At 70.0% G+C, this 227184-nt stretch carries 211 protein-coding genes, 3 tRNA genes and 6 pseudogenes (2 of these 220 cut by a window edge); 86 read left to right on the forward strand and 134 right to left on the reverse strand.

The window, feature by feature from the left end; all coding sequences use genetic code 11:
- On the reverse strand, window positions 1-86 hold the start of the coding sequence (locus OGH68_RS14445; protein ID WP_264244149.1) for a sensor histidine kinase. 1234 nt of this gene lie to the left of the window's left edge; the window shows 86 of its 1320 coding nt (coding positions 1-86); it begins with the start codon at window positions 84-86; the stop codon falls past the left edge of the window.
- A gap of 206 nt (window positions 87-292) precedes the next feature.
- Here OGH68_RS14445 and OGH68_RS14450 point away from each other — a divergent pair.
- The 7 genes from OGH68_RS14450 to OGH68_RS14480 all read left to right on the forward strand — a co-directional run bounded on the left by OGH68_RS14450 (window position 293) and on the right by OGH68_RS14480 (window position 5984).
- Window positions 293-364, forward strand: a tRNA-Gln gene (locus OGH68_RS14450).
- 110 nt (window positions 365-474) lie between these two features.
- Window positions 475-1923 carry a bifunctional UDP-N-acetylglucosamine diphosphorylase/glucosamine-1-phosphate N-acetyltransferase GlmU gene (gene glmU, locus OGH68_RS14455; RefSeq protein WP_264244152.1) on the forward strand — a complete coding sequence of 483 codons (1449 nt, stop codon included), beginning with the start codon at window positions 475-477 and terminating at the stop codon, window positions 1921-1923.
- Between the two features lie 124 nt (window positions 1924-2047).
- On the forward strand, window positions 2048-3025 hold the full coding sequence (locus OGH68_RS14460; protein ID WP_264244155.1) for a ribose-phosphate diphosphokinase: 978 nt from the start codon (window positions 2048-2050) through the stop codon (window positions 3023-3025).
- 225 nt (window positions 3026-3250) lie between these two features.
- On the forward strand, window positions 3251-3847 hold the full coding sequence (locus tag OGH68_RS14465; protein WP_264244159.1) for a 50S ribosomal protein L25/general stress protein Ctc: 597 nt from the start codon (window positions 3251-3253) through the stop codon (window positions 3845-3847).
- A gap of 91 nt (window positions 3848-3938) precedes the next feature.
- Complete coding sequence (gene pth / locus OGH68_RS14470) at window positions 3939-4532, forward strand: aminoacyl-tRNA hydrolase (protein WP_264244161.1); 594 nt, start codon at window positions 3939-3941, stop codon at window positions 4530-4532.
- 101 nt (window positions 4533-4633) lie between these two features.
- Window positions 4634-5104 (forward strand): hypothetical protein, encoded by a 471-nt coding sequence (locus tag OGH68_RS14475; protein WP_264244163.1) that lies wholly within the window; start codon window positions 4634-4636, stop codon window positions 5102-5104.
- A 172-nt stretch (window positions 5105-5276) separates the two neighbouring features.
- Window positions 5277-5984, forward strand: coding sequence for an LPXTG cell wall anchor domain-containing protein (locus OGH68_RS14480; protein WP_264244166.1), 708 nt, complete (start codon window positions 5277-5279; stop codon window positions 5982-5984).
- Between the two features lie 60 nt (window positions 5985-6044).
- Here the strand turns inward: OGH68_RS14480 and ppc are convergent, their stop codons facing one another.
- Entirely contained in the window at window positions 6045-8774 is a 2730-nt protein-coding gene (gene ppc / locus OGH68_RS14485) for a phosphoenolpyruvate carboxylase (protein WP_264244168.1), read from the reverse strand.
- A gap of 215 nt (window positions 8775-8989) precedes the next feature.
- Between ppc and OGH68_RS14490 the strand changes: the two genes are divergently transcribed.
- Window positions 8990-10030: an acyl-CoA desaturase gene (locus tag OGH68_RS14490; RefSeq protein ID WP_264244170.1), complete on the forward strand. Its 1041-nt coding sequence runs from the start codon at window positions 8990-8992 to the stop codon at window positions 10028-10030.
- Complete coding sequence (locus tag OGH68_RS14495) at window positions 10030-10716, forward strand: TetR family transcriptional regulator (protein ID WP_413471111.1); 687 nt, start codon at window positions 10030-10032, stop codon at window positions 10714-10716. Before OGH68_RS14490 ends, OGH68_RS14495 begins: the two co-directional genes overlap by 1 nt.
- Before the next feature lie 141 nt (window positions 10717-10857).
- Here the strand turns inward: OGH68_RS14495 and OGH68_RS14500 are convergent, their stop codons facing one another.
- A complete protein-coding gene (locus OGH68_RS14500) occupies window positions 10858-11679 on the reverse strand; it encodes a trans-aconitate 2-methyltransferase (protein WP_264244173.1) in 822 nt (273 codons plus the stop codon).
- A 132-nt stretch (window positions 11680-11811) separates the two neighbouring features.
- On the opposite strand from OGH68_RS14500, the gene OGH68_RS14505 reads away from it, so the two are divergent.
- Complete coding sequence (locus tag OGH68_RS14505; RefSeq protein WP_264244175.1) at window positions 11812-12309, forward strand: MarR family winged helix-turn-helix transcriptional regulator; 498 nt, start codon at window positions 11812-11814, stop codon at window positions 12307-12309.
- On the opposite strand, the gene OGH68_RS14510 is transcribed toward OGH68_RS14505, so the two are convergent.
- From OGH68_RS14510 to rsmI, 16 genes are all read right to left on the reverse strand, one after another.
- Window positions 12268-13050, reverse strand: a complete 783-nt coding sequence (locus OGH68_RS14510) for a response regulator transcription factor (RefSeq protein WP_264244178.1) — start codon at window positions 13048-13050, stop codon at window positions 12268-12270. The genes OGH68_RS14505 and OGH68_RS14510 overlap by 42 nt on opposite strands.
- A 326-nt stretch (window positions 13051-13376) precedes the next feature.
- Entirely contained in the window at window positions 13377-14489 is a 1113-nt protein-coding gene (galK, locus tag OGH68_RS14515; RefSeq protein ID WP_264244181.1) for a galactokinase, read from the reverse strand.
- Window positions 14486-15454: a UDP-glucose 4-epimerase GalE gene (gene galE, locus OGH68_RS14520; RefSeq protein WP_264244184.1), complete on the reverse strand. Its 969-nt coding sequence runs from the start codon at window positions 15452-15454 to the stop codon at window positions 14486-14488. Before galE ends, galK begins: the two co-directional genes overlap by 4 nt.
- Window positions 15455-16495: a galactose-1-phosphate uridylyltransferase gene (gene galT, locus OGH68_RS14525; RefSeq protein ID WP_264244186.1), complete on the reverse strand. Its 1041-nt coding sequence runs from the start codon at window positions 16493-16495 to the stop codon at window positions 15455-15457.
- Window positions 16496-16721: 226 nt separating this feature from the next.
- Complete coding sequence (locus OGH68_RS14530) at window positions 16722-17408, reverse strand: response regulator transcription factor (RefSeq protein ID WP_264244188.1); 687 nt, start codon at window positions 17406-17408, stop codon at window positions 16722-16724.
- A gap of 273 nt (window positions 17409-17681) precedes the next feature.
- Window positions 17682-19532, reverse strand: coding sequence for a PQQ-binding-like beta-propeller repeat protein (locus tag OGH68_RS14535; RefSeq protein WP_264244191.1), 1851 nt, complete (start codon window positions 19530-19532; stop codon window positions 17682-17684).
- 55 nt (window positions 19533-19587) lie between these two features.
- Window positions 19588-21399, reverse strand: a complete 1812-nt coding sequence (locus OGH68_RS14540) for a PQQ-like beta-propeller repeat protein (protein ID WP_264244193.1) — start codon at window positions 21397-21399, stop codon at window positions 19588-19590.
- A gap of 67 nt (window positions 21400-21466) precedes the next feature.
- On the reverse strand, window positions 21467-23068 hold the full coding sequence (locus OGH68_RS14545) for a PQQ-binding-like beta-propeller repeat protein (protein ID WP_264244197.1): 1602 nt from the start codon (window positions 23066-23068) through the stop codon (window positions 21467-21469).
- A 251-nt stretch (window positions 23069-23319) separates the two neighbouring features.
- On the reverse strand, window positions 23320-25134 hold the full coding sequence (locus OGH68_RS14550; RefSeq protein ID WP_264244199.1) for an ABC-F family ATP-binding cassette domain-containing protein: 1815 nt from the start codon (window positions 25132-25134) through the stop codon (window positions 23320-23322).
- A 43-nt stretch (window positions 25135-25177) separates the two neighbouring features.
- Window positions 25178-26491, reverse strand: a complete 1314-nt coding sequence (locus tag OGH68_RS14555) for an acyltransferase family protein (protein WP_264244200.1) — start codon at window positions 26489-26491, stop codon at window positions 25178-25180.
- Window positions 26492-26713: 222 nt separating this feature from the next.
- Complete coding sequence (locus tag OGH68_RS14560) at window positions 26714-27613, reverse strand: 4-(cytidine 5'-diphospho)-2-C-methyl-D-erythritol kinase (protein WP_264244203.1); 900 nt, start codon at window positions 27611-27613, stop codon at window positions 26714-26716.
- Window positions 27610-28470: a 16S rRNA (adenine(1518)-N(6)/adenine(1519)-N(6))-dimethyltransferase RsmA gene (gene rsmA / locus OGH68_RS14565; RefSeq protein ID WP_264244205.1), complete on the reverse strand. Its 861-nt coding sequence runs from the start codon at window positions 28468-28470 to the stop codon at window positions 27610-27612. Before rsmA ends, OGH68_RS14560 begins: the two co-directional genes overlap by 4 nt.
- On the reverse strand, window positions 28467-29759 hold the full coding sequence (locus tag OGH68_RS14570) for a resuscitation-promoting factor (RefSeq protein WP_264250084.1): 1293 nt from the start codon (window positions 29757-29759) through the stop codon (window positions 28467-28469). Before OGH68_RS14570 ends, rsmA begins: the two co-directional genes overlap by 4 nt.
- A gap of 355 nt (window positions 29760-30114) precedes the next feature.
- On the reverse strand, window positions 30115-31014 hold the full coding sequence (locus tag OGH68_RS14575) for a TatD family hydrolase (protein WP_264244208.1): 900 nt from the start codon (window positions 31012-31014) through the stop codon (window positions 30115-30117).
- 33 nt (window positions 31015-31047) lie between these two features.
- Complete coding sequence (locus tag OGH68_RS14580; protein ID WP_264244210.1) at window positions 31048-31530, reverse strand: hypothetical protein; 483 nt, start codon at window positions 31528-31530, stop codon at window positions 31048-31050.
- 130 nt (window positions 31531-31660) lie between these two features.
- Entirely contained in the window at window positions 31661-32548 is an 888-nt protein-coding gene (rsmI, locus tag OGH68_RS14585; protein WP_264244212.1) for a 16S rRNA (cytidine(1402)-2'-O)-methyltransferase, read from the reverse strand.
- A 53-nt stretch (window positions 32549-32601) separates the two neighbouring features.
- Between rsmI and OGH68_RS14590 the strand changes: the two genes are divergently transcribed.
- Window positions 32602-34332: a dolichyl-phosphate-mannose--protein mannosyltransferase gene (locus OGH68_RS14590; RefSeq protein ID WP_264244214.1), complete on the forward strand. Its 1731-nt coding sequence runs from the start codon at window positions 32602-32604 to the stop codon at window positions 34330-34332.
- A gap of 115 nt (window positions 34333-34447) precedes the next feature.
- Here OGH68_RS14590 and OGH68_RS14595 read toward each other — a convergent pair whose 3' ends face one another.
- From OGH68_RS14595 to OGH68_RS14615, 5 genes are all read right to left on the reverse strand, one after another.
- Window positions 34448-34798, reverse strand: coding sequence for a hypothetical protein (locus OGH68_RS14595; RefSeq protein WP_264244216.1), 351 nt, complete (start codon window positions 34796-34798; stop codon window positions 34448-34450).
- A 376-nt stretch (window positions 34799-35174) separates the two neighbouring features.
- Entirely contained in the window at window positions 35175-36287 is a 1113-nt protein-coding gene (locus tag OGH68_RS14600) for an HTTM domain-containing protein (protein ID WP_264250085.1), read from the reverse strand.
- Between the two features lie 52 nt (window positions 36288-36339).
- A complete protein-coding gene (locus OGH68_RS14605; RefSeq protein ID WP_319020206.1) occupies window positions 36340-36924 on the reverse strand; it encodes a DUF5819 family protein in 585 nt (194 codons plus the stop codon).
- Between the two features lie 354 nt (window positions 36925-37278).
- Complete coding sequence (locus OGH68_RS14610) at window positions 37279-38601, reverse strand: ice-binding family protein (RefSeq protein WP_264244219.1); 1323 nt, start codon at window positions 38599-38601, stop codon at window positions 37279-37281.
- Window positions 38602-39273: 672 nt separating this feature from the next.
- Window positions 39274-39750 carry an RrF2 family transcriptional regulator gene (locus OGH68_RS14615; RefSeq protein ID WP_264250086.1) on the reverse strand — a complete coding sequence of 159 codons (477 nt, stop codon included), beginning with the start codon at window positions 39748-39750 and terminating at the stop codon, window positions 39274-39276.
- A gap of 152 nt (window positions 39751-39902) precedes the next feature.
- Between OGH68_RS14615 and OGH68_RS14620 the strand changes: the two genes are divergently transcribed.
- The gene (locus OGH68_RS14620) at window positions 39903-40631 is read left to right on the forward strand and encodes an SDR family oxidoreductase (protein WP_264244220.1); all 729 of its coding nucleotides are present in this window, start codon (window positions 39903-39905) and stop codon (window positions 40629-40631) included.
- A 46-nt stretch (window positions 40632-40677) separates the two neighbouring features.
- Here OGH68_RS14620 and OGH68_RS14625 read toward each other — a convergent pair whose 3' ends face one another.
- On the reverse strand, window positions 40678-41457 hold the full coding sequence (locus tag OGH68_RS14625; RefSeq protein ID WP_264244222.1) for a DUF817 domain-containing protein: 780 nt from the start codon (window positions 41455-41457) through the stop codon (window positions 40678-40680).
- Between the two features lie 221 nt (window positions 41458-41678).
- Here OGH68_RS14625 and OGH68_RS14630 point away from each other — a divergent pair, with 221 nt between their 5' ends.
- Together OGH68_RS14630 and OGH68_RS14635 are read left to right on the forward strand one after the other, a co-directional pair.
- Window positions 41679-43316 carry a penicillin-binding transpeptidase domain-containing protein gene (locus OGH68_RS14630; RefSeq protein WP_264244226.1) on the forward strand — a complete coding sequence of 546 codons (1638 nt, stop codon included), beginning with the start codon at window positions 41679-41681 and terminating at the stop codon, window positions 43314-43316.
- A gap of 55 nt (window positions 43317-43371) precedes the next feature.
- On the forward strand, window positions 43372-43863 hold the full coding sequence (locus tag OGH68_RS14635) for a YbaK/EbsC family protein (RefSeq protein ID WP_264244229.1): 492 nt from the start codon (window positions 43372-43374) through the stop codon (window positions 43861-43863).
- Between the two features lie 52 nt (window positions 43864-43915).
- On the opposite strand, the gene OGH68_RS14640 is transcribed toward OGH68_RS14635, so the two are convergent.
- From OGH68_RS14640 to OGH68_RS14670, 7 genes are all read right to left on the reverse strand, one after another.
- The gene (locus tag OGH68_RS14640; RefSeq protein ID WP_264244232.1) at window positions 43916-44698 is read right to left on the reverse strand and encodes an SDR family NAD(P)-dependent oxidoreductase; all 783 of its coding nucleotides are present in this window, start codon (window positions 44696-44698) and stop codon (window positions 43916-43918) included.
- Window positions 44695-45885 (reverse strand): serine hydrolase domain-containing protein, encoded by a 1191-nt coding sequence (locus tag OGH68_RS14645; RefSeq protein ID WP_264244235.1) that lies wholly within the window; start codon window positions 45883-45885, stop codon window positions 44695-44697. The genes OGH68_RS14640 and OGH68_RS14645 overlap by 4 nt, the downstream gene beginning before the upstream one ends.
- A gap of 56 nt (window positions 45886-45941) precedes the next feature.
- Entirely contained in the window at window positions 45942-46418 is a 477-nt protein-coding gene (locus OGH68_RS14650; protein WP_319020207.1) for an organic hydroperoxide resistance protein, read from the reverse strand.
- Between the two features lie 118 nt (window positions 46419-46536).
- On the reverse strand, window positions 46537-47016 hold the full coding sequence (locus OGH68_RS14655; RefSeq protein ID WP_264244238.1) for a MarR family winged helix-turn-helix transcriptional regulator: 480 nt from the start codon (window positions 47014-47016) through the stop codon (window positions 46537-46539).
- Window positions 47013-47792, reverse strand: a complete 780-nt coding sequence (locus OGH68_RS14660; protein WP_264244240.1) for an energy-coupling factor ABC transporter ATP-binding protein — start codon at window positions 47790-47792, stop codon at window positions 47013-47015. Before OGH68_RS14660 ends, OGH68_RS14655 begins: the two co-directional genes overlap by 4 nt.
- Window positions 47789-48550, reverse strand: coding sequence for a cobalt ECF transporter T component CbiQ (cbiQ, locus tag OGH68_RS14665; RefSeq protein WP_264244242.1), 762 nt, complete (start codon window positions 48548-48550; stop codon window positions 47789-47791). Before cbiQ ends, OGH68_RS14660 begins: the two co-directional genes overlap by 4 nt.
- A gap of 18 nt (window positions 48551-48568) precedes the next feature.
- Window positions 48569-49648: an energy-coupling factor ABC transporter permease gene (locus tag OGH68_RS14670; protein ID WP_264244243.1), complete on the reverse strand. Its 1080-nt coding sequence runs from the start codon at window positions 49646-49648 to the stop codon at window positions 48569-48571.
- A 170-nt stretch (window positions 49649-49818) separates the two neighbouring features.
- Here OGH68_RS14670 and OGH68_RS14675 point away from each other — a divergent pair, with 170 nt between their 5' ends.
- Window positions 49819-50160, forward strand: coding sequence for an SsgA family sporulation/cell division regulator (locus OGH68_RS14675; RefSeq protein ID WP_264244245.1), 342 nt, complete (start codon window positions 49819-49821; stop codon window positions 50158-50160).
- A gap of 209 nt (window positions 50161-50369) precedes the next feature.
- Here the strand turns inward: OGH68_RS14675 and OGH68_RS14680 are convergent, their stop codons facing one another.
- Complete coding sequence (locus OGH68_RS14680) at window positions 50370-52535, reverse strand: MMPL family transporter (protein WP_264244249.1); 2166 nt, start codon at window positions 52533-52535, stop codon at window positions 50370-50372.
- Window positions 52536-52653: 118 nt separating this feature from the next.
- Window positions 52654-53226, reverse strand: a complete 573-nt coding sequence (locus tag OGH68_RS14685) for a TetR/AcrR family transcriptional regulator (RefSeq protein ID WP_264244253.1) — start codon at window positions 53224-53226, stop codon at window positions 52654-52656.
- Between the two features lie 208 nt (window positions 53227-53434).
- Between OGH68_RS14685 and OGH68_RS14690 the strand changes: the two genes are divergently transcribed.
- Window positions 53435-56743 carry a S41 family peptidase gene (locus OGH68_RS14690; RefSeq protein ID WP_264244256.1) on the forward strand — a complete coding sequence of 1103 codons (3309 nt, stop codon included), beginning with the start codon at window positions 53435-53437 and terminating at the stop codon, window positions 56741-56743.
- A gap of 44 nt (window positions 56744-56787) precedes the next feature.
- Here OGH68_RS14690 and OGH68_RS14695 read toward each other — a convergent pair whose 3' ends face one another.
- Window positions 56788-57414, reverse strand: a complete 627-nt coding sequence (locus tag OGH68_RS14695; RefSeq protein ID WP_264250088.1) for a MerR family transcriptional regulator — start codon at window positions 57412-57414, stop codon at window positions 56788-56790.
- A gap of 171 nt (window positions 57415-57585) precedes the next feature.
- On the opposite strand from OGH68_RS14695, the gene OGH68_RS14700 reads away from it, so the two are divergent.
- The 4 genes from OGH68_RS14700 (at window position 57586) to OGH68_RS14715 (ending at window position 61299) form a co-directional block, all read left to right on the forward strand.
- The gene (locus OGH68_RS14700; RefSeq protein ID WP_264244260.1) at window positions 57586-59148 is read left to right on the forward strand and encodes a flavin-containing monooxygenase; all 1563 of its coding nucleotides are present in this window, start codon (window positions 57586-57588) and stop codon (window positions 59146-59148) included.
- Complete coding sequence (locus OGH68_RS14705; protein ID WP_264244264.1) at window positions 59145-60083, forward strand: alpha/beta fold hydrolase; 939 nt, start codon at window positions 59145-59147, stop codon at window positions 60081-60083. The genes OGH68_RS14700 and OGH68_RS14705 overlap by 4 nt, the downstream gene beginning before the upstream one ends.
- Window positions 60080-60961 (forward strand): SDR family oxidoreductase, encoded by an 882-nt coding sequence (locus tag OGH68_RS14710; RefSeq protein WP_264244267.1) that lies wholly within the window; start codon window positions 60080-60082, stop codon window positions 60959-60961. The genes OGH68_RS14705 and OGH68_RS14710 overlap by 4 nt, the downstream gene beginning before the upstream one ends.
- 107 nt (window positions 60962-61068) lie before the next feature.
- On the forward strand, window positions 61069-61299 hold the full coding sequence (locus OGH68_RS14715) for a hypothetical protein (RefSeq protein WP_264244270.1): 231 nt from the start codon (window positions 61069-61071) through the stop codon (window positions 61297-61299).
- Between the two features lie 190 nt (window positions 61300-61489).
- Here the strand turns inward: OGH68_RS14715 and OGH68_RS14720 are convergent, their stop codons facing one another.
- Window positions 61490-62287, reverse strand: coding sequence for an exodeoxyribonuclease III (locus OGH68_RS14720; protein WP_264244273.1), 798 nt, complete (start codon window positions 62285-62287; stop codon window positions 61490-61492).
- A gap of 50 nt (window positions 62288-62337) precedes the next feature.
- Between OGH68_RS14720 and OGH68_RS14725 the strand changes: the two genes are divergently transcribed.
- Both OGH68_RS14725 and OGH68_RS14730 read left to right on the forward strand, forming a co-directional pair.
- Window positions 62338-62823 (forward strand): GNAT family N-acetyltransferase, encoded by a 486-nt coding sequence (locus OGH68_RS14725; RefSeq protein ID WP_264244277.1) that lies wholly within the window; start codon window positions 62338-62340, stop codon window positions 62821-62823.
- A gap of 110 nt (window positions 62824-62933) precedes the next feature.
- Complete coding sequence (locus tag OGH68_RS14730; RefSeq protein WP_264244280.1) at window positions 62934-63881, forward strand: trypsin-like serine peptidase; 948 nt, start codon at window positions 62934-62936, stop codon at window positions 63879-63881.
- Between the two features lie 69 nt (window positions 63882-63950).
- Here OGH68_RS14730 and OGH68_RS14735 read toward each other — a convergent pair whose 3' ends face one another.
- The 7 genes from OGH68_RS14735 to OGH68_RS36425 form a co-directional block, all read right to left on the reverse strand.
- Window positions 63951-65462 carry a hypothetical protein gene (locus OGH68_RS14735; RefSeq protein WP_264244282.1) on the reverse strand — a complete coding sequence of 504 codons (1512 nt, stop codon included), beginning with the start codon at window positions 65460-65462 and terminating at the stop codon, window positions 63951-63953.
- Window positions 65463-65840 carry a hypothetical protein gene (locus OGH68_RS14740; RefSeq protein ID WP_264244284.1) on the reverse strand — a complete coding sequence of 126 codons (378 nt, stop codon included), beginning with the start codon at window positions 65838-65840 and terminating at the stop codon, window positions 65463-65465.
- 109 nt (window positions 65841-65949) lie between these two features.
- Window positions 65950-67344: a hypothetical protein gene (locus tag OGH68_RS14745; RefSeq protein WP_264244287.1), complete on the reverse strand. Its 1395-nt coding sequence runs from the start codon at window positions 67342-67344 to the stop codon at window positions 65950-65952.
- A 322-nt stretch (window positions 67345-67666) separates the two neighbouring features.
- Window positions 67667-68317, reverse strand: a complete 651-nt coding sequence (locus OGH68_RS14750) for a contact-dependent growth inhibition system immunity protein (protein WP_264244289.1) — start codon at window positions 68315-68317, stop codon at window positions 67667-67669.
- A gap of 23 nt (window positions 68318-68340) precedes the next feature.
- On the reverse strand, window positions 68341-69576 hold the full coding sequence (locus tag OGH68_RS14755; protein WP_264244291.1) for an RNase A-like domain-containing protein: 1236 nt from the start codon (window positions 69574-69576) through the stop codon (window positions 68341-68343).
- On the reverse strand, window positions 69573-69932 hold the full coding sequence (locus OGH68_RS14760; RefSeq protein WP_264244292.1) for a hypothetical protein: 360 nt from the start codon (window positions 69930-69932) through the stop codon (window positions 69573-69575). The genes OGH68_RS14755 and OGH68_RS14760 overlap by 4 nt, the downstream gene beginning before the upstream one ends.
- A gap of 161 nt (window positions 69933-70093) precedes the next feature.
- On the reverse strand, window positions 70094-70357 hold the full coding sequence (locus tag OGH68_RS36425) for a hypothetical protein (protein ID WP_413470984.1): 264 nt from the start codon (window positions 70355-70357) through the stop codon (window positions 70094-70096).
- Here OGH68_RS36425 and OGH68_RS36430 point away from each other — a divergent pair.
- Entirely contained in the window at window positions 70346-70840 is a 495-nt protein-coding gene (locus OGH68_RS36430; protein WP_413470985.1) for a winged helix-turn-helix domain-containing protein, read from the forward strand. The two genes, OGH68_RS36425 and OGH68_RS36430, sit on opposite strands and share 12 nt — an antisense overlap.
- Before the next feature lie 131 nt (window positions 70841-70971).
- Here the strand turns inward: OGH68_RS36430 and pglX are convergent, their stop codons facing one another.
- From pglX to OGH68_RS14885, 23 genes are all read right to left on the reverse strand, one after another.
- Window positions 70972-72351: a BREX-2 system adenine-specific DNA-methyltransferase PglX gene (gene pglX / locus OGH68_RS14775; RefSeq protein WP_319020208.1), complete on the reverse strand. Its 1380-nt coding sequence runs from the start codon at window positions 72349-72351 to the stop codon at window positions 70972-70974.
- A gap of 23 nt (window positions 72352-72374) precedes the next feature.
- The gene (locus tag OGH68_RS14780) at window positions 72375-73118 is read right to left on the reverse strand and encodes a transposase family protein (protein WP_413471087.1); all 744 of its coding nucleotides are present in this window, start codon (window positions 73116-73118) and stop codon (window positions 72375-72377) included.
- Window positions 73119-73266: 148 nt separating this feature from the next.
- Window positions 73267-74229 carry a ScbA/BarX family gamma-butyrolactone biosynthesis protein gene (locus OGH68_RS14785; RefSeq protein ID WP_264244299.1) on the reverse strand — a complete coding sequence of 321 codons (963 nt, stop codon included), beginning with the start codon at window positions 74227-74229 and terminating at the stop codon, window positions 73267-73269.
- Between the two features lie 238 nt (window positions 74230-74467).
- A complete protein-coding gene (locus OGH68_RS14790) occupies window positions 74468-74944 on the reverse strand; it encodes a flavin reductase family protein (protein WP_264244300.1) in 477 nt (158 codons plus the stop codon).
- Window positions 74945-75034: 90 nt separating this feature from the next.
- Window positions 75035-76144 carry an LLM class flavin-dependent oxidoreductase gene (locus OGH68_RS14795; protein ID WP_264244301.1) on the reverse strand — a complete coding sequence of 370 codons (1110 nt, stop codon included), beginning with the start codon at window positions 76142-76144 and terminating at the stop codon, window positions 75035-75037.
- Window positions 76145-76385: 241 nt separating this feature from the next.
- A complete protein-coding gene (locus tag OGH68_RS14800) occupies window positions 76386-77642 on the reverse strand; it encodes an ATP-grasp domain-containing protein (protein ID WP_264244304.1) in 1257 nt (418 codons plus the stop codon).
- Complete coding sequence (locus tag OGH68_RS14805) at window positions 77639-78976, reverse strand: PLP-dependent aminotransferase family protein (protein WP_264244306.1); 1338 nt, start codon at window positions 78974-78976, stop codon at window positions 77639-77641. Before OGH68_RS14805 ends, OGH68_RS14800 begins: the two co-directional genes overlap by 4 nt.
- 130 nt (window positions 78977-79106) lie before the next feature.
- The gene (locus OGH68_RS14810) at window positions 79107-79409 is read right to left on the reverse strand and encodes a YciI family protein (RefSeq protein WP_264244309.1); all 303 of its coding nucleotides are present in this window, start codon (window positions 79407-79409) and stop codon (window positions 79107-79109) included.
- 32 nt (window positions 79410-79441) lie between these two features.
- Entirely contained in the window at window positions 79442-80215 is a 774-nt protein-coding gene (locus tag OGH68_RS14815; protein ID WP_264244311.1) for an SDR family NAD(P)-dependent oxidoreductase, read from the reverse strand.
- Window positions 80216-80222: 7 nt separating this feature from the next.
- On the reverse strand, window positions 80223-81482 hold the full coding sequence (locus OGH68_RS14820) for an MFS transporter (protein WP_264244312.1): 1260 nt from the start codon (window positions 81480-81482) through the stop codon (window positions 80223-80225).
- On the reverse strand, window positions 81482-82759 hold the full coding sequence (locus OGH68_RS14825) for a transposase (protein ID WP_264244315.1): 1278 nt from the start codon (window positions 82757-82759) through the stop codon (window positions 81482-81484). The genes OGH68_RS14820 and OGH68_RS14825 overlap by 1 nt, the downstream gene beginning before the upstream one ends.
- A gap of 147 nt (window positions 82760-82906) precedes the next feature.
- A complete protein-coding gene (locus OGH68_RS14830) occupies window positions 82907-84178 on the reverse strand; it encodes a hypothetical protein (protein ID WP_264244317.1) in 1272 nt (423 codons plus the stop codon).
- Window positions 84175-85071, reverse strand: a complete 897-nt coding sequence (locus OGH68_RS14835) for an FAH family protein (protein WP_264244319.1) — start codon at window positions 85069-85071, stop codon at window positions 84175-84177. Before OGH68_RS14835 ends, OGH68_RS14830 begins: the two co-directional genes overlap by 4 nt.
- Window positions 85072-85205: 134 nt before the next feature.
- Entirely contained in the window at window positions 85206-86309 is a 1104-nt protein-coding gene (locus OGH68_RS14840; RefSeq protein ID WP_264244322.1) for an enolase C-terminal domain-like protein, read from the reverse strand.
- Window positions 86310-86346: 37 nt separating this feature from the next.
- Entirely contained in the window at window positions 86347-87225 is an 879-nt protein-coding gene (locus OGH68_RS14845; protein ID WP_264244324.1) for an alpha/beta hydrolase, read from the reverse strand.
- Window positions 87226-87239: 14 nt separating this feature from the next.
- Complete coding sequence (locus OGH68_RS14850) at window positions 87240-88910, reverse strand: GH3 auxin-responsive promoter family protein (protein ID WP_264244326.1); 1671 nt, start codon at window positions 88908-88910, stop codon at window positions 87240-87242.
- 375 nt (window positions 88911-89285) lie between these two features.
- Window positions 89286-89495: a transcriptional regulator gene (locus OGH68_RS14855; protein WP_264244328.1), complete on the reverse strand. Its 210-nt coding sequence runs from the start codon at window positions 89493-89495 to the stop codon at window positions 89286-89288.
- Window positions 89492-90130: a hypothetical protein gene (locus OGH68_RS14860; RefSeq protein WP_264244330.1), complete on the reverse strand. Its 639-nt coding sequence runs from the start codon at window positions 90128-90130 to the stop codon at window positions 89492-89494. Before OGH68_RS14860 ends, OGH68_RS14855 begins: the two co-directional genes overlap by 4 nt.
- A gap of 378 nt (window positions 90131-90508) precedes the next feature.
- Window positions 90509-91306, reverse strand: a complete 798-nt coding sequence (locus tag OGH68_RS14865) for a carbon-nitrogen family hydrolase (protein WP_264250089.1) — start codon at window positions 91304-91306, stop codon at window positions 90509-90511.
- Between the two features lie 48 nt (window positions 91307-91354).
- Entirely contained in the window at window positions 91355-92116 is a 762-nt protein-coding gene (locus OGH68_RS14870; RefSeq protein ID WP_264244332.1) for an SDR family NAD(P)-dependent oxidoreductase, read from the reverse strand.
- Window positions 92117-92130: 14 nt separating this feature from the next.
- Window positions 92131-92766 carry a TetR/AcrR family transcriptional regulator gene (locus tag OGH68_RS14875; protein ID WP_264244334.1) on the reverse strand — a complete coding sequence of 212 codons (636 nt, stop codon included), beginning with the start codon at window positions 92764-92766 and terminating at the stop codon, window positions 92131-92133.
- A gap of 91 nt (window positions 92767-92857) precedes the next feature.
- Window positions 92858-93910 carry an NAD-dependent epimerase/dehydratase family protein gene (locus OGH68_RS14880; protein WP_264244336.1) on the reverse strand — a complete coding sequence of 351 codons (1053 nt, stop codon included), beginning with the start codon at window positions 93908-93910 and terminating at the stop codon, window positions 92858-92860.
- Complete coding sequence (locus tag OGH68_RS14885) at window positions 93907-94542, reverse strand: ScbR family autoregulator-binding transcription factor (RefSeq protein ID WP_264244339.1); 636 nt, start codon at window positions 94540-94542, stop codon at window positions 93907-93909. Before OGH68_RS14885 ends, OGH68_RS14880 begins: the two co-directional genes overlap by 4 nt.
- Window positions 94543-94678: 136 nt before the next feature.
- Between OGH68_RS14885 and OGH68_RS14890 the strand changes: the two genes are divergently transcribed.
- Window positions 94679-95653 (forward strand): ScbA/BarX family gamma-butyrolactone biosynthesis protein, encoded by a 975-nt coding sequence (locus OGH68_RS14890; protein ID WP_264244341.1) that lies wholly within the window; start codon window positions 94679-94681, stop codon window positions 95651-95653.
- Window positions 95654-96447: 794 nt separating this feature from the next.
- Here OGH68_RS14890 and OGH68_RS14895 read toward each other — a convergent pair.
- From OGH68_RS14895 to OGH68_RS14905, 3 genes are all read right to left on the reverse strand, one after another.
- Window positions 96448-96807, reverse strand: coding sequence for a DUF805 domain-containing protein (locus tag OGH68_RS14895; protein ID WP_264244344.1), 360 nt, complete (start codon window positions 96805-96807; stop codon window positions 96448-96450).
- Between the two features lie 567 nt (window positions 96808-97374).
- On the reverse strand, window positions 97375-98046 hold the full coding sequence (locus tag OGH68_RS14900; RefSeq protein ID WP_264244346.1) for a YdcF family protein: 672 nt from the start codon (window positions 98044-98046) through the stop codon (window positions 97375-97377).
- Window positions 98043-98834 carry a GntR family transcriptional regulator gene (locus OGH68_RS14905; protein ID WP_264244348.1) on the reverse strand — a complete coding sequence of 264 codons (792 nt, stop codon included), beginning with the start codon at window positions 98832-98834 and terminating at the stop codon, window positions 98043-98045. Before OGH68_RS14905 ends, OGH68_RS14900 begins: the two co-directional genes overlap by 4 nt.
- A gap of 149 nt (window positions 98835-98983) precedes the next feature.
- Between OGH68_RS14905 and OGH68_RS14910 the strand changes: the two genes are divergently transcribed.
- The 12 genes from OGH68_RS14910 (at window position 98984) to xerC (ending at window position 105826) form a co-directional block, all read left to right on the forward strand.
- Window positions 98984-99322: a hypothetical protein gene (locus OGH68_RS14910; protein ID WP_264244349.1), complete on the forward strand. Its 339-nt coding sequence runs from the start codon at window positions 98984-98986 to the stop codon at window positions 99320-99322.
- A gap of 5 nt (window positions 99323-99327) precedes the next feature.
- Window positions 99328-100695: an FtsK/SpoIIIE domain-containing protein gene (locus tag OGH68_RS14915; RefSeq protein WP_264244352.1), complete on the forward strand. Its 1368-nt coding sequence runs from the start codon at window positions 99328-99330 to the stop codon at window positions 100693-100695.
- Window positions 100696-100839: 144 nt separating this feature from the next.
- The gene (locus OGH68_RS14920) at window positions 100840-101487 is read left to right on the forward strand and encodes a DUF2637 domain-containing protein (RefSeq protein WP_264244353.1); all 648 of its coding nucleotides are present in this window, start codon (window positions 100840-100842) and stop codon (window positions 101485-101487) included.
- A 13-nt stretch (window positions 101488-101500) separates the two neighbouring features.
- Entirely contained in the window at window positions 101501-101677 is a 177-nt protein-coding gene (locus OGH68_RS14925; RefSeq protein ID WP_264244356.1) for a hypothetical protein, read from the forward strand.
- A gap of 5 nt (window positions 101678-101682) precedes the next feature.
- Complete coding sequence (locus OGH68_RS14930) at window positions 101683-101874, forward strand: mobile element transfer protein (protein WP_264244358.1); 192 nt, start codon at window positions 101683-101685, stop codon at window positions 101872-101874.
- A 15-nt stretch (window positions 101875-101889) separates the two neighbouring features.
- Entirely contained in the window at window positions 101890-102084 is a 195-nt protein-coding gene (locus tag OGH68_RS14935) for a hypothetical protein (RefSeq protein ID WP_264244360.1), read from the forward strand.
- Window positions 102085-102116: 32 nt separating this feature from the next.
- On the forward strand, window positions 102117-102482 hold the full coding sequence (locus tag OGH68_RS14940) for a SpdD-like protein (protein ID WP_264244362.1): 366 nt from the start codon (window positions 102117-102119) through the stop codon (window positions 102480-102482).
- Window positions 102483-102574: 92 nt separating this feature from the next.
- On the forward strand, window positions 102575-102775 hold the full coding sequence (locus tag OGH68_RS14945) for a hypothetical protein (protein ID WP_264244364.1): 201 nt from the start codon (window positions 102575-102577) through the stop codon (window positions 102773-102775).
- Between the two features lie 41 nt (window positions 102776-102816).
- Complete coding sequence (locus OGH68_RS14950) at window positions 102817-102966, forward strand: hypothetical protein (protein ID WP_319020209.1); 150 nt, start codon at window positions 102817-102819, stop codon at window positions 102964-102966.
- Between the two features lie 141 nt (window positions 102967-103107).
- Window positions 103108-104397, forward strand: coding sequence for a replication initiator (locus OGH68_RS14955; protein ID WP_264250091.1), 1290 nt, complete (start codon window positions 103108-103110; stop codon window positions 104395-104397).
- Entirely contained in the window at window positions 104394-104600 is a 207-nt protein-coding gene (locus tag OGH68_RS14960) for an excisionase family DNA-binding protein (RefSeq protein WP_264244366.1), read from the forward strand. The genes OGH68_RS14955 and OGH68_RS14960 overlap by 4 nt, the downstream gene beginning before the upstream one ends.
- The gene (xerC, locus tag OGH68_RS14965) at window positions 104597-105826 is read left to right on the forward strand and encodes a tyrosine recombinase XerC (RefSeq protein ID WP_413471112.1); all 1230 of its coding nucleotides are present in this window, start codon (window positions 104597-104599) and stop codon (window positions 105824-105826) included. Before OGH68_RS14960 ends, xerC begins: the two co-directional genes overlap by 4 nt.
- A gap of 73 nt (window positions 105827-105899) precedes the next feature.
- On the opposite strand, the gene OGH68_RS14970 is transcribed toward xerC, so the two are convergent.
- From OGH68_RS14970 to galU, 7 genes and pseudogenes are all read right to left on the reverse strand, one after another.
- A tRNA-Ala gene (locus OGH68_RS14970) sits at window positions 105900-105973 on the reverse strand.
- Between the two features lie 96 nt (window positions 105974-106069).
- Complete coding sequence (glpR, locus tag OGH68_RS14975) at window positions 106070-107179, reverse strand: gephyrin-like molybdotransferase receptor GlpR (RefSeq protein ID WP_264244371.1); 1110 nt, start codon at window positions 107177-107179, stop codon at window positions 106070-106072.
- Between the two features lie 136 nt (window positions 107180-107315).
- Window positions 107316-107945, reverse strand: a complete 630-nt coding sequence (locus tag OGH68_RS14980) for a GNAT family N-acetyltransferase (protein ID WP_264244373.1) — start codon at window positions 107943-107945, stop codon at window positions 107316-107318.
- On the reverse strand, window positions 107942-108448 hold the full coding sequence (locus tag OGH68_RS14985) for a molybdenum cofactor biosynthesis protein B (protein ID WP_264244374.1): 507 nt from the start codon (window positions 108446-108448) through the stop codon (window positions 107942-107944). The genes OGH68_RS14980 and OGH68_RS14985 overlap by 4 nt, the downstream gene beginning before the upstream one ends.
- Before the next feature lie 149 nt (window positions 108449-108597).
- A pseudogene (gene moaC / locus OGH68_RS14990) lies at window positions 108598-109071 on the reverse strand (cyclic pyranopterin monophosphate synthase MoaC); the annotation flags it as partial.
- A 72-nt stretch (window positions 109072-109143) separates the two neighbouring features.
- The gene (glp, locus tag OGH68_RS14995) at window positions 109144-110445 is read right to left on the reverse strand and encodes a gephyrin-like molybdotransferase Glp (protein ID WP_264244375.1); all 1302 of its coding nucleotides are present in this window, start codon (window positions 110443-110445) and stop codon (window positions 109144-109146) included.
- A gap of 4 nt (window positions 110446-110449) precedes the next feature.
- Window positions 110450-111376: a UTP--glucose-1-phosphate uridylyltransferase GalU gene (galU, locus tag OGH68_RS15000; protein WP_264244376.1), complete on the reverse strand. Its 927-nt coding sequence runs from the start codon at window positions 111374-111376 to the stop codon at window positions 110450-110452.
- Between the two features lie 93 nt (window positions 111377-111469).
- On the opposite strand from galU, the gene OGH68_RS15005 reads away from it, so the two are divergent.
- A complete protein-coding gene (locus OGH68_RS15005) occupies window positions 111470-112087 on the forward strand; it encodes a 5-formyltetrahydrofolate cyclo-ligase (RefSeq protein WP_264244377.1) in 618 nt (205 codons plus the stop codon).
- On the opposite strand, the gene OGH68_RS15010 is transcribed toward OGH68_RS15005, so the two are convergent.
- Complete coding sequence (locus OGH68_RS15010) at window positions 112053-114851, reverse strand: penicillin acylase family protein (protein ID WP_264244378.1); 2799 nt, start codon at window positions 114849-114851, stop codon at window positions 112053-112055. The two genes, OGH68_RS15005 and OGH68_RS15010, sit on opposite strands and share 35 nt — an antisense overlap.
- A 217-nt stretch (window positions 114852-115068) precedes the next feature.
- On the opposite strand from OGH68_RS15010, the gene OGH68_RS15015 reads away from it, so the two are divergent.
- The 6 genes from OGH68_RS15015 (at window position 115069) to OGH68_RS15040 (ending at window position 120897) form a co-directional block, all read left to right on the forward strand.
- Window positions 115069-116580 (forward strand): potassium/proton antiporter, encoded by a 1512-nt coding sequence (locus tag OGH68_RS15015; RefSeq protein ID WP_264250092.1) that lies wholly within the window; start codon window positions 115069-115071, stop codon window positions 116578-116580.
- 284 nt (window positions 116581-116864) lie between these two features.
- Window positions 116865-118136 carry an MFS transporter gene (locus OGH68_RS15020; RefSeq protein WP_264244379.1) on the forward strand — a complete coding sequence of 424 codons (1272 nt, stop codon included), beginning with the start codon at window positions 116865-116867 and terminating at the stop codon, window positions 118134-118136.
- Between the two features lie 67 nt (window positions 118137-118203).
- Window positions 118204-118533: an FmdB family zinc ribbon protein gene (locus OGH68_RS15025; protein ID WP_264244380.1), complete on the forward strand. Its 330-nt coding sequence runs from the start codon at window positions 118204-118206 to the stop codon at window positions 118531-118533.
- An 81-nt stretch (window positions 118534-118614) separates the two neighbouring features.
- Complete coding sequence (locus tag OGH68_RS15030) at window positions 118615-119478, forward strand: S-methyl-5'-thioadenosine phosphorylase (protein ID WP_264244381.1); 864 nt, start codon at window positions 118615-118617, stop codon at window positions 119476-119478.
- Between the two features lie 279 nt (window positions 119479-119757).
- On the forward strand, window positions 119758-120273 hold the full coding sequence (locus OGH68_RS15035) for a hypothetical protein (RefSeq protein WP_264244382.1): 516 nt from the start codon (window positions 119758-119760) through the stop codon (window positions 120271-120273).
- 123 nt (window positions 120274-120396) lie between these two features.
- Window positions 120397-120897 carry an MscL family protein gene (locus OGH68_RS15040; protein WP_264244383.1) on the forward strand — a complete coding sequence of 167 codons (501 nt, stop codon included), beginning with the start codon at window positions 120397-120399 and terminating at the stop codon, window positions 120895-120897.
- A gap of 23 nt (window positions 120898-120920) precedes the next feature.
- Here OGH68_RS15040 and OGH68_RS15045 read toward each other — a convergent pair whose 3' ends face one another.
- Complete coding sequence (locus tag OGH68_RS15045; protein ID WP_264244384.1) at window positions 120921-121127, reverse strand: hypothetical protein; 207 nt, start codon at window positions 121125-121127, stop codon at window positions 120921-120923.
- A 295-nt stretch (window positions 121128-121422) separates the two neighbouring features.
- On the opposite strand from OGH68_RS15045, the gene OGH68_RS15050 reads away from it, so the two are divergent.
- Complete coding sequence (locus OGH68_RS15050; protein ID WP_264250093.1) at window positions 121423-122475, forward strand: P1 family peptidase; 1053 nt, start codon at window positions 121423-121425, stop codon at window positions 122473-122475.
- Between the two features lie 144 nt (window positions 122476-122619).
- On the forward strand, window positions 122620-123438 hold the full coding sequence (locus OGH68_RS15055; RefSeq protein WP_264244385.1) for a DUF6227 family protein: 819 nt from the start codon (window positions 122620-122622) through the stop codon (window positions 123436-123438).
- Window positions 123439-123573: 135 nt separating this feature from the next.
- Here the strand turns inward: OGH68_RS15055 and OGH68_RS15060 are convergent, their stop codons facing one another.
- A complete protein-coding gene (locus OGH68_RS15060; RefSeq protein ID WP_264244386.1) occupies window positions 123574-125208 on the reverse strand; it encodes an MFS transporter in 1635 nt (544 codons plus the stop codon).
- A gap of 62 nt (window positions 125209-125270) precedes the next feature.
- On the opposite strand from OGH68_RS15060, the gene OGH68_RS15065 reads away from it, so the two are divergent.
- Window positions 125271-126230: a helix-turn-helix transcriptional regulator gene (locus tag OGH68_RS15065; RefSeq protein ID WP_264250094.1), complete on the forward strand. Its 960-nt coding sequence runs from the start codon at window positions 125271-125273 to the stop codon at window positions 126228-126230.
- A gap of 115 nt (window positions 126231-126345) precedes the next feature.
- Here the strand turns inward: OGH68_RS15065 and OGH68_RS15070 are convergent, their stop codons facing one another.
- Window positions 126346-127371 carry an RNA polymerase sigma factor RpoD/SigA gene (locus OGH68_RS15070; RefSeq protein WP_264244387.1) on the reverse strand — a complete coding sequence of 342 codons (1026 nt, stop codon included), beginning with the start codon at window positions 127369-127371 and terminating at the stop codon, window positions 126346-126348.
- A gap of 148 nt (window positions 127372-127519) precedes the next feature.
- Between OGH68_RS15070 and OGH68_RS15075 the strand changes: the two genes are divergently transcribed.
- Window positions 127520-128059, forward strand: coding sequence for a GNAT family N-acetyltransferase (locus OGH68_RS15075; RefSeq protein WP_264244388.1), 540 nt, complete (start codon window positions 127520-127522; stop codon window positions 128057-128059).
- Window positions 128060-128177: 118 nt separating this feature from the next.
- On the opposite strand, the gene OGH68_RS15080 is transcribed toward OGH68_RS15075, so the two are convergent.
- Complete coding sequence (locus tag OGH68_RS15080) at window positions 128178-128960, reverse strand: dioxygenase (RefSeq protein WP_264244389.1); 783 nt, start codon at window positions 128958-128960, stop codon at window positions 128178-128180.
- Between the two features lie 133 nt (window positions 128961-129093).
- Here OGH68_RS15080 and OGH68_RS15085 point away from each other — a divergent pair, with 133 nt between their 5' ends.
- Window positions 129094-129609, forward strand: coding sequence for a MarR family winged helix-turn-helix transcriptional regulator (locus OGH68_RS15085; RefSeq protein WP_264244390.1), 516 nt, complete (start codon window positions 129094-129096; stop codon window positions 129607-129609).
- A gap of 222 nt (window positions 129610-129831) precedes the next feature.
- Here OGH68_RS15085 and OGH68_RS15090 read toward each other — a convergent pair whose 3' ends face one another.
- Both OGH68_RS15090 and OGH68_RS15095 read right to left on the reverse strand, forming a co-directional pair.
- Window positions 129832-131355 carry an MFS transporter gene (locus tag OGH68_RS15090; protein ID WP_264244391.1) on the reverse strand — a complete coding sequence of 508 codons (1524 nt, stop codon included), beginning with the start codon at window positions 131353-131355 and terminating at the stop codon, window positions 129832-129834.
- Between the two features lie 183 nt (window positions 131356-131538).
- On the reverse strand, window positions 131539-132186 hold the full coding sequence (locus tag OGH68_RS15095) for a TetR/AcrR family transcriptional regulator (protein ID WP_264244392.1): 648 nt from the start codon (window positions 132184-132186) through the stop codon (window positions 131539-131541).
- Window positions 132187-132540: 354 nt separating this feature from the next.
- Here OGH68_RS15095 and OGH68_RS15100 point away from each other — a divergent pair, with 354 nt between their 5' ends.
- Window positions 132541-133818 (forward strand): M6 family metalloprotease domain-containing protein, encoded by a 1278-nt coding sequence (locus tag OGH68_RS15100; protein WP_264244393.1) that lies wholly within the window; start codon window positions 132541-132543, stop codon window positions 133816-133818.
- Here the strand turns inward: OGH68_RS15100 and OGH68_RS15105 are convergent.
- Window positions 133805-135484: a class I adenylate-forming enzyme family protein gene (locus OGH68_RS15105; RefSeq protein ID WP_264244395.1), complete on the reverse strand. Its 1680-nt coding sequence runs from the start codon at window positions 135482-135484 to the stop codon at window positions 133805-133807. The genes OGH68_RS15100 and OGH68_RS15105 overlap by 14 nt on opposite strands.
- Before the next feature lie 111 nt (window positions 135485-135595).
- The gene (locus tag OGH68_RS15110; RefSeq protein WP_264244397.1) at window positions 135596-136051 is read right to left on the reverse strand and encodes a MarR family winged helix-turn-helix transcriptional regulator; all 456 of its coding nucleotides are present in this window, start codon (window positions 136049-136051) and stop codon (window positions 135596-135598) included.
- A 45-nt stretch (window positions 136052-136096) separates the two neighbouring features.
- Here OGH68_RS15110 and OGH68_RS15115 point away from each other — a divergent pair, with 45 nt between their 5' ends.
- From OGH68_RS15115 to OGH68_RS15130, 4 genes are all read left to right on the forward strand, one after another.
- Entirely contained in the window at window positions 136097-136468 is a 372-nt protein-coding gene (locus OGH68_RS15115) for a rhodanese-like domain-containing protein (RefSeq protein ID WP_264244400.1), read from the forward strand.
- A gap of 151 nt (window positions 136469-136619) precedes the next feature.
- Entirely contained in the window at window positions 136620-138929 is a 2310-nt protein-coding gene (locus OGH68_RS15120; protein ID WP_264244401.1) for a hypothetical protein, read from the forward strand.
- On the forward strand, window positions 138926-139681 hold the full coding sequence (locus OGH68_RS15125) for a DsbA family protein (protein WP_264244402.1): 756 nt from the start codon (window positions 138926-138928) through the stop codon (window positions 139679-139681). The genes OGH68_RS15120 and OGH68_RS15125 overlap by 4 nt, the downstream gene beginning before the upstream one ends.
- A gap of 176 nt (window positions 139682-139857) precedes the next feature.
- Window positions 139858-139933 (forward strand) — tRNA-Arg (locus tag OGH68_RS15130).
- Between the two features lie 76 nt (window positions 139934-140009).
- On the opposite strand, the gene OGH68_RS15135 is transcribed toward OGH68_RS15130, so the two are convergent.
- The 13 genes from OGH68_RS15135 to OGH68_RS15195 all read right to left on the reverse strand — a co-directional run bounded on the left by OGH68_RS15135 (window position 140010) and on the right by OGH68_RS15195 (window position 147462).
- Entirely contained in the window at window positions 140010-141161 is a 1152-nt protein-coding gene (locus tag OGH68_RS15135; RefSeq protein ID WP_264244403.1) for a tyrosine-type recombinase/integrase, read from the reverse strand.
- Window positions 141161-141349 carry a helix-turn-helix domain-containing protein gene (locus tag OGH68_RS15140; protein WP_264244404.1) on the reverse strand — a complete coding sequence of 63 codons (189 nt, stop codon included), beginning with the start codon at window positions 141347-141349 and terminating at the stop codon, window positions 141161-141163. The genes OGH68_RS15135 and OGH68_RS15140 overlap by 1 nt, the downstream gene beginning before the upstream one ends.
- Window positions 141346-142635, reverse strand: coding sequence for a replication initiator (locus tag OGH68_RS15145; RefSeq protein WP_264250095.1), 1290 nt, complete (start codon window positions 142633-142635; stop codon window positions 141346-141348). Before OGH68_RS15145 ends, OGH68_RS15140 begins: the two co-directional genes overlap by 4 nt.
- A 150-nt stretch (window positions 142636-142785) precedes the next feature.
- Window positions 142786-142986: a hypothetical protein gene (locus OGH68_RS15150; protein ID WP_264244406.1), complete on the reverse strand. Its 201-nt coding sequence runs from the start codon at window positions 142984-142986 to the stop codon at window positions 142786-142788.
- Window positions 142983-143663 carry a DNA methylase gene (locus OGH68_RS15155; RefSeq protein WP_264244408.1) on the reverse strand — a complete coding sequence of 227 codons (681 nt, stop codon included), beginning with the start codon at window positions 143661-143663 and terminating at the stop codon, window positions 142983-142985. Before OGH68_RS15155 ends, OGH68_RS15150 begins: the two co-directional genes overlap by 4 nt.
- Complete coding sequence (locus tag OGH68_RS15160) at window positions 143660-143875, reverse strand: hypothetical protein (protein ID WP_264244411.1); 216 nt, start codon at window positions 143873-143875, stop codon at window positions 143660-143662. Before OGH68_RS15160 ends, OGH68_RS15155 begins: the two co-directional genes overlap by 4 nt.
- Before the next feature lie 92 nt (window positions 143876-143967).
- Window positions 143968-144324, reverse strand: a complete 357-nt coding sequence (locus OGH68_RS15165; protein ID WP_264244413.1) for a SpdD-like protein — start codon at window positions 144322-144324, stop codon at window positions 143968-143970.
- 27 nt (window positions 144325-144351) lie between these two features.
- Complete coding sequence (locus tag OGH68_RS15170; protein ID WP_215187353.1) at window positions 144352-144546, reverse strand: hypothetical protein; 195 nt, start codon at window positions 144544-144546, stop codon at window positions 144352-144354.
- Between the two features lie 16 nt (window positions 144547-144562).
- Window positions 144563-144754 carry a mobile element transfer protein gene (locus OGH68_RS15175; protein ID WP_264244415.1) on the reverse strand — a complete coding sequence of 64 codons (192 nt, stop codon included), beginning with the start codon at window positions 144752-144754 and terminating at the stop codon, window positions 144563-144565.
- Between the two features lie 5 nt (window positions 144755-144759).
- Window positions 144760-144936, reverse strand: coding sequence for a hypothetical protein (locus tag OGH68_RS15180; protein WP_264244418.1), 177 nt, complete (start codon window positions 144934-144936; stop codon window positions 144760-144762).
- A gap of 13 nt (window positions 144937-144949) precedes the next feature.
- On the reverse strand, window positions 144950-145606 hold the full coding sequence (locus OGH68_RS15185) for a DUF2637 domain-containing protein (RefSeq protein WP_264244420.1): 657 nt from the start codon (window positions 145604-145606) through the stop codon (window positions 144950-144952).
- Between the two features lie 144 nt (window positions 145607-145750).
- Entirely contained in the window at window positions 145751-147118 is a 1368-nt protein-coding gene (locus OGH68_RS15190; protein ID WP_264244422.1) for an FtsK/SpoIIIE domain-containing protein, read from the reverse strand.
- Between the two features lie 5 nt (window positions 147119-147123).
- Window positions 147124-147462, reverse strand: coding sequence for a hypothetical protein (locus tag OGH68_RS15195; protein WP_264244424.1), 339 nt, complete (start codon window positions 147460-147462; stop codon window positions 147124-147126).
- Between the two features lie 347 nt (window positions 147463-147809).
- On the opposite strand from OGH68_RS15195, the gene OGH68_RS15200 reads away from it, so the two are divergent.
- Window positions 147810-148943: a helix-turn-helix domain-containing protein gene (locus OGH68_RS15200; protein WP_264244426.1), complete on the forward strand. Its 1134-nt coding sequence runs from the start codon at window positions 147810-147812 to the stop codon at window positions 148941-148943.
- On the opposite strand, the gene OGH68_RS15205 is transcribed toward OGH68_RS15200, so the two are convergent.
- The 3 genes from OGH68_RS15205 to OGH68_RS15215 all read right to left on the reverse strand — a co-directional run bounded on the left by OGH68_RS15205 (window position 148927) and on the right by OGH68_RS15215 (window position 153718).
- Window positions 148927-149718: an NUDIX domain-containing protein gene (locus OGH68_RS15205; protein WP_264244428.1), complete on the reverse strand. Its 792-nt coding sequence runs from the start codon at window positions 149716-149718 to the stop codon at window positions 148927-148929. The two genes, OGH68_RS15200 and OGH68_RS15205, sit on opposite strands and share 17 nt — an antisense overlap.
- 490 nt (window positions 149719-150208) lie before the next feature.
- Complete coding sequence (locus tag OGH68_RS15210; RefSeq protein WP_264244431.1) at window positions 150209-152278, reverse strand: hypothetical protein; 2070 nt, start codon at window positions 152276-152278, stop codon at window positions 150209-150211.
- A gap of 522 nt (window positions 152279-152800) precedes the next feature.
- Window positions 152801-153718: a hypothetical protein gene (locus OGH68_RS15215; protein WP_264244433.1), complete on the reverse strand. Its 918-nt coding sequence runs from the start codon at window positions 153716-153718 to the stop codon at window positions 152801-152803.
- Between the two features lie 366 nt (window positions 153719-154084).
- On the opposite strand from OGH68_RS15215, the gene OGH68_RS15220 reads away from it, so the two are divergent.
- Entirely contained in the window at window positions 154085-154825 is a 741-nt protein-coding gene (locus tag OGH68_RS15220; RefSeq protein ID WP_264244435.1) for a hypothetical protein, read from the forward strand.
- Between the two features lie 534 nt (window positions 154826-155359).
- Here OGH68_RS15220 and OGH68_RS15225 read toward each other — a convergent pair.
- Window positions 155360-155821 carry a hypothetical protein gene (locus OGH68_RS15225; RefSeq protein ID WP_264244436.1) on the reverse strand — a complete coding sequence of 154 codons (462 nt, stop codon included), beginning with the start codon at window positions 155819-155821 and terminating at the stop codon, window positions 155360-155362.
- On the reverse strand, window positions 155821-156294 hold the full coding sequence (locus OGH68_RS15230; RefSeq protein WP_264244437.1) for a hypothetical protein: 474 nt from the start codon (window positions 156292-156294) through the stop codon (window positions 155821-155823). The genes OGH68_RS15225 and OGH68_RS15230 overlap by 1 nt, the downstream gene beginning before the upstream one ends.
- A 1045-nt stretch (window positions 156295-157339) precedes the next feature.
- Between OGH68_RS15230 and OGH68_RS15235 the strand changes: the two genes are divergently transcribed.
- Together OGH68_RS15235 and OGH68_RS15240 are read left to right on the forward strand one after the other, a co-directional pair.
- The gene (locus OGH68_RS15235; protein WP_264244440.1) at window positions 157340-157594 is read left to right on the forward strand and encodes a hypothetical protein; all 255 of its coding nucleotides are present in this window, start codon (window positions 157340-157342) and stop codon (window positions 157592-157594) included.
- Between the two features lie 78 nt (window positions 157595-157672).
- Window positions 157673-157937 (forward strand): annotated as a pseudogene (locus OGH68_RS15240) (integrase core domain-containing protein); the annotation flags it as partial.
- Here OGH68_RS15240 and OGH68_RS15245 read toward each other — a convergent pair.
- The 4 genes and pseudogenes from OGH68_RS15245 to OGH68_RS15260 form a co-directional block, all read right to left on the reverse strand.
- Entirely contained in the window at window positions 157923-158123 is a 201-nt protein-coding gene (locus OGH68_RS15245; RefSeq protein WP_264244442.1) for a transposase, read from the reverse strand. The pseudogene OGH68_RS15240 and the gene OGH68_RS15245 sit on opposite strands and share 15 nt — an antisense overlap.
- A gap of 68 nt (window positions 158124-158191) precedes the next feature.
- Entirely contained in the window at window positions 158192-158797 is a 606-nt protein-coding gene (locus OGH68_RS15250) for a hypothetical protein (RefSeq protein WP_264244444.1), read from the reverse strand.
- Window positions 158798-158952: 155 nt separating this feature from the next.
- Window positions 158953-161532 (reverse strand): annotated as a pseudogene (locus OGH68_RS15255) (RHS repeat-associated core domain-containing protein); the annotation flags it as partial.
- On the reverse strand, window positions 161477-162124 hold the full coding sequence (locus OGH68_RS15260) for a hypothetical protein (protein ID WP_264244446.1): 648 nt from the start codon (window positions 162122-162124) through the stop codon (window positions 161477-161479). The gene OGH68_RS15260 and the pseudogene OGH68_RS15255, both read right to left, overlap by 56 nt.
- A 1030-nt stretch (window positions 162125-163154) precedes the next feature.
- Between OGH68_RS15260 and OGH68_RS15265 the strand changes: the two genes are divergently transcribed.
- Complete coding sequence (locus OGH68_RS15265) at window positions 163155-165209, forward strand: N-acetylmuramoyl-L-alanine amidase (RefSeq protein WP_264250096.1); 2055 nt, start codon at window positions 163155-163157, stop codon at window positions 165207-165209.
- A 424-nt stretch (window positions 165210-165633) separates the two neighbouring features.
- Here the strand turns inward: OGH68_RS15265 and OGH68_RS15270 are convergent, their stop codons facing one another.
- Entirely contained in the window at window positions 165634-166104 is a 471-nt protein-coding gene (locus OGH68_RS15270; RefSeq protein WP_264250457.1) for a hypothetical protein, read from the reverse strand.
- A gap of 365 nt (window positions 166105-166469) precedes the next feature.
- Window positions 166470-167375 (reverse strand): annotated as a pseudogene (locus OGH68_RS15275) (recombinase family protein); the annotation flags it as partial.
- A gap of 310 nt (window positions 167376-167685) precedes the next feature.
- Between OGH68_RS15275 and OGH68_RS15280 the strand changes: the two are divergent.
- Entirely contained in the window at window positions 167686-167832 is a 147-nt protein-coding gene (locus tag OGH68_RS15280) for a hypothetical protein (protein WP_264250458.1), read from the forward strand.
- Window positions 167833-167979: 147 nt separating this feature from the next.
- Here OGH68_RS15280 and OGH68_RS15285 read toward each other — a convergent pair whose 3' ends face one another.
- On the reverse strand, window positions 167980-168663 hold the full coding sequence (locus OGH68_RS15285) for a hypothetical protein (RefSeq protein WP_264244449.1): 684 nt from the start codon (window positions 168661-168663) through the stop codon (window positions 167980-167982).
- 14 nt (window positions 168664-168677) lie between these two features.
- Entirely contained in the window at window positions 168678-170726 is a 2049-nt protein-coding gene (locus OGH68_RS15290) for a pre-toxin TG domain-containing protein (RefSeq protein ID WP_264244451.1), read from the reverse strand.
- 201 nt (window positions 170727-170927) lie between these two features.
- Between OGH68_RS15290 and OGH68_RS15295 the strand changes: the two genes are divergently transcribed.
- Window positions 170928-171194 (forward strand): hypothetical protein, encoded by a 267-nt coding sequence (locus OGH68_RS15295; RefSeq protein WP_264244453.1) that lies wholly within the window; start codon window positions 170928-170930, stop codon window positions 171192-171194.
- Window positions 171195-171201: 7 nt separating this feature from the next.
- Here OGH68_RS15295 and OGH68_RS15300 read toward each other — a convergent pair whose 3' ends face one another.
- Window positions 171202-171600, reverse strand: a complete 399-nt coding sequence (locus OGH68_RS15300; RefSeq protein WP_264244456.1) for a PspA/IM30 family protein — start codon at window positions 171598-171600, stop codon at window positions 171202-171204.
- A pseudogene (locus OGH68_RS15305) lies at window positions 171597-172450 on the reverse strand (IS5 family transposase). Before OGH68_RS15305 ends, OGH68_RS15300 begins: the two are co-directional and overlap by 4 nt.
- Window positions 172451-172591: 141 nt before the next feature.
- On the opposite strand from OGH68_RS15305, the gene OGH68_RS15310 reads away from it, so the two are divergent.
- The 4 genes from OGH68_RS15310 (at window position 172592) to OGH68_RS15325 (ending at window position 175990) form a co-directional block, all read left to right on the forward strand.
- Window positions 172592-173011, forward strand: coding sequence for an Imm10 family immunity protein (locus OGH68_RS15310; RefSeq protein WP_264244457.1), 420 nt, complete (start codon window positions 172592-172594; stop codon window positions 173009-173011).
- 797 nt (window positions 173012-173808) lie between these two features.
- Window positions 173809-174234, forward strand: coding sequence for an STAS domain-containing protein (locus tag OGH68_RS15315; RefSeq protein ID WP_264244458.1), 426 nt, complete (start codon window positions 173809-173811; stop codon window positions 174232-174234).
- Between the two features lie 246 nt (window positions 174235-174480).
- Complete coding sequence (locus tag OGH68_RS15320; protein WP_264244459.1) at window positions 174481-175194, forward strand: ANTAR domain-containing protein; 714 nt, start codon at window positions 174481-174483, stop codon at window positions 175192-175194.
- A 79-nt stretch (window positions 175195-175273) separates the two neighbouring features.
- A complete protein-coding gene (locus tag OGH68_RS15325; protein WP_264244460.1) occupies window positions 175274-175990 on the forward strand; it encodes a GAF and ANTAR domain-containing protein in 717 nt (238 codons plus the stop codon).
- Between the two features lie 525 nt (window positions 175991-176515).
- Here the strand turns inward: OGH68_RS15325 and OGH68_RS15330 are convergent.
- The 3 genes from OGH68_RS15330 to OGH68_RS15340 form a co-directional block, all read right to left on the reverse strand.
- On the reverse strand, window positions 176516-176803 hold the full coding sequence (locus OGH68_RS15330; protein ID WP_264244461.1) for an ANTAR domain-containing protein: 288 nt from the start codon (window positions 176801-176803) through the stop codon (window positions 176516-176518).
- Window positions 176804-176915: 112 nt separating this feature from the next.
- Complete coding sequence (locus OGH68_RS15335; RefSeq protein WP_264244463.1) at window positions 176916-177272, reverse strand: PRC-barrel domain-containing protein; 357 nt, start codon at window positions 177270-177272, stop codon at window positions 176916-176918.
- A gap of 324 nt (window positions 177273-177596) precedes the next feature.
- Complete coding sequence (locus OGH68_RS15340) at window positions 177597-177875, reverse strand: hypothetical protein (protein WP_264244465.1); 279 nt, start codon at window positions 177873-177875, stop codon at window positions 177597-177599.
- A gap of 385 nt (window positions 177876-178260) precedes the next feature.
- Between OGH68_RS15340 and OGH68_RS15345 the strand changes: the two genes are divergently transcribed.
- Window positions 178261-178827 (forward strand): Uma2 family endonuclease, encoded by a 567-nt coding sequence (locus tag OGH68_RS15345; protein ID WP_264244466.1) that lies wholly within the window; start codon window positions 178261-178263, stop codon window positions 178825-178827.
- Between the two features lie 247 nt (window positions 178828-179074).
- Here the strand turns inward: OGH68_RS15345 and OGH68_RS15350 are convergent, their stop codons facing one another.
- A complete protein-coding gene (locus tag OGH68_RS15350; RefSeq protein ID WP_264244468.1) occupies window positions 179075-179458 on the reverse strand; it encodes a winged helix-turn-helix transcriptional regulator in 384 nt (127 codons plus the stop codon).
- 24 nt (window positions 179459-179482) lie between these two features.
- On the opposite strand from OGH68_RS15350, the gene OGH68_RS15355 reads away from it, so the two are divergent.
- Window positions 179483-179905, forward strand: a complete 423-nt coding sequence (locus OGH68_RS15355; RefSeq protein WP_264244470.1) for a YybH family protein — start codon at window positions 179483-179485, stop codon at window positions 179903-179905.
- 20 nt (window positions 179906-179925) lie between these two features.
- Here the strand turns inward: OGH68_RS15355 and OGH68_RS15360 are convergent, their stop codons facing one another.
- From OGH68_RS15360 to OGH68_RS15375, 4 genes are all read right to left on the reverse strand, one after another.
- Window positions 179926-180438, reverse strand: coding sequence for a hypothetical protein (locus OGH68_RS15360; protein ID WP_264244472.1), 513 nt, complete (start codon window positions 180436-180438; stop codon window positions 179926-179928).
- A gap of 108 nt (window positions 180439-180546) precedes the next feature.
- Window positions 180547-181461, reverse strand: a complete 915-nt coding sequence (locus tag OGH68_RS15365) for an adhesin (RefSeq protein WP_264244475.1) — start codon at window positions 181459-181461, stop codon at window positions 180547-180549.
- A gap of 109 nt (window positions 181462-181570) precedes the next feature.
- The gene (locus OGH68_RS15370; RefSeq protein WP_413470986.1) at window positions 181571-183550 is read right to left on the reverse strand and encodes an MFS transporter; all 1980 of its coding nucleotides are present in this window, start codon (window positions 183548-183550) and stop codon (window positions 181571-181573) included.
- A 184-nt stretch (window positions 183551-183734) separates the two neighbouring features.
- On the reverse strand, window positions 183735-186152 hold the full coding sequence (locus OGH68_RS15375) for a serine hydrolase (RefSeq protein WP_264244477.1): 2418 nt from the start codon (window positions 186150-186152) through the stop codon (window positions 183735-183737).
- A 221-nt stretch (window positions 186153-186373) separates the two neighbouring features.
- On the opposite strand from OGH68_RS15375, the gene OGH68_RS15380 reads away from it, so the two are divergent.
- The 3 genes from OGH68_RS15380 to OGH68_RS15390 all read left to right on the forward strand — a co-directional run bounded on the left by OGH68_RS15380 (window position 186374) and on the right by OGH68_RS15390 (window position 188879).
- Entirely contained in the window at window positions 186374-187108 is a 735-nt protein-coding gene (locus tag OGH68_RS15380) for a GOLPH3/VPS74 family protein (protein WP_264244479.1), read from the forward strand.
- A gap of 520 nt (window positions 187109-187628) precedes the next feature.
- On the forward strand, window positions 187629-188498 hold the full coding sequence (locus OGH68_RS15385) for a helix-turn-helix domain-containing protein (RefSeq protein WP_264244480.1): 870 nt from the start codon (window positions 187629-187631) through the stop codon (window positions 188496-188498).
- A 171-nt stretch (window positions 188499-188669) separates the two neighbouring features.
- Window positions 188670-188879, forward strand: a complete 210-nt coding sequence (locus OGH68_RS15390; protein WP_264244482.1) for a DUF397 domain-containing protein — start codon at window positions 188670-188672, stop codon at window positions 188877-188879.
- A 147-nt stretch (window positions 188880-189026) separates the two neighbouring features.
- Here the strand turns inward: OGH68_RS15390 and OGH68_RS15395 are convergent, their stop codons facing one another.
- On the reverse strand, window positions 189027-189881 hold the full coding sequence (locus OGH68_RS15395; protein ID WP_264244483.1) for a hypothetical protein: 855 nt from the start codon (window positions 189879-189881) through the stop codon (window positions 189027-189029).
- Between the two features lie 145 nt (window positions 189882-190026).
- On the opposite strand from OGH68_RS15395, the gene OGH68_RS15400 reads away from it, so the two are divergent.
- Both OGH68_RS15400 and OGH68_RS15405 read left to right on the forward strand, forming a co-directional pair.
- Entirely contained in the window at window positions 190027-190809 is a 783-nt protein-coding gene (locus OGH68_RS15400; protein ID WP_264244486.1) for an SDR family oxidoreductase, read from the forward strand.
- A 212-nt stretch (window positions 190810-191021) separates the two neighbouring features.
- Window positions 191022-192575: a sodium:solute symporter family protein gene (locus tag OGH68_RS15405; protein WP_264244487.1), complete on the forward strand. Its 1554-nt coding sequence runs from the start codon at window positions 191022-191024 to the stop codon at window positions 192573-192575.
- 97 nt (window positions 192576-192672) lie between these two features.
- Here the strand turns inward: OGH68_RS15405 and OGH68_RS15410 are convergent, their stop codons facing one another.
- The 3 genes from OGH68_RS15410 to OGH68_RS15420 form a co-directional block, all read right to left on the reverse strand.
- A complete protein-coding gene (locus OGH68_RS15410) occupies window positions 192673-193224 on the reverse strand; it encodes a dihydrofolate reductase family protein (RefSeq protein ID WP_264244489.1) in 552 nt (183 codons plus the stop codon).
- Between the two features lie 156 nt (window positions 193225-193380).
- Window positions 193381-194508, reverse strand: coding sequence for an ADP-ribosylglycohydrolase family protein (locus OGH68_RS15415; RefSeq protein WP_264244491.1), 1128 nt, complete (start codon window positions 194506-194508; stop codon window positions 193381-193383).
- A gap of 264 nt (window positions 194509-194772) precedes the next feature.
- On the reverse strand, window positions 194773-197370 hold the full coding sequence (locus tag OGH68_RS15420; RefSeq protein WP_264244494.1) for a bifunctional FO biosynthesis protein CofGH: 2598 nt from the start codon (window positions 197368-197370) through the stop codon (window positions 194773-194775).
- Window positions 197371-197756: 386 nt separating this feature from the next.
- Between OGH68_RS15420 and OGH68_RS15425 the strand changes: the two genes are divergently transcribed.
- The 4 genes from OGH68_RS15425 to OGH68_RS15440 all read left to right on the forward strand — a co-directional run bounded on the left by OGH68_RS15425 (window position 197757) and on the right by OGH68_RS15440 (window position 204186).
- The gene (locus OGH68_RS15425; RefSeq protein ID WP_264244496.1) at window positions 197757-198008 is read left to right on the forward strand and encodes a hypothetical protein; all 252 of its coding nucleotides are present in this window, start codon (window positions 197757-197759) and stop codon (window positions 198006-198008) included.
- A gap of 354 nt (window positions 198009-198362) precedes the next feature.
- Window positions 198363-198788, forward strand: a complete 426-nt coding sequence (locus OGH68_RS15430) for an SseB family protein (protein WP_413470987.1) — start codon at window positions 198363-198365, stop codon at window positions 198786-198788.
- Window positions 198785-199432 (forward strand): hypothetical protein, encoded by a 648-nt coding sequence (locus OGH68_RS15435; RefSeq protein ID WP_264244502.1) that lies wholly within the window; start codon window positions 198785-198787, stop codon window positions 199430-199432. Before OGH68_RS15430 ends, OGH68_RS15435 begins: the two co-directional genes overlap by 4 nt.
- Window positions 199432-204186: a putative T7SS-secreted protein gene (locus OGH68_RS15440; RefSeq protein WP_264244504.1), complete on the forward strand. Its 4755-nt coding sequence runs from the start codon at window positions 199432-199434 to the stop codon at window positions 204184-204186. Before OGH68_RS15435 ends, OGH68_RS15440 begins: the two co-directional genes overlap by 1 nt.
- A gap of 733 nt (window positions 204187-204919) precedes the next feature.
- Here the strand turns inward: OGH68_RS15440 and OGH68_RS15450 are convergent.
- Window positions 204920-205747: an LLM class F420-dependent oxidoreductase gene (locus OGH68_RS15450; protein ID WP_264244506.1), complete on the reverse strand. Its 828-nt coding sequence runs from the start codon at window positions 205745-205747 to the stop codon at window positions 204920-204922.
- A gap of 149 nt (window positions 205748-205896) precedes the next feature.
- Here OGH68_RS15450 and OGH68_RS15455 point away from each other — a divergent pair, with 149 nt between their 5' ends.
- A complete protein-coding gene (locus tag OGH68_RS15455) occupies window positions 205897-207414 on the forward strand; it encodes a CehA/McbA family metallohydrolase (protein ID WP_264244508.1) in 1518 nt (505 codons plus the stop codon).
- Window positions 207415-207508: 94 nt separating this feature from the next.
- Window positions 207509-207880: pseudogene (locus OGH68_RS15460) on the forward strand (VOC family protein); the annotation flags it as partial.
- Window positions 207881-207955: 75 nt separating this feature from the next.
- Here OGH68_RS15460 and OGH68_RS15465 read toward each other — a convergent pair.
- The 7 genes from OGH68_RS15465 to OGH68_RS15495 form a co-directional block, all read right to left on the reverse strand.
- Window positions 207956-209509, reverse strand: coding sequence for an APC family permease (locus OGH68_RS15465; RefSeq protein WP_264244512.1), 1554 nt, complete (start codon window positions 209507-209509; stop codon window positions 207956-207958).
- Window positions 209510-209771: 262 nt separating this feature from the next.
- Window positions 209772-211223 (reverse strand): aldehyde dehydrogenase family protein, encoded by a 1452-nt coding sequence (locus OGH68_RS15470; RefSeq protein WP_264244514.1) that lies wholly within the window; start codon window positions 211221-211223, stop codon window positions 209772-209774.
- Window positions 211220-212959 carry an N-acyl-D-amino-acid deacylase family protein gene (locus tag OGH68_RS15475; RefSeq protein WP_264244516.1) on the reverse strand — a complete coding sequence of 580 codons (1740 nt, stop codon included), beginning with the start codon at window positions 212957-212959 and terminating at the stop codon, window positions 211220-211222. Before OGH68_RS15475 ends, OGH68_RS15470 begins: the two co-directional genes overlap by 4 nt.
- Before the next feature lie 527 nt (window positions 212960-213486).
- Window positions 213487-214611: an LLM class flavin-dependent oxidoreductase gene (locus OGH68_RS15480; protein WP_264244518.1), complete on the reverse strand. Its 1125-nt coding sequence runs from the start codon at window positions 214609-214611 to the stop codon at window positions 213487-213489.
- A 121-nt stretch (window positions 214612-214732) separates the two neighbouring features.
- Entirely contained in the window at window positions 214733-215485 is a 753-nt protein-coding gene (locus OGH68_RS15485) for an SDR family NAD(P)-dependent oxidoreductase (RefSeq protein WP_264244520.1), read from the reverse strand.
- A gap of 15 nt (window positions 215486-215500) precedes the next feature.
- On the reverse strand, window positions 215501-216421 hold the full coding sequence (locus OGH68_RS15490) for an LLM class F420-dependent oxidoreductase (protein ID WP_264244522.1): 921 nt from the start codon (window positions 216419-216421) through the stop codon (window positions 215501-215503).
- Between the two features lie 99 nt (window positions 216422-216520).
- Entirely contained in the window at window positions 216521-216934 is a 414-nt protein-coding gene (locus OGH68_RS15495; RefSeq protein WP_264244524.1) for a PaaI family thioesterase, read from the reverse strand.
- Between the two features lie 142 nt (window positions 216935-217076).
- Between OGH68_RS15495 and OGH68_RS15500 the strand changes: the two genes are divergently transcribed.
- The gene (locus tag OGH68_RS15500) at window positions 217077-217676 is read left to right on the forward strand and encodes a Uma2 family endonuclease (RefSeq protein ID WP_264244526.1); all 600 of its coding nucleotides are present in this window, start codon (window positions 217077-217079) and stop codon (window positions 217674-217676) included.
- A gap of 33 nt (window positions 217677-217709) precedes the next feature.
- Here the strand turns inward: OGH68_RS15500 and OGH68_RS15505 are convergent, their stop codons facing one another.
- A complete protein-coding gene (locus OGH68_RS15505; protein WP_264244528.1) occupies window positions 217710-218930 on the reverse strand; it encodes an amidohydrolase family protein in 1221 nt (406 codons plus the stop codon).
- 209 nt (window positions 218931-219139) lie between these two features.
- On the opposite strand from OGH68_RS15505, the gene OGH68_RS15510 reads away from it, so the two are divergent.
- The 8 genes from OGH68_RS15510 to OGH68_RS15545 form a co-directional block, all read left to right on the forward strand.
- The gene (locus tag OGH68_RS15510) at window positions 219140-219946 is read left to right on the forward strand and encodes a polysaccharide deacetylase family protein (protein WP_264244530.1); all 807 of its coding nucleotides are present in this window, start codon (window positions 219140-219142) and stop codon (window positions 219944-219946) included.
- Window positions 219947-220068: 122 nt separating this feature from the next.
- Window positions 220069-223059: an AfsR/SARP family transcriptional regulator gene (locus OGH68_RS15515; protein ID WP_264244532.1), complete on the forward strand. Its 2991-nt coding sequence runs from the start codon at window positions 220069-220071 to the stop codon at window positions 223057-223059.
- 244 nt (window positions 223060-223303) lie between these two features.
- A complete protein-coding gene (locus OGH68_RS15520) occupies window positions 223304-223537 on the forward strand; it encodes a hypothetical protein (protein ID WP_264244534.1) in 234 nt (77 codons plus the stop codon).
- A 258-nt stretch (window positions 223538-223795) separates the two neighbouring features.
- On the forward strand, window positions 223796-225235 hold the full coding sequence (locus OGH68_RS15525; protein ID WP_264244536.1) for an ATP-binding protein: 1440 nt from the start codon (window positions 223796-223798) through the stop codon (window positions 225233-225235).
- Window positions 225232-225654, forward strand: a complete 423-nt coding sequence (locus OGH68_RS15530) for a roadblock/LC7 domain-containing protein (protein ID WP_264244539.1) — start codon at window positions 225232-225234, stop codon at window positions 225652-225654. The genes OGH68_RS15525 and OGH68_RS15530 overlap by 4 nt, the downstream gene beginning before the upstream one ends.
- Window positions 225651-226010 carry a DUF742 domain-containing protein gene (locus OGH68_RS15535; RefSeq protein WP_264244541.1) on the forward strand — a complete coding sequence of 120 codons (360 nt, stop codon included), beginning with the start codon at window positions 225651-225653 and terminating at the stop codon, window positions 226008-226010. The genes OGH68_RS15530 and OGH68_RS15535 overlap by 4 nt, the downstream gene beginning before the upstream one ends.
- A gap of 4 nt (window positions 226011-226014) precedes the next feature.
- A complete protein-coding gene (locus OGH68_RS15540) occupies window positions 226015-226662 on the forward strand; it encodes a GTP-binding protein (RefSeq protein WP_264244543.1) in 648 nt (215 codons plus the stop codon).
- Window positions 226659-227184, forward strand: partial view of a cytochrome P450 gene (locus OGH68_RS15545; protein ID WP_264244545.1) — the 5' portion only. Its footprint extends 713 nt past the window's final position; the window shows 526 of its 1239 coding nt (coding positions 1-526); its start codon is at window positions 226659-226661; the stop codon falls past the right edge of the window. The genes OGH68_RS15540 and OGH68_RS15545 overlap by 4 nt, the downstream gene beginning before the upstream one ends.

The raw sequence follows: 227184 nt of genomic DNA on the forward strand, positions 1-227184 counted from the left end.
AGCACGGCACTGCGCCGCCGCCCCCACCACAGCGGACCGCGGGCGGTCGAACCCGCGGCCTCCTCCTGTGCCCCCGTTGCGGTCATGTGTTCCAGCCTACGGGCGGGTGCGAATCATTTTCACGGGAGTGCGGCGGCACCGGCGGGCTCGTTTCGGACCACCGCGGCTGCCTGGTCACCTGCGCCACCAAGAGCGCCGGCCTTCACCGTCGCACGGAAGGGGCTTGGTACGGCATAGTGTTGGGTGCCCAGTAGGCGCACGGACCAAATGTCCGGTTCGGTCGCCCCTGCAATCCCCTGTGGTGTAATTGGCAGCACTGAGGCTTTTGGTGCCTTATGTCCGGGTTCGAGTCCTGGCGGGGGAGCTGCCTGGTCCGGGTCCTGACCTGCACGGTCGGGACCCGCGCTCGTTTCCGGCCCGAAACCCCCCGGTATCCTTCGGTTGTCCCACCACCCGAAGCCGAAGGGCATACCCGTGAGCGCCATTCGCCCGGCAGCCGTCGTCGTTCTCGCAGCGGGTGAGGGCACCCGCATGAAGTCGAAGACCCCCAAGGTCCTCCACGAAATCGCCGGGCGGTCGCTCGTCGGGCACGTCGTCTCCGCCGCACGTGAGCTCGATCCCGAGCAGCTCGTGGTCGTCGTCGGGCATGCGCGGGAGCAGGTCGAGGGGCACCTCTCGGAGCAGTACGCCGGGACCCGGACGGTGTTCCAGGCCGAGCAGAACGGCACCGGGCACGCCGTGCGCATGGGCCTGGAGGGGCTCGGTGGCCGGCCGGAGGGGACCGTGGTCGTGGTGTGCGGCGACACTCCCCTGCTCTCCGGCTCGACGCTTTTCGATCTGGCGCGCACGCATGCCGCCGACGGCAACGCGGTGACCGTGCTGACGGCCGAGGTGCCGGACTCCACCGGGTACGGGCGGATCGTGCGGGACGAGGCGACCGGCGCGGTGACGGCGATCGTGGAGCACAAGGACGCCACCGCGGTGCAGCGCGCGATCCGTGAGATCAATTCGGGTGTGTTCGCGTTCGACGGGAAGCTGCTCGCGGACGCCCTGACGAAGGTGCGGACGGACAACTGCCAGGGCGAGGAGTACCTCACGGATGTGCTCGGCATCCTGCGTGAGGCGGGGCACCGGGTAGGTGCGTCGGTGGCCGGTGATCACCGGGAGATCCTCGGGATCAACAACCGGGTTCAGCTGGCTCAGGCCCGCGGGCTGATGAACGCACGTCTGCTGGAGCAGGCCATGATGGCCGGTGTCACGGTCGTGGACCCGGCATCGGTGGTGGTCGATGTGACGGTGACCCTCGAGCCGGACTCGGTGGTGCACCCGGGTACGCAGCTGCTGGGTGCCACGCACATCGCGGAGGGCGCGGAGGTGGGCCCGAATTCGCGGCTGGTGGACACGGTGGTCCAGGCCGGCGCCCGGGTGGACAACACGGTGGCCGAAGGGGCGACGGTGGGCGAGGGCGCCTCGGTGGGTCCGTTCGCGTATTTGCGGCCGGGTACGCGTCTGGGTGTGAAGGCCAAGGCGGGCACGTTCGTCGAGATGAAGAATTCGTCGATCGGCGAGGGGACGAAGGTTCCGCATCTGTCGTACGTGGGCGATGCCACGATCGGCGAGTACACCAACATCGGTGCGGCGAGCGTGTTCGTGAATTACGACGGGGAGTCGAAGCACCACACGACGATCGGCTCGCACTGCAAGACGGGCTCCGACAACATGTTTGTGGCTCCTGTCACTGTCGGGGACGGTGCTTACACCGCCGCCGGGTCGGTGATCACGAAGGATGTGCCGGCGGGTTCGCTGGCTGTCGCGCGCGGCCAGCAGCGGAATATCGAGGGTTGGGTGGCTCGTAAGCGGCCCGGGAGTGCGTCGGCGCAGGCGGCTGCGGCGGCAACGGAACGGGTCGCCGAGGAGAACTGACCGGAAACAGGTGCGTCGAACTCGGCGTACCGTGATACGTGCACACAAATTCGGCTGGCTCGCGCCCGGGACGTTTGCGCCCTGGACCTTCGCGGCCAGGGAACACGTCTGAGGAGACAGTGCTGTGACCGGGATCAAGACGACCGGCGAGAAGAAGCTGATGCTCTTCTCCGGCCGCGCCCACCCCGAGCTGGCCGAGGAGGTTGCGCACCAGTTGGGTGTCGGCCTCGTCCCGACGAAGGCTTTCGACTTCGCGAACGGCGAGATCTACGTCCGTTTCCAGGAGTCCGCGCGTGGCGCCGACTGCTTCTTGATGCAGAGCCACACGGCTCCCATCAACAAGTGGATCATGGAGCAGCTGATCATGATCGATGCTCTGAAGCGGGCTTCCGCGCGGAGCATCACGGTGATCATCCCGTCGTACGGCTATGCCCGTCAGGACAAGAAGCACCGCGGGCGTGAGCCGATCTCGGCCCGTCTGATCGCGGACATGCTGAAGACGGCGGGTGCGCACCGCATCCTCACGGTCGATCTGCACACGGACCAGATCCAGGGCTTCTTCGACGGTCCGGTGGATCATCTGTCGGCGCTTCCGGTGCTGGCCGACTACGTGGGTGCGAAGGTCGACCGCGACAAGCTGACGATCGTCTCGCCGGACGCGGGGCGTGTGCGTGTGGCGGACCGCTGGTGCGACCGGCTGGACGCGCCGCTGGCGATCGTGCACAAGCGCCGTGACAAGGACGTCGCCAATCAGGTGACGGTGCACGAGGTCGTCGGTGAGGTCGAGGGCCGGGTGTGTGTCCTGGTCGACGACATGATCGACACGGGCGGCACGATCTGTGCGGCGGCGGAGGCGCTGTTCGCGCACGGCGCGGAGGACGTGATCGTGACGGCGACGCACGGCATCCTGTCGGGGCCGGCCGCGGACCGCCTGAAGAACTCGAAGGTGAGCGAGTTCGTGCTGACGAACACGCTGCCGACGCCGGGTGAGCTGGAGCTGGACAAGATCAAGGTGCTGTCGATCGCGCCGACGATCGCCCGTGCGGTGCGTGAGGTGTTCGAGGACGGCTCGGTGACGAGCCTCTTCGAGGAGCAGGCGTAACGTTCCGGGAGAGGGCCGTCCCGCAGTGACTGCGGGGCGGCCCTTTCGTGTGTCGGTTGATCCATTTGGGGCGGTGGCGTGCGCTGGGTAGACTGTGGAAGTTGCTCGGCGAGGGAGGCCGCATCCGGTGAGGTTGCGGCGGTCCGTTATCGACGCGCTCTTCGTAGCAGGCCTGTCGTGGCCGGGTGACCGCCACCAGTCTTCTGTTCTGTACGAGGAGTGCACATGTCCGAGGTGAAGATCTCCGCCGAGGTCCGTTCGGAGTTCGGCAAGGGCGCCGCCCGCCGTATCCGCCGCGACAACAAGGTTCCCGGTGTTCTGTACGGTCACGGCAGCGACCCGGTCCACGTCACGCTGCCGGGTCACGAGCTGCTGCTCGCCCTGCGCACGCCGAACGTCCTGATCTCCCTGGACCTCGGTGGCACGAACGAGCTGGCCATCCCGAAGGCTGTGCAGCGCGACCCGCTGAAGGGCTTCCTGGAGCACGTCGACCTGCTGCTGGTGAAGCGCGGCGAGAAGGTCAACGTCGAGATCCCGGTGCACACCGAGGGTGAGCTCGCCCCGGGTGGGTTCCTGCTCGAGCACGTGCTGAACGCCCTGCCGGTCGAGGCCGAGGCCACCCACATCCCCGAGTCCGTCTCGGTGTCCGTCGAGGGCCTGGCGGCCGGTGACTCCATTCTCGCGAAGGACATCACGCTGCCGACCGGCACCACGCTGGCCGTCGACGAGGACGCCGTCGTCCTGCAGGTGCTGTCCTCGCAGGCGGAGGAGCCGGCGGCCGAGGGCGCCGAGGGCGAGGGCGAAGAGGCCGCTCAGGCCTGAGCCGTAAGCTCTGTGTGACCGGGGTGGCGGGCTGCGGCCCGCCACCCCGTTTCTCTGTTCACGGCCGTCCTGACGAGGAGACGCAGCGCAGATGTCCGACACCAACGCGCCCTGGCTGATCGTAGGCCTCGGCAATCCCGGGCCCGGTTATGCGGCGAACCGCCACAATGTCGGTTTCATGGTGGCCGATCTGCTGGCGGAGCGGATCGGCGGCTCGTTCAAGCGTGCGCAGAAGGCGCAGGCGCAGGTGCTGGAGGGCCGGATCGGCGCTCCGGGGCCGTCGAGCCGGCGGGTGATCGTGGCCAAGCCCATGTCGTACATGAATCTGTCGGGCGGTCCGGTGACGGCGCTGCGCAATTTCTACAAGGTTCCGACGTCGAACATCGTGGCGGTCCACGACGAGCTGGACATCGACTACGGGACGTTGCGGCTGAAGCTGGGCGGCGGGGACAACGGGCACAACGGTCTGAAGTCGATGACGAAGGCGATGGGTCCGGACTATCACCGGGTGCGTTTCGGTATCGGCCGGCCGCCGGGGCGGATGCAGGTCGCGGACTACGTGCTGAAGGACTTCTCGTCGGTGGAGCGCAAGGAGCTGGACTACTTCGTGGACCGCGCGGCGGACGCGGTGGAGTGCCTGGTGATCGACGGTCTCGAGCGGGCGCAGAGTACGTACAACTCGTGAGGTGTGCGGGGGTTCGTGGGGTTCCGGGTCGCTGAGACCCGGGTCTCTTCGCTTCGGGCAGAGTTGACCACGCGTAGCCCTATGGCCAAGGATCACGGGCCATGAAGCGGAAGTCCTCCGGCCGGATAGTGGTCCACGCGCGCAACGCGGCGATGGCGCTCGTCGCCCTTGTGCTGCTGGTCGCCGGCTTCTGGTCGTCGTGGGGCACCGCGCAGCACATCCTGCTCTCCAAGGGCCGTGAGCACGGCACGCTCGCCGTCTCGCGCTGCGACGAGAGGGTCTGCACGGGCGACTACACGCCGCGGGCGCCGTCGCCCGAGCGGGCGCAGGTGACGATCGACAAGTCGGTCGCGGTGAAGAAGGGTTCGACGCTGGCCGTCGTGCTGAAGCCGGGTACCGGCGAGGCGGTGCGTACGGGGCCGGCGGGTGGACTGTACGCGTGGGTGCCGCTGGGCGGGGCGCTGCTGCTGGCGGCCCTGGTGATCGGCGGCGGCCTGCGGCTGACCCGGATCGCGTGGGGTGCGGCGATCGCGGGCGGGGCGTTGCTGACGGCGTCGTTCCTGGCGCTGTGAAGCGCCAAGTACGCGACACGAAACGCGTGTTCACCCGATTGTTATCCGGACTATCGGCACGAAACGTGAGGGATGGTGCGGATGAGTCGGACAGCGACTTGACCAGGCGCCTGTTTCTTCAGGACGCTGAGCCGCCCCCCACGGCTCGTCCCCTCTCACGATGGACTCCCATATGCGCATTCTCCGTTCCACCGGCACTGTGGTGGCTGCCGCAGCGCTCTCGCTGTCGGTCGCTCCCGCCGCCTTCGCCACCAACGGCGACAACGGCAACGTGAAGATCCACGACGTCGTGACTGGTGAGTACGACCACCGGAATAACCCGAAGGTGTGCACCTTCTACCTCGACAGCTTCCAGTTCGACGGTGCTCAGAAGGTCGACTGGCACATCGAGGCGTGGGCGAACAACGACCTCGACAAGGGCACCACGGTCAAGTCCGGTTCGCTCACCCTCGACGGCTCCGGCCACGAGCGCACCGAAGAGATGACGCTCGCCGACGGCCAGTACAAGCTGTTCTGGACCTTCGAGGGTCAGAAGAGCGAGGCCGCCAAGCACAAGGTCTTCAAGGTCGACTGCGACGACGAGGAGACCCCGGGCGAGGACAAGCCCGGCGACAAGCCCGGTGACGACAAGCCGGGCGACGACAAGCCCGGTGAGAAGCCGGGCGAGAAGCCGGGCGACGACGAGGCCGGCGCCCCGGCCGAGTCGCCTGCCGCGTCCGAGCCCGCCGACGCCGCCTCGCCTTCGGCCGTCGGAGCCACCGGCGACCTGGCGGAGACGGGCGCCGGCGCGCCTGTCGGCGCCCTCGCGGCCGCCGCTGCGGCGCTCGTCGGCGTCGGCGGTTACCTGCTGGCGCGGCGCCGTACGGCCCGTCAGCACTGATCCAGCACATGAGGGTGCCCCCACCGGATTCCGGTGGGGGCACCCTCATGTCGTCCGGGATCAGCCGGTGTTGCGCAGTCCGGCGGCCACACCGTTGACGGTGAGCAGCAGGGCGCGGGCCAGCAGCGGGTCCGGCTCCTCGCCACGCTCGGCCGCGTCGCGCTGCCGCTTGAGCAGGGCGACCTGGAGGTAGGAGATCGGGTCCAGGTAGGCGTCGCGGATGGCGAACGTCTGCTGGAGCACCGGGTTCGAGCCGAGCAGTTCGTCGTTCCCGGTCACCTTCAGCACCTCGCTGACGGTGAGGGCGTGCTCGGCCTCGATCGTCTCGAAGACGTGCTTCAGGCGGTCGGGCACCAGGGTGTCGACGTAGTGGCGGGCGATCCGCAGATCCGTCTTGGCCAGCGTCATCTCGACGTTGTCGAGGAAGTTGCGGAAGAAGTGCCACCGTTCGTGCATCTCGGTCAGGACGGTGTCGAGGCCCGCCTCGCGCAACGCCTTCAGACCGGATCCCACGCCGAACCAGCCGGGCACGATCTGCCGTGACTGCGTCCAGCCGAAGACCCACGGGATGGCCCGCAGCCCGTCGAGGCCGGCGCCGGAGTCGGGGCGGCGGGAGGGCCGCGACCCGAGGTGGAGCTCGGCGAGCTGGTCGACGGGGGTGGCGGCGAAGAAGTACGCGGGCAGGTCCGGGTTCTCGACGAGCCTGCGGTAGGCGGCGTGGGCGGCGTCGGAGACGGTGTCCATGGCCGCGTCCCAGCGCGCGAGCGCCTCGTCGGACTGACGCGGCGCGGTGTGCAGGGCGGACGCCTGCAGCGTGGCGGCGACCGTCAGCTCGAGGTTCTCCCTGGCCAGGGAAGGGATCAGGTACTTGTCGGAGATGACCTCGCCCTGCTCGGTCACCTTGATCTCACCCTCGAGGGTGCCCCAGGGCTGGGCGAGGATCGCGTCGTGCGAGGGGCCGCCGCCCCGGCCGACCGTGCCGCCGCGGCCGTGGAAGAGCCGCAGGCGGACGCCGTAGCGGTGGGCGACGTCCCGCAGTCTGCGCTGGGCGCGGTGGATCTCCCACTGGCTGGTGGTGATGCCGCCGAACTTGGAGGAGTCGGAGTAGCCGAGCATGACCTCCTGGACGTCGCCGCGGAGCGAGACGAGCCGGCGGTACGAGGGGTCGGCGAGCATGTCGTCGAGGATGACGTCGGCGGCCCTGAGCTCGTCGGTGGTCTCCAGCAGCGGCACGATGCCGATCTTGGCCCAGCCGGCGTGCAGGTCGATCAGTCCGGCCTCGCGGGCGAGGACGGCAGCGGCGAAGACGTCGTCGGCGCCCTGGCACATCGAGATGATGTACGACTCGATGACCTCGGGCCCGAACCGTTCGAAGGCTTCCTTGACGGTGTGGAAGACGCCGAGGGTCTTCTCGCCGGCGGCGTCGAGCGGCGCCGGGGTCGGGGCGAGCGGCCGGCGGGAGCGGAGCTCCTTGGCGAGGAGCTTCTGCCGGTAGTCGCGCGGCATGTCCGCGTACCGCCAGGATTCCTCGCCGAGCCGGTCGAAGAGCTGGCCGAGGGCGTGGTGGTGGGCGTCGGCGTGCTCGCGTACGTCCATGGTGGCGAGCTGGAGGCCGAACGCGGACAGGGTGCGGATGACCCGGTCCATCCGGCCGTCGGCGAACAGGCCGCCGCGGTGTTCGCGCAGCGAGGTCTGGATGACGGTGAGGTCGGCGATGAGCTCGGCGGTGCCGAGGTAGTCGCGGCCCTCCTCGTGCGGGGTGCCCTTGGCGAGGCGTTCGCGGGTGTTGATCAGCTTCTGGCGGATGCAGGTCGCCTTGAGCCGGTAGGGCTCCTCGGCGTTGAGGCGCTTGTAGCGGGGGCTGATCTCGGGCAGCCGCTCCAGGTCGGTCTGGAGGGACGCGAGCAGCTCGTCGGTGGCTCCGGCGTAGCGGATGGAGTTCGACAGCAGGCCGCGGAGGTAGTCGATGACCTCGATGGCGTCGGTAATGCCGTGCTCGTGCTGGAGAATCAGCACGTCCCAGGTGACGGCCGGGGTGACGTTGGGGTTGCCGTCGCGGTCGCCGCCGATCCAGGTGCCGAAGGTGAGCGGCCGAGTGCCCGGGGGGAGCTCGACACCGACGCGCTCGAGTTCGGCGGCGAGGTCCTCCAGGACGTCGCCGACGGCGCCGGCGTGCAGCTCGTCGAGGTAGTAGATGGCGTTGCGGGCCTCGTCGGCGGGCTCCGGGCGGACGACGCGCAGCTCGTCGGTCTGCCAGATGAGGTCGATGTGCTCGGCCAGCCGCAGGTCGTGGCGGCGCCGGTCGGCCGCGATGCCGGGGTTCTCCAGCAGCTCGGCGATGCGGCGCAGCTTGTTGAGCACGGAGCGGCGGGCGGCCTCCGTCGGGTGGGCGGTGAACACGGGCCGTACATTCAGGTTCTTCACGGTCTCGCGCAGGTGCTGCGGGTCCGCGTCCTTGAGCCGGTCGGCGGTGCGGGCCAGCAGGCCGCCCTCGGCGGCCCGCTTCTCGCGCATCTCGTGGCCGCGGTGCACCTGCTCGGTGACGTTGGCGAGGTGGAAGTAGGTGGAGAAGGCGCGGACGAGCTTGGCCGCGGTCTCCAGGTCGGTGTCGCCCAGCAGCTCTGCTGCGGCCTCACCGTCGGTGCGCGTCAGCGCGCGGACCCGTTCGACGAGCTCGAGAAGTCCGGGACCCTCCTGGCGGACGAGGGTCTCGCCAAGAAGATCGCCCAGTCGGCGGATGTCGGCACGCAGTTCTGCGCTGGCGGTGGGTGTCTGGTCGGCACTGCTCACAGGTGCGGCTCCTTGCAGTGTTTGAGCACGTCTGGAGGGGTACTGGAGGCTTGCGGACCGCGCTGTCCGACGCACCCAGGATAGGTGTCCGTTCCCTCGGCGTTGTCCGCAGGTCTCTTGCCGCGCTGCTCGGCACTGCCATACTTACGTTGCCGTAGGTTACGCAACCGTAGCCAGGCGTCCGTCCCCTCTCTCCCCACCCCCAGGGAACCCACATGACCACAAGTCCCGATCGGCTGGACGATGCCACGAAGACCCCGTATTCCACCGTGCCCTCCGCGACCATGGGCGGTGACAACAAACGGTCGATCGAGCAGATCACGCTGCTGCTGTTCATCACGGTGCCGTTCCTGGCCCTGCTCGCGGCGGTGCCGCTGGCCTGGGGATGGGGGGTGAGCTGGCTCGACATCGGGCTGCTGGTGGCCATGTACTACATCGGTTGCCACGGCATCACGATCGGTTTCCACCGCTACTTCACGCACGGTTCGTTCAAGGCGAAGCGGCCGCTGCGCATCGCACTGGCGATCATGGGCTCGCTGGCGGTCGAGGGGCCGCTGGTGCGCTGGGTGGCCGACCACCGCAAGCACCACAAGTTCTCCGACGCGGAGGGCGACCCGCACTCGCCGTGGCGGTTCGGCGAGACGGTGCCCGCGCTGATGAAGGGCCTGTGGTGGGCGCACATCGGCTGGATGTTCGACGAGGAGCAGACGCCGCAGCACAAATACGCGCCGGATCTGATCAAGGACCCGGCGATCCGCCGGATCTCCCGGGACTTCATCTACTGGACGGCGCTGTCGCTGGCGATCCCGCCGCTGGTCGGCGGTCTGGTGACCATGTCGTGGTGGGGCGCGTTCACGGCGTTCTTCTGGGGTTCGCTGGTCCGCGTGGCGCTGCTGCACCATGTGACCTGGTCGATCAACTCGATCTGCCACGCGGTGGGCAAGCGCCCGTTCAAGTCGCGGGACCGCTCGGGGAACGTGTGGTGGCTGGCGGTGCTGTCGTGCGGCGAGTCGTGGCACAACCTGCACCACGCCGACCCGACGAGCGCCCGGCACGGTGTGCTGCGCGGGCAGCTCGACTCCAGCGCGCGGCTGATCCGCTGGTTCGAGAAGGCGGGCTGGGCGTACGACGTGCGCTGGCCGCAGCAGTCCCGTATCGACGCCCGGCGCACCGGGTCCGGTGACGGGTCCGCTTCCGGCTCCGACGCCGGGTCCGGTGAAACCCGCCGCGAGAGTGATGCCGCGAAGACGGCATGATTGACGTCGTGGCGAGTGACGGAAGTATCGGCAGTCCGGACAAGACGAGGGCGCCCGGCGGCAGGCGTGGCCGCCGTGTCCGCATGACCGGCGCCGAGCGCCGTGAGCAGCTGTTGGACATCGGCCGCGCGCTCTTCGCGGAGAAGGGCTTCGAGGGCACGTCCGTCGAGGAGATCGCGGCCAAGGCCGGGGTGTCCAAGCCGGTCGTGTACGAGCACTTCGGTGGCAAGGAGGGGCTGTACGCGGTCGTCGTGGACCGTGAGATGCGGCAGCTGCTCGACATGGTGACGGGGGCGCTGACGGCAGGGCATCCGCGTGAGCTCCTGGAACAGGCGGCCTTCGCCCTGCTGGACTACATCGAGACGTACACGGACGGTTTCCGCATCCTCGTGCGCGATTCGCCGGTCGCCCAGTCGACGGGCACGTTCGCGTCCCTGATCAGCGACATCGCCACCCAGGTCGAGGACATCCTGGGCATGGAGTTCAAGAACCGGGGCTTCGACCCCAAGCTCGCTCCGTTGTACGCGCAGGCGCTGGTCGGCATGGTGGCGCTGACGGGCCAGTGGTGGCTGGAGACGCGCCGCCCGAAGAAGGCGGAGGTCGCGGCCCATCTGGTGAATCTGGCGTGGCACGGGCTCGACGGCATGGAACAGAAGCCGCGGCTCATAGGCCACCGCAAGAACTAGCGCCGCCGCAGGAGCCGGATACACGTGAGGCGCCCCGCGGGCTGCGGGGCGCTTTCCCGTCGTCACGGGCGCGGTGTCACGCCGCCCTGCGGGCGGCGCGGCGTCACGGCACCGCGCGGCGGCATCACGGGCGGCGTGGCGTCACGACATCTTGCGGGCGACGGCGAAGATCCGCCGGAAGGGGAACACCGTGCCGTGCGGACCCGGCGGGTACGCCTTGCGGAGCAGGTCCCGGTACTGGCCGAGGAACTCCGCCCGGGCTTCCGGGTCGTCGGCGAGCTCCGTGAGGACGGGCCGCAGGGCGGTGCCCTTGACCCACTCCAGCACGGGGTCCTCGCCCGCGAGGAGCTGGAGGTAGGTGGTCTCCCAGGTGTCGGCGTCGCAGCCGAGGTCGGCGAGGCGGCCGAGGTAGTCGGCGGGTTCCAGGATGTGGACGTAGCGCCGGCCGTGGTCGCCGAGGCGGTCGCGCCACTGCGGGGTCTCGCACAGCTCGCCGAGGAGGGCGTGGCTGGGTGAGGTGAAGTTGCCGGGGACCTGGAAGGCGAGGGTGCCGCCGGGGACGAGTCCGTCGATCCAGACGGCGAACGACTCGGGATGGTTCGGTACCCACTGGAGGGCGGCGTTGGAGACGATGAGGTCGTACGGCTCCTCCGGGGTCCAGTGCGCGGCGTCGGCGGGCCGGAAGTCCAGCCAGCCGCCGCCCGGGGTGGTCCCGGCGTACTCCTTCTCCGCCTGGGCGAGCATCTCCGGCGAGAGGTCGAAGCCGGTGATGTGCGCGTCGGGCCAGCGGTCGGCGAGCAGGGCGGTGACGTTGCCGGGGCCGCAGCCGAGGTCGGCGATCCGGGCGGGGCGGCTGCCGGAGGGCAGCGTGGTTATACGGGCGAGCATGTCCAGGAAGGGACGGGTGCGGTGCCCGGCATGGCGCAGGTACTGCTCTGGGTCCCAAGTGGGCGCGGAATACATGTTTCGAGTCCCCCTCGCAGGAACGGACAGCCGAAAAGGAACGTGCTCCGGGCCGACCATGCCCAATAGTCCAGGAGACTATATCTTGACGTCAAGAGACTTCATGTCGACAGACCCTCTACACTGATCGCTATGGAGGACGAGGTCGATCGACTGGTCGCAGCATGGCGCCGTGAGCGCCCGGACCTCGACGTGGAACCGCTCGAGGTGCTCAGCCGCGTCTCCAGACTCGCCCGCCATCTCGACCGCGCCCGGCGCATCGCCTTCTCCGAGCACCAGCTCGAGCCGTGGGAGTTCGACGTGCTCACCTCGCTGCGCCGCGCCGGGGCGCCGTACCAGCTCTCCCCCGGCCAGCTGCTCACCCAGACGCTGGTCACTTCCGGCACGATGACCAACCGCATCGACCGCCTCGCCAAGAAGAACCTGGTCGAGCGGCTGCCGGACCCCAGTGACCGGCGCGGGGTCCTGGTCCGCCTGACCCCCGAGGGCCGCGACCGCGCGGACCAGGCGCTGGCCGGACTGCTCGCCCAGGAGCGCGCGATCCTCTCCGAACTCTCCCGCACCCAGCGCGCGGAACTGGCCGCGCTGCTACGCCAGCTGACCGCCCCGTTCGACAACATCCCCGGTTAGGTCGGCGGGCCCCACACCGGCCCGGCGGGCCAGGGCGACGGCGGCGAGGGTGGAGTGGACCCCCAGCTTGCCCAGCACGTTCTGCATGTGCGTCCGGACGGTGTGCGGGGACAGGAAGAGGCGCTCGGCGACGGCTTTTCGCCCCAGGCCCGCGACCATGCAGCGCAGCACCTCCTGCTCACGCGGCGTCAGCGACTCCACCAGCCGTTCGCTCTCGGTGCGGTGCTTGCGGGCCGCCGTCATCTCGCGCAGCACGCCGGTCAGCAGAGCCGGCGCGATGTGCGTCTCGTCGCGCAGCACCCCGCGGACCACCGCGAGCAGGCGCTGCAGCGAGCAGTCCTTGGCCACCCAGCCGCAGGCCCCCGCCTGGAGGGCGAGCGCCGCCCGGCGGGCGTCGTCCTTCTGCGCGAGGACAACCGAGCGCAGCGCGGGCTGGAGCGAACGGACGCCCGCGACCAGCGAGATGCCGTCGACGAACCCGTCCGCCGCGCCGTCGGGCACCGCACGGGCCACCGCCACGGAACGGGGCGGCGGCACCGCGGCGGCGGCACCCAGGTCGGCGTCGACCAGCATCACGTCGAATCTGCGGCTCTCCGCCGCGGCGCGCTCCAGGCAGCGCAGCGCCGCAGGGCCACTGCCGGCCGCGGCGACCTCGACATCGGGCTCCGCCGCGAGGGCCGCGGCGAGCGACTCGGCGAAGATCCGGTGGTCGTCGACGACCAGGACCCGGATACGGACCACAGGACACCCCCAGTCTCGGAGGACAGCCGGCACGGGCACGCCGCCCGGGAGACCGAGGGTCCAGCACATCGCCCGGCCGCCGCCGTGCTGTGACTGATACCCGCGCCCCGGGCGCCGTACCCGGCTGTTTCGCCCCCTGATCAACACCGGCCCCCACCGGTGCTGTGGTTCAGAGTACGGACGCGGGGCGGCCCTGGAAGGTGATTCGCAGAACTGATCGCGGGCGGTGTGCCTGGTGTGACCCCTGTGCCGACTGGGGCGAAGAGCGGCGCCTCACGGCAGCCGTCGGTGCCTCACGCCGGCCGCGCGCACCGAGCCCTGGCGCCTCACGACAGCCGGCGCGCACCCTCCGACGGTGTCGCGGTGAAGACCCGCGGCGGCTGGAGCGAGGACGCCTCGAACGCCGCCAGCACCGACTTGGTCACGGTCGGCGCCTCGGACGTCTCCGTCAGCACGATCGCCGAGCCGCCGAAGCCGCCGCCCGTCATCCGCGCGCCCGGCGCACCGGCCGCCAGTGCCGTGTCGACGACGAGGTCCAGCTCCGGGCAGGAGATCCGGAAGTCGTCCCGCAGCGAGGCGTGCCCCTCGGTGAGTACGGGCCCGATGGCCCGGACGTCACCCGCCTCCAGGTGCGCGATCACCCGCTCCACCCGGTGGTTCTCGGTCACGATGTGCCGCACCAGGGGCCGTACCTCGGGGTCGTCGATCCGGGCGAGGGCCTCGTCCAGCGCGTCGTACGGCACGTCCCGCAGCGCGTCCACGCCGAGCGCCGCCGCCCCCGCCTCGCAGCCGGCGCGCCGCTTGCCGTACTCGCCGTCGCTGTGGGCGTGCTTGACGCGGGTGTCGACGACGAGGAGTTCCAGGCCGTGCGCCGCCAGGTCGAAGGGGATCTGCCGCTGGGAGAGGTCACGGGTGTCCAGGTACAGGGCGTGGCCCTCGGTGCAGCAGGCGGCGGCCGTCTGGTCCATGATCCCGGTCGGGGCACCGACGTAGACGTTCTCCGCGCGCTGGCACAGACGGGCCATGCGCCACCGCTCCAGGCCCAGTTCGTACAGATCGTTGAGGGCGAGGGCGGTGACGACCTCGATCGCCGCGGAGGAGGAGAGACCCGCGCCGGTGGGTACGGTCGACTCGTAGTGGATGTCCGCGCCGCCGACCCGGTGACCGGCGTCGCGCAGCGCCCACACGACACCCGCCGGGTAGTCGGTCCAGCCGCCGGGACCGCCGGGGGCGAGGTCGTCGACACGCTGTTCGACCGGGCCGCCCTCCATGTCCGCGGAGGACAGCCGCAGGACGCCGTCGTCGCGGCGGGCGACGGTCGCCACCGTGGTGTGCGGCAGCGCGAAGGGCATCACGAAGCCGTCGTTGTAGTCGGTGTGTTCACCGATCAGATTCACCCTGCCCGGTGCCGCCCACACACCCTCGCCCTTGGAACTCATGACCCGTTCTCCCTCCTGCGGGCGAATGCCCAGGCGTCCGACACGATGCCGGCCAGGTCGGCACGGCTCGGCTTCCAGCCCAGGCGTTCCTGGGCCGTCGCCGCGGAGGCGACCAGTACGGCGGGGTCGCCACCCCGGCGCTCCGCGACCACCTCGGGCACCGGGTGGCCGGTGACCGAACGGACGGTCTCGATGACCTCCCGCACCGAGAAGCCGTTGCCGTTGCCGAGGTTGCAGATCAGGTGCTCGCCCGCCGTGGCGGCGTCCAGCGCGAGGAGATGGGCCTCCGCCAGGTCGGCGACGTGGATGTAGTCGCGTACACAGGTGCCGTCCGGGGTCGGGTAGTCGCCGCCGTAGACTGAGATCGACTCGCGCCGGCCGAGGGCGACCTGGAGGACCAGGGGGATCAGGTGAGACTCGGGGTCGTGGCGCTCGCCGCAGTCGCCGTAGGCGCCCGCGACGTTGAAGTACCGCAGGGACACCGCCGCGAGCCCGTGGGCCGCCGCCTCACCGGAGATCATGTGGTCGACGGCGAGCTTGGAGGCGCCGTAGGGGCTGGTGGGCGCGGTGGGGTCGGACTCGGTGATCGGGGTGGAGACGGGCTCGCCGTAGGTGGCGGCGGTGGAGGAGAAGACGAGCGTGCGCACACCGGCGGAGCGCATGGCGGCGAGCAGTTCCATCGTGCCGCCGACGTTGTTGGCCCAGTACTCCTCCGGCTTCGCGACCGACTCGCCGACCTGTGAGAAGGCGGCGAAGTGCAGCACGCCGTCGTACGAGGCGTCCAGCCACCTGGCGGCGTCCTGGATGCGGCCCTCTATGAACTCGGCGCCCGCCGGGACTCCTTCCCGGAAGCCGGTGGAGAGGTCGTCCAGCACGGTCACCCGGTGACCGGCCTCCAGCAGATGCTGCGCCACCACACTGCCGACGTATCCCGCACCGCCGGTGACCAGGTACTTGTTGCCCACTTAGCTCGCTACCTCTCGCAGTCGCCGCGCCGCGGCCTCCGGCGGCACATCGTTGATGAACACACTCATACCGGATTCGGAACCCGCGAGGAATTTCAGCTTTCCGGCAGTGCGGCGGATGGTGAAAAGCTCGAGATGGAGACCGAAGGCGTCCCTGCCCTCGCCGGTGAACGGCGCCTGGTGCCATGCGGCGATGTAGGGCGTGGGCGGTTCACCGGGGCCGAAGATCCGGTCGAAGCGCCTCAACAGTTCCAGATAGATCTGTGGGAACTCTGTGCGCGCCGCGTCGTCGAGGCCCCTGAGGTCGGGCACCCGGCGCTTGGGGTGGAGGTGCACCTCGTACGGCCAGTGCGCCGCGTACGGCACGAAGGCGATCCAGTGCTCGCCCTCCAGCACCACTCGTGTGCCCTCCTCGCGCTCGCGGGCGACGATGTCGTCGAAGAGGTTTCGGCCGGTCTCGGCGTGGTGGGCGGCGAGGGAGCGGAGCATCAGTGCGGTGCGCGGAGTCACGAACGGATAGCCGTAGATCTGCCCGTGCGGGTGCCCGAGGGTGACGCCGATCTCCGCGCCGCGGTTCTCGAAGCAGAAGACCTGCTCGACCTGGGGCAGTCCGGCGAGCTCCGCGGTGCGGTCCGTCCACGCCTCGAGGACGAGGCCGGCCTGCGCCTCCGTGAGGTCGGCGAAGGAGGCGTCGTGGTCGGGGGTGAAGCAGACGACCTCGCAGCGGCCCGCGTCGCCGGCCAGGGAGGGGAAGCGGTTCTCGAAGACGGCTACGTCGTAGTCGTCGGCCGGGATCTCGCTGAGCCGGCCGTCGCGCGAGGGGCAGAGCGGGCATTCGTCGGCCGGCGGGTGGTACGTGCGGGTCTGGCGGTGCGAGGCGATCGCGACGGAGTCGCCCAGCAGCACGTCGCGCCTGATCTCGGCGGTGGTGGCGACGGCGTCGAGGGGGCGGCGGTCGACTGCGTCGCGCACGGCGTCGTCGCGCGAGTCGTAGTAGAGCAGCTCCCTGCCGTCGGCGAGCCGGGTCGACGTCTTCTTCACACGGAGCTCCCTCAACCACTCCCATTCCAACAGAACCGAACACAAGAAAGCACAAGGCAACAGATGGAGTCAATGCGAGGGGGCCACGGAACCGCTTGCGCACCCGGCCGCTGCTGCGCCCGTCCGTCAGAGAGCCGGGCCGCCATCTCCGCCGGGCCGTTGCCATGCCGGGCCGTTGCCATGCCGGGCCGTTGCCATGCCGGGCGGCCTTCTCCGCGGGCCGTTGCTATGCCGATCCGGGCCGCGTCCCGTACGCCGCCCGGTCGAGCAGGCCGGTCCGGGCGGCCAGCGCCGCCGCCTCCAGCCGGGAGCCCACACCCAGCTTCATCAGCACCCGCTGCACATGCGTACGGGCCGTGCTCGGCGCGATACCCATGCCGACGGCGATCAGCCGGGTGTCCTCGCCCTCGGCGACCCGCACCAGAACCTCGACCTCGCGCGGCGTCAGCAGCCGCAGCAGCCGCCGGCCCTCGTCGTCCGGCTGGGCGGCCGGGTTGAGCAGCTCCTCGAAGGCGCCCTGCAGCAGCTGCGGCGCCACCACCGCCTCACCCGCCCGCGCCTTCACCAACGCCCGCTCGACGCCTTCGATGCGCTCGTCGTGCCGCACGTACCCGGACGCGCCGGCGGCGAACGCCGCGGCTATCCCCCGGGGGCTGGGCACCGGGCCGAGCACCACCACCGCCACCTGCGGCCGCTCCCGCTTGATCCGTACGACCGGGTCGAAGGCGCCGGGCTCCGCGGGCGTCGCCGTGCCCAGCAGGCACACCTCGGGAGACCTGGCGATCACCAGCTCGGCCGCTCCGGCCGCGGGCGCCGCCGCCGCGAGCACCCGGTGGCCGCGCAGTTTCAGCGCGGAGGCGAGCGCCTCGGCGAGCAGTCTGTGGTCGTCGACCACCATGAGCCGAACGCCCATAGAGCAACCCCCGTCCCGCTGGAGTCGGCCCCCTGGCCCTCCCCGATACCCCGTCAGTCCCGGCAAGCTACACGCTTGTTCGACGCTGCGCGCCCCTAACTCCACAGAAGCCCCCCAGAATGCCGAATTCCTCACCAAACAGGCCCACTTGCTGTACAACGCGGGAGCGAACGGCACGGCAACGGAAGCAGCAGGGGAAGCAGCAACGGCAACGGCCCGGTCCCTCGCCGAAGCGATGGACCGGGCCGCGGTGTGCTGCCTGTGGCGGGGCCGTCAGCCCTTGGGGCCGAAGGAGATCGCCAGGTACTTCGACGAGCTGGTGCTGTCCTTGTCGGGCTCGCTCAGGGTGTCGTCCGCGATGAACAGACGCCCGTTCCTGAAGTGGTACTCGGAGCCGGTCTCGACGAAGCTCGTCTCCGCGTCCCGCACCGTCTTGTCGGACGGGTTCACCAGCAGGACGGTCTCCTTGAGGGTGGCGCCGTTGATGCTGACGACCTGGCCGCCCTTGTCGTACGGGGGCCACTTGTAGGCGATGATGTTGCCGCCGTCCATGCGCAGCGGCAGCGAGTGGTAGCCGTCACCGGCGTCGGCGCGGCCGGGGACGGCCTTTCCGGTGGCGAGGTCGAAGGCGACGATCTCGTTGGTGCGCGAGTACGACTCTCCGGTGCCCTCGTGCTCCTCCGTCGGCAGGTAGAGCCGGTCGTTGCCGACGACCACGAACTGGCAGCCCTCGACGCCGTCGCTGGCCGAGCACCTGGCGAGGTACTTGTCGCCCGGCGCGGCGATCCTGGCCCGCAGCTTTCCGGTCTTGACGTCGATCGAGAAGAAGTCCGAGATGCCGAACATCCCCGTGTCGCCGACGTCGGCCGCGACGACCAGCGGGTCCGAGGAGACGACCCGTGCGTCCTCGACGCCCTCGGGCATCTTGAACGAGGAGAGCGGAGTGCCGTCCTCGGGGTTGAGCGCCTGGATGGTCACCTGCGGGTCGTCGTACGAACCGCAGCGGCGCACCGCGATGAGCGCCTTGCCGCCGCCGTAGCCGATGTCCTTGCACTGCTCGGCGTCGACGGTCGGCTTCCAGCGGACGGCGCCGGTGGTCAGGTCGAAGGCGGCGCTGCCGCCGACGTAGCCCGCGGCCACCGTGTTGCCGCTGATGGTGACCTGGTCGAAGCGGGCCTTGCCGTCACCGCTGGAGCCGCCGGTGACGGACTTGCTCCACAGCAGCTTGCCGGTGGCGAGGTCGACGACGCCGACCTCGGAGCACGGCGGGTAGCCCTTGTCGCTCTTGGCCCGCTTCTTGGCCTCGAAGACGACCGCCGTCTTGTCGTCCTCCGTGGTCCGGCGGGAGGCGGCACAGACCTGGCCGGGCAGCGGCAGGCTCCAGAGCTTCGAGCCCTTGGCGGCGTCGTACGCGTCGATGGTGTTCACACCGGTCTTGACATACGCCCTGTCGGTGACCCAGGAGCCGGGCACGCCGGTCACATCTATGCGCGGCGGCAGCGGCAGCTGGAAGGCGACCTTGGACGCCGGGTCGGCGGGGGCCTTCTCCGTGCCCGGGCCGTCGGGGGCGGCCTGCTCCTCCCCACCCTTGCTCTCCCCTTCCTTGCCGCCCGTGCCGTCCGAGCTGTTCTTGGCCTGGTCCTGCTTGCCGCCGTCGTCCTTGGTGGCGGAGTACCAGAAGCCGCCACCGATGATCAGAACGATGGCGAGGCACGCGGCGACGACGATCTGCAGCTGCGTCTTGTTCAGGAAACCGCCGCCGCCCTCCGCCCGGGCCGGCTGCGCCTGCATCGGCTGGGTCGGAGCGCTGTAGGCCGGCTGGCCGGGCGCGCCCTGCTGCGGATAGCCGTAGGGCGCGCCCGGCGGCGGGCTCTGCGGCGCGGTCTGCGGGTACCCGTAGCCGGGCCCGGCCGGTGGCTGGGCCTGGGGCGCCTGCGGAGGCGTCTGCGGGTAGCCGGGCGGCTGGTTCTGCGGGGGCGGCGGGGTGCCGTACCCGCCGGCCGGCTGCTGGGGCTGGTCCTTCGAGAGCCCGTAGCCACTGCCCGGAGGCTGGTTCGGAGGCTGGTTCGGCGGCTGCCCCGGCGGCGGGCCGGGCGGCTGGTTCGGTGGTGGCGGCTGCGTCATGGCGTGGTTACCTCTGGGGAAAGGAAGGTGGGTCCTGCGGCGGCGGAGGAGACGGTCACTGACCGAAGCCCATCATGGTCTTCGTCTCCTTCTCCTCCTTGTCGTTGGACGCGCTCACACGACCGCTGGCGATGAAGAACCGCCCGTCGGCGAACGCCATCTGCGGCGAATAGAAGGAGTTCTCGATCTCGGCGGTCGAGGCCGGGTGCTGGAGCAGCGTCTTCGGCGCACCGCCGGTCGGTGCGACGGTGGCCACCCCGCCGCCGGCGTCGTACGAGGGCTGCATGTAGACGAGGACGTTGCCGCCCTCCATGCGCAGCGGCGTCATCTTGCGCTCACCGCCCGCGGGCGCGCGCCATGCCTCCTTGCCGGTGTCCAGGTCGAAGGCGACGAGTTCGTTGGCCTTGCCGTACTCGGTCTCCGTGGCCATGTAGAAGTGCTTCGCGTCGGCGGCGACACCGGTGCAGCCCTCCAGGTTCTCCCCGAAGATCACGAACGCGCCGCCGCAGCGCGGCTGGAACTTGTCGTTCTTGCCGCCCGCGATCTGCGAACGCAGCTTGCCGTTGTCGGTGAGCGCGATGATCGACCACTTCTTCTCCGGCTCACGCTGGGTGATGGAGACGACCAGCGGGCTGACGGAGTAGACCTTGCTGACCTCCCAGCCCTCCGGCGTGTTGTACGTCCACTGGGGCTTGCCGGTGGCCGGGTCGATCTGCTGGATCTGGTGCTTGGGCTTCTCCGGGTCGGAGTCGCAGCGGGCACCGGCGATCAGCTTGGGCCCCCCGGCGAACGCGAACGGCTCGCAGCCGCTCTTGGGCTTGCCGAAGAGCTGCTTGCCGGTGGCCAGGTCGAAGCCGTACGAGTTGCTGCCGCCGCCGACCGCGAGGGTCTTGCCGGAGATGGACAGGGTGTAGTCGGCGAGCGAGGCGAAGATGCCGGACGGCTTGGGGATCTCCTTCTTCCAGCCGGCCTTGCCGGTCTTCATGTCGATCATCTGCAGGTCGTTGCACTTGGCCTTGTCGGTGAGGCCGTTCATCACCCCGACGACGATCTTGCCGTCGGCGGAGGGCTGCACCGCCGCCGAGCACACCTCGGCGGGCAGCGGAACGCTCCACTTCTTCGTGCCGTCGGTCACCGAGTAGCCGGCGACCTCCCGGTACATGGCCTTGACGACCGTGTCGCCGGTCACCCACGGGCCGAAGACGTCGGCGCCGTTGCGGGGCAGGTCGGTGTCGTTCTTCGTCAGGAAGAGGACCTTGGCCTCGCCGTCCTTGCGCCCGGCGTTGAGGTCGTCGTTGCCCTCGCGCCCAGTGCCCTCACCGTCGCCCTGGTCGACGGTGGCGGAACCGGTCGGCTTCGGGTCGTCGCTGGACTTGCTGACGCTCGGCTTGTCGTCCTTCTTGTCGTCGCCGCTCAGGGCGAACCAGGTGCCACCGCCGACGACGAGCAGCGCGGCGGCCGACGCGGCCACGATGATCCCCGTCCTGCCCTTGAAGAAGCCGCCCGCGCCGCCGCCCCCCGGGGCCGGCGCGCCCGGGTACTGCGGCTGCGTCGGGTAACCGCCGTAGGGGCCGGGCTGGTTGTACGGTCCGGCCGGCTGGTTGTACGGCCCCGGCGGCTGGCTGTACGGGCCCGGCTGGCCGGGAGGCTGTTGCGGGTAGCCGTAGCCGGGCTGGGCCGGGGGCTGCTGAGGGTAGCCGTAACCGGGGGCCGGGGCGCCGGGAGGTGCCGCCGGCGGCGGCGTCTGCGGCGGGCCCTGCGGGGCGGGCGGCATCTGCGGCGGCTGGGGCTGCTGGGGAGCTCCCTGCTGGGGATCCTGTGGGGCTCCGAAGCCTCCCTGCGGGGGCTGGTTCGGCGGCTGCGTCATGGCGTACTACCTCATGGGTGGGAGATGCGAGTAGGAGTTGGGGATGTCCGGATGACCCAGACCGCGTTCATCTGCCGAAAGCCGTCATGGTGTTCGTTTCGTGCTCCTCCGAGTCCCTGAGCGAATTGACCAGAGGAGCCAGGAGGAAGAGCCGGCCGTCGGCGTAGACGGCTCGTGCCTGGTGGAAACCCTCGGCGTCCGTCTTCGGGAGCTTGAGCAGCACCTTCCGCTCACCTCCCGCGGGCGCGATCGTCGAGACGGCGCCTCCGGCGTAGGGAGAAGGCCCGATGTGGTGGACGACGGTGCAGTCCTCGGCCCGCATCGGCAGCATCGTGCGCTCCGGCCCCGGCGAGGACCGTCCGGTGGCCTTTCCGGTGTCCAGGTCGAAGGTCACCACCTCGTTGGTGGTCGTGCCCTCGGTGGCCAGATAGGCGGTGGAGGAGTCCGCGGCGGCGCCCGCGCACCATCCCTGGATGTCCCCGAGGAGCTCGATCGCTCCGGTGCTGCTGCACTTCGTCTCGAAGGTGTCCTCGCCGAACGGGATGCGGGAGCGCAGCCTGCCGTCGTCCGTGAGGGCCAGGACCGTGCGGTCGGTCACCGTGCCCTCCAGGTCCTCCTTGTGCGCGAAGAGGACGACGGGATCGACCGAGAAAACCTTGTCGACCTTCCAGTCGGGTTCCAGCCGGTAGGTCCACCCGGCTGCTCCGGTGGCCGGATCGACCTCCTGGAGCTCCTGTCCGACGACCTCGTCGCCCTGCGGGACGCACTCCGCCGCCGCGATCAGCCTGCTGCCGCCGGCGAATCCGAAGCGGGCGCAGCCCGAGGCGGGCTTGCCGAAGAGCTGCCGGCCGTCGGAGACGCCGAAACCGAAGGAGGTGTCGAAGCCGGACACGGTGACGGTGCTGCCGCTGAGAGCGAGGACGAAGTCGGAGACTCCGCGCGGTGCCGGCTGTTCGGGTACGGGCTTGCGCCAGCCCGCCTTGCCGGCCCTGGCGTCGATCATCCGAAGGTCGCCGCAGACGGACTTCTCGGTGTAACCGTCCATCACGCCGACGACGATTTTGCCGTCCGGTGAGTGCTGCGGCGCCGCCATGCACAGCTCGGAGTCGAGCTTCACGCTCCACTTCTTGGTGCCGTCGGTCACCGAGTAGCCGGCGACCTCCCGGTACATGGCCTTGACGACGGTGTCGCCCACGACCCACGGCCCGAAGGCGTAGGCGCCGTCACCCGGCAGGTCCGTGTCGTTCTTGGTGACGAAGAGGACCTTGGCCTCGCCGGGCTTGCGCTGGGCGTTGAGGTCCTCCTCCGCGCTCTCGCCGCCGGGCCCGCCGGTGGTGTCGGTGGTGGCGCCGGACGACGCCGCGAAGCCGGCCTTGCGGCCGTCGTCCCCGTCGCTCAGCGCGAACCAGGCGCCGCCGCCGACGACGAGGGCGGCGGCGGTCACCGCGGAGACGACGATCCCCGTCCTGCCCTTGAGCAGGCCCTGGGCATCACCGCCACCGGGCCCCCGAACACCCTGGTCCAGGGGCGGATACGGCGGGTCGGCGGGTTGCTGCGGAACGGTCGGCGGCAGCGGGTGCCGCCCCTGCGGGGCGGCCGGCGGACGACCGGTCGGATGCGGAGCGCCCCGGTCCTGCGGCCACGGCGGAACACGCGGCGGCTGCCCCATTTGCGCTTCCCCCTTCGTACGGTCTGCTGCCCGGACGAACTCCCCCGCTCCCCCGGCAAGCGCATCGACCGGAAGGAGTGAATCGGACATGAACCCCGTTGTTGTACCTCAGTCGAGCGGGCCTTCTTTGTATCACCCGTGACGAAGGCGGAGCGGGCTCGGTCCGTCCCTGTTCCCAAGGGAGGACCGGGCCGTGATGGGGTTGTTACGCGCTCCCACGGCTTCTCTACGGGCCGGCCGGGGCGCTCGAGTCAGGCGCCTTCCGCCAGTTCGAGCCACCGCATCTCCAACTCTTCGCGCTCACCGACGAGTTCACGGAGCTCCGCGTCCAGTTTGGCCACCTTCTCGAAGTCCGTTGCGTTCTCGGCGATTTGCGCGTGCAGCTTGCTCTCCTTGTCGGAGACCTTGTCGAGCTGCCGCTCGATCCGCTGCAGTTCCTTCTTCGCCGCCCGGGCGTCGGCCGCCGACTTCTCCTTGACCGCCCCGGGCGCCCGGGCGGCAGGCGGCGGGGTCGCCGGCACGGCGGCCTCGACCATCCTGGCCCTGCGCTCCAGGTACTCGTCGATGCCGCGCGGCAGCATCCGCAGCGTGCCGTCGCCCAGCAGCGCGAACGTACGGTCCGTGGTCCGCTCGAGGAAGAACCGGTCGTGCGAGATGACCACCAGCGAACCGGGCCAGCCGTCGAGAACGTCTTCCAGCTGGGTCAGCGTCTCGATGTCGAGGTCGTTGGTGGGCTCGTCGAGGAACAGTACGTTCGGCTCGTCCATCAGCAGCCGCAGCAGCTGGAGCCGGCGCCGCTCACCGCCGGAGAGGTCGCCGACGGGCGTCCACTGCTTCTCCTTGCCGAAGCCGAACTGCTCGCACAGCTGGCCCGCGGTCATCTCCCGGCCCTTGCCGAGATCCACCCGGTCACGGATCTGCTGGACCGCCTCCAGCACACGCAGCGCCGGCGGGAGTTCGGTGACGTCCTGCGAGAGGTAGGCGAGCCGTACGGTCCTGCCGACGACGACCCGGCCCGCCACCGGCTGCTCCTCGCCCTGGGAGAAGGCCGCCCCGGCGAGCGTGCGCAGCAGCGACGTCTTGCCCGCGCCGTTGACACCGACCAGGCCGACGCGGTCGCCGGGGCCGAGCTGCCAGGTCAGATGCTTCAGCAGCACCTTGGGCCCGGCCTGGACCGTCACGTCCTCCAGGTCGAAGACCGTCTTGCCGAGACGGGCCGAGGCGAACTTCATCAGCTCGGACGTGTCACGCGGCGGCGGCACGTCGGCGATCAGCTCGTTCGCCGCCTCGATGCGGTAGCGGGGCTTGGACGTACGGGCGGGGGCACCGCGCCGCAGCCAGGCCAGCTCCTTGCGCATCAGGTTCTGCCGCTTGGTCTCCTCGGTCGCGGCGATGCGCTCGCGCTCGGCCCGGGCGAAGACGTAGTCGGAGTAGCCGCCCTCGTACTCGTACACGTCACCGCGCTGCACGTCCCACATCCGGGTGCAGACCTGGTCGAGGAACCAGCGGTCGTGGGTGACGCACACGAGTGCGGAGCGCCGCGCCCTCAGGTGCTGCGCCAGCCAGGCGATGCCCTCCACGTCGAGGTGGTTGGTCGGCTCGTCGAGGACGATCAGATCCTGCTCGGCGATCAGCAGCTTGGCCAGCGCGATACGGCGGCGCTCGCCGCCGGACAGCGGGCCGATGACGGTGTCGAGCCCCTGCGGGAAGCCGGACAGGTCGAGCCCGTCGAACAGCCCGGTCAGCACGTCGCGGATCTTGGCGTTGCCCGCCCACTCGTGGTCCGCGAGGTCGCCGATGACCTCGTGCCGGATGGTCGCCTCCGGGTCGAGCGAGTCGTGCTGCGTGAGCACGCCGAGCCGCAGCCCGCCGCTCTGGGTGACCCGGCCGGTGTCGGGCTCCTCCAGCTTGGCGAGCATCCGGATGAGGGTGGTCTTGCCGTCGCCGTTACGGCCGACGACGCCGATACGGTCTCCCTCCGAGACGCCGAGGGAGACCCCGTCGAGCAGGGCGCGTGTTCCGTACACCTTGCTGACTGCCTCGACATTGACCAGGTTGACGGCCATTTCTCTCCTGACAGGGGGAACGATCGACCTCCCAGCCTACTTGTCAGGCGCGGCTGCCCCGTCCGGCCCGTTCCACCAGCAGCCAGCCGCCGAGCGCCATGGCGACGGCGGCGGGGGCGCTGACATGCACGGCGACCAGCATCGCCGTCCTGCCCTCGAGGAGCCCGCCGAAGCCGACCATGGACAGGCCGAGGATGCCGAACAGGCAGAGCGTGATCCCCGCGGCGGCGACCGGCCCGGTGCCGCAGACCGGGGCGGCGCTCCGGTGCGCGGGCCGCTCGAAGCGCCGGAACGCGGCGACCAGCAGCGCCGTCACCCCCGCCGCCGCGGCGAGGCGCAGCGGCACCTGCGCCCACCAAGCGGCCGTCGCCGGCTCCGGCAGCGCCAGACCGGCGGCGATCACCGCCCCGTAGACGCCCAGCATCGCGGTGAGGTGCCACAGGAAGGCGGTCATGGCGATCCCGTTGGCGGCCACGACCCCCTGCCAGACCCGGGCCCGCCGCGCGAACCGTGTACCGGGGCCCTTCAGCAGCTCCACCGCGCCGACCAGCCACAGCCCGTGGAACAGCAGGGCGAGCGTCGGCGGTGCCATGTTCGAGATCTTCTCGCCGGGCATTCCGACCATGGAGAGCGGATAGGGACCGACGGCGACCAGCGCGGCGGCCCCGGCCAGACCGGTCGCCGCGAGTGCGGCGGGCATCCGGATACGGCCGTCGGCACGCAGGAAGCCCAGCTGGTGGACGGCGAGCCAGACGAAGGCGAAGTTCAGGAACTCGACGAAGGGGACTCCCGCGGCGAACCGCAGCCCGTCGACGGCGGCGGCCGCCCCGACGAGCCCGCCGAAGGCGCCCCAGCCCCATCGCTCGTGCAGCGTCAGCAGCAGCGGCGTGAACGCGACCATCGCGAGGTAGATCCCGATGAACCACAGCGGCTGCGTCACGAGCCGCAGCGCGACGCCCGTCATCCCGCCGCCCCCGCCGAGCAGCTGCACGACGAGCGCTGCGGCGCCCCAGACGAGGACGAACGCCATCGTCGGCCGCAGCAGCCGCTGAAGCCGGGCGCGCAGGAACACGGAGTAGACGGACCGGTCCGGGTGCAGACGGCGCAGCGACCGGTAGGAGAGGGCGTGCGAGAAGCCGCCGACGAAGAAGAAGACGGGCATGACCTGGAGGGCCCAGGTGAACAGTTGCAGCTCCGGCACGACGGCGAGCAGGTTCCCGACGCCGTCGCCGGTGACGGCGGCCATCAGCCAGTGCCCGCCGACGACGGTCCCGAGCGACGCGACCCGCAGCAGGTCGACGTACCGGTCGCGGGTGTCCGGGGTGGCGGCGGCGAGCTCACGAGCGCTTGTTCCCATGGGGGTACGGTGCCGGGCGGTGCGTGGCGGCGGGAGAGCGCTCGTACTCAGGTCTGCGCCTGAGTACGCGACCGGGTGGCACCTGCGGCGGGCTTGCCCCCCTCCCCGCGGGGCTGCTGTGCAGCCCGCCCGGCGATCGAGGGCACGGCCGAAGGCCGTACGGGTCCGGGCGGAGCCCGGTTTCGTGAAGGGGCGGGGAGGGGAACAGCCCCGCGCAGCGGCTCAGGCCGCGACGACCCTCGCGCCCGCCGCCGGCGCCCCCGCCACCCGCGCAGCCCGGCACGTGCCCGACGCGAGCAGCGCCGACGCCACCGCCTCCGCCGCGTCCTCGTCCTTGACGAGGAACGCCGTCGTCGGGCCCGAGCCCGAGACGAGCGAGGCGAGCGCGCCCGCGTCGGCGCCCACGGCCAGCGTGTCCGCGAGGGACGGGCGCAGGGACAGGGCCGCGGGCTGGAGGTCGTTCGAGACGGCGTCCGCCAGCGCGAGGACGTCGCCCGTGCGCAGAGCGTCCAGCAGCGGCGGGGAGGCGACCGGGTCCGGCACGCTCACGCCCTCGTTCAGCCGGTCGAACTCCCCGTACACCGCGGGAGTGGAGAGTCCGCCGTCCGCGACCGCGAACACCCAGGAGAAGCTGCCGCCGACCTCGAGCTCCGTCAGCCGCTCGCCGCGCCCGGTGCCGAGCGCCGCTCCGCCCACCAGGCTGAACGGCACGTCGGAGCCCAACTCGGCGCAGATGGAGAGCAGTTCCTCGCGGGACGACCGAAGGCCCCACAGCGTGTCGCACGCGAGCAGCGCGCCCGCGCCGTCCGCGCTGCCGCCCGCCATGCCACCGGCGACGGGGATGTCCTTGGCGATGTGGATGTGGACATCGGGTGCGATGCCGTGGCGGGCCGCGAGCAGTTCGGCGGCGCGGGCGGCCAGGTTCGTACGGTCCAGGGGCACCTGTTCGGCGTCCGGCCCGGCGCAGGTGATCGTCAGCGACGGGGCGGGGCGCACCGTCACGTCGTCGTGGAGCCCCACCGCGAGGAAGACGTTGGCAAGGTCGTGGAAGCCGTCGGGCCGGGCTCCGCCGACCGCGAGCTGGACGTTGACCTTGGCCGGTACCCGTACCGTGACACTCACTGCTTCGCCTCCGCGATCCGTGCGAACTCCTCCACCGTCAGTGCCTCGCCCCGCGCCTGCGGCGACACGCCTGCCGCGACGAGCGCGGCCTCCGCCGCGGCCGGTGAACCGGCCCAGCCCGCGAGCGCGGCCCGCAGGGTCTTGCGTCGCTGTGCGAAGGCCGCGTCGACGACGGCGAAGACGTCGGCCTTGGAAGCGGTCGTCGCGACCGGTGCGGGACGCCGCACCAGGGACACCAGCCCCGAGTCCACATTCGGCGCGGGCCAGAAGACGTTGCGGCCGATCGCGCCGGCGCGCTTGACGTCGCAGTACCAATTGGCCTTCACCGAGGGGACGCCGTACACCTTGTTCCCCGGCCGGGCGGCCAGCCGGTCGGCGACCTCGGCCTGGACCATGACCAGGGTGCGCTCGATCGTCGGAAAACGGTCGAGCATGTGCAGGAGCACCGGGACGGCGACGTTGTACGGCAGGTTCGCGACGAGCGCGGTCGGCGGCGGTCCCGGCAGTTCCCGCACGTGCATCGCGTCCGAGTGGACCAGCGAGAAGTGCGAGGCCCGCTCCGGCAGGCGTGCCGCGACCGTCGACGGCAGCGCGCCGGCGAGCACGTCGTCGATCTCGACGGCGACGACCCGGTCGGCGGCCTCCAGCAGCCCGAGGGTCAGCGAGCCGAGCCCGGGGCCGATCTCGACGACCACGTCGTGGGGCTTCACCTCGGCCGTGCGGACGATCCGGCGGACCGTGTTGGCGTCGATGACGAAGTTCTGGCCGCGCTGTTTGGTGGGACGTACGCCCAGCGCGGTGGCCAGCTCGCGGATGTCGGCGGGGCCGAGGAGTGCGTCGGGATCAGTGGTGCTCACCGATACAGCCTACGGCCGCAGTGGGGCCACGGACTCGCCCCCCGCTGCACATAGAGCTTCTTCGCCCGGTACGTCTGCTCCTCGGCGGGCGCGTCCTGGGGGCGTCCGCTGCCGCCGAGCGAGCGCCAGGTCGCGGTGTCCAGCTGGTACAGGCCGCCGTAGGTGCCGGAGGGGTCGACGGCGCCGGGCCGTCCGCCCGACTCGCAGGCGGCGAGCGCGCTCCAGTTCAGGCCGTCGGCGCCGCGTACGGAGGACGGCAGTTGCCGGGTGCCGGTCCGCACCTGCTCGGCGACGGGTTCGCGCACCACTTCCTCTCCGACCCGCCGCGGCTTCTGGCGTACGCCGTTGACCGTCCGCAGGGCGTAGGTGACCCGGCGCACGCCCGGCTCGCCCTGCCGTACGACGATCTCGGTGCCGGCGAACAGCGCGGGGTCGCGGGTCCTGACCACGTCGAAGGCGATGGGTTCCTCCTGTACCTGCCGGCCGTCGCTGATCCGCATGACGGTGACGGTCTGGCCGTCGCGCGGGAATCCGGCGAACGCCACGGACGTGGTGTCCCGGCCGCGCAGCTCGATCCCCGCCTCGGCGAGCGCCTCGCGCACGGTGGCGGCGTTGGTGCGGATGGTGCGTTCGTGTCCGTCGGCCATGAACGTGACGGCCCGCTCGGTGCGCACGTCCATGGTGAGGCCGGTCCGCGGGATCGGGGTGGAGCGCGGAACGGAGAGGTACGCGCCCTCCGCGCGGACCCCGTATTCGCGCAGCGCGCCCTCCACGGTGCGGGCCGTCGTCCATACGCGGATCCGGCGGCCGTCGAGGGTGAGCGTGAGCGGTCTGCCGTAGCGGACGGTGATCTCGTCCCCGCTGTCGAGCGCCGCGCCGGCGTCCGGGGCGACGACGTCGTGCGCACGCAGGTCCAGGCCCTCCTCGTCGAGGAGTTCGCGTACGTCGTCGGCGAAGGTGTGCATGGTCCGCGGGACGCCGTCGACGGTGAGGCGGACCACCTTGTCGTCGGCGACGAAGGCGGACGTGCCGCCGGCGAGGAAGGCGACGACGAGGGCCCGCGGGACGAGGCGGCGCAGGGCCTCCGGCCGCTGCGCGGACCGGCGGCGCCGTGCCCCGCGCCGTGCCGCCCGGGGGCCGGGGCTGCCGGGCCCCGGGACGTCGTCCCCGCCCCCGTCGCGCCGGCGGGTCTCGCCCGCCGCGTCTCCCGCCGTGGGCGGCATCCGCGGCGTCCGGGCGGGGCCGGTCTCCATGACGTCCAGGTACGGCACGGTCGGCGCCTGGGCCATGGCGTGCCGGCGGTGCCACGCGCCGCTGCTCCCGGCATCGTCCCGCAGGGCCACGTACGGCACGGTGGGCGCGTAGGCCGCCGCGAGCCGTGTGTCCACGACCGCGGGCTGCTGCACCGTACCGCCGTACGGCGGGGCGGGCGGCGGCGCGGCCGCATCGGGCGCGGCCGGCCGCGTATCCGCGCGTCGCGTGGCGCGCGACGCGCGGTGACTGCCCTGCGAATTACTCACGCTCACGACGCTCCGTAAGGTCCGGTCAGCCAAGTGGCAACGGACAGTAGCGGAGTGGGGGTCACTCTCCAAAGCAACGCGTACACACAGAGTGGCGAGGGCGGGCGACCCGCCCCCGATCCGGTCAGTAGCCGAATGCGCGCGCGGTATTGGCCGCGATCGCCCCTGCCAGGGCGTCCTCGTCCATCCCCTTGACCGCCGCCATCGCGCGGAGCGTGACGGGAATGAGATAAGGGGCGTTGGGCCGTCCGCGGTACGGCGCCGGCGTGAGGAAGGGCGCGTCCGTCTCGACGAGCACGAGTTCCGCGGGCGCCACGGCGAGCGCGTCGCGCAGCGGCTGGGCGTTCTTGAACGTCACATTGCCCGCGAACGACATGAAGTAGCCGGCGGCCGCGCAGACTTCCGCCATCTCGGCGTCGCCGGAATAGCAGTGGAACACCGTGCGTTCCGGTGCGCCTTCCTCGGCCAGAATACGCAGCACATCCGCGTGCGCGTCGCGATCGTGGATGACGAGCGCTTTTCCGTGCCGCTTCGCGATCTCGACATGGGCGCGGAACGAGCGTTCCTGCGCGGCGATTCCCTCGGGCCCGGTACGGAAATGGTCGAGTCCGGTCTCGCCGACGGCCTTGACCTCGTCGAGGGCCGCCAGTCGGTCGATCTCGGCGAGCGCGTCGTCGAGCGCGGCGTCCCCGCCCGCGTCCCGCGCCCCCTGCCGCGACCAGCCTCCCCCAGCCCCAGGGGGCTGGGAGGTGCCCCCATGGTCCCCCAGGACGATACGCGGCGCCTCATTGGGGTGCAGGGCCACCGCGGCGTGCACGTCCCGGTGCGCGGCGGCGGTCTCCGCCGCCCAGCGGGAGCCCTTGATGTCACAGCCCACCTGGACCACGGTCGTCACACCGACCGCGGCGGCCCTGGCCAGGGCCTCCTCGACCGTGCCTTCCTGCATGTCCAGGTGGGTGTGCGAATCGGCGACCGCGACACCGAGCGGTTCGGGCAGCGGCGGCGGGGCGGATTTCGAACTCATGGGCGCGATCCTACGGAAGTCGCGCCCGGCGGCTCATTTGCGGTGGTGGAAGGGGTGCAGCAGATCGGAGAGGTGCCAGTGGCGGGCCTCAGGCGCGGCTTCCGTCTCGTCCCGGCGGCCCTCCATGGTCGACCCGCCCGCGGTCGCCTGGTCCAGGGTCGCCCCCGTCGGCGGCGGCGCGGACGTGGGAGGAGGCGTCACCGGGGCCACCGGACCCGCCGGGGACACGGACCAAGGCGAGTTGGGGTCCGTATCGGTGAGCCCCATCAGGGTCCGCACCGTGGAAACCCGTCCCGCGCGCATGATCCGTACGACATGTCCGCCGCAGTTGCCGCAGGTCGGGCTGGACAACGGCGACGGGACCCGCCGCCCGTCCGCCTTGTAGACGACGAAGTCCGCGCCCGCCGGGTCCGTGTGGTGCTCGATTTCGTACGACTGTTCCCATCCGTGCCCGCATCGCATGCAGGCAAAGGAATACGCCTCGTGGACCTTGGCGGTGCCTGTGGTCTCGCTCATGCCAGCTCCTCTCCACCTGGGTCCAGTGGACGCCTTTTCGGGCGGGAGCGCATCAGTTCCTGTCGATTGATTGTGAAGCCTTTGGATTATCCATACACAGGAGGGCGGGACACGGTCCGCGCTTTGCTTTTCACGATAGACCTTTACCTTCTCCCGACGCCGGTCGAGCCGCGTTCTTTGCCTCCACGACCGCATCGAACACCTCGCGTTTGGGAAGGCCCGCCTCGGCGGCGACGGCCGCGATGGCCTCCTTGCGCCGCTCGCCGGCCTCTTCCCGCACCCGCACCCTCGCCACCAGTTCCGCGGCGTCCAGTTCCTCGGGCCCGGTCTCCGGCGCGCCCTCGACGACGACGGTGATCTCTCCGCGTACGCCCTGTGCGGCCCAGGCCGCCAGTTCGCCGAGGCCGCCGCGCTTCACTTCCTCGTACGTCTTGGTCAGCTCACGGCACACGGCGGCCCTGCGGTCGGGGCCGAAGACCTCGGCCATCGCGGCGAGCGTGTCGTCGAGCCGGTGGGGGGCCTCGAAGTAGACGAGCGTGCGGCGCTCACGCTCGACCTCGCGGAGCCTGCCGAGCCGCTCGCCCGCCTTGCGCGGCAGGAAGCCCTCGAAGCAGAAGCGGTCCACGGGCAGCCCCGACAGGGCGAGCGCGGTCAGCACGGCCGACGGGCCGGGCACCGCGGTGACCTTGATGTTCTGCTCCACTGCGGCGGCGACAAGCCGGTAGCCGGGGTCGGACACGGACGGCATGCCCGCGTCGGTCACCAGCAGCACCCTCGACCCGCCGGCCAGCGCCTCCACCAGCTCGGGCGTCCGGGCAGCCTCGTTGCCCTCGAAGTAGGAGACGACCCTCCCCCGGGTGTGCACGCCCAGTGCCTGGGTGAGCCGGCGAAGCCGCCGGGTGTCCTCGGCGGCGACGATGTCGGCGCCCTCGAGTTCGGCGGCGAGCCGGGGCGGTGCGTCCGCCACGTCGCCGATGGGGGTCCCTGCGAGTACCAGCGTTCCAGTCACACACGCCATCCTCCCAGGACGGCGAGCACCGATGGCGCAGCCGTGTTCCTTACGATGGCGCGGTGACCAGTACCGCGCCACAGCCCCTGCGGGGCAAGGACGACGCCGACCAGCAGCCGCCCGGCTGGGAGCACCGGCTGCGCCGGTTCGGCTACACGCCCCGGCCAGTGATCGGGCTGCGGGACCGCCTGGTGCCGCCGTACGTCCGGCCTTCACGGCAGGTGTGGGCGGTGTTCGGCATCCCGCCGAGTGCCGTCGGGCCGCTGCTGCGCGTCGCCGCGTGGGGCGGGCCGCTGCTGGTGGCCATGGTCGCGGGGGTGCTGCGGTTCTGGAACCTGGGGCGGCCCCACGCGGTGATATTCGACGAGACCTACTACGCCAAGGACGCCTGGGCGCTGATCAACCAGGGGTACGAGGGCAGCTGGCCCAAGGACATCGACAAGTCGATCCTCGCCGACCCCTCGGCGGTCACGATCCCCACCGACCCCGGGTACGTGGTGCACCCGCCGGTCGGCAAGTGGGTGATCGGCCTCGGCGAGAAGATGTTCGACTTCACGCCCTTCGGCTGGCGGTTCATGGTCGCCGTGCTCGGCACGCTCTCGGTGCTGATGCTCTGCCGTATCGGTCGGCGGCTGTTCCGCTCGACGTTCCTCGGCTGCCTCGCCGGTCTGCTGCTGGCGGTGGACGGTCTGCACTTCGTGATGAGCCGCACGGCGCTCCTCGACCTGGTGCTGATGTTCTTCGTGCTGGCGGCGTTCGGGGCGCTGGTCGTCGACCGCGACCGGGCACGGCTGCGGCTTGCGGCGGCGCTGCCCGCGGACGACGACGGCACGCTGCGGCCGGACGCGCGGGTCGCGGAGACGCTGCGCCTCGGCTGGCGGCCGTGGCGTCTGACGGCGGGTGTGATGCTCGGTCTGGCGGCCGGCACCAAGTGGAACGGCTTGTTCATCCTGGCGGCGTTCGGCCTGATGACCGTGTTGTGGGACGTGGGCGCCCGCCGCGCGGCGGGCGCGGTCCAGCCGTACCTGGCCGTCCTGAAGAAGGACCTCGTCCCGGCGTTCGTCTCGACCGTCCCGGTCGCCTTCGTGACGTACATGGCCTCCTGGACCGGCTGGCTGGTCACGGACAAGGGGTACTACCGCAACTGGGCCTCCACCGGCGGCGGCAAGGACAGCGACTGGAGCTGGCTCTTCCCCGACTGGTGGCGCAGCTTCTGGCACTACGAGAACCAGGTCTTCGACTTCCACGTGGGCCTGACGTCCGGCCACACCTACGAGTCCAACGCCTGGAGCTGGCTGGTCCTCGGCCGGCCCGTCTCGTACTACTACGAGGACCCGAAGCCCGGTGTCGACGGCTGCCCGAAGGACGCGGTCGACAAGTGCGCCTCCGAGGTCCTGGCCCTCGGCACCCCTCTCCTGTGGTGGGCCGCGTGCTTCGCGATCTGCTACATCGCCTGGCGCTGGCTCTTCCGCCGCGACTGGCGCGCGGGCGCGATCCTGTGCGCGATCCTGGCGGGCTGGCTGCCGTGGCTGCACTACCAGGAGCGCACGATCTTCCTCTTCTACGCGGTCGTGTTCGTGCCGTTCCTGTGCCTGGCGGTGGCCATGATGATCGGCGCGATCCTCGGCCCGCCGGGCTCCGACGAACGCCGCCGCGCGATCGGCGGGATCGGAGCGGGCGTCCTGGTGCTGCTGATCATCTGGAACTTCATCTACTTCTGGCCGATCTACACGGGCACGCCGATCCCGGTCGACGAGTGGCGCAACCGGATGTGGCTGGACACCTGGGTCTAGCCGGGATCAAGGCGGGCACGACACCTCTCGGTGTCGGGCCCGCCTTGGTTGTTGTTGGTGGTAGCCGGGTGTCGTGAGTCGCCCTCTGACGGCCCACAGACGGCCCACCGGCGCCCTAGCGATTGGCCTGCGAAAGCCACACTGCCAGGCGCCGGACCGTGTCCTCGTCCAGCGTTTCAACGAGACTTGCCACGGCAGCGTCATCTTCCGACTGCGTGGTGGATAGCCCCGCGCGGGCGAGTGCGGCAGTCAGTACCTGGTGACGCCGGTCAATGAGTCGTTCCTCACGGGCGCTGCGCTGTCGTTGCTCGACCGGCACCGCTGTCGCGGCCACACCAGGGCCGGGTTCGAGCGTGGCGAGGTGTTGCCATTCGTCACCCATGCCTGATGGGCCCCAGATCTCGGACAGTGGAGCATGCCCGCGTGCCTGCACCGTCCCGATCATGTCGTTAACGGCGTCTTCCACGGGCTCTCGCGCGGGCCCTTCGGCGACGATCCTCCAACCCGGTCTCGCGGCTGGGGTACACCGCGACGAACCGGGGGGAGCCTTCGGGCGGTGCTGGCATACGTGTGCCGGGTGTCATGACGCACTCCTCAGGCGGCCAGTAGGTGCATCGAGACTAGCGACATACCTGATGGCCCGTCAGGCGCTGACGGTCGGGACCCTTGGCGCCAGTGGCCGGGCCGTTGCCTTACGGCTTACGGTGCCTCAGTCGGAGCGACCCAACCCAGTCGTCCGGAAATTGCTGCGGCGGAGTCGGCCGCCCTGGGGACCGACGAAGAAGCAGGCGGTACCGGGGAGCGATTGCATCAGCCACTGCGTATCGTTCTCAACGGGATCGTCACCCAACTCCCGGGGGCGGAATTCCGACCGCTGCGCGGTGGAATGCTACGTCGGTCTCAGCCGGCCGGTCCGGCTGCGGTGGTACGAGGGCGGATTCCGGCCCGGGTGAGGCTCCCGCTCCCGTGACAGCTGTGGGTCGGGGGGTGCACCACCGCAGTCGCCCCAGGGAGCGATAGAAGCGGTCCGGCAGAAACACGGCGTCCGCGACGATCATCGCGCCGGAGAAGATCGGCAGTCCCATGACCACCGCAATATTCACGTGCATGCCCAGCAGCAGGACCAGGACGGGGTATTTGAGCCTGCCGAACAGGACAAACGGAAAGGCGACCTGCACCAGCACCGTCAGATAGCCAACGACTGCAATCAGCACGTGATGACCGTCGATCATCTGGGACAACGCAGGCCAGGGCCGGAACAGGTCGATGTTCAGGACGTAGTGGAGGGCGGTGCCATCGCCCCACTTGACGCCCTGCACCTTGTACAGGCCCGCGCATCCGTAGAGGAAGCAGACCTGGGCGGCGATGACGAACATGCTGCAGTTGTGCAGCACAGTGATCAAGATGATGCGGGCGTCACCGAGCTGGTGCCGGAGACCGCCGCCGAGCCGGCCTGCCGTCTTGCCCGCCGACGCCTGGAGCCGGGTCCTTCGCGCGTCGAGGGACCAACGCCGGCCGCACGCGGTGAAGACGAGGTAGACGGCCATGAGGACCATGAGATTGTCCCCGCCATCCGCCATGAAGATCGCCCTAGCGTGGAACGACACCACCACGACCGCGAACAGCACGGACATCGCCCGGGTGCGCCAGCCCAACAAGAACAGCGCACACGTGACGAGAGCCACGGCGTAGCAGACCTCGAAGTACACCCGGCTGTCGGACAGGGTGAGGACACTGACCCACCCGCTCTGGTCGAACATCTGCCTGGCCAGCGCGGGCGTCCATGGTGAACCTGGGCCCCAGATCTCGTCGCGGTGTGGAAACTCGCGGAGCAGAAAAACGAGATAGAGCAGGCCGTACCCGATGCGCAGCATCGCCGCCGCGTACAAGGAGACCGGCCGCTCGGTCAGGAGGACGAGGAACGCATGGACCCGGGCGAGTACGCGCTGCGACATCCGCACGGCCGCCGGCTCGGTGGCGCGTGGGGGCGCTGCGACCGGTGCCTGCTCAGTCCGTTCCATGCGAGGACACCTTCCACCAAGGCAGATACCGGGTTTCAGCACTCGCGGATGCCGCAGCGGCCGGCCGGAAACCACCCGCTGCGCGGGGCGCGGGGATGGGCTGCGTGATGACCCGCAGTTGGATGGAGTCGAAGGTGCCGCCACGCTGGTCGGCGACACGGTCCGCTGCGATGTTGCGCAGATACTTCTCGATCATCACAGCACGGTGGGAGCGCGGCTGGTTGTCGCCGCCGTGCGTCTTGAGGTAGGAATTCCAAGCCTGGCGCAGCATGTTCTGTGCCGTATGGCTCGGGAAGACGTTGTGCTTGACGGCGGAATTGTCCCTGGCGGTCAGATCGATCCAGCCGCTCACCCGTGTGGTGCCGTCCGGCGCCGTCCGCTTGGTCCTCGCAGAAATCTGCCGGTTAACCGACTGCGGATTCGGGGCGAAGAGCCGCCAGTTCTGCTCGAACACGGGCCGGACCCAGGCGTCGATCTGTCGGCTGTACGCCTTCGAGACGGCATTCGGAGGCGCCACGTGCAGAAACACCAGGAGCACATGGGCCAGAGCCACTGCAAGGCAGAGGGCCACCGCGGCTCCCGTTCCCGCAGCCAGCAGCCGGGGTGGCCCTGAAGTGTCACGAGTCATACGCGGTTCCCCGCCACCGTCCTGTGCTGTCGGCTCAGCGTCGATCCGCCGCGATTCCTTCGCATTCGTCGACTCAACGCCGCCCAGCACGGCCCCCACCCGGCCCTTCCCATCCCGACTGCTCGCACCTGCTTCTCCTGCTTCTCCTGCTTCCGCGGGCGGCGCGCGACGGACTCGACGATCCGACGCGCGCCATCCGTCCCGCTCGCGTGTGGGGTCGACTACTCGTGCGCGCACTACGCCGAGAGGACCCACGCGCGAACCACTGGTCGCGCCGATCGGCGGGGGACGACTCGCTCAGCGTTGAACATGCATTTCTGGACCCTGTGCTTGCCCTCGCACTGCCGGGATGCCCAGGCTTCTCGCCGTATCGCTGTCGCGGTAGCCGCCGTGGTGGTAACCGCCGTAGTCGTAGCCGCCGTGGTGGTAACCGCCGTAGTCGTAGCCACCGTGGTGGTAACCGCCGTAGTCGTAGCCACCGTGGTGGTAACCGCCGTGGTCGTGACCGCCGTCGTCACCGGTCGCGGCATCACCCGTCGCAGCGTCACCCGTCGCAGCGTCACCCGTCGCAGCGTCACCCGTCGCGGCATCACCCGTCGCAGCGTCACCCGTCGCGGCATCACCCGTCGCAGCGTCACCCGTCGCGGCATCACCCGTCGCGGCATCACCCGTCGCAGCGTCACCCGTCGCAGCGTCACCCGTCGCGGCATCACCCGTCGCAGCGTCACCCGTCGCAGCGTCACCCGTCGCGGCATCACCCGTCGCAGCGTCACCCGTCGCGGCATCACCCGTCGCGGCATCACCCGTCGCAGCGTCACCCGTCGCAGCATCACCCGTCGCAGCATCACCCGTCGCAGCGTCACCGGTGGTTGTTGTGGTGGTGCCCGCACACTCCGGCCTGGTGATCCGGTTGGTGTCCAGCGTCACAGCCTCAACCTCGGCGAGCGCGCGGCCGTCGATGGTCGCTTCCGTCGTTACGGTGATCGCTGCCTTGGCCATGATCGTGCCCACGAAGGTGGTGCCGGTGCCGAGGGTGGCCGAGCTTCCGATCTGCCAGAACACATTGCACGGCGATGCGCCGTTGATGAGAGACACGCTGCTGTTGCTCGCAGTCGTCAACGTCGAACCGACCTGGAACACCCACACCGCGTTCGGGTCGCCCTGGGCATCCAGGGTGAGGGTGCCGGTGAGCCCGAGACTGGAAGAGGCTGTGTAGACGCCCGGAACCAGCGTCAAGCCACCGGCATCCGGGGGAAGTGCGCCATTCGATGCCTGTCCGGCGGCGTCGTTGTACGCCGCGACCAGGTCGGTCTTGGCTTGTTGGGCCACAGTGTCCCCGGAGTGCATAGTCCCGATGACCGTACCGGGCGGGAATCCGGAGATGGACGTCCCCGGATGCACTCCGACATCTCCAGTGACCACTGAGGGCCCGGTGTTCGTGACCTCCGCGCCGGCCAGTACCGCGAAGCTTTCCGCGGTACCCAGATTTACAGGTGTTGCTGCATTCGCCCGTGTAGGCGTCACTGCGACTACGGCAAAGGCGACCAGCAGGGTGAGTACCCCGGCGATCCAAGCCGTCATTGTGCGCCGATGCGGCGCATCGGAAATATTCAGTGTCATCGAGGAGCCAACTCCTGTGGGGGTGGTGACGTCCGACGTTCCTCGTCGAACGGAATCGCCTCGCCTGTCGGCGGCATATTAAGCAGACACACAACGCCCGTTTCGATTCATCTGGGTGATGTCGCCGGAACCGACCGATACGCATCAAGAATGTATGACCAATAAGCTGGCTGGCCGTCACTCATCCGCGCGGCGATGCATCGTTGATGGACTAAATCCTCCTGATAGGCCGACCGTCGGCCTACTCCCGCCAGCGGAATGACGCTCAATATGATGTTGAACCGTATGTGGCTCGCCATGGACCCGAACTGTTCGAACTCTGCCAGTTCCACCACAGCCTCAGCTCACTGAGAGTTACGCCGTTCGCTGGATGGCCAGGCGGCAGCCAGGCGCCATGGCATCCACAACTGACATCAACGTGGCCGGACAGCAGCGGATGGAGGAGGCCCTACGGATCGGAGGGTCGCCTGCGTCCAAGCTCTCGACGCTCTGTGCAGTGCCGAAATCGAACTCCTAAGGCGGTGAGGGGCAGCGCTGTCCACGCCGACCGCAGCAGACCTCAGCGACCGCCCCGCCGATAGTTCGCATTTCTGGCCCATCTGCACGGGCACCCCGATCCCGGTCGACGAGTGGCGCAACCGGATGTGGCTGGACACCTGGGTGCAGCCGCGCTCAGGCGTCCGGCCCGGTCAGCCACGCCCTGATCCCGGCCAGCGCGGCGGGGCCGTAGTCCGAGTCGACACCGCGGACCAGATCGGCGATCGAGACGGCCCGCAACGCCGCGCGCCAGGCCTCGTCCGCCCCGGCCATCGCGCGGGCGATCGTGCAGGGCACGGTGCACGACTCGGCGGGAGTGGCCAGCGGACCCCGCTGGCGGATCTCGGTGCAGGTGAAGGCCCGGCCGGGGCCGTCGACCGCTTCGACCACATCGAGCACGGTGATCGAGGCGGGTTCCCGCGTGAGCACGTAGCCGCCCGCCTTGCCCTGCACGGAACGCACCAGCCCGGCGCGCGAGAGCGCCTGCAGCTGCTTGGCCAGATAGCTGGCCGACACGTCGTGCAGCTCCGCCAGCCGGACCGCCGGGACAGGCTCCTGGGTCGCCGTGAGCACGACGCAGCAGTGCAGGGCCCACTCGACTCCACCGGACATCTTCACCCGATCACTCTAATCGAGCCGCTCTTGACTCGGACATAACTTGTCCGAGTAGTATCCCGGATACAAGATGTCCGAGTTCGGCTCACGCCGCGCCCCGGCGGGGCGTATGCCATATTGCGGACATACCTCCCGGCGAAGGGCATGTCATGAAGGTCGCAGTCATCGGCGGTACCGGTCTGATCGGGTCACAGGTCGTCAAGAAGCTGAACGCCGCCGGCCACGAGGCGGTACCCCACGCGCAGTCCACCGGAGTCGACGTCATCAGCGGCCAGGGACTGGACGAGGCGGTGGCGGGGGCCGACGTCATCGTCAACCTGACGAACTCCCCGACCTTCGACGAGGCCTCACCGGCCTTCTTCCGGACATCGATGGAGAACCTCCTGACCGCGGGCGAGCAGGCCGGCGTCCGTCACTTCGTCATCCTCTCCATCGTCGGCGTGGACCAGGTGCCGGAGCTGGACTACTACCGGGCCAAGGCGCTCCAGGAGGACATCCTCACGGCCGGGCCCATCCCCTACTCGATCGTGCGCGCGACACAGTTCATGGAGTTCGTCGACGCGGTCCTGTCCTGGACCGCCGACGGCGACACCGTGCGGCTGCCCGCCACACCGATCCAGCCCATCGCCGCCGAGGACGTGGCCGAGGCGGTGGCCGAAGTCGCCGCGGGGACCCCGCTGAATGGCATCCGTAACATCGCCGGCCCCGACGTCTTCCCCCTGGACGAGCTGGGCCGGATCACCCTGTCCCACAACTCCGACGGCCGTACCGTCGTCACCGACCCCACGGCCGGCATGTTCGCCGCCGTCAAGGGTGACGTCCTCACCGAAAAGAACGCCCGCCTCGCCCCCACCCGCTACACCGACTGGCTCTCCTGAACCGCCCCCGCCCCGCCGGCCGCCCCGCGGGGAGCCGCACCCGGGCTCACTGGGCGGGGCGCGGCCGGCGGCCGGCGCGGGACCCGGCCACCAGGACGAAGGTCACGGAGATCAGCAGCGCCCACGCCCCGAACTTGGTCACCGAGACCGGCTGCCAGCCCGCCAGCTGGTCCGGGTAGCTCCAGGCGCCCGCATAGGTGGAGATGTTTTCGGCGATCCACAGGAAGAAGCCGATCAGCACGAAGGACAGGGCCAGCGGCATCCGGTGGTCCTGCTCCCCCACCCGGAACCGCACCCGGGTGCCCGCGGTCGCGCACAGCACCAGCGCCGCCAGTATCCAGCGGGCGTCCGGCAGCCAGTGGTGGGTGAAGAAGTTCAGGTAGACAGCGCCGGCCAGCACCGTCATGGCCCGGTGCCGGTAGCCGCCCAGGCGCAGGTCGAACAGGTGCCAGGCGCGGCAGACGTAGCTGCCCACGGCCGCGTACAGGAAACCGCCGTACAGCGGGACGCCCGCGACCTTGGCCACCGCGTCCTCCGGGTAACTCCACGAGCCCATCCGCACCTTGACCAGCTCGAAGAGCAGCCCGATCAGATGGCACGCGGCGATCACCGCCGTGTCCCGGGCGCTGTCCCAGCCCACCTTCCTCGCGAGCACCGCCAGCCCGACGCCGTAGGCCAGCAGCAGGTCGTAGCGCGCGACCGGGAGCTGCGGCAGCACGGCGGAGACGGCGATGCCGCCGATCAGGGCCACGGCGAAGGCGCAGCAGCGCAGCTGGAGCAGCCCGAAGCGGAGCAGCTGACGTGTCCAGTAGGCGAGGGTTCCCATGGAGGGAGGGACGCCGCCCGTTCCCGCCCGGTTCGACCGGCACGGCCGGGGGCCGGCAGCGCTGCGGCGCGGGAATTCCGGTCGGCAAACCTTCACGTCCCGGTCGCGTCCCGGTCCGATAACGACCGCAGACGCCGACGCTCCTGTCACGTAAAGTGCGGACCGACTCATGCCTTTGAACATGTTCAAGGTGCATGCACTCTGGGGAGGGGGCTGCGGTCATGCGCAGTGGAGCAAAGGTCGCCATCGTCGGCGGCGTCTTCGCGGTCGTCGCGACCGGCGTCGGCTACGGGGGCTACAACCTGTACACCGGGCTCACCGGCTCCGATGGGAGCGGTACCAGTACCAAGGCCGGGTCGGAGGAGAAACGGACCGGACCGCCCGACGCGGACGAGATCGAGCAGACGGCCAAGGACTTCCTCGCCGCCTGGGCCGAGGGCAGGGGCCTCGAAGCGGCCCAGCTGACCAACAACCGGGCCGAGGCGGAGCCGCTGCTGACCGGGTTCAGCGAGAAGGCGCACGTCACCGATGCCGTCATCAAGCCCGGCCGGCCGACGGGTGCGACCGTGCCGTTCACCGTGGACGCGACGGTGACGTACGAGGGTATGAGCAAGCCCTGGTCGTACGCCTCGAAGCTCACCGTCGTCCGTGGGCTGACGACCGGGAAGGCGCTGGTGGACTGGCAGCCGTCCGTGGTGCACCCGAAGCTCACGAAGGGCGCCTCACTGGTGACGGCGGAGGCGTCGGCCCCGCAGATCAAGGCGGTCGACGACAACAACGTCGCGCTGACGAGAGAGCAGTACCCCTCGCTCGGGCCGGTCCTGGACCAGCTGCGCAAGAAGTACGGCGCCGAGGCCGGCGGCGCGCCCGGCATCGAGCTGGCCATCACCTCCGCGACGGCGGACGTGCCCGACCGGACGCTGCTCACGCTGACGAAGGGCAAGGCGGGCACACTGCGCACGACCCTCGACGCGAAGGTCCAGGCCGCCGCGGAGAAGGCCGTGAAGAACTACTCCGCGGCGTCCGTCGTGGCGATCCAGCCCAGCACGGGTGAGATCAAGGCGGTCGCCAACGCCCGGCCCGGGGAGTTCAACGCGGCACTCCAGGGCGCCCAGGCGCCGGGCTCGACGATGAAGATCGTGACGGCCGCGATGATGATGGACAAAGGGCTGGTGAGCGGCCCGGGTTCGCCGGTCGTATGCCCGCCGACCATCACGTGGGAGCGCGTGTTCCACAACCTCAAGGACTTCTCGCTCACCGGCGCCACCTTCCAGCAGGCCTTCGCCCGCTCCTGCAACACCACCTTCATCAAGCCGGTCAAGCCGCTCGGCGACGGCGCGGGCACGGCGCTCGGCGACACCGCACGCAAGTACTTCGGCATAGGTCTCAACTGGCAGACGGGTGTCGTGACCTTCGACGGCAAGGTGCCGGAGTCGACGGGCTCGGAGACCGCCGCCTCGTACATCGGCCAGGGGCGGATCCAGATGAACGCCCTCAATGTCGCCTCCATCGCCGCCACCGCGAAGAACGGCGCCTTCAAGCAGCCGGTCATCGTCCCGCAGGACCTGGACGGCCGCGAACTCGCCGAGGCCACACGCCTGCCCGGCTCGATCGCCGGGGCGCTGCGCCAGATGATGAACGCGACCGCCACGAGCGGCACGGCCGCCGAGGCCATGGCCTCCGTGGGCGGCGACAAGGGCGCGAAGACCGGCTCCGCCGAGGTCGACGGGCAGGGCGACTCCAACAGCTGGTTCACCGGGTACGCCGACGACCTGGCCGCCGCCGCGGTCGTGCAGGCCGGCGGACACGGCAGTGACGCGGCGGGACCGGCCGTCGCCCAGGTGCTGAACGCCCGCTGAGCCCAGGGGTGAAACCGCTCGCACGGCCCGTACGGCTACCGCTAGCGTGCGGGCCATGAGCACTCACGACACCGTCGGCGCGCACCCCCGTTTCGCCGAGGCCCTGCGCGAGCTCGGCCTCGACGTCCCCGTGCGCCGCTTCCCGGACGCCACCCGGACCGCCGTGCAGGCCGCCGAGGCCATCGGCTGCGACGTCGGCGAGATCGTCAAGTCCCTGATCTTCGAGGCGGATTCCGCGCCGGTGCTGGTGCTGATGGACGGTGCGTCCCGTGTCGACGTGGAGCGGGTACGGCAGGAGCTGGGCGCCGAGGCCGTCAAGCGCGCCGGCGCCGACCTGGTGCGGGAGACGACCGGGTACGCGATCGGGGGCGTGCCGCCGTTCGGCCACCGGACCCGTACCCGGGTGCTGGCCGACCGGGGGCTGCTCGACCACGACGTGGTCTGGGCGGCGGCCGGGACCCCGCACGCGGTCTTCCCGCTCGACCCCAAGTCCCTGATCGCCCACGCGGGCGGCACCCTGGTGGACGTCCGCGAGCGCACCGCGTGACGCCGTCGGCGGACATCGGTCCGATTCTCAGGGCCGGCCGGGGGCCTGCCCGTCACCGGTCCCCCGAGCGCTCCTCCACCACCATCTGCCGGAAGCCGGTGTTGACGGCCAGCAGCCCTCCGTCGACCGGGAGCGTCGCGCCCGTTACCCATGCCGCGTCGCGCGAGGCGAGGAAGGCGACCGCCGCGGCGATGTCCTCGGGCTCGCCGACGCGGCCGAGCGGATAGACACCGTTCAGGACCTCGAGGCTCGTCTCCCTGCCCTCCCAGGAACGGGTGCGGATCGTGCCGGGGTTGACCTGGTTGACCCGGATGCCGCGCGCGGCGCCCTCGCCCGCGAGGGTGCGGGTCAGCGACGCGAGACCGGCCTTGGCCGCGCTGTAGGCGTGGCCGCCGAAGTCCTGCTCGGCGTTGACGGAACCGATGTTGACGATCGCGCCCCGCCCGTGGGCGGCCAGGTGCGGCCATGAGGCCCGTGCGCAGCGCAGGGCGCCGGTGAGCGTGATGTCGAGGTCCTGCTGCCAGCCGTCGTCCGGCAGTTCCTCGAGCGGCCCTTCGTGCCGGGACGCCGAGAACGCGTTGTTGACCAGTACGTCCAGGGATCCGAGGTGTTCCACCGCGTACGCGACGGCCGCCCGGACCGACTCCCGCTCGCCGACGTCGCAGCGGACGAAGGCCGCGCCGTCGATCGTGGCCGCGGTCCGCTCGGCCGCGTCCGTGTCGATGTCGGCGATCAGCACCCTGGCGCCCTCGGACGCCAGCCGCCGTGCCGTGGCCTCGCCGATGCCCCGTGCCCCGCCCGTGATCAGTGCGCCGTAGCCCTCGAAACGTGTCATAGGGCCGAACGTACCGCCCGGATCAGCGCCTGGGCACGGGGATCGGCGGTAACGCCCTTGCGCATGCCGTTGGTTGTGTAGCCGAGTGCGACACCCGACTCCGGGTCGGCGAAGCCGAGGGACCCTCCACGGCCGGGGTGGCCGAAGGAGCCGGGGCCGAGCAGCGGTGACGCGGGGCCGTGCAGCATGAAACCGAGTCCGAAGCGGGTGGGCACGACCAGCACCCGGTCGGGCCCGGCTGACTCCTCGGTGCGGGCGAGGGTGAGCGTGGCCGGTGCGAAGAGCCGGGGCCCGCCGTCGACCTCTCCGATGGTCGCGGCGTAGAAGCGGGCGAGCGCGCGGGCCGTGGATATGCCGCCGGAGGCGGGGAGTTCGGCGGCGCGATAGGCCGGGTCGTTCTCGTCGGGGAGCGGGTCGACGGCCTCGAAGGCGCGCCGGGTCAGCGATGCCGGGTCGCGGTAGGCCTCTGCCACGGCACGCTTGGGCCGCAGCTTGAGGCCGCCGCCCGCGGCGGTCGGCGGCTCCGCGATCTGCCCGAGCCGCCCCACCCGGTGGGCCTCCTCGGAGGGCAGCCCTATCCACAGGTCGAGGCCGAGGGGGCGAGCGATCTCCTCCGCGACCCAACGGCCCAGGGTGCGCCCGGTGACGCGGCGTACCAGTTCGCCGAGGAGCCAGCTGTAGGTGTGCGCGTGGTAGCCGTGCTCGGTGCCGGGCTCCCATGCGGGTGCCTGCGCGGCCAGCGCGGCCGGACCGCTGACGCCGTCCGCCGCCTCCGCCGGCGTGAGCGGACGGTCCAGCACCGGCACACCGGCGCGGTGGGAGAGCAGGTGGCGTACGAGAACCCGCTCCTTGCCGGCCGCCTTGAACTCGGGCCAGTAGGTGCCCACCGGTGCGTCCAGGTCGATCTGGCCGCGCTGGTGGAGCAGCAGGACGACGGCCGCGGCGACGCCCTTGGTCGCCGAGCGGACGACCTGTGCGGTGTCGACCGCCCACGGTTCGTGCCCGTCGACGTCCCGGGTGCCGGCCCACAGGTCGACGACCTTGCGCCCGTCGCGGTAGACGGCGACGGCCGCCCCGCGTTCGCCGCGCTGTTCGAAGCCCCGCGTGAAGGCGTCCGCGACCGCCTCGAAGCCGTCCGCCACCGTGCCCCGGACGTCCACCACGTCTGCTCCTTCGCTGCGATCCATCCCCCCATGGTGCAACGTGGTGCAGACCACTCCGCGCCCGGGGCGGCCGGGCCGGGTCAGCTGAGCACGATGGAGACGTCGATGTTGTCGCGGGTGGCGTTGGAGTACGGGCAGACCTGGTGGGCGGCGGCCACGAGCCGCGAGGCGAGGTCCTGGTCGATGAGCGGCAACGAGACGTTGAGGGCGACCGCGAGGCCGTAACCGCGCGCGTTGTTGGGGCCGATGCCGACCTTGGCGGCGACGGTGGAGCCGCTGAGGTCGAGACCAGCGCGGCGGCCGACGAGCACCAGGGCGTTGTGGAAGCAGGAGCTGTAGCCGGCGGCGAAGAGCTGTTCCGGGTTGGTGCCGTTGCCGTCGCCGCCGAGCGCGGGCGGCATGGCGAGGCGTAGTTCGATCCGGCCGTCGTGGCTGGTCACATAGCCGTCGCGGCCGCCGTGGGCGGTGGCCTCAGCCACGTACATGATCTTCGTCGGGCGGGTGTCGGCCGCGCCGTAGCTGCCGGCCGTGCCGGAGGTGTCGGCCTGTTGGCTCATGCTGCGTCCCCGATGTGCGTGCGCCGGCGGGTCCGCATCGCGTGCTCCGGCGCGTGAATTCGTCGCGGAATTACGGAATTACATCGCGCACAATGTATCGGAGGGGCCGATCTTCCGATTACTCCGGGGCGGCCCGCACGGCCGTCTCCGCCAGGCGGTGCAGGTCGGCCCGGAGCCGGGCGATCTCGGCACCCTCCAGACCGGTGCTCACCAGCAGCTGGGCGGGCACCCGCGCCGCCCGTTCGCGCAGCGCCTCGCCCTGGTCCGTCAGCACCAGCCGCACGGAACGCTCGTCGGCCGCGGAACGCTCCCGCCGCACCAGACCCGCCGCCTCCAGCCGCTTGAGCAGCGGCGAGACCGTGCCGTAGTCGAGCCGCAGCGCGGAGCCCAGTTCCTTGACGGGAATCTCGCCGCGCTCCCACAGCACCAGCATCGTGAGGTACTGCGGGTAGGTCAGGCCGAGCTCGGCGAGCAGCGGCCGGTAGGCGGCCGTGACCGCCCGCTGCGCCGCGTACAGCGCGAAGCACAACTGGTCGTCGAGCAGCAGCGACGCCCCCGCCGCCCCGCCCCGGTCCTCTTGTCCGCGCTCCGTGTTCACGCGCCTATTGTCACGGACCTCGGGTCGAAGCCGAAGGGCAGCTCCAGCCGGTGCTCGCGCATCAGCCCGTCGTCGCTCAGCAGCTCCTGGGTGGTGCCGTCCGCGGCGATGACGCCGCCGCTGAGGATCACCGACCGCGGGCACAGCTCCAGGGCGTACGGCAGGTCGTGGGTGATCATCAGCACGGTGACGTCCAGCGAGCGCAGGATGTCGGCCAGTTCACGGCGCGAGGCCGGGTCCAGATTCGACGACGGCTCGTCGAGCACCAGGATCTCCGGCTCCATCGCGAGCACGGTCGCGACGGCGACCCTGCGGCGCTGCCCGAAGGAGAGGTGGTGCGGGGGCCGGTCGGCGAAGCCGTCCATGCCGACGCGGGTCAGCGCGGTCGTGACCCGGGCCTCCAGCTCGTCGCCGCGCATGCCGGCCGACGCCGGGCCGAAGGCCACGTCCTCCCGGACCGTCGGCATGAACAGCTGGTCGTCCGGGTCCTGGAAGACGATGCCGACACGGCGGCGGATCTCCGCGAGGTTCTTCCGGTCGACCGGCAGCCCGGCCACGGCGACGGAGCCCACGCCGCCGGTCAGGATGCCGTTGAGGTGCAGGACGAGCGTGGTCTTGCCGGCGCCGTTGGGACCGAGGAGGGCCACCCGCTCGCCGCGCCCGACGGTCAGATCGACGCCGAACAGGGCCTGGTGGCCGTCGGGGTAGGCGTACGCGAGCCCGCGTACGTCCAGCGAAGGACTCGACGAAGGGCTCACGGCGTCCGAAGCAGTCATAGCGTCCATCCCAGCAGACAGACCGCGAGCGCGGTCACGGGCAGTGCGGCGGCGGACGACCACTGGGCCCGGGTCGCCCGCACATCGTCGAGGACCGGCATCGTTCCGGTGTAGCCGCGGCTGACCATCGCGAGGTGCACCCGCTCGCCCCGCTCGTAGGAGCGGATGAACAGGGCACCGGCGGACTTGGCGAGCACGCCCCAGTGGCGTACGCCGCGCGCCTCGAAGCCGCGCGAGCGGCGGGCGATCGACATCCGGCGCATCTCGTCGGCGATGACGTCGCCGTAGCGGATCATGAAGGAGGCGATCTGGACCAGCAGCGACGGCAGGCGCAGCCGCTGCAGGCCCAGCAGCAGCGAGCGCAGCTCGGTGGTCGAGGCGAGGAGCACGGAGGCGGCGACGCCGAGCGTTCCCTTGGCGAGGATGTTCCACGCGCCCCACAGGCCGGGGACGGAGAGCGGGATCCCCAGCACCTCCGTCTGCTCGCCGGGCACCACGAAGGGCATCAGCAGCGCGAACGCCACGAACGGGATCTCGATCAGCAGCCGCTTCAGCAGGAAGCCCGCCGGGACGCGGGCCACGGCCGCGACCGACCCGAGCAGCACCGCGTACAGCCCGAAGGCCCAGACGGCCTCGCGCGGGGTGGAGACGACGACCAGCACGAAGCCGAGGACGGCGAGCAGCTTGCAGTGCGCCGGCAGCGCGTGCACCGGCGAGTGGCCGTGCCGGTAGAGCTTGTGCGCGTGTCCCGCACCCATGTCCGAGGCCGCCCCCGCTCAGACGGAGCTCTGCACTGGGGTGCACTCTTCGCCGGCCGTGTCCCGCCGGCGGCGCACCACATGGAAGACGCCGGTGCCGACGGCCACGGTCGCGCCGACGCCGATCGCACCGGCGAGGCCGCCGGAGAGGCGGGCGTCCTCGACGTCCTTGACGCCGTAGTCCGCGAGCGGGGAGCCGGCGGCCGCGTGCTCCTTCGCCGAAGCGTCGAAGCCCTTGTCGGCGGCGACCTTCTCCAGGCCGTCGGGGCTGGCGGAGGCGTAGAAGGAGACGAAGCCCGCGAGAACGAGACTGGTCACCAGGCCGCCGAGCCACAGACGGCGCGGCGAGCGGGCGGCGGCCGGAGCGGGGCGGGCGGCGGGCGCGTCGACCAGCTCGCCGCCGACGCGGAGCTTGAGCGGCGTGGACAGGCCGCGGGCCCCGTACACGAGGTCGGGCCGTACGGCGACGACGGCGCCCACGGTCAGCATGGTGATCACGGCCTCGCCGACGCCGATGAGGACGTGGACGCCGACCATCGCGGTGAGGACCGAGCCGACGGGCACCTCGGTGACCCCGCCGACCGCGTAGACCAGGGTGAAGGCCGCCGCCGACGCGGGCACGGAGACCAGCGCGGCGACGAAGGACGCGGCGGTCACCGAGCGGCGGGTCCGCGGCAGGACCTTGACCAGGCCGCGGAAGAGGCCGTACGCGACGAGGACGGTGACGACGCCCATGACGGTGATGTTGACGCCCAGGGCGGTGAGGCCTCCGTCGGCGAAGAGGATGCCCTGCATCAGCAGCACGACGGCGATGCAGAGCACGCCGGTGAACGGCCCGACGAGGATGGCCGCCAGCGCCCCGCCGAGCAGATGCCCGCTGGTGCCGGCGGCGACGGGGAAGTTGAGCATCTGAACGGCGAAGACGAACGCGGCGACCAGGCCCGCGAGCGGCGCCGTGCGGTCGGCGCCGGGCAGCGCGGCCTCACAGGCGCCCAGTTCCCGGCGGGCGCCGCGGAGGCCGGCGGCGACCGCTCCGGCGGCGACGACTCCGGCGGCCACCGAGACGGGCGTATTGATGAATCCGTCGGGGACATGCATGGAGAGCTCCGCTTCGGACAGATGAACAACTGCTCAATGATAGTGCCCAGCTGCAAACGACTTGCAAGAGCGCATTGGTCACACACATGGAGCGGACAGATGAAGGCGGAGCGCTCTGCCCTAAATATGGGACATTAGAGACAAAGCGGATGAGTGTGAGGAGCTTGCCGATGTCGCACGCCGTCAAAGAGCAGGCAAGTGGCCGGATCGTCACCGACGCTCCTCAGCACCGACCTGTGCGTGTCTTCCTGACCTACGACCCCGCGGAGAACCCCGGAACCGTCAGTTTCGCGTTCCCCAGCGGCCGGGAGTGGACGTTCCCGCGTGCGCTCCTCGAGTCGGGGCTGCGGGCGCCCACCCGGGACGGGGACATCGGAATCTGGCCGTGCGGCCGGGTCCAGGCCATCATCGAGTTCCACACGACCGACGGTGTCGCCGTCGTCCAGTTCGACGCGAAGACGCTGATCCGGTTCCTCCAGCACACCTACGCGGTGGCGACCCCGGCACTCTGAGGCGCCGGGCGGCGGTGCCACAGCGCTGCCCGGCCGGCGATTGCCCCGACGCACAAAAGTGGCCGTATCCGCCGGCCCCATGCCCGGCGGATACGGCCACGGTCCGTACCGGCCCCCGTCCCCACGGTGCCGGCACGGACGCCGGGGGTCCGCTCCCCGGGTGGCGCGGCCGGGCCGCGCCACCGGGGACCCCCGGAGTCCCCGTGGACTCAGACGCGGACCAGTTGGCGGTCCTCGTCCGGGTCACCCGGTCCGGAGGCGAGCTCCTTCCGCAGCTTCTCGCCCTCCACGTCGACGTCGGGCAGCGCCCGGTCGAGCCAGCGGGGCAGCCACCAGGCCTTGTGGCCCAGCAGCGCGAGCACGGCGGGCACGATCGCCATGCGGACCACGAACGCGTCGAAGAAGACGGCGATCGCGAGACCGAAGCCGATCATCTTGACCATCTGCTCGCTGGAGCCGATGAAGCCGGAGAAGACGGCGATCATGATGACCGCGGCGGCGGTGACCACGCGGGCCCCGTGCCGGAAACCGGTGACGATCGCCTCTCCGGGCCGCTCGCCGTGGACGTACGCCTCCCGCATCCGGGTGACCAGGAAGACCTCGTAGTCCATGGCGAGACCGAAGACGACACCCACCATGAAGATCGGCATCATCGACATGATCGGGCCGGTCTGCTCGACGCCGAACAGCGAGCCCAGCCAGCCCCACTGGAAGACGGCCACGACCGCACCGAGCGCCGCGACCACCGACAGCAGGAAGCCGAGGGCGGCCTTGAGGGGTACCAGGACCGACCGGAAGACCACCATCAGCAGCAGGAAGGCGAGACCGACGACGAGCGCCAGGTAGGGCAGCAGCGCGTCGTTCATCTTCTGCGAGAAGTCGATGTTCATGGCGGTGGCGCCGGTGACGAGCACCTCGTCGCCGCTCCTGTCACGGATGTCGTGGACCAGGTCCTCGGTCTCGACCGAGGACGGCCGGTCCTCGGGGATCACCGTGATCATCGCGGTGTCGCCGGCCTTGTTGAGCGTCGGCGGGGTGACGGCGACGGCGCCGTCGAGGCCCTTGATCACCTCGGCCGTGCGGTCCGCGGCGCTCTTGTCACCGTCGACGACCACCAGCAGCGGTCCGTTGAAGCCGGGCCCGAAGCCGTCGGACAGCAGGTCGTACGCCTTGCGCTCGGTGGTGCTCGTGGGCTTCGCGCCGTCGTCGGGCAGGCCCATCTCCAGGGAGGCGGCGGGCACGGCGATGGCGCCGAGGCCGAGCACACCGGCGAGCAGCACGGTCACCGGCCGGCGCAGCACGAAGCGCGCCCACCGGGTTCCGGCGTTCGGCTTGTCCGAGACCGGCAGGCCCTTGCGGGCCTTGCGGCCGAGGACGCGCTTGCCCGCGAAGCCGAGCAGCGCCGGGATCAGCGTGAGGGCGATGAGGACGGCGATGACGACGGTGCCGGCCGCGGCGAAGCCCATCTTGCTGAGCATCGGGATGTTGACGACGGCGAGGCCGACCAGGGCGATGACGACGGTCAGGCCGGCGAAGACCACCGCGGAGCCGGCCGTGCCGACGGCCCGCCCGGCCGCCTCCTCGTGCTCCCGGCCCTCCGCCAACTCGGCGCGGTAGCGGGAGACGATGAAGAGCGCGTAGTCGATGCCGACGGCCAGACCGATCATCATCGCGAGGGTCGAGGTGGTGGAGCCGAGGTCGAGGACGTTCGCCAGCGCGGTGATCGTGGAGATGCCGATACCGACGCCGATGATCGCGGTGAGCAGCGGCAGTCCCGCGGCGACCATGGAACCGAAGGTGATCACGAGGACGATGCCCGCGACGACCACACCGATGATCTCGCCGGCTCCCTGCTCGGGCATCGTCTGCAGGGCGTCACCGCCGATCTCCACCGTCAGCCCCGCGTCGCGCGCCCCGGTGCCGGTCTCCTTGAGCGCCTCTCGCGTGTCGTCGGTCAGCTCCATCGCGTTGACCTTGTACGTGACCGAGATGTACGCGGTGGAGCCGTCCTGCGAGACGGCCCGGGCGGCGTACGGGTCGGTGACGGAGGCGATCTGGTCGGAGCCGGCCTTCAGGTCGGCGACGGCCTTCTCCACCTCGGCCTTGTGGCCCGCCTCGGTCATCTTCCCGCCGTCGGGGGCCTTGAAGACGACCCGGGCGGTGGCGCCGTCGGCGCTGCCGCCGGGGAAGCGCTCCTCGAGCAGGTCGAAGGCCTTCTGGGCCTCCGTCCCCGGTATGGAGAAGGACGAGGAGGTGGCGGTGGGCGCGGTGGCGGCGCCGACTCCGGCCAGCGCCAGCAGTGCCACCCACAGCAGGGCGACGAGACGACGCCGCCGGAAGGCGGACCGTCCGAGTTTGTAGAGAAACGTGGCCACGAGGGCTACTCCCGTTGATGAGGGCGTACAGGGCATGGGGAGCCGGCCCGACGACGAGAGCGGCGCGCGTCAGGTGCTGTGCGGTGGTGCGGTGGGGAGAGGGGGCGACCCGGGGAGGTCAGACGCCGAGAGCGGGGAGGACCACGGCGTCGAGGTAGTCGGTGAGGAAGGCTTGGTCGGGTGTGCGGTCCTCGATCAGCTGCCGGACGACGAACGCGCCGACCAGCATGTGCGGTACGTACCCCAGCGCCGGGTTGTCCGCGCTGACCTCGCCCCGGTCCACGGCCCGGCGCAGCAGCGCGTCGAGGCCGGTGATCTCCGGCTCGACCAGCAGCTCGCGCAGGGCGTCGTGGAGATCCGGATGGGCGTGGATCGCCTGGGCCAGACCCCGCATCAGCGCGGAGTCCTTCTCCATCTGACGGTCGTCGGTCCGTCCGATCATGGCGTGGAAGTCGCCGCGCAGGGTGCCGGTGTCGATGTCGCCGACCTGCACCGGCTTGCTGTGCTTGAGCGCCGTGGCGACCAGCTCGGGCTTGCTCTTCCACTGGCGGTAGAGCGTGGCCTTGCTGGAGCGCGTACGGGCCGCCACGGCGTCCATGGTGAGGGCGTCGTAACCGACCTCGCGGAGCAGGTCGAGCACCGCTTCGTACAGCTCTGCCTCGCGCTCCGGGGTGAGCCGGCTGCGTGTCACGACGGCCTCCCGGGTCGCAGTCGATCGAACGAAACTGTTTCGTACACTTCGAGGCTACCCGCCCGCCCTGTCGAAACGAAACCGTTTCGCTTGTGGCCTCGGTCACGGCATCCGCCGGCCGGCCGCGCCGGTGCCGCGCCGGTACCCGAGGCGAATTCACCCCGGCCCACAAGTTGCCGCGCCCCCACGGCGCGGAAAGCATTGGGGGGTGAGTGACGACGTGGCGTATCTCCGTTTCCCGCATCTCTACGAAGACTTGCTGTGCTTCGCCGCCGAGGACGACCTGTGGGTCGCACCGCTGGTGCCGCAGGGGCACCGGCCGGGCCGGGCGTGGCGGCTGACCGTGGACCGCACCAGAGTCGGCCACCCGCGCTTCTCCCCCGACGGCACCCACATCGCGTACACGAACTGGCGCAGCCTCGACCCGGAGATCCATCTGGCACCCGTCGACGGCGGGCCCGCGCGCAGACTCAGCTACTGGGGCTCGACCGACACCCGGGTCTGCGGCTGGACGCCCGACGGACAGATCCTCGCCGTGTCCTCGCACGGCCAGCCGTTCTCCTACTTCTCCTGGGCCTACAGCGTTCCGACCGACGGCTCCCCCGGCGGCCGGCTCCCCTGGGGGCCGGTCTCCGACATCGCCGTCACCGACGAGTCCGAGGGCCCCTCCCAGGCCGGCGGCACCGGCTGCGAGCGGCGCACCCTGCTGCTCACCGGCAAGCCGCCGCACGAGCCCGCCGCGTGGAAGCGCTACCGGGGCGGGGCGACGGGCCGGCTGTGGCTCCACGGCGAGCGGCTGCTTCCCGACCTCGACGGCCACCTCGACTGCCCGATGTTCATCCGCGGCAGCGACTCGGCCAGGTGGTCGGAGGACGACGGACGGATCGCCTTCCTCTCCGACCACGAGGGCGTCGGAAACCTGTACTCCTGCCGCCCCGACGGCACCGGCCTGCTGCGCCACACCGACCACGACGCCTTCTACGCCCGGCACGCCTCGAGCGACGGCCGCCGCGTCGTGTACCAGTGCGCCGGCGACCTGTGGATCGTCGAGGACCTGACCTCCCCGGAGGCCGTGCCGCGCAAGCTGGACGTGCGGCTCGGCGGACCGCGCGCCGGACGCCGTACGTACCAGGTGCCGGCCGCCGGCAACGTCAACGCGATCTCCGTCGACGAGACCGGGCGGGCCAGTGCTGTGAACGTACGCGGCAGCCTGTACTGGCTCACCCACCGCGACGGGCCCGCCCGCACCATCGCGGACACCCCGGGTGTACGGGTACGGCTGCCGGAGATGCTCGGCAGTGGCGGCCAGGTCGCCTACGTCACCGACGCGGACGGCGAGGACGCCGTCGAGATCGCCTACCTGCCGCGGGCGACCGGCGACCGCGAGCCGCGGCGGCTGGCGTCCGGGGAGCTCGGGCGCGTGCTGGAGCTGGTGGCCGACACCGAGGGCGAACGGATCGCCATCACCTCCCACGACGGCCGGCTGCTCCTCATCGACACCACGGAGGTGTCCACGGGAGAGGTGACGGAGCTGGTCCGCTCGGCCAACGGGCCCGTCCGCGACCTGTCCTTCTCACCCGACGGGAACTGGCTGACGTGGTCACACCCCGGCATCGGACGGTCGCTGCGGCAGATCAGGATGGCCAGGATCGCCGACCGGACGATCGTGGACGTCACCGACGGCCGTTTCGAGGACGAGAACCCGGTCTTCACGAGCGACGGCCGCTACCTCGCCTTCCTCTCCTGGCGCGGTTTCGACCCCGTCTACGACGTGCACACCGGCGATCTGTCCTTCCCGCTCGGCTGCCGCCCGTATCTGGTGCCGCTGTCCTCGGCGACCCCCTCGCCGTTCGCGCTGACGCCGGAGGGCCGGCCCGCCGCCGGCGGGCTCGACCCGCTGGAGGAGTCCTCCGACAAGACGGTCCTCGTGGAGACGGAGGGCCTGGAGAACCGGGTGACGCCGTTCCCGGTCGCCGCGTCCAAGTACTCGGCACTGCACCCGGTCGCCGGCGGCGGTCTCGTCTGGCTGCGCTGGCCCATCTCCGGCGCCCTGGGCGAGACGTTCGTCAACCCGGCCGACACCTCGGGCCGGCCGACGCTGGAGCACTTCGACATCTCCAAGGCCCGCAGGACCGAACTGGTCGGCCATCTGGACTGGTTCGCGGTCAGCGGCGACGGCACCCGTCTCGTCGTCGTCGACGAGGGCGACCTGCGCGCCGTGCCCGCCACGGAGACGGGCGACGGCGACTCCACCGTCTATCTCGACATGCGCCGCATCCTGCACGAGGTGGACCCGGTCTCGGAATGGCGGCAGGCCTACGACGAGGCCGGCCGCATCATCCGGGACTACTTCTGGGAACCGGACATGTGCGGCATCGACTGGCAGGGGGTGCTGGAGCAGTACCGTCCCCTGGTCGAACGGGTGGCCTCCCCCGACGAGTTCGCCGACCTGATGCGCGAGGTCCTCGGCGAGCTGGGCACCTCCCACGCGTACGTCACCGGGGCGCGGCGCAACGAAGGTCCGCCGCACTACCAGCGGGCCATCGGCCTGCTCGGCGCCAACCTGGTGTGCCGGGACGGGAAATGGGTGGTCAAACGCATCCTTCCGGGTAACTCCTCCGACTCCAAGGCCCGCTCGCCGCTGGCCGGTACGGGCATCAGGGAGGGCGCGGTCCTCACCCACGTCGACGGCCGGCCGGTCGACCCGGTGAGCGGGCCGTACCCGATGCTCGCCGCGGCGGGCGGCACGACGGTCGAGCTGACGTTCCTGCCCGCGGGGGACGAGGGCCGCCACCGCCGGGTCGCGATCGTCCCGCTGATCGACGAGCGGCCGCTGCGCTACCAGGACTGGGTCGCCAAACGGCGTGCCGTCGTGCGGGAGTTGAGCGACGGCAAGTGCGGCTATCTGCACATCCCCGACATGGGTGGCTCCGGCTGGGCGCAGTTCAACCGCGATCTGCGCATGGAGGTCTCACGGCCCGCGCTCATCGTGGACGTGCGCGGCAACGCGGGCGGCCACATCAGCGAGCTGGTCATCGAGAAGCTCACCCGCAAGATCCTGGGCTGGGACCTGACGCGCAACGCGGAGCCGGTGTCCTACACCTCCAACGCCCCGCGCGGGCCGGTCGTCGCGATCGCCGACGAGGCGACCTCGTCGGACGGGGACATGATCACGGCGGCGTTCAAGCTGCAGGGCCTGGGCCCGGTCGTGGGCACCCGCACCTGGGGCGGCGTGGTCGGCATGACGGGCCGCCACCGCCTGGGCGACGGCACGGTGATCACGGTGCCGATGAACGCGGCGTGGTTCGACGCGTACGGCTGGTCGATCGAGAACCACGGCGTCGAACCGGACCTGGACGCCCTGCGCACCCCGCTGGACTGGGCCGAAGGGCGCCATGTGGGCCTCGACGACGCGATCCGGCTCGCGCTGGACATGTTGAAGGCGGCACCCGCCGCCGAACCGCCGGACTACTCCGGCGCCCCCGACCTGCGCCGGCCCCCACTGCCGCCGCGCTGACGGAGCGCGGGCGGCGCGGGCGCCCGGGCCGTTCCGGGTGTGTCTCAGGGCTGGGGAGGTCTGCGCAGGCGGCGGTCCATCGCCATGGACAGCTCCGCGTCGACGACGGCCTTCGCGAGCGGGCGCAGCTTCTCCAACCGGTCGTCGGCGCTGTGCTCGGTCAGTACGCCGATGAACAGTTCGGCCAGGGCGTCCGCGTGCACGCGCACCTGGCGGCCGGCCTCCAGCACGTCCGCGAGCGGGACGCCTTCGCGGACCAGCGCGGCCGAGACGTCCAGCAGACGACGGCTGATGTGGACGATCTCGTCGCCGTCGGTCGCGAGATAGCCGAGTTCGAGCGCGGTGGCCAGGTTCTCCACGGTGACCTCGCCCTCGAAGTAGTCGGCGAGCGCCTCGGGGGTGAGGCGGACCGGGGTCTCCTCGGTCGGTTCGCCGAGGCCCAGGACCTCGCCGACGTCCCGGCCGCTCTCGATGGTGGCGGCCAGGTCGGCGATGCCGTTGAGGGTGTGGCCGCGCTCCAGCATGGCGGCGATGGTCCGCAGCCTGGCCAGGTGGTGCTCGTCGTACCAGGCGATCCTGCCCTCCCGGCGCGGCGGCTGTATCAGCCCGCGCTCACGGTAGAAGCGCAGGGTGCGCACCGTGATCCCGGCCTCCTTGGCCAATTCCTCCATGCGGTACTCGCGCGCTTCCGTCACACCGGCAGCCTATGTTGTACCGCCGGTAACTTGTCGGGCCCGACCCCTACCGCTCGGTAGGGCGCTGCTCTACCCTCCCAACCATGCCAGTGATTGCTGGCAGTGTTTTCGGGTTCGGCACGGGACGTTCCAGCGGGAGGCGGCGGCATGGGCCAGCAGCAGCACGAACACGTACGGGTGGCGGTGATCGGATCCGGATTCGGTGGCCTCGGGGCGGCCGTCCGGCTGCGCCGCGAGGGAATCACCGACTTCGTCGTCCTGGAGCGCGCCGACTCGGTGGGCGGCACCTGGCGGGACAACAGCTATCCGGGCTGCGCGTGCGACGTGCCCTCGCATCTGTACTCGTTCTCCTTCGCGCCCAACCCCGAGTGGCCCCGCACCTTCTCCGGCCAGGAGCACATCCGCGCGTACCTGGAGCATGTGACGGACACCTTCCGGCTCCGCCCGCACCTGCGCCTGGAGCACGAGGTGCTGATGATGCGCTGGGACACGGAGGAACTGCGCTGGGAGATCGAGACCTCCCGGGGCACACTCACCGCGGACGTCGTGGTCTCGGCGACCGGTCCGCTGTCCGACCCCAAGATGCCCGACGTCCCGGGGCTCGACGGCTTCCCCGGCAAGATCTTCCACTCGGCCCGCTGGGACCACGACTACGACCTGCGCGGCAAGCGGGTCGCGATGATCGGCACCGGCGCGTCCGCGATCCAGATCGTGCCCTCGATCCAGCCCGAGGTCGCGAAGCTCACGCTCTTCCAGCGCACCCCTCCGTGGGTGATGCCGCGTGTCGACCGGAAGATCTCCGGCGCGGAGCGCTGGCTGCACCGGCAGCTTCCGTTCACCGGAACCGCGCGGCGCGGACTGCTGTGGGGCATCAGGGAGCTCCAGGTCCAGGCGTTCACCAAGCGCCCCAACGAGCTCGGCCTCGTCGAGCAGCTCGCCAAGGCCAACATGCGCAAGGCGATCAAGGACCCGGCACTGCGGGCCAAGCTGACGCCCTCGTACCGCATCGGCTGCAAGCGCATCCTGCTCTCCAGCACCTACTACCCGGCGCTCGCGCAGCCCAATGTGGACGTCGTCGCCTCGGGCCTCAAGGAAGTGCGCGGCTCCACGGTCGTCGCGGCGGACGGCACAAAGACCGAGGTCGACGCGATCGTCTTCGGCACCGGCTTCCACGTCACCGACATGCCGATCGCCGAGCGGGTCGTCGGCGCGGAGGGCATCACGCTGGCCGAGGCGTGGAAGGACGGCATGGAGTCGCTGCGCGGCGCGACCGCGGCCGGCTTCCCCAACTGGATGACGATCATCGGCCCGAACACCGGGCTCGGAAACTCCTCCATGATCCTGATGATCGAGTCCCAGCTGAACTACATGGCCGACTACATGCGGCAGTTGAACCTCCTCGGCGAGGGCTCCGCACTCGCGGCCCGTCCCTCCTCCGTCCACGCGTGGAACCGCCGCGTGCAGGAGCGGATGAAACGGACCGTGTGGAACACCGGTGGCTGCACCAGCTGGTACCTGGACGCCAGTGGCCGCAACACCACCATCTGGCCCGGCACCACGACCGAGTTCCGCAGCGCGACCCGGCACGTGGACCTCTCCGAGTACGAGGTCATCAGGGCCGCCGCCCGCCGGAAGCCGGTCGCGGCGACGAGCGGCGCCGAGAGCTCGAGCGGCACGAAGAGCGCGAAGGACACGGAGGCCGTCGCATGATCCCCCAGAGCCTCCGGCCTGGGAGGTACCCCCGGCTGCTGCACGGCGGCGACACCCCGCCCGTCGCCGACCGCGAACTGACCGCCGTCTCCGCCGACGAATCACGCATTCATGTCGAGGTGCACGGCCCCGAGGGAGCGCCCGTCGTCGTCCTGGCCCACGGCTGGACCTGCTCCACCCTCTTCTGGGCCGCGCAGATACGGGACCTGGCGACGGACCACCGCGTCGTGGTCTACGACCAGCGCGGCCACGGCCGTACGCCGGCCGGGCCCGTCGGCACCGACCGGCTGGCCGACGACCTGGAGGCAGTGCTCGCGGCCGTCCTCGCACCGGGCGAGAAGGCCGTGCTCGCCGGCCACTCCATGGGCGGCATGACGATGATGGCCGCCTCCGGACGGGCCGGCTTCCGGGAGCACGCGGCCGCCGTGCTGCTGTGCAGCACGGGCAGCGCGCGGCTCGTCGACGAGTCGCTGGTGCTGCCGATGCGGCCGGGGCGGCTGCGCACCAGGCTGACGCATCTGATCCTCGGGGCCCGCGCCCCGCTCGGCCCGGTCACACCCGTCTCCCGGCGCATCCTCAAGTACGCGACCATGGGCCCCGGTTCGGCGCCGGATCGGGTGGACGCGTGCGCCCGTATCGTCCACGCCTGCCCGCGCGCCGTGCGGGTGGCCTGGTCGCACGTCCTCGGTGAACTCGACCTGGACGAGGGGGTGCGGGGGCTGGACGTTCCCGCGATCGTCATCGGCGGCACGGCCGACCGGCTCACTCCGATCGTGCACGCCGAGCGGATCGCCGCCGCCCTCCCCCAGTGCCTCGAGCTGGCACGGCTCACCGGGGCGGGCCACATGACACCGGTGGAGGCCCCGGAGGCCGTCACCGCCAAGATCCGTGAGCTGGCCGGAACATACCTGGACGTGAAGGAGAAGGCCGCATGAGCAAGGTGAGCCTGGAGGGGCAGGTCGCGGTCGTCACCGGCGCGGCGCGGGGCGTCGGCGAGCTGCTGGCGCGCAAACTCTCCGCGCGCGGCGCGAAGGTGGCGCTCGTCGGTCTCGAACCCGACGAGCTGAAGAAGGTCGCGGCCCGGCTGCACACCGAGGCCGACCACTGGCACGCGGACGTCACCGACCACGAGGCGATGGCGCGGGTGGCGCAGGAGGTCAAGGAGCGCTTCGGCAAGGTCGACATCGCGGTCGCCAACGCGGGCGTGGCAACGGGCGGTCCGTTCCTGCACTCCGACCCGGTCTCGTGGCGGCGGGTGATCGAGGTCAACCTGATCGGAAGTGCCGTGACGGGCCGGGCGTTCCTCCCCGTACTGATGGAGAGTCGCGGCTACTTCCTCCAGATCGCGTCCCTCGCCGCGATCACCCCCGCCCCCATGATGTCCGCGTACTGCGCGTCGAAGTCGGGTGTGGAGGCGTTCGCGCACAGCCTGCGGGCGGAGGTCGGCCACCGGGGCGTACGGGTCGGCGTCGGCTATCTGTCCTGGACCGACACCGACATGGTGCGTGGGGCCGACCAGGACGACGTGATGCGGGAGCTGCGGCAGCGGCTGCCGTGGCCGTCGAACCGGACGTACCCGCTGGGCCCGGCGGTGGACCGGATCGTGGCGGGCATCGAGCGCCGTTCCGCGCATGTGTACGGACAGTGGTGGCTGCGCGGGATGCAGTCGATCCGCGGGTACCTCCCGTCGCTCATCGGCACGGTGGGACAGCGCGAGATGCGCCGTTTCGAGCCGCGTCTCGGCTCGGTCTCGACGGGGCTCGTGGGGGCCGGCGGGGCCGCTGACGAGGCCGTTCGTACGGAGAGCCACTGAGCGTCACTGATCGAAATGCGTGGTTTGTCGGTGCGTGCCAGGCTGGTCGCAGCCCCGGGAGGCAGCACTGCCCCCGGCCCCCAAACCCCTCATAGGAGTGACATTCCATGGGCATCTCAGACCAGTTCAAGGACAAGGCCAACGAGATCGCGGACCAGGCGAAGCAGAAGTCCGGCAAGGGAGACCAGTCGCAGCGCGCACGCCGCGCCAAGGAGGAGGTCTCCGAACGGATGCAGGGCCGCGAGCAGCAGGGCGGCCGGTCCCGGGAGTCCATGCAGGAACGCGGCGAGGACGCGATGCGTGAGCGCCGTGACAGGCTCGAGGACTACGACGCCTGACGGGGCGGCGTAGGCCCTCGGGCCCGACGGACAAGGGACGCACCCGCACACGCCGGGTGCGTCCTTTCCGTGTGCACTCCCCTGCCGGCGAGGCCAGTTCCCCTGAGCCGCCGGCGTCGGTCCCGTGGGCCGCCGACTGCCCTTGACGCGACATCAGTCCCCGTGGACCGCGACTGCCCTCGCCGCGGCGTCAGTTCTCGTAGACCGCCGTCACGGGCGCGTGGTCGGACCACCGTTCGCCGTGCGTCGCCGCCCGCTCCACCCACGCCTTCACCGCGCGCCCGGCCAGACCGGGCGTCGCCACCTGGTAGTCGATGCGCCAGCCGGTGTCGTTGTCGAAGGCGCGGCCGCGGTAGGACCACCAGCTGTACGGGCCCTCCTGGTCGGGGTGGAGGGCGCGGACCACGTCCACGTATTCGGCCTCGTCGAAGACGCGGCCGAGCCACTCCCGCTCCTCGGGCAGGAAGCCGGAGCTCTTCCGGTTGCCCCTCCAGTTCTTGAGGTCGGCCTCGCGGTGCGCGATGTTCCAGTCACCGCAGACGACGACCTCGCGGCCGTCGGCCGCCGCGCGGGCCCGCAGCTCCTTCAGGTACGGCAGGAACTCGCCCATGAAGCGCATCTTCTCGTCCTGCCGCTCCGTGCCGACCTCACCGGACGGCAGGTACAGGCTGGCGACCGTGACACCCGGCAGGTCGGCCTCGACGTACCGGCCGCTGCCGTCGAACTCGCTCGAACCGAAGCCGATCCGCACCGCGTCGGGTTCCCGCCGTGTGTAGAGGGAGACGCCCGCGCGGCCCTTCGCCGCGGCAGGGGCGTGCACCGTGAACCAGCCGTCGGGGTCGCGCACCTCGGCCGGCAGCTGGTCGGCGGTGGCGCGTACCTCCTGGAGGCAGATCGCGTCGGCGGCGGTCGTCGCCAGCCACTCGACGAAGCCCTTCTTCGCGGCGGCCCGGAGACCGTTCACATTTACGGAGGTCACGGTGAGCATCCCGGCACCATACCGGCAGACGCCATTCGCATACACGTACGCTTTCCGGCATGCATGTCAGAACTGTGGGCTTCGATCACCCGGACGCGGTGAAGCTCAACGACCAGGTCCAGCTCGAGTACGTCCAGCGTTACGGGGACGACGGTGACGCCACGCCGCTCGACCCGTCGATGTTCGTACCGCCGCGTGGCCTTTATCTCATCGCCTACGACAACCGGGACCGTCCCCTCGCGACCGGCGGCTGGCGCACCCAGGACGCGAACCCGGAGGGGTACTCGGACGGCGACGCCGAGCTCAAGCGCATGTATGTGATCCCCGAGGCCCGCGGCCTGGGCCTGGCCCGCCGCATCCTCGCCGCGCTGGAGGAGGACGCCCGTGCGGCCGGCCGGATCCGCATGGTGCTGGAGACCGGTGACATGCAGCCGGAGGCGATCGCGCTCTACGCCTCCAGCGGCTACGAGCCGTGCCCGAAATTCGGCTACTACCGGGAGTACGAGAGCAGCCGCTGCATGGCCAAGTTGTTGACGCGCCCCTGACATAATTACGGGATTCGTGGCACTCTGCCTCACGCACGCCGATCCGCACCGCCTCGCCCCCCTCCCCGCCCGAGCACGTCCGCGGGCGGGCACGGCAGAAGGAGACATGCGTGAGACGCCACCGCTTTGCCGCCACGGTCCTGACCGCCGTCGGCGCCCTGCTCGCCGGGGCCCTGTCCACCACCTCCGCCGGCGCCGCCCCGCCCCCGGCCCCCGCACCTTCGTCGTTCGCCCCGCAGCAGGCGGCCGACGGCTTCTGGACCGCCGAGCGGATGCGCGGCGCCACCCCGCTCGACCTGATCCACGTCACCCCCGGCTCCGTCCGGGCTCCCGTGCCGGCCGCCGTCGGGGCGGAAACCATCATCGGCCCGACCTCCTTCCCGCAGGCCGGCGGCCCGTGGACCGGGGGCGGCGCGGTGGTGAAGACCTCAGGCCGGGTGTTCTTCACCTTCCAGGGCCGTACGGCCTCCTGCTCCGGCAACTCGGTCACCAGCCAGAACGGCAGCACGGTCATGACCGCCGGCCACTGCGTGAAGTACCAGGGCTCCTGGCACACCGACTGGATCTTCGTCCCCGGCTACGACAACGGCCAGGCTCCGTACGGCCGGTGGAGCGCGACGAAGACGTTCGCCACGCAGCAGTGGGCGGCGAGCGAGGACATCAACTACGACGTGGGCGCAGCCGTCGTCGCCCCGTTGAACGGCAGGACCCTCGCCGAGACGGTCGGGGCGCAGGGCCTGAAGTTCAACGGCGGCTACAACAAGGCCATGTACGCCTTCGGCTTCCCGGCGGCCGATCCGTACGACGGCAGCAAGCTGATCCACTGCAGCGGCAACAGCTCGAAGGACTTCCTGTTCTCCCAGGACCACAGCCTCGGCTGCAACATGACGGGCGGCTCCAGTGGCGGCCCCTGGTTCGAGTCCTTCGACGAGGCCACCGGCACCGGCCTCCAGGTCTCGGTGAACAGCTTCGGCTACCGGTTCCTGCCGAACCGCATGTTCGGCCCGTACTTCGGCCCCGAGGCCAAGTCGGTCTACGACCAGGCCCAGGCGACCTGACGCTGTAGAGCGCCTCAGCAAGCCAACACGGCACGCGGCCCTGGCGTATCCCTCCGCCAGGGCCACCTTCTACGGCCTGGCGCCCGGCCCCGAAACCGCTCCAGCGTGCCCGCCCGCCCTCGTCAGCGCCAGCTCGCGGTCCGGTGTCGTGTACGCCGCCGCGGCAAGTTCCTTCACGAGGCCGGTCGCGTCGCTGCCGTGTCGGCCGAGCCTGGCAAGCAGGCCGGCGGCCTCGCGCAGTATGGCGGCTCGCGGTCCGGTGGTATCGGTGCCGGTGCCGGTTTCAGTGCCGAGTAGTCCGGCGTGTCGCTCCAGTGCGGCCCGCACCCCGGCCACGTTTTTCTCGAACTCGTCCGCCTTGGCGCGTACTTCCCCAGCGAGCTTGTTGACGTTCCGCGCGTACGGGTGGGCCTTGGCAGGCACGCCGAAAAGGCGTGCGGCACGCTCGCGGGCCTTGTCGTACTCCGCTTCGCCAGGCAGCGGCTGGGAGCGCAGCGACCAGCCGGGACCGATCGCGGAGAGCTCGGGTGCGGTGTTCTCCGCCCCGGAGTTGAGCGCCCAGGCGCGGTCGTCGAGGAGCGCGTACGCGGTGATCAGCAGGTTGCTGGTCTGCCGGTCGAGGCCGGTGTACTCGAGGGGCTTCTCGGTGATCCAGCGGCGGATGTTCTCGACGGCGAGCTCATCTCGCTCACCGTGCTGCGCGGCTGCCTGGTTGATGCGGGTGCGCCAGTCGGCGCGCAGCACCAGCGGGCCGTCGTGGACGGTGCCGAGCTCGAGTGGTTCCACGATCCGTTTGACGGTCGCGAGGTCCTTCGGCTCCACCTCCACCCGGCCGTCCTCGTCCATGGCCTTGGTGATCCATTCGAGGGCGGTACGCAGTTCGCCCGGGGTGACGGCCTTCCGCTGCCCGTGGCGGTCGGTGCCGAAGTCCGGGTGCTTGGCGTGGCAGGCGCCGAACATTCCGTCGGCGAGGTGCTGCACATTGTCCGCGAACGACTTGCCGCCCTCGAGTTCGGGGCGCGGGTACCTCGGCTCGAGCGACAGGACGTGGCGGCCGTCGACCACCTCGGCGGCGGTGGTGCCCTCCCGCGGCTGGGAGATGCCGTGCACCTCGCCGAGCGCGGCAACGAGGGTGCTGGTGAGCGTGTCGCGCCCGAGTTCGAGCTGACGCCTGGCCTCGACCCGGTCGTCGGGCGCGTAGGTGCGGGTGTACTCGTCCAGCCGGTTGCGTTCCAGCAGGAAGTTGATCCGCATCAGCCGGCCGAGCTGTGCCTTGCGTTGTTCGGAGAAGAAGTCCGGCAGCCACACCAGGGTGGGAGCTTCGAGGTTCTCCTGCAGTTTGGTGACCCGCTGGAAGTCATAGCTGAAGAAGCGGTGGGTCTCGTCGTCCCAGGGATAGTCGACAACGAAGCAGACCCGGCCGTCCTCGGGCGGGGTGAACCGCTCGTCCGCCAGCTCACGCGGGTCTCCCGCATTCCCGAACACGAACTCGACCGTGCGCCGGGTGCCCCGCCAGAGGATCTCCTTCTCGTCGAACAGTCCCTCCTTGACGCCGAACTGCTCCCACAGCTGGTCCCGCACTCACACCCGGCGCGTGCCCACCCTGTCCTCTCCGGCGACGGCGTCGAGCAGCGGCTCGACGTCCAGGTCGGACAGATGCAGTGAGGACATCGGGTCGGAGCGGCCCTCAGCGAGCAGTTCGCTGTGGAACTTGCCCTGCAGGCTCTGCATCCGCTCGGCGACCTTGTCGCCGGGCGGCACGGTCCGCGACCGTACCGAGCCGTGGTTGAGCGCGGCGAGCCGGGTGCCGGTGAGCCTGCGCAGGGCGGGCACGTCGGGGGCAAGTGCGGCCAGCAGCAGGGTCTTGACGAAGCGGTCGTCGGCAATGAGGTCCGGGGGGGCCTCGCGGCCGTACTGCTCCAGCAGGTACTGGCGGACCCTGAGGTGGAATTTCTCCACCGCGTCGGACTCGTGCTTGAGCTACTCGGTGAAGACTGCGCCCGTGCCGTCGACGAGGACGTCCCACAGGTCGCCGAGCGGAATGAGCCGGCCCAGTGGTGCGGTGGCGTTACTCTCCAGCAGTTGCTGGACCAGTTTGAGACCGCTGCGTTCGCGCTGGAGCGCGCCGGACAGCGCGACCAGCACGTTCAGCAGGGCGGGCGAGAGCGGGTAGACGGCGCGGAAGTCGTTCCAGTCGGCGTTGGTGGCCCCCTGGTCGTCCAGTAGGACGTCCTTGACCTGCTGATTGGACCGGTCGATACCGGCGAAGGCGCTCTCCAGCACCTCTTCCTTGCCCGCCCTGGCCCGCAGCACCCGCTCCTTGATATCTCCGGAAGGTTGCGGTCCTCCAGATTGATGACGGTGAAGGGTCCTTCAGGTACTCCAGCGCCTGCTCCATGTTCTGCACGTCGGAGCCGAGGATGTCCTTGCCGACGAGCTGGGAGAGGTCACGCTGGCGGGAGATGAAGGAGACGATCGGCACCGGCCGGTCGGCGTTGCCCGACTCGATCAGCTTGACGAGTTTCTGGATCTCCTCGTTCACCCAGGTGCGGTCGCGCATACGGGCCTGGAGCCAGAGGATCAGCTCGTCGAGGAAGAGCACCACACCGTGGTAGCCGAGGGTCCGGGCGTGCTTGCTGATCTCGCTGAGCCCGTCGTCCAGCGGCACGAAAGCGTGCGCGTCACCCGACTTGCCGGTGGCGTACGACTTCATGGGGCCGCTGAGTAGGGCCGACACCAGGTGCGTCCGGCGCGCGTCGCCGGCGGGTGCGGCGAAGGCCGCGTCGAGCTCCGCACCCGTCCACGGGATGGCGGCCACGGCTCCGATGGGGGCCAGGTCCTCGTCGTCGGCAGAGGCTGCGGTGATGGGCCGCAGACCGTCGTCGGCGGCGGGGGTCGTGGCGGCGGTGGGCAGCAGCGACGCGAACGCCTCGTCGCCGAGCGACTCGCGCAGCGCACGGGCGTCCTCCAGCAGCGCGTCCGCCTTGTACACCGATGGGGTGGGCGCGTCCGGGTGTTTGGCGCGGACCGTCTTGACGTAGCCGTCGAGCAGCGCGGAGTCGAGGTTCGCGGCGCCGACCAGGTGATAGGGCACCATCAGGAAGTTCTTCCCGGGCAGCCAGTCGTCGTGCTCGACGATCACCTCACGCAGACGCTGCTTGCCCCGCGTGGCAGGGTCGCCGTTGAGCACGGCGTGCAGCACGGTCAGGAAGTGGCTCTTGCCCGCGCCGAAGGAGCCGTGCAGATAGGCGGCGTACGAGGAGTTCTTGCGCACGGCGCCGCGGATCAGCCGGAGCGCCTTGTCGAACTCCTTGGCCAACTGCTCGGTGACCACGTAGTCGGCGACCGATCCGGCGGCGGCATCTGTGAAGCCCTGGGACAGCGCGACCTTGAAGTCGCCGGCGTGGGCGTCCTCCTTGATGTCGGGGACGTCCTTCAGCATGACATCGCTGCCCCTGGCCATCAGCCGCTGCTGCTCCCCACCGCGTCCCGCCCGGCCGCCCTTCCCGGGGGCCGGTCACTCAGCGGAGCCTCGTCGTCACGGGATCCGCGTTCACCGTTCCTCCATCCTGCCAGTTCGCTGCGACGATCGAGGACGGTCCGCGGCGCAGCGGGGGTCGCGCGGGCCTCGGCCCGTCGCTCAGCTCGGATCGTGAATGGAGGTGGTGCCGCCGAAGCCGTCAACGACCACTTGTGCCGTGGAGCCGTCGCGGAGCTGACCTTCTCTCCCGAGCCCCTGGCCTGCAGAGGTGCGTGAATCCTCCCGATCCACATCGCCGAGGAGGTTACTTCCGATGAGTGATTATCTCGCGGACGTCGTTCAGCCAGCGCCGCAAGGAGACGCCCTTTGGTGGACCGATACGCAGACCGAGTGTTTGACTTGATTCACGCAGGGAAACGTCATCCGCGTTCAAGACCAGAAATTGTTGGATTTCCGCGGCGACAGTGCGCAGGTCATCCTCTGAAACGCCGTCAAGATAATCATCGACCGCCTCCCTGTGCGAGGCGTACTCGACATCGAAGTCTTGATGGAAGTAGGCGCTCAGGAAGTGTGCAAGTTCTGGAAAGCGTTCCTTCCACTCCCAAGTCGTCTGGGGTGCGACTGGAGCGGGCGGCTCGGAGCCCTCAAGAAAATGAGCCAGGTGCTGACGGACGAGGAGAAGGCATGCTTCTACGTTCGAACCGACGGGGGGTGCGATGTGAGGCAACAGATCGACATCGTCCGCGATCTCTTCGCTGAACAGCCCTCTTGAAAGGAGATCGTCGATCTCGGCCGCCGCTGCGGCTGCCCGGCCCGGGTGGCGGGCGGCCTGCCGCAAGAATGCAGCGAGCGCAACTCCAGGGTGATCGGGAGTGTCATCGAAGGTGTAACCGGTCTCCTCATAGGAACGCAGCAGGTTCCGCAGCTCCTTGAAGCGGTCGCTGTACGACGTCATTGATGTCTCAACTGGTTTCTGTGTTAGTTAATGGGATATGAGGTGAGGATCCGATACCCTGATTCGGCCGACGGGTCGCGCTTCAGGACCACTTGTACGCCGTTGACCCATTCTACCGGCAATCCGTTCCGGAAGTTGTGCCGGGTCATGCTCACGCCCGTGAACTCGTCGAAGTGCGCCGAAAAATCAAACTTCTTCTTGTTTCCGGCGAGCCAGGCGGTGATCTCCTTTTGGTGACCCATCATGGCGGCGTCCGTGAACTTTTGCGCGGATGCTTCGTCCACATATCGGGACGCCACGCCCATGCCGGGATTATTTCGCAGCCGGTCCCGCAGGTAGTGCGTCGTGACGTCCACATGACGGTCTATGGTGTGCGAACCGTTCTTCCCCTCGTCCCCCGCGATGTCCGCCCTGTGCTGCGGTGGATTGAGCTGCCCTCTTCGCTTCGAGCGCGGCCATGCGTTGTAATCACTCTCTCGTAGCAGCAGGTGCCCGTTGGGGTAGGCCAGTTCGGGGCCCCGCACGTTGATCGGGATTCCCTGGAACATCTTGACGAACCCGCCGGCGTCCGATGCGGCTCGTACGGTTCCGGCTCCCGCGCCGAGCGCGCCGCCGAAGACGGCTCCGTAGGCGGCGGCGTCCTGCGCCTGGGAGAGATTGAAGCCGTCCTGCAGGCCGGTTGAGATCTTCAAGGGCTGAGCGACCGCTAGCTCGACCGTCACGGACTCGATGCTGCCGAAGACGACTCCTGTGAGCGTGATCGCTGCGATATTGGCCACAGTCGTCGATACGGTGACTCCGAGCCCTGCTGCGAGTTCGATGATGGTGGTTGCGGCGGCAGCCGAAGCGGCAGTGGAGAGACCGAAGGTGAAGACCGCCAGCCCGATGCCCGCTGCGATGGTGGCTGCCGCGATCCCGATCTCTGTCCAAAGCTGCTGGATCGCGTCGTCGACTGCGTCTGCGAACTCCTCCAGCGCCTTTGCCATCTGACGTGCCACTGCCGCCAGGTCGTCCAGCCAGCCCTGGGCGCACTCCCTGTGGTACCGGCTCCAGAAGACCTCGAAGGCGTCGATCGCCTCGCCCTTGTTGTTGCGGATGAGGGATGCAGCCTTGCCGTTGGATATTCGGCACACGTCATCGACGGCGTCAGCGAAGTCACGCCAGTGCCCTGCCGCCGCGCGCAGACTGCCCGAGTTTGCGTCCGGCCACCACATCCCCATCTTCATGAGGACGTCCTTGGCGGTCTCCTCGACGCTCACTTGGCGCTGCCGTCGTGCGCCCCGCCGTCAGCCTTGACCCTTGCGAACATGGCGGCGATCAGCGCCTCGTTCTCGATGTGCCCGTCTGCCATGTCCGTCATTGCCAGGTGAATGCTGGCCAGACCGTCGATCAGGATGCCGGTCGACTGTTTGATCTGTTTCACGTGTGGCAGGTAGGTGTCTGCGAACTGCGATCCCTGCTCGTCATCGCCCCAGGGTGTGCCGAGCTCACCGAGCTTTTCCGCCAGAGTCTTGGCGGCAAGCTGCAGCGCCGCGCTCTGTTCCTGGAATGTTGGAGCCGACGCCTTCAGATCAGCTGTCTTGATGTCGAGTATCTGCTTCGGTGTCTCAACCACCGCAAGTCTCCCCCGTGTTGTAGTGCAGGCCTGATGACGGTAGCTCATCGACATGTGCACACCACAAGGAGGTGATCGGTCAAAGGATGCCGTTGAGGGGTTCCACGTCGTCGTGTGGCCTCGGTACTTGATCACGCAACTACGCCGAAGCCCTGCACGTGTTAGCGGACGGCGACGGCGCGACGTGAGGCAGGCGTTCTCCAGTCGGCGTGTGAAGTGCCGGCATCGGGATCACCTGGCACAGTGCCGGTCTTGAGAGTGTCGGTTGCGTCGTCGAAGTCGTCGGGGCCGGAAAGGCGCAAGCCGCGGGACTTCGCCACGCGCAGGGCGTCGCTCAGGCACTCGGCGAGCCTGATTCCGGCGTAACGCACTTCGCCGTAGGTGGACATGAATTCGTCGAGTACGTCGCGGGCGTGGTCGAGCACGTCGAGGCCCGTGGCAAGTGGACGGCCTCCATCTCGTCGGCCAGCCGTGACAAGCGGCTGCCGTGGTCGTCGGCGACGAGAAGGCAGGGCTTGCCTTCCGGCGAGGGCCACGGCAGCAGCCGGGGTGCCAGGGAGGGGGTGGCGGAGGGCGTCGCGGAAGTGGTTGCTGGGTTTGCCGTCGACTCGGTCATGCCGCTGCCCCCTGCGCGCCGACTACAGATGAGCGATCTCCCGCGCTACGAGTACGTAAAGCTTGCCGACGCCATCGCTGCCGAGATCGCATCCGGCAAGCTGCCGCTAGGTGCAGCCCTGCCAGGCGAGCGAGCCATGACGGAGCTTTACAGCGTGAGCATCGGAACCGTGCGCCGCGCGATCACGGAACTACGGAAGCGGGAACTCGTCGCCGCCCTGCCTGCGAAGGGGACATACGTCATCGCGACACCGGCGCCCGACTCGTCAAACTCGGAAACGGACGCCGACTGACGCGTCAGCGAAGATGGCATTGCGGGCAGCCCTCACAATCTATTCGGCCTTCCTCCGGCCGCCCTTGGCCCTCACCGGACGCCAGGCGATCAGGTCTGCCTCAGAGAGCGAGCGGTCGGCGCACCCTCGGTTCAGCGCGGTCTGGAACTCCCGCGCGGGATTGTCACCCCACTCCTCGTCGTAGGCGCGTACCACTGGCGCACCCAGGGCATGACCTCGCGCAGGCTGGCGAGCAGCGGTACGAAGCGGGGGTCTTCCAGCTCCCACCCGTCGATCGAAGCACGGTCGTTGATGAGGTTCACCAACGCCTCACCCTGATCACGGTGGTTCCAGGCGGCCCAGCCGAGCAGGAGGGACGGATCACTGTCCGGGGAGGCCCCCGGGTAGGAGATGAACCGTTCCTTGGGCACGTCCAGCTTGCCGCGGTTCGACCAGTACGAGTGTTTGAGGAAGTCCGCACCGCTGTACTTCGGGGGGACCTTGATGTCGAGCCGTTCGCCGGTACGGTCCTCCTCGCGCTGCTGCTCCCACACCGACTCCCACTCGTCGCGCTTACGCAGGCCGGACTCCTTGTAGCGGAGAGCCGCGAGGTACGGGACGTGCTCGCTCTCGATGACGTGCTTGAGCACCGTCGCGAGCGAGGCCTCACGGTTGTCGAGGTGGTTGGCGGCGTACAGCGCGGCGACCGCCTGGACGTTCTCGTCGTGGCGGAGAGCATCGGCGAGCTGGAACACGGTGAGTGTGCGGGGCGAGGTGTACTCGTCGCGCTCCTCGAACCACAGGTCCTCACGCTCGGCGGCTTCGAGCAGCCATGCCCGCAGGGCCGCTGCCTCGCGCTTCTCCCAAAGCTCGATGGACCAGCGGCGCTTGTACTCGGGGCGCTCCAGCAGACGGATGTCCGCGTTGGACTCGATGATGTCGAGCCTCGCCTGCACAACCTTCTGGTACGCCTCGGGCCAGTCGGCGGGGAGCTCGGCGACGGCCGTGTCGGTCGACCCGTGGCGCTCGAACCAGGCGGTCTCGGCATCACCTGCGTCGACCTTTCGCTTTAGCGCGATTTCGAAAGCCCGTTGCCCCAACTGGAGCTGGGGCACGTCGGCATCGCTCAGATCGGCGGGGTCACCAGGGAGCGTGGTCTGCGCAACCTCCTTGGGTGTCAGGAGCCCGTACGCGCCATACACGGTCCAGTCCAGCTCCTCCTGGAGCGCGATCATTCGCGAACGGGTTCGGCCCTGTGCGTCGGAGGCGCCTGCAAGGCCATGACGTGTTGCGATCGCTCTGCCAGCCATAGCGGAGGGTTCGAGTTCAAACAATCTCTGTGCAAGCGAATCCCGTTCACAGGCCACAGCAAGCGGCATGGTTACCGAAAGGGGGAAATCCTGAAGCTTCGTGCCAGTGAACTCATAGCGCTCTTCCCATACCTCGTCCTGTACACCGCGCCCCAGGCCACTTCCCCCCTTTCCCTGACTCACTTGCTTCAGCCAAAAACAAGCCGCTGAAGAATTGAGCACCCCGATCAGTCAGTGAACGCTTCTCATCCTGAGCTCCAGGCGATCTCGATGGCGTGAACGGCGGCGACCGTGCGGCCGATGCGGTTGGTGCTGCAGCGGGCTTTGCGGAGGATCCGCCATTGCTTGAGGCGCGCAAAGGCACGTTCGCCCGGCGCCCGCAGCCGGGCGTGGTCCCGGTTGAACTGGGCGTACTTCTCGGGAAGGTCTCGGCCGTAGTAGGGGGTGCGGACGGTGGCTCCGGCTCCGCGGTAGGCCCGGTCGGCAAGGACGAGGAGCTGACGGGACAGACAGGCTTGGATCACACCGTGTGCGCGGGCTGCGGTCAGGTCGTGCGTGCGGCCGGGCAACGCTCGCGAGAACCACAGCGGTGTCCCGTCCGGCGCGGCCACGACCTGCACGTTCATCCCGTGACGGCGGTGCTTCATCGAGTAGTACGGCTCGTCCGCCGCGATGCGGTCGGTGGCGATCAGGGTGCCGTCGAGGATGACGAACCCCTCCGGCGGCAACTCGCGCAGGGCCTCGTGCAGGCTCGGGGCGCGCTCGGCGAGGATGTCGACCGTTTCGCTCACGTAGCGGCCGGCGGTCGCGGTGGAGACGCCGAACCCCGCTGCGACCTGGGCCAGAGTCTCGTTCTTGCGCAGGTGCACCAGGACAAGCAGGGCCTGCCGGAAGCAGCCCAGCCTGCGCCAGCGGGAGTTCAGCTCACACCTTCGGGCGTAGATGAGCCAGGAAACGTGCTCCACGACCTCGTGCGGGACGTCGAGCATGGCACGATGCGGGACCAACAGGGCTCCTGTGTCGAGACGTTGGCGAGTGAGATCACCAGCCGAAACGACCAGGAGCCCTGCCGCGTTACGGCCCCCGACCGCCAGCCGTCATCACCCGCGAACCACAGGATGAGAAGCGTTCAGTCACTCAGTCACAGAGGCCCGCCACCACCAGGCTGTCGAAGAGCAGCTTGCCGTCCTGCGAACCGGTCACCCGCACCACGGCGTCCTCGCCGGCGTCCTGGGAAGGGAGCCTGGTCGCTGCGATGTGGCACGGGATGTCGAGTTCCACGAATCCGTGGAAGGCGCTGCGCAGTTCGAGCGGCAGGACGCGGTACGGGGCGCACACGGCCTGGGTCGCCTGCCGGGCCGCCTCCAGCAGCATCATGCCCGGGACGTGGTCGGCGGGGCGATCAAAGAGCACCGGATGGCCGGGGTCGATCCGCAGGGTCCAGTTGTGGCCACGGCGCGCGGCGGCCGAGGACGGGACGCCCAGGACGACGTCACGCTCGTCGAGCCGGCCCACGATCGCGGCCGGGACCGGCTCCGGCCGGGGCGGCAGCCCGTCCCCGGAACGGGTCCGGTCCCGGTGCTCCCGGCCGTCGGCGGAGGGCACCCGCAACGCCAGCCGGCCGGCGCCGACGAACTCGTCGCCGCGCATCAGCTCCACCTCCAGCGTCATGCCGGTCAGCGTGCCGTGCGTGCGTCCGACGTCCGCGCCGGAGACCTCCAGCCGTATCTCGGCCGGATGCGGGCCCAGCAGCAGAGCTCCCGGCACGACCTCGATGTCCAGCGCGTCCATGAGGGGCCGCCGGCCCGCCGGTACGCCGTAGTAGGTCTGGCCGACCAGCACGGACGCCTGCCGCAGTGTCTCTGCCGCGAGCAGCGGGTCGTGCCATGCGCCGGCTATCGGCGGGTAGAAGGTGTGCCCGCGTGGCCACTGGGCACCGAGACGGAAGGTGTCGGGACCCAGCTGCCGCCAGTCGGTGATCAGCACTTCGGCGACGGCGCTGCGGCCGACGAGGTGGCGGGGGGCCGTCCTGACAAAGCGGAGATCAGCCGTGTCCATGGCGTACTGCGGTGCCAGGAGGGCGCGCGGGGGATCGGTCACGGACACGCAGGATTGCCTTTCTCAATGGTCGGCGGTGCGGAGTGCGTTTCCCATGGGGCGGACTGCGAGAGCCGGACGCGTCGCGGCACGAACGGGCGGGCGGTGCACGGCCCTGGGGCTTCGGCGACCGGTGAGGAGGACGGGCCGCGGAGGGGACGGTCGGCCGGCCGGGGAAGAGGGGGCGGGCCGCGTAGGAGGTGGCGGGGCGGCCCGCCCGTCGAGCCCCCGCCGGCCGGCATCAGACCGTCGCCAGCTCCGTGAGACGGCCGGCGTGGAAGACCAGTGGCCCGATCTGCTCGGTGACCGCGCCCTCCGTCGCCTCCGCGACGACGAGTTCGTGGTCCCCGGCCTGGTGGATCGTCGTGATACGGCAGTCCAGCCAGCCCAGCCCGTCCGCCGGGATGGGGTGCCCGTCCCGCGTGGTGGACCATTCCCGGCCGGTGAACCGCTCGGCCCCCTTGGTGCTGAACAGCCGGCACAGGTCCCCGTGCCGGTCGCCGAGGATGGTGACCGCGAAGGAGCCCGTCTCACGGATGGCCGGCCATGTCGTCGACGTCTCCGCCGCGCACAGGGCGACCAGCGGCGGGTCCAGGGACACCGAGGTGAAGGAGTTGACGGCCATGCCCACGGGGCCCTGCTCGGTCTGCGCGGTGATCAGCACGACTCCCGTGGTGAAGCGGCCGAGTATGTCTCTGAACGAGCGCTGCTCCAGCATCTGTTCTTCCGCTCAAGTGAGAAGTGGGTGAAGGTCGGTTCGCCGCGGGTACCGGCCGGACCGGCGGGACCGGCCGGCACCCGCACCGGACTACTTGGCGCGACTGGCGATCGCCCAGTCGACGGCCTCCTGCGGGCGGTCGGCGGAGCCGGTGATACGGGGCGTCACGTACCGCGCGAGCAGCTCCATGCTCCGGTTCGTCTTCTCCCAGGACGTCCAGTCCGCCACGTACACCAGGAGCGTGCCGAACCCGCCGGTGATCTCGTGGAGCCGCCGGATGCCCTCCACCACGTCGTCGACCGACCCGACGAGGGCGCCGCCGGCCTCGACGCGGGCTTCCAGTGCCTTCTCGCGGGGCACGTCGGGACTGATGACGTCCCGGCCGGCCGCCTTGCCGAAGTACTCGAACAGCCAGCGGTCGTAGCCCTCACGCACATCGGCGTAGGCCTCTTCGCGGGTTTCTGCCACATGCACCGGCAGGGCGATGCGCCACTTGTCCCGGTCGAGGGTCCGGCCGTGCTCGGCGGCGGACTCCTCGGCGAACTTCCACTGGTGCGCCAGGTTGATGTGGGCGGGCGCGCCCGGCGTCATCAGCGCGAACGGCAGCGCGAACGAGGTCATGCTCAGGCCGTACTGGCCGATCAGCCGCGGACTGGACTGCGAGGTGCCCGAGGTGGCCATGGCGACCTCGATGCCGTCCGGGCTGAAGCGGGGCAACTGGAGCTTGGCGTCGCGCAGATCGAACCAGTCCGTCTGCTGCGTGATCCGCTCGTCGCCGTTGACCAGTTCCAGCACGGTCGGCAGCGCCTCCTCGAGCCGCCGGCGCTGCACGGGCTGCTCCAGGCCGAACATCTTCGCGTCGAACGGCACCCCCGGACCGACGCCCAGGATGTAGCGGCCGCGGGTCAGGTGGTCGAGGTGGACGGCGCGGCTCGCGACGTGGAAGGGGTGGTGACCGGAGAGCGGCACGACACCGTGGGCCAGCTTGATCTGCCGGGTGCGCTGGGAGGCCGCGGCGATCAGGGTCTCGGGGGCTCCGACGAGCCCCCAGCCGAGGGTGTGGTGCTCGCCGAACCACGCCTCGTCGAAGTTGAGTTCGTCGGCCTGCTCGACGAGGTCGAGGTTCCTGCGTATCGCGAGGTGCGGGTCCTGGCCGGTCTCGTGGACGGGGGACAGGAAGAGACCGATGCGGCTGTGCACAGCAATTCTCCTGGGATGTGGAAGGGCGGGAGTTCGAAGGCGTGCGGAAGCACGGGGAGGCGTGCGAACCACGGAGAGACGTGCGGAGGCACGGAAGACGTGTGGAGGCACGGTGAAGCGTGCGAAGGCACGGAAGACGTGCGGAGGCACGGGAAGGCGGAGGCCGGGGGGTGTACGGAGGGCCGTCACGGGCGCCGCCCGGGGCTCGGGCCGCGGCGTGCGGGGCGCGCCGGCGGCCGGGTCACGCGAGCTGGTAGACCGCGTCCTTCAGGGTCCGGACACGGTCGTAGTCGGCGGCGAGCCGCTCCTCGTCGGCCGCCGTGAGGAACACCCGCAGGGAACTCGTCAGCAGGTCGACCGTGGGACGGATCGGCGAGCCCGGCCGTACCTTCACGCCGGCGAAGAAGACGCTCTCCAGCCCGCGGATCTCCGCCACGACCGTCTCGTCGACCGACGCCACGATCCCGTCGAGCTCGGTGGGCGTGTTGTAGACGACGGCGGGCTGGAGCTTGCGGTAGACGCGGCCGCCGTACAGCGCGCGGAAGCTCTCCGGCTGCGCGTAAGCCTGCGCCGCGAGGTCGGCCTGGTTGTGGCCGAGGCACACGTCGTGGAAGGGGGCGTTGATGTTTCCGTTGAGGCGGGTGCCGATCTCGACGAGGGCCGGGCCCTCGTCCGTCATGATCACCTCGGCGTGCGCCGGACCCCACCGTACGCCGAGCGCCGCCAGCACCTCGTCGACGTACGAGACGAGCGCGGTCACGAGCTCGCTGTCCGGGTCGACGAGGATGTCCCGGTTGTAGATGTTCTTGCCGGAGGGCAGCAGCGTCTTCTCGTACTGCCACACTCCGCAGGCGTACCGCTCGCCGTCGCAGCTCACGGTGTCGACGATGTACTCGGCGCCCTTGAGATAGGACTGTACGAGGATCTCGCTGTTGGAGGTCCCGAAGATGTCCTGGGACGCGAGGACGGTCTCGGCCGCGGTGCGGACCTCCCCGGCGCTCTCGCAGATGAACACCCCGTCGGACGCGGCCGAGCTGATCGGCTTGATGACCACGGGATAGCGGCCCTGCTCCTTTGCCCAGGCCGTCAGCGCGTCCGGGTCGCCGCTCTTGAACTGCGCGGCGCACCGTACGCCGGCCCGGCGCAGTGCCTCGATCATCTCGTACTTGTCCCGGCGGGCCGGGGAGAGCGCGGAACCGTTGGTCGGCAGCCCCAGCCGCTCGCTCAGCCGGTCGGCGAGCCGGACGGAGGACTCCTGGCCCGCGACGACGCAGAGCGGGTCGTGCTCGCGCAGGATCTCGACGAGCTTGTCCTCGTCGGTGCAGACGATGTTCTCGCCGTACGCCGACAGGTCGGGTGCCTGCATCGTGGGAATGAGTTCGGCGGTGCTCTGGACGTGGATCACGTCGGCGCCCTGTGCGGCGAACGCGGCGGGGTAGAAGTTGCCTGCCGAATAGCCGTCGAGGACCACCGCGAGGGGCTTGCGGGCGGAGTTCATGCGCCGGCCTCCGACTCGATGAAGCGGGCGAGGCGCGCGATGCCCTCGCGGATGGCGGCGGGGGTGAGGTTGCTGAAGCCGAGCCGCAGCGCGCGGTCGCCGCCGCCGTCGAGGTAGAACATGCTCATCGGCGCCCAGCTGACGCCGAAGTCGCGCGCCGAGCGCTCCATGGCGGCGAGGTCCGCCTCGAAGCCGACCTCGACGGTGAGGAAGAAGCCGCCCCGGGGCACGTTCCAGCGCACCTGGTGCTCGGCGTACCGCTCGGGCGGGAAGTGCTCGGCGAGCGCGTCGAGGGATGCCGCGAGCCGCTCCTGGTAGACGGCGGCAAGCTCGCGGGTGGCGGAGGTCAGGTCGTAGTCGTTCTCCACGAGGATTCCGCCGATCGCGGCCTGGGAGAGCGAGGAGGAGCCGACCGAGAACATGGCCTTGGCCTTGGACAGTTCCTGGGCGAGCGTGCGCCGGGAGCCGTCCTCGCCGGTCACCTCCTGGTCGGCGACCAGGTAGCCGAGACGGGCGCCGGGGAAGGCCGACTTGGCGAACGACCCGAGGTAGATCACATCACCGCGGGTGTCCAGCGACTTGAGCGTCGGCATCTTCTCGCCGTCCCGGGCGAACAGCCCGTACGGGTTGTCCTCCAGGATCGTCAGGCCCTCGTCCGCCGCCACTTCGAGCAGCCGCTGCCGGGCTTCCAGGGGGACGACCGTGCCCGACGGGTTGGAGAAGTCCGGGACCAGGTACAGGGCGCGCGGACGCTTGCCGGTGGCCCGTACGGCGCGGGCGGCGGCGGCCACGGCCTCCGGCTCCAGGCCGTTCGGGCCCTCGACGATGCCCTTCACCGGGATGTCCAGCATCCTCGCCGCGCCGCGGATGCCCACGTACGCCGGCGAGACGGACAGCAGGACGTCGTCGGGCGAGGCGAACAGGCCGCGCAGGGCGACGAGGGTCGCCTCCTGGAAGCCATGGGTGATCATGATCGACTCGGCGGAGACCTCGATGCCCTCGTCGTGGCGGAGCATCCGGGCGACCTCGTCCTGGATGAAGCCGTTGACGGGTCCGTACTGGAAGAGCAGCCGGGTGATGCGCTGTTCGGGGACGCCCTGGTCGCGCAGGTGCCTGAGGTAGCGCTCGACGTAGTGCGAGAGGTTCGCCAGGTCGTGGTTGCCGTCGTAGGGAGCGCCCGAGGAGAACGACAGGGCCTCGGGGAACTTCATCGCGGTCTCGCTCAGCAACCGCATCGAGTCCATCTCCGGGTCGACGATGCCGGCGTGCAGCGAGGTCCGGAGCAGTGGTGTCCGCTGGAGCGGTGGCTGCTCCTGGACGGGTGTGACGGTCATGCCGGTTGTTCCTTCCGACGTGTGGGGTCCGGGCGGGGGCGGAGGCGGAGGCGGAGGCGAACGGTCCCGGGGTGCGGCCCGGGAAGACGGAGCGGTGCGCGTCCGGTCGGGCGGGGCGGCGAGCGTCCCGTCAGGCGGCGGGCCGGTCCAGTGCGGCGATCCAGCTGCCCTTGCCCGGCGTCCACTGCCGGACGCGGGTCTCGGCGACGAGGCCGCCCCGGACATAGGGCTCCGCGTCCAGCAGCTTCTGCAGCGCGTCCCGGTCCTCGACCTCGTAGAGCAGCAGTCCCGCGTTGGCCTCGGGCAGCGGCCCCGCGAGCAGCAGCACGCCGTCGTCGGCGAGGCCACGGAGGTTCTCCGCGTGCGCGGGGTGCAGCTCCTGGCGGCCCGCGCGGTCGACGTTGTACTGGAATTCGACGACGAATTTCGCCATGGGAAGTCTCCTTCGGGCTTGCGGGCGGCGCGTCACATGTAGAGCCCGCCGTTGATGTCGATCACCGCGCCGGTCGAGTAGCCGGCGCTCTCCGAACAGAGGTGGAGCACGCTGCCGACGGCCTCGGCGACGGTGCCCATGCGGCCCATCGGCAGCTTGGACAGCACGGCCTTCTTCTGCTCCGGGTCACGCCGCTCCCAGGCCCCGGCCACGCGCTCGGTGGCGATGGGACCGTGGGCGACGACGTTGATCACGACGCCGGACGGGGCGAGTTCGTAGGCCATCTGCTTCGTCATGCCGATGACGGCGGCCTTGGCGCCGACGTAGGCGGCGTTGTTGAAGTGGCTGTAGGTACGGCCGCCCGCGGAGGCGAAGTTGACGATGCGGCCGTAGCCGTCCCGCGCCATGCGGGGCGCGCAGACCTTGATCGCGATCCAGCTGCTGACCACGTTCTCCATGAACGATTCGTCGAAGTGGCCGGCGGTCAGGTCGGCGTAGCCGATGACCCGGGTGTCCCCGCCGACGCCGTTGACGAGGATCGAGGGCGCGAACTGCTCGACGATGCCGGTGAGCTGACGCTCGGCGGCGGGAATGTCGGTGATGTCCCCGACCACCACCTCGACCTTGGTGAGCCCGCTCAGCCGGTCCGCCAGCCGGTTCACGGCCTCCTCGTCCCGGTCGAAGAGGACGAGCGTGTGGCCCTCCTCGGCCAGGCCCCGGGCCACTTCCCGCAGGATTCCGCCGGCGGCTCCGATCAGCAGGGCGGTCCGTGTGGTCTGCGCGGGGCCTGCGGTACGCGTGGTCATGCTTCAGTCACCTTGTTTCTGTGGTCGTTTCGACAGGTTCACGGTCGGGAGAACCGGCGGACTCCGCGTCGGCGGTGGTCACGGCGAAGCCGGCGAGCCGGGGCAGGAGGACGAAGCTGAGTGCCACGCCGAGGCCCAGCACGAGGGTGGAGATCCAGAGGGTCCCGTAGCCGTACGCATGGGCCACCGTCAGCCCGATCGGACCGCCGACCACGAAGGCGGCGTTCCAGGCGAAGAAGTACGAGCCCTGGTAGGTGCTGACACGGCCGGCCGGGGCGCGGTTGGCGATGAACGTGGCCGACATCGGCGCCCACAGCACCTCGCCGAGCGTCCAGATGACGGTGGCCACGACGAACGAACCGAAGTCACCGGCCAGTGCGTTGGCGCCGAACCCGACGGCGATCAGCCCGGCGGCCATGACGAGCGGCGTCTGGTCGCTCATGCCCTTGACGACCCGGGGCACCAGGGCGAGCAGCACGATGGAGAGGACCGCGTTGGCGGCGAACACGATGCCGATGTCGCCGGGTGTCAGTCCGCTGGCCCGCATGTCGAGCGGGAGCGCGGAGTTGACCTGGAGGTAGATGCAGGCGAGCAGGAACGTCAGGACCAGGAAGGCGACCAGGACCGGTGACCGGAACGGTTCGGCGATGCCCGCCACCGCGCGCCGCAGTGCCGACGCGCCCTGCTTGCGGCCGGTCCCCCGGTCCGCGTCCGCGGGCATCTCGTCGGCGGGGAGTGCGCAGATCAGCACCGCGTAGACGGCGCTGCACGCCGACCACACGATGAAGAGGGAGGGCGGGTGGAAGGCGAGGAGGAAGCCGGAGATGACCGGGCCGAGCGACATGCCGACGTTGAAGCCGACGAGGAAGAGGCTGTAGGCGCGGGAGAACTGCTCCGCCGGGACGATCTTGGAAATGAGCCCGGCGCCTGCCGGTCGGTCCACCGCGGACAGGAAGCCGGTGATCAGGGCGAGCGCGCAGAGGAGGACCACATGCTCGGCGACGGCGAACAGCAGGGCGGAGACCGCGGTGACCGGCTGCGCGGCGATGATCGTGCGCCGTGGCCCGATGAGGTCGGCGACGGCGCCGCCGACCAGCCCGGAGGTGACGACACCCGCGCCGAAGAGGCCCACGATGAGCGGTGTGGTCCGGTCGTCGACGAGCTCGCCCTGCTCGAGATAGAGGATCAGGAAGGCGGGCGCCAGCGTCCCGAGCCGGCTGAACGTCTGCCCGAACCACAGCAGCCAGAAAGTCTTGGGAAGGACCATCAGTTGCACGCCGTTCGGGTCGGCGTCCGGCGTGGCGCCGGACGTGGTGTCGGTCGTGGGGACGCGGCCGGAACGGGGCAGGGGTCACGGCTGAGGCTGCTGTACGCGAAGGCTGCCGAGACCAGCGTCATATGGCGGTGCCAGCCCGGATAGGAGCGGCCCTCGAAGGCACGCAGCCCGAAGTCGCTCTCCAGGCGCTCCAGCGTGTCGGTGGTCGCGGCGTGCAGCCCGGCCAGGCCCAGCAGGTCGGCGACGGGACGGTGGGCGAGATCGGCGAGCCAGACCTGTCCGGTACGGCACGCTGCGGGGTCCCATTCGGCGAAGACCCTCAGCAGGGGCCGCGTCCCGGGAAGCCTCACCAGCCCGGTGAGGACGGTGACCTGCCGTGCGCCGGCGCCGCGGATGCCCCCCGGCACCCCGGCACCCTCCTCGCCTGCCGGCGTCCGGGCGACGCCGTGCGTGCCCACCTCCTCCTTGCGCGGACGGCGGGAGCAGTGCAGGGCGAGAAAGCGCTGTGCCGCGACGGCTCCGTCCGTGCCGCCGGGCAGTTGCCGGTCCGGGGCGGCGGGCACGAGCGGGAAGGAGTCGGGTACGGCCACCACGAAGTTGCGGCCTGTCGACATCAGGCCGCGGACGACCTCGTCGGCGTCGGCGTACCCGGTCAGGTCGACGACGACCGGCAGGCCGGCGAGGTCCCGGCGTCGACCGGACTCCTCGGCCATGTCCAGGGCCTGGGCCGCGGCCGAGTCGGCCCGGCCGGGGCGCACGGTGTCGGGAATCCGGGCGCGACGGCGCTGCTGCGGGTCCTGCGACCACTCCTCGGGGAGGAGGAGCCGCCAGTCCACCGGTACGACCTCGCTGTCCGTGGACAGGAAGGCCCCGATCCCCACCTGGCAGTTGACCGTACGCCCCGCCTGCGGCACGAATCGGCGGTGGACGCCGCAGGAGCGGTCGCCCCGTTTGGGGAGGACCACCGGGCCGATGACCAGGGCCCGGGGGCGGGTGCGCCGGCCGACCCAGCGGGCCAGTTCGGCGCGCACGGGTTCCCATTCCCACGGGCTGGCGTTGACGAACTGGTGCAGGGCCTGGGGCGCCGTACTGGAGTCGGAGACGGTGGCCGCCAGGCGGCGCACCGTTTTCTTGCCCGGTGTGGTGAGCAGGCCCCGCATATAGGCGTCCGCCCATCTCCGCTGATCGGCCCGGGGCAGCCGTCCGAAGAGAACCTCGGTAAACGCGGAGACCGATGCCCATGCCTGCGTGGTGTGCTGCGTAGCCATCGCGCGTTTCCCTCCCTCTGGTGTCGCTGGTGCCGGCGCGGTATGGGCCGGTACGTAAAACATAGAGAACGACCTCTATGTTTTCAATCCCGCGGTGCGGGCCGCTGCGACTTCGGGAAGTTCACCGGCCCGCGGCGGCCCGGGTGTTCAGCCGGAACGCGCCGTGCGCAGCGCCTCGTTCCGCAACTCGCGTGCCGCCGTCTCCGCCGTGGCGCTGTCGCCGTCCGGCACGCCGTACGTGAGCGACAGCGCCAGAGCGCCCCTGAGCACCGACACATGCAGAGCCCCCACCGCGGGCGTCGCCTTGCGGTTGACGGCGGTACGGAAATCCGCCACGCGTGCCGCGTGCACACCGAGCGCGACGTCGACGGAGCCGGCGTCGGTGACCCTGATGTCCGGGCCCGTCCCGCCCGCGGCCTCGGCCTCGACCGCCCGCCTGATCCGGGCGTGCTCCCGGCGGGCCGGCCGCCATGCCGCGTCGGCCGCCCGCAGCGACGCGGCGTACGCCCGGGCGTGGTCGGCCGTCGGGCCGCCCCCGATCCGCAGCGCGGCGGCCACCTCGTGGAGACAGCACCCGGCGTCCGGCATCATCACGCGCTCGGCGTACCGCCCGCGCAGAGACACCGTGTTGGACAGTACGACCTCCTCCTGACCCGTCCTACGGGCATGGATCCGGGCCAGGGCAGCCGCCAGGAACTGACCCGGTGTGATCCGGCGCTCGGCGCACCACCGGTTGAGGCGCAGGCTCTCCCGCGGCGGCAGCGACAAGGACACGACCCCCGCCCGGCGTTCGGACCACGGCGGCCGACGCCGCGGGGGCTGCCGGGCCTCGCCCGGCCGGCCGCCGGCGGCCCGCGGGTCGAAGGGCACCGGGGGCGGCGCGACGTACGTCAACTCGTCCGCGGCGGGCGGGAGTCCTTCGACGGCCGGCCGGACACCGTCCACCGCGGCCTCCTTGAAGAGCAGGTCCAGCAGACCGCGGACCAGCCGCCCGGTGGAGTGCGCGTCGGACAGGGCGGGGTGGACGGTGAAGTAGAAGCGCGTCGCGGCCGGGTCCCGGCCGTGGACGACCCGGAGCCGCCACAGTCCACCGCCCGCCGGGAGCACGTCGTTGACCTCGTCGGCGAGCCGGTCGGCGGGCGAGCCGTGGCCGGCCGGCCCGCCCTGAATCAGCTGTCCGGGGCCCGGGCCCGGACCCTGCTGGAACCACAGGCTGCCCCGCACCTCGCCGATCCGCAGCGAGAGCAGCGGAAACCTCCGGACCCACAGAGCCACGGCCTGCGCCACGTACTCCGGGCAGAACTCGGCATTCACGGTGAAACCCGTCGTGGCCTGGGTGTCCCCGTGCATCAGCGCGTGCTGGTAGGCGAAGGTCGCCTCGATGTCGCCGAGCCGGCGCACGTCCCTGACGGCCGTCACCCTTCGACCGCTGCGGTCACCGGCCGCGGCCAGTGGATCCGGTTCGACAGGGTGACGCCGTGGCTGGTGAACTCGAGCGTGACCCGGTCCTGGTCGGTCATCCGGTAGCCCCCGTGGAAGCTGCTGCGGTCGGCGCCGATGAAGACGTAGTGCACCAGGCCGGGCCGGCGCAGCGTGCCGTACGAGAACAGCTCCGACATCATGCCGCCGAGGCCGTAGTGCAGGGCCTTGGTGCCGGTGGTGAAGCCGCCCTGCCAGCCCGGCCCGCCGTCGCGCTCGACCGTCACCCGGCCGGTCACCCGCTGCGGCGGCTCGTCGAGGAAGAGCCACGGCGCGACCGCCGCGTCACAGAGCTTGGCGTACGACAGGTGCCCCTGGTGCCGCTTGAACCGGCCGATGTCGGTGAGATCGTTGCCGAAGGTGTAGCCGGTGTAGCGGGGTTCGCCCGCGTCGTCGGTCACGTACACGAGGACGATCTCCGCCTCCTCGCACAGGGCGACCGCGCTCGACGGCACGGCCAGGTCGTCGCCGGGCACCTTCAGACAGTCGCCCATGCCCTTGAGGAACCAGTTGGGCTGGGACTGGGTGTCGGCGCCGACCTTGACGTTGTGGGTCTGCATGAAGCCGCTCACCATGGCGTCGCCCGCGGACGCGGGCATGAGCGGCGGACGGAACCGTACAAACCCGGTCTCGAAGTCCGGTACGGTCACCCGTCCGCCGCCCGAGGTCAGCTCGGCCACGAGCGCGGCGCGGTCGCGCCCCGCCGCCAGGGCCGTCCGCCGCAGGTCGGTCTCCTCGGCGAGCGGGTACAGCACCAAGGGCGCGCCGGGCTCGGGCTTGTCGAGCCCGACGTGCCGTCGGCCTCTGTAGGTGCATTCGAAGAACACGGACATGACGCATCTCCTCAGGAAGACAGGAAGGCGGGGAGCAAGGGAGCAAGGGAAAGGGCGGCACGAGGAAGGCGCCCGAAGGCGCCGCGGGGCTCGGCGGGGGCGGCGGGCTCGGCCGGGGCGGAGCCGCGAACGGCTCAGAAGTCCCGCACGAGCCAGCGGTCCGCGGCGGCGTTGAGCGCCATGCCCCAGCCCGCGCCCTCCGCGGGCGAGATGGTGTTGGTGCCCCGGTCCACCGCCGGGCGCGGCAAGACGATCATCTCGGGGAAGAAGCGGTCCGACTGCCCCGCCTCCACGGTCAGCGCGCCGGGGTGGTTGAAGGCCAGCGCCCGGCCCGCGTTGATCAGCGGGCCGACCTCGGCGACCTGCACCCCGATCTGGTACCGCAGACCGTTGGACCTGGCGTAGTCGACGAGCCGGGCGGCGCGCAGAGTGCCGCCGTTCTTCGCCACCCGGATGTTGACGGCGTCGCACGCCTCCGCCTCCACCGCGGTCCTGGCGTCGTCGGCACCGCACACGGATTCGTCGAGCATGACGCCGATGCCTCCGCTGCGCCGCAGTTCGCGCAGGCCGGCCCAGGAACCCTTGGGCAGCGGCTCCTCCACGTAGTCGGCCCCGCTCTCCCTCAGCCGCCAGGCGTACGGCAGCGCGGTGGTGGGCGTCCAGCTCATGTTGGCGTCGACCATGATCGTGACGTGGTCGCCCACGTGCTCACGGATCGTCTTGACCGTGCGGGCGTCGTGCTCGTTGTCCTCGGACGCCTTGATCTTCACGAAGTGGAACGGGCCTCGGGTGTCGAGGAACTCCTCGACGTCGATACTCAGATCGAGCACCTGGGAGACCCGCATCGGGCCGTCGGACGGCCCGTCGGACGGCCCGTCGTCGTGCCCCGGCAGCAACTGCCGGGCCGTGAGCCCGAGTCGCTGCCCGAGCCAGTCGAGGACCGCGGTTTCGAGAAGGCAGATCAGATTGTTGCCCCCGGTGACGGCGAAGGTCCGCGCGAACCCGTCCCGGTGCAGCCGCTCCAGAAGCTCCGCCGGCGCCGCACCGGTCAGCAGCGCCAGCAGCGCGTCCAGGTCCACCTCGCGCAGGGCCGCCGTCACCCCGGCGGTGGTCTCCCCGGTGACGTAGGCGCGGGGCGCGCACTCGCCGATGCCGCTCACGCCGTCGGCGTCGAGGCTCAGCACAAGGCTGTCGGACGTCGTGCGGCGTGCGGCGGGATGGTCGAAGGAGGTGCTCATGGGCAGCTCCACCCGGTACAGCCGGGCGGCACACGGCTCAGGCATCCCGGTTCAGCCCCTGGAGCAGGGTGTACGTCGAGGTCCAGTCGACCAGTCCGTCGCTGACCGGGGTGTAGAAGAGATAGTGCTTGTCGGTGGGCAGCTTCATGATGGAGCCGCGGCCGGACATCATCGTGTGGAACACCTCGTGGGTGGCGTCGAGGTCCACGATGGGGTCGGTCATACCGGAGACGAAGACGGTCGGCACCTCGGGGAGCTGCCGCTTCGGCTGCAGATAGAGCTTCTCGAGCTCCAGCAGGGTGGCCCGGGAGCGCCGGGTGATCTGCCGTACGGCGAGGTCGTCGTCGTCGATGAAGTGCTGGTACTTGACGTCGTCGGTGAAGTCGGTGGCCTTCAGACCGGCGTCCCACAGCTCCTCGCCGCGGTCGGCCGCGGCGGCACGCAGTTCCTCCTCCCCGAGCGTGGCGTGCATCCTGCCGAGCCACGTCGAGCAGAAGACGGCGGCGTCGTAGCGCGTGGTGAAGCCCTCGTGGTGCATGAGGGCCGCCATGAAGGAGCCACCGAGGCAGTGTCCGAAGAGCGACAGCGGCACGTCGTCGCCGATCATCTCGCGGACCATGGCCACCGCGTCGGCGTAGTCGCCGAGCACGGTGGCCGTGTCGGGTATCTCATGGCGGTCACCGGGGCTGATGCCGCTGCCCCGCCGGTCGAGCACGAAGAAGGCGATGTCGTTGTCGGCGAACCGGGGGCCCACCTCCCACAGCCAGCCGGCGTGGCTCTGCAGTCCGTGGAAGTAGAAGACGGCGCCCTTCGTGCGGCGCGGCCGCCACAGATGGAGTGCCGGGCCGGATCCGTCCGGCCGCAGGTCGATGATCTCGCGGCGGATGTTCTGCGGGGGCCTGTTGATGACGAGCATCTGTATCTGTCCTCTCAGCGGCCGACGATGTCGGCGACGAAATCGGTGTCCTTCTGGAAGGGCTTGAACTTGTACTGGGTCGCGTTGCCGGCCTGTCGACGCGTCTCGCTGTACTCGCTGATCGCGTCCTGCCGCACGGGGACGACCTCCATGGCGCCGAGGCGTCCGCTGTCCCGCTTGGAGGCGTACTCGATGTTGATCTCGCGCAGCGCGCGGTCGACGGCCTCCGAGAGCTCCCGGCCGAGCGCAGTCGAGGGCTCGGCCACCTCGGTGACGACCGTGTAGGAGGGCGGCTCGCCCCACCGGGGGCCGCACATGTACAGGCCGGTGTCGAGTCCGCAGGCGGCCAGTCCCTGCATGATGGCCTGGGTCACCTGCGACTCGGTGATCTTCTCTCCGGTGAAGGAGTGGAAGACACCGTCACGGTGGACGAAGTGGATCCAGGGCGTGCCGTCCATGATCCGGTCGACGCGGTACACGTCGCCGGTCCACATCCGGTAGAAGCCGTTCCCCTGCGACATGATCAGGTGGTAGTCGCGGCCGGCCTGCACCTCGTCGAAGAGAAGGGTCTCGACCTCCGCCCCGGCGTCGACGAGCTCACCCAGCGGCACATCGGCCGGTACGAACTCGAAGTACGCCTGGTTGACGGCGAGCGGCTGGCTGTCCAGCGAGTCGTCGATGGGAATGGTGGTGACGCCCTCGGTCCCGCAGCCCATGAACGGCAGCTTCGCCACACCCGGCAGCACGGCGTCCAGCTTTTTCCGGTACAGCTCGGCGGACGCGGACAGCCAGCAGCTGTACAGGGTGAGCGACGGCCAGACGTCCTTGAGGCTGAAGTCGCCCAGCGCGAGGACCCGTTCGAGGTGGCGGGCCGCCGCCTCGTCCGGCTCGGTCCACGGCTCGCCCTCCAGCGTGCCGTCACGCAGGTCGCGCACCAGCGCCGGTCCGTGCTCGGCGACCAGGTCCCGCAGGGAGATCAGGGTGCTCGGGTTGATCGCCGATATGTAGTGCAGGTCGCGGCCGACGAGATGGCGGATGCGGTGGTACATCCTGCCCGCGTGGGTGGCGGGCGCGTCCGGGCCGAACCACGGCGACGTGTACCACGGCGGGTTCCAGTCACGGCTGTTGATCTGCGGATGGCGGTTGCTGATCGCCTGGTGCTCCACGCCGTGGACGAAGTCGTACACGTCCTCGCGGACCGTCTGGGTGTCGAGGGTGGCGTAGGGGTGCGCGAGAAGCTCGGGGTGGTGCTCCAGGTAGGTGCCCCACATCGCCTTCATCGCCGGGATGCGGTACGTCAGCAGCCAGTGCAGGGTGTACGGGACCCGCTTGGGCACACCCGTCGTGCCGCTCGTCTTCAGCCAGCGCAGGACGGGGCTGCAGGACAGCACCCCGCCCTTGGTCCGCGTCTCCCGGTCGATCTCCGGCACGAAGTCGGCGTACCGCATGACCGGCAGCACCGACCGGAAGGCGGCGGGGTCGGCGGGGCCGGCGGCGAGGACGTCGTACCCCTTGTCCTTCCAGTGCAGCGAGCCGGCGCTGATCTCGATGAGGTCGGCGAGGACCCGCGCCTGCGCCGCACCGGGGTCCTTGAGGTCGCGCAGGAGGTCGTCCCGCGCCTGCCGGCACTCGTCGACGAAGGGGTCGCGCCGCGCCGTCCAATGGTCCTGCCACTTCGGTGTCATCACTGGTTCTCCTTGAAGTTCTTCGGGCTGTCGCCGCCCGCATCCGGGCAGGCGTGAGCGCCGCGCGGCACGAGGTGCCGAACGGTGAGGTGAACAGCTGTGAGGTCTGATGAGCCACGTCGCGCGACTCCGCGCGACGGGTGCGGCGTACCGGCCGTGAGCTGCTGCCGGTACGCGTGTCGTGCTTCACGTGACGGGCCCGCCGGAGACGGGCCGGCGTGCGTGCCGCGTCAGGAACCGGGCCGGCGTGCGTGCCGTGTCAGGAATCGGGCCGGTTCGGGGCCGGACTTTCCGGGCGCGGGGTCAGGTGGCCGTGCGGTCCGGGCGTGATGCCGGGAGGCCGGACGGCCCGGAGCAGGCCGGTCCGGGCGCGGGTCAGGAGGCCGGCTGGTCCGTCCCTCGTCCGTCCGGCGTCGGGGCGGCTGCGAGGGCGGCCAGCTCCGACAGGTCGTAGAGCGCCTGCCGCTTGGTCCCGTAGCGGGTGATCCTGCCGCGGCGGGCCCACTGCCGGATCGTGCCCTCCTGAACGCCCAGCGCCAGGGCGGCGAGGGACGTGGGCACGCACTTGCGCTGCTTCGCGGTCACGCCGCCTCCTTCATGGCGAGCCACTGCCGCGGGGTCAGTACGTGCCCGGCCCCGCACACCGGGCCACGCAGCACCAGGTCGTCGCCGCCCCGGCGGGGCAGCGACACCTGGGCCTCGCAGCCGGGTTCCACACAGGCACCGAGCGGTACGAGGTCGGCGGACCGCCGTACGTCCAGGTCCCGCAGCCCGGCCGCCGCCGCGGCGATCTCGTCGGCCATGCGGCCGGCGGCCGGGTGCGCCACCAGCCAGTCCTTGTGCCCGGTGAGGAACGCCGTCATGGCGGTGACGGTGCGGCGCGGCGGGGTGGTGGACGGCCGCTCCTCCGCCACCAGCCGGGCCCACGAGGAGAGGCGGGCCACCGCGTCGTGGCGGGAGTCCACGGCCTTGGTGCTCACCGGCAGGGTGTTCTCCCTGCTGCCGGTGACGCGCGGGGCGAGCCCGCCTTCGGCGGGCGTCAGGTACTGCTCGCTCTCGCGGTGCAGTGCGGGCAGCGCCGCCAGGTCGCGCAGGAACGCGCGGAGGCAGGACCCGCAGAGCCGGGCGCCCGGCTCTGCGCGGCGGCTCGGCAGGCCACCTTCCTGGGCGGCCCTGCGGCAACGGGTCGATGTGCACTGCGAGGGGATGCGGTCGGCCACGGTCTCATCACCTTTCCGGGAGGCAGGCGGGATGTCCGAGCGGAGTCGGACGACGGGTCTGAGGAGGGGTCTCACGACGGACCCGAGGACGGGTCCGAGGTCGAACAGGAGGTCGCCGCACGGAGATCGCACAACTCGGCGGCAACAAAAAAGCGCCGCACGAGGCGACGCGACGGCAGTTCGGCGGCTCCTGGAAAAGGGCAGACTGCCTCGCGAAGAGGCGTTACACAGCTGCATGGCTCACCGCAAGGCCTTCCCGGTGGTCAGTTTTCCCTGACTGCTCATCAAGTCACGGTCGCGCAACTGCGGTTGACTGCCCGCAAGCACAGCACCGCCCGCCCGTGGGACACGGGCGGGCGGCAGTGACAGCACGGCGAACTACCGGGGCAGCGGCAGGCCGAGGACCCGATCGCGCAGGGCGGGGAAGTCGGCGCGGGTGCCGGCGACGAGCCCGGGGTCGAGATCCACGAGCAGTGTCTCCTCCCCCGGCCCCGCCTCGGCCACCACCTCGCCCCACGGGTCGACGACCACGCTGTGCCCGGCCTGTTCGATCCCGGCGTGCGTACCGGCGGTGCCACAGGCCAGTACGTACGCCTGCGACTCCACCGCACGTGCCCGGGCCAGCAGCGACCAGTGGGCGCGCCGTGCCGCCGGCCAGCCGGCCGGGACGACGAGGAACTCGGCGCCGGCGTCGACCAGCAGCCGGAACTGCTCGGGGAAGCGCAGGTCGTAGCAGGTGGCCAGGCCGACCGTGACACCGAGGCCGTCCAGCGGCGCGGTGACGATCTCGTCGCCCCGTGCCATCAGCGCCGCCTCCCCCTTGTCGAAGCCGAACCGGTGGATCTTGCGGTAGGTCCGGTGCAGCCGCCCGTCCGGGGCGAAGAGGAGCGAGGTGTTGTGGAGCGTGCCGTCCGGGCCGCGTTCGACGACGGATCCGGCGTGCAGCCAGACGCCCGCGTCCGACGCCGCGGAGCTCATCGCGGCAGCCGTCGGACCGTCGAGCGGCTCGGCGTGCTCCGCGAAGGCGTCGAAGGCGAAGGCCCCGACCGGCCAGAGCTCGGGCAGTACGACGAGGTCGGCGCCGTCGTGTGCCCGTACGAGATCGGCGACCCGTTTCCGGCGTGCGTCGGCCGGCTCGTCGGGCCGTACCTCGATCTGGACGAGGGCGGCGCGCAGAGTGGTGTTGTCCATGGGCCGGGGCCTTCCTTTCACGGGGCCTTCCTTTCAGCGCAGGTGGGAGGCGCCGTTGAGGTCGAGCACGGCGCCGCTCGCCCATTCGGCCCCGGGGGACGCCAGCCACGCCACGGCATCGGCGATGTCGGCGGGTTCGGCGATGCGCCCGAACGGGCTCTGCGCCCGGACGGCTTCGGTGGTGGGACCGTCGAGCATGGGCTCGGTCAGGTCCGTGAGGACGAATCCCGGTGCGACGGCGGTCACCGCGATCCCGCGCGGGCCGAGCGACTGGGCGAGGGACTGTGTCAGGGCGTGGACGGCTGCCTTGCTCGCGCCGTACGCGGGGGCCTCGGGCTCGCCCCGGTGGGCGCCGCGCGAGCCGACGTTGATGATTCGCGCGCCCTGCGGGCCCTGGACACGGCGCAGGAGGTGGTCGACCAGGCACCAGGTGAGGTTGGCGGTGCCGAGGAGGTTGACGTCGACGACCCGCTGCCAGTCGGCCCGCCAGTCGGCGTAGGACGTGGTGGCGATGGGCTGTTCGGTGTAGATGCCCGCGTTGTTGACCAGTACGTCCACGGCACCGAGTTCGTCGACGGCGGTGTCGAGGACGGCCCGGGCCTGGTCCGGATCGCCGATGTCGCCGGTCACCACGGTGTGACCGGTGCCGGGCAGGGCCGCGGCCACGGCCTTTGCGGCGGCGACATCGGCACGGCAGTGCACGGCCACCACATGCCCGGCGGCGGCCAGCCGCTCCGCGACGGCGGCTCCTATACCGCGCGATGCGCCGGTGACGAGCGCGTGGCGTCGAATCATGTGCGGTGTCTCCTTCAGGTCAGCAGGTCTCGGCACGTCCGTGTGGACGGCCCGCGGTCGGGTGCGCACAGGGGCTGCCGGGGAGCGCCGGGAAACCCGTCGAGCGTCAGGGTCCACAGACAGCCGAGCTGTTTCTGTACGCTGCCGGCCGGGTGACCGGCCCGGATGAACGCCTCGGCCCCGGCCATCAGATACACGGCGAGCAGTTCGAGGTCCTCGGCATCGCCCTTCAGGCCGTCCGCGGCGCGGATCCGCTTCAGCAGGTCCCGCAGTGCGGCGGTCCACACCGAGTGCCAGCGTTCGTGTGCCGTCGCCCGTTCCTGGGCGAGCCGCGCCGCGGCACGCACACTGACCTCCGCGCCCAGCAACCGGATGGTCTCCAGGCAGAGTTCGACGACCGACCGGAGATCGGGAGCGAGCTCCGCGATCATCCGGTCCAGTGCTTCGCGGGTGACGGTCTCGCCTTCGGCGCAGACCGCCACCGCCAGATCCGCCTTGGTACGGAAGTGAAAGGTCAGTGCTCCCATCGTGACCCCGGCAGCCTTCGTGACCGCGGCCAGCGAGGTCCCGGCGTACCCCTGCTGGTCGAACTCGGTCGCGGCTGCGGTGATCAGAGCATGACGTGTGTGCTCGGCCCTTGTCTGTCTCACCACGGCTCACCCTCGGTATGCAACTGGGCTGGTCCGGAGGGGCCGTCGTACTGCAGACCTGGGCCGCGCACCACAACCAGTGGTCGGGAAACTACCCCCGGCCGGACCGGCAGGCGTCCGGGCGGCCCATATCCGGGACGGCTTTAGCATCTTGCTCACCATGCGGGACGGTCCGCGGACGCGCGCCGGGCCGTCCGGCGAGGTGTGCGCGGTACCAGGGGGCGGCGTCGGCCAGCCGCGCCAGCGGCCCCGGGCCTTCCGGGCAGCCCGTCAGCCGCCAGATCTCCTCGCTGAGGTACCAGTGGTCCCCTGCCACGAGCGTGAACTGACGTTCGCTCAGCCGTCCCGGTGTCCTGCGCAGTCTGCGCAGGCATTCCGCCCACGGCAGGTCTCCGCTGCCCGCCGGCAGCACGTCCAGTTCCGCCAGGCACGCCAGCAGGTCCCGGTTGCGTACGGGCCGGGGATGACTGGCGTGGTGCACCCCGTGCGGCAGGGGGTCCGGCGAGCGTGCCAGGGTCCCGATCAGCCGGGCCAGGTCTCCGACGTCGACGAGCGACGCCTGTCCGCGACCGCCGTCCCAGGCGGCCGGGACGCGCTGGAGGAACTCGGCCAGCGCCGGGACCACCCACTGGTCCCCGGCGCCGAGGACCAACCCGGGCCGCAGCACGACGGCGCCCGCGTCCAGGGCGACCCGCTCCCCCGCCAGCCTTGTTCTGCTGGCGGGGGAGACCGGATCCGGAGTGACCCCGTCGACGGGAATGCCGCGATGGGGTCCGGCGCCGTACACCGCGGCGGTGGACAGGTGGACGATCCGTCCGACGCTGTGGCGCCGGGCCTCCGCCATGACCGCCCGGGTGCCGTCGACGTTCACGGCCGTGCATTCCTCTTCGCTGCCGACGACGCGGGAGGCGAGATGGACGAGGACGTCGGCGCCGTCCAGCAGACCCCTCACCGAGCGGGGGTCCGTCAGCTCCGCCGTCACCCGTTCCAGGTCCGGTACGTCCTCCGTGCCGGGGCGCACGGTCCGGACCGCGGCCCGGACCGACACGCCGCGGCCGCTCGCGCCGTCGCGCAGCAGGTCCCGCAGGACCGCCCGGCCGACGAACCCGGTACCGCCCGTCACCACCACCCGCGTCCGGTTCACGAGGCGTCGGTCTCCTCACCGGCCGGGCGGGGGTCCAGGTTCAGCCCGGCGATGACCTCGGGCGGCGCTATGGCGGGCAGCAGACAACGCCACATCGTGCTGATCCGTTCCGGGAGGTCGACACGGCCCGAGGAGAGCCGGGCCATGATCTGCGTTCCGGTGTAGGCGCCGACGAGGACCTGGGAGAAGGCGACTTCGTCCACGTCGGGCCGCAACTGCCCCTTCTCGCGGGCCTTGACCAGCTGCTCGCGGAACTGGTCCGCCCACCAGTCGTAGATCGAGTAGTCGAGCAGCTCCGCCTCGTTCTGCTCCACCGCCAGCCGGACACCGGCGCGGAAAAGCACGTTGTTCTGCATCTCGACGGCCAGGTACTGACACATGTCCAGCAGTTGCTGCAGACCGGACTGGTCACGCGGGAAGTCGAGCTCGGCGGCCTGCTCCACGATGACCGCCCTGGCCAGGTCCTCCTTCGACTTGAAGTGAAAGTACATGGCGCCTGTGGTGACGCCTGCGCGCGCAAGGATCCGGTTCAGACCCGCCCCGGCGTAGCCGCTTTCGTCGAACGTCTCCGCCGCTGCGCGCAGGAGGGCTTCGCGCGTGCGTTCCGCGCGCTCCTGTCGTGGTCGCGCCATGGGCTGCCTCCGGGAATCTCTCGACAAACAAAAAGAACGACCTCTATGTTATTCGAGCGACCTCGCTTCGTCACACCGAGGGCCCGCCTCTCGGTCCCGCACGTCAAAACCGCATTCCATTGGGGGAGCCATGCAGTTGAGCGTCACACAGGGTCACGAAACCATCACTCTCCTGCCCGTCTCGCAGGAGTACACGCACAAGACGAACACCGGGGAAGTACTCCTGCGGAGCTGGCAGCCGGTCGCCGACGACACCTTCACCGTCACCGCCGAATGGCCCGACACCCACAGTTTCTACGCCCCCCGCAACGGCCTCCACGACCCGCTCCAGCTCAGCGAGACCATCCGCCAGACGCTGCCGCTGCTCTCCCACGGCGCCTACGGGGTGCCCTTCGGCCACCAGCTGCTGTGGCAGGACTTCAGCTGGGAGATCGACCGTGAGGCGTCACGCTCCGACGGCTCTCCCGCCGAACTGGAGCTGCGCATACGGTGCTTCGACGTCACCTACCGCAAGGACCGGGCGTCCGCGATGTCCCTGAACATCGAGGCCGAACGGTCGGGCCGTCATCTGGCCACCGCCCGCACCCGGTTCACCATCCAGGACCCGACGGTCTACCGCCGGCTGCGCGGACGGTACGCCGACAAGGCCGCCGCCAACGCGGGCGCCGTCCCGCTTCCGCCGCCGGCCGCGATGAGCCCCTTCGGGCGCGACTCGTTCGCGGACGTCGTGCTCGCCTCCACCGACCTGCCCCACCGCTGGCAGCTGCGGGCCGACACCGCCCACCCCATACTCTTCGACCACCCCGTCGACCACGCTCCCGGCATGCTGCTGCTGGAGGCGGCCCGGCAGGCGGCGCTGGCCACCGGCCACCCCGAACAGCGGGTCGTGCTCGGCATGGCCTCCGTGTTCAGCCGCTACGCCGAACTCGACTCCCCCTGCTGGATCACCACGGAGCCGATCGCGGCCGGGGATGAACAGCGTCGCGGGGAGTGGAGCGCACAGGGTGACCGCACCGCGAACCGGGTGCGTGTCTCCGCGGAGCAGAACGACCGGGAGATCTTCTCCTCCGAGGTGACGCTCGCTCCGCTGCACCCGGCGCCGCTCGCCTGACGGACCCTGCGGGGGCGCTCGTGCCGGCCGGCACGAGCGCTGGCCCACCGGCGGCGGGTACGGACGCCGGCCGGTTCCTGCGCCGGTGCCACGACCGTCGTGCGGTCAGGCCGAGTTGCCGCGTCCGGCTGCCGCACAACAAGAGAGAGCCCCTGCCGGACGAATCCGGCAGAGGCTCTCAGCTGCGGTGGACCTGTGGGGATTTGAACCCCAGACCCCCTCGATGCGAACTATCGGCGGGGCGGTCGCTGAGGTTCGCTGTGGTGGTCGAGCGGGTTACTGAGACCGCTGGCTGGTCGGCCGTGGTCGCCGTGGTTGCTGTACTTCACTGCTGTACAGCAACCATCGCTAGGGCCAGAGCAACTTATCGAGGATGATCGCCGCCACTGCAGAGAAGAACCACGGCTTCCTGACGCCCCGGACAACAGCATCACGGTCCAGTTCCCTGATGAGCACCACCAAGGCGAACATCAGGAGTGCGCCCGGTAGCAGGCCAACGACGGGTTCGGTATGCCGAGATGGTAACCAGGTGCTGCGGCGTCACGTCCTACTCGTCGCATGCTAAGTGCAGGCAGCCAGGCCACATCCACCGCAGGTGAACTGCCCCCTGACAGGCAACTCGGCAGGCGCCGTTCTCGTGAGGCTTGGCCGCCAGCGACCGCTGTTCCCTGCTGTTCCCGACCGGACGGGCGCGGGAAGGGCGCGGTCTCCTTCCGATCCGTAGCTCTAGCGAGAACGGTCAGCAACGGTGGCCCGTCAGCCTCCCGGGACCGGCAACCGTGAGCGGGCGAATGTCAGGCGGCCGCTGCGGCCAGCTTCGGGTTCGGGCCGTGCTCGTTCTCCTCCGGCTTGCCGTCGCTGGCCAGGAAGACCAGCAGGACGATAGCGCCCACCAGCGGGACCAGGGCGATGAGCAGCCACCAGCCGGAGCGTCCGGTGTCGTGGAGGCGGCGGACGCCGACGGCGAGGCTGGGGAGCAGGACGGCGAGCTCGTAGATCCCGGCGATGACGCCGGTGCCGAGGAGGCTGAGGTCGATGACCATCAGCGCGATATAGATGATCGCGCTGATGAGCGTGAACATCCAGTATTCCTGGCGGCGGGCGCGGCCGCTGAATGCGGCGTACTTCTTGAGGACGTCGATGTACCAGTGCATGGGTCCCCCCAGGGACGAGCGGTGGAGGCCGGTCCGAAAAGAACAAGCCAGCGCGGAATGTAGATGGCTTGATGCACACCGGTCAAAAAGTTATCGGGCAGCGACCGATCGGTGATCACGGTTGGCTCGATAAGCCCTGCTTTCACGCCAGATGCGACTCAAGGGGCTGACCACGTTGTGCCATTCCATGTCGCCAACATATGAGCAGCTTGGGCTTTGCGGCAGCCTCTGCGTAGACGTCAACAGAGGTCGGTGTAGCGGCTTTGGGCGGGAGCTGCCATGGGGCGAGAGATCGGGGCCCGTAAGCTTCCCGCGACTCGGGCAGTCTCTGGACCTGCCCGCAATAGCCCGATGTGGGCCCCGATCTTCGAGGCTCGCCCCATGGTGGCTGCCTAAAGCCGTGGAGCCGACCGCCCCAGCCCTGCCGGCCTTTCTCTGACGGCTTGGTGTCCGCGCTCGGTGCGCCGCCGCCCGGCCGGGGCAGCCCGGCGAAGACAGGGGCTGCCCCGGGCCGGGGGCAGCGGCGCGCCGCGCTTGCGCGGCGCCTTGAACCCGTAGAGAAGGTTTCTACTCACTCCGCCCAGTGGCATCGGGGATGAGCCGACTGGTGAACCCCTGGGCCTGCAAGCGCTCGTAGGCATCCTGGACGTCCTGTGGAACGTCCTGGCTGATCATGAAGCCCTGGGCCGGATAGATCAGTAGGCGCTGAAGCGCTCCGACGAGCATGTCAACGACGAGTCGGGCATCACCGATCGAGCGGACGTAGTCGGCCAGGGGCATGGGTGCTGACGCGCTGACGAACTCGACTTCTGGCCACAGCTTGCGCGCCGTGGCGTAGGCCCGACGTTCCTCGTACGGCTTGCTCACCAGCAGTACGGACGACACGGGGACGCCTTGCTCCTCCAGTAGTGCGCGTGAGAAGCGGATGTTCTCCCCGGTGTTCCGGGCCCGTGGCTCCACGAGGATGGCGTCGTCGGGAACGCCAAGCTCGATGGCACGCTCCCGGTAGTGCTCGGCTTCCCCGCGGGGCATCCGCTCGCGAGTCGTTCGACTGGTGGCTCCCGTGAAGACGACAACAGGCGCCATGCCCTGGCGGTACAGATCGGCAGTCACGTCGGCTACGCCTAGGTCGTGACTTCCCAGGCCGATGACGACGGAGCACGGCCGCGGGGCGTGTCCCATGAGCTGGTAGTCCCACAGGTGTTGGGCATCCTTCATGACCGCGTCCGACAGGGTCATGAGCCCTCCTTCGGCTGCGCCGAGTCCGGCACCTTGAAGTCGTACTCCCACGCGAACCGCGAGGCTGCGTGGATGCCTACGGCGAACTCGACCACGGTCCCGTCCGCCGTGTAAGTAGTCCGGTGGAGCTCCATGACCGGCTCACCTGGTGGCAGTTGCAGGAGCTTGGCCTCCTCGGCCGTGGGCACGCGCGCGAACAGTGCTTCTCGCATGTGGTCGATCTCGTACCCGGCGTCATAGAGCACCCTGTAGCCACCGCCCCTGCCGGCCGGTCCGGGCGTCGGGTCCACCAGACGCGTCCCCTCGACATGCTCCGGCCGGTAGTAGCTGGTCAGGGAGTGGGTCGGCTGCTCACCCTCCTTCACCAGGCGGGCACGGGCATAGACCTCGGAATCTGCTGGGACACCGAGAGCTTCGGCAACCTTGGGCGGTGCCGGGACGCGACTGACTGTCTGGGTCTGCTCGTTGCGGCGGAAGGCACGCCCCGAAGCCACGCGGTCGGCAATGAACGCGACCTCGTCACCATCGCGCCACTTGGCCTTGTCGTAGCGTCCGATGCCGAGACGCTTCAGCGGCGCCTGCTCGCGCACCACCGTGCCGTGTCCGCGTGAAGACGTGACGAGACCTTCAGCCTCCAGAGCCTTATAGGCGGCATGCACCGTCGACTTGGAGCCCTCACCCTTCTCCACCAGTTCGCGGATATGGGGAAGCTGCTGGCCAGGCGGACGCTCGCCGCTCCTGATCTCCTCAGCCAGCCGGTCCGCCAGCTCTCGCCACTTCGGTGCCACGGGGCCTCCTTCGCCTACACCGCCAGTGAAGCACAGTCCTAGGACATTGGCAGTCCTGGGACTGCGCTGCATTCTTAGGTCAGGCGCTCGCAGTCCTAGGACAGTGAAGGGGTCGTGTGGCCTCGTGCGCGTTGACTCAAGGAGTGGCTATGTCGTCCTTCAAGATCGACACTTCGACCGCTGTCGTGTTCGTCGCCGTGGAGCCGAAGGCGAAGGTCATCAACAAGCAGACCGGTGAGATCGCGGTCGACCGGGAGACCGGCGCGAAGATGATGACGGTCGGCCTGACCATCGCGGACGAGGGTGAGGCGAACCTCTACACCGTCTCGATCCCGGAGACCGGTGTCCCGGAGGGGATCACGCTGGGGATGCCGGTCAAGGTCGTCGGCCTCAAGGCGCGAGACTGGGAGAACACCTTCAACGGTGAGAAGCGGTTCGGCATCGCCTTCCGCGCGGTCGCGCTCGTTGTCCCGTCCGTCAAGGGCTGAGCGGCATGTCGACCACGACGCTCCTCGTCTTAAGTCTGGTGGTGGTCGCCGCGGCTCTGGTGCTGCGGCGGCTGCGCCCGGCCTGGTACTGGCTGAGCATCGGCGTCACGCTCGCCACGCTCCGCCTGGTGGTCCGATACGCCTCGGTCATGGACGCGTGCGGGCTGACCGTTCCGCCGTCCCGGCTGCGGCTCACCCTCGCCCGGCTCACCAATCGGCCGGCACCCGCGTCCCGGCCGCCGCGCATCCTCAGCTTCCGCCCGACCCGCACCGGCCTGGTACTGCGGGTCAAGCTTCGGCCCGGTCAGGACGCGTTCGACTTCGCGGCCTCCACGGACCGGCTGCGGCACTCGTTCGCCATGCACGGCATCACGTCCCGTGAGGTCAGGTCGGGTGTGGTCGAGCTGCGCATGACCGGCTACGACGTACTGGCACGGGTGCACATGCCCGCCAAGGTCGAGCGGGAAGGACTGCGCATCCCGGTCGCGCTGCGGGAGGACGGAGCAGTCCACTACCGCGATTATCGGGAGGTGCCGCACGCGCTGAACCTCGGCGCGACGAAGTCGGGCAAGTCTGTCTACCAACGCCACCTGGTCAAGGAACTCGCCTCCCGGCATGTCGCTCTGGTCGGCATCGACTGCAAGCAAGGGGTGGAACTCGCCCCGCTGGCTCGCCGGTTCTCCGCGCTGGCCGACAACCCGGACGATGCGGCCGACCTGCTGGAAGCTCTCGTGCAGCGCATGGGCGACACGTATCAGGTGATCCGGCGCGAGCAGCGCATCAGCGCGGAAACCCCGGATAAGGAGATCACCGCCGACCTGTGGGGCCTGCCGGAGAACCTGCGGCCGGTGCCGGTCGTGCTCCTGGTGGACGAGGTGGCCGAACTGGCGCTGTTCTCCAACACAGCGGAGAAGAAGCGCCGCGAGCGGATCATCACCGCACTTGTGCGCCTCGTGCAGCTCGGCCGCGCTGCCGGTATCTACGTGGAGATCTGCGGTCAGCGCTTCGGCGCCGAACTCGGGGACGGCATCACCATGCTCCGCGCCCAGCTCACCGGCCGCCTCTCGCACCGGGTCAACGATGAAGCCTCGGCCAAGATGGCCTTCGGCGACATCTCCCCTGACGCCGTGCTGGCCACGACACAGATCCCGGTGGAGCGTCCCGGCCTGGCGGTGGCCGGTGACTCCTCGGGTGGCTGGGTCCGCATCCGTCCGCCGTTCACGACGATGCGCCAAGCGGTGAACGCCTGCACCGCCAACGCTCACCGCACCCCGGTCCTCGAGGGCATGGAGGCTTTCCGGCCGGTCCTCCCTGACCTCGCGCCGGTGGAGATCCCGGCCCCGGCCTCGGCGTCCAAGCCTCTCACCGCCTGACCCCTCTGCTTCTCCCTCGGTTGGCGTGACCGCTTCGCGCCATGTCCCTACCCCCGCCATGCCCGAAACGGCTCCCGGGGCCCGGCGACCGGCCCACATGCCTCGCCCGGCCCCGGCCCCAACCCCTCAAGGAGGTGAAGACTCATGTTCCGCTCGATCCGACTGGACGCCGTCCTCGTGCAAGCCGTGATCGCCGGTGCCCTGTCCTTCGCCCACCTGCACGACCTCGCCGCCGCTGCCGGACAGGACGGATGGAAAGCCTGGGCCTACCCCGTCTCCGTCGACCTGCTGCTCGTCGCAGCCTGGCGACGCCTTCGCACCCTGCGCGCCCAGGGCGAACCCGCCCGCGCCGCATGGACCTGGTTCGCCGTCGCACTCGCGGCCTCACTCGGGGCCAACGTCGCCACCGCGGGCCTGCTCGACCTGAACAACGTGCCCGACTGGCTGCGCATCCTCGTCGCCGGATGGCCCGCCCTGGCCTTCCTCGGCGGCACCCTCCTCGTCCACTCACCCACCACCCCGACCGCTACCGCCACTGAGCCGGTCGAGCCCGAGCCGCTGCCGGTGGTCGAGCCGGTGACTGTGCCGGCCGAGCCCGCCCCGGAGCCGGTCCCGGCCCTACCCGCCGCACCGCCCCCGGCTGATGTGCCGCCCGCGCTCGTGGACCATGCCCGCAAGCTCGCCGACGCCCACCGCGCTACGACCGGCAGCCCCATCGACGCCGCCACCCTGCGCGACCGCCTGGGCCTGCCCGACCTGATGGCCGACCAGCTCGCCGCCCACCTCACCTGACAGGAGAAATCTCGTGCGCAACTCGACCCGCCACGCGCTGGAACGCGCCGCCGAACTCACCCGACAGGGCCGCCTCGTGGAGGCCGTGGCCACGGCGGAAGTCGTGATCAACGCCGCCGACGAATTCGAGTCCGCCGACATCCGCCAGTGGCTCACCGACCACGCCGACGACTTCACCCGAGAGGACTGACCGCCATGCCCGCCCGTGACTTCTTCCACTCCGTGATGCGGATCGGCCCCGTGCAGATCGGCACCCACCGCGACCGGCGCGGCCGCACCAAGCACGCCGCCGTCTGCTCCCGCGACAACTGCGGCTGGTCCGCCGACTACTCCACCGCCTCCGCCGCCCAGCTCGCCGCCCGCACCCACCGCTGCCGCGCCAACTAACCCGAGAGGCCCGTCGTGAACGTCGAACTTCCGCTGATCATCCTCGTCGCCATCTTCGGCTACTTCGGCATCAAGCTCATGCGCCCGCCGACCTGGCTCATCGTCGTGCTCCTCCTCGGCGGCTTCCTCCTCGCCGACACCTTCCTCGCCCCCGCCATCGAATCCGGCACCCGCACCGGCGTCGACGCCGTCAACGGCACCACCAAGTAACCCGACCAGACCCGCCAGAAGGGAGATCCACCATGCTTCGCCCGCGTATCCCGACCATGCCGACCCCGACCGGCATCGTCTCCCCGCTCATCCACCCGGCCCCCGCCTCGGCCCAGCTCGAGCAGCACCAGACCGCCACCGGGTGCGCTTGCCAGCACACCGCCCCGGCCTCGGCCGTCGTCCCGGCCCCGGCTGCTCAGGCGGCGCCCGCGGTCCGGCTCAGCCCGACCGGCCTCCTGGTCGCTGTCGGCGGCGGTGCCGCGGTCGTCCTGGTCGTCGGCGCGGTCCTCGTCTCCATGCTCCTCGCCGTCGCCATCACGGCCGCCTCGGTCGCCGTCTGCGCCGTCGTCCTGCGCTCCATGGTCAACAGCACCACGGGCACCGCGCGCCATCGCTGACCGGCCCTCCGGGCGGCCCTGAAACCGCCAAGTCTCCGCCGCCCGGACGGCCAGCCCCTACCCGATCTCATCAACCGGAAGGACCACCCATCATGCAGCACCGCCCTGTCCCGGCCCGTATCTGCCCGTCCTGCGACGGCTTCGCCTCCGCCTCGATCACCCTCGGCGGCCGCGACCACAGCGGCCAGCGCCGCACCATCACCGCCCACTGCCGCACCTGCCACGGCACCGGCACCGTCCCGCCCCTGCGCCAGCTCCTCGAGGACGCCGCCGACACCGCGTTCACCCGCTGACCGTTACGGCGGACCTCGCACCCACCGCCGACCAGCCCGGCGTGCACGTGACCAAGACCGCCCGGGACTTCCCCGCCACCGGCACCTACGCCTGCCACTGCGGCGCCACCGGCCGCGCCAAGGGCGAGGACAACGTCCGCGACCTGGTCGCCGAGTGGATCGACCACCGCAACACCTGCCCCCACCGCTAACCCCCGCCGGGGCACCGACCGCACTTCTGCCGGCCGGTGCCCCACCCCCCTTCCGACCTTCGAGAGGAGGACTCTGCCTTGACCACCACCACCACGCCGCCGCCGCTGCGTGACCTCGCCTTCCTCGCCTCGCTCGGCACCATGCCCGGCCTCATGCGCCAGCTCCGCGGCCTCGGCGGCTGCACCACCCCGATCCGCCTCGACGGCCACCGCACCGACGTCCACACCACCACCGGAGAGATCCTGCACCACCTCACCGCGGCCGACCTGCCCGCCGGGAACCTCCTCGTGCGCTGCAACAACCGCCGCGCCACCCGATGCCCGGCCTGCGCCGAGACCTACCGCCGCGACACCTACCAACTCATCACCGCAGGACTGCGCGGCGGCAAAGGCACCCCCGAACGCGTCGCCACCCACCCCAGGGTGTTCGCCACCTTCACCGCCCCCAGCTTCGGCCCCGTCCACAACCGCCCCGCCAAAGGCCGCTGCCGCTGCGGCACCACCCACCCCGCCGACGCCCCCGAACTCGGCACGCCCCTCGACCCCGAACGCTACGACTACGAAGCAGCCGTCCTCTGGAACGCGCACGCCTCCAAGATCTGGGCCCGCTTCTCCATCTACCTGCGCCGCGAAGTCGCCAAGCGCGCCGGACTCTCCCAACGCGCCTTCAAGGAGCACGCCCGCGTCTCATTCGCCAAGGTCGCCGAATACCAGCGCCGCGGCGCGATCCACTTCCACGCCGTGATCCGCCTCGACGGCCCCGACGGCGGCGACACCCCGCCCCCGGCCTGGGCCACCGCCGAACTCCTCGCCGACGCCATCCGCGCCGCCGCCACCGCCGCTGACGTGCCCGGCCCCGTCATCGACGGCCGCGCCCACACCTTCGCCTTCGGCACCCAGCTCGACATCCGCCCCATCCGCTCCGCCGACTTCGACGGCCCCGCCGAACTCACCGAACGCGCGGTCGCCGCCTACATCGCCAAGTACGCCACCAAAGGAGCAGAAACCGCGACCGGCACCCTCGACCGCCCCATCAAGTTCCTAGCCGAACTCGGCCGCAAATCCATCCCCGAACACGCCCAACGGCTCATCCGCACCGCCTGGACCCTCGGCGCCCGCAAAGACCTCGAAAACCTCCGCCTCCGCGCCTGGGCCCACATGCTCGGCTTCCGCGGCCACTTCTCCACCAAAACCCGCCGCTACTCCACCACCCTCGGCGCACTCCGCCAGGCACGCGCCGAATGGCGACGCCTCCAAGCCACCATCGCCCGCGAAGACCAGAACACCGTGCCGGCCGAACCGCAGGACGACGACACCACCCTCGTCCTCGCCCACTGGACCTTCGCCGGAACCGGCCTCGGCCGCGCCGAGGAATGGCTCGCCGCCTCACTCACACCCGACACCACAGACATGGAAGGAGCCGCAGCATGACCACCACCGTGATCGAGCGGAAGTGGCACACCACCGCCGAGGTCGCCGACATGCTCGGCTTCGGACTCTCCAAGACCAAGATGCTCGTGCTCACCGGGGAGATCCGCTCCGTGAAGGTCGGCCGTAACCGCCGCATCCTCCCGGCCTGGGTCGACGAGTACGTCGACCGCGTCACCACCGACGCCGAAGGGTGGGCGGCATGAGCGGCAAGCGGGGCAATGGTGAAGGCTCCATCTACCCCTACAAGAACGGCTACGCGGCCTACGCCTGGGTCGACACTCCGGAGGGCAAGCGCAAGCGCAAGTACGTCTATGGACCGACCCGTTCGGCGGTCCATGAGAAGTGGGTCAAGCTCCACGCTGAGGCGCGCAAGGGCCCCGTGGCCACCAGCTCGCCGACGCTCGGCCAGCACCTCACGTACTGGCTCAAGGAAGTGGTACAGCCGGACCTGAAGCCCAAGACGGCAGAGACGTACGCGATGCACGTCCGGCTCTACATTCGCCCCGGCCTCGGTGACAAGCGGCTCGACAAGCTCACCGTGCGGGACGTGCGCACCTGGGTCAATGCGCTGTCGGACCAGTGCCAGTGCTGCACTCAGGGGAAGGACGCAAAGCGACCCGCTGATGAGCGGCGTTGCTGTGCTGCCGGCCGATGCTGCGAGCAGGTACCGTCCCGGCGCACGGTGCAGGATGCGCGTGCTGTCCTCCGTTCGGCCCTGACCAACGCCATGACGGAGGAGCTGATCACGAAGAACGTGGCTGGCCTCGTCAAGGTCCGGTCTGGCAGGAAGCGGAAGCGTGAGCCCTGGTCGGTCGAGGAAGCGCGGGCGTTCCTGGAGGCTGCCCGCACGGCGGCTGACCCGCTGTACCCGGCCTACGTGCTGATTCTCGTGCTCGGCTTCCGTCGCGGTGAAGTGCTCGGCCTGACGTGGAACAGCGTGGACCTCGATGCGGGAGAGATCCGGGTCGAGCACCAGCTCCAGCGGATCAACCGCCAGTTGGTGCACGACGAGACCAAGACGGAGGCATCGACCGCGACGCTTCCGCTCCCACAGATCTGCGTGACGGCGCTGCAGCTCCGCCGGGAAGCTCAGCAAATCGCCAAGAGGGCCGCGGGCGAGTTGTGGACGGACTCCGACTTCGTGTTCACCACGCGCTACGGCACGCCCATCGAGCCGCGGAACTTCAACCGGGCCTTCACCGCCCGGTCGGCCAAGGCTGGCGTTCGTACGATCCGGCTGCATGACACCCGTCACACCTGCGGGTCGCTCCTCGCCGCCCTCGACGTGCACCCCCGGATCGCGATGCAGATCCTTCGGCACAGCAAGATCGCGGTCACGATGGAGGTGTACACCCACATCCCGTCCGAGGCCACGCGCAAGGCGCTGCGGAAGCTCGGCAAGCACCTCGGCAGGCAAGATCAGACCTAGTTGCTGTACTTCGCTGCTGTACGACAGGCGAGAGCCCCTATCGGATGACTCCGATAGGGGCTCTCAGCTGCGGTGGACCTGTGGGGATTTGAACCCCAGACCCCCTCGATGCGAACGAGGTGCGCTACCAGACTGCGCCACAGGCCCTTGCAACGAGTGAAACTCTAGCATCCCGATCGGGGTGCTTGGAAATCCGTTCCCGGCAGGTACCCGTGCAGGTCACGGACCCGCCGGGAGGCGGGGTCATTCGTTGGCCGCACGCGGCCGGTCCTCGTCCGCGTACTGATCGAAGAGCGGCGTGCGGCCGCGGTCACGGGCACGGCGCGGCTGGGTGCCGCGACGGCCGGCGGGGCCGTCGGCGGCCGGGTCCGGCGTCTCGCGCCGGTCCGGCGTGGGTTCGGCCGTCGAGGAGCGGGCCGCGCTCCACGTCTCCGGGTCGCTGACGTCCACACCGCTCGACGCGCGCGGCGCGACGGGAGCGGTGACGTACGTCGGCAGCGGCACCGGGACCGGTTCCCAGCTGTCGCCGGTCACGGGACCACGCTGGCGCTGCTGGTCCACCCACTCGGCGTGGTCGGTCTGCTCGACCAGCGCACGGCGGCCGGCCTCCTGCGGGGAGAGCTTCGGCGCCGGCTCGGGCTCCGATCGCTCCACGGGCTCCTCGTCGCCCGGCAGGGGCACGTCCTCGGCCGCCTGGTGGCGGCGGGGGCGGTTCTCCCGCAGCCGCTGAGCCGCGACCTCGGCCCGCCGGCGGTCCATGGTGAACGCGAAGCGCCGTCGTTCCTGGGCACGCATCTGGACGATGTAGGCGCTGAGGAGCACCGCCGGCACGGCGGGCGCCCACAGGAAACCGAGCCCTCCGACCGCCGCGACCACCGCGCCGAGGGTGAACGCGAGGAAGAGGACCGTGGTCGTACGTCTCCGTCGGGCGAGGACTTTGCTGCGCCGCGCGCGCTCGGCGGCCGCGGCCCGGTCGGCACGCCACTCCGGGCTGGGGCGGCGGGCGGAGACGCTGCCGGCGGGCCGGCCCGTCTCCTGCTCGGCGCCCTCGGGGGCGTCCCGGTGGATTTCGGTGCGGGGCGCGGCGAAGGCCCGGACGTCCACGGAACTCAAACGATCCGTGGCGGCATCCGGGTCCGCGTCGTGCTCGGGCTGCTCGGCGGTACGTTCCCGCAGCTCCTTGGCGTACCGGCGCTCCATCGCCGCTCGTCCGGACAGCAGCCGGATGGCGGTGGAGAAGCGTTCCGTCGGACGGGCTTCGTTCAACTCGTCCTGCCTGCGGAGCCACATCGGCACCAAGTAGGCGGCCCAGGCCCCGACGATGACTGCGTAGATGAGGCCGCTGCTGCTCACGCAACACACCGTAGAGGGATTCGCACCAGGGCATCCGCCAATTGGCCCGGTGTGTCGCACGATCTGGCTGATATCACGGAAGTTTTTTGTGATTGTTCGGATCGATCCATGGCCGAGCATGACCAGTTTCGAACACTTATTTTATTCCCCTGGCCGTTCCAGGTCGCGTCCGGTGCCAGCGGTTGACCATCCCTTCCGGCACCTCCTCGGCGGTCAGCGCATAGACGAGGTGGTCCCGCCATGCGCCGTCGATGTGGAGATAACGGGGGCGCAGACCCTCTTCGCGGAATCCGAGTTTCTCCACGACGCGGCGGCTGGGTCCGTTCTCGGGCCGAATGCAGACCTCGATCCGGTGCAGGCCGATCGAACGGAAGCAGTGGTCCACGGCGAGGGCGACGGCCGTCGGCATGACCCCGCGGCCCGCGACGCCCCGGTCGACCCAGTAGCCGACGTGGCCCGAGCACATCGAGCCCCAGGTGATCCCGGCCACGGTCAGCTGCCCGACAAGTCCGCCCTGGTAATCGATCACGAACGGCAGCATCCGCCCCGCGTTCGCCTCCGTGCGCAGATGGCGGACCATCTGCCGGTACGTCGGACGCTGGATGCCCGGGCCGCCGGGGGCGGGTGGCGGGATCGTCGCCTCCCAGGGGCGCAGCCAGTCGCGGTTGCGCCGGTTGACCTCACGCCAGGTCCGCTGGTCGCGCAGCCTTATGGGGCGGAGGGTGACGTCTCCGTCCGCGAGGACGACCGGCCAGCTGACGCTCATGACTCGCCGGTATGGTCGCCGCCGCGCAGCTGTTCGACGGCGTGGCGCAGAATCCGCTCCAGGACCGCGAGCCCGTCCCGCACTCCGCCGGTGGAACCCGGCAGATTGACGATCAGCGTCCGGCCGGCGACACCGGCGACGCCGCGCGACAGCACGGCGGTGGGCACCTTCTCGCGTCCGTGGGCGCGGATCGCCTCCGGGATGCCGGGGACCTCGTGATCGAGGAGCGCGCGGGTGACGTCGGGGGTCCGGTCGGTGGGCGAGATGCCCGTGCCGCCGGTGGTCAGGATGACGTCGTACCGGTCGGCCACGCCCTCGCGCAGCGCCTCGCCGACCGGGTCGCCGTCGGGGACGACCCGGGGGCCGTCGACAGCGAAGCCGAGCGAGGTGAGCTTCTCGGCGATGAGCGGGCCGCCCCTGTCCTCGTAGACTCCGGCGGACGCCCGGTTGGACGCGGTGACCACGAGCGCCCGGTAGGGGGCGGTGGCGTGGGCGGCGGTCATGCGTGCGCTCCCTGTGTATCCGGCGCTCCCCCCGGGCCCTGCGCTCCCGCCGAGCCCTGTGGTTCCTGTGACCCCTGCGACCCGCGCGACGCCGGTGAGCCGTGCGGGTCCTGGGGCCCATGAGGTGCCGGCGACCCGTGCGGTGCCTCACGGGTCCAGTCGCCGGACTTGCCGCCCGTCTTCTCCTCGACACGGATGTCGGTGATGACCGCCGCCTTGTCGACGGCCTTGACCATGTCCACGACGGTGAGGGCTGCGACGGAGACCGCCGTGAGGGCTTCCATCTCCACGCCCGTGCGGTCCGTCGTCTTCACGGTGGCGGCGATCTCTACCGCGTCGTCGGCGACCGACAGGTCGAGCTTCACACCGGAGACGGCGAGCGGGTGGCAGAGCGGGATCAGGTCGGGCGTGCGCTTCGCCCCCATGATCCCGGCGATCCGTGCCGTGGCGAGGGCGTCGCCCTTGGGAACCCCCTCGCCGCGCAGCAACTCCACCACGTGCGACGAGACCAGGACGCGGCCGGTGGCACGCGCCGTGCGGGCGGTGACGTCCTTCCCGGACACGTCGACCATGCGGGCCGCCCCCGCCTCGTCGATGTGCGTCAGCCTGCCTTGCGTGCTCATGTACGCCTGTGCTCCCGGTCCGGGCCCGACGGGGCCTGTGTGGTGTGCCACGGTACCGCCACAGGGGGCCGGTCAGCCCAGGAGGACCACACCGACCTCAGCGCCGGGCTCCACCGAGGTCTCGGCCTCGGGAATGACGATCAGACAGTCGGCGTGGGCGAGCGCCGCGATCAGATGGGAGCCGGCGCCGCCGACGGGCGTGACGCTGCCGGACTCCGCGTCGTACGTGCCGCGGAGGAACTGGCGCTTGCCGGCCGGGGAGCCGAGCGCCTCGTCCGCCTTGAGCACGGCGCGCGCGGTCGGGCGGTGCACGTCCGGCAGGCCCATCAGCGTACGGATCGCGGGGCGGACGAACAGTTCGAAGGAGACGTACGACGACACCGGGTTGCCGGGCAGGGCCAGCAGCGGCGTGTGCTCCGGGCCCATGGAGCCGAAGCCCTGCGGCTTGCCCGGCTGCATGGCGAGCTTGCGGAAGTCGATCCCGCTGCCCGGCTCGTCCTCGTCGCCGACCGAGGAGAGCGCCTCCTTGACCACGTCGTACGCCCCGACGCTCACCCCGCCCGTGGTGACCAGCAGATCGGCACGGACGAGCTGGTCCTCGATGGTGGCGCGCAGGATCTCCGCGTCGTCGGTGACCGCGCCGACCCGGTAGGAGATCGCGCCCGCGTCGCGTGCGGCGGCGGCGAGCGCGAAGCTGTTCGAGTCGTAGATCCGGCCCTCCGTCAACTCCGCGCCCGGCTGGACGAGTTCGCTGCCGGTCGACAGGACCACCACCCGGGGGCGGGGTCGGACGCGCACCGTGCCGCGGCCGATGGCGGCGAGCAGCCCGATCTGGGGCGGCCCGAGGACCGTGCCGGCTTCGAGGGCGAGGTCGCCCGCCTGCACGTCGCTGCCGCGGGCACGCACATGGGCGCGCTCCTCGACGGGCCGGTGGACGCGGACCTCGCCGCTCGCGCCCTCGGGGGCCTCGCCGGCCGGGCGCATGGCCCGGGCCGCTCCCCCGCCGGTGCCGCCGTCGGTCCACTCGACGGGGACGACGGCCTGCGCGCCGGGCGGCAGGGGGGCTCCGGTCATGATGCGGGCGGCCTGGCCGGGGCCGACGGTGGGCAGACCGTCGCTGCCCGCGGCCACGTCGCCGATGACGGTGAGGACGGAGGGGAACTCCTCCGTCGCGCCCGCGACATCGGCGACCCGGACCGCGTACCCGTCCATGGAGCTGTTGTCGAAGGGTGGCAGCGCGACGGGGACGGTGACGTCCTCCACGAGGACACAGCCCTGCGCGTCCGGCAGTTGCAGCTCGATCGGGTCGAGCGGGCGGATCGCTGCGAGGATGTCCTCGAGGTGGTCGTCGACCGACCAGATCGTGCTGCTCACGGTCCTACATCTCCTCGTTCACAAAACTGCGAAGCCAGTCCCGGAACTCCGGGCCCAGGTCTTCACGTTCGCACGCGAGTCTGACAATGGCACGCAGATAGTCACTGCGGTCGCCTGTGTCATAACGACGGCCCTTGAAGATCACGCCGTGGACCGGGCCACCGACGCTCCCCGCCGGGCCCGTGGCCGCCTGCTCGGCCTCCGCGAGCTTCTGGAGGGCGTCGGTGAGCTGGATCTCGCCGCCGCGGCCCGGCTCCGTCTCGCGCAGTATGGCGAAGACGGCCGGGTCGAGGACGTAGCGCCCGATGATCGCCAGATTGCTGGGCGCGTCCGCCTGCTCCGGCTTCTCCACCAGATCGGTGATCTTGACGACGTCGCTCTCGCCGGTGGGCTTCACGGCGGCGCAGCCGTAGAGGTGGATCTGGGCCGGGTCGACCTCCATCAGCGCGATGACGGTCCCGCCCTCACGCTCCTGCACCTCGACCATGCGCGCCAGGAGCGGGTCGCGCGGATCGATCAGGTCGTCGCCGAGGAGGACCGCGAAGGGCTGGTCGCCGACGTGCGGTTCGGCGCACAGCACGGCGTGGCCGAGGCCGCGCGGGTCGCCCTGGCGCACGTAGTGCATGGTGGCCAGGTCGCTGGACTCCTGGACCCTGGCGAGCCTCCCGGCGTCGCCCTTGCGGGAGAGCGCCTCCTCGAGCTCGTAGTTGCGGTCGAAGTGATCCTCGAGGGGGCGCTTGTTGCGCCCAGTGATCATGAGTACGTCGGAGAGGCCCGCCGAGACGGCCTCCTCGACGACGTACTGGATCGCGGGCTTGTCGACCACAGGCAGCATCTCTTTGGGAGTGGCTTTCGTGGCAGGCAGGAACCGGGTGCCAAGGCCTGCGGCGGGGATGACAGCCTTGCTGATCCTGAAGTGCGACTGAGTCATGCGGAGACAATAACCGCTGGACATGGGGGGAAGATGATACTCCGGTTAACTTCGTCCCCATAAAGCGGTGTACAAGATATTTACGGATGGTCAATGAATGCCGACATGTCGGAAAAGAGTGAGCTGCGGGCGGAACTCCTCGGTGCACGAAGGGCCCTGTCGCCACGGGACGTCCGGGAGACCGCCGCAGTCCTCGCGCGGCACGCTCTGGAGCTGCCCGAGCTGGCGGACGCCGGCACCGTCACCGCCTACGTCTCGGTCGGCCGCGAGCCCGGCACGCGCCCGCTGCTCGACGCGCTGCGCGCCAGAGGGGTACGCGTCCTGCTGCCGGTGCTGCTGGCCGACAACGACCTCGACTGGGGGACGTACCGGGGCCCGGAGCACCTGGAGCCCGCCGGGCGGGGGTTGCTGGAGCCGGACGGGGAGCGGCTCGGCCCGGACGCCGTCGTCACGGCGGACGCCGTGCTGCTGCCGGGCCTCGCGGTGGACGCCGGCGGTATGCGGCTCGGGCGCGGCGGGGGCTCGTACGACCGTGTCCTCGCACGCCTGGCCGCCGCCGGGGCGAATCCGGCGCTCGTCGTGCTCCTCTACGCGAACGAGGTGGTCACGCGGGTTCCGGTGGAAGCGCACGACCACCCCGTGCACGCGGTGGTGACGCCGGGCGGCGTCACCCGGTTCACGGAGCCGACTGCCCCGGCGGGTGGAGCGTGAGCGTGTCGACGGCCCCGGCCGAGACCGCGTCGGCGCTGTAGGCCCAGCCCAGCAGTTCGCCGGCGGCCCACTTGTCGGTCTGGTCGGTGTAGTGCGCGCTGTACGCGTGGCCGGATGCGCCGGTGAGGTTGATCCACCGGGACTCGTCCCAGTCGCCGACGTTGACGACCATCCGCATCGAGGGGACCCACACGACCTCGTAGCCGCCGGCCGCGTTCCAGCCCGTGGCGTTCACCGCGGCCTCGCCGCCGCCCAGGTTCCACGGGCCGCGGTTGAGCATGAACTGCAGGAAGCCGGGGCCCGCGGTGCCCAGCGTCTGGTTCCTCAGCGTCAGCTGGTGCAGACGGCCCCAGGTCCAGCTGGAGGCGTCCTTGCCGAGCTTGGCGGTCAGCTCCCAGCGGGCGTCCACCATCGCGCGGCCGAGCAGCTCGTCACGCTGGTCGGTCGCCTTCTCCGTACGGGTCCGCGGTGACTGCCACCACGCGTTGTCCTCGTCCTTCAGCAGCCGGCGCACCACCTCGAACCAGCGGTCGCCGCCGTCCGGCTGGGCCGAGTCCGCGTCGCGCCCGCCGCACTCGCGCACCCGCTCCTCGAGGTCGTCGTCCGGGGCGGTGCTGTCGGCGGGCCGGACACTGAGGCACTCGCCCTCGACGCGCAGCTCCTTGGGGAGCTTGTTGCCGAACGCCAGCTTGAGGACGTTGCGCCACACGGCGTTGAAGTAGGCGGCCGCGCCCGAGTCCGGCTCCTGGGTGTAGTCCCAGCCCTCCAGCAGCTTCTGCGCCTCGCGCACGTACGGGTCGGAGATGTCGATCTTCAGCAGGTAGGGCGTCAGCAGCTTCGCGATCTCGCTGCTGTTGTCCGTCTGCATGGTGCGCATGTCTTCGGTCGAGATCTTGCCGCCGTCCTGGATCTTCGACTCGATGAGGTCGTTGATGCGCTGGCTGCGGGCGCCGTAGCCGTAGTCCTTGGTGATCAGGTACGGGTACTTCTCGTCGTCGATGACGGCCTGGTTGGCGGTGACGATGTAGCCGCGTTCCGGGTCGTACTCGTACGGCAGCTCCTCGAAGGGGATGTAGTCGGTCCACTTGTACGCCGGGTCCCAGCCGGGCGCCGGCGTCGAGCCGTCGCCGCGGGCGCGGACCGGGATCTTGCCCGGTGCCTGGTATCCGATGTGGCCCTCGGTGTCGGCGTAGATCAGGTTCTGCGAGGGGACCTCGAACTTCCGCGCGGCCTTGCGGAAGCTCTGGAAGTCGTCGGCCCGGTTGAGCTCGAAGACGGCGTCCATGGTGTTGCCGGGCTGGAGGGCCGTCCACTGCAGGGCGACGCCGTAGCCGGAGCCGCGGTCAGGCGCGGCGTTGGAGACGGGGGCCTTCTCGCCGACCTTCTCCAGTTCGTCGCTGCGGTCGGAGACCAGGGGGCCGTGGCCGGTGGAGCGGACCGTGATGGTCTTGCTGGCGCCGCCGGCGACCTTGATGACCTCCTCGCGGGTGGTCAGCGGCTTCTCCTCGCCGCCCACCACGTAGCTGTCGCCGGTGAGCTTCTCGAGGTAGAGGTCGGTGACGTCTGCCCCGAGGTTGGTGAAGCCCCAGGCGATGTCCTGGTTGTGGCCGATTATCACGCCCGGCATGCCGGAGAAGGTGTAGCCGGCGACGTCGTAGCGGCACTTCGCGGAGGTCTCACGGCAGTGCAGACCCATCTGGTACCAGAGCGAGGGAAGCTGCGGCGCGAGGTGCGGGTCGTTGGCGAGCAGGGGCTTGCCGGTGGTCGTGTACTGCCCGGAGACCACCCAGGAGTTGGAGCCGATTCCGTTGCCGCTGGGGCCCAGGAGCGCCGGGATGGCGTCGAGGGTGTCCGAGAGAGCGGACAGCTGCGAGTTCAGCCCGGAGGCGGCGTCCGCCGCACCGGTGCCCGTGCCGTTGCCGGTGCCGGTGCCGTTCCCGGTGCCCGCGTCCGTGGAGCCGCTGGAGGCGTCGTCCAGGTCGGAGGGCTTGGCCGCCGGGTCGAAGTCGCCGGTGACCTGGCTGATGCCGCCTTCCTCCACGATCGGCTTGTTGCGGTCGAACGGATAGGACGGGTAGAGGTCCTTGATCTGCTTCTCGCTCAGCCTGCTGGTCAGCAGGGAGCGGTCGATCTCGTCCTCCATGTTCCCGCGCAGGTCCCAGGCCATCGCCTTGAGCCAGGCCACCGAGTCGACCGGCGACCACGGCTCGGGCTTGTAGTTGTTCGTGAAGGACAGCGCCGCGTACTCGACCGAGATCTCCTCGGGAGAACGCCCTTCGAGATAGGCGTTGACACCCTCCGCATAGGCCTGGAGGAACTTCTTGGTCTCCGCCGAGAGCTTGGTGTCGTACTCCTGCTGCGCGACGCGGCGCCAGCCGAGCGTGCGGAGGAAGGCGTCCGTCTCGACCTGTTCGGAGCCGAACATCTCGGAGAGCCGGCCGGACGTCATGTGCCGGCGGACGTCCATCTCCCAGAAGCGGTCCTGCGCCTGGACGAACCCCTGCGCCCGGAACAGGTCCTCGTCGCTGTCCGCGTAGATCTGCGGGATGCCGTAGCCGTCCCGTTTGACCTCGACCTGGCCGCCGAGTCCTTCGAGCTGGATCGAGCCGGTGGTCTGCGGGAAAGAGGCACGCACCGTACTGATGCTCCAGTACGCCCCGTATCCGACGCCCGCGACGAGCGCCAGCACCAGGACGAGCACGAGCAGACGGGCGCGTCGCCCCTTCTTCTTCTTGGGGGAAGAGGCCGTTGTGTTGGCGGGCATCGCTGTCCTTCGAGGGGCAGGGTGGTCCTGGGAATGCTGAGGCAACTCTAGGCGCAGCTCCCGACCGGCCCGGACGCGGTATCCACAAGGCACCCATCGTCACCGGACAAACAGATCATCACATCATCAAGGAACCGTTAAAGATTAGGTAAGGTAACGAAGTGTCGCCTGCCGGTACGAAGAACCGGCCGCTTGGCGCAAGGGGAAGGATCGGCCACTGACTGTCCACCAGCTCAACGAACTCCTGCTCGTCTGCTCGCTCGTCCTGCTCGTCGCCGTGGCGGCCGTGCGCATCTCATCGCGCAGCGGCCTGCCCAGCCTGCTGCTGTATCTCGGCATCGGGATCGCGATGGGCCAGGACGGCCTGCTCGACCTCCAGTTCGACGACGCCGAACTGACGCAGGTGATCGGCTACGCCGCCCTCGTGGTGATCCTGGCCGAAGGTGGACTCGGCACGAAGTGGAAGGAGATCAGGCCCGCTCTGCCCGCGGCCGCCGCGCTGGCGACCGTCGGCGTCGCGGTGAGCGTCGGGGTGACGGCCGCCGCCGCCCACTACCTGGTGGGACTCGCGTGGCAGCAGGCCCTGATCGTCGGAGCGGTCGTCTCGTCGACCGACGCCGCCGCCGTCTTCTCCGTACTGCGCAAGGTGCCGCTGCCGCCACGGGTTACGGGAGCGCTGGAGGCCGAGTCCGGCTTCAACGACGCCCCCGTGGTGATCCTGGTGGTCGCCTTCTCCTCCACCGGGCCGATGGACTCCTGGTACATGCTCATCGGCGAGATCGCGCTGGAGCTGGCGATCGGCGCGGTCATCGGCCTGGCCACGGGCTGGCTCGGCGCCTACGGACTGCGGCACGTGGCGCTGCCCGCGTCCGGCCTCTACCCCATCGCGGTCATGGCCATCGCCGTGATGGCGTACGCGGCCGGCGCCATGGCGCACGGCAGCGGCTTCCTCGCCGTCTACCTCGCCTCGATGGTCCTCGGGAACGCCAGACTGCCGCACTCCCCCGCCAACCGAGGTTTCGCGGAGGGCCTCGGCTGGATCGCCCAGATCGGCATGTTCGTCCTGCTCGGTCTGCTGGTCACCCCGCACGAACTGCCCCGCGACTTCTGGCCCGCGGTGGTGGTGGGGCTGATCCTCACCGCGGTCGCGCGTCCGGTCGGGGTGCTCATCAGCCTGCTCCCCTTCCGCATCCCCTGGCGGGAGCAGGTACTGATGTCCTGGGCGGGCCTCCGCGGTGCCGTGCCCATCGTCTTCGCGACCATCCCCATGGTGTCGGGCGTCGACGACAACGACCGGATCTTCAACATCGTCTTCCTCCTGGTGGTCGTCTACACGCTGGTCCAGGGGCCGACGCTGCCCTGGCTGGCGAGGCGGCTGCGGCTCGGTGACTCCTCGGAGGCGGCCGACCTGGGCATCGAGTCCGCTCCCCTGGAGCGGCTGCGAGGACACCTGCTGTCGGTCGCGATCCCCGAAGGGTCGAAGATGCACGGTGTGGAGGTGGCGGAGCTGCGCCTCCCGGCCGGTTCCGCGGTCACCCTCGTCGTACGCGACGGCAAGAGTTTCGTTCCGATGCCGACGACGGTGCTGCGCCACGGGGACGAACTTCTCGTGGTGGCGACCGATCCCGTACGGGACGCGGCGGAGCGGCGGCTGCGGGCGGTCAGCCAGGGCGGAAAGCTGGCCGGCTGGCTCGGCGCCGGAGGCACGACCCGCCGCAGATCCCGCTGACCTGCACCCACTCTGGCACCCACCCGGGCACCCCCCCTGGGCGAATCACAGGAATAAGGCAGTGATCCCTGTCATTTCCCAGGAGTGTCCGGGAAAAATCCCTGTACCATGAAGGCACACTGATCGACCAACTCTGCCTGACGCAGAGCTGGCGCGACCGTATGGCGGCCGCGGAGTCCCCCGCAGTGGACCCCGGTATCTACCGCAGTTCCGCGCAAGAGGACAGCTCTCGGCGGCTCCCGACACCCAGGGGAGCGCTACCAGGCGGCAGAAAGGCAAGGACCGTGGAGTCCACGGTCGCTTCTGGCAAGCGTCCTGGTTACGGGCAGCTGCTCCGTACCGCAGGCGCCTGGACGTTCCTGCTTCCCGGGTTCGCCGCCCGCCAGCCCTTCGCCATGCTCACCATCGGCATCGTCCTGCTGGTTCAGCACACCACCGGCTCGTACGGCAGCGCCGGCGCCGTCGCGGCCGTCACCGGCGTCTCCATGGCGCTGTTCGCGCCGCAGAGCGGCAAGCTCGCCGACCGCTTCGGCCAGCGTGCCGTGCTGGTGCCCGGCGTCCTCGTGCACACGGCGTCCGGTGCCGCCCTCACCACGCTGGCCCTCGCCGGCGCCCCTCTGTGGGCGTTGTTCGCCGCCGCCGTGCCGACCGGCGCCTCCGTCCCGCAGGTCGGCCCGATGGTGCGCGCGCGCTGGGCGGCACGGCTCCAGGGCTCGCCGCTGATGTCGACGGCCGCGGCCTTCGAGTCGGTGACGGACGAGTTCACCTTCGTGGTGGGCCCCGTCCTGGCCACCGCCCTGTGCACCGGCATCCACCCGGCGGCCGGCCTGATCGCCGAATCCGCGCTCACCCTTGTCGGCGGACTGCTGTTCGCGGCCCAGCGCCGCACCCAGCCCGCACACGGCCTCTCCCCCACCGACGCACACACGAAGCGCGCCTCCGCGCTGTCCGTACCGGGCGTACGGATCCTGGCGGTCGCCTTCCTCGGCATCGGCTCCGTCTTCGGCGGCATGCAGGTGTCCTTGACGGCCTTCACCGAGGAGATCGGGCAGCCCGGCATGAACGGCCTGCTGTACGGGCTCTTCGCCGCCGGAAACATGCTCGCCGGTGTCGCGGTCGGCACCATCGCCTGGAAGACCGGGCCGCGCCGCCGCCTCGTGCTGGGCTACGCGGGCCTCACCGTCGCCGCGTCCCTGCTGTGGACGGCACACTCCGTGGTGCTGCTCGGAGCGCTGGGCCTGGTCGTCGGACTCTTCATCGCCCCCGCCCTGATCACGGGCTACACGCTCGTCGACTCGCTGGTGCCTGCCTCGGCCCGCACCGAGGCCTTCACCTGGCTGACCGGCGCGGTGGCGCTGGGCCAGGCGGCCGCCGTGACGGTGGCCGGACGACTGGCCGACGGGTACGGCGCGAGCGCCGGATTCACCGTGCCGCTGGCGGGCACCGCACTCGCACTGGCCACCCTCGTGGCACTGCGTTCGCGGCTGGTCCCGAAGGCCTCGGGACGGGTCGCGGCGCGTGGGATCGGTCACCGAGTGCCTGTGACGGTGGACTGATCCAGCGGAATACGTCAGTATGGAGCGTCGTTAGCACTCATTGAGTGAGAGTGCCAGGAGGAAGACAGTGCCGACCTACCAGTACCAGTGCACCGAATGCGGCGAGGGCCGCGAGGCGGTGCAGAAGTTCACCGATGACGCCCTGACCGTGTGCCCCAGCTGTGACGGACGCCTGAAGAAGGTGTTCTCCGCGGTCGGCATCGTCTTCAAGGGTTCCGGCTTCTACCGCAACGACAGCCGCGGCTCGTCGTCGAGCAGCGCGCCCGCGTCGTCGTCCTCGGCGTCCTCGTCGACGGCCACGAAGCCGTCGGAGTCCAAGGCGTCGTCCTCGGCCTCCTCGTCGACCGCCTCCTCCTCGTCGTCGAGCACGTCGAGCGCGTCCGGCTCCGCCGCTTGATCCTTACGTTCCGAGGACCCCGCCGCGGCAGCGATCACGGCGGGGTCCTCGGCGTGTTCGCGTGCGGCTACTGTGAGCGCCATGGCGACCAATTCGAACGCAAGCGAAGCGTCGGGACCGGCGGACATCGGTGTGATCGGCGGCTCCGGCTTCTACTCCTTCCTGCAGGACGTCACCGAGATCCAGGTCGAGACCCCGTACGGCCCGCCCAGCGACTCGGTGTTCCTCGGTGATGTCGCGGGTCGGCGGGTCGCCTTCCTCCCGCGCCACGGACGGGGGCACCATCTGCCGCCGCACCGCATCAACTACCGCGCCAACCTCTGGGCACTGAGGTCGGTGGGGGTCCGCCAGGTGCTCGGCCCGTGCGCGGTCGGCGGCCTGCGCCCCGAGTACGGACCCGGCACGATGCTGGTGCCCGACCAGTTCGTCGACCGTACGAAGTCCCGGGCACAGACCTACTTCGACGGTCTGCCGCTGCCCGACCGGACCGTCCCCAACGTGGTCCACGTGTCACCGGCCGATCCGTACTGCCCGACGGGGCGCAGGACGGTGCTCAAGGCGGCACGCGGTCGCGACTGGGAGCCGGTGGACGGCGGGACGCTGGTGGTCGTCGAAGGTCCTCGTTTCTCGACCCGGGCCGAATCCCGGTGGCACGCGGCGATGGGCTGGTCGGTGGTCGGCATGACCGGGCACCCGGAGGCCGTTCTCGCTCGTGAACTCGAACTCTGCTACACGTCGATCACGCTGGTCACGGACCTCGACGCGGGCGCGGAAGCCGGCGACGGCGTCTCGCACGAAGAGGTGCTCGAGGTGTTCGCGGCCAACGTCGACCGGCTGCGGACCGTCCTCTTCGACGCGGTGGAGGCACTGCCGGCGAACGAGAAGCGCTCCTGCGACTGCGGCAACGCGCTGGGGGGCCTGGACCCGGGCATCGTGCTTCCGTAGCGGGGCGGGGCGCCCCTCCGGCGCGGCGAAACCACCCTTGCCGGTGAGTGAGTTGTCCACATCCGGCGGCCTGTCCACAGGCCGCTGCAGGCCGGCGGCGGAACGTGGATCGTGAGGAGCGGTCGGTCACGGGCGCCGGGCTCGGGCCACTTGCACAAGGCGGTGCGCAGCATGTCCTTTCTGCCTTCCTCCCCTCCTCCCGCTTCCTCTTCCTCCTCTTCGCCCTCCTCTACTCCCTCTTCTTCGCCCTCCTCTTCTCCGGCGCCGGAGCTCCTGGGCGTGCCGCCGTTCGCCCCGCTGCGCGTCCGCGGCGGGGCCCAGCGGCTACGGCGCGCGCTGTGGCGGCAGCGGCGCACGATGGCGGCGGGCCTCGCGGTGACGGCCGCTGCGCTGGCCGCGTCGACCGCTCGCGGAGCCGACGCCTCCGGCACGGTCGCTGGGCATGAGGCCAGGGGCGGGGCGGGCGGCGGTTCGCCGGCGGCCGCGTCTCCGGCAAGGGAACGCCGACCTGCCACCGAACTGGTGTCCGCCCCCGTACGCATCGCGGACGCCGCCACGGTCCGGCTGCTGCGGCCCGGGGACCGGGTCGATGTCATCGCGGCCACCGATGCGCCCACAGGGCAACCTTCGGAGGCGAAGGTCGTGGCATCCGGTGTGCGGGTGGCCGAAGTGCCCGGCACCGGAGGCGAAGCCATGGGCGGCGGTGCGCTCGTCGTCCTCACCGTGTCCCGTGCCACGGCGACGGAACTGGCCGGTGCGGCGGCGACCTCCCGGCTGGCGGTGACGGTGTGCTGACTCGTACCGACGCAGGGCCGGGCCACCTGGGGACCGGTACGGATTGGACAAGACGGTCGGGCCCTGCCGTAGGTTGCGGAGCTGTCCCCCTCCCCAACAGCTGGTATGAAAAGAGGCTCATTCGTGAGCGAGAAAGAGCCGAGCGTGCTCGAAGGCTTCAAGGCCTTCCTGCTCCGCGGCAACGTGATCGACCTCGCGGTCGCGGTCGTCATCGGTGCCGCCTTCACCAACATCGTGAACGCGGTGGTGAAGGGCGTGATCAATCCGCTGGTCGGCGCGTTCGGCACCAAGGACCTGGACGCCTACAGCTCCTGTCTGAAGGCCCCCTGCGAGGTCGGCACCGACGGCGAGATGCAGGGCATCCAGATCATGTGGGGTTCCGTGCTCGGCGCGACCCTCCAGTTCCTGATCACCGCGGCCGTCGTCTACTTCCTCATGGTGCTGCCCATGTCGAAGTACCTCGCCCGCCGGGTTGCCGCACAGAAGGCCAAGGAAGGTGTGCAGGAGACGCTCGAGGTCACCGAGCTGGAGGTGCTGAAGGAGATCCGCGACACCCTCGTGGCACAGCGGGGTGCGGGCCCCGGGGGCGCCACGGGTACGCCGGGGGCCGACGAGGGCCGCTGAGGCGGCCGGCGCTTCGTCGGCGGTCAGATGTGGTGGGGCGGCTTCTCGTCGAGGAAGCGTGCGAGATCGGCGGCGCTGTCGCCGCCGCCGGGAGGCCGCTCACCCCACCCACGGTCCGTATCGTCCGCCGATTGCTGGTCCAGCGGATCGTCGAAGATCAGCCTCGGTTCGGGACGCTGCTGTCCGGGCTGCTTCGCGTCTCGCGGTCCGGGGGCGGGGGCGGTGCTCATACCTCCAGGGTACGGCGAAGGTCCCCCGGTGTCCCAGCCGTCCCTCGGGCCCATCCGCCACGGGTCCGGGGCCAGGTGCAGCACCAGGAGATTCATGGACGCGGGCTGCGAGCAGCGCTCGCCGGCCGGCCCGTTCAGCCGCGGGCCGCGGCCGCCGGGACGACGACGCGACGGGAACTCACCAGCGCCGGGGCTGCAGCGCTGCGGGGGCCTCCCCCGCCCTGTGGCGGACCGTCGGACCACCGGACCGCCACGCGACGGTGCCGGTCCAATTAACCTGGCGGGCATGGTCGATATGGAAAGGGCCGAAGGTCCGGCCGGCGGGCTCACGGACGTCACGGGCCTGCGGGTCGGTCATGCGCAGGTCGCCGGGCCCGGTGCGCTCAGCGGCACCACGGTCGTCCTCGCACCCGCGGGCGGAGCGGTCGCGGCCGTGGACGTCAGGGGCGGCGGGCCCGGCACCCGGGAGACGGACGCCCTGGACCCGCGCAACGTCGTCCAGCGCATCGAGGCGGTCGTACTGACCGGCGGCAGCGCGTTCGGTCTCGAGTCGGCCGCCGGCGTGATGGCCTGGCTGGAGGAACAGGGCCGGGGCGTACGCGTGGGCCCCGACCCCTCACAGGTCGTGCCGGTGGTACCGGCTGCCTGCGTCTTCGACCTGGGGCGCGGCGGCAACTGGCACGCGCGTCCGGACGCGTCGACCGGACGCGCGGCCGTGGTCGCGGCTGCCGCCACCGCCGAGGGAACGCCGGTCGAGGAGGGATCCGTCGGCGCCGGGACGGGTGCGGTGATCGGGCGGCTCAAGGGCGGCGTCGGCACGGCGAGCACCGTCCTCGACTCCGGCATCACCGTCGCCGCACTGGTCGTGGCCAACGCGGTGGGCTCGGCCGTCGATCCACGGACCGGCGCGCTCTACGGCGAGTTGGTCACCGAAGGCGCGGACCGCGCGGCACTCCCCGCCTCGGCCGTCCACGCCGCGGCCCAGCTGCGGCTGGCCGAGGCCGGCGAGAAGAACGGGCCACCACCGCTGAACACCACCCTCGCCGTCGTCGCCACCGACGCCGATCTCACCCGGGCGCAGGCGCATAAGCTCGCGGGGACGGCGCACGACGGCATCGCGCGCGCCGTGCGGCCCGTACACCTCCTGAACGACGGCGACACGGTGTTCGCGCTGGCCACGGGCTCGGTCGCACTGGACGCCGGCAGTCCGCTCGCGCTCAACGACGTACTGGCCGCGGGCGCCGACGTGGTGACCAGGGCCATCGTTCGGGCCGTGACGTCGGCCGCGGGTGTCGAAGGACCGGGCGGCAGCTTCCCTTCCTACACGGAGCTGTACGACATCGACTGACGTATCGGACAGCCGAGTTGGGGGCGCGCGGGAACTTCTGCCGTGCGCCCCTTCGTTTTACCCAACCCCGAAGCGCACTGTCGGACGGAAGCGCTACTTTTAGCAATCACCAAGTGACTTGTGGCGACGGCCTGGAGACCCCTCTTGAACGATCCCAACGAGCCGTACGGTCCGTACGACCCGTACGAGGCGACCGAGACGCACATCGAGCGACTCCTGGGTCGGGCGCTCAACTCCTTCGAGCTGCCCGACGCGACGGTCGAGCAGCTCGGCTCCGCGCTCGCGCATGCCAGTTCCCTGCACTCGTCGCACCACAGCGCATCGCTGCACCGGGCGACGTACCGCCATGCCTATCTGCTCGGTGACGGCAGCTCGCTCGTGCTGTGGGAGCTGGTGCACAACACCGGCCGCGACGGCACCGACCAGCACGAGCTCTACGCGGAGGAGTCCGAGGCACGGCTGGCGGCGTCCCGGCTGCCCGCCGGTTTCCCCGGGTTCGCCGGGACGGGCGGCGCAGCCGGACCGGGCAGCGCGCTCGGCCAGGAGCTCGGTGTCGATCTGGAGGACGAGCTGGACGCGGGACTGGAGCTGCTGGCCGCCCTGATGGCACCGCCCCCCGCCCCGCTGCCGCCGATGTACGTCCCCGACAACTCCGCCGACCACGCACGCAGGCTGCTGCGCCGGGCGGAGAACGACGACCGGCCGGGCGAGGAGACGGCCCGGCTGCTGCGCGCCGCCTTCGCCCACCACATCACCCAGGTCTTCGGTCGACAGTTCCGGGTCGCCGGGAAGGACGCGGGGTTCACGCTCTACGAGCACGCCTTCCTGCTGCTCGACGGCACGGAGCGGAGCCTGTGGGAAGTCGAGCACACGGCGACGCCGGACGGCCGCCACATGTGCGAGGTGTACGAGGCGGAGCACGACGCCCGCGCGGCCATGGAGCTCCGCACGCGGGTCCGGTAGCCCTCGTCCGGCGGCGTCCGCACCCGGTGGCCTCGCGCGGCGTCCGGCGGCCAGCCGTGCTGCCGCCGCCCGGCACAGGACCGTGCCCGTGCCACGGCAAGCGGCACGGGCACGGGGGCCGATGTCCTCGGTCGTTCAGCGCGAGAGCGCCGGCTCCGGCTCGGGGTCCTGCTCGGGGTCCTGCTCGACGTCCTCCTCGGCGCGCGGCACGGTCTCGAAGTCCGGGGAGCCGCCCTGGCCTTCCTCCGTGGTGCCGCCCTCGACGTGCTGCTTCGGCTTCGCCGGAAGGGCGAACATCACTACGAAGATCACGACCAGCACTCCGGCCACCCACCACAGCGAGCTCTCGAAGGCCTCCACGAAGGCCGTCCCCACGGCCCCCGGCGCGGACGTGTGCTCGCCGGCCGGGGCACCGGCCGACTCACCGATCGACGCGTCGACCGAGCTGAAGAAGACGAGGGACACCAGACCGAGGCCGAGCGCGGTCCCCATCTGGCCGGTCGTGTTGATCAGGCCGCTCGCGGACCCCGCGTGCTGGCGCGGCACCTCGGAGAGGACGGCGTCCGTCAGCGGCGCGACGATGAGCCCCATGCCGACGCCCATCACGACCAGCGGCAGGATCATCTGCCACGAGTGGATGGCCATGCCGTACCGGTCGGCCTCCCAGATGTAGATGACGAGTCCGGCGGCCATGGTGACCGCGCCCGCCTGGAGCACCTTGCGGCCGAATCGCGGCACCAGCAGCTGCACGGACAGCCCGGCCGCCGCCGAGACGGCGACGGAGAACGGCACCCCGGTCAGGCCGGCCTTCAGGGGGCTCCAGTCGAGCCCGGTCTGCATGTAGAGCGTCCAGACGAGGAAGAAGATGCCCATCACGACACCGAAGGTGAGCTGTACGGCGATACCGGCGGCGAAGCTCTTCACCTTGAACAGCGACAGTTCGACCAGCGGCGAGCCGTCCTTGCGGGTCTTGTGCTTCTCGTACGCCACGAAGGCGGCGAAGACGAGCAGACTGCCGGCCATGCACAGGTGTCCCCAGAGGGGCCAGCCCAGCTCGCGGCCGCGGGTGAGCGGGTAGATCAGCATCAGCAGCGCGGTCGTGACCATCAGGACACCGACGAGGTCGAGCCGAAGCGCCTTGGGCGCACGGGACTCGACGATGAACTTCCGTCCGAGGAGGAGCCCGGCGATGCCGACCGGCAAGTTGATCAGGAAGATCGGCCGCCACTCGAGGCCGAAGAGGTTCCACTGGGTCAGCAGCGCGCCGAGCAGCGGGCCGGAGACCGCGCCGAGGCCGACGACGGCGCCGAACAGGCCGAAGACCTTGCCCCGTTCGTGTGCCGGGAAGGTGACGTGGACGATCGACAGCACCTGCGGCACCATCATCGCGGCGGCCGCGCCCTGGAGCAGCCGGGAGGCGACGAGCATCTCCTCGCCCACGGCGAATCCGCACAGCGCGGAGGCGAGCGTGAAGCCGGTGATGCCGATGAGGAACAGCCGCTTGCGGCCGTAGATGTCGCCGAGCCTGCCGCCCGTGATCAGGCCGGCGGCGAAGGCGAGCGCGTATCCGGCGGTGATCCACTGGATGGCGCCGAACGACGCACCGAGGTCTCGTTGGAGGCTGGGGATCGCGATGTTGACGATGGTCACGTCGACCAGATCCATGAACGCCGCGGTCATGACGATCGCCAGGGCGATCCAGCGCCGGCGGTCCGTCGCCGTCACCGGTCCGGCTGTCGTTTCTGCCACGGCGGGCTGCTGTGAACTCATAGGAGGAATCTAGGCAGCGTATAGGTCAGAACATGTCCTAGATGGCGGCCATCCTGAAGGACATGACGGACACTCCGGCACGACTTCTGAATCTGCTGTCGCTCCTCCAGACCCCGCGGGAATGGCCCGGCAGTGAACTCGCCGAACGCCTCGACGTCAGTCCCCGCACGATCCGGCGGGACATCGACCGGCTGCGCGACCTCGGCTATCCGGTCGAGGCCACCAAAGGAGCGGTCGGCGGGTACCGGCTGGTCGCCGGCGCGGCCATGCCGCCGCTGCTGCTGGACGACGAGGAGGCCGTGGCCATCGCGGTCGGCCTGCGGGCAGGGGCCGGGCACGCCATCGAGGGCATCGAGGAGGCGTCCGTGCGGGCGCTCGCGAAGCTCGAACAAGTGCTGCCGTCCCGCTTGAGGTACCGGGTCGCCACGCTCCAGGCGGCGACGCTGCCGCTCACCAGGGGCGACGGAGCGACGATCGATCCGCAGACACTGACGGTCATCGCGGGCACGGTGACGGCGCGCGAACGGCTGCGGTTCGCCTACCGGGCGGGCGACGGCGCCGAGTCCCGGCGCCAGGTGGAGCCGTACCGTCTGGTGTCGACCGGGCGGCGGTGGTACCTCGTCGCGTACGACATCGGGCGCGAGGACTGGCGCACGTTCCGCGTGGACCGGGTGGCGGAGCCGTTCGCGACGGGCGCCAGGTTCACCCCGCGCGAGGCGCCGGTCGGGGACGCGGCGGAGCTGCTGGGCCACTCGATGTCGCGTCAGCAGCAGGAGCACGACGTCGACGTGAGTTTCGGGGCACCGGCGTCGTACGTGGCGGCACGGCTGCCGGAGCATCTGGGCGCACCTGTCCCGACGGGTGAGGAGAGCTGCCGGCTGCGGGCGCGCTCGGTGGATTCCGTGGAGTGGCTGGCGCTGCGGCTGGCGTTGGTGGACTGCGAGTTCACCGTCCACGGTCCGGATCCGCTGCGCGCGTACGTGACGGACCTGGCGACGCGGCTGGCCAGGTCCACGGCCTGACGCGGCGCGGCACCCACCGGCGCACGCTCCAGGTGGCCTCGGCCCGGGCTCGGCGGCCCGCACCGCGGGCCGGCCGGAGGCGGACCCTCCGGCCGGCGCGCAGCCCCGCGGCGGGCTACGCGGCCGGCTCGAAGCCCGTGTCGCGGGCCATCCGCTTGAGCTCGAGCAGCGCGTGCTTCTCGATCTGGCGGATCCGCTCGCGCGTCAGGCCGTGCTCCTTGCCGACCTCGGTCAGCGTCCGTTCCCGGCCGTCCTCGATCCCGTACCGCATACGGATGATCGAGGCCGTGCGGTTGTCGAGCTTGCCGATCAGGTCACCGAGCTCCTCGCTGCGGAGCAGGGTGAGCACGGACTGCTCCGGGGAGACTGCCGAGGTGTCCTCCAGCAGGTCGCCGAACTGGGTCTCGCCCGCGTCGTCCACGGCCATGTTCAGGCTGACCGGGTCACGGGCCCAGTCGAGGACGTCCATGATCCGGTCGGCTGAAGAGCCCAGCTCCTCGGCGATCTCCGAGGGCTCCGGCTCCCGGCCGTTCTCCCGGTTGAACTCTCGCTGGACACGGCGGATGCGACCGAGCTCCTCCACCAGGTGGACGGGAAGCCGGATGGTGCGGGACTGGTCCGCTATCGAGCGGGTGATCGCCTGGCGGATCCACCACGTCGCATACGTGGAGAACTTGAACCCCTTGGCGTAGTCGAACTTCTCGACCGCGCGGACCAGGCCTGCGTTCCCTTCCTGGATCAGGTCCAGCAGCGGCAGTCCGCTGCGCGGATAGCGCCGGGCGACGGCCACGACGAGTCGCAGATTCGAGCGGATGAAGATGTCCTTCGCGCGCTCACCCGCTTCGGCCAGCGCCTCCAGCTCCTCCCGCGTGGCACCGCCGGCCTCGCCCTCCCCCGCCTCGGCAGCGGCTGAGGTCACCTTCTTGTCGAGGATCTGGCGGGCGTACACACCTGCCTCGATGGTCTGGGACAGCTCGACTTCCTTGGCGGCGTCGAGCAACGGCGTACGCGCGATCTCGTCGAGGTACATGCCGACCAGGTCGCGGTCGGCGATCTCCCCGCCCACGGCGCGAACACTGCTTGCCCTGTCGGTCGCCCCACCGGAGTCGGACTGACGGCGGGCGACGGCACGGGTTGCCATGCGAGCTCCCTTGCTGAGTAGGTCGCGACACCCTCCCGGGTGCCCTGCATCCGAAGGAAACAACGACTGGAATCCGGACAGAATTCCCATCGGGTGCGTCCATTTCCGCGATCATGCAGTACCCTGCGCCGCCACCCAGGGAGGGACGATGCTGCCGGAACACGCGGAGGTGCAGGTCAGGGCGGGTACCGACGCCGACCTCGACGCTCTCACGGACATCTACAACCACTACGTCCGTGAGACCCCCATCACGTTCGACACCACGGTTTTCACCCCTGAGCAGCGCCGCCCATGGCTGCACTCCCACCCTGAAGACGGCCCGCACCGCCTTCTGGTTGCTCAGGATGTCCGTTTTGTCGACAGTAATCCGCCGGCCGGTGTTCTCGGGTACGCCACCAGCAGCCCCTTCCGCCCCAAGCCGGCCTACTCGACCTCCGTCGAGGTCAGCGTCTACTGCGCCCCCGAGGCCGCCGGGCGCGGCGTCGGCACGCTCCTTTACGAGGCGCTCTTCAAGGAGCTGGGGACCGAGGACGTGCACCGGGCCTACGCGGGCGTCGCGCTGCCGAACGAGCCCTCGGTCCGCCTGCATAACCGCTTCGGCTTCCGGCACGTCGGCACGTACGAGGAGGTGGGCCGCAAGTTCGGCCGGTACTGGGACGTGGCGTGGTTCGAGAAGCGCCTGGACTGAGCGCGGCCCCGGATGCACGCCCCTGCCGCCACCCAAGTGCCCCCAGGCGCCCCATGCACCCCAGGCGGCCCAAGCACTCCAGGCGTCCAGGCCCCAGGCCGCCCCGGACCCCCGACGCTCAGCCGAATTGCACCGACCGCTTCGCCAGCCCCATCCAGAAGCCGTCGATGACGCTGCGGCCGCTCCCGATCTCCGCCTCAGACGCCCCCAGTGTGACGAACAGCGGCGCGAAGTGCTCGGTCCGCGGGTGGGCGAGCCTGCCCGCCGGGGACTTGTTCTCGAAGTCGAGCAGCGCGTCCACATCGGCGGCCGCCAGCGCGCGCTGCCCCCAGTCGTCGAATTCGGCCGACCAGCCGGGCGTACCGTCGTGCCGCAGCGCCGCCAGGTTGTGCGTGAAGAAGCCGCTGCCGACGATCAGCACGCCCTCGTCCCTGAGCGGCGCGAGCCGGCGCCCGATCTCGAGCAGCTTCTGCGGGTCGAGCGTGGGCATGGAGATCTGCAGCACCGGGATGTCGGCGTCCGGATACATCTCCACCAGCGGCACGTACGCACCGTGATCGAGCCCCCGGTCGGGAATGTCCTGCACCGGCATGCCGGCGCGGCGCAGCAGCTTGCGCACCGAGTCGGCCAGTCCGGGGGCACCCGGGGCGTCGTAGCGGACGCGGTAGTAGTGCTCGGGGAAGCCCCAGAAGTCGTACACCAGGGGCATGGTCCGGGTCGCGCCGAGCGCGAGGGGCGCCTCCTCCCAGTGGGCGGAGACCATCAGGACGGCCTTCGGCCGGGGAAGCGACCGGGACCAGGCGGCGAGCTCTCCCGGCCAGACGGGATCGTCGGCCAGGGGCGGGGCGCCGTGGGAGAGGTAGAGGGCGGGCATACGCCGCGCGGTGTTTTCGGTGTTCATGTCGGTCGGCTCCCGGTCTGCTGGACCTGGTCTGCTGCGCTGAGAGCCCGAAGTTTGCTTGAACTTTCAAGCTCGGTGAAACCCTAACTCCATTTAGTTCAACTTTCAAGGAGGGGGTCGTAGAGTGGGATACATGAACAGGGCACTCAATGGTGAGGGCGGTCCGGGACCACGCTGGCTGAGCGACGAGGAACAGCGCGTCTGGCGCGCGTACCTCCACGCCACCACCCTCCTCGAGGACCACCTCGACCGCCAGTTGCAGCGCGATGCGGGCATGCCGCACATCTACTACGGTCTGCTCGTCCAGCTCTCGCAGGCACCGCGCCGCCGCAAGCGGATGACCGAGCTGGCCATCGACGCCAAGATCACCCGCTCTCGCCTCTCGCACGCGATCGCCCGGCTCGAGAAGAACGGCTGGGTGCGGCGCGAGGACTGCCCCTCCGACAAGCGCGGGCAGAACGCGGTACTGACGGACGAGGGCTTCGGCGTCCTGGAGCGGACCGCTCCGGGCCATGTGGAAGCCGTACGGCAGGTGATGTTCGACCGCCTCACTCCCGAGCAGGTCAGGCAGCTCGGCGACATCATGCAGGTCATGGCGGAGGGGCTGCAGCCCCAGGACACCGGCGCGGACCTGCCCTGGCTCAGATGACCGCGGCGCGCACGGGCCCCGCCGGAACGGGACCGGTACGCGAGAGCCTTGCCTGACGGTGACCGCAGCGACGGTGACCGCAGCGCGGAGGGCCGTTTCGAAGGCAGCGGCCGCAGCACGCAAGGGCCTCGCCCGGGTGCAGTACCCGGGCGAGGCCCTTCTTCACGCGCGTACGACCTGCCGTTCCGGCGGCTTGCGCCCCCGGCCCCGTGGCCCGACCGCTCAGTGTGCGACGACGGGGATCTTGACCTCGTCCGCCACACCGGTGCCGTCGTCCGAGCCGGCCGCGACCGGACCGGCCTGCGGGCGCCCGGTGTTGATGAACGTGAACGCGATCGCCGCCGCGGCCGCCAGGATGCCGACCGCCCACCAGATGGCCGACGAGAAGCCGTGCACCATGCCCTGGAGCTCCAGCAGCTTCGGGTCGGTCGCACCGGCGGCGTGCGAGGCGACGTACGAGGTCGTGGCGGAGGCCGCGATGGTGTTGAGCAGAGCCGTACCGATCGCGCCGCCCACCTGCTGCGAGGTGTTGACCATCGCGGAGGCGACGCCGGCGTCGGCCGGGTTCACCCCGTGCGTGGCCAGCGACATCGCCGGCATGAACGCCGTACCCATGCCCAGACCCAGCATCAGCTGCGCGGGCAGGATCAGGCCGACGTAGGAGCTGTCGACGTCCAGCCGGGTCAGCAGCAGCATGCCGAGCGCCGCGAGGACGAAGCCGGGGCCCATCAGCAGACGCGGTGCCAGACGGGTCATCAGCCGGGCGCCGATCTGGGTCGAGCCCGTGATCATGCCCGCGATCATCGGCAGGAAGGCGAAGCCCGTCATGACGGGCGAGTAGTCCTTCACGACCTGCAGGTAGAACGTCAGGAAGAGGAAGAGCCCGAACATCGCGATGATGGCGAGGCCCAGCGAGAGGTAGACACCGCCGCGGTTGCGCTCGGTCAGGACACGCAGCGGCAGCAGCGGCGACTTCACCTTCGCCTCGGTGAGGACGAACGCGGTGAGCAGCACCGCGGAGGCGATGAACATGCCCACGGTCAGGCCGTCGGACCAGCCGGCGGACTCGGCGCGGGTGAAGCCGTAGACGAGGGCCACCAGGCCGAGGGTCGACAGCACGACACCGGGGATGTCGAGGGAGGAGCGGTTGCGCGCGCCCTCCGGCTCACGGATCACCAGGTAGGCACCGACGGCGGCGACGATCGCGAACGGGATGTTGACGTAGAAGGTCCAGCGCCAGTTCAGGTACTCGGTGAGGAAGCCGCCGAGGATCAGACCGACGGCGCCACCGCCACCGGCGATCGCACCGTAGATGCCGAAGGCCTTGGCGCGCTCCTTGGCGTCGGTGAACATCACGGCGAGCAGCGACAGCGCGGCGGGCGCGAGCAGCGCGCCGAACGCACCCTGCAGGGCGCGCGCACCGAGCATCATCGCCTCGCCGGTGGCGGCGCCGCCGAGCGCGGATGCCGCGGCGAAGCCGAGCAGGCCGACGACGAACGTGCGCTTACGGCCCCACAGGTCGGCGATACGGCCACCGAAGAGCAGCAGTCCGCCGAAGGCGAGGGCGTAGGCGGTGATGACCCACTGCCGGTTGGCGTCGGAGATATTGAGGTCCTGCTGGGCGGTGGGGAGCGCGATGTTCACGATCGTCGCGTCGAGCACCACCATCAGCTGGGCGAGGGCTATGAAGACCAGGGCTTTCCAGCGGCTCGGGTCAGGGAGTGAAATGTCGGCTGTTTTCGGCATGGGTCTGGCCACCTCATCGGTAACGGAAGGTCACGTCGGTACGGAGTAAGCCGGTACGCGAGTAAGCGAGTGAGCGGTCGAAGGACTGCGAAGCGAAGAATCGTGAGAAGCGTGCGGGCGAGGAGGAGAGGGAGGTCCAAGGGAGCCGAGCGGCCCCGGAATGAAGTCGGGGGCGCTACGGCGTCACGAAGTGGTCCGGAGGTCCTCCAAGGTCGCGGCCGCGCCCGGCAGTTCGGAGCGCGCGGGCGCCTCCAGTCCGTCCAGGAACAGCTGCAGATGACGATGGACGAACCGGTCCATGTTCGGGCAGGCGGTGCCCGGCAGCGGCCGGGTGAGCTGGGAGAGCGCGACCATCAGATCGCCCACGGCCACGTCGGTGCGCATCCGGCCCGCCGACTGCGCGGCCTCGACGAGACCGCGCACGGCCTCCTCGAGGTGCTGACGCCCGGCGTGCAGGTCCGGGTGGTCGTGGTCGAAGGCGCCGGACAGCATCGGGCACAGGGCGCCGATCCGCTCGTCGGCCGCCGCGTGGACGAAGCGGCGCAGCGCGGCGAACGGATCGGCCTCCTCGGCCGCCGCCGCGTCCGCCTGCTCCGTGGTGCGGGACATGACGCTGATGACGACGTCGCGGACGAGGACCGCGCGGTCGGGAAAGTGCCGGTAGAGCGTGGCGTTGCCGACGCCGGCGCGGCGGGCGATCTCGTCGAGCGGGACCTCCGGCCCGAACTCGACGAACATCTCGCGCGCGGCCGACACGATCCGCTCGCGGTTGCGCAGGGCGTCTGCCCGGGGGCGCGGCGTGCGGCGCGTCTCGGTGGCGGCGATGCTCACGGCTCTCCACTTCCTTCTGGTGCTCGGTCTTCGGCACTCGGTCTGCTCGTGCCCGGTCTGCTCGTGCGGTGTGCTCGTGCCCGGTCTTCCGGCACTCGGCCTACCCGGCACCCGGCCTTCCGGTACCCGGCCCCCAAGCGGGGACAGCTTCCCCGTTTCGCGGAACACCGGTTCAAACGGGGAAACGGTCCCCGGTTATTTCCCGGCCCTTCTGTGAACTGGGCCACATATGCCTCCCGCTGCGAAAACCACACGATCGGACCACCCGACGCGCGCCCCGTCACCACCCGACACAGGCTGACGAGCAGAGCGCAGCGAGGGCCGGCCTGCTGCCGGGGACCGGAAGGCGATCGCATGGAGCAGGCTCGTCACCGGACCGACGGACGGGGCAGGCTCGGCGGACTCGCCGCTGTCGCGGCCCTCGCGCTCGCCGCGCTGACCACGGCCAGCTCGACGGCCCCCGTCCCGGACCGGACCTCGGCCGGGCCGAGCGCCGCCCCCGACTCCGCGAGCCTCGGGCCGTGCCGGATACCGACGGCCGTCGGCGTCCAGATGTCCGAGGGCCTGCCCACCCCGTCCGGCTACGTCCGCTCCACCGGCGTGGTCCGCGCCCTCAACCTGATGATCGACTTCCCGGACGCCGAAGGCAGCGGCTCCGCCCTCGACCGGCTCGCGGAGTTCTTCCCGCAGACCGCTCAGTGGTTCGCCACCAGCTCGTACGGGCGCCTCAACTACCGGCCGTACGCCCCCGTGAGCGACTGGCTGCGGATGCCGAAGCCGTTCGCCGCCTACGGGATAGGGCGCGGCTCACCGTACGAACCCGGATACCGGCGTCTGGTGGAGGACCTGGTCGGCGTCGCCGACCCGAAGGTGGACTTCGGCGCGTACGACCTCGTCAACATCCTGGTCACCCCCAACGCCGGGCCGTCGGCGCTGGACACCGTGCTGTCGGTGACGTTCTCCGGGAACGAGCAGGCACCGGTCGCCGACGGCGTGCCGCTCGCCAACACGTCCTTCGTCTACAGCCGCCAGGACGACGGTTCGGGGTCGTACGTGGAGACCGGCTACCGCGTCCTGCCGCACGAGAACGGCCACGTCTTCGGCCTGCCCGACCTCTACACGGCGGACGGCGGCGGCGCGGTCGGCCACTGGGACATCATGTCCGAGGACTGGGGAGCCAACAACGACCTGCTCGGCTGGCACAAGTGGAAGCTCGGCTGGCTCGACAACAGTCAGGTCAACTGCGCCGCGACAGCGGGCACCACGGAGTACTCGCTCACCCCGCTCGCCGCACGCGGCGGCTCCAAGATCGCGATCGTGCCGCTGACCGAGAACACCGGCTACGCGGCGGAGGTACGCACCCGGGCCGGCAACGACGACCACGTCTGCGAACCCGGTGTGCTCATCTACCGGGTGAAGTCCGACGTCGACACCGGACAGGGCCCGGTGACCGTCTCCGACAGCGACGGCGACAGCGGCGGCTGCACCCGGCAGCCCAACGTCCACGCGGAACTGTCCGACGCCCCCTACCGGCCGGGCCAGTCGTTCACGGACCGCGAGAACGGCGTGCGCATATCGGTCGTCGACGAGGAGGAGGGCGGCGGTTACCGGATACGGGTCACCCGGTCCTGAGCACGTCCTGAGCGTCGCCGAACGATTCCCGCAGAACCCTCTTGAGGATCTTGCCCGTCGGATTGCGCGGCATCGGCTCGTTCCGCACCAGCACATGGGCGGGCACCTTGAAGGCGGCCAGCGTCCCGCCGACGTGCTCCCTCAGCTCCTCCGCCGTGACCGTGGCACCGGGCCGCAGCTGGACGACGGCCGCGACCTCCTCCCCGAGCAGCGGGTGCGGCACACCGAGCACCGCGGCGTCGGCGACGTCGGGATGGTCGTGCAGCACCGCCTCGACCTCGACGCAGTACACGTTCTCCCCGCCACGGACCACCATGTCCTTGATCCGGTCGACGATGCTCACCCGGCCGTCGCGCACGGTCGCGAGGTCGCCGGTCCGCAGCCAGCCGTCCCGGAAGGCCGCCGCCGTGGCCGCCTCGTCCCGCCAGTAACCGCGCGCCAGGCCCTGGCCCCGCAGCCACAGCTCGCCGACCGCGCCCTCGGGCAGCGCCTCGCCGCCCGGCCCGGCGATGCGCACCTCGACGGCGGGCGCGGGCCGGCCCACGCTGCCCGGGTGCTCGCGGTAGCCGTCCCCGTGGTTCGCCAGCACACCGCCGCTGGTCTCGGTCAGCCCGTACCCGTTGCGCGGCTCGATCCGGTGCGCGTGGTTCGCCGTGAGCCGTGCGACGAGACCGGGCGGCGCGGCGGCCCCGCCCGTACTGAGGTTGGTGAGCGTCTCCAGCCCCGCGCCGGTCCGCTCCGCCGCGTCGATGAGCTGGAGGGCGGTCGTCGGCACACCCGAGTAGTGCGTGACCCTGTGCCGCTCGATCAGCGCGAGCGCCGCCTCTGCGTCCCACTTGCGCATCAGTACGAGCGTGCCGCCGACGGCCATCGTCGAGTACAGCGTCGTGAACGCCGCCACGTGGAAGAACGGGAACGTCATCAGCACGACCGGCGCGGGTCCCTGCCCGGGCAGCACGCCACGCGCCAGTGCCGCTGCGGCGGCGTGATAGCGGGGGTGCTGTGCCGCACCGGCCTGGGCGAGCTGCGTGGCGACGGCGCCCTTGGGCCGGCCGGTGGTGCCCGACGTGTACATGATCGTGGCGTCCGCCTCTGCCGCGACCTCGACGGCGGGCGGCGCGGCGAGCGGATCGGGGGCGCCGAGGTCCTCGTACCGCTCGACGCCGTCGGCCACGTCCCCGTCGTGCCGGAAGACGACCGTACGCACGCCGTGGGCCGACGCCCACCCGGCCACCCGCGGCAGCCGCTCACCGTCGACGAGCAGGATGCGCGGGGTGCAGTCGTCCAGCGCGTACGTCAGCTCGCCCTCGGTCCACCAGGCGTTGAGCGGCACGGCGACGAGGCCCGCCAACTGGGCCGCCCAGAAGGCGATCTGCCACTCGGGGTGGTTGCGCATCGCGACGGCCGCCCGGTCCCCGGGCCGCAGCCCGTACGTGTCGGCGAACCGGCACGCGAGCGCGGACGCGGCTGCGAAGAACTCCCCGTACGTGTACGTCCGGCTCTCCGCCACGAGGAACGGCCGCTCCCCGTACGCCCACGTCGTCTCGACGAACTCCCGCAGGGTGCGCGGCCCGTTCTCGTACAGCAGCCCGCCGCCCTCGCCACGCACGACGGCGAACGGAGCACCGGGGGCGGTGAGGGCGGCTTCGGGGTACGCGTCCGGCACGGTCGGCCCTCTCCAAGCGCTTGCTCAGTACGCCGCGACGCTATGCCGCCCCCCGGACCCCGTCAAGGCGGCCTCCACCCCGCCGGACACGGGCCGGGGACGGCAGCCGGCTCAGCCCAGTCGGATGTCGTCGCCCGCCTGTGCCACACGGAGCAGGGCCGCCGTGATCACGGCGGTCTCCTCGTCGGTCAGGTACCGGGCGAAGTGCTCCTGGATACCGCGCATGTAGACCGGCGCGGTCTCGCGCAGCGCGGCCCGGCCCTCGTCGTTGATCACCGCCCAGGTCACGCGCTTGTCCGTGGGATCGGGCTGCTTCCGCACCAGGCCGGACCGCGCCATCTCGTCGACCAGCCGGCTCACCCGGGTCCGACTGAGCACCACGCGCTCGGCGACCTCCTGCATCCGCAGCCCCTGCTCGCCGGCCCCGCGTAGCTCCAGGAGTACGTCGTACCAGGTCAGCGGGATGCGGCCGTTGCGCTGCACATCGCTCTCGATGGCACGCACGGCGGCGTTGTGGGCCATCAGCAGAGCTCGCCACGCCTCGACTCGATGCTCATCTTCTCTCACACGGAAAGTATATCTTGCGTGCGCACGCACGGACTATTAACGTGTGTGCAGACGCACGGATTATTTCCATTCCGAGGGAGGCCACTCCATGGCTCAGCGAATCCACGTGACGAGCTGAAGAAGAAGATCGACGAGAACCTGGTGACGGTGGTCGAGGCACTGCCGGCCGAGTACTACCTCGACAAGCACCTGCCCGGGGCGCTCAACCTGCCGCACGACCAGGTGGACGCGCTCGCTCCGCAGCTGCTTCCGAACAAGGACGCGGAGATCGCCACCTACTGCGCCAACGGCCCCTGCCCCAACTCCGGCATCGCGGCCGACCGCCTGGTCGAGCTGGGCTACACCAATGTGTACGAGTACTACGAGGGCAAGGAAGACTGGGTCGGGGCGGGTCTGCCCACCGAGTCGGGTGCCTGACCCGAGGAGCACACAGACATGACCACCGCACCGACTCGCACCGTCGACGGCGTGGAGCTGCCCGCCGCCGGCCCGTGGACGATCGACCCGGGTCACGCCGAAGTCGGCTTCGTCGGCCGGGCCGCCCCGGACCCCGCTCCAGCCGCCGGGCGTGGGCCGCGAGCCCACCGCCCTGGAGGCGGCCGCGTTCGTGCCGGACCCGCAGCCCGGCGAGGCCTTCACCAAGGTCGCCCCGCCGGACGCGCCCGTCCGCCGCTACGACCTGGTCGTCACCAACGGCACCGTGCACTACCACGGCGACCCGTCCGACGAACACGCCGCGACCTGGCACGACCACAACGCCCACTTCTACGTCCTCGCCGACGAGATCGAGGAGGCCGGCGGGCTCGAGGAGTTCAAGCGGCAGCTGGCCGAGGGCGAGCGGACCCTGGAGCCGCTTGTCGTCCGGGCCAACAAGGGCGAGGTACTCGAACTCGCCCTGACCAACCTCCTGCCGGCCGGCCCCCAGGAGGAATCCGCCTTCGACCCGAAGCTGCCCTTCCAGCCCGAGTGCGGACTCCACACCCACCTCGTCAAGTACGACCCGCTCATCTCCGACGGCTCCGCCGTGGGCTGGAACTACCTGTCCGCGACCACCACCGCCGACCAGGGCGCAGAGGCGAACGCCAAGTACAACTCCTGGACATACCGCTGGTACGTGGACGAGGACTTCGACGCCGTCCTCCTCCACGACCATCTGCTGGCCAACCACCGGCAGCGCCACGGCCTGTTCGGCACGCTGATGACGGAGCCCGAGGGTGCCGTCTGGGTCGTGCCGGACGACCACGAGCAGGAACTGCGGCACGGCTCCCAGGCCGTGATCAGGACCGCCGACGGTGCGTCGCACCGCGAAATGGTCCTGGCCATCGGCGACTTCGTGCCCATGGTCAGGCACGGCCACGGCGATCACGGCTGCCCGGTCAATCCGCCGCCGTTCCCCGGAGCGCCGGACGACCAGGGTGCGATGGGCGTGAACTACCGCAGCGCGCCGCTGTCCGAGCGGGGCGGCGACCCGGCCCACTGGTTCTCCAGCGCCGTCCACGGCGACCCCGGCACCCCGCTCCTGCGCGGATACCCCGGCGAGGACCTGCGCGTCCACCTCGTCCAGGGCTCCCACGACCTCCAGCACAGTTTCACCCTCTCCGGCGCCCGCTGGCGCGAGTGGCCCGGCCGCGAGGACACCGCCTGGCGCAATCAGCAGACGCTGGGCATCTCCAACGTGGCCGAACTCGCCCTGGCCCCCACCCTGGGGCCCGGTGACCACCTGTGGTCGTTCAGCGCCGGCAACGACCTGTGGCTGGGCTGTTGGGGACTGCTGCGGCTGTACGACCGTCCGCAGACCGACCTGCCGCCCCTGCCCGGGCGGACCACCGGCGCCCCACTGCGGCCCGCGCGCCGGCGGGTCCGCCGGCACACCGTGAGGGCCCGCGCCCAGGTCGTCGAGTACAGCCCGCTGCGCACCGACCCGTACGGCCTCGTCTTCACGGCCGACGGGGAGGACGGCCCGGAAGAGGGGCCGCTGGTGCTGCGCTGCCGCGCCGGCGAGTGGATGGAGGTCACCCTCGTCAACGAGCTGGACGGGCCGCCGCCGGCCAGTCCGCTGGACCCGCGGCTGATGAACGAGGCGGACACCGGGGCGCGGACCGTCTCCGGCCGCGTCTCCCTGCACCCCACCCTGCTCGACTTCGACGTACGCACCGACGACGGCGCCCACGTGGGCCGCAACGCCGACACCACGGTCAAGCCCGGAGCCTCCCGCACCTACCGCTGGCACGCGGCCGAGCCCGGTGTGGTGCTGCTGCGTTCCCACGCGGACGTCATCTCCCACCCGCGCCGCGGCCTGGTCGGGGTGCTCGTGGTGGAGGAGGCCGACGCCACCCCGTACGACCCGGTCACCGGCCGGGAGCGGTGGACCGGCGAGCGGGCCGTTGTCCGCCGTCCCGACGCCGAACCCGTACGGGAACTCGTCCTGGTCACCCAGGACGGACTGCGGCGCTACCACGACGGGGACCTGACCCAGCCGGTCACCGACCTGTTCTCGGACAGCCCCGACGACGCCGGCCAGAAGGCGTACAACTACCGGAGCGCGGCTCTGCACCCCCTGGACCCGGTGCTGTCCGACCCGCAGCCGCCGACCCCGCTGCTCACCTGCCGCGCCGGTGATCAGGTCGCCGTCCACCTGGCCGTCGCCTCGCACCGGATGCGCAACCAGTGCTTCACCGTGCACGGCCAGGTGTGGGACGCCTCGGAGACCGGCCTCGGCTGGTACGTGTCGACCATCGGCGCCCTGGCCTCCGGAAGCACCCGGACGGTGCGGTTCCGCGCCCAGCATCCGGGAGACCACGTGTACCGCACCGGGAACCTCCACTGGGGTCTGAGTGAGGGCTGGTGGGGGCTGATCCGAGTGGAGGAGACACCATGACCGACCTGACGACGACGGACACGGCTGTGGGCGGAACGGCGGAGGCGAACGGGCAGGCCGACCCACGGCTGCCCGCCGCCCCCGACACGATCGCCGTCTACACCGACCTCAACTGCTCCTTCGCGCACGTCGCCATCCACCGGCTGCACGAGACCCGCCGACGTCTCGGCCTCGACGGGCGCATCCGGTTCGACCTGAGGGCCTTCCCGCTGGAGCTGTTCAACCGGGAGGTGAACGCCCGCCCTGGCGTGGACTCGGAGATCTCGGTCCTCGGCGCGCTGGAGCCGGACGCCGGCTGGCGGCTGTGGCAGGGCCCGGACTGGACGTACCCGGTCACGACGCTGCCGGCCCTGGAGGCGGTGCACGCGGCCAAGTCCCAGAGCTGGCACGCCAGCGAACAGCTCGACCGGGCCCTGCGCCGCGCCTTCTGGGCCCAGGGCCGGTGCATCTCCCAGCGTCATGTGATCCTCGAGGTGGCCGAGGAGACACGCGCGGTCGACGTCGCGGCGCTCGCCGAGGTCTTCGACAGCGGCACCGCACGCCCGGCGATCATGGCCCAGTACGAGTCGGCCCGTGACGGCCGGGTCGACTGCAGCCCCCACCTCTTCCTGCACGACGGCACGGACAGCGCCAACCCGGGCATCCGGGCGCGCTGGGTCAACGGCGACTTCGGCACCGGGTACCCCGTCATCGACGAGGACCGCCCCGAGACCTACGAGAAACTCCTGACCCGGGCCGCCGCCCTGCTGTAGCCCCACCGGTGTCGGCGGCCCCCACCCCGAGGCCGCCGACACCGAGCACGCCACCCGCTACACTGGCGGCGGCGTGCCACACCGCTGGCACACCACCGGATCAGTGGACCGATGTGTCCGGGACCGGCAGCATCCGTTGCTGTTTCCGACACATTGCCCTACGGATCCCCGCCTTCGCCTTCGTAGCTCAGGGGATAGAGCACCGCTCTCCTAAAGCGGGTGTCGCAGGTTCGAATCCTGCCGGGGGCACCAGCTCAAAGGGGCCTCACCTACCATTTTTGGTAGGTGAGGCCCCTTTGACATCCACGCCCGACATCAACGGCAGCGGTCACTCACGACCGGGCCGCCTCTTGAGCAGCCGGTCCATGTGGCTGATCGCCTCGCGCTGCGTGTCCTGGACGACGTGCGTGTAGACGTCCATGGTGATGCTGATCTGGCTGTGCCCGAGGATCTCCATCACGACGCGGGGAGCCACCCCAGCCGCGGTGAGCAGGGTGGCGCAGCCGTGCCGGGCATCGTGCAGCCGGATGACGCGGAGGCCGGCAGAGTCGGCGACCCGGGTGAAGGACCGGTACACGTTGCGCGGCTCGACCGGGCGGCCGTTCCGGGTGGCGAAGACGTAGCCGCCTTCATCCCACGACTCCCCCGCGCGCAGCTTGGCGGCGGTCTGACGCATCCTGTGCCAGCGAAGCGGCGCGATGCACATCGCGGGGAGTGGTACGGCCCGGCGACGGCGGCCCTTGGGGTCGTCGTTGTAGAGCACGCCGCGCCGACGCTGGGTCTGCTGACGGACGTAGAGCACGCGCTTGTCCAAGTCGACGTCGACCCAGCGGAGACCGATGATCTCGCCCCGCCTCAGTCCCATGGCGATGGCAAGGACGAAGGCCGCGTACAGCGGGTCCTTTCGAGCGACAGCGAGGAAGTCCAGTGTCTCGTCGAGGGACCACGGGCTCAGCTCCCGGGACTTTGCCCGGGGCGGCTCGACGAGGCTCGCCACGTTGCGGGTCACCAGCTCCTCGCGGCAGGCAGCCGTCAGGGCGGTGCGCAGCACCCGGTGCGATTCCTTGGCAGTGGCCGCAGTGGTCTTGTTCTCCAGCTGGACGAGGAAGCGCCGGACATCTGCTGTGCCCAGGGATTCGAGCCGCTTCGAGCCGATCATGGGCACGAGGTACAGCCGGACGTGCGCCTCGTACTTGTCGTACGTGCTGAGCTTGCGGCGCGGCTTGACGATGTTGTCCAGCCAGTACGGCAGCCACTCGGAGAGCCTGGCCGAACGTGTCGGCACGGGCACGCCCTGGTCGACCTTGTCGAGGAGTTCGCGGCGCTTGGCGTCGCACTCGGCCCAGGTCTTGCCGTAGGCGAACTTGCGCGCGCGGGTGCCGTCAGGCTGGAGGACGTAGACAGCGGCCTGATAGCGGCCGTCCTTGCGCTTGGTGATCGTGCCCGCGCCGTTGGGGTTCCGCTTGCGCTGGGACGCCATCAGGCAGCCTCCTCAATCTCGCGGGTGATGAAGTCCCGTACGGCGTCGGCGGGGACACGCCGGGCGCGGCCGATCGTGATGGAAGTCAGGCGGCGCGAGCGGATCAGGTCGTAGACCGTGGAGCGTCCAAGCCGCAGTCGTGCCATGACCTCGGGCACGGTCAGCAGTTCATCTGTGGCGGTGGTCATGCTGCGGCTCCTTCCATATCGGTGGTGTCGGGTGTGAGTGAGGCGGCGAGCCATTCCTCGGCGCGGCCGAGGCCGGTTCCGGCGAAGGTCCAGTGCGTGAGGACGAGGGTGGTGTCGTCGTCCTGCGGTTCGGCCGGCACGGTGTTCTGGTCTTCGCGGGCGATGGCGGCTTGGAGGCGTCGCCATTCGGCGCGTGCCTGGCGGAGTGCGCCGAGGGTGGTGGAGTAGCGGCGGGTCTTGGTGGAGAAGTGGCCGCGGAAGCCGAGCATGTGGGCCCAGGCGCGGAGGCGGAGGTCTTCCAGGTCCTTGCGGGCGCCGAGGGTCCAGGCGGTGCGGATGAGTCGGCGGGCGTGTTCGGGGATGGACTTGCGGCCGAGTTCGGCGAGGAAGCGGATGGGGCGGTCGAGGGTGCCGGTCGCGGTCTCTGCTCCTTTGGTGGCGTACTTGGCGATGTAGGCGGCGACAGCCCGTTCGGTCAGTTCGGTGGGGCCGTCGAAGTCGGCGGAGCGGATGGGGCGGATGTCGAGCTGGGTACCGAAGGCGAACGTGTGGGCGCGGCCGTCCACGACGGGGCCGGGCACGTCAGCAGCAGCAGCGGCGGCGCGGATGGCGTCGGCGAGTAGTTCGGCGGTGGCCCAGGCCGGGGGCGGGGTGTCGCCGCCATCGGGACCGTCGAGGCGGATCACGGCGTGGAAGTGGATCGCCCCGCGGCGCTGGTACTCGGCGACCTTGGCGAAGGAGACACGGGCGTGCTCCTTGAAGGCCCGCTGAGACAGCCCGGCGCGCTTGGCGACTTCGCGGCGCAGGTAGATGGAGAACCGGGCCCAGATCTTGGAGGCGTGCGCGTTCCAGAGCACGGCCGCTTCGTAGTCGTAGCGTTCCGGGTCGAGCGGCGTACCCAGTTCGGGTGCGTCGGCGGGGTGGGTGGTGCCGCAGCGGCAGCGGCCGCGGGTGGGTCGGTTGTGGACGGGGCCGAAGCTGGGGGCGGTGAAGGTGGCGAACACCCTGGGGTGGGTGGCGACGCGTTCGGGGGTGCCCTTGCCGCCGCGGAGGCCTGCGGTGATGAGCTGGTAGGTGTCGCGGCGGTAGGTCTCGGCGCAGGCCGGGCAGCGGGTGGCGCGGCGGTTGTTGCAGCGTACGAGGAGGTTCCCGGCGGGCAGGTCGGCCGCGGTGATGTGGTGCAGGATCTCGCCGGTGGTGGTGTGGACGTCGGTGCGGTGGCCATCGAGGCGGATCGGGGTGGTGCAGCCGCCCAGGCCGCGGAGCTGGCGCATGAGACCGGGCATGGTGCCGAGCGAGGCGAGGAAGGCGAGATCCCGCAGCGGCGGCGGTGCAGTCGTGGTCGTGGTCAAGGCAGAGTCCTCCTCTCGAAGGTCGGAAGGGGGCGGGGCACCGGCCGGCAGAAGTGAGGTCCCGATCGGTGCCCCGGCGAGGGGTCAGCGGTGGGGGCAGGTGTTGCGGTGGTCGATCCACTCGGCGACCAGGTCCCGGACGTTGTCGTCACCCTTGGCGCGGCCGGTGGCACCGCAGCAGCAGGCGTAGGAGCCGGTGGCGGGGAAGTCCCGGGCGGGTTTGGCGACGTGCACGCCCGGTTGATCGGGAGTGGGCGCGAGGTCGGTGTCAGCCGGCGCTGTCATGCCGGCACCTCGGAGCGGAGGTGTGAGAGGGCCTGCTCGCCGACGTGCCGCGTGTAGACGGGCGGGATGGCCTGTGCGAGTTCCTTCCGGCTGGAGGTCCAGCCGATGCCCATGGCCGCCTGCCACTGGGCGACGGTTCCCTTGCCGCCGCCCTGGCCGTACACGGCGAAGTACGGCCCCGCGTACCAGCGACCGTGGCGCATGCCGGCGACGCGTCCGCGGTGCGGCAGGTGAGGCATTTGCAGGGTCGGGAAGCCGTGGATCTCGAAGAGCCGGTGACGGATGACGGCGAGGCCGAACATCTCCCCGCACAACGTCAGGTCGGGGCGGATGGGCGAACCCTGGACGTTCTCGATGACGAAGGGCCGTCCGGTGCCGAGCAGAGCCTCACGGCCGGCGGGGATGAGGTCGGGGTACGCGCGTCCCTTGTTGGTGCCTTTGGTCAGGGCCGTGTGGTGCTGGCACGGCCACGAGGCGTGGATGAGGTCGAAGTCGGCACCGTGCGCGCGGACGAACTCGATCGCGTCCGCCCGGTGGAACTCGAAGGGGTAGTTGGGCTGCTCGACGATGTCGACGCCGACGACGTCGAAGCCGGCCAGGTGATAGCCCATGCCCGCCCCGCCGGCACCGCAGCACAGGTCCAGAACGCGCAGGCCGATGCTCGGGACGGACGTCATCGCCGAGCCCCCTGCCGGGTGAACGCGCTGTCGGCGGCGGTTTCGAGGAGCCGGCGGAGGGGCGGGACGGTGCCGGTGCCGTGGCAGGTGCGGCAGTGGGCGGTGATGGTGCGGCGCTGGCCGTTGCGGTCGCGGCCACCGAGGGTGATCGAGGCGGAGGCGAAGCCGTCGCAGGACGGGCAGATACGGGCCGGGGCGTGGCGGTGCTGCATGATGGGTGGTCCTTCCGGTTGATGAGATCGGGTGGGGGCTGGCCGTCCGGGCGGCGGAGACTTGGCGGTTTCAGGGCCGCCCGGAGGGCCGGTCAGCGATGGCGCGCGGTGCCCGCGGTGTCGTTGACCATGGAGCGCAGGACGACGGCGCAGACGGCGACCGAGGCGGCCGTGATGGCGACCGCGAGGAGCATGGAGACCAGGACCGCGCCGACCACCAGGACGACCGCGGCACCGCCACCGACAGCGACCAGAAGGCCGGCCGGGCTGAGCCGGACCGCGGGCGCCGCCTGAGCAGCCGGGGCCGGGACGACGGCCGGGGCGGTGTGCTGGCAGGCGCACCCGGTGGCGGGCTGGAGCTGTTCGACCGGGGCCGAGGCGGCCGGGTGGATGAGCGGGGAGACGATGCCGGTCGGGGTCGGCATGGTCGGGATACGCGGGCGGAGCATGGTGAATCTCCCTTCTGGCTGGGCGGGCTACTTGGTGGTGTTGTTGACGGCGTCGACGCCTGTGCGGGTGCCGGACTCGATGGCGGGGGCCAGGAAGGTGTCGGCGAGGAGGAAGCCGCCGAGGAGGAGCACGACGATGAGCCAGGTCGGCGGGCGCATGAGCTTGATGCCGAAGTAGCCGAAGATGGCGACGAGGACGATCAGCGGAAGTTCGACGTTCACGACGGTGCCTCTCGGGTTAGTTGGCGCGGCAGCGGTGGGTGCGGGCGGCAAGCTGGGCGGCCGACTGGGTGGAGTAGTCGGCGGACCAGCCGCAGTTGTCGCGGGAGCAGACGGCGGCGTGCTTGGTGCGGCCGTGCCGGTCGCGGTGGGTGCCGATCTGCACGGGGCCGATCCGCATCACGGAGTGGAAGAAGTCACGTGCGGGCATGGCGGTCAGTCCTCTCGGGTGAAGTCGTCGGCGTGGTCGGTGAGCCACTGGCGGATGTCGGCCGACTCGAATTCGTCGGCGGCGTTGATCACGACTTCCGCGGTGGCCACGGCCTCCACGAGGCGGCCCTTGCGGGTGAGTTCGGCCGCGCGCTCCAGCGCATGGCGGGTCGAGTTGCGCATGAGATTTCTCCTGTCAGGCGAGGTGGGCGGCGAGCTGGTCGGCCATCGGGCCGGGCAGACCCAAGCGGTCACGCAGGGTGGCGCCGTCGATCGGGCTGCCGGTCGTAGCGCGGTGGGCGTCGGCGAGCTTGCGGGCGTGGTCGACCAGCGCAGGCGGCACATCAGCCGGGGGTGGTGCGGCGGGCAGGGCCGGCACCGGCTCCAGGGCAGGTTCGACCGCATCCGCCACGGGGCCCGGGTCGGGTTCGGCCGGCACAGTCACCGGCTCGACCGGCGCAGCGTCGGGAGTGGTTGGGGTGGTGGGTGAGTGGACGAGGAGGGTGCCGCCGAGGAAGGCCAGGGCGGGCCATCCGGCGACGAGGATGCGCAGCCAGTCGGGCACGTCGTTCAGGTCGAGCAGGCCCGCGGTGGCGACGTTCGCCCCGAGTGAGGCCGCGAGGGCGACGGCGAACCAGGTCCACGCGGCGCGGGCCGGTTCTCCTTGTGCGCGCAGGGTGCGAAGGCGTCGCCAGGCGGCGACGAGCAGCAGGTCGACGGAGATGGGGTAGGCCCAGGCTTTCCAGCCGTCCTGTCCGGCAGCGGCGGCGAGGTCGTGCAGGTGGGCGAAGGACAGGGCACCGGCGATCACGGCTTGCACAAGGACGGCGTCCAGGCGGATCGAGCGGAACATGAGTCTTCACCTCCTTGGAGGGTTGGGGCCGGGGCCGGGCGAGGCGTGGTGGCCGGTTGCCGGGCCCCGGGAGCCGTTTCGGGCATGGCGGGGGTAGGGACATGGCGCGAAGCGGTCACGCCGACCGAGGGAGGAGCAGAGGGGTCAGGCGGTGAGAGGCTTGGTCGTCGAGGCCGGGGCGGGGATCTCGACCGGGGTCAGGTCCGGCAGGACCGGGCGGAAGGAGTCCAGGCCGTCGAGGACGGGGGTGCGGTGAGCGTTGGCGGTGCAGGCGTTCACGGCCTGGCGCATCGTCGTGAACGGGGTGCGGATGCGGACCCAGCCGCCCGTGGAGTCACCGGCCACCGCCAGGCCGGGCCGCTCGACCGGGATTTGTGTCGTGGCCAGCACCGCATCGGGGGAGATGTCGCCGAAGGCCATCTTGGCGGAGGCTTCATCGTTGACCCGGTGCGAGAGGCGGCCGGTGAGCTGGGAACGGAGCATGGTGATGCCGTCCCCGAGTTCGGCGCCGAAGCGCTGCCCGCAGATCTCCACGTAGATGCCGGCAGCACGGCCGAGCTGGACGAGGCGCACGAGTGCGGTGATGATCCGCTCGCGGCGCTTCTTCTGCGCCGTGTTGGAGAACAGCGCCAGTTCGGCGACCTCGTCCACCAGGAGGACGACCGGCACCGGCCGCAACTCTTCCGGGAGGCCCCACAGGTCGGCGGTGATCTCCTCGTCCGGGGTGTCCGCGCTGATGCGCTGCTCGCGCCGGATCACCTGGTACGTGTCGGCCATGCGCTGGACGAGTGCTTCCAGCAGGTCGGCGGCATCGTCCGGGTTGTCGGCCAGTGCGGAGAACCGGCGGGCCAGCGGGGCGAGTTCCACCCCTTGCTTGCAGTCGATGCCGACCAGCGCGACGTGCCGGGAGGCGAGTTCCTTGACCAGGTGGCGTTGGTAGACGGACTTGCCCGACTTCGTCGCGCCGAGGTTCAGCGAGTGCGGCACCTGCCGGTAGTCGCGGTAGTGGACTGCTCCGTCCTCCCGCAGCGCAACCGGGATACGGAGCCCTTCCCGCTCGACCTTGGCGGGCATCTGCACCCGTTCCAGGACGTCGTAGCCGGTCATGCGCAGCTCGACCACACCCGACTTGATCTCCCGGGACGTGACACTGTGCATGGCGAACGAGTGCCGCAGACGGTCCGTGGAGGCCGCGAAGTCGAACGCGTCCTGACCGGGCCGCAGCTTGACCCGCAGCACCAGCCCGGTGCGGGTCGGGCGGAAGCTGAGGATGCGCGGCGGCCGGGATTCCGGGGCCGGACGGTTGGTGAGCCGGGCGAGGGTGAGCCGCAGCCGGGACGGCGGAACGGTCAGCCCGCACGCGTCCATGACCGAGGCGTACCGGACCACCACCCGCAGGGCGGCGAGCGTGACGCCGATGCTCAGCCAGTACCAGGCCGGGCGCAGCCGCCGCAGCACCAGAGCCGCGGCGACCACCACCAGACTTAAGACGAGGAGCGTCGTGGTCGACATGCCGCTCAGCCCTTGGCGGACGGGACGACGAGCGCGACCGCGCGGAAGGCGATGCCGAACCGCTTCTCACCGTTGAAGGTGTTCTCCCAGTCCCGCGCCTTGAGGCCGACGACCTTGACCGGCATCCCCAGCGTGATCCCCTCCGGGACACCGGTCTCCGGGATCGAGACGGTGTAGAGGTTCGCCTCGCCCTCGTCCGCGATGGTCAGGCCGACCGTCATCATCTTCGCGCCGGTCTCCCGGTCGACCGCGATCTCCCCGGTCTGCTTGTTGATGACCTTCGCCTTCGGCTCCACGGCGACGAACACGACAGCGGTCGAAGTGTCGATCTTGAACGATGACATGATGGAAGCTCCCTGATAGGGGCGGAAGCGGCGGCTTGCTTGGCGGTAGGGCGCCGCTTCTGCGTTGGCTTGTGGGAGTCCTGCGACAGCACCGCAGGACGTTCGCGTTCCAACTGGTGCGCACCAGTAGGTTGCATCTGGTGCGCACCAGCTGTCAAGCGTTGTCGCCGTCCGGTTTCTCAACTCGCCTTCTTGCGACACTTCTAGAGAAGCGCGCCGCTCAACCGCCCGGTAGCCAACAGAGGTTCACTGCCGAACCGTTAACCCGGCCTGTTAACCCCTGACGACCTGCGCGGATGTGAGGCATGCTGCTTAGAGCTGTCAGACCACATGCGGGGGCGGTACAGGTGCTCAACCGGCTGCGAGAGGTGAGGAACGGGCGCGAGTGGTCCCAAGCGCGTCTCATCCACGAGATCGAGCAGTACGCGAGACGCCATGCACTCGACATCGGCTCGACCGCCAGCCTGCGCGTCTACGTCTCGGAGTGGGAGAACGGCAAGCGCCCCATCAGCGAGCGCTACGCGCAGATTCTGCGGCCCGTCTTGGGCGTCACCGATGAGGAGCTGTTCGGCCGGCACACTCCGACCGCGCCGCCCCCGGCAGTCGGCGGCTATGACGAGCTGATCAGCCGTATCGACTCAGCCCGGAACGTCAGTCTCACCATGGTGAAGACCTTCATGGACCAGACCGAGTTGCTGCGCACGGTCGACCGCCAGATGGGCGCGGCAACGCTCGTTGATCAGATGACCGGACATCTGGCGACCCTCGAAGACGCCCTGACGTTCGCCGTCCTGCCCGAGACCCGCCGCCCGGTAGCTCTAGCCCTGGCCGGTGCCGCCACCCTCGCAGCCTGGCAGGCCCTCGATGCAGGAGGCGTCGAAAGGGCCTGGCGCCACTACGAGTTGGGCAAGCGGGCAGCGCAGGAAGCAGGCGAGCCGATGTATCTCGCCCACGCCACGGCCGAGCAGGCGTACGTGCTCAACGACGCAGGCCGCCCAGAGACCGCGGTCGCTCTCGTACGCGAAGCCCAGCGGCTCGGCGGGAGCCAGGTGTCGCCACGATTGCAGGCATGGCTGTACGCAGCCGAAGCGGAACTCTGCGCCAACGCAGGCATGGTCGATGACTGCCGGCGGGCACTCGAAAAGGCCGACGCAGCCCTGCCCGACGGGGCGGAGGCCCGCGACCCGGACATGCTGAGCATCTTCCTGAACGGCGGACACTTGGCCCGGTGGCGCGGAAGTTCCCTCGCACTGCTGGGCGAGGACGACGCGCTCAGCAGTCTGTACAGCGCCCTTGATGAAGCCGACCCAACGTTCATCCGGGCCACATCAGGGCTGCGATGCAACCTTGCCCAAGCTCACCTTGCACGCGACGAGCATGCCCAGGCGCAGGAGCACCTACAGCAGGCCCGGTTGCTGGCGAAGCGCACCGGGTCAGTTCGCCACTTGCGCCGCATCGAGCAGCTCACGCAGAGGCTGTAGGAGCCGCCTGCCCACGTGAGGCCAAGAGGTGGAGCAGAGCTACAAGAGTGCCGGAGCCCATGAGTTCATCCCTGGCCATCAGGCCGGGGATGTCCGACAGCGGCACCCAAGCGACGTGCCCCGCTTCCTCGATGTCGGTGGGGTCGCCGACGTGTTGAGCACCCTTGCCGACGAAGATTTCGTGCGGTGAGTCGACCATGCCCACCATGGGCTGGTAGGTGACGACGTGGTCGAGAGAATCGGGTCGCCAGCCGGTTTCCTCCTCGACTTCGCGAAGCGCGGTGGCGTGCGGGTCTTCGCCCTGGTCGACGATGCCGCCCGGTAGCTCCCAGCCCCACTTGTCCGGGACGAAGCGGTAGCGCCAGAGCATGAGCACCCGGTCCTGGTCGTCCACGACGGCGGCGATCGAGACGTGATGAAGGCGGACGACGTGATGCTCGAAGCGCTCGACACCGGGCGGCTCGACGTCGACAAGCGCCAGCTTGACCCAACGGTTGTCGTAGACGGTCCGCTCACCGTGGATCTGCCAGGACTCCATGTCGGCCGGGCGCTCGATGCTGACCCCACGGGACGGCACCCGGTAGGAGCTACGGGCGAACGACTCGATGACGTTCTCTGCGACGAGCTTCGCGAGCACGGTACGCAGCTGCGTGCGGCCGATCTCGAGCTCCTTCTCAAGGGTGCGCTCAGAGGGCAGCTTCTCGCCGGGCTTAAGCCTGCCCGAGGCCACCCACTCGCGAATCGTGCGGTAGACCCGCTCCGACTTCGGTCCCATCCTTTGAGCCCACTCCCTGATGTCATCAGCTGGCGCGGACCAGCGTAGCCGCCGGGGCTGACCGCTAACAGGTGACGATCACGGGCTCCAGGGCCGCCGCGGATGCGGTGAGTAGAAATCTTCTCTACGGGTTCAAGGCGGCTCGCTCCGCTCGCCGCGCGCGGCCCCGGCTCCAGCGCCGGGCCCCGACGCTCCTGTCTCCGCCCCGCTCCGGGCCCCGGCTCCGCCGGCCGCGCGGCTAGAGCGAGCACACCTGATGCGGTGGACGGTAGCCCGCGGTGGCTGGGGCGGTCGGCTCCACGGCTTTAGGCAGCCACCATGGGGCGAGCCTCGAAGATCGGGGCCCACATCGGGCCTTAACGGGCAGGTCCACAGACTGCCCGATTTCGCTGACCAGCGTACGGGCCCCGATCTCTCGCCCCATGGCAGCTCCCGCCCAAAGCCGCTCCGCCGACCTGAACAGCTAGGTTGAGGCCTTGGCGCGATTGCTTCAGTAGTCCATAGGATCTTCTGATGTCGCCGGCCGAATTAGTCGCTGGCTACCCAAGTCAATGACGTTCGCCTGAGCCGAGCCCAGCATCACAGAGAGCGCCGATACCGAAGCAGCGGAAGTAGCGATCACTTGGTCATTAATATCGGAACACTGCGCAAGCCTTCGCAGCGTCGCCCTAAAGTGATCCTCGTCCAGTTCGTGCTGCCGAGGCTCGTCAAGCAGCAGAAAGCCCGGATGCTGCGTCCGTAGTGAGTTCGCTACTTCTCGAATCCCGTTCAGATACGCGATCTTGGTGCGCACGACATCACTCGCGCTCGCATCCGTATCGAGATTTAGCCCCTCCCGCTCAGGCCTGAGCGTCTCCTCATCAATGCTCACCAAGGCGGCGTCGTAGCTACTGAAACCGAAGTCGGTCAGCTGCTCTCTCACAGATTTCTGCAGTATGTCGCGTCGACGGTAGTCCTCTTGCGGTGTCACATTCGGGAGATTCGAAAGCTCTGTACGAACCTCGAAGACGGAGTCCGCCAGACCCTGCATTTCAGAAAGCAGATCTTGTACGGCATCCCTTGCTCTGGTGAACTCGAATAGGAGGACCTCTGCGGCAACTCGCTTTGCAATATCCCCTGAGCTAGGGAAATCGCCGGGCACCACTAGGTCATCCTGCAGTGCCTTGATCTGCATCCGGCAGATGTCTACAGCCCTTTGAATGGCTCGATAGGAGACTCTGCTCTCTGTTGCTGACTCCCGTGCTTGACGCCGCATCTCTTCGAACGTCCTAATCTGAGATGAAAGCAAGGAGATCGTAGCGTCAACGTCTAGAACGGGGCCGACATGACCTGCTTCCACGTTCGATAGTGGTTGATGGCAGGTAGGGCAATCTGCCGCATCAAGGTTAAGTACCTCGCTGGACGAGCCCAGCCTTAGTAGTGTCTTGACGTCTTGGTTCTTCAGTTTTTCGTCGGACATTGCCGTGATTCGTTCATCGAGAATCGCGACTTGTCTTTCGTTCAGGGTCAGGTTCTGTTCAACAATCTTGGCCATCGTAGTGAGCCGCGTCAGCTCACTCTCCTGCTCTGACAGCCGACTCTGGATCAAATCGTGCCCCACGTCAGTTACCTGCGGCGCCGGCCCCGGGATAGCCGCTTCCCGCAAAGATTGCAGCAATTCCTCGTCACTGACCCATTCCTCGTCCACCAGGACCTGCAAACGAGATTCGGCAGTTGATGTTGGACGCGTCGGCCTGGAACCGCTCCGACTCCTAGCCCCGGCAGGCAGCTCTGGCAAACCGACCACCCGTCCTCCGGCGGCAGACGCCGTAGCCTGCACCGCCGCTAGCTTGGTCGCCCAATCACTACGCAGCTTTTTGATCTGATCTTCGAGACGGTATCGCTGAGCAGCCGTTTCCGGCCCAGCGAATCCGAGCAGGAACTCTGCAGCTCGTCGCGTTGGTTCGCGTAGCTGATAGTGGGTAACGGGTCGAGGGCCCGCAGATCCCCAGGATCGCTGATCCGCGTATAGGAAGGGAAAAATGATTTCAGGATAAAGGAGCGCCTCGCCGCCAGTGTATTTTGGAATGGAAGGAAGGCTCCACCCCAAATACTCGGCCAGGAACCTATGGAAGCCTCGAGGGTTTTTTGCAGAACCCGATTCCCTCACAAAGTATTCTTCGCGTCGCAGATCTGCTGCGCCCTCTGTGATGGCCGGGCCCCGCCATACCCGAACCAGATTCGGCTGCACACGACTGTTTTTGACGGCTCTCTGCACGGTGATGATTCCGTTTGGGTTCTCTAGCTCGACAGCGCACCAGCTAGATTTAACAGACGCAGCGCTCTCGGGTTCGCCGTAGGAGATCTGATTGGTTAAAGCACTGCCAAGTGAAGTGCCAGAATTTGGGCCGAACATGGATTCCAGCCCTAGCGAGTAAACGATAGCCTGCAACGATTGTGTCTTTCCGCGACTATTACTGGCGCGCAGGACGTTCAAGCCCGGACCGAATTTCACCGTTGCACCCGCAGGCCCAGCTGTGCTGTGGACGCGAAGCTTGACGGCTCGAATCCTGGTCTTCATATGAAACCCCTCAAACCTGACCATCAAGAATTACGTGCGAGTCGTCGCGCAACTGCCGCATCGCTTAGCTTGCTGAATTGGCGGAGGTAAGCCTTCTCCGCGCTCATGAGTTCCTCGTCCAGTTCAATCTGTTGCGCAAACAGGACCCCTGGCGGTTGGAGAGTAACGCGGCTATGATTCGGACCCGTAATGTTGACCATTCCTCGAATAAGCCCAACGTTTAGTGCTACGGGAAGGTGTGGGTCGGACCTCTGAGTGATGGTGCTCGCATACCTATTTCCGGACCACCAAGACAGGAGCATTTGACCCGCGCGCTTACTCTGCAGGGACCACGTGAATAGATGGAGATTCTCAATCGATGCACTGTTCTTGTTGAAGGCGCTCAGTACTATTGCGACTTGCGCCAACTTGTAGGCAACGCGTGCATCGGCTGGGATCGGGTGTGGTTGGCTACGGAACTCAATCCGCGCGTTGATGAGTTCGTCGTTGGCACCTAGAAACGACGTAGACATATCGAGCTCCCTAGGACGCCTCTTCGTAAAAGTCGAGCGGACACCTCATTAGCCACTCTGCGACCTGCCCGTGGGCCAGGGTCCGCGAGTCACCTGAAGTGGTGTCGGGCGCGCATGCCTTAACCCTGGTCTCGGTCTCGGTCAGAACCCGCTGGAGGAGTGCGGCGGCACGGCTGTCGTCTAGGCTGAACTCCATTACGAGACGCTGCTCCAGGTCGTCCAATTCCGACTCAAGCAGTGCGTGGATCTCGGTGTAATGATCCTTGATGTAGGCGCGAAATTCTTGACTGTTTATGTACGAGTACAGGAGCCGTCTTACGTACTCACTCCTACGTGACTCGTCGCGCAAGCTATGCACCTTGGCGAGCTTTTCGTGCATCTTGTCCACGCCGGCGCTGTCGACTGAGCTGTAGTCCGGCTCCGCGAGGGGGGGCAAATGCATGCGAGCAAGTTGCGCGTTGACTACCTTCTTGTAGCTGAGTTCGTAGTCTTCCATTGTCTGGCAGATGACGTGGATATTGGGGTCGGCATAGGTCAGATTGGCATCGCGAATCCTTTTCGTTTGCGATGCACAGTGAGCTACGAGATCTTTGTTATCGATTTGCGGGCACATGATGATCCACCGGTTAATCTTCACGTGCTCGCCGAAGAGCTTTTTGAGCTTGTCGGCGTTGTCGATAAATTTGCCGACATCTTTTGTGGTCTTATCGCGCTGCTTCTCGTAACGCTTCTGATTCGACAGTGGCTCTTCGGGGCTATAACACTGGAATAGATGACCACTTAGCGTGTACGCCTCAAGGCCGTGATCGCCGCCCTTGTCTGGGACGGGGACTAGATCGGCCCCGTGCTGCATCCTGAGTACTCGCGTACACAGGTCCTGCCACTCCGCGCCACTGAGGCCGATCAAGCCATGCATGCTCTGATCCACCACACGAAGTTAGCGGTCTACCTGGCCACCTGTCCCACATCTCGGCCAAATCGGCTGAGCAGAAGCCTGGGTGCGAAGCCAGTGCCACTAGCGGAGCCGGTGTGTAGGCGTCGTCTGGCTAACCAGCAGGCAGAGCGACCGGTGACTGGCGGTCAGCCCGAGCTGGTCGCTGGGGCGTCCGCAGCTGCCTGCCTCGAAGCCGCCAAACGCCGCCAAACGCTGAGCCGAGACCTAGCAGACGGAGCTGGCGAATGCGCGACAGGAAGCTACGCCCCGGCTGAGGCTGTTGGCGCCGCCCGAGCAATGAGCGGGTGCCAGTTCGTCTTCCGGCTCGGCGTACGGCCGTTGTCGGCGATGATGAAGCTCGTGAAGACGGAGATATTGGTGGCGCTGATTGGTGTTGCAGGCGTGGTTGGTGCCACCGCGGGGGCAGTCGTAGGAGCCTGGCTCCAGGCGAAGGGTGGGCACGCGCAGGCGGCTGCGGCACGGGCGGCGGCTGACACCGCGGCCGGGGCCGCGTGGCATCAGACTATGAGAGACCTGCGGTGGTCGGTTCTGTCCGCCTACCTGCGAGCCGCTGCGGAAGCTCAGGAGGCCGACGAGGCAGTGCAACGAAGCGGGGCGCAGGAGGCCGTGGAGGCGGCGAAGAAGGCATTCCATGCCTACCGGCTGTCCCACGCCGAAGCGGAGCTGGTGGCGCCCGATGATGTGGTGCCGGCGCTAGAGCGGCTGGACGCCGAGCTGCAGGGTATGCACACGGATGCGACCAGGCGCGCTCTCGCGATGCAGGCGTACCGCATGCTGGAAGGCCTCTTGACGACTCAGACCGCTGCAGCGGGTTTGGCGCTGCAGCGGCTTGAGGAAGTCAAGCAAGGACCCGCAGAGACGGTTCAAGACAGGATCACAGACGCGCGCGAGGCGCTGCGGGCGGTGCCAGGCCTCTCCCCGGGCTGCGTGGTGGCGCTATGTATCCTCGGCGTCTTCCCCGAGGACCTCGAAGCGGTGCTCAATTACCGGGAGGCGGCGGAGCGACGGTCAGGACGTTTCACCAGTGAACGTACGCGTCTGGTGGCCGCCATGCGGGCTGCACTCGGCACCAGCGTGTAGGTAGCGCGGCCATCCAACCTGACATCACCATCTGAGATCACGGCGGCGTACAGCAGCACCATCGGGCACCCTTCCGTGGTGCTGGCGTTGATGGTGCATCCGGGTGCGACAGGTGTCCGGGTGAACTTACAAAGCAGGTGTCGACCGGTGCGGCCCGTCGCAGTCCTCCGTGCCACAGTCGTGCCACATGGAGTGGGGACTCACGGGGAACCGCGGCTACCAGCGGGGCTGAGGGGCCGCAGGCACCGAAGCCAGTATTACCCAGGTCAGCGCCCAACTCGCCCCACCTCGCTCCTAAGGCGGTGGTCGACAGCGCTGCTGCCGGCAGTTGCCGCCACCTACAGCCCGGGTTGTGCCAAGGTGATTGCGGCGAATAGCTGACGGCCGCCCGTTCGCCGATTTACCTCCCTGCGGGCGAATCACCTGAGTCGGTGGTACCACCCTCGAACAGCTCCCGCAACTCGTCCGGCACGAGGCGTTTGGCAAGACTCACCACACAGGCACCAACGATCGCGAGTAATCCTAGAACGACTTCTAAGGCTTGCCTATGTCCTTCGTAAGGAAGGGTTCGAGCCGCTTTGCTGCCTCGGGCAACTGCTCGGCCAGCTCGTCTGCTTCCGCCAACGCTTCGGCGAGTTCGGCCTCAAATTCCTCGGCCCTCGGAATCCTTCCCGCATCTTTCAGCAGCTTCGTGTAGATCCGCCGCTCCTGAGTCGCGTAACGCTGCTCACGCGACCATGCGCGAGCAGTAATCGTTACCTCAACCTCTCGTATATCCCCGGGATGCACAGAGTAGGTAGGGAAGGTTGCGATGGAAGTAAGGACTTCGACCTGGATTGGGTCATTTGCCGAGCGCTTGCGCAACTTCCACACTCGCTGGTTGCCGTCCCATGCGGCGACCGGCCTCCTCAGCTTCAGCTCGGATTGGATCTTGAGTATCGCTGCCGCCACCAGGCGTTCCACCTTCCGGAGCAGCGCTTCTTCCTCTGCAGTCATCAGAGATCCCCACACGAACTCAGGTGGCCATAGTCCACGACGGCAGATCTATCGAGAGGAGTCGAGGAGTAGAACTCTATGTGCCCGCCGGGCCACGGCGGGGGGCCTGCGTGAGCCTTCCCCGGCCCCCACAGCTTCTCTACATTCCGGACATCCACGATGATCCAGGCGTCACTGCCCGCACGCAGACCCAGCCTGTACGGCACGACGCATCCGGCGTAGGGGGTCGGCGAGAGGTAGACGCCCCACCCAGGCAACCCTACCTGCGTCGACAAGATCGACTCCAGAAACCTAGACTGCGTGTAGTGGATCAAGTGGCCGAAGATACTGGACACTTCACCGCCTGAGACAGGGTCTATACCCATTTCCTCGAACTCATCAGCAGAGAGGCCGAACTTTAGCCCCGTTTCATCGATCCTCCCATCCAAGCGCAACTCTTCGATGTAGTGGGCGAGTGAATCGGATCGAGTCATAACACAAACCTCCGCGCTCCTCTCTAGCCTATGAGCGGATCGACGATACCCGCGAGCCGAGGAAGGAAGGCCGATTACCCGTGCAGCGCAGACGCCGGCCGTAGTTAGCCCTGTTGGCCTGCGTACACCCGTCGTTGACCATGCAATCAATATCCCCGACCAGTTTTCGACCCGGGGCGTCGACCTTGAAGTCGCGTCCGATCAGGTCCGCGGCGGGCACCGCCTTCTTCGCCACAGAGCGACTGGGTGGGGCCTTGGTCGGCATATCTGGTGGAACTGGGGGGACCGTCCGGGCGACCCACTGGAGCTCCGCCCGCACTCACAGCTCTTCCGGTCCTGACATCCACGCCTGACATCAACGACGGCGCACAGCCGCATCCCTGAGTAACCCAGCACGGCAGCCGGAGGCCCGCGCCTACGCGCGGAAGAGGGCTAGAGAGCGAACTCCTAAAGCGGGTGTCGCAGGTTCGAATCCTGCCGGGGGCACCGCAAAATTGCAGGTCAACGCACTGGAGGTCTTCCAGGGAACCTCTCTGGGAGGCCTTCAGGCGCGCAATGGGAACGCCCTGGGAACATTGAGCTGGATATTTCTCACATTTCAGACTTCCTTGCGCTCCTTGGGCCGGCTCATCGGCCACTTCAACCGCAAGGTCCACCTCGTCGTGGGTGGCCATTCCGCGCACCGTTCCCGCACGGTCAGCGACTGGATCGCCGAGCACGCCGACCGGGCCCGCGCACGGCCCTCGAGGGCGCCACCGGCCAAGTTCCCCGATGCGCGGACTTCAGATCCGGTGGTTCGATGGGTGCGGGCCGTCAACGCAGCGTCCATATCGCCACAAGGTCAAAGTGGCGGACAAGGGCCCGGCCCCGTCAGCGAGGGGACCTGGGCTGCATCGGCCTTACGGGCCGTCACCCGGACAACGGTGCCTGCGATGCGGGCGGGGAATCAGGGGCTGACCCGCGGCGACCTGCTCGGCGCCTACGGGTGATCACGCCGGTGACGAGCAGGCCCGCGAAGAGGGCGGCGATCAATGCAGGGTCGATCGTGTCCAGCGCGTTGGCGATCGTGCGCTGTACGTCGCCCGCAGCGTCGATGACCGCGTCCTGGGAGGGGGTCGCGCCGCACGCGGATCTCGTACCAGCCGTAGTAGGCGACGTACACGCCGACGAGAAGGAGGAGCCCGCCGCCGAGGCGCGGGGCAATAGCGCCGATGCGGCGGAGCCGGGTGACGGCGGTGGTGCGGGTGAGAGCGACGGTCAGGGAGGCGGCGCCGACGATCAGGCCCATTGCGCCCCGTAGGCCGCGAACAGGGCGATGCCCTCTCCGGTGAAACCGCTGCGGAAGGCGGAGACCACGATGGCGAGGAACGGGGCAATCGTCTGCCGCCAGCACGGCATCCGCCGCAGCATGGGCGGGTCGGCGCGAGCTATGACAATGCCCTCGCCGAGTCGTTCTTCCAGTGCCTCACGCGCGAGTTGCTCCATGAGAGGCGCTGGGCCTCGAAGGCACAGACTCGGCTGGAGTTGTTCCGCTGGTGTCGTACTACAACCGGCGCCGTCGGCATTCCGCGCTCGGCTACCTCACACCAGCCGAGTTGGAACAGCAACTGATCACGTCACATACGTTGTCACTCGTCGCATGAAACCCGGTGTCCACTCCCGGGGATCGACCTCATGTCCTGCTTGACCCGGTTCCGCAGTCCCTCGGCGCTGACCCCGATCTGCCGGGCCACCTCGGTGACGGTCTTCCCGGAGGCCCGGACCAGCGCGACCGCGTCGCGCTGGAACTCCTCCGTGTACCGCCTACTGCGGTTGCTCTTGCTTCCCACCTGGCACTACTTCCTCCGGAACCTCACGTCCCAGTCTCCAGGTGTCCAACATCAAGGGGAAGCTTCACTCATCGCTCGGGATAGAAGAACTCCATGGCGCCGCCGATCTTGATCAGGGAGGAGCCCTCGTGCCGTAGAGCCGATACACGCAACTTCTGCCCAGGCAGCAGCACGAGCAGCATGAGCGGCGACGTGACATCCATGGTGAATCGCTCGTCCCGCGCTGTGAGGGCAGGCGACAGGTCCTCGATCTCGATGAGATCGACCTCGCCGCCGAACAACACTGTCACGACGCGTGCAGATTCGTATCCCTCCTCCGCGTCGCTACGCCCCGTGTAGATGAGGGATTCGGACTCGGACACCACGGCCACGGGGGCACCGGCCAGGGCGTCCTCGATGGCCGCAGGCACCTCGATGTCGAATCCCAAGATGGCTCCGCCGAGGTGTTCACAGTCCAGCCAATCTCCGTTGCTGTTCCGTACGGAGTGGTACAGCTCCTCGGACACAAGCCCGTCACTACGGCGGTGGATAAGGAGCGCGAATCCAAGACTGTCGTCAATCCAGACATCGGCGACGACAGGCCCTTTGGTGAGGGGAGCGGGCAGGGCATGCCGGGGTCCTTGTTCGGGCTGAAGCGGGCCTGCGTGCAAGGCATCCAGAGCGATATCAGCCATGCCTCTCATTGCGCCTCCTGTTCCTTACTTTGTTCTTCCGCGGGCTTCCATGCGTAGGCGTTGCCTCCGGGGTTTCCGCAGGCGGTTGTGCAATGTGGCGCGCCGGGCGGGCGCGCCACATTGCACAACACGGTTATACGGTCAGCTAAGCCGGATCATGTCTTGGCCATGCAGGAGTAGGACATGTCCGCTACATAGCCGTTCCATCCGAAGACTCCGACCATGCCGTACGTCCAGATCCTGGTACCGGGTTTCACCTGGACGGCCACGTGGACAGCCCAGCCGATCTTGACGGGGTTGTACCAGGAGCCCTTGGCCTGCATCTTCCGCAGCTTGCCGCTGCGGCCGGGCGGGCTGCCCCACACCTCGACGTACGAGACGTTCTTCGCCAAGTAGCGGTTCGTCCAGCCCATGACCTGGACGTTCACGTAGTAGCGGATGTATCGCCAGCCGTTCTTCGCGATACCGGCGCTGCTGCGGCTGACGATGATGCGCATCCCGTAGCCATTCTTGATCCGACGCTTCCCGCAGTTGGGGTACGTGCCGCTCGCGTCAGTGGAGTTGCACGGGTCTGCATTGGCGTAGTCATAGGCATTCGCCGAGCCGCCAGGTACGGGGTCAACCTGCAGGAAGCGGCCCCGGGCCGGATCGTAGAGACGCACACCCATCAGGGTGAGGCCGGAAGGAGTTTCGGAGCTGCGCTGTTGCGAGCCCATCCATCCGTACCGGGTGGCCGCCTGTCCTGTGCGCGGGTTGCCGTACTCATCATTCTCGAGCGCGACAGGTGCGGTGCCCGAGTCCAGCGGAAGCTGGAGCGCGACGTCACCGTGGATGTTGGTGAACTGCAGCACTGTGCCGCCGGTCTTACCTGTGATGGCGCCGAGGCCACCGACAGCTGTCTCCACGTTGCGGGTCAGCTCGCCGGTCGAGACGTTCTCGACGATCCAGCGCGGTATGTCGGTGTCGCTGTCGTAGTGGTTGACCTTGGACGTCGTCTGCGTCCAGGTGCCGCCGCTGTTGGTCTCCGTCGTCCACGAGCGGACGCGCATGGCGGCATCCAGCTGCCATGTCTGCCTCTTGCCGCTGACAGTCTGCTGACGGACCAGGTCATTGGCATAGTAGCCAATGCTGCCGTGCCCGGGCGCTGCGGTGGTGCGACCGAAGGCGTCGTACGTGTAACCAGCGTCGACGGTACGGTCGGCGCTGTCGTACGCGAACGTCTTCGCTGTGCCTCCACTGGTCGGGCAGTCAGCACCCGGCGCAGCGGTCGCTGTGGTGAGCGAGAGACGGTTGCTGTGCTTGTCGAACCCGTACGCACGGCGGGTGCACACCGTGTTCGAGGTGTCCAAAACCGTGGTCAACCGGCCGAGCGCGTCGTACGTGTACGACTGGTCGGACCAGGCCGCGTGCGCGGTCACCTGGCCGTGAACGGACTCCTGAACCTGGTCGGAGAAGAGGGTGGTGCCGTCGCTGTCCCGGGTATACGTGCGGGACAAAGCCGACCGCGTGCTGTCCTTTCGCTGGGTCATGGTGTAGCCACCGGGCAGCTTCTCGCTGATGACACCGCCGTCGGCGTCGTAGTTGGCTTCGAAGCTGCCGGCAACGGAGTCGGTTGTCTTGGTGATCAGGCCGCGCGGCTCGGCCGTGTGATCATAGGTGAACGAGAGTGTAGACGGGACGGAGTCGCTGACCTTGACCGGTCGGTCGAGGGAGTCGAACTGCATGGTCGTCACGCCGCCGTCGGCATCGGTGTAGGAGATCTGGCGTCCCAGCTTGTCGTAGGTCCGCGTGATGGTCCCGCCGGTGATGGAGGACGTCTTGGAAGACTGGCCGTTGGCCGGGTCGTACTCCGTGGTGACCTCCGGGATCGCGGTGCCCACGCCGCCGGTCATCACCGTCTTCGCCGGACGTCCGGCGTCATCGAAGGAAGTGGTGGTCGTGCGGGTGCTGCCGTTCGCGGTCTCAGTGATCTTCTGAACGCTGCCCCACCCGTCGTATTCGATGGTCGTCGTCGCCAGCTGCGACGGGTTCGACCCGCCGCCTGTGATCGCGCCGCCGGGACCGATGGAGCAGAGCTGGTCGGCCCACTCCGGCCGCCCCGCGCATAGGCCAGTGCCGGTAGCGGACCAGTAGGAGGTCACCCGAGTCGTGGCGTCCGTGGACGTGGAGCCCGGAAGGATCTCCTTGTAGATGCGCCCCTGGCTGTCGTACTCCATGGTCGTGGTCATCGCCACGCCGTCCGGGTCTTGGACGGTCTTGACCGGCAGACCCTTGACCCAGTCGTAGACGGTCTGCGTCACCCGGGTCTCACCCTGCACGGTGGGGTGCTCGCGCACCTGGGCGCCGACTGTCGTCCGGGTGATCTGGTCCTTGATCGTGGCCGTGCCGTCGGTGGGACGCCCTGCGTCGTACTCGAAGAGCGTCCACGAACGCGCCGTCACCGGCGTGCCCGCCGAGACCAGGGTCGTGGTGCCGGAGGCGAGGTCCGCTGTGAGGTCGACCCTGCGCAGCGGCCCGAGCTCCTCCACCTTGCGGGCGCCGTCAACGGTGTAGCCGTGCCGGGTCGAGAGCAACTCCGCGCGCTCCGCCGAGGAGAGCTGGGCGATGCCGAGCTCAGCCTGGGCGGCCCTGTCCGCAGCGGTGAGACCGAGCGCCAGGGAGCGGTTGGAAGCAGTCAGCTCACGGACGGTGTTGCCGAAACGGTCGGATTCCGTCGCGCCCATATGGCCGCCCGGGTCGCCTCGACCACCACATCCGCACCCGGGACGGCGTTGACGTACTCGGCGCGCGTACCCTCCAGCTTCGGTGCGGGCAGCCGCCCTTCCACTGCAGGGTGATCTGCTCATCACCCTCGCCCAGCGTCACCAGATCCGTGGCCTTGGCCGCCTGCGCCGCCTTGAGCGAGGCCGCCGGGATACCTGCCTTGCCCGAAAGCCTCAACCCGCGAGGATGCGCCTTCGGCTCCACCGAGCCATCGGAAGCGACCAGGTCCAGATCGACATCACGCCAGTCACCGCTGACGCCGTCCCGGAAACGGACCGGACCCGCGGTCAACTCTGTAGTAAGCGAACCGTCCTTGTTCACCCACGTCGTCGATGTCTCCGTACGCTCGGAAAGCGCCTCGACACGCTTGCCCGACAGTCGAGCGGCGACCTTCGCCGAGGCGATGTCAGCCGCTGCAGTGACCGTCGGCCGGACCGGCTTGTCAGCCTTCACCGGCAAATCCCTGGGGGACGCTGCCGCCGCCCCCTCCATCACGGTGACGGACATGAGCAGAGCCAAGCCGCTGGCTATCCAGCGCAGGCTCCTGCTCTTCTCATGCCACATCCGCCCTCTCTCCTCTGGAGAGGGTGATTCCCAATTCACTCCCACAGTCCCGCCCTTGCCGTATGTGAAGAAAATGCGACCAACGCGAAACTTATCCAGGGAGGGAAGATCAAATACTGGGGCAGTCCACATAAAAAGGAGGCGGCGCCTCCGCTTCCTCATGTGAGCTACAACACATGCCGGGTCCTCCCTTCAGCTCGAACCGCACTGCCTTACCCCCGCGCCCATCCGGTCCGGCGCCCCAGACGTCGGTCACGGCGTCGATCAGTGCGAGGCCGCGCCCCGCCCTCGTCCCAGCGGTTCGCGTGCCGGGGTGCGGGCAGGACCGGGGAGTCGTCACGCACCTCGATCCCTACGCCCGCGTCCTGGTGGAGTACGAAGATGTCGCAGCGGCTGTCCGGGACGTGGGCGATCACGTTCGCAAGGAGCCCACTGAGGGCCAGTTCGGCGGCTTCCGTCAGGTCTGCATGTCCCAGAGGCCAGGTGGGCCCCGCACGAAAAGTGACCGGACGGAGGGGGGAAACGGGCTAAGCGCACGAGACCCCTTCGGGATCGACGCCGTCAGTTCCTGCAGTTTCGAGTGATCTTCGTCACGCTTCAGATGTGCCCTGAATTCAGCAGTCCGGTTGTTCAGCCCCCTCCTGGCCAAACCGCCTTCCTCACACCCCTGTTGAGACAGCGCAATCGAGCGTGGACCCCAGCGAGAGCCCAGGCGCGGCGGCTGTACGGTCCTCTCTTACGGGCTGAGGCGCCGGACGCGCAGGCATACGCGTCCCCCAGCCCGCACATTTGTGTTGAAGAGGTGGGGATTGCCGTGAAACGGCGTCGTATCTGGGTGACGGCCGCCACCGTGGTGGCTGGGCTGTCCGGGGTGCTGGTGTTCCAGGGATTGACGGGCAGTTCGGACAGCGCGTCGCACGCGGATGCCCAGTCGGCCCCGGTCAGGTCGGAGACCCGTACCGCGGAGCTGAAGACCAGTGGCGACGCGCACAGTGCGGCACTGGAGAAGCGGGACACCAAGCCGTTCAGCATGCTGGGCATCACCTGGACCGACCCGTCGGCCAGGTTCGACGGCACGGTGGAAGTGCGTACGCGGGGTGTGCGGTCGGGGAAGTGGTCGCAGTGGCTGAGCCTGGACGGTGAGAGCGGCCAGGGCGAAGCCGGTGCGGTGCGCGGTGGTACCGAGCCGGCGTGGGTGGGGGCTTCCGACGCTGTGGAGGTACGCGCACGCGCCGGTGGCAGCACGTCGGCCGAGCTGCCCGCGGGGCTGCGGCTGGACATGGTCGATCCGGGCACGGGAAGCGTGACGGCGATGGAGCCCGCAGCCTTCGCCGTTGACGAGACATCGGAGCCGCAGCCGTCGGCGTCCGAGTCCGCCCCCGCAGAGGAGTCTCCGACACCGGACGCCTCCGCGAGTGGTGAACCGACCACCGAGCCCTCGGGCAGCGCCTCCGCCGAGGAGTCGCCGTCGCCGGACAGCAGCAGTACGCCGACCGAATCCGCCTCCCCTTCGGCTTCCACCAGCCCGGAGCCCACGGCCACGCTCCCGCCCGCGCCGCCCTCGACGATGCCGCAGCCGCCGGTCACCTCCCGCACGGAATGGGGTGCGGATGAGTCGATCAGCCCGGAGGAACCCGGCTACCTGCCCGACGGCAAGGTCAAGGCGGTCGTGGTCCACCACACCGCCGAGTCCAACGACTACACCTGCGCCGACGGCCCGGCCCTGGTACGCGGCATCTACGCCTACCACGTCAAGCAGTTGGGCTGGAAGGACATCGGCTACAACTTCCTCGTCGACAAGTGCGGTGTGGCCTACGAGGGCCGAAAGGGCGGCATCGACCGCCCGGTGATGGGCGCCCACGCCTACGGCTTCAACTCGGAGACCACCGGCATCTCCGTCCTCGGCACCTACACCGACGCCGTCCCGCCGCAGGCCGCGATGGTCACAGCCACCCGAATAGCCGCATGGAAGCTCGGCCAGTACGGCGTCGACCCGAACGGCACCACCACCCTCACCGCGGGCGCCAACGGCACAAACTACTTCGGCAAGTCCTGGACCAAGGGCACCCAGATCGGGTTCCCCACGATCCACGGCCACCGCGACGGCTACAACACCCAGTGCCCGGGCAACGCCTTCTACGCCCAGCTGCCCACGCTGCGCACCTGGGCGGGCGGACCGGTCACCGGCCTGGCCATCAAGTCCGTCAGCGCCCCGAAGTCCGGCACCACGCACTACACCAAGTCCGCGGTCACCGTGAGCTGGAGCGCGACCACGCCGTCCTCACTGATCAAGCAGTTCGAACTGCTCGTCGACGGCAAGCCGGTGGTCACCACCGCGTCCACGACCACCTCGACCTCCACGAACCTTGCCCTCGGCAGTCACTCCGTCGCCGTCCGTGCCACGCACCACTCCGGCAAGACGTCCACCAGCGCGGCCGCCACTGTCGTCGCCGAGACCACCGCCCCCACCTTCACCACCAAGCCCACCCTGTCACTGCGTGCCGGCACGGTGAACACCACCGCCGTCCCGGTCACCCTCTCCTGGAAGGCCACCGACAACGCGGCCCTGAAGGAAGTGCGCCTCACGGCACCCGTGGCCAAGACCTACACCACCACGACCACCAGCGCCGCGCACACCGCCAAGTCCGGTGTGGCCACGGCCTGGAACGTGACCGCGTACGACTTCGCGGGCAACGCCGGCTCCGCCTCGGGCAGCTTCACTCCGGTGATTCTCCAGGAGACCGCCGCGGTCAAGTCCGGCACCTGGACCACCAGGTCGTCGACGAGCTACCTGGGCGGCAAGTCCTACTCCAGCGGCGCCAAGAACGCCTCCCTGACGTGGACCTTCACCGGCCGGTCGGCGTCCTGGGTGGTCTCCCGGGCCTCCACCTCCGGACAGGCGTACATCTACGTCGACGGCGTGAAAGTGGCCACGGTCGACCTCAAGTCGTCCACCACCATGTACCGTCACGCGATCTGGACCAAGAACTGGACCACCAGCGCCAAGCACACGGTAAAGATCGTCGTGGTCGGCACCTCCGGCCGCCCGACCATCACCACCGACGGCCTCGTCTACCTCAAGTAGCCGCCGACCCGTAAGCAACGGCCACTGTGACGGCCCCTCCGAGCAGGCACATCGCCTGGTCGGAGGGGCCGTCTGGCTGTACGCCTCACCACCAGCGTCACCCGTGCGGCGAGCAGATGGTCCCGCAGCTCCAGGACTGCGTTCATGGTCGAGCCCCACGTCGTGGTCTCGGCCGTGAAGGACCCCCGCCACTTCGTACTCGAGGTGCGGACACACACCTTGGCGTCCTTCTTGCTGATGTCGAGGCCGGCGCAGCGTTCGTGCAGCACGTCCACGTCTTGCTCCCTCCCTCGCCGGACAGCCGGGGACGCCGTTCCTGGAGGGCCAGGGTGAATCAGGAATTCTGACGCACGTGCTTCACAGCAACACTCCACGGTTCCCGTGGACGGCCCCAGCACCACGCTGACCTGCGAGCTCACCGGCATCACAGACGCTGGGCCCGGGTGATGAGTTGCGGATAGTAGCTGAGCTGGGTCAGGCAGGCGACCGGACGTGCTGTTTCACCCTCGCTTCGATGCCCACCGGCCCAGGTGACCTGGACCTTCACCTTCTCGCTGGTGCCGATCACCTCAATGTGGACCTTCTCGACCAGGTGCCGGATCAGCTGCTTGCGGTCCGCGTCGCTGGTCGTGGGAGCATGCCAGATGCCGGGGACATCAGCGGCCAGGGCGCGGATCTGCTCGCGCTCGGCGGCGCTGAGGGTGCGGGGCCGCACGGCCAGGAAACGGTCGTACTCCTCCTGCAGACGTTGCCGCTCGCCCATCGCGGTCTCCCAGTCTGTCTCCAGCTGTCGTACGACCAGGCGGTTTTCGGGTTCGGCGAGCTGGTACTGGCGCCGGGCCCGGTCCACGGCGAACTCGGCCCGCTCCAGACGCTGCCGCCAGATCTGGTCCACCTGAGCGCGCTGGGCCTAAACCTGCTCGGCGGCGGCGAGGGACACCTCGACGGCCGCCGGGGCCATCGCGGCCAGCAGCAACGCCGTGACGTGCTCGTCCACGCAGTCGCCGGCCAGCTGCTGGCACTGCCCGGTCGCGAAGGTCGTCTTGTCCGAGCCACAGACCTAGGCGGGTGCAGCTTCCCGCCCGCCCCGCGCTGGTAGCGCACCGACATCTTCTTCCCGCAGCGCCCGCAGGCCACCAGCCCGGCCAGCAGGGCCGGCCCGTCGCACACCACGCCGATACTCTCGGCCCGGGCCCGGTTGGCGTCCATCCGCTGCATGTTCCGCTCGTACCGCTCGACGCTGATATAGGCGGGCAGCAGGCCCGGAAGGTAGACGTACCAGTCCTCACGCTCGGTACGCACCCGGCCGGTATACGGCCGCCCCGCCTGACGGCGCCGCGGATCGATCCTGCTGCGGCCGTAGGCGTAGATTCCAGCGTAGGCCGGATGACGGAGCATGTTCTGCACTCCGGCCCGGCTGGGACGACGCCACCGCAACTCCCCCCGCTCGGGCCCCTCGCGCAGCCGCACCCCCAACTGGATGCTGTTGTCGGCCAGATAACAGAGCACCGCGTTGACCGTCCCAAGCCGGTCGAACAGATCCAAGACGAGGCGGACCACGGCCTGGACCTGCTCATCGGGATCCAGGACCGCTTCGCCGGACGGGCGGCGTACATAACCGACCGGCAGCGCCACGACCAGCTCACCGCGCCGGGCCTTCGCCAGCCGCCCGGACCACATCCGCTGTTTGATCAGGTGCAGTTCCGCCTCACTGATCGTCCCCTTCAGCCCCAGCAACAGCCGGTCATTGTGATCAACGGGGTCATAGACACCGTCCGGGTCCGCGAGCAGAGCCCCCGACAACGCACACAACTCCAGGAGCTGGTGCCACTCGCGGCCCGTCCGCGCCAGCCGCGACATCTCGATCCCGAGCACGATGCCCACGTGGTCCAGGCCAACCTCGGAGACCAGACGCTGAAAGCCGGGCCGGACATCGACCCCGGACGCGGAGTGCCCCAGATCCTCATCAATCACCAGCACCCGCGAGGCCGGCCACCCCAGCGCGACCGCTCGCTCGACCAGCGCGTACTGCAGCCGCGTGGACTCCTGATGGTCCTTGACCTGGCCGGCGGTCGACTGCCGGACATACACGGCGGCAAGACGATCACGATGCCACAGCTGGAACTTGCCCTCCAGCCGCTCCCACGGCCGCCTGATCGTCGTCATCGCCCGCACCCCCGTCCCGGCTCCCGGGAGGTGTCGCTGTCGCCATCCGTTCCACCAGCAGGCCCAGCAACCGCTGGACCACCACCCGGTTCACCTCCGGGAACGACTCCCAGCTCGGGGCGCCCGCTATCGCGGGCTTCGACTGGGGGGCACAGCCCCGTCTCCTCCTGCCACCGCGCCCCACCCCCCTCGCCTGTCTCGCTCTGCCGGTCCCGCAGCAGGCGGACCGTTCCGGCCAGCGCCAACAGGGCATCAACCCCGATGACAGGGACATTCCCCATCGCGTCCTGGTCTATGTCAGCACTGCGGCTTGCTCCTTGAGCGCCTGATCAACCGACTTAAGGACTGGCGCGGCATCGCCACACGCTTCGACAAGACCCCCGAGAGCTACCTCGCCGGCCTCGAACTCCGTGCCTCGATGATCTGGCTCGAAGAACTGTTGCGAACAGCCGATTGATCACGACATCACACAGGCCCTAAGCCTTCCAAGAGAGCGACCTCTCAAATGCACTGCAGTGGTCATGGAGTCAGCACTTGTCGGACGGCACCCGTCCCCGGTCTTCTCGGGGAGGGGGTGCCGTCCGGGCGCCTGCCGGGCGGGCACTCAGCTGACGAGGTACTTGACCGCGTCGACCACGTGTGGGCCGTAGCCGAAGGCCGCGGCCAAATGCTCGAGTCGCTCGTACGCCGCCGGGGTCAGTGGTGTGCCGAAACTGTTGACAGCACAGAGCAGGAACCGGAAGGCCAGTTCGGCGCAGACAACTTCTGCGCACCGCGTCAGCGCGGAATGGGTGGCCGCTGACCGGGTGTCCTGGTCTCCGCCCTGGTCGAGCAGCCCGACCATGGCGACCACCTCCGCCGTCCGCCGGCGATGCTCGACCGCCGCCGACGAGGCCCCGTCGGGCACACACACGGGATACGTCGTGCAGGCGTCCTCCGAAGCGCCGCGTGCTCTCGCGATCGGCACGATCAGCGACAGCAGGCGGTCCACGGACGCGCGCTCCTTGCCGCCGATCTCAGGCTGGCCATCCATCGGTGTGCCCGTGGCCCGCCAGAGAACGCTCAGCTCCTCGCCGGTGAGGTCCGAATCCCGCAGCCGCAGTACGTCCTCGATGAGGAGCAGGACGCGGCCGGGTTCGAGATCCGGGTTCCGGCCACCTAGGTAGGCCAGGGCATGATCCAGTGCCGTGTCGGCGTAGAGGATCCAGTCGCCGTGGAAGGACGTGCCGAGCTCGGTCACGCCGAAGTCGAAGGTCATGTCCTCGTGCTGTGCTGCGGGGTCGTGCATGGTTCTGCTCCCCTTTACAGCGGGTAGGCGGTCAGGACGTAGAAGCCGCCGGGCTTGTGGCCCTTTTTCACGGCGATGATCACCTTGAAGCTGTTGCTCGTGGTCGGACTGTAGTTGCCGAGGTGGTCCATGCTGTCGCCGAGCGATCCGGTCCCGTACGTGCCCTGGAGCGTGAGCTGCTGCGCCTTGCCCGGCTTGCCCGCGTCCTGCACGAACTTCGTGATGCGGTCCTTGTTCTGGTCGACCAGCTGGTTGACCGCCTTCTGGGCGAGGTCCGCGCTCTTCCAACGGGAGTTGGGCGTGGGCCTGCCCATCCGCCGGGTCTTGGCCTTCGCCAGGGCCTCCATCTTCTGCCGGTCGACGTTGACGTGCTCGTCCAGGGTGTGGGCGATGCCCGGGAACATCCGCTCGGCGCGCGCCAGGTCGGTGCAGTTGTGGACCAGGACGTCCTGGGCGCCGACTCGCACGTAGTAGCTGTCGATGCCGCTGACGTCGAGGTCGTAGGTGGCCTGCCGGGCGGCGGACCGTTCGGTCGCGGTGACGGTGGCCTCTGTGCCCTCGGCGGTGTGCAGGCGGTCGCCCGCGCGCAGCTCGCCCGCCGGGACCCACGCCTGCCGGTCCGGCAGCCAGTAGCGGTGCTGCTCGGTCGACGTGAGGTCGGAGACGTCGCCGTCCGCGCCGGCGACCGACAGTCGGACAAATGTCTTGTCGGTGTACTCGGAGGTATACGGCGTCGACATCACCGGGCGCGGCCGGGTCAGCTCGGCGAACTCGCCGCCCGGGTCGGTCGCGAGGACCTCGTCGCCCGGCCGGACGTCCTCGATCGGCTTGTGCGTGCCGTCCGCGAGGAGCACGGGGGTGCCGGCCGGGAAGCTGTTGCACTCGAAGACCACATCGGTCTTGCGTGCCTTCGCGATGTCATCCGGGATGAGCTTGCCGCCCAGCTTCAGCCAGCGCAGCACCGCGAGGGAACCCAGGGCCCGGTCGAAGCCGTCGACGTGCTCGCCGGTCATCATGTCCTTGCCGGTGATCGCCTCTACGATGCCCTTGCCGTCGCCGATGCCCGGCATCAGGCCGAGGATGATGGACATCCGGCGCTGCTGCTCCTCGCTGTCCAGGCCGGAGGAGCCGTCGTCCCAGGTCTTGCCGACGTTCGAGAAGTCGAACTCGAAAGCCGGAACCTCGCGGAGCTTCTCGGCGGCCTTCTTGATGCCGGGGACGACCTTGTTCATGTCGTCGACGGCCTTGTTGGCCTGGCCGATGCCCTCGTTGAGGGTGTCCATGCCCTTGTTGGCCTTGTTGATGGACTGGTTCAGCCCGCCCAGCGACTTGTTGATGTCGTCGACAGCATCATTCATGTCGCCAAGGGCGCGGTTCATCTGCGCGAACCCGGCGTTCATCTGGTCGAGCGCCTTGCCGATCCCGTCGAGGTTGTCCTTGACGCCCTTGACCGCGGCCTGGAACTTCGGGTCACCGACCAGCTGCGCGAGTCCGAGCGTCAGCCGGATCAGCAGCAGGGTCATCTCGATTATCACGAGGATCGTCTCGATGGTCTCGAGGACGTCCTTGATCAGCTTGTCGATGTCCTTCTGCGCGCCGGCGGCCGTCGCGCGGATCCGGTCCTCGACCTGCTTGCGGTACTCAGGGTCCGCGATCTTGGTCGGGTCCTCCTTGAAGGCCTCCCTCAGCTTCTGGAGGCCGGCGGCTTCCTTCTTCACCGTGCCGAAGTGTTCGACGGTGTCCTTGTGGAGGTAGTGGACGCCGTACGCGAACATACCGACGCCGGCACCGACCTTGAGGGCCTTCTGCGCGAAGTCGCGATAGCAGGCCGGTTTCTCCAGCAGCGACAGCTTGTCGCAGCCGGAGATCCTGGCGGTGCCCTTGACGATGGCGGCCAGGCGGTCGGTGTCGAGCTTCGCCTCGGCGGCCTCGAGCTGCGCCTCGGCGTGCGTCAGCCTGACGCCCTGTGCGGCCAGCGCGCTGTCCTCGCCCATCCCGAACGTCAGGAAGACGCTGAGAATGGTCAGCAGTGCGGCGGTTTTCAGTTTGAGTTGGCGGTGCATATACGTCCCGTGCCGGAGAGCAAGGCGCGCACGGATGGTCTCTCCGGCGCGGCCGGGCTCTGAATTCCCCCTGGTGGCCGTCCGCTTCAGGCAGCGACCCACCATTTACCGACCAGTAGCTTACGCGCAGCATCGATCCCCCGACGATCCGCCCCACCAGGGGCCAGTTGGTTTCATGATGATCTGCGGGTTCCGTCGGCGGTGGTTCGGCGTCGTGATGTCAATGCGGCAGGTAGCGGCTTCTGCTGGCCCGGCAGGGCAAGCGGAAAGCGGCCAGCGACCTGGTGCACCCTGCCCGCCACCCTCGGCGCGATCCGCCGGGCCCAGGTCATCAACTGGGCCTTCGACAAGGCGTGGTGCGACGAGTACGCCCCCTGGTCGCGGCACAACGCGCAGGAGGGCTACGACATGCTGTGGTCTTGCCTGCGTGAGGCGGACGCCCCGCTGGGGGTGATCTCAGGTGGCTGAGAGGGCGTTAAGTCCGTTTCTGGTAGCGGCCGCGTCCGGGCTGGGTGAGGAAGCCCTGACGAGTGAGTCGTCCCAGGCGGGAGCGGGTGACGTTGACCGAAGGCTCGTCGGTGGGTAGGCCGAGGTGTTCGTGCAGGTCGTGGACGCGGAATACCTTCGCGGGGTGCTCGTTGAAAGCAGTCACGATGCGCTGGTAGACGGTGTCGGTCTTCGCGGAAGCCGGTTCGTGGTCGGGTGGAGTGAGGCCGTCGATGACCTTTCGGGTGGCGACGAGCTCGGTCAGGCGGGCCTCGGTCTCGGCGAGGGCGGTGGTGAGCCGTTCGATCTGCTCGCGCAGGCTGTTGGCTCGTGCGGCGGCCTCGTCGTGTTCGGTCTGCAGCAGCCGCAGGAGTTCGTGGACGTTCACGCGGCCAGCTCCACGTCGTCCCGCCAGGCGGCGGTCGGGGTGGTGAGGCGGCGGAGCATGCCGGCGGTGGAGGCCCAGTAGACGCGGGAGGCCGCGTTGTCGGGCCGGTGGTCGTAGTCACGGGCGAGGCGCCGGTGCAGCATGAGGGTCCCGTTGACCTGCTCGACCACCCACCGCTTCGGCTGGGGGACGAAGCCCTTGCCTCTGTCGTCGGGGTTGCGCCGGACCACCTCGACAGTGATGTCCTTCACCGCCCCGTGGACGATCACGGCGTCCTTGAAACCCTGGTCGACCAGGACCTTTTCCAGGCGTATCCCGCATCGTTCGGACGCCTGGTCCAGCAGGGCGATGCCGGCCTCGTTGTCATGCGCGCTCGCCGCCAGGACCACCACGCCGATGATCAGACCCATGACGTCCACGGCGAGCCCTCGCTTCCTGCCGGGCGTCTTCTTGTTCACGTCCAGTCCCGTCGTCTCCTTCGGCACCCCGGCCGCCACGCGGACCGACTGAGTGTCGATGATCACCAGGGACGGGTCCTCTAATCGTCTGGACCGCTCCCGCACCTGACAGCGAAGGATCTCCTGGATCCGCTGGTCGAGGCCGTCCTGGCGCCACAGGGTGAAGTAGTAGAACACCGCCGACCAGGCCGGCAGGTCGTGGGGCAGGAGCCGCCACTGACAGCCTGTCCGGTTCTGGTAGAGCAGCGCGTTCACGACCTCGCGCAGGTCGCAGGAGCCAGGTCCCCGGTGGCCGACCGCGCCACCCGCGCCTGCTTCCACCCGGTGACCAGCGGTTCGATCAGCGCCCACTGTCCGTCGGTCAAGTCGGTCGCGTACGGCATCCGTTCCATGCCCGTGACTCCACCATGCACACGACAGGGTCAGAGCGTAGGACCGTCCAACCACCCACGAACGAGCGACACCACATCATCATGAACGGGACTTAACGCCCTCTGAGAGTCGGCCGCAGCAGGCCCTGGTAGAACACGCGTGTGACCTACAGATTCATTGCGAACATCGCCTACGGGTGGCAGGAGAAGCGGCCGCCGGACATCTACGTCCCGACTGCCGGAGTTGCCGAGTCAGAAGACGAAGAGAGCTTCGCGCTCGAGTTTCAAGGTGGCTTCGAGGAACCAGACGAACAGGACATCCGCACCGGCTGCGACTCGTACTGCGTTGTCACTCCCGACCAGAACACCGCGTACGGATGCGTGCGCACGGTGGAGCTGGAAGCAAACGTCCTGCGGGTCACATTCGACCCCGCTTACCTGGAAGAACTGTACTTGGATGACCCCGTAGTTGAGGCAGTCCTGCACGCACCAGTCGAGGACATAGCTCGCATGACAGAAGCACTCACGCGCATCCTCACCTATGGCCGACCCGACGCGCTCCCGATCGTGATCGGAGTCTGAATCCGCCGGCCCCACGTGGTCAGCATCTCGCCGGGCCTGTCGGTGAGGACCTCAAGCGTCGGGTGAGGAGCGGCAGGGATGGATGAGTGTCTAACTGCGTGACAACGCCGACGCACAGCAGCGAACGGGGGCGGACATCAACGGACCATCAGCGCAGGTGGCAAGCACAGCATCCCGAGTACAGGCACCGGCCCAAGTTGCTTCGGGACGAAGAGGTCCCGCCGGCAAGGCGCGAAGGAGAAGATCGGCACTCCGGCGTGTACGGTGTGCCATGCCGATCGGGCGCTCGCGTTCCGCGGCACGGCTGCGTATCCGTGGGACGGCCACGTCCACAGAGCTGTGGACCAGCACGGCAAGGTCCGGCTTCGGCAACATGCCGACCGTCTGGCGGAACCAGCTCTCCGACTGCGGCTGTCGGCCGCCGTGATTCGCGTCCGAGTACAGGACAGTGCTGCGGATATGCGCGCGCACCGTCTTTTGCACGGTCCACATCGTGGGATCGGGCGGCTTCGAACCCTCCATCAAACAACGCGAGGACTAGGCTGCTGCATAGACGTCCCAGACCCCGGCGGCATGCTATTGCTGAACACAGATGGCTGCGGGGTGCGGACTCTTCGTCCGTAACCCGGCGCATCCCTGGAGGGAACCGGGTGGGTCCACTGTCCTGCTGCACAGGCTGTCGAACCGGCCGTTGCTCTGCCTCCGCCGAACATACGCCCCTGCCGGCAGCGCGCTCAGGGACCGGAACTCCGGCACCTCCGCGCCCGCTGCTGGATGGTCTTCCGAACCGAGGCGTCATGCCCCTGCCACAACTCACCGTCAGCCGCCATGACCGAAGTACACGGGCGCTGATCACCCTGGCCGGTGAGATCGACCTCGAATCCGCGCCGTTGGTGCGCGTGTCCCTGGAGCGGTGCCTGCTGGACGGTATCCGCGCCATCGACGTCGACCTCACCCGCGTCACCTTCTGCGACTGCAGCGGACTCAACGCATTCCTCCGCGCTGCGCAAGAGACCACCGTGGCCGGCGGGACCCTGCGCCTGCACCATCCGCCGACAACGCTGGTTCGGATTCTCGACCTCACCGACTGCGGGTTCCTGCTCCTCGGCCTTCCGTTCGGCCACCTGCCACCTCCTCTCGGCGACACCCCGGCCCCGCCCCTTCCGGACCCGCCGCACCGGTCTGCCCCGCTTGCCCCTGTTCTCCCGGGTGATGTGCGATGACGGCCGAACCCGGACGGGGACAGTTCGCCACCTTGGTGGGCCGGGCCGATCGTGCAACCCTCGCTGCGCTCCGCTCCTGGGGGTGGCTGGACATCGGAGTGTTCCGCAGGCCGGCCGGTCCCACCTCGTTCCGCGCGCTGGTGCTTCCCGTCGGGGAACGCACCACGGCGAGGTTGGAGGGCCTTGTCACAATGCCTGGAGGCGGTGGCCCGGGTGGGCCCTGACAGCCGGTCGGCCCGCATACAGATGCTGGTGGCGGAGCAGGCGGCCCGGCGAGCTGCCCGGGTCGGTGTTGTGGACGTGTGCACCGCGGCCGTGGCCGCGCTGCCGGTCAGCGGGGCCGGGCTGTCCGCGATGTCCCGGACCGGGCCGAGCCACCCGCTGTGCAGCACCGACGACATCAGCGAGCAACTGGAAGAGCTCCAGCTCACGCTGGGTGAAGGACCCTGTGTGGACGCCTTCCTGCATGGCTCGGCCGTCTTGACACCCGATCTGCTCACCCGTGACCTGCAGGACCGTTGGATGGTCTTCGCCGAGGCCGCCCTGGAAGCCGGGGCACGCGCGGTGTTCGCGCTCCCTCTGCAGATGGGGGCGATCAGCCCGGGAGTTCTGGACCTGTACGCCCGCGTTCCGGTCCGGTTGAACGCAGAGGAACTGGCAGACGCGTTGGCGTTCGCCGATCTCGCGACTTTGGTGCTGCTCGACACGCGAAACGACGAGACGGGCGGGTCGCGCAGCGCCCCCGCGGAGGACCTGGGCGCGTACCGGGCGGAGATCGACCAAGCCAGCGGCATCCTGACCGTCCAGCTCGGCGTCGGCATCGAAGAAGCCTTCGTCCGGCTTCGTGCCTACGCCTATGCGCAGGGGCGCCGGCTCGCCGACGTGGCCGCGGACGTGGTGGCCCGTCGGCTCCGTTTCTCCCCGGACACGGAACCGGACCAGGCCGATGACGAAACCTGACGCATTGGTGCCGGCCGAGAAACGTGCCGTACTTCCCGCCGCTTCAGGCAGGGACTAGTCTCAATCGAGGGTGCCTACGATGGATCAACAGCTTCTGGCCAAGACCTTCGTCGAGCTGGCCGACAACCTGGTCGCCGACTTCGACCTCATCGACTTCCTGCGCCTGCTGACCGACCGCTGCGTCGGCATGCTCGACGCGAGCGCCGCCGGGGTGCTGCTCGCCGACCGGGACGGCAAACTCCGCGTCATGGCCGCATCCGACGAACAGGTGCGCCTGCTGGAGCTCTTCCAGCTCCAGAACGACCAAGGCCCATGCCTCGATTGCTTCCGCACCGGCGCACCGGTGATCATCCACGACCTGACCCGGGAGGTCGATCGCTGGCCGCACTTCGTCACGGTGGCCCACCGCAGCGGATTCGGGGCCGTCCAGGCCCTGCCCATGCGCCTGCGGGACGAGACCGTGGGCGCCCTGAACCTTTTCCGCGCCGCGCCTGGCCCCTTCGATCCGGCCGCCACACTCGTCGCCCAGGCCCTGGCCGACGTCGCCACCATCAGCCTGCTGCAACAACGCACTACTCAGCGCAGCACGGTACTCAACGAACAACTGCAGACGGCGCTGAACAGCCGGGTACTGATCGAACAGGCCAAGGGGAAACTCGCCGAACGCCAGGGCATCGACATGGAGCAGGCGTTCACCGCGCTGCGCGGCTACGCCCGCGCCCACAACCGGCGCCTGGCCGATGTGGCCCGCGCCCTCATCGACGACTCCGAACCCCTCGCAGACCTGGGGTCCTGACCCACGGCCTGGCGGGGCCCGCCACTGCTCTGCGCCGTCCTCGATCAGTCGGCGGTGGGAAGGCCGCCTGCCGGTTCTGCAACCACGGGGCACTGCCGGCTTCTCCGCTGAGCGCCGAGCCCGGGCCCTGGCGGTCCGGTGCCCCCCGTGCACCCGGGACGCCGTCACACTCTCCGCCTCAGAGAGGATTCGCCGTTCGGCGTTCGGGTAGCGCCAGCAGCAGCGGGCGGAGAGCCTCACGGTTGACGATCAGGTCGCAGCAGGGCTCCAGGCCACCGAGCGTGTCGGCAGTGGATGGCTGTGCTCGGAGCGGCCGGGTACCGGCACGGAAGGTTCGCGACCGTAGAGCGAAGCACACTCATTCCCGGCGGAGCGGACCCGGCCGCGCAGCTCCTGCGTCAAGGCACTGCACGCCCCAGAGGCGGTCCCGGAAGTGCCCTTTCAGAGGCGCCCGACGGCCGTGGACGAAGGCACCGGAGAGTTGAACTCACAGCTTCCGGTACCGTCCGCTGGGCGCGTGCGCCGTCATCTCCGGTCCGCCGCATGGAGGCGCCTCAGTGCTCGGCGCAGTTCGCGCTGTATTGGTTCCGGGAGCGTCCGGTCCTTCGTCGTGGCGACCAGAGCCTCAGCCACGTCGCGGAGCTTGATGTTGCAGCGCTGCGACACGTCCACCAGGAGGTCCCAGGCCCGGTCACTGGGACACGGCGCCATGGCCATCATCATGCCGCACGCCTGGTCGATCACCGCGCGGCTCGCCAGCGCTTGCCCCAACTGCTCGTTGTCAGCTCGTAGTTCGACGACCTCGGCGAGCAAAACCGCATCCTTCTCCGAAGGCGCGGTTCTCCATGACCGCTGTTCTTCACGGGGCGTGGTCACCTGGTGCATGGTCCGTACCTCACAGGGCAGTCATCCCGTCCATAGGTGATCAGCGACGCGCCAGTTGCCGTTCTCCGGCCGCACCGGGCTCGTAGGTCAGTCCGTAGTGCTTGAAGATCGCTTCCTCCTGCTCGGCGGGCAGAACGTCGTCGGTGCCGATCGAAGGGGCCTGTTTCACCAGCGTTCTGACATAGCCGACCTTGAGGTAGTCCGGCCCGGCGATCGCATCCTCAAGGGGGACGAAGACCAGACGGCGCCGGGTGGGCAGTCCGGTCCGTACCGTGGCCATGGCCGGCTCGTCGGTGGTGGTGTCCACATAGATCGCCTCGAGGACACCGATCTTGTGCGACTCGGTGTCGACGACATCGCGGTTGCGCCATTCTCGGACGTCGGCTGCGTAAATCATGGCCTCTCCCTACCTGTACGACCCGCCAGGTCGTCGTGAGTCGCACTCCTGGTTTCCGCGTGAAATCGCCGGACCGCACGGCGCAGCGCCCGCTGCATCCGCTCCGGGCGCGGCCTGTCCTCCCCAGGCGGCGAACCAGGGACGCGGCCACCTCCGGAAGTCTGGCGTCGCACCGCCGTGAGACGTCCAACAGCGCCCCCAGTTCCCACCACTCCTGCGGGATCACGGTTGCGCGTTGCATCACATGTACCTCTTGACGATCGCGATGCGTCCTGTCTGACTGGAGCCGTCCCGGAATCCGTGGCTGCCGGCCCACTCCACGGGTCACCTGCGGTGTTCGTGGTCCCGACGGTCCTCACGCCGCCAGCGTGCTCGGTTCTGGCGGCTGTAGCGGCGGTCCCAGCGTTCCTGACGATCCCGGCGCTCCTGATAGTCCCGGTAGTCCCCGAGGTCGGAGCTGCCGCTACGGTTCTGGCCCCCGCCGCGATCGCGGCCGTGGCGGGTGACGCCGTAGACCAGCACCGCCGCGGCCACCCACCAGATGGGATTGAGGAAGCCGAAGCCGAACAGGACCACGATGAGGATGAGCAGCAGAACGAACACGGCGGGCCTCCCCGGGAACGGAACACAGCATCGAAACCGGGGACTGGGGCCTCACCCCACAGCGTAGTCCCACCCAAGGGTTGCGGATACCGTGCGACGTCGACATGCCCGCATGAGGAATCCGGCAGCATGCCCAGGTCCGCACCGGCCCGCTGGCACCAGGAGCCGCTCCAGCCCTCCCGGGGCTGCTGCATCCCCGCTCAGCCCCCCGCTGTCCGGCGAAGCACGAGTCCACAACGCCGGTTCCTCACTTGTCGTGGGCCCACTGGCCGGATGCCGGCCGACGGGGAGGGGCGTGAGCGGGATCAGCGTGCCGGGCGGACGGCAGACAGTACGCTGAATCCAGCGGGATCGGGCCCGCAGCACAGTGTCCGGGAGGTGCTTCATGACGGCCGAGATGGTGGCCCCGGCGTGGATGCATGAGCAGATCACGGCGGAGGAGTACGAGTCCTGGTCCGAGGAGCAGTGCGCCGGCATCGAGGTCGTGGACGGGATGGTCGTCGTGAGTCCGAGTCCATCCAAGCGGCACAACCGGCTGGCCCGGATTCTGGCGAACGCCCTGGATGCTTCCGCAGGCCCGGAGTGGAACGCCGACACGGACTTCGACGTCCGGCTTCAGGACGTCCCGCTCACCAATCGCCGCCCCGACGTCGTCGTGTACCGCGCAGACGCGATCGACATCACCCCGACCCGCCCTGAGCACGTGCTGCTGGTCGCGGAGGTGGTGTCGCCGGGCTCGGAGACCACCGATCGGATCGTGAAGGTCGACCAGTACGCCAAAGCGGGCATCGGCTTCTACTGGCGGATCGAGCAGGCCGCGACAGGCGTTCCTCTCGTGTACACCTACGTTCTCGACCCCGCGACGAAGACCTACCGGGACGGAGACGTGTTCACCGGCGTCCTCAAGGTAGCGGCCCCCTTCCCGGTGGAAATCGACCTCGGACAGATCTGACCACGCGCTGCTCAGCAGCCGGCAGCGCGTGAGCGATGCGTGAGCGGACGGTCCGGTACAGAACAGTACGAGCCGGATCAAGTGGCTTGTCGTGCCGTTCCGACCAGGGGAAACAGCACCGCGCGGCGGGGCCATCGACCGTCCGGACCGGGAGGCGGGCCAGGACACGGCCGCTGTGCCCCGGTCGCGCACGGCCTACTCGGCGGTGCGGTACCGCCGGTGCCTGACGGCAGCGCAGGGCGGGTCTTCAGTCCCGTTCTCGGGCAAGCCGCTCCCCCGTGCGGTACAGCTCGACGAGCAGCGGGCGCAGAGCGTGGCCCGCCGGCGTGAGTGTGTAGCGGGTGCGGGCCGGGAAGCCGGGGATGCGTTCCTGGGCGAGCAGGCCGCGTTCGCGGAGGGTGTGGAGCCGGTCGGCCAGCACCTTCGGGCTGATCGCGGGGAGCCGTTCCCGCAGGGTGCCGAAGGAGTGCGGCCCGTGCATCAGCTCGCGCAGGACCAATGTGGTCCAGCGGCCCGCGATCGCCGCCAACGCGATCTCCACCGGGCAGTCCGGCTGAGGCTGTGCGGTGCGCCCGGAAGGGGACGGCACCAACTCGGGGTCCCAGCAGTGGGTTTCCGTTTGGTGAGCCACGTCGTGACCGGCTTGGCTGCCGGCATGAGCATCGATGGGAACCCCGCGAGCGATCACCACCCCACTGTCACCCTGACCTCCGACGCCGTGCAACATCCTCTCGTCTTCGCTGCCGCGTTCAACTCGGGCAGTCCCGATGCCCTGGAACGCGTCTATGACCACGAAGCAGTGTTCGTGCCCCGCCCCGGCACAGGCGTCACGGGAGCGGAGCTCATGGCCGCCAATTCCGCGTTCCAGACGTTGGGACTGCCCATCACCGTCCGCCCCAGGCACACGTACGTCGCCGGCGACATCGCCCTGTTCATCGTCGACTGGTCGATCGAGGGCCACCGGCCGGACGGCGAGCACGTCCACCTGGAGGGAACCGCCACCGATGTGGCCCGCCGCGGACCGGACGGGCTGTGGCGGTACCTCATCGACAACCCGTTCGGCACGTCGGTGTCCTAGGCACCGCACTTGAGCCGGTGTCACCGGCAGTCGTCGCGGTCGGGGCGGCCGTTCCCGTTGCCGTTGTGGTCGTCGTCGTCCCACTCGTCGTCGCAGTGGTCGTCGCCGCGCCAGTCGTCGGGCGAAGTGGTGCTGGGACTCGGGGCCGGTGCCGACGGTGCCGGAGCGGTGGTTGCGGGCGAGGAGGAAGCAGAGGCCAAGGCCGGAGCCGAGGACGAGGAGCGCACGGGCGATGGCGTGGCGGGCTTCGTGGGGGACGGCGCCGGGCGGGTGGTGGGGCGGGACGCGGGGGTCGGGGGCGCGGTGCTCGGATCGGACGCCGTGTCCGTCGCGGTGATCAGGTTGGGACGGCCGCCGACCTCGAGGTCGGCTCCGGGCACGGCGGGCTCGCCCACGGCGTCGCCGCTGTCGCCGCCGACCAGCAGCGCCGCGCCCGTGAACAGCGCGCCCACCGCGAGGGCGGCACCTGCGATCAGCAGTGCTTTCGGGCGTGCCGCTGCCCGACGACGGCCCGTTCTTCGGGTGGCGGTCACCACGCACGTCTCGCACGCACCTGACGTGCGTCTGCATCCCTCGCAAACCATGACGGACACTATGCAGCAGGCCGGTTGCCACCGGGATGGCAGGTGGTCGTCCGTGGCTCAGGCCCGGCACTCCGCCCGCATCTGGGCCGCCGCGTGGTGCGCGTCGCCGCCCTCGTTCGAGCCTCTGTCGACGAGTTGGACGGTCAGCCGCTGGTCGTGGACGGGAACCTTCTCGACGACAAGGCCCCTGCCCCGCAGCCGCGTCTGGTCGATCTCGAAGACCTTGAGCGCGCTGTCCGGGTCGTCGGGGTCCGACAGGACGCGGTACGTCGTCGGCGCGCCCGCCACATCCCGGTCGCGGCCACTGTCCGGGACGAAGACGGCGACCGAGCAGGTGGGGTAGCCGCTGCCGACGTACCAGGACCAGGTGGCCGTGGAGCCGCGGTCCTCGGTACGGCTGCCGGACATCGGGACCGCCGTGAAGCTGCCGTCGCAGCCGTCGCCGAGGTGGCCGCCGGAGCCGACGGTGTACCAGCCGGCGGCGCCGTCGGTGAAGCGGCCGTTCTCGCGGTACAGACCGCCGCCCGCGCACCCCGGGCCCGCCCACGCCGAGTACGCGGGGCTCCGGGCGTCGTTGGGCGGCGGGTCGGTCTTCGTCGGCGGCTTGGGGGTGGCGCGGCCCGGGGAGGCGGCGGGGGTGCTGGGCGGGTCGGTCGGGTCGCTCGGAGTGATGCGCTGGGGCGCGCCGCCCAGGTCACCGATGTCGTCGGCCGCGCCGCGACCGTCCGGCCTGCGGTCGGAGGCCCCGGACGGATCGGGCCCGCAGGCCGAGACGGCCGACGCGAGCGCCGCCACCGCAACCAGCCCTGCCAGCAGAAGCGTTCCTCGGTGGGGCAGGAAGAGCCGCGCCGCCGGCCGGCACTCCGGGCAGGCTGTGGAGGGCTGTATGCCGGTGTCGCCACGCCGGCGGTCGTTGCCACGCCGGCGGTCGTTGCCGCGTCGGCTCGTGTCGCCGCATTGTTCGCACGCCATGGAATCGCACCTGCATCAGTGGACCGACCGATCAGTATGCCGAGCGGGTCCACTATGCACGAGCAGCACGGGACGAGACAGGTGTTAACCCCGGTAAGGGCAAAAGGATCTAGCGGAGCTCGTCAGGACACGGCGTCCCGCGCGGAAGCTGATACGGCGCGGCGAGCCGGTAGGTGCCCGGCTGCGGGGCGAGGAGCTCGGTCCATTCGTCCCCCTCTGCGTCCTCATCCGCCTTCAGCAGGCAGCCGTTGGGGTTGACGTACTCCTTCGGCCCGTCCTCCCGCGCCTGCGACTCCGGCGTCTCGTACGGTGCCTCGACGCCCTTGCCGTTCCCGTCGACGAGGCTGAGCCACGGTGAGTACGGGACACGGATCAGCACCCGGCCCGCTTTCTGCACCCGGATGGTCATCTCCCCGGCGCCCGCGTGGTCCACGGTCGCCGGCGGCTCCGCCATCTGCGTCGGGTCCTTCACCGCGAACAGCTGCCAGTTGGCGTCGCCCCAGACGCGGGTCAGGTAGGGCTGACCGGCCTGTACGAGCTCCGCCTCCTGCGCCGCGCCGCTGGAGTCGGGCGCGCCCGTCGGCAGCACCACGTAGTGGACGGCCCAGCGGTGCAGCCAGGCGTGGTAGCCGGCCGAGGTGAGGGGGTTCTCCTTGTCGTAGAAGATCGGGTTGCGCTTCATGTCGGCCTGGCGGTTCCAGCCGCGGGCCAGGTTGACGTACGGCGCGAGCGCCGACGCCTCGCGGTGGCTGCTCGCGGGGACGACCTCGACGCGGCCCCGCTCGGCGCCCACCTCCTGGAGCCGGTTGACCAGCGGCGCGAGTTCGCGGTTCCACGACGCCGTCGGGGCCGTACGGACGATGTCGTCCACGCCCTTGTAGCCGATCCAGACGTTCAGGCCGACGACCGCGAGCACGACGGCGTACCACTTGCGCGAGCGCGGCACCGTGTACGGCAGGGCGGCGAGCAGCACGACACCGGCGAAGAGCATGGGCAGCCGTGACACGTTCGACCCGATCTGCGAGTCGATCGCCCATGTCAGCAGCGTGCCCAACGCGTACACCGCCGCCCCGGTACGCACCGTGCGCCAGCCCTTCGGCACGAGGACGAAGACCAGAACCCCGTAGAGGAACGGGAGCGACGTCGACAGGATCGACATGGGCTGCGTGCCGGAGAACGGGAACAGCCATGCGGACAGGGCGACCACCAGCACCGGGGTGAGCCCGACCGCGTACGCGCCGGGGCGGCGGCCGTTCAGGAACAGCGCGGCGGCGACGACCCCGAGGAACAGGCCGGCCACGGGGCTGGCCGCGGTGGCGAGTCCGGCGAGCGGCGCGGCCACGGCCGCTTTCGCCCAGCGGTTGTGACGCCAGCCGTGCGGCCAGCAGAAGACGGCGCCGACCGCGCCGAGCGCGAACATCATGCCGAGGCCGAAGGTGACCCTGCCGGACAGCGCGTTGCACAGGAACGCGAAGACCCCCACGAGCGAGCAGGCCACGGGATTGCGCACGGCACGCAACCTGACCAGCATCAACGCTGTCAGGGCGGACGAGACCGTGCCCGCGAGCATCATGGTCGTCCGTACGCCGATGAGCGACATCACGTACGGCGAGACCACGCTGTACGAGACGGGGTGCATCCCGCCGTACCAGGCCAGGTTGTACGCCGAGTCTGGATGGCGTCCGGCGAACTCGGCCCAGGCGTCCTGGGCCGCGATGTCGCCGCCGCTGTTGGCGAAGAAGAAGAACCAGAGAAGGTGGACGAACGCGGCGACGGCCGTCGTGAGGGCGACGGGGTGGCGGGCGAGTCGGTCGCGGACGGCCACGAGCCGGGTGGGCGCGGCAGCCACGTCCGGCGACACGGCCGGTGGGACGGAGGCCGAGGCCGAGGTCGGCGTCGGCGTCGGCGTCGGCGTCGGCGTCGAGATGGAGGTCGAAGCCGAGGGCGAGGCCGTCGTCCGGCTGGTGGTGGGTGAGGCCGACAGCTGCCCGGGGAGCAGTATTCGCGGACCCGTGCCGACAGCGCCGCCGGTTCCGGTACCGGCGTCCGTGCTGCTGCCGTCCGCCCGTTTCGGCTCAGCGGTGGTCACTGCGGCTCTCCCCGTCCTGTTCCTGCCGTCGCCGTCGTCCCCCCGGCCCGGCCGCGCGCCTGCCTTGCCCCTGTTCCGTCCCTGTTTCGTTCCCGTTCCTGTTCAAGACGCGGTCCCGGCGCCCCGAGTTGCCCCGGGACGCTAGCACGCGGGCGTCCCGGCCTCCCGGGACGCCCGCGTCCGGTCAGCCGAGACGGGTGATCTTGGCCCCGATGCCCGGCTCGGCGAGGTCGCGCTGCAGGGCGACAGGGGCACTGACCTTGCCCACGCCCTCACCCACGGACACCTGGCCGACGACCGTGCCGGCCTTCGCCGAGTGCGGGACCGCGTTGCCGTTCGGGGCGATCTCGATCTTCACGTCCAGCCCGGACCAGCCGACGGCCTTCAGGTCCTTCGTGGCGACGACCGGGGTGCGGCCACCGAGGCCGTCGTCGACGTGGCCGACGACGTCGCCCTTCTTGACGACCGTCGCGGAAGTGACGGCCTGCTGGGCCGGCGGGATCAGGGCGATGCTGTAGTCGATCGCCTTCTCCAGCTTCTGCCAGAGCTGGGCAGCATCCTGAGCACCCATCACTATCCCGATGATGCGGCGGATCTCGCCGTCCACGAGGGCGTTGGCGGACCAGAGCAGGTTGCCGCCGGCCGGGGTGGACGAGCCGGTCTTGATGCCGCCGACGCCCTCCATCAGAAGGGCACGGTCGTTGTTGTTACGGATCTTTCCGTCGATGCCAGGGATCTCGACGAGCGTCATGTTGACGATCTCCCGGAACACGTCGTTCTCCATGACCGCCTTGCCCAGCTTGATCTGGTCCAGGGGCGTGGAGACCGTGCTCGACTTGAGACCGCTCGGGTCGGTGTAGGTGGTGTTCGTCATGCCGAGGTCCTTGGCGGCGTCGTTCATCTTCTTGACGAACGCCTCCTCCGACCCGGCGTCCCAGCGGGCCAGCAGACGGGCGGCGTTGTTCCCCGACGGGATCATCAGCAGCTGGAGCATCTGCTTCTCGGTGAACCGCTGCCCCTCCTTGATCGGAGCCGTCGACTCGCTCTTCGCCTTGGACTCCTCCTCGGCCTGCTTGTCAACGGTGATCTTGGGGCCGACCTGCTCGCCCTTGAGCGGGTGGTCCCTGAGAATCACGTACGCCGTCATCGTCTTCGCGACGCTCGCGATCGGGGCGGGCTTCTGGGCCCCGTACGTGCCGAGGCTGCCGACGCCGACGACCTCCGCCGCGCCCTGGCCCTCCGAGGGCCACGGCAGCTCGAGCTTGCCGCCCTCGAACGTGTACGTCTCACGGGCGGTGAGGTCGAGCGTGGGGTCGGGCAGCGGGCGTACGAGCTGCACGACAGCAAAGATGATCAGCAGGAGCAGGACCAGTGGCGTCCAGATCTTCACCCGCCGGACGGCCGTGCGGACCGGCGTCTCAGGGGGCGGCGGGGTGTTCGTCAGCTCGGCGAGCAGATCGAGCGGCGGCAGCGGGGGCATCGGCTGCTGCCGCGTCCGCTCGGCCTCGGCGAGGGACGCGGGTGCCTCCGCCGCGGCCGGGAGGGGCCTCGCGGTCGCGGCGGGGCCGGCCGATCCGGTCGGTGCGGCGGGCCGGGCCGGTGAGGGATGCACGTCGTCGCGGCGCAATGGCACGAAGGTGCTGGTGCGCTCGGCGTCGGCCTCCGGCTCGCGCCGCGGCTCCGGATCGGGCGCCGGCTTCGGCTCGGGCTGCGACGCCGTCTTGGGGAGCGAGGGCATCTTGAGCGCGGTGGTGGGCTGGTCCACGGGCGGCCGACGCAGTGCCTTGAACACCGTCGTCGGCTGATCGACACCGCCTTCGCTCTTTGCATCCGCACCGCTCGACGAGAAGGGAGCGGGGGCGAGGGCGGCGGCGGGGGTGCCGGCGTCAGTGGAAGCCTTCTGCGCGATGCGGTCCGAGGAGCCGGCCCCGTCGGCGGCGTCGGTCGCCGGGTGCCTCACGGGCGTGGGGGCGGCGTTCTCCGCCCCCTTTTCGGCGCCCGCCGGGGCGGGGCGGGAGGACGGCCCGTCGCCGTCCTTCGCGGGAGTGGCGGAGGACTGCTCCGCGTCGGCCTCGGCTGCCTTGGCTGCCTTGGCTGCCTTGGCTGCCTTGGCTGCCTTGGCTGCCTCGTCCGGCTCGCCCGCCGCGCGCGTGGCGGGCGCGGCATCGTCTGCGGCGTCGTCCACGGCATCGTTCTGGGCCGAGGCGTCGGCCGACGCGTCAGCCGGCCCGCCGGCGCCCCCGCGGGCCGGGCCCGCCGCTTCCGCCGCGTCCGTGTCCGTCTCGGCCGGGGCGTCGGCCTCCGCGCCGCCGGGCGGCGTGTCGTCGTCCGCCGTCGCCGCCCATGCGGCAACCGCCGCGCGCAGGCGCGCGTCATTGCCCGTAGGGGTGGCGCCGGCCGCCGGGGACGAGTCCTCGGGGGCGTCGTCCGTCATCGACGAGGACGCGGAGGGGGTGTCAAGGACAGGACCGGGCTCCTGCGCGGTCTGGCGGAGCACTGCGAGACGCGGGTCGCGCTCTTGCCGAGTCGTCTCCCCCGACGACCTCCGCTGCTCCGACTTGTCGGGGGACTCGCCCGCCACCGTGCCTCCTCCATGAGTCATGTGCCACGCGCCATGCGTATCTCTTCACGAACGCCGCGAACCGGCGGCACGCCGCCAGCCCATCGTGTCCGAACCATCTACCAGTGTCCTGTGTGAGCGCTTGGCTCCCGTGCTAGACGAGAACGACATACCTATCGGTTCCATGACAATGCACCCAGGCACTCTCGACAGACCAATGTGAGAGGGGTCACCCTGTCATTCATCCACGCGGGGAGGCATGGATGGGCAGGAGCCGCAGAACACTTCCGGAGGAGCTTCTGCTGCTCGCTCTGGACCCGGCAACGGGTACCACAGCGCAGCCGCAGTCGCTCGACCTCGGCCTGGCCGGGGCACAGCTAGTAGAGCTGGCTCTGGCAGGACGGATAGCCCCAGACGGGGATCGTATCGCCGTGGTGATGCCACGGCCGACAGGAGATCCGACCTTGGACTCCGCACTGGAGCTGCTGCGCAGACGCGGCAGTCCGGTCCGGGCCGTCCACTGGATCGGCGGGCCCCGCCTGGGGCTGCGCCAGATTTACCTCTCGCATCTGGAGCGGTGCGGCATGGTGCATGCCGTGGCGGGCCAGATGTGCGGAGTGCTGCCGACGACTCGCTACCAGGCGACGGAGACGGCGATCAGCCGGGACATCAGGGCCCGGCTGGACAGTGCGATCCGCACCGGTGTACCGCCGGACCCGCGGACCGCGGCGCTCGCCGCGCTGGCCCACGCGGTCGGACTCGGCAAGCACCTGTACCCGGGCAACGAAGGGCGTTCCTCGCGGTCCCGTCTGCGGGACCTCATCAGGCACGACCCGATGGGCGGTCTCGTCGCGCACGCGGTGATGGACGTCCAGAACGGTGTGGCCGCCCAGCCGCGCCGTAACCAGCCGGCGGCCCCGAGCGGCCGTCAGCCGGGGCCGGTACCGATGCAGCCGCGACGCGGCAGCGGCATGGCCGCACGCGTCGCCGCACACTGAGCGCGGTACCGACAGCAGCACAGACGAAGCACCGCACCACCGACCACCGCAACACTGCACGACTGCACGACTGCACGACGCACAGCCGACCACAGGTCCGCCGCACCTATCGTCCCCGGCGGCCGGCCCGGAAGCCGTAAGCGGAACGCGCGGGGCAGCCACACCGCTGCCTCGCGCGTTCGCATGTCAGGGCACAGCCCGCGCAGCCCCCGGCCGGGAGCCGTGCAGCCGGAAGCCGCACCTCCGCAGCCGCTCCGCCCTGCCCACTCCCGCCCGGTCGCCGAGACCGCAGCCGCGCAGCCCCGCTGCCGCGACCGCGACCACCGTCCGCCCGCCCGCCCGGGAGCCGGCAGCCGCCGCCCTGCCTCCTCCGGCCCGGCCGCCGACAACCGGGGGCCTGCCGCAGCTCGTAGCAGCCGTCGTTCGCGTGTGTGGCCATTTCGCAGCGCGACGACCACCATTGGTGGCAATCTGCTCAGCAGTAGATACGCACAGCTACCCAGCAGGAGGTGCAGTTTCCGTGGCGTCCAACGTCAATCCCACCGTCAGGAGACGCCGATTGGGGCAGGAGCTGCGCCGGCTCCGGGAGATGAAAGGCATGACGGCCGAGGAGGTGGCGGAGCGCCTGCTGGTCTCGCAGTCGAAGATCAGCCGCCTCGAGAACGGACGCCGCTCCATCAGCCAGCGCGATGTGCGCGACCTGTGCGGGGTGTACGAGGTCGAGGACCACCGGATCGTCGATTCGCTGATGCAGATGGCGAAGGACTCGCGCCAGCAGGGCTGGTGGCACGCCTTCGGCGACATCCCGTACAGCGTCTACATCGGTCTGGAGACCGATGCGGCCAGCCTGCGCGTGTACGAGCCGCAGGTGGTTCCCGGGCTGCTGCAGACGCGGCCGTACGCGGAGGCGCTGATCGCCGGCGCGCTGCCGGAGAGCGGGACGACCGACATCGAGAAGCGTGTCAGTGTCCGGCTGCGCCGCCAGGAGCGGATCAAGGACGCCGAGCAACCGCTGCGCCTGTGGGTGGTGATCGACGAGGCGGCCCTGCGCAGGCAGGTGGGCGACAAGCCGCTGATGCGTGAGCAGCTCGAGCATCTGGTGGAGCTGTCGCAGCAGCCCCATGTCACGGTGCAGGTGCTGCCGTTCGAGATGGGCGCACACCCGGGGATCAACGGGCAGTACGCGATCCTCGAGTTTCCCGACGCCTCCGATTCGAGCGTCGTCTACATCGAGGGCGTGACCAGCGACCTGTATCTGGAGAAGGCCAACGACGTGCAGAAGTACAGCGTCATGTACGAGCATCTGCGCGCCCAGGCGCTGAACGTGGAGCAGACCCGGCAGTTCATTGCCGAGATCGCCAAGGAGTACGCCCAGGGGGGCCCGGCCTGACGTAGGCGGCGGAACCGTACACCAGAGCCGCCGTGCGACGGAAGAGTCGCACGGAATATGCCATCCGGTCGAGTGAACGACCGACTCACGCCCGGCACTTGGCGAGTAGCGTCGATCACGCCAGCGAGAACGTTGGCTCGAATCACATCACTTGCCGGAAGCGGAGCGAACATGGCAATCCTTCAGGGCGCGACGGAGACCTGGACGAAGTCCTCGTACTCCACCGGAAACGGCGCGTGCGTCGAGGTCAGGTCCCCCATCGTCCAGGCGGTTTCCGTGCGGGACTCGAAAGTCCCCGCGGGGCCGACCATCACCTTCGTCCCCGACTCATGGAACGCGTTCGTGAACGAAGTGGGTGACGGCGCGTTCCACCTCGGCTGAGCGCGTCACTGCCCGCAGCGAGCGATCGACGATTACGGATCGACGCCACCGGACACCACGAAAGTACCGAGGGCCCTCTCGACTGGTTCGCCGTCCCGGCCGAGGGGGCTCGGCCATGCCCCCCAGGGGCCGGGGCCACCGCCCCGTTCACCGCAGCCGGTCGACGTACCGGTCGGTCCCGGGCACGGTCGGCACGAAAGGCGCCACCAGCTCCACCCGTCCCAGCCCCGACTCCCCGACGGCCGTGTCCAGCCCGGTGAAGGTGTCCTCCCAGCACTCCCTCGGGTCCTGCTCCAGGAACCACAGCAGCGTCAGCCGGGTGTCCACGCCCTCGACCTGCTTCACATACGTCATCCGGTCGCCCGGCAGCGGTGTCGGGCGGAAGACGGTCACCATCGCCGCGCACGAGCCCGCCAGCCTCCCCGGCAGGTGTTTCGCGCGCAGCCACTCCAGGAGCCGGTCCCGCTGCGCGGGCCCGTCGGCGTCGATGACCTGCACCACCAGGCCGGCGTAGGGGTGGTCCAGCGCGTGGTGGTCGCGCGGGCCGGCCGCGCCGTCGCGGTAGACGGTGGCCTCGTGGTCCTGGAAGGCCGTGAAGACATGGGTCCGCTGCTGGTGTACGCGTCCGTCGCGGCCCAGACGCTTGTTGATGGCGACCGTCCACCTCATGTGGTCGTCGTAGCGGCCCTCGGTGATCCAGTAAACCGAGAGGTAGCACCCGGCGGTCACCGGCTGCGCCACCGCCGACGTCTCCGGGTAGCGCAGCAGTTGGAGGTCCCTGGTGGCCACCCAGCGGCGTCCCGCGCAGATCCAGGGCATCGCCATCGCGCCCGCGTAGTAGTGGTCGTCCTCGTACCAGCGGTTGTACGCGTACTCATGGCCCGGATGCGGCTCCACCATCGTGATCAGGGCGTGGCCGGGACGCACCCCGTACGGGCCGACGGCCGCCAGCTCCGCGTACACCTCACTGCGCGTGTCCTGGCCACCGGTGTCCTCGCTCACAGCGCTCCCCTTCCCCGGCACGTCTTACGCCCCCCCGCGACGCCTTGCCTCCCGCGACGCCTTGCCTCCCGCGACTTCCCTCCTGCGCCGCCCGGACCTACTCTGACGCTCCGTCAGACAATCCGCCAGCCTGGGGAGGCGCCGGATGCTGCTCCAGGGCAGGACCGTCATCGTGTCCGGCGTCGGCGCCGGGCTCGGCCACCAGGTCGCGGCAACGGTCGTCGGGAACGGCGGCAACGCCGTCCTCGGCGCGCGTACGGAGGCGAGTCTGGCCGCGTCCGCCCGCGAGAGCGACCCCGGCGGCACCCGTACCGCGTACCGGGTCACCGACATCACCGACGAGACGCAGTGCGAGGCTCTGGCTGCACTCGCACTGGAGCGCTTCGGACGTATCGACGCCGTGGTGCACGTCGCCGCGTGGGACAGCTGCTTCGGCGGCCTCCAGGACGCGGACTTCGCGACCTGGCAGGGCGTTCTGGACGTCAACCTGCTCGGCACACTGCGGATGACGCGCGCCTGCCTGCCGGGGCTCAAAAAGCGCGGCGGTGCAGTGGTGTTCATCGGCACCCAGTCGGCGGTGGCCGCGCCCTCGCAGGTGCGGCACGCGGCCTACGCCGCGTCCAAGGGGGCGCTCACCTCCGCGATGTACTCCCTGGCGCGAGAACTCGGCCCCGACCGGATCCGGGTGAACACGGTGCTGCCGGGCTGGATGTGGGGGCCGCCGGTACGGGCGTACGTCCGGTCCGCCGCCCGCGCCGAAGGGGTGCCGGAGGCCGAGGTGCTCGGGCGGCTCACGGGGCGGGTGGCGCTGCCCGACCTGGCCACGGACCGGGACGTCGCCGAGGCGGCCGTGTTCCTGGCCTCCGACCGCGCCCGCTCGATCACGGGCCAGTCGCTGCTCGTCAACGCGGGCGAACTGATGAGGTGACAGACGCTCTCGACGCGGCGGGGCCGCACCGGCACACTTCCGGTGCGGCCTCCTTTTCACCCTTCTATCGGTCAAGGATGTGAATCCAAGTCATCAAGAAGAACGATTTTACTCGGCCTTGACCTGTAGATCCGTTGTTCTGACGCCCCGCCGGGTCCGACCATGAACCGCGTTCATAAGACGGACCGGACCCCGGACCCCCTGGAGGGGACATGAACAGTCTCGACTGGGCCGTGCTCATCGGCTACTTCGGTGTGATGGTCGCGATCGGAGTCTGGTCCCACAAGCGGGTGGACGACGTCAGCGACTTCTTCACCGCCGGCGGCAAGATGCCGTGGTGGCTGTCCGGCATCTCGCACCACATGTCGGGCTACAGCGCGGTGATGTTCACCGGCTACGCGGCCATCGCCTACACCTATGGCGTCACGTCGTACGTCACCTGGTCCTTCCCCATCGCCATCGGCATCGCGATCGGCGCCAAGCTGTTCGCGCCCCGGCTCAACCGGGTGCGGTCGCGGCTGCACGTCGCCTCGCCGCTCGAATACCTCAAGAACCGCTACGACCTGCCCACCCAGCAGGCGCTCGCCTGGTCGGGCGTCCTGCTGAAGATCGTCGACGTCGGCGCCAAATGGGCTGCCATCGCCACCCTCCTCTCCGTCTTCACCGGTGTCTCCCTCAACATGGGCATCCTGATCACCGGCGCCGTCACCGCCGTCTACTGCACCGTCGGCGGGCTGTGGGCCGACGCCCTCACCGAACTGGGCCAGTTCGTCATCCAGTTCGTCGCCGGTATCGCCATGCTCGTCGCCGTCATGGCCGAACTGGGCGGCTTCAGCAGCCTGTGGACCGTGTGGGACGAGCCCGAACTCGCGGGCCACGCGAAGCCGCTCGCCGGCCCGTACATGATGGTGTTCCTGATCGCGTACCTCTTCATCAAGACCTTCGAGTACAACGGCGGCATGTGGAACCAGGCCCAGCGCTACATGGCCACCGACTCCGCAAGGTCCGCACAGCGCTCCGGCGTCCTGTCCGCCGTGCTGTGGCTGGTCTGGCCGGCCGTGCTCTTCTTCCCCATGTGGGTCGCCCCGCTGCTCATCGAGACCGACAAGCCCGCCGACAGCTACGCGCTGATGGCGGAACAGCTGCTGCCGCACGGCCTGCTGGGCCTGGTCATCGTCGGCTTCTTCTCCCACACGATGGCCATGTGCTCCTCCGACGCCAACGCCATCGCAGCGGTCGTCACCCGCGACATCATGCCCGCGCTGTCACGCAAGGCCCGCGAATGGGACACCCGCCTCGGGCTGCTCGCCGCCCGCTGGACCACGCTCCTCTTCCTCGGCCTGTCGATGGCCATCGCGACCCAGGTCAATTCGCCGTTCTTCGGCGACATCATCACCGTCGTCATCAAGTGGGTGGCGGGCCTCATGGGTCCGATCGCGATCCCGCTGATGCTGGGCCTGCTGCCGTGGTTCCGCAAGAGCGGGCCGACCGCGGCGCTGCTCAGCTGGGGCGTCGGACTGGTCACCTTCTGGCTGGTCAACTACCCGATCAGCTGGCAGGTCGAGGGCGGTGTGCCGCTCCAGTACCAGGTGTCCGTGCCGCTCGTGGTGTCGCTCGTCCTCTACGTCGTCGTCGGCTGGATCAAGCCGGAGGACACACCGGAGCGGGACGAGGTCCTGGCGAAGATCAACGACGACGACAGCGGCGACACCGGAGCGGTGGCCCTGGTCCCCGCCCCGCCCGAGCGGGAGGCCACGGCCAGCTGACGCGCCCGGGGTGCGGGTGACCGTCCCGTCGGGGCGGTCTCCGGCACCGCGGCGATCCACGACGGTCTCGCCGCAGCGACGCCGTCGGACGACCTCGTCAGACGACTTCGTAGGTCAGGTGGGTCGCCGTCGACGTCGGGAGCACAGTCCGCTGCACCAGCGTGCGCGGCGCTCCGCCGGTGAACAGCGGCGTCCCGGCGCCCAGCACGACGGGCGCGAGGTGCAGCGACAGCGCGTCGACCAGCCCGGCGACGACCGCCGAGCCGACGGTGGCGCCGCCGCCCATGAGGACGGCGTCGGACAGACCGGTGGTGACGAACGTCCAGTCGAGGTCGGTGAGCCTCACCGACTCCGGCGGCGAACTCGTCACGACGACGAACGGGGGCTTCCCGACCTCGTCGGCGCCGTAGCCGATCTCGTCGTTCCAGCCGTTCGGACCGTCGACCACGTCGAAGAGCCGGCGCCCGAGGACGACGGCGCCCGAACGGGCGGTCGCCTCGCGCAGGACCCGGCGGTCGTCCGGGTCGCCGGAGAACACCCAGGTGTGCAGGGCCTCGCCTCCGGTGCCCAGACCGTTGTCCGGGCCGGGGTCGGGCCCGGTGACGAAGCCGTCGAGGGAGACCGAGATGTCCGCGATGATTCGAGTCATACCAGGGCAGACCGGGTCCGCCGCCAGAACTCATCGCTCAAACGAAGCGGGTTCGAGACGCAGGCGAAGGCCTCGGCGAAAGCGGCCGGCCTCCGCACTGCGATGCGATGCGGCTGCGCGGTCATCGCCCGGCGACGCACACGCGAGAGACCGGGACTAGGTCAGTTCGGCCGCGCCCCGCGGGTACCGCTGCAACCAGCCCGGGGCCGTCGCCGTCGGACTGTGCAGCGCCGGGCCCTGGGTCATCTCCATCGCGAAGTCGTCCGCGATCTCCAGCAGCGTCGGACGCCCCTCCAGCTCGCACAGCCACGCCGGCGGCAGCGCGGTCTCCCCGTGCAGCGCCCCCAGCAGCGCGCCGCAGACCGCGCCGGTCACCTCGGAGGGGCCGTCGTGGTTGACGGCGAGCCGCAGCCCGTGCCGGACGTCCTCGCCGACGAGGGCGCAGTAGACGGCGATCGCGAGGCCGTTCTCCGCGAGGTGCGCCTCACCGAGGGAGGCGACCCGGGCCGGGCTCGGAATGCCTTGCCGTACGGCTCCGAGCGCCTCCTTGAGCGCGTCCGTGACCGGCTGGTGCCCCGGCCGGGACGCCAGCTCCGCCAACGCCCGCTGCACCGAGCCGTCCAGCGTCTCGCCACGGGCCAGCCCGTGCACGACGACGGCGAACGCGCCGGCCGACAGGTACCCGGTCGGATGCCCGTGCGTCTGCGCCGCGCACTCGACGGCGAGCTGGCACACCAGCTGCGGCTCCCAGCCCACCAGCAGACCGAACGGCGCCGACCGCACCAGCGCCCCCGCGTCCCGCGCGGTCGGGTTCTTGGGGGCCTGCAAGGTGCCCATGCTCTCGTCAGCGAGACCGGTGACGGTGTCGCGGGACGGGTTGCGCCGACTGTAGAGCCACTCCTCGTGGGCGAGCCAGCCGTTGTCCTTGCGGCGCTCGTCGGGACCCCAGTCGCGCTGGGTCGCGGCCCACCGCAGATACGCGCGGTGCACATCGGTCGGCGGGTGCCAGGCGCCCGTGTCACGCCGCACCTGCGCCCGTATCAGCCCGTCGACGGTGAAGAGCGTGAGCTGCGTGGCGGCCGTGACCGCGCCCCGGCGGCCGTTGACGGGGGTGAGGTCGGTCAGGCCCTCCGGCCCGTGGACGGCGCGGATCTCGTCGAGGGTGAGTCCGCCGACACCGGCGCCCAGCGCGTCGCCGACGGCGCCTCCGAGCAGCGCTCCGCGCACCCTCGCGCGGAAGTCCTGCTGCTCGGCACGGCCCCACACTGCTGTGGCTGCGCTCACCGCTCTCCTCCCCCACGTCGTCCGGACGAACCCTGCCCGGCCCAGCACTGTAATCGAACGGTAAAGGGCGTCTCGGGGCGCACGGAAGGACCCCCGTGGGGATCGCACGGGTATGTCGCGTGACGCCGACAGGCGCCGCTTACCGCCTGATTCGTCCGCGAACGGCCAGGAGCGCGCGGGCGGGCGGGCCGGGTTCGTTCCCGACGTGATCCCGGCCCGGCCGCCCGTGGTGCAGGAGCCGGGCGGCGAGGCGGGGCGGGGCGTTCACTCCGGCAGCAGCGGCAGCAGCTCCGGGAGGTGCCCGTCGGACGCGCGCGCCGTGTCCTGCCGCTCGGCCGGGACCTCGCCGTACAGGGTCGTACGCGGCTTCGCCGGACGGCCGGCGGCCTCCGCGATGGCGGTGAGGTCGCGGACGGAGCGGTACGAGCCGTAGCCGGAGCCGGCCATCCGGGAGATGGTCTCCTCCATCAGGGTGCCGCCGAGGTCGTTGGCCCCGGAGCGGAGCATCTCCGCCGCGCCCTTGGTGCCGAGCTTCACCCAGCTGGTCTGGATGTTGGTGATGTGCGGGTGGAGGAGGAGGCGGGCCATCGCGGTGACCGCCCTGTTGTCGCGGGTGGTCGGGCCCGGCCGGGCGATGCCGGCCAGATACACGGGCGCGTTGGTGTGGATGAAGGGCAGCGTCACGAACTCGGTGAAGCCGCCGGTCTCCTGCTGGATCCCGGCGAGCGTACGGAAATGGCCGAGCCAGTGCCGGGGCTGGTCCACATGGCCGTACATCATCGTGGACGAGGACCGGATGCCCAGTTCGTGCGCGGTCCTCACCACCTCGATCCACGTGGCGGTGGGCAGCTTGCCCTTGGTGAGCACCCAGCGGACCTCGTCGTCGAGGATCTCCGCGGCCGTGCCCGGGATCGAGTCGAGGCCCGCCTCCTTCGCCGCCGTCAGCCACTCGCGGATCGACATCCCGGTACGCGAGGCGCCGTTGACGACCTCCATGGGCGAGAAGGCGTGCACATGCATGCCCGGCACGCGTTCCTTGACGGCGCGCGCGATGTCGAAGTACGCGGTGCCGGGCAGGTCGGGGTGGATGCCGCCCTGCATGCACACCTCGACGGCGCCGACGTCCCACGCCTGCTCGGCCCGGTCCGCGACCTGGCCGAGCGAGAGCGAATAGGCGTCGGCGTCGCTGCGCCGCTGGGCGAAGGCGCAGAAACGGCAGCCGGTGTAGCAGACGTTGGTGAAGTTGATGTTCCGCGTGACGATGTAGGTGACGTCGTCGCCGACGACGTCACGTCGCAGCTCGTCGGCGATGCGGGTCAGCGCGTCGAGGGCGGGGCCGTCGGCGTGCAGGAGTGCGAGGGCCTCGTCGTCCGTGAGCCGGGTGGGATCGTCGGCGGCGGTGCCGAGGGCAGCCTTCAGGTCCGTGTCGATGCGCTGCGGCACCATGCCGGGCGCGGCGGCCTCGCGGAGCGCGTCCCAGTCGCCGTAGACGTGGTCGAAGTCGTCACGGCGGTCGTGGGTGCGGCCGTCGGTGTCGATGGTCCGGTGCAGGTCCGTGCGGCCGGTGGCGGTGAAGCCCTCGTCGGGCTCCTGCCACGGCAGGCCGGCCGGGAACGCGTCCGTCTTCGCGAGACCGGTCTCCGCGTCGGCCAGTGCCCGTACGTGCGGCAGCACCCGCGGGTCGAGCCACGGCTCGCCGCGCCGCACGAACTCCGGGTACACGCAGAGACGTTCGCGCAGCTCGAACCCCTCGGCGGCGGACCGCGCCGCGAGCTCGTCGATCTGCGGCCAGGGCCGTTCGGGGTTGACGTGGTCGGGGGTCAGCGGGGACACGCCGCCCCAGTCGTCGATCCCGGCGCGGATGAGCCGTCCGTACTCGGCGTCCACCAGGTTCGGCGGGGCCTGGAGACAGGCGGAGGGCCCCATGATGTGCCGGGCCACGGCCACGGTGGCGACGAGTTCGTCGAGCTCGGCGTCCGGCATGCCCCGCATGACCGTGTCCGGCTTGGCACGGAAGTTCTGCAGGATCAGCTCCTGGATCGCGTGGTACGCGCGGGAGACGCGGCGCAGCGCGAACAGCGACTCGGCCCGCTCCTCGTACGTCTCGCCGATCCCGATGAGCAGCCCGCTCGTGAACGGCACCGAGCTGCGTCCCGCGTCCTCCAGCACCCGCAGCCGCACAGCCGGCTCCTTGTCGGGCGAGCCGTGGTGCGGGCCGCCCGGCTCGGACCACAGCCGGGTCGCGGTCGTCTCCAGCATCATGCCCATGGACGGCGCGACGGGCTTCAGCCGCTGGAAGTCGGTCCAGGACAGCACCCCGGGGTTGAGGTGGGGCAGCAGCCCGGTCTCCTCCAGGATCCGGATCGACATGGCCCGTACGTACGCGATCGTGTCGTCGTACCCGTGCGAGTCGAGCCATTCGCGGGCCTCGGGCCAGCGGTCCTCGGGCTTGTCCCCGAGCGTGATCAGCGCTTCCTTGCAGCCGGCCGCCGCTCCGCGCCGGGCGATCTCCAGCACCTCGTCCGGCGACATGAACGCCCCGTGGCCCGCGCGCCGGAGCTTGCCGGGGACGGTCGCGAAGGTGCAGTAGTGGCACTTGTCCCGGCACAGGCGGGTGAGCGGGACGAACACGCTCTTCGAGTACGTGATGACCCCGGCGCGCCCGGCGGCCTCCAGCCCCGCGTCCCGCACGCGCGCGGCGGACGCCGCCAGGTCCTCCAGGTCGGCCCCCCGCGCCTGCAACAGCACGGCGGCCTCGGCCACATCGAGCGCGACCCCGTCCCTGGCCCGCTTCAGCGCGCGGCGCATCGCATTCTCTGTGGGCCGTACTGAAGAACTTGGTCCGCCCTGGTGATCGGTCATGCGTCGAGCATACGAGCGGCCGCCGACGCCCCGGCCGGGACCGTACGGAGTCGGCCGGGTACCGGCGTCGCGTCCAGGCCGTTCCGGCCGTTCACCCTAACCAGCGTATTCACGCCCCGGCCCGTGGCGAAAGCCGCAGGTGAGGAAACCATCTGGCTGGCCCGTCCGACCCGGGGGGCCACCACTGTGTTTCTCTCCGCCGAAAGGTTCACAGCATGCCGCTCACCGCCCGCAAGGCTCTCTAGACCACGGTCGTTCCTGTCGCCGCTCTCGCCCTCACGCTCGGCGCGTCCTCCACCGCCCTGGCCGCGGCCGTCTCGTCGCCCGCGACGGCTTCGGCCGGGCAGCAGGCCGTCACACCGCTCGAGGCGGCCATCACGGCCGACGTGGAGGCCGTTCTCGAGGCGCGCCTCGACGTGGACGTCACGGTCGCCGCCGACGCGCGGGTCGACCTGCGGGGCATCGCCATCCGGCTGGCCGTTGCCTCCGACGCTGACGTGGAGGCCGACGCCGAAGTGGAGGCCGTCGTCGAGGCCGAGATCAAGGCCACGCTCAAGGCCCGCGCCGGCCTCGACGTGGACCTCGACGTCGACGTCAGCATCAAGGGGGACATCAGGGCGGCGGTCGTCGTCCTCTGACGCCTCCGCGCTCCTGACGTCCATTCGCCTCCGTGAGAGCCCCTTGCTCCTCCACGGAGGCGGAGGCTGAAACCGGCGGCCCGAGTGCCGCTTCGGCTGCGCCCAGACGGGCGCGAAGCGGAAGCACTCGGGCCGCTCGGCGTCGCAGCCACCGCTTCGTACTCGTCCGGGCTCGTCGCTTGCCGGTGACGGGTACGTCACACTCCCCGCTTTGCCCGATTTTCTCGTTGCTGGTGCCAAACCCGACGTGACAGCTTCTGTTGCATGCGTGGCAACGGGGATGACACATCGAGGCCTGACCGCCTCTCCAGGCTTTCGGAGTTGGCCGACTGGCCTGCTCCGGGAGTGCCGGAGGTGCCGCTCGAGGAGCAGCAGCCTGTGGACGACACGGCGAATGACACGGCACCGGTCCACGATGAAGTGTCCGCCGGACGACGTTGGTTTGCCCGGTTGCTGGGTGAGTTCCGGCGTGCGGCGGTGCTGGTGCCGTTCGATGGGCAGGGGAGTTTGTGGACGGCGGATTTCAACGGGGTGCGGTGGATCTGTGCGTTCTCCGACGAGGAGGCGCTGTCGCGGTTCGCTCGTGCTCGGGGGGATGCGGGGCGTGAGTGGGAGTACCGGACGGTGTTGGGTGCCCGGCTGTTGGATGTGATGGTGCCGATGCTGCCGGGTCCGGCGGGTGTTGCGTTGGATGCGGGCGGTGAGGAGGGCATGTTGTTCCCGCCGGTGGCGGGGGTCGTGCCGGATGCGGTGGCGGTGGATCTCGGGGGGACGCGGTGAGTGGGGAGAACGCTGATCTGGTGGCGCCGCCGTCGGTGCTGGAGGAGATCGCGGCGGGTATCGAACTGGCGCACACCGAGCTGAAGGATCTCGGGATGATCGGGGAGGCGTCGGTCGGGCGTGGGTTCTCGGATCTGGCCTTGTCGGGGCTGGAGTTGGGGCACGGTGGTTTGACGTCGCAGTTCGAGACGTTCTGCGAGCGGTGGGAGTGGGGGGTTCGGGCCCTGACGCTGAAGGGCAATCTGGTGGCTCAGGCGCTGGGGTTGTCGGTCGGCTCATTCGCCGAGCAGGAGCAGTACGTCAAGGACGCGATCAAAATCGGCGTGAATTCCGTCAACGGCAATCCGCATCTGTCGGAGAACGAGGTCAAGCAGATGCGCTGGGACACCATCCGTGACCAGCACATGTGGGACAACCCGGACTGGAGCCCCGAGTCGATGGCCGAGGCGCATGCCGAGGTCGAGCAGACCTGGCGGGACACGACGTACGACGTCGAGGACGCGCTGCTCGATTCGATGGAGCGTTCCGGTGCGCTGGATCCGACGATGCGTGAGGCCATCGACGGGGAGATGAAGGACATGCTCGATCCGTCCCAGGAGACGGTGGACCTGGCCGAGCAGCCGCGGTGGGGGGAGAGGGGCTGATGGCGGACTTCGGGATCATCGGCGATCTGGCGGGCAAGGCCACCGACAGGGTCGTCGACACGGTCGACGCCGGGATCGACAAGGGCAAGGAAGCCCTCGGTGAGGGTGTCGACTGGGGCACGGACAAGATCGGCGCCGGGCTGGAGAAGGTCGGGGCGGACGACTGGGCCGACTCGGTCGAGGACTGGGGTGACGAGACCGCGTCCTCAATGGGCGCGGAGGTGGGTGAGCAGCAGCTCGGTCAGAGTGAGGAGGCCGATGAGCTGATCCACGGCCGGCCGGAGAAGATAGCCGAGTCGGTGAAGAACCTGCGGGACTTCCAGAAGGCGTTCGACCTCGTCGGCGGAGGACTGAAGAAGCTTGACGCCGGTCACTGGAAGGGTGAGGCCGCCAACGCGTTCCGGGAGAAGTTCCAGCCTCTGCCCACGGACTGGTTGCGGGCGGCCGATGCCTGCGAGGACGCCGCGAAGGCGCTGGAGACCTACTCGAAGGCGGTCACCGGCGCGCAGGGCAAGGCCCGGGAGGCGATCGCCCTCTACAAGGAGGGCGAGGCCGACTCCAAGACGGCGGTCGACGCGTACAACAAGAAGGTCGACGCCTACAACGCCGCCCGCAACGGGGACAGTCCGCTCCCGCACCCCGGTCAGTTCTCCGACCCGGGCAAGGCCAAGCGCGCCCGAGCCCGGGAGATCCTCGCCGATGCGCGCAAGGCTCGGAACGAGGCGGGGGAAACCGCGAAGAGTGCGGTCACGGCGGCCATGGCGCATGCCCCGCAGGAGCCCACCGGGCGGGAGAAGCTCAAACTCGAGTTCCTGGATCACCAACTGGCTCAGAGTGTGGAGGTCATGCACCTGGCCGGCGGCGTGGTCAAGGGCGCAGCGGGCATCGTGAACTTCGTCCGCTCCATCGCCCCGATCGACCCGTACAACCTGACCCACCCGGCCGAGTACTACAAGGGCGTCAACATGACGCTCGCCGGCATCGCCTCCACCCTCGCCAACCCCGACCGCGCCCTGAAGAACGCCTGGGACGCCGCCAAGGGCGACCCGTCCGAATTCATCGGCCGCCTCATCCCCGAACTCCTCGGAACCAAAGGCGCCGGAGCCTTGAAGACGGTGGCTCGTGCCGGGATGAAGGACGCGGCCAGCACGGGCGCGAGAACTGCTGCTCGCGAAGGCGTGGATGACGCGGCCGCCGCCTCTCGACCGCCGGAAGCGGTCCACAGCAACGGTACCGATCCGATCGATCTCGCCACCGGCGTCATGTATCTCCCGCAGACGGACATCGTTCTGCCGGGCACCCTGCCGCTGGTTTTCCGGCGCCGTGTCGCCTCGGACTACCGGGCCGGCCGGTGGTTCGGACCGTCCTGGTCGTCCACGGCCGACCAGCGCCTGGAGATCGACTCGGAGGGCGTCGTCTTCGTCTGCGAGGACGGACTCCTCCTTGCCTACCCCCACCCGGCCCCCGGCGTTCCGGTCATGCCCAGTCACGGGCCGCGCTGGCCACTGGACCGCGACCCGGACGGCGACTACACGGTCACCGACCCGGGCACCGGCCGTACCTGGCGCTTCGCCACCCTCCAGGACGACCAGGCGCTCCTCACTCAGATCGACGACCGCAACGGCAACTGGATCACCTTCGAGTACGACGAGACCGGCGCACCGATCTCGATCGTCCACGGTGGCGGCTACCACCTGAAGCTCACCACCGCGGACGGGCGGGTCACGGCCCTGCACCTGGCCGGGGCCACAGCCGACGGCTCGGACCAGGTGCTCCTGCGCTACGGCTACACGGACGGCCACCTCACCGACGTCGTCAACTCCTCGGGTCTGCCACTCAAGTTCGCCTACGACGACCGCGCCCGCGTCACCTCGTGGACAGACACCAACGGCAGCCGCTACGACTACGCCTACGACGACCAGGACCGTTGCGTCGCCGAGTCCGGCGCCGCAGGCCACATGAGCCTGCGCCTCGACTACGACGGGATCGACCCCGAGACGGGCCTGCGCACCACGACCACCACGACCGCGGCCGGTGCCGTGAGCCGGTTCGTCATCAACGACACCCACCAGGTCGTCAAGGAGATCGACGCGCTCGGCGCCGTCACCCGCTACGAGCGCGACCGTTACAACCGTCTCCTGTCCCTGACAGACCCGCTCGGCCGCACGACACGCTTCACATACGACGCCTTGGGGAACCCCACCACCGTCGCCCGCCCCGACGGCCGTGAGGCAACCGCCGAGTACAACGCCTTCGGGCTGACCGTGCGCCTGACCAACCACGACCGTACGACGGTCCGCCAGGACTACGACGAGCGCGGCAACCGCACCACCGTGACCGCCCCGAACGGGGCCGTCACCCGCTACACCTACAACGAAGCCGGCCACCTCACCTCTGTCACCGATGCCCTCGGCAACGCCACACACATCCGCACCAACCCGGCCGGTCTCCCGGCCGAGATCACCAATCCGCTCGGCGCGACAACCCGCGTCGAGCGCGACGCGTTCGGCCGCCCCATCGCTCTCACCGACCCACTCGGCGCGACAACCCGCCTCCAGTGGACACCCGAAGGCAGACTCGCCCGCCGTACCGAGGCCGACGGCACCCAGCAGTCCTGGACGTACGACGGCGAAGGCAACTGTGTCGCCCACACCGACGCCCTCGGCCAGGTGTCCCGCTTCGAGTACACACACTTTGACCTGCTCTGCGCCCGCACCGGCCCCGACGGCGTGCGCTACGAGTTCACCCACGACCACGAGCTGCGCCTCACCCAGGTCCTCAACCCCCAAGGCCTGACCTGGAACTACGCGTACGACGCGGCCGGCCACCTCATATCCGAGACCGACTTCGACAACCGCACCCTCACCTACGACCGGGACGCCGCGGGTCGCCTCGTCGCACGCACCGACGCCCTGGGCCAGACGATCCGCTACGAGCGTGACGAGCTCGACCGCCTCGTACGCAAGGACGCCGCCGGGAAGGTCACCACCTTCGCCTACGACTTCACGGGCCAGCTCGCCGAAGCGGTCAACGACGACGCGACGGTCACCTGGCTGCGCGACCGCCACGGCCGCCTCGTCTCCGAGACGGTCGACGGCCGCACCATGTCGTACACCTACGACGTCCTCGGCCGCCGCACGGGACGCACCACCCCGACCGGCGCGGTCAGCACCTGGACCTACGACGCAGCCGGCCGCCGCACCTCCCTGACCACCTCCGGCCGCACCATCACCTTCGAACACGACGCCGCAGGCCAGGAGACCGCCCGCCACATCGGCGACACCGTCTCCTTCACCAACCAGTACGACCCGCTCGGCCGCCTCACCAGCCAGCACGTCACCGGACCCGCAGGCCGCAGCATCCAGCGCCGCGACTACACCTACCGCGCCGACGACAACCTCGTCGCGCTCACGGACCAGCTCTCCGGCACCCGGACGTTCGACCTCGACCCCGTCGGCCGCGTCACCGCCGTCCACGCGGTGGCCTGGACCGAGCGCTACGCCTACGACGCCGCAGGCAACCAGACCGAGGCCTCCTGGCCCGCGAGCCACCCCGGCCAGGAAGCGGTCGGCACCCGCGAATACACCGGCACCACCATCACCCGCGCCGGCACCATCCGCTACGAACACGACGCCCTCGGCCGCATCACCCTCCGCCAGAAGACCCGCCTGTCGCGCAAGCCGGACACCTGGCGCTACGAGTGGGACGCCGAAGACCGCATGCGCTCCGTCACCACACCGGATGGGACGGTCTGGCGCTACGCATACGACGCCCTCGGCCGCCGCACGGCGAAGCAGCGCCTTGCCGACGACGGCGCAACGGTCCTCGAACAGACCACCTTCACCTGGGACGGCATCACCCTCTGCGAGGAAACGGCGGAGAACAAGGCCATGCCTCACAGGGTGGCATTGACCTGGGAGCATGCAGGGCTGCGTCCATTGACGCAGACTGAACGCATTCTTGCGTCGGATGTCCTAGATACTTTCGACGAACGCTTCTTCTCCATCACCACGGACCTTATCGGTACGCCCTGCGAGCTCCTGGATGAGGCCGGGGACCTCGCCTGGCGAACGCGAGCAACAATTTGGGGACCCACTGCGTGGGAAAAGACCGGCACCACATACAGCCCTCTTCGCTTCCCTGGCCAGTACTTCGACCCAGAAACTTCCCTCCATTACAATCACTTCCGACACTATGACCCTCACACAGCCCGCTACGTAACCCCGGACCCGCTGGGGCTTACCCCCGGCCCCAACCCTGAATGTTACGTATCAAAACCGACCATAGAAGCAGATCCACTCGGCCTGTCACCATGCACGCCAGGAACTAAAACAAGGAGTCCCGACGGAACGGCGCCAAGCTTCATAAGCGACGCACAAGGAGAAATGCAGGACCTTCGTAGGATGGGACGACCTGACAATCAATTCGTTTACAGCGGTCACGGTGGAATCCACGCAGGAGACAGCACCCCACTCAGGGTCCCAGAAGGCACCTCGGTCGCGATGTACTCACGCCACGGCGAGACAATTTCTGACTCCTTGGGGAATAGGATCGAAACCGGGAAGGGAGCCAATCCCGTCGAGGTCTACGGCCCCGGGGAACTACTTCCCGACTACACACTCTACCCCGGCAACGATCTAAACATCCAAGGAGTGCCTCGCAATCTGACGGTCGACAATCCATACTACCTTTCGCAACTAATAGGACCCAATATGGGGCTAGTACACTGGGCAGCTTGCAGATCGGTAATCTAGGAAACGAATAGAATGACATACTACGCGGACCTGACTCTTTACTCATACCTCCAGGATTCGATCGATCAATCCTCTCGTATCCTCAATGTCGGTTGGCTTGAGCGGGAATATGACTACCCAAGCGGGGCGACATCAGGTGAGTTTCGAGAGAAGTTGCTCGAGATCATCTGCGATCACTCCACAGCCAGAACACGCGGTTGGCATGCATGCTCCCTGCCGCACCCCGGAGGTGACCTCCACTACCCATTTACGGTCGAAGTGAACGACCGAACCATCCGGCTGGGATCTGCAGAGGTACGCGTAACGACCGAGGGCGGATCGACTCTCGCGGCCCCAGACCTGATCTACCACTACGTGACGGATCACAATTACCTTCCGCCCGATCCATTCATCGAAGCAGTACTTGAAATGCGAGTAGCTTAGAGTCTTCAGCGTTGCGTGGGTGCCCGCCGGCCGCTGCACCACCCGGCCGGGCTGCTCCGTCACCGGTCGGCGGAGTTGCTGCCGCCGCCGCTCCCGGCCGCGCCTCCCGCCGCCCCACGCCCGCACCCGGTCCAGACGTGCGACGCATGGGACCTCGCGTTCCGCTCAACAGGCCGGGGCTGTGCGGTGGCTGCACCGAGGCGTGCGCCGCCCCGGTCGCAGCCTGATGGCGTCCGGAGCAGGAGAGACCCGCTGCCGCTTCACGAGCGGAGGGACAAGGCGCCGCAGACCCTCCGGGACCGGGTGGCCGTCACAGGTACTGCGCGTACTCGTCCAGCGCGCGCAGGACCTCCGCCTCCTCCCCCGGTGGGAGTTGCAGGACGACCTCCGGCACGCCCAGTTCCGCGTAGTGGGCCAGTTTGCCCGCAGACGGGCGGACCGCGTACGGGACCACCTGGAGGGTCTTCGGGTCGCGGCCGGCCGCCTCCCAGGCGGCACGCAGTTGCGGCATCGTCTCCGTGAGGCCGCGGCCGCCGATCGGCATCCAGCCGTCCGCGTACTCCGTGATGTGGGCGAACAGCTTCGGGCCCGCCGCGCCGCCGACCAGGGTGCGCGGGGTGCCGCCCGTCGGCTTGGGGAAGGCGGCGGACGGGCGGACCGAGCAGAACTCGCCCTTGTAGGGGGTGGGTTCGGCCGCCCACAGGGCGCGCATCAGGCGCATCCGGTCCCGTACGAGCTCACGGCGGGCCGACCACTCGACGCCGTGGTCCGCGGCCTCCTCCTTGTTCCAGCCGAAGCCGACGCCCAGCGTGAAGCGGCCGCCGGAGACATGGTCCAGGGAGGCGATCTGCTTCGCCAGGGCGATCGGGTCGTGCTGGGCGACCAGGGTGATGCCCGTGCCGAGGGTGAGCGTCGAGGTCACCGCCGCCGCCTGGGCGAGGGCGACGAACGGGTCGAGGGTGCGGCCGTATTCGCGGGCGAGTTCGCCGCCCGCCGGGTGGCCCGTGGTGCGCTCCACCGGGATGTGGGTGTGCTCGGGGACGTACAGGCCGGCGAAGCCGCGCTGCTCCAGCTCGCGGGCCAGTCGCACCGGGCTGATCGTCTCGTCGGTGAGGAAGATCGTGGTCGAGATCCGCATGCGTCCAACGTATTCCGTCGGAGGCGGTCCGTCTCCGGTCATGACCGCGTCGTCGGTCGAACCCCTTCCCTTGGCCGTGTGTTCACGGCTGAATACCAGGGTTCCGACTGCGTCACTGCAGCCTTCTCGACACCCTGGGGAGCCCCGGCATGTGCAACGAGGAAGAACACGCGGGACACACGATGGCGCGGCGCGGGCTGCTCGTCACCGGCGCGGCCGCCGCCCTGACGCTCGGCACCGTGAGCTTCGCGAGCGCCGCGCCGCGCGACGGCGAGCGGCGGACCGAGGTCGTGCGCGGCACGCTGCCGCCCGGCTCGCCCGACTACGTCTATCTGCCCGTCGAAGTGCCGCGCGGGGTGCGGGAGATCCGCGTCTCCTACACGTACGAGAAACCGGCCGTCCCCGGCGGCACGCAGGGCAACGCCCTCGACATCGGCGTCTTCGACGAGCGGGGCACCGCGCTCGGCGGTGACGGGTTCCGGGGCTGGTCGGGCGGCGCCCGCAGCGAATTCTTCATCCGCGCGGACGACGCGACCCCCGGCTACCTCCCCGGTCCCGTCCGCCCCGGCACGTGGCACATCGCGCTGGGCCCGTACACAGTGGCGCCGCAGGGGCTGGCCTACGAGGTCACGGTCACGCTCACCTACGGGTCCGCTCCGGAGCCTGCGACGCAGGTTTACCCGCCGGAGCGCGCCAAGGGGCGCGGGCGTGCCTGGTACCGGGGCGACTGCCACATCCACTCCTGGTACTCGGACGGCAGGCGCACCCCGGCGGAGATCGCCGCCCTCGCCCGCGCCGCCGGTCTCGACTTCATCAACTCCGCCGAGCACAACACCCATGCGTCGCACGCCCACTGGGCGGACGAGGTCGGTGACGACCTGTTGGTCCTGCTCGGCGAGGAGGTCACGACACGCAACGGGCACGTGGTGGCGCTCGGCACCGACCCCGGCACGTTCGTCGACTGGCGCTACCGCGCCCGTGACAACCGCTTCGGGCACTACGCCCGCGTGATCCGCCGGGCGGGCGGTCTCGTGGTCCCCGCGCATCCGCACGCCACCTGCATCGGCTGCAACTGGAAGTTCGGCTTCGGCGAGGCCGACGCGGTGGAGGTCTGGAACGGGCCGTACACCCCCGACGACGAGGTGTCGCTCGCCGACTGGGACAGCGCGCTCGCGCTCGCCGTCCGCACCGGGAGGCGCTGGGTCCCCGCCATGGGCAGCAGCGACGCGCACCGCGACCCGGACCCGATCGGCACGCCGCAGACCGTGGTCCTCGCCGACGACCTGACCCGTGAGGCGGTTCTCGACGGCATTCGGGCCGGCCGGAGTTACGTCGCCGAGTCCAAGGACGTCTCCCTCGTGTTCTCCGCGACGGGCGGACGCGGCCGGCACGCCGGCATCGGTGAGCGGCTGCGCGTGGACGACGCCGACCCGGTGACGGTGCGTCTGGAGATCACGGGCGCTCCGGGCTGCACGGTCCGGTTCGTGACCGACCAGGGCGTGCTGCACACGGCCGCACTGCCCGCCTCGGGGACGGGCACGGTGGAGTGGCGTACGACCGCGCAGTACGCGGGCTATGTACGGGCCGAGGTGCGGCACGCACCCGTCGTGCCACCGCTGCCGGGTCCGCTCGCCGCGTTCACCAACCCGGTGTTCCTGGGGGGTTGACGAGGACGGTGACGCTGGGGGAACACCGGCCGGCCGACGCCGCCGCCGGGAAAAGCCGGTGCGGCCGGCGCCCGTCGATCCCTAGGCTCCGGCCATGGGATCCCTTGTGCGCCACATCACCATCGACTGCGCCGACGCCTACCGCCTGGCCACTTTCTGGGCCGCCGTGCTGGACGCCGAGGTCTCCGACGAGGACGCACCCGGTGACCCGGAGGCCCTGGTCGAGTCGAAGGGCGGGGCGCTGCTGTTCGTCACCGTCCCGGAGCCGAAGACGCTGAAGAACCGGGTCCACCTGGACATCGTGCCGACGGACCGCACCCGCGACGAGGAGGTGGACCGTCTGCTGGAGCTGGGAGCGACCCTGGTCGCCGACCACCGGGTCCCCGACGGCAGGGGCTGGGTGACGCTCGCGGACCTGGAGGGCAACGAGTTCTGCGTGGAACGGGGCGAGGCGGAACGCGCGTCCTGAGTCCCGGGACGCGCGTTCCGTCTCTTCACCGCCGGTGTGCGGCCCGCCGTGCGGGCTGCGCGAGGCGGCCCCTCAGCCGGCCAGTTCCAGCGCCGGTGTCTCCTTCGTCAGGACCTCGCCGCGGAAGAACGCCGGGCTGCGGCGCTGCATGAGGACCATGAGGACGACTCCGAGCAGGAGCAGGCCGACGCCGATGACGAAGACGGAGCCCATGCCGAGGACCGACGAGCCGGAGCCGTAGGCCGGGTCCCACATGTCGTAGAGGGTCTTGCCGAAGACGGCGGTGAGCATCAGGCCGCCGACGCCGGGCAGGACGCCCTTGACGAACAGGTTGGAGGTCGACCGGGTGAGCTCCTTGCGGAAGAACCAGACGCAGGCGAAGGCCGTGATCGAGTAGTAGAAGCAGATCATCAGGCCGAGGGCGTAGATGGTGTCGACGAGGACGTTCTCGCTGACGAGGCTCATCACCGTGTAGAAGACGCCGGTGGCGACGCCCGCGGCCACGGTCGCGAGGCCGGGGGTCTTGAAGCGCGGGTGGACCTTGGCGAAGGCCTTGGGCATGGCGTCGTAGGCGCTCATCGCTAGGGCGGTACGGGCGACGGGGATGAAGGTGGTCTGCAGGCTCGCCGCGGCGGATGCGAGGACCGCGACGAAGAGCAGGATGCCGAGGCCGGAGCCCATGATCGGGTCGGCCAGGACCGCGAACACGTTGTCGGAGGTGTCCGGGTTGCCGAGGCCGGTGCCCTCCTCGCCGATGCCGGCGTACATCTGCACGGCGATGGCGACCATCAGGTACGAGGCGACGATGACGACCATGGCGAGCATGGCGGAGCGGCCGGGGGTGCGGGAGCTGCCGACGCTCTCCTCGTTGATGGACAGGCAGGCGTCCCAGCCCCAGTAGATGAAGATCGAGAGGGAGAGCCCGGCGGTGAAGGCGGAGAAGGACTCGATGCCGAAGGGGTTCATCCAGGTCAGCGAGAAGTCCAGGGAGCCCGCCACCTCGTCGGACTTCATGACCGCCATGGCGGCGAAGATGACGATGACGGTGAGCTGGAGCCCGACCAGGGCGTACTGGACCCACTTGGTCGCGGTGATGCCCCGGTAGCTGATAGCCGTGGCGACGGCGATGAAGGCGAGGGTGGTGAGGATGTGGACGGCCTTGTTGCCGTCGAGGGCGGCGACGCTGCCGCTGCCCGTGATCTCCCCGGCGGTGAGCCAGAAGAACGATGTGGCCACGCCGGCGAGGTTGGAGAGGACCACGACGGTGGCGACCAGCAGGCCCCAGCCGCACATCCAGCCGATCCTGGGGCCGAAGGCTTTCACCGACCAGGTGAACGAGGTGCCGCAGTCCGGCACCGCCTTGTTGAGCTCGCGGTACGCGAACGCCACGAGCAGCATCGGCAGAAAGCCCGCAAGGAAGATCGCGGGCATCTGGAGCCCGACTTCCGAGACGGTCGGGCCCAGGGTGGAGGTCAGGCAGTAAACGGGGGCGACGGTCGAGACGCCGATGACGGCTCCGCCCATCAGGCCGACGGAGTTCCCGCCGAGGCCCTTGGTGCGGACACCCCCGTCGGGGGCGCTCCGTACCGTGTCTCCTGCCTGTGGCCGCGCATCGAGCTGAGTCATGAAGAGGACGTTAAGCGCTGCGGTTTCCACATCCGGAAGATCGAGATCCGGACGCGGGACGAGGGCTTCGGTTACGATTCGAAGGATGGATCGGACACATGATGAATGATTGAAAGATGAACGGGCGTCACCGGCAGTACATCACGAGGTCACTCGCCTCCCTGTCCGGAATGCGAAAACCGCAGCGACACCCGTTTTGACCGGTTTCAAATTTTCCCGCCTCTTTTTTCGGCCCCGACGGCACAAGGGCCGTGGCCCCTTCTCAGCCGGGCCAGACCAGCGCCTGGAGCTCGCTGTACGCATGCATGGCGTACGAGCCGACGTCCCGGCCCACGCCGCTGCGCCGGAAGCCGCCGAACGGCGCCTCCATGTTCCTGCCGACCGTGTTCACCCCGACGCCGCCCGACCGCAGCCGCCCGGCGATACGGAAGGCGCGGGCCACGTCGCCGGAGAAGACGTAGTCGATCAGGCCGTAGTCGCTGTCCCCGGCGAGCGCGACGCCCTCCTCCTCGTCGTCGAACGGAACGACGACCACCACCGGCCCGAAGATCTCCTCCCTTACGACCCGCATGTCCTTCGTGCAGTCGGCGAAGAGGGCCGGAGCCACGTAGAAGCCCCTGTCGTGCGCGGGGCGCCCGCCGCCGGTCACCGGACGCGCCCCCTCCTTGCGGCCCAGCTCGATGTACGCCTCCACCCGGTCGCGGTGCGCCGCCGAGATGACCGGGCCGACGACCGTCGCCGGGTCGGCCGGGTCGCCGATCCGCAGGGCGCGGGCGTAGGCGGCGAGGCCCTCGACCAGCCGGTCGTACACCCCGCGCTGAGCGATCACGCGCGTCGGGGCCGTACAGATCTGGCCGCTGTAGAACGAGAACGTCGTGCCGATCCCGCGCACCGCCGCGCCGAGGTCCGCGTCGTCGAGGACCAGCGCCGCGCCCTTGCCGCCGAGCTCCATCAGCTGGCGCTTCATCCCACGGCCGCAGACCTCGGCGATCCGCTGCCCCACCGCCGTCGAACCGGTGAAGCTGACCATGTCGACGTCCGGCGACTCCACGGCCGCCTCCCCGACGGCCGCCGCGGAGCCCGTGACCACATTGACCGTGCCGGGCGGGGCGCCGGCCTCCTGAAGGGCCTCGGCCATCCGGTACACGGACAGCGGGTCCTGCGGGGCCGGCTTCACGACGACCGTGTTCCCCGCCGCCAGCGCGGGTGCGACCTTGCCCGCCGGGTTGGCCCACGGATTGTTGTACGAGGTGATGCAGGTGACCACGCCCACCGGGCGGCGTACGGCGACCGCGCCGAGGACGCCCGCCCTGCCCATCGGGCCCGCGGCGCTGATCTGCGGCGGCAGGGCCTGCTCGACCGGCTCCAGCGCGCCCCTGGCGTAGCGGCGGAACCGCGCCGCGGCGACCGCGACCTGCATACCGCGCGCGGTCGCCGTCGTCGCGCCGCTCTCCGCGCGGGCCAGCTCCGTGTGCGCCTCCAGATCACGCTGCACGACGGACGCGGCCCGGTCCAGGATCGCGGCGCGCTCCTCGGGTCTCATACGGGACCAGGCGGTGAACGCCTCGCGGGCGGCGGCCACCGCGTCGTCGACCTGGGCACGGCTCGCCTCGGGGGCGAGACCCACGACCTCCTCGGTGGCCGGGTCGATCACCTCGTAGTGGCCCTCGTCCGGTTCGACCCACTCACCGCCGATGAACAGCCGCTCCCTCACCTGGTCGACACCGTCCTCGTGTCCCGGCCGGAGCGGAGCACCGTGCCCGGCACCGCCCCGGTGACCACGTCGTTCCGTATGGTCTCCACCCCGTTGACGCGGACCGACACGATGCCGACCGCCTTCGCGTCCAGCCGCGGGCTGTCGCCCGGCAGATCGTGCACCAGCGTCGCCGGGCCCGCGTCGATGCGCTCCGGATCGAAGAGGACGAGATCCGCGTAGTGGCCCTTGACGACCCGGCCCCGGTCGCGCAGGCCGAAAAGGCGCGCCGGGTCGTCGGTGAGCATCTTCACCGCCGCCTCGAGCCCGACCAGTCTCCGGCCGCGCAGACAGTCGCCGAGGAACCGCGTCGTGTACGGGGCGCCGCACATCCGGTCCAGATGCGCGCCGGCGTCCGACCCGCCGAGCAGCACGTCCTCGTGCTGCCAGGTCTCGGCACGCAGGGCCCACGAGTCGGGGTCGTTGTCGGTGGGCATGGGCCACAGGACCGTGCGCAGATCGTCGGCGGCGCAGATCTCGACCAGGCACTCGAACGGGTCCTGGCCGCGCTCCGCGGCGATCTCACCGACGACCCGGCCGGTCAGGCCCGCGTTCCGCGGGGTGTACGTGTCCCCGATGACGTAACGGCCGAAGTGCGCGAGGCGGCGGAAGACGCCGGCCTCCCTGGAGTCGGCCCGCCGCAGCATCTCGGCCCGCACGGCCGGATCACTCAGCTTTTCGATCCGCCGCGGCACGGGCAGCGACAGGATCTCGCCCCAGCCGGGGATCAGATTGAGAGCGCAGAACGTGCCCAGCGACATGTTCATCGGCGTCAGGATCGGCATGGTGAGCGCGACGATCCGCCCACCGGCCTTACGGGCCCGCTCGGACGGGACCAGCTGGCGGGGCACGCGCTCGGGTACGGCGGCGTCGACGGTGAGCACGTTCCAGTTGAGCGGCCGTCCCGCGGCGGCGCTCATCTCGACGAGCAGATCGATCTCGTCGTCCTCGAACCGGTCGAGACAGCCGGCGACGATCGCCTCCAGCTGCGTCCCCTCGTGCTCGCCGACGGCCCTCGACAGGGCGAGCAGCTCCTCCGGGAGGGCGTGCCGGGAGGCGACGGGCCGGCCGTCACCGTCGGAGTGGGTCGAGGACTGGGTCGTCGACAGTCCCCACGCGCCGGCGTCCATGGCGTCGTGCAGCAGCGCCACCATCTCCTGGAGCTGCGCGGGGCTCGGCCGCCCGCCGATCGCGTCCGGGCCCATCACATGCCGGCGCAGCGCGCAGTGCCCCACCATGAATCCCGCGTTGACGGCTGTGCGGCCGTCGAGGGCGTCCAGGTACTCGCCGAAGGTGTGCCAGTTCCACGGGGCGCCCTGTTCGAGCGCCACGAGGGACATGCCCTCCACCTTCGACATCATCCGGCGCGTGTAGTCGGCGTCACCGGGCCGGTTCGGGTTGAGGGGGGCGAGGGTGAAGCCGCAGTTGCCCCCGGCGACGGTCGTGACGCCGTGGTTCAGGGACGGGGTGGCGTACGGGTCCCAGAACAGCTGGGCGTCGTAGTGGGTGTGCGGATCGACGAACCCGGGGGCGAGGACGAGCCCGGTGGCGTCCTCGTCGGTCGCCGCCGCGGGAGCGTGTCCGGGCTCCGCGATGACGGCGATGCGGCCGTCGCCGCCGATGCCGACGTCCGCGGCGCGGGCGGGGGCGCCGGTGCCGTCGACGACGGTCGCGTTACGGATGAGGTGGGCGAGCATGGCGTCCCCTTCTGCGCGTGCTGGGTGGGGCGGGCGGTGCGGGCGCCGTCGGCGCGGGCGGGCCGGTACGGGCGGCGGTCCGGGAAGACGCCGTCCGCGTGGTGGGGGCGGGGGTGGGCCGCTGCGCGGGGCCTTGCCCCCTCCCCGCCCCTTCCCGAAACCGGGGGGCTCCGCCCCCCGGACCCCGGTGCCGCCCTGCGGGCGGTGTTCGGGCTCCGCCCTGAGACCCGGTCCACCCTGCGGGCGGCGTACCGCGCTTCGCGCGGTGGCCTCAATCTCCCCCTACGGCCTGGCGGCCGTGGGAGGTACCCCAGCCGGGCTGGATATGCCGCTGCGCGGCACCAGCCCGCCGGGCGGGGCACATCCAGCCCCGCCGCCGATTGAGGCGCGGGGCTCGGGGCGGAGCCCCGACAAGACCGGCAAGTTCCAGCCCCTCCGGCGTTTGAGGCGCGGGGGCCCGGGGGCGGAGCCACGGGGAACGGGTCCGGGCGGAGCCCGGTTTCGGGAAGGGGCAGGCAGGGGAAAGGTCACGCTCCCGCAGACTCGCGGAACCTCGTCGTCCGGTGGACCGGGTCCGTGTCGATCTGCGGGATCACGTGCTCGCCGATCAGCCGGATCGTCGTCATCGTGTCCTCGTACGACACCCCGATCGGCAGGCCGAACGACAACTGGTCCGCTCCCGCCTGCTCCCACCGTTTGCACTGCTGCAACACCTCCCCCGGGTCGCCGCAGATCATCAGTTCCTCGGATATCAGCAGCTCGATGATCTCCGCCGTGTACTCCGGCAGCAGCTCCGGCCATTCCGGGACGCCCTCCGGACGCGGGAAGGTGTCGTGGTAGCGGAACAGCAGCGACTGGAGGTAGTTGAGGCCGCCGGAGACCGCGATCCCGACGGCCTTGTCGTGTGTCTCCGCGCAGATCGCCGTCGACGTCACCATCACGTTGTCGTTGACGAACGCGCCGACCGCCTTCGCGTCCTTGACAGCCGTCTTGTACGACTCGAGGACCCACTCCATGTCGGAGACCTTCTGGACGCTGAAGCCCAGCACCCCGAGGCCCTTCTTGCCGGCCATGGCGTACGAAGACGGCGACCCGGCGGCGTACCACATCGGCGGGTGGGCGGGCCCGTACGGTTTCGGGAGGACCTTCCGCGGCGGCAGCGACCAGTGCTTGCCCCGGAACCCGGCGTACTCGTCCTGGAGCCACATCTTGGGGAACTCGGCGATCGTCTCTTCCCAGATCTCCTTGGTGTGGTTCATGTCGGTGATGCCCGGCATGAATCCGAGGATCTCGTGCGACCCGGCGCCCCGCCCCGAGCCGAACTCGAAGCGGCCCTCCGACAGATGGTCGAGCATCGCGACCTTCTCGGCGACCTTGACCGGGTGGTTGACGGGCGCGAGGGGGTTGAAGATCCCTGATCCCAGGTGGATCCGATCCGTGGCATGCGCGAGGTAGCCGAGGAAGACGTCGTTGGCCGACAGATGGGAGTACTCCTCCAGGAAGTGGTGCTCGGAGGCCCAGGCGTACTTGAACCCGGACCTGTCCGCCTGGATGACGTACTCGGTCTCCTCCATCAGCGCCTTGTGCTCGGCGAGCGGGTCGGTCTCGGCGCGCTTGCCGAGGTAGCCCTGAACAAAGAGCCCGAATTCCACAGGGATTCACCGCCTTGTCGGTTCCGTCTGTTCCACTCACCGCAATAGATGACGATCCGTCAGTTTCGGATGCGGTCGACTGTTCCACCGGGCATCCGCACAGTCAATAGCTGACGAGCCGTCAGAAAATGCTGACGCCCGCCAGCCAGCCGCCGTCGATCACGAACGGCTGGCCGGTGATGTACGAGGAGTCCTCGCCGGTCAGGAAGAGCGCGAGCTTCGCGACCTCCTCCGCCCGCCCGACCCTGCCGAGCGGCACCAGCGTGCGGTACAGGCCCTCGATCGCGTCCGGGTCCGTGCCCTCCGGGTTGCTCATCGGCGTGTCCACGGCCCCGGGGCACACGGCGTTGACCCGGATCCGCTTCGCCGCGAGCTCCAGCGCCGCGACTCTCGTCAGGCCGAGGATCGCGTGCTTGGACGCGGCGTAGGCACCGACGCCCGCCATGCCGGTGAGTGCCGTGTACGACGCGGTGTTGACGATCGTGCCACCGCCCGCGGCCTCGATCTCGGGGGCGACGCTGCGGATGCCGAGGAAGGTGCCGATCTGGTTGACCTGCGTGATCAGCTGGAACTCCTCCAGCGGCGTGGAGACCAGTTCGTTGAAGCGCAGGATGCCCGCGTTGTTGACGAGACCGTCGATCTTGCCGAAGGCGTCCTTCGCGGCGGCGACGGCAGCGGCCCAGTCGGCCTCCCGCCCCACGTCGAGGTGGACGTAGCGCCCGCCGACCTCCTTCGCGAGCGGTTCGCCCAGCTCGTCGAGCACGTCCGCGAGGACGACCTTCGCGCCTTCCGCCGCGAACAGCCTGGCCTCCTGCTCCCCCTGCCCGCGCGCCGCGCCCGTGACGAGGACGACGCGTCCGTCCAGCTTGCCCATGCCTGCTCTCCCTGGTCAGTCGAGGTGCGGGGCCACGCCGGCGGCGAACGCCGCCATCTGGTCGGTGAGTTCGGTGACGCTCCGGCTGCGGAAGCGGACCTGGATCTGGTGCACGCCCATCACCGCGTAGGCGCGCAGCGACTCGGCGAGCGCCGCCGGCTCGCCGGTGAGCGTCCGGCGGCCGACGGACCACGCCGGTTCGCCGACGTACAGGGGCTCGGTGATGGCGCCGATCGTGAGGGGCGCCTCGATCCCGGCCGCCTCCCGCAGGGCGCGCACCTTCGCGATCTGCGCGGGGAGCCTGTCGCGGGGGTCACCCTGCGGCAGCCAGCCGTCCCCCTTGAGCGCCGCCCGGCGCACGGCGGCGGGCGAGGACCCGCCGACCCAGACCGGGACGCGGGGCTGGACGGGACGCGGCCGCTGCCCCAGGTCCTTGAAGGCGAACCGCTCCCCGCTGAACTCCGGGTACTCCTCCGGTCCCAGCGCTGCCCGCAGCGCGTCGATGCTCTCGTCGAGTACGGCCCCACGCGCGTCGAAGTCGGCCCCCAGGGCCTCGAACTCCTCGCGCACGTGCCCGGCACCGACCCCCAGGACCAGCCGCCCGCCGGAGAGGTGGTCGAGGGTCGCGTACTGCTTGGCAATCAGCAGGGGGTGGCGCAGCCCGACGACCGCGACATGGCTCAGCAGCCGCACCCGTTCGGTCACGCCGGCGAGGAAGGCCAGTGTGGCCACCGGGTCGTACCAGACGGTGGACATGGCGTCCGCGAGACGCCGCGGAATGGCGACGTGGTCGCAGACGGCGACGTACGAGAAACCGGTCCGGTCCGCGGTCCCGGCTATCCCGGCGAGGTCCTCCGGACCGGCCTCGACCTCCCAGGGTTCCGCGTAGAGGGTGCTCTGCGACTGGACCGGAAGCTGCATCCCGTAGGCGACCATGGGGGACCTCTCGCATCTGACGGCCATATCTGACGGTGCGTCACGTCGGGGTCATCGTCGACGCTTCCGCCGCATCAGGCAAGAGGCCCGGCCCCGACCTCACCCCATCAGCGCGTACACCGTCGACGCCCGGGCCGCCGGTTCCGGCGCCCCCTCGGCGGTCATCGTGATCTCGGCGAACGCCATGCGCTTGCCGAGCTTGGTGATCCGCGCGTCCACCAGCACGTCGGCGCCGACGACCGCACGCTGGAAGGTGGTGGACTGCTGGACGGTCGTCATGGGCACGAAGGAGCCGCGCGCCGACGCGACGGCGATCACGGTCGCGGTGTCGGCGGCGGCCATCAGCGCCTGTCCGCTCAGCCCCCCACCCTCGCGGGCCAGCCGGTCGGACCAGGGCAGCCGCAGCACGGCATGCAGGTCGCCCGCCTCCTGGACGGACAGCCCGAGTTCCAGCACCCAGGGGGCGAAGTTGTCGGCGAGGATCTTGTCTGCTTCAACGAGGGAGAGCGTCATGCCCCGATGGTGCCGGGCCGCAGTGCGCCGCGGTAGCGGCCCGGCTCACACGGAGGCGCCTCCCTGGGGGATTCCGCCACTCGTGTCGAGACGGACCACTCCGCTGAGTATCGACCGGCCCGCAACGCGAGGGAGGCGCATCATGACGGTGATGCGGGAACGCCCGACGACAGACGGCACCGACCCCCGCCGCTTCGAGGAGCTGTGCGAAGCCCTCGACGAGCTGAACGTGCCCGCCGGATTCAGCGCCGAGATCATCAGAGGGAACATCGTCGTGTCACCACGATCGAAGGCGTATTACCTCGACGTCATGGACCTGCTCTGCGACCAGCCGCGTCCCCGCCTTCCGGAGGGTCACCGGATCAGCTCCGCTCACGCGCTGTATCTGTTCCCCGGCGTGGAGCGGGCATACGGGCCCGACATCCACGCGGCTCATCGCCGGACCCGCCGGACGACGAGCCGCCACCTGGACGGGGAAGGGCTTTCCTTCGTTGCCGAGTTGACCTCTCCCTCGACGCGCGACGACGACCTCACCGACAAGGCCGAGCGCTACGGCAAGGCCGGTGTTCCTGTCTACCTTCTGCTCGACATGCAGGAGGACAGCGCCACCGTCTTCTGGTCGCCGACCGAGAAGGGCTACGCCTCTCACCTCACCGTGCCCTTCGGCGAGAAAATCCACATTCCCGCTCCGTTCGACTGCCACGTCGACACGACCGGATTCCAGGCGCCCACCGCGAGCTGACGCAGGTCTGCACCGGACCCTCAACGCGGTCGGCTACGGCCCCGGCCACAGGCCGTCGTCCGTGAGGCCCAGCAGGTCGATCGCGTTGCCGCGGACGATCCGTTCGACCACGTCCTGCGGCAGGTGCCCCATCTGGGACTCGCCGACCTCCCTCGACTTCGGCCAGGTCGAGTCCGAGTGCGGGTAGTCCGTCTCGTACAGGACGTTGCCGACGCCGATCGCGTCAAGGTTCCGCAGGCCGAACGGGTCGTCGAAGAAGCAGCCGTAGACGTGCTCCGCGAAGAGCTCGGACGGCGGCCGGGTGACCTTGTCCGCGACGCCGCCCCAGGCCCGGTTCTCCTCCCAGACGACGTCCGCGCGTTCGAGGATGTACGGGATCCAGCCGATCTGGCCCTCCGCGTACATGACCCGCAGGCCGGGGAAGCGTTCGAACTTGCCGCTCATCAGCCAGTCGACCATCGAGAAGCAACAGTTGGCGAAGGTGATCGTCGAGCCCACGGCCGGCGGGGCGTCCGCCGAGGTGGAGGGCATCCGGCTGGAGGAGCCGATGTGCATGGCGACGACCGTGCCGGTCTCGGCGCACGCAGCGAGGAACGGGTCCCAGTCGTCGGCGTGGATCGAGGGGAGCCCCAGGTGCGGGGGTATCTCGGAGAAGGCGACGGCGCGGACGCCGCGCGCCGCGTTGCGGCGGACCTCGGCGGCGGCCAGCTCCGCGTCCCACAGCGGGACGAGGGTCAGCGGGACGAGCCGGCCCTGCGCCTCGGGGCCGCACCACTCCTCGACCATCCAGTCGTTGTACGCGCGCACGCCGAGCAGCCCGAGCTCGCGGTCGGCGGCCTCGGTGAAGGTCTGGCCGCAGAAGCGCGGGAACGTCGGGAAGCAGAGCGCGGACGTGACGTGGTTGAGGTCCATGTCGGCGAGGCGGTCGGGGACGCTGTACGAGCCGGGGCGCATCTGCTCATAGGTGATGATCTCCAGTCTGATCTCGTCGCGGTCGTGGCCGACGGCGGTGTCGAGCCGGGTGAGCGGCCGGTGCAGGTCCTCGTACACCCACCAGTCGCCGACCGGCCCTTCGTCGCCGGGTGCTCCCATCACGGGGGCGAACCTGCCGCCCAGGAAGGTCATTTCCTTCAGGGGCGCGCGGACGATGCGGGGCCCGGTGTCGGCGTATTTCGACGGGAGCCGGTCCCGCCAGACGCCGGGCGGTTCCACCGTGTGGTCGTCCACCGAAATGATCTTGGGGAAGGTCTCCATGGTTTCAAGGTAGCGCTGATCTGACGGTTCGTCAGCTACGGGAAGGCCGTCGGCGCCGGGGGCTCGGCCCACTATGAACCTTGCGTATACACGGTGTGTATAGTCAGCGCTCGCGTACGGACGACCGCCGGCACCACGCCGCGTTCCGTGCGCCCGGCACACGACCACGCCACCGCGCCACCGCGCCATGACAAACGGGGAGACTCACCATGCCTTCAAGGACGTACGGAAGCCGGGTCCGGGTTGTCCCGGCCCTCGCCGCTGCGGCCGTGCTCACACTCGCGCTCGCCGGCTGCTCCGTCGACAGCACGTCCCCCGCGGACGCCCGTGCCGCCGCCGCCTCCGACTCCGACGGCAAGCCGCTCGCGAGCGGCAAGGGCGGCGGTGCGGGCCCGACGCAGGCCGTCGACTGCGAGAAGGCCAAGTGCATCGCGCTGACCTTCGACGCCGGGCCCGGCAAGGACACCCCGGAACTGCTCGACATCCTCAAGAAGGAGAAGGTGCACGCCACCTTCTTCCTGCTCGGCAAGAACCATGTGCTCAAGTACCCCGACGTGGTGCGCCGTCTCGCCGCCGAGGGCCACGAGGTGGCCAACCACACCTGGACCCACGAGCGCCTCGACAAGCTCGACAAGGGCGGGATACGCGAGGAACTCGGCCGCACCCAGGACGCCATAGCGGAGATAACCGGCGAGAAGCCGCGGCTGATGCGCCCGCCCCAGGGCCGTACCGACGACGAGGTGAAGGCGGTCAGCAAGGAGCTCGGTCTCTCCCAGGTCCTGTGGAGCGCCACCGCCAAGGACTACTCGACCACCGACAGCGCGCTCATCGAGAAGCGCATCCTCGACCAGGCCGGACGTGACGGCATCATCCTGCTGCACGACATCTACGACGGAACCGTCCCCGCCGTGCCGGGGATCATCTCCGAACTGAAGAACCGCGGTTACACCTTCGTCACGGTCCCCGAGCTTCTCTCCCCGGCCGCACCCGAGCCCGGAACCGTCTATCGCCCCTGATCACAGCGGGCCCGGCGGTCGAACGGCCGGGTGGCAGAGGGAGCCGCCCCGCTGCTGACGCGGCCACCCCCAACAAGGCAGACTGTCGAGGGCGATTCCGGCAGTACCGGCAGGGGGCAGCTATGGACCGTGACAGCGGGCCACGCGTACCGACTCAGCGCGCTCCGCTCGCGAGCGAAGAGGCCGAGCTCCACTTCAGCGTGCTCGGTCCGGTACGGGTGCGGCGGGGCGGAGAGACCCTGCCGCCCGGCTCGCCGCAGCAGCGTGCCCTGCTGGTCGCGCTGCTGCTCCGCGACGGCCGCACCGCCACGGCCAGTGAACTGATCGACGCGATCTGGGGCGAGGAGCCGCCGTCGCAGGCCCTCGCCGCCGTCCGTACGTACGCCTCCCGGCTGCGCAAGGCGCTCTCCTCGGACACGCTGGTCAGCGAGTCGGGCGGGTACGCGCTGCGCATTGGGCGGGAGGCCCTCGACCTCGCGGTCGCCCAGGAGCTGGCCGCGGAGGCGTACAAGGCGAACGCCGCGGGCGACCGCGCCCAGGCGCGTGCCCTGCTGAACAAGGTGCTGAACCTGTGGGACGGCGAACCGCTCGCCAACGTGCCCGGCCCTTACGCGGAGAACCAGCGCACCCGGCTCGTGGAGTGGGGCCTGCAACTGCTGGAGACCCGGCTCGACATCGACCTCGAGGTGGGCCGCCACGCGGAGGCCGTCTCCGAACTGACGGCGCTCACCGCGACGCACCCGCTGCGGGAGCGGCTGCGTGAGCTGCTGATGCTCGCGCTGTACCGCAGCGGCCGGCAGGCGGAGGCGCTCGCCGTCTATGCCGACACCCGCCGGCTGCTCGCCGAGGAACTGGGTGTCGACCCGCGGCCCGAGCTGTCCAGCCTCCAGCAGCGCATCCTTCAGGCCGACGCGGACCTGGCCCGCCCCAGCGAGGATCCCGGCCCCGCGCCGCAGACGACCCGGCCCGCCCAGCTGCCCGCGACCGTCCCCGACTTCACCGGGCGGCTGCCGTTCGTGGCGGAGCTGGGCGGCCGGCTCGCCACGGCGGAGGGTTCCGTGATGGCGGTGTCCGCGCTCGCCGGCATCGGCGGCGTCGGCAAGACGACGCTGGCCGTGCATGTGGCGCACCAGGCCCGCAAGCACTTCCGCGACGGCCAGCTGTACGTGGACCTCCAGGGCACCGGCAACCGGGCGGCGGAACCGGAGACCGTTCTCGGCGCGTTCCTGCGCGCGCTCGGCACGCCCGACTCCGCGATCCCGGACACGCTGGACGAGCGGGCGGCTCTGTACCGATCGGCGCTGGACGGGCGGCGGATCCTGGTCCTGCTCGACAACGCCCGCGACGCGGCCCAGGTCCGGCCCCTGCTGCCGGGCACCGCGGGGTGCGCCGCACTGATCACCAGCCGGGTGCGGATGGTCGACCTGGCGGGCGCGCACCTGGTGGACCTGGACGTGATGTCCCCCGAGGAGGCGCTGCAGCTCTTCACCCGGATCGTCGGCGCCGAACGGGTCGGCGCCGAGCGGAAGGCGGCGCTGGACGTGGTCGCGGCGTGCGGTTTCCTGCCGCTGGCGATCCGTATCGCCGCCTCGCGGCTGGCGGCCCGCCGCACCTGGACCGTGTCGGTCCTCGCGGCCAAGCTCGCGGACGAACGGCGCAGGCTGGACGAGCTCCAGGCGGGCGACCTGGCGGTGAAGGCCACGTTCGAGCTCGGCTACGGGCAGCTGGAGCCGGCCCAGGCCCGCGCGTTCCGTCTGCTGGGTCTGGCCGACGGCCCCGACATCTCGCTCGCCGCGGCCGCGGCCGTGCTGAACCTGTCTCTGCACGCGACGGAGGACCTGCTGGAGGCCCTGGTCGACACGTCCCTGCTGGAGTCGGCGGCCCCGGGGAGGTACCGCTACCACGACCTGGTGCGGCTGTTCGCGCGCGCCTGCGCAGGGGTCACCCATGGCGAGGGCAAGGGGCCGGACGAGCAGCCGCCCGCGGGGGCCGAGGGCCCCGAGGAGAGGGAGGCGGCGCTCTCGCGGCTGCTGGACTTCTATCTCGCGACGGCGGCGCGGGTCTTCGCCATGGAACGACCGGGTGACCGACTCGTCGAACACCTGGAGCCGACGGGCGACGCGGGGCTGACGTTCTCGCGCCTCGAGGACGCGCAGGACTGGCTGTACGCGGAGGCGCACTGTCTGCTGGCCTGTGCCCGGCAGGCGCAGCCGGGCCCGCAGCTGCGCAGGGCGGTCGACCTGCTCTGGGCGGCGCAGAACCTGGCCGAGTCCGGTGCGAACTCGAAGGTCTACGAATCGGTGGCGCGCGCGGCGGTCGAGGCGTCGCGCACCGCCGGTGACCCGCGGACCGAGGCCCGGGCACGAACGTCCATGACCAACGTCCATCTGGTGGCGGGCCGTTACGACGAGGCCGACGAACAGGCCGCGCAGGCCGCGGCCCTGGCCCGCGCGGTGGACGACCCGGCGCCGGTCTACTGGTCCGACAACGACCGGGGGATCATCGCGTTCAACCAGGGACGCAACGCCGAGGCCGAGGAGCATCTGCGCCGCGCGATGGAGGGCTCGCGGGCGGACGGCAATCTGCCGGGCGAGGCCAGCGCCCTGTGCAACCTGTCGCGCATCCACGTCGTCACCGACCGCCCGGACCAGGCGATCGCACTGGCCAGGGAGGGCGTGGCGCTGTACGACCGGATCGGCCACGCGCTGCGGCTCGCCAATGCCCGGTACGCCCTGGGCATCGCGCTGACGGGAGCCGACCGGCCGACGGAGGCCCTGACGGAGCTGCACACCGCGCTCGACCTGTTCGAGGCGAACCGGCAGCGTCTGTGGGAGGGCACCACGCACTTCCGGATCGCGCAGGCACATCTCGCCGCCCGGCGCGCCGCTCAGGCCGCGCAGCATGCCGAACAGGCGCTGGCGATCGGCTGCATCGGCGGCGACCGTACCCGTGGGAACACGCTGATCACCCTCGGCAGGGCGCTGGAGAACCTCGGGCAGGCGGACCGGGCACGGGCCTGCTGGCGCGAGGCGCTTCTGCTGCACGAACAGTCGGGCGCGGTGGAGGCCGAGGAGGCCCGGCGACTGCTCAGCACTCCGCTGAGGGCTGCCTGAGCCGTCGGAGGGCTGCCCGGGCGGTCCAAGGGCTGCCCGAGCCGTCCGAGCCGCCGGGAAAAGCGCGGGCCAGGGCGTTCATCGATTGTTTATGCTCGTCCGGCATTCTCAGGAGTGTTCGGTCCGACGCGTCGGGGGGCCAACTGGACCGGGTACCCGGCCTTCTGCCCGGAGGCCATCGGGGGAGTCTCTGGGCGGAAGGCCACCTCAGCCACGTCGGTCGATCCCATCGGGGGACGGAAACATGAGCAGCACCGAGAAGAACGACGAGCAGATCACCACGATGGGCGACCACCACTCGCCGGCGCCGCCCGTCGACGGCATCACCACCATGGGCGACCACCACTCACCGGCGCCGCCCGCCGACGGCACCACCGTCACGACGCTCGGCGACCACCACTCACCGGTGCCGCCCGCCGACGGCACGACCATCACCACGATGGGCGACCACCACTCGCCCGCTCCGCCGCAGGGCTGACCGAAGCCACTCACGACGGGGAACAGCCGCGGCGGCGCGGAGGGGGAGCCGCCGCGGCTGTGGCATGTCCGGTGACAACTCCCGGTCGCCGCATGTGACTTGTCACACACCACGACACCGCGACAACAAATTCACTGTTCGGACAAAACCAAAAGGATCTCCGGCGGAAACCAAGCACAACTGCTCGATCGCAGTGTGTACTTGGCAGGTCCGTCCCCGGGCGGACCACACCCCCCTGCCCTCCTGAGGTCCATATCCATGATCGAGATACCCGAGCTGGCCGCCGGCGGCCTGGCCGCGGGGACGCTGACCGCCTTCGCCCTCGGCGGCGGGCTGCTGCGCGCCCGGCGGGAGCGGGACCGCCGGCACGCCGAGATCGAGACGCTGCGGGGCCACCTCGACGCCTCGCGGGACGAACTCGCCCGCGCCTGTGCCGCGTTCGCCTCCGAGATCGAGCATCTCGCCGCCAAGCGCATGCCCGCGGAAGCCACCCGCAGCGCCCATCCGCACGTACAGGTCCCCGAACCGCTCGGCCCCGCCGGCGCGGGAACGGACGCGGTGCTCGAGGCTCTGCGCACGGCGATCGCCCAGGAACGCAAACGGGTCGACGCGGCCGCCCGCGCCGGTATGCGCGGCACCACCCGGGAGATCCAGGCCGCGCTGTACCGGCTGCAGGACGTGTTGCACGGGCTCCAGCAGCGCTACGACGACCCCGATCTCGCCCAGACGCTCTACGCCCTCGACCACGAGAACGAGCAGTCCCTGCGCCGCGCGCAGGTCGCCGCCGTCGTCTGCGGCGCCTGGGTCGGGCTCGCCCGCGAGGAGTCGCACCTCGTCGACGCCGTCACCGGCGGCCAGGCCCGGCTCGTCGGCTATCACCGCGTGCAGGTGCACCACCACCTCGAGCCGGGCACCGCGCTGGTGTCGCACGCCGTGGAACCGGTCGCCATCATCGTGGCCGAGCTGCTCGACAACGCGCTGCGCCACTCGTCGCCGGACACCGCCGTCGTCGTGAACCTCGAGCGGGTCCACCACGGGGTCACCGTGACTGTCGACGACGCCGGCGTGGGCATGGCCCCCGACGAACGCGCCGACGCCCAGCGGATGGTGGCCGGCACCGACCCGATCCTGCTGTCCGAGCTCGGTGATCCGCCACGGATGGGGCTCGCGGCGATCGGCCAGCTCACCCGGCAGTTCGATCTGTCGGTCGACCTGTCGGCGCCCTCCCCGTACGGCGGCGTACGCGCGGTGCTGCTCGTCAAGAACCACTTGCTGTCCCGCATCGACCCGGTGCTCCAGCCGCCCGCCGCGAGCGCCGCGCCCTCGACCCGGCGGGACGGGGCCCAGGAGCAGGGGCCTCAGCCCGATCAGGTGCACCAGGGACGCGAGCAGCAGGAGGAGGAGGAGCCCGTACGGGAGGCTCCGCGGCCCCCGGCCCCGCACGAGCCGGCCCCGTCCCGGCCGGCCCCCGCGCCCGCCCCGTCCGGGCGCCGCCACGAAGAGGCTCCCGCCGCCGACGGCGACGGCGATGCGCTCCCCCAGCGCCGCCGCCGCGTCCCGCGGTCGCAGACCGACACCCCGGCGCCCAAGAGCCCCACCCGTACGCCCGAGGAGTCCGCCGCGGCCCTCGGGGCCCTGCAGTCCGCCACCAACGCGGCGCGCGAAGCCGCTGCCACCGAAGGGAGCGACCCCCGATGAACAGCCGCGAGACCGGTGACACGGCCTGGGTGCTCGACCCGATCCTCGAGATCCCCCATGTACGGGCCGCTGTGCTGCTCACCAGGGACGGTCTTGTCTCCGGGTTCTCGGCGGCGCTCGCCCAGGACTCCGCCGAACGCGTCGCCGCGATCACGTCCACCGTGCAGGGCGCCTGCCGTACCGCCGCCGCCGCGTTCGCCGACGCGTCCGCCGCCCAGTTGCGCCAGGTCGTCATCGAGTCCGACCACGGCTACATCCTGGTGGCGCCGACGGACCACGGCACCGTCGTCGCCGCGTACGGCGGGCCCGAGGTGCGGCTGGACCTCCTCGGCCACCGGGTCCACTCGCAGGTCGCACGGCTCGGCGAGAAGGCGATGGCCGCCGCGCCCCGCGGCGCCGACGGCGGCTCCCCCGTATGACCGGCCGCCGGAGCGGCCGGCCGCTGGTGCCCGCGTACCTCTCCACCGGCGGCGTGGCCCGGCCCAGCCGCAACAGCCTGGAGCGCCTGTCCGTGCTGACCGGCACGGGCGGGCCCGCGCCCGCGGGGCTGCCCGCGGCCCAGCACGCCCTGCTCGGCGCGCTGGACGGCGGGTCGCTGACCGTGGTGGAGAGCGCGGCCGTGCTCCGGCTGCCGGTCTCCGCACTGCGGGTGCTCGCCGCCGCCCTGATCGACCAGGGACTGGTGAGCGCGCGCCCGCCCGTACCCTCCGCCGCCCTGCCCGACCGTGACCTCTTGAAGAGAGTGGCCGATGGCCTCCGCGCCCTCAAGCTCTGACCGGATGTCCAGCGCGTCCGCCCCGCCCGTTGCGCCGTCCTCCGCGCCGTCGTCCGCACCGTCCTCCGCGCAGCACGGGCTGCATCTGCCGGACACCGCGAAGGAGTTGGTGAAGATCCTGGTGACCGGCCCGTTCGGGGTCGGCAAGACGACCCTGATCGACTCGGTGTCGGAGATCCGCCCGCTGCACACCGAGGAGCATCTGACCGAGGCGTCCGCCGGGGTCGACGACCTCGCCGGTGTCCGCGACAAGACCACGACCACCGTCGCCATCGACTTCGGCCGCGTCTCGCTCGGCGACTCCGTCGTCCTCTACCTGTTCGGCACCCCCGGGCAGGAGCGCTTCCGCGCCCTGTGGGACGACATCGCCTACGGGGCGCTCGGCGCGCTCGTCCTCGTCGACACCCGGCGGATCGACGAGTCCTTCGACGTCCTCGGTCTGGTCGAGGAGTCCGGTGTGCCGTACGCCGTCGCGCTCAACATGTTCCCCGATTCACGGCAGTACACCGAGGAGCAGCTGCGCCGCTCGCTCGACCTGGAGGCGGACACCCCGCTCGTGGTCTGCGACGCCCGTGACACCCACGCGTCCGTCGACGCGCTGCTCGCCCTCGTCCAGCACCTCATCGACCGGATGACCCCGGAGGAACGGTGACCGCCTACCCCGCCCGCGCCGACGCCTTCACGCTCGCCGCCCCGGTACGTCTGTGGGAGGACGGCTTCGCCGCCGACCCGTACGCCTACTACGCGACACTGCGCGCCCAGGGGCCGGTCGGCTGGGCCGAACTCGCCCCCGGCGTCTCGGCGTACGTCGTCACCGACCGGCGCGCGGCGCTCGATCTGCTGCACGACACCGAGTCGTTCTCCGTCGACCCGCGGCCCTGGGAGAAGACGGTCGCCGAGGACTCGCCGATCCTCGGCATGATGCGCTGGCGGCCCAACGCCCTGTTCGCGGACGGCGACGAGCACATCCGCTACCGCCACACCCTGCTCGACGCCTTCGACCTCGTCGAGCCGCACGACCTGCGCGAACGGGTGCACCGGTCGGTGGACCTCCTGGTGTCCCGCTTCGGGCCCGACGGCGAGGCCGACCTGGTCACCCAGTTCGCCCGCCCGATGATGGCGCTGATCTTCAACAATCTCTTCGGACTGCCCGACAGCGAATCGGGCCGCCTGG

It is taken from the genome of Streptomyces peucetius, assembly GCF_025854275.1.
Lineage (GTDB): Bacteria > Actinomycetota > Actinomycetes > Streptomycetales > Streptomycetaceae > Streptomyces > Streptomyces peucetius_A.

Excerpts from the sequence above, each read along its gene's own strand:
- OGH68_RS14870 (WP_264244332.1), bottom strand. The coding sequence starts at position 92,116 with ATGATTCGACGCCACGCGCTCGTCACCGGCGCATCGCGCGGTATAGGA.
- OGH68_RS14940 (WP_264244362.1), top strand. The coding sequence starts at position 102,117 with ATGCTTCGCCCGCGTATCCCGACCATGCCGACCCCGACCGGCATCGTC.
- OGH68_RS14475 (WP_264244163.1), top strand. The coding sequence starts at position 4,634 with ATGAAGCGGAAGTCCTCCGGCCGGATAGTGGTCCACGCGCGCAACGCG.
- OGH68_RS15365 (WP_264244475.1), bottom strand. The coding sequence starts at position 181,461 with ATGGCGTGCGAACAATGCGGCGACACGAGCCGACGCGGCAACGACCGC.
- OGH68_RS15465 (WP_264244512.1), bottom strand. The coding sequence starts at position 209,509 with ATGACTCAGCTCGATGCGCGGCCACAGGCAGGAGACACGGTACGGAGC.
- OGH68_RS15505 (WP_264244528.1), bottom strand. The coding sequence starts at position 218,930 with ATGGAGACCTTCCCCAAGATCATTTCGGTGGACGACCACACGGTGGAA.
- OGH68_RS14505 (WP_264244175.1), top strand. The coding sequence starts at position 11,812 with ATGGAGGACGAGGTCGATCGACTGGTCGCAGCATGGCGCCGTGAGCGC.
- cbiQ (WP_264244242.1), bottom strand. The coding sequence starts at position 48,550 with ATGGGTGCGGGACACGCGCACAAGCTCTACCGGCACGGCCACTCGCCG.
- OGH68_RS15405 (WP_264244487.1), top strand. The coding sequence starts at position 191,022 with ATGAACAGTCTCGACTGGGCCGTGCTCATCGGCTACTTCGGTGTGATG.
- OGH68_RS15490 (WP_264244522.1), bottom strand. The coding sequence starts at position 216,421 with ATGGTCGCCTACGGGATGCAGCTTCCGGTCCAGTCGCAGAGCACCCTC.
- OGH68_RS15210 (WP_264244431.1), bottom strand. The coding sequence starts at position 152,278 with ATGAAGACCAGGATTCGAGCCGTCAAGCTTCGCGTCCACAGCACAGCT.
- OGH68_RS15450 (WP_264244506.1), bottom strand. The coding sequence starts at position 205,747 with ATGCGGATCTCGACCACGATCTTCCTCACCGACGAGACGATCAGCCCG.
- OGH68_RS14900 (WP_264244346.1), bottom strand. The coding sequence starts at position 98,046 with ATGACCCTGTCGGACGCGGTCATGAAGGATGCCCAACACCTGTGGGAC.
- OGH68_RS14535 (WP_264244191.1), bottom strand. The coding sequence starts at position 19,532 with ATGACGCAGCCGCCACCACCGAACCAGCCGCCCGGCCCGCCGCCGGGG.
- OGH68_RS15175 (WP_264244415.1), bottom strand. The coding sequence starts at position 144,754 with ATGCCCGCACGTGACTTCTTCCACTCCGTGATGCGGATCGGCCCCGTG.
- OGH68_RS14635 (WP_264244229.1), top strand. The coding sequence starts at position 43,372 with ATGAGCACTCACGACACCGTCGGCGCGCACCCCCGTTTCGCCGAGGCC.
- OGH68_RS15410 (WP_264244489.1), bottom strand. The coding sequence starts at position 193,224 with ATGACTCGAATCATCGCGGACATCTCGGTCTCCCTCGACGGCTTCGTC.
- OGH68_RS14820 (WP_264244312.1), bottom strand. The coding sequence starts at position 81,482 with ATGGTCCTTCCCAAGACTTTCTGGCTGCTGTGGTTCGGGCAGACGTTC.
- OGH68_RS14490 (WP_264244170.1), top strand. The coding sequence starts at position 8,990 with ATGACCACAAGTCCCGATCGGCTGGACGATGCCACGAAGACCCCGTAT.
- OGH68_RS15045 (WP_264244384.1), bottom strand. The coding sequence starts at position 121,127 with ATGAGCACCGCCCCCGCCCCCGGACCGCGAGACGCGAAGCAGCCCGGA.
- OGH68_RS14800 (WP_264244304.1), bottom strand. The coding sequence starts at position 77,642 with ATGAACTCCGCCCGCAAGCCCCTCGCGGTGGTCCTCGACGGCTATTCG.
- OGH68_RS14615 (WP_264250086.1), bottom strand. The coding sequence starts at position 39,750 with ATGTCCGGTGGAGTCGAGTGGGCCCTGCACTGCTGCGTCGTGCTCACG.
- OGH68_RS15400 (WP_264244486.1), top strand. The coding sequence starts at position 190,027 with ATGCTGCTCCAGGGCAGGACCGTCATCGTGTCCGGCGTCGGCGCCGGG.
- OGH68_RS14705 (WP_264244264.1), top strand. The coding sequence starts at position 59,145 with ATGATCCCCCAGAGCCTCCGGCCTGGGAGGTACCCCCGGCTGCTGCAC.
- OGH68_RS15335 (WP_264244463.1), bottom strand. The coding sequence starts at position 177,272 with ATGATTTACGCAGCCGACGTCCGAGAATGGCGCAACCGCGATGTCGTC.
- OGH68_RS15080 (WP_264244389.1), bottom strand. The coding sequence starts at position 128,960 with ATGAACACCGAAAACACCGCGCGGCGTATGCCCGCCCTCTACCTCTCC.
- OGH68_RS14600 (WP_264250085.1), bottom strand. The coding sequence starts at position 36,287 with ATGTCGCAGCGCGTACTCGCCCGGGTCCATGCGTTCCTCGTCCTCCTG.
- OGH68_RS14915 (WP_264244352.1), top strand. The coding sequence starts at position 99,328 with ATGTCGACCACGACGCTCCTCGTCTTAAGTCTGGTGGTGGTCGCCGCG.
- OGH68_RS14985 (WP_264244374.1), bottom strand. The coding sequence starts at position 108,448 with ATGACCGCCGCCCACGCCACCGCCCCCTACCGGGCGCTCGTGGTCACC.
- galU (WP_264244376.1), bottom strand. The coding sequence starts at position 111,376 with ATGACTCAGTCGCACTTCAGGATCAGCAAGGCTGTCATCCCCGCCGCA.
- OGH68_RS15315 (WP_264244458.1), top strand. The coding sequence starts at position 173,809 with ATGCCCCTGCCACAACTCACCGTCAGCCGCCATGACCGAAGTACACGG.
- OGH68_RS15260 (WP_264244446.1), bottom strand. The coding sequence starts at position 162,124 with ATGTGGCATGAGAAGAGCAGGAGCCTGCGCTGGATAGCCAGCGGCTTG.
- OGH68_RS15390 (WP_264244482.1), top strand. The coding sequence starts at position 188,670 with ATGGCAATCCTTCAGGGCGCGACGGAGACCTGGACGAAGTCCTCGTAC.
- OGH68_RS14570 (WP_264250084.1), bottom strand. The coding sequence starts at position 29,759 with ATGGCCCAGGCGCCGACCGTGCCGTACCTGGACGTCATGGAGACCGGC.
- OGH68_RS14670 (WP_264244243.1), bottom strand. The coding sequence starts at position 49,648 with ATGCATGTCCCCGACGGATTCATCAATACGCCCGTCTCGGTGGCCGCC.
- OGH68_RS14895 (WP_264244344.1), bottom strand. The coding sequence starts at position 96,807 with ATGCACTGGTACATCGACGTCCTCAAGAAGTACGCCGCATTCAGCGGC.
- pth (WP_264244161.1), top strand. The coding sequence starts at position 3,939 with ATGTCCGACACCAACGCGCCCTGGCTGATCGTAGGCCTCGGCAATCCC.
- OGH68_RS14480 (WP_264244166.1), top strand. The coding sequence starts at position 5,277 with ATGCGCATTCTCCGTTCCACCGGCACTGTGGTGGCTGCCGCAGCGCTC.
- OGH68_RS14710 (WP_264244267.1), top strand. The coding sequence starts at position 60,080 with ATGAGCAAGGTGAGCCTGGAGGGGCAGGTCGCGGTCGTCACCGGCGCG.
- OGH68_RS15190 (WP_264244422.1), bottom strand. The coding sequence starts at position 147,118 with ATGTCGACCACGACGCTCCTCGTCTTAAGTCTGGTGGTGGTCGCCGCG.
- OGH68_RS14945 (WP_264244364.1), top strand. The coding sequence starts at position 102,575 with ATGCAGCACCGCCCTGTCCCGGCCCGTATCTGCCCGTCCTGCGACGGC.
- OGH68_RS15030 (WP_264244381.1), top strand. The coding sequence starts at position 118,615 with ATGGCGACCAATTCGAACGCAAGCGAAGCGTCGGGACCGGCGGACATC.
- OGH68_RS15065 (WP_264250094.1), top strand. The coding sequence starts at position 125,271 with ATGACGGACACTCCGGCACGACTTCTGAATCTGCTGTCGCTCCTCCAG.
- OGH68_RS14825 (WP_264244315.1), bottom strand. The coding sequence starts at position 82,759 with ATGGCTACGCAGCACACCACGCAGGCATGGGCATCGGTCTCCGCGTTT.
- OGH68_RS14660 (WP_264244240.1), bottom strand. The coding sequence starts at position 47,792 with ATGACTGCTTCGGACGCCGTGAGCCCTTCGTCGAGTCCTTCGCTGGAC.
- OGH68_RS14840 (WP_264244322.1), bottom strand. The coding sequence starts at position 86,309 with ATGAGCACCTCCTTCGACCATCCCGCCGCACGCCGCACGACGTCCGAC.
- OGH68_RS14845 (WP_264244324.1), bottom strand. The coding sequence starts at position 87,225 with ATGCTCGTCATCAACAGGCCCCCGCAGAACATCCGCCGCGAGATCATC.
- OGH68_RS14530 (WP_264244188.1), bottom strand. The coding sequence starts at position 17,408 with ATGGGCGTTCGGCTCATGGTGGTCGACGACCACAGACTGCTCGCCGAG.
- OGH68_RS15500 (WP_264244526.1), top strand. The coding sequence starts at position 217,077 with ATGACGGTGATGCGGGAACGCCCGACGACAGACGGCACCGACCCCCGC.
- OGH68_RS15075 (WP_264244388.1), top strand. The coding sequence starts at position 127,520 with ATGCTGCCGGAACACGCGGAGGTGCAGGTCAGGGCGGGTACCGACGCC.
- OGH68_RS14810 (WP_264244309.1), bottom strand. The coding sequence starts at position 79,409 with ATGGCGAAATTCGTCGTCGAATTCCAGTACAACGTCGACCGCGCGGGC.
- OGH68_RS14930 (WP_264244358.1), top strand. The coding sequence starts at position 101,683 with ATGCCCGCCCGTGACTTCTTCCACTCCGTGATGCGGATCGGCCCCGTG.
- OGH68_RS15540 (WP_264244543.1), top strand. The coding sequence starts at position 226,015 with ATGTCCAGCGCGTCCGCCCCGCCCGTTGCGCCGTCCTCCGCGCCGTCG.
- OGH68_RS15530 (WP_264244539.1), top strand. The coding sequence starts at position 225,232 with ATGAACAGCCGCGAGACCGGTGACACGGCCTGGGTGCTCGACCCGATC.
- OGH68_RS15440 (WP_264244504.1), top strand. The coding sequence starts at position 199,432 with ATGGCGGACTTCGGGATCATCGGCGATCTGGCGGGCAAGGCCACCGAC.
- OGH68_RS14700 (WP_264244260.1), top strand. The coding sequence starts at position 57,586 with ATGGGCCAGCAGCAGCACGAACACGTACGGGTGGCGGTGATCGGATCC.
- OGH68_RS15455 (WP_264244508.1), top strand. The coding sequence starts at position 205,897 with ATGTGCAACGAGGAAGAACACGCGGGACACACGATGGCGCGGCGCGGG.
- OGH68_RS15520 (WP_264244534.1), top strand. The coding sequence starts at position 223,304 with ATGAGCAGCACCGAGAAGAACGACGAGCAGATCACCACGATGGGCGAC.
- OGH68_RS14465 (WP_264244159.1), top strand. The coding sequence starts at position 3,251 with ATGTCCGAGGTGAAGATCTCCGCCGAGGTCCGTTCGGAGTTCGGCAAG.
- OGH68_RS15060 (WP_264244386.1), bottom strand. The coding sequence starts at position 125,208 with ATGAGTTCACAGCAGCCCGCCGTGGCAGAAACGACAGCCGGACCGGTG.
- OGH68_RS14540 (WP_264244193.1), bottom strand. The coding sequence starts at position 21,399 with ATGACGCAGCCGCCGAACCAGCCCCCGCAGGGAGGCTTCGGAGCCCCA.
- OGH68_RS14780 (WP_413471087.1), bottom strand. The coding sequence starts at position 73,118 with ATGCTCGACGTCCCGCACGAGGTCGTGGAGCACGTTTCCTGGCTCATC.
- OGH68_RS14610 (WP_264244219.1), bottom strand. The coding sequence starts at position 38,601 with ATGACACTGAATATTTCCGATGCGCCGCATCGGCGCACAATGACGGCT.
- OGH68_RS15225 (WP_264244436.1), bottom strand. The coding sequence starts at position 155,821 with ATGACTGCAGAGGAAGAAGCGCTGCTCCGGAAGGTGGAACGCCTGGTG.
- OGH68_RS15050 (WP_264250093.1), top strand. The coding sequence starts at position 121,423 with ATGGAAAGGGCCGAAGGTCCGGCCGGCGGGCTCACGGACGTCACGGGC.
- OGH68_RS14650 (WP_319020207.1), bottom strand. The coding sequence starts at position 46,418 with ATGAGCCAACAGGCCGACACCTCCGGCACGGCCGGCAGCTACGGCGCG.
- OGH68_RS14620 (WP_264244220.1), top strand. The coding sequence starts at position 39,903 with ATGAAGGTCGCAGTCATCGGCGGTACCGGTCTGATCGGGTCACAGGTC.
- OGH68_RS14630 (WP_264244226.1), top strand. The coding sequence starts at position 41,679 with ATGCGCAGTGGAGCAAAGGTCGCCATCGTCGGCGGCGTCTTCGCGGTC.
- OGH68_RS15160 (WP_264244411.1), bottom strand. The coding sequence starts at position 143,875 with ATGCAGCACCGCCACGCCCCGGCCCGTATCTGCCCGTCCTGCGACGGC.
- OGH68_RS14885 (WP_264244339.1), bottom strand. The coding sequence starts at position 94,542 with ATGGCGCGACCACGACAGGAGCGCGCGGAACGCACGCGCGAAGCCCTC.
- OGH68_RS15510 (WP_264244530.1), top strand. The coding sequence starts at position 219,140 with ATGCCTTCAAGGACGTACGGAAGCCGGGTCCGGGTTGTCCCGGCCCTC.
- OGH68_RS15515 (WP_264244532.1), top strand. The coding sequence starts at position 220,069 with ATGGACCGTGACAGCGGGCCACGCGTACCGACTCAGCGCGCTCCGCTC.
- OGH68_RS15355 (WP_264244470.1), top strand. The coding sequence starts at position 179,483 with ATGAGCATCGATGGGAACCCCGCGAGCGATCACCACCCCACTGTCACC.
- OGH68_RS15495 (WP_264244524.1), bottom strand. The coding sequence starts at position 216,934 with ATGACGCTCTCCCTCGTTGAAGCAGACAAGATCCTCGCCGACAACTTC.
- OGH68_RS15230 (WP_264244437.1), bottom strand. The coding sequence starts at position 156,294 with ATGACTCGATCCGATTCACTCGCCCACTACATCGAAGAGTTGCGCTTG.
- OGH68_RS15250 (WP_264244444.1), bottom strand. The coding sequence starts at position 158,797 with ATGGCTGATATCGCTCTGGATGCCTTGCACGCAGGCCCGCTTCAGCCC.
- OGH68_RS14550 (WP_264244199.1), bottom strand. The coding sequence starts at position 25,134 with ATGGCCGTCAACCTGGTCAATGTCGAGGCAGTCAGCAAGGTGTACGGA.
- OGH68_RS14815 (WP_264244311.1), bottom strand. The coding sequence starts at position 80,215 with ATGACCACGCGTACCGCAGGCCCCGCGCAGACCACACGGACCGCCCTG.
- OGH68_RS14575 (WP_264244208.1), bottom strand. The coding sequence starts at position 31,014 with ATGAGTTCGAAATCCGCCCCGCCGCCGCTGCCCGAACCGCTCGGTGTC.
- OGH68_RS15155 (WP_264244408.1), bottom strand. The coding sequence starts at position 143,663 with ATGACGTCCGTCCCGAGCATCGGCCTGCGCGTTCTGGACCTGTGCTGC.
- OGH68_RS14910 (WP_264244349.1), top strand. The coding sequence starts at position 98,984 with ATGTCGTCCTTCAAGATCGACACTTCGACCGCTGTCGTGTTCGTCGCC.
- OGH68_RS15525 (WP_264244536.1), top strand. The coding sequence starts at position 223,796 with ATGATCGAGATACCCGAGCTGGCCGCCGGCGGCCTGGCCGCGGGGACG.
- OGH68_RS15485 (WP_264244520.1), bottom strand. The coding sequence starts at position 215,485 with ATGGGCAAGCTGGACGGACGCGTCGTCCTCGTCACGGGCGCGGCGCGC.
- OGH68_RS15185 (WP_264244420.1), bottom strand. The coding sequence starts at position 145,606 with ATGTTCCGCTCGATCCGCCTGGACGCCGTCCTTGTGCAAGCCGTGATC.
- OGH68_RS14640 (WP_264244232.1), bottom strand. The coding sequence starts at position 44,698 with ATGACACGTTTCGAGGGCTACGGCGCACTGATCACGGGCGGGGCACGG.
- OGH68_RS15290 (WP_264244451.1), bottom strand. The coding sequence starts at position 170,726 with ATGCACCGCCAACTCAAACTGAAAACCGCCGCACTGCTGACCATTCTC.
- OGH68_RS15325 (WP_264244460.1), top strand. The coding sequence starts at position 175,274 with ATGGATCAACAGCTTCTGGCCAAGACCTTCGTCGAGCTGGCCGACAAC.
- xerC (WP_413471112.1), top strand. The coding sequence starts at position 104,597 with ATGAGCGGCAAGCGGGGCAATGGTGAAGGCTCCATCTACCCCTACAAG.
- OGH68_RS14850 (WP_264244326.1), bottom strand. The coding sequence starts at position 88,910 with ATGACACCGAAGTGGCAGGACCATTGGACGGCGCGGCGCGACCCCTTC.
- OGH68_RS14745 (WP_264244287.1), bottom strand. The coding sequence starts at position 67,344 with ATGGCCAGGGGCAGCGATGTCATGCTGAAGGACGTCCCCGACATCAAG.
- OGH68_RS14625 (WP_264244222.1), bottom strand. The coding sequence starts at position 41,457 with ATGGGAACCCTCGCCTACTGGACACGTCAGCTGCTCCGCTTCGGGCTG.
- OGH68_RS15285 (WP_264244449.1), bottom strand. The coding sequence starts at position 168,663 with ATGCACGACCCCGCAGCACAGCACGAGGACATGACCTTCGACTTCGGC.
- OGH68_RS15150 (WP_264244406.1), bottom strand. The coding sequence starts at position 142,986 with ATGACAGCGCCGGCTGACACCGACCTCGCGCCCACTCCCGATCAACCG.
- OGH68_RS14955 (WP_264250091.1), top strand. The coding sequence starts at position 103,108 with ATGCCCGGCCTCATGCGCCAGCTCCGCGGCCTCGGCGGCTGCACCACC.
- OGH68_RS14750 (WP_264244289.1), bottom strand. The coding sequence starts at position 68,317 with ATGACGTCGTACAGCGACCGCTTCAAGGAGCTGCGGAACCTGCTGCGT.
- OGH68_RS15195 (WP_264244424.1), bottom strand. The coding sequence starts at position 147,462 with ATGTCATCGTTCAAGATCGACACTTCGACCGCTGTCGTGTTCGTCGCC.
- OGH68_RS15140 (WP_264244404.1), bottom strand. The coding sequence starts at position 141,349 with ATGACCACCGCCACAGATGAACTGCTGACCGTGCCCGAGGTCATGGCA.
- OGH68_RS14835 (WP_264244319.1), bottom strand. The coding sequence starts at position 85,071 with ATGTCCGTGTTCTTCGAATGCACCTACAGAGGCCGACGGCACGTCGGG.
- OGH68_RS15145 (WP_264250095.1), bottom strand. The coding sequence starts at position 142,635 with ATGCCCGGTCTCATGCGCCAGCTCCGCGGCCTGGGCGGCTGCACCACC.
- OGH68_RS14580 (WP_264244210.1), bottom strand. The coding sequence starts at position 31,530 with ATGAGCGAGACCACAGGCACCGCCAAGGTCCACGAGGCGTATTCCTTT.
- OGH68_RS15475 (WP_264244516.1), bottom strand. The coding sequence starts at position 212,959 with ATGCTCGCCCACCTCATCCGTAACGCGACCGTCGTCGACGGCACCGGC.
- OGH68_RS15125 (WP_264244402.1), top strand. The coding sequence starts at position 138,926 with ATGACCGACCTGACGACGACGGACACGGCTGTGGGCGGAACGGCGGAG.
- OGH68_RS14920 (WP_264244353.1), top strand. The coding sequence starts at position 100,840 with ATGTTCCGCTCGATCCGACTGGACGCCGTCCTCGTGCAAGCCGTGATC.
- OGH68_RS15375 (WP_264244477.1), bottom strand. The coding sequence starts at position 186,152 with ATGACTCATGGAGGAGGCACGGTGGCGGGCGAGTCCCCCGACAAGTCG.
- OGH68_RS14725 (WP_264244277.1), top strand. The coding sequence starts at position 62,338 with ATGCATGTCAGAACTGTGGGCTTCGATCACCCGGACGCGGTGAAGCTC.
- OGH68_RS14720 (WP_264244273.1), bottom strand. The coding sequence starts at position 62,287 with ATGCTCACCGTGACCTCCGTAAATGTGAACGGTCTCCGGGCCGCCGCG.
- OGH68_RS15070 (WP_264244387.1), bottom strand. The coding sequence starts at position 127,371 with ATGGCAACCCGTGCCGTCGCCCGCCGTCAGTCCGACTCCGGTGGGGCG.
- OGH68_RS15010 (WP_264244378.1), bottom strand. The coding sequence starts at position 114,851 with ATGCCCGCCAACACAACGGCCTCTTCCCCCAAGAAGAAGAAGGGGCGA.
- OGH68_RS14500 (WP_264244173.1), bottom strand. The coding sequence starts at position 11,679 with ATGTATTCCGCGCCCACTTGGGACCCAGAGCAGTACCTGCGCCATGCC.
- rsmI (WP_264244212.1), bottom strand. The coding sequence starts at position 32,548 with ATGGCGTGTGTGACTGGAACGCTGGTACTCGCAGGGACCCCCATCGGC.
- OGH68_RS14805 (WP_264244306.1), bottom strand. The coding sequence starts at position 78,976 with ATGACCGTCACACCCGTCCAGGAGCAGCCACCGCTCCAGCGGACACCA.
- OGH68_RS15320 (WP_264244459.1), top strand. The coding sequence starts at position 174,481 with ATGCTGGTGGCGGAGCAGGCGGCCCGGCGAGCTGCCCGGGTCGGTGTT.
- OGH68_RS15100 (WP_264244393.1), top strand. The coding sequence starts at position 132,541 with ATGGAGCAGGCTCGTCACCGGACCGACGGACGGGGCAGGCTCGGCGGA.
- OGH68_RS15090 (WP_264244391.1), bottom strand. The coding sequence starts at position 131,355 with ATGCCGAAAACAGCCGACATTTCACTCCCTGACCCGAGCCGCTGGAAA.
- OGH68_RS15135 (WP_264244403.1), bottom strand. The coding sequence starts at position 141,161 with ATGGCGTCCCAGCGCAAGCGGAACCCCAACGGCGCGGGCACGATCACC.
- galK (WP_264244181.1), bottom strand. The coding sequence starts at position 14,489 with ATGAGTTCCAAGGGCGAGGGTGTGTGGGCGGCACCGGGCAGGGTGAAT.
- OGH68_RS15345 (WP_264244466.1), top strand. The coding sequence starts at position 178,261 with ATGACGGCCGAGATGGTGGCCCCGGCGTGGATGCATGAGCAGATCACG.
- OGH68_RS15265 (WP_264250096.1), top strand. The coding sequence starts at position 163,155 with ATGCTGGGCATCACCTGGACCGACCCGTCGGCCAGGTTCGACGGCACG.
- OGH68_RS14960 (WP_264244366.1), top strand. The coding sequence starts at position 104,394 with ATGACCACCACCGTGATCGAGCGGAAGTGGCACACCACCGCCGAGGTC.
- OGH68_RS14695 (WP_264250088.1), bottom strand. The coding sequence starts at position 57,414 with ATGGAGGAATTGGCCAAGGAGGCCGGGATCACGGTGCGCACCCTGCGC.
- OGH68_RS15535 (WP_264244541.1), top strand. The coding sequence starts at position 225,651 with ATGACCGGCCGCCGGAGCGGCCGGCCGCTGGTGCCCGCGTACCTCTCC.
- OGH68_RS15180 (WP_264244418.1), bottom strand. The coding sequence starts at position 144,936 with ATGCGCAACTCGACCCGCCATGCGCTGGAGCGCGCGGCCGAACTCACC.
- OGH68_RS14980 (WP_264244373.1), bottom strand. The coding sequence starts at position 107,945 with ATGAGCGTCAGCTGGCCGGTCGTCCTCGCGGACGGAGACGTCACCCTC.
- OGH68_RS14645 (WP_264244235.1), bottom strand. The coding sequence starts at position 45,885 with ATGGATCGCAGCGAAGGAGCAGACGTGGTGGACGTCCGGGGCACGGTG.
- OGH68_RS14715 (WP_264244270.1), top strand. The coding sequence starts at position 61,069 with ATGGGCATCTCAGACCAGTTCAAGGACAAGGCCAACGAGATCGCGGAC.
- OGH68_RS15165 (WP_264244413.1), bottom strand. The coding sequence starts at position 144,324 with ATGCTCCGCCCGCGTATCCCGACCATGCCGACCCCGACCGGCATCGTC.
- OGH68_RS15005 (WP_264244377.1), top strand. The coding sequence starts at position 111,470 with ATGAATGCCGACATGTCGGAAAAGAGTGAGCTGCGGGCGGAACTCCTC.
- OGH68_RS14555 (WP_264244200.1), bottom strand. The coding sequence starts at position 26,491 with ATGGGAACAAGCGCTCGTGAGCTCGCCGCCGCCACCCCGGACACCCGC.
- OGH68_RS15420 (WP_264244494.1), bottom strand. The coding sequence starts at position 197,370 with ATGACCGATCACCAGGGCGGACCAAGTTCTTCAGTACGGCCCACAGAG.
- OGH68_RS14790 (WP_264244300.1), bottom strand. The coding sequence starts at position 74,944 with ATGCTGGAGCAGCGCTCGTTCAGAGACATACTCGGCCGCTTCACCACG.
- OGH68_RS15380 (WP_264244479.1), top strand. The coding sequence starts at position 186,374 with ATGGGCAGGAGCCGCAGAACACTTCCGGAGGAGCTTCTGCTGCTCGCT.
- OGH68_RS15205 (WP_264244428.1), bottom strand. The coding sequence starts at position 149,718 with ATGGGACCGAAGTCGGAGCGGGTCTACCGCACGATTCGCGAGTGGGTG.
- OGH68_RS14545 (WP_264244197.1), bottom strand. The coding sequence starts at position 23,068 with ATGGGGCAGCCGCCGCGTGTTCCGCCGTGGCCGCAGGACCGGGGCGCT.
- OGH68_RS14675 (WP_264244245.1), top strand. The coding sequence starts at position 49,819 with ATGTCGCACGCCGTCAAAGAGCAGGCAAGTGGCCGGATCGTCACCGAC.
- OGH68_RS15085 (WP_264244390.1), top strand. The coding sequence starts at position 129,094 with ATGAACAGGGCACTCAATGGTGAGGGCGGTCCGGGACCACGCTGGCTG.